The organism is Oribacterium sp. HCP28S3_H8 (assembly GCF_052064775.1).
In the GTDB taxonomy this organism is placed as follows: domain Bacteria; phylum Bacillota; class Clostridia; order Lachnospirales; family Lachnospiraceae; genus Oribacterium.
The window spans coordinates 1-230686 of sequence record NZ_JBQHUZ010000003.1 but is presented as its reverse complement, the minus strand read 5'-3'; the positions used below and the strand labels follow the sequence as shown (position 1 = coordinate 230686).

Below are 230686 nucleotides of genomic sequence, written 5' to 3'. Positions count from 1 at the left end.
GCTCAATCAAGGTAGCGGTATCATGCAAAAAGTTGATTTTGACAATGGCAATATAAAACAAAATATCTTGAAGACTGCGTTTCCGATGCTGGTTGCACAGGTGCTGAACCTCCTTTACAGTATCGTGGACAGAGTTTATATAGGCAGGATTCCAAACGCAGGTACGCATGCATTGGGCGCGGTAGGACTTTGTTTTCCGATCATTATCATCATCACCGGATTCACAAATATGTTTGGTCTCGGCGGCGCACCGCTTTTTTCCATGCAGCTTGGCAGGAAGGACCATGAGCGGGCAAGAGACATTCAAAATACTGCATTCCGCCTGCTGCTATTGACAGGATTGCTTCTGATGGTAGTCTGTGAGATTTTTGGCAGGAGCCTTCTTGAGATTTTTGGCGCGGGTCCTGATGAACTTGATATTTCCCTTGCGTATCTTAGAATTTACCTATTGGGGACAGTTTTTCTAATGGTTTCAACCGGTATAAATCCCTATATCAATGCGCAGGGATATGCTGCCATCAGTATGCGCTCTGTCATAATCGGCGCTGCCGCCAATTTGATTCTGGATCCGGTTTTTATCTTTAAAGCAGGCATGGGCGTAAAAGGTGCAGCAGTTGCTACGGTGCTGTCACAGTTGCTTTCATTTCTGTATGTCATGCAGTTTCTGGGAAGTACAAAAAACAGCTTCCCTGTCACTCTTAGATTCCGTTTCCCCTATGCGCGGGACATCATCAGTCTTGGCATTGCACCTTTTATCATGCAATTTACCAATTCACTGGTACAGATTGCCTGCAATCAGGTACTGATGCAGTTTGGCGGGACCATCTATGTGTCAGTCATGACCATCGTATCCTCTGTGAGGTCAATCCTGGATGTGCCGGTTTCCGCCGTGACGGAGGGCACATCACCGGTCATCAGCTTTAATTATGGCGCAAGGCGTCCTGCAAATGTAAAAAAGGCGATTAAAATCATGATGTCGCTTGCTTTGCCCTACACATTTCTTGTCTGGCTTCTGATTATGATCAATCCTGGTTTATTTATACGAATCTTCAGCAGCGATGATACGATTATGCAGGATGCCTCCCGCGCACTGCATCTTTATTTTATGGCGTTTATTTTTCAGTCTCTGCAATACAGCGGACAGACGGTATTTAAAGCACTCAATAAGAAAAAACAGGCTATTTTTTTCAGCCTCTTCCGTAAAGTCATACTTGTTGTGCCTCTTACATACATTCTGCCGCATGTGGCGCAGCTTGGGACCGACGGAGTCTTTATGGCCGAGCCTGTCTCCAATCTGATCGGCGGTATTGCATGCTTCTCGGCAATGCTCCTTAGCATCTGGCCGGAGCTTAATGCTATGGACAAAAACCACAGGGTGTAATCCGGCAAAGTATAAGTATAAAAAGAGGTCTGGCAAAGGTGGTAAACGATGAACCAAAACTTTGCGTGACAGGAAACAAAATGTAAAAGCAGAGGGAGCATTTTATGAAGCATAATTTAAAGCCCTGGCAGGTGATCAGCAAAAAAAGAATCGTGGATTCCAAATGGCTTAAGGTCGATGAGGAATCCTGTCTCAATGGCAATGGTGTACTGGTGGATCATTTTTATATTGAGTCCCGACCGGAGTTTGCCCTGATCGTGGCATTTGATCAGGATAAAAATCTGCTGGTCGTGAAGCAGTACCGGCATGGTGTGCAGCATGTCATGACAGAGCTTCCTGCCGGCATGATCGAAATGGATGAGGAGCCGATGCATGCTGCAAAGCGGGAGCTGCTGGAGGAAACCGGGTATGAAGCGGAAGCATGGACGCATCTTTTTGATCTTGCGGAAAATGGTAATGACAGTAATCGTCACGCACACTGCTTTATGGCGTCCGGACTTCATCGGGTGGCGGAGCAGCAGCTGGATGATACCGAGGATCTCACGTATCAGTGGATTCCGTATGACGAGGTGGTCCGGATGCTTAGGACAGGTGAATTTGAGCAGGCCTTTGTGACCGCTGCCATTTACCGGGCAATCGACCGGATGGACCATGAGATGGAGTATCAGACGGATCAGACGAAGCAGTAAAAATACAGGCTGTCTTTTAGGGCAGCAGAATGGAGATAAGGGTCATTATGAAAAAAAATCTGCTTGTTGCGCAGTCGGGCGGACCGACAGCTGCGATAAATGCAACACTTGCCGGGATTATTGAGAGAGCCTTTGAAAATCCTGAGATCGAACATGTTCTGGGTGCGGATTACGGGATACAGGGCGTGCTTCAGGAGCATTTTATCGATCTCTCCGTTAAGATCCCCGAGCTTGCGTTAGCTGAAATTGGCGGCGTGGATCAAAATGGTGAGGTGGATCCGGAGGCACTGGATGGAGGACTCATGCGGATCCTCGACCGTCTCAGCACGACACCGGCGGCGGCACTTGGTTCCTGCAGGTATAAGCTGAAGGACCCGGGAGTAGATCCCTCGGAATTTGAGCGGATCATTGCGATTTTTAAAAAGTATAACATCGGATTCTTTATCTATATCGGCGGTAACGATTCCATGGATACGGTGTGGAAGCTGTCTCAATATATTAAAAGCAAGGGAATCGAGGACATTACGGTAGTTGGGGCACCGAAGACGATTGACAATGATCTCTACGGCATCGACCACTGCCCGGGCTTTGGCTCTGCGGCAAAATATATTGCGACGACAATTTCCGAGCTTGAACGGGAGCTGCTTGTATATGATATGCCATATGTGATCATTGTAGAGATGATGGGCAGGAATGCAGGCTGGCTTACGGCTGCTGCGGCGCTTGCCGAAAATCAGAATGCAAGAGTTCCGTACCTGATCTATCTGGAGGAGGTTCCGTTTGACTTAAATGAATTTATTTCTGATCTCCGTGCTGAGATGTCGGTTCATAAAAATATCATAGTGGCAATTTCCGAGGGCATCCGGGATCGTTCGGATAAGATGATTTGTGATTACGGAGCGGAGAATCGACCGAAGGATGCATTCGGACACGTAATTGCTTCCGGCGCCGGCAAGGTATTGGAGAATGTCGTCAAGAGCAACATTGGCTGCAAGGTGCGGTCAATTGAACTGAATCTCCTGCAGCGCTGCGCGGGGCATCTCCTCTCACGTACGGATATCCGGGAGTCAAGAGCCCTCGGGAAAAATGCCGCGGAGCTTGCATTCGCTGGAAAGAACGGGTGTATGTCGACGCTTCGGCGGATTTCTGCACTTGGAGATGCGGAATATAAGGTTGTGTACGATTCTGTGGACATCAGGGAGGTTGCCAATAAGGAAAAGAAGGTGCCTGAAAAATGGATTTCTTCAGAAGGAAACGGTGTGACGCAGGAGTGCATAAATTATCTTAAGCCGCTGATTCAGGGAGAGCTGTCCTGCGAGTTTGAAGGTGGCATCCCGAAATATGTCGTTTTTCGGTGAGAATAGAAGGAAGATGAGTATATGGAAATCCGAATCGGAGATCGAAAGCTGTTGCTTCTTTATAATGCTTCGGCGGGTACCGGGGTTGCGCGCCGTAATCTATATCAGCTGATCACGCAGTTAGCGGAAAAGGGCTGTGAGACGGTGGCGTATCCGATTCTTCCGAAGCGGGGACTCACCACCGAGCGGATCGTGGAGACGCTCAAGGAGAGGGGACAGCATTTTGATTATATCGCCTGCTGCGGAGGCGATGGAACGTTAAATCATCTTGTCAACGCCCTGATGCAGGCAGGCTGGAACGAGATTCCGGTGCTGTATGTGCCGACGGGGACGACCAATGATTTTGCACGTTCACTGCATATCCCGGGAGACCCGGCACGAAGTGCAGCGTTGCTTGATCACGGGCAGGCTTTCTGTTATGACATCGGACAGTTTGAGAACCGCTATTTCAATTATGTTGCCGCCTTTGGTGCTTTTACGGCAGTGAGCTATGAGACCGACCAGAATATGAAAAATGCCATCGGCTATGCGGCGTACATCCTTACCGGGGTGCTGTCGGCGTCGGATAGTCTCATGTCCCGGATCCATATGCGGATTGAGCATGACGGCATCATTGAGGAGGATGCGTATCTTTTTGGCGCAGTATCCAATACAACCTCGGTTGCGGGCATCAAAAGTCCGGCGCTCTCCAAGGCGGAAATGGACGATGGAATGTTTGAGGTGATCCTCATTAAAGCACCGGATGATCTTAATGATGTGCGGGAAATTCTGCAGAGTCTCGCGCAGGGCAATACGGAGGGTGGATACTTCCGGGTGTTCCGTACGGATGAAGTGCGCTTTGCGGCTGATCAGGAGGTCTCCTGGACACTGGATGGGGAGAATGGAGGCGAGATCGAGTCTGCCGTGGTGCGTGTTGTGCCAAAGGCGGTCCGGATCCTGGTACCGGACCGACGCTTATCGTAATACAACGCATACATGGGAGCACGCCTCATGCTCTGTGGATGCTATCTTGCGCAGACCGGGCAGGCTTTGGTGATCCCATTACGCTCTGCTTCCACGAGGCTGCCGGAGGAGAGATCTTCGCCGTGTACGCGCAGCTTGCTGCAGTCGGCATTCTTATGGTATGTAGTGTCCTCGGGATCCCAATACACGGTCTGGTTGGCAGCCGCAGGAGAGGAGTGGGTCTGCTTATCTGAAGTGGGGCTTCCGTAATTGGCATTGCTGTGCATGTGTCCGGATGGACCATTTGCTTCCTTTTTGGTGCCTCCGGTCACAGTCGGAACGACAGGATCTGTCTTTTTGGAGCCGGTATCGGAAGCATCGGAGGGTGCAGCACTTGCGTTGTCTGACTTACTGCTTTCACTTCCGTTAGTGCCGTCTGCATGATCAATGTGGACTTCATGAACGACTGGCACCGAGGAATCGTGACTGCCGGATGCAGAATTTCGTGCGCTGTTTTTAGAGCGCGCAGAGGATGTCGATCCGGTAGAGCTGCCTCCCGAGGATATAGTTCCGCCGGAGTAGGTGTTTATTGGCGTGGCTGTTGGTGCCATGCCAAGGAAACGGCGGGTCTGCGTGATGCCATGATCCGACCAGGCACCTTCCGGGTCTACGGTAAAGCCGTCTGGCGTTGTAGTGTCAACATAGAGGTAACCGTCCTCGTCAAACGCGTAGCATTGGTAAATGCCGTCACCGTTTCCATCGAGCCACTGCCAGGAGGAAGCAGGCCAGGTGTTGTCATCATTCTGATACCACCATCCGATCTGGTTTTGCTGCCACTGTCCGCCAAATGCAGGTAGGGAGCAGGCAAGACTTAGGAAAATTCCCGGAAGAATCTGCTTTAATTTCATAATAATCTCCATTCCGTCACCATCGGGCGGTGACTTTTTCACCGGCACTTCCGCACAATGGGTTCAAGCTGTAGTACGTTGGTGAGCGGCTTTGAGACGCTAATTTCATACCTCATAGAAGTATTTTAGCATGCTGTGGAGCAGGCTTTATTACGGAGATATTACGGTTTCCAGACTAATATTTTCCGGATTTTATGAAGCATAGAATCATCCGGATTTTGCAAAGTCAAGTCGCTTCAGAGGAATCAAGGCTTGTGGTTGCCGTCATCCCCGACCAAATTTCAATTCTGGCTCAATTTTGCCATAGTAATTTTTCTTGGCTTCCTTTCTTTGATATGTTAAAATATGAAGTGTTATTGAGATACAAGAGCATTGCACGGGCTCTGCAATTGTCATTTGGAACAGGAGGACAAGGATATGAAATATGTATGTAAGGTCTGTGGTTATGTTTATGAAGGCGACGAGCCTCCAAAGGAGTGCCCGAAGTGCCATCAGACCGATGTGTTTGTAGCAGTAAATCCTAAAAATCCGTATGCCGGGACCAAGACAGAAAAAAATCTGTGGGAGGCATTTGCCGGCGAGTCAGAAGCAAGAAATAAGTATACCTACTTTGCTTCTGTTGCTAAAAAAGCAGGCTATGAGCAGATCGCGGCTTTATTTTTAAAGACAGCTGATAATGAAAAGGAGCATGCAAAACTCTGGTTCAAGGCGCTCGGACTTCTGGGTGATACAGCGGAAAACCTTGCTGCTGGTGCTGCAGGCGAGAATTATGAGTGGACTGATATGTATGCCCGTATGGCTAAGGAAGCGGACGAAGAGGGTTTCCATGATCTTGCCAAGCAGTTCCGCGGCGTTGCTGCCATCGAAAAGAGCCATGAGGAGCGCTACAGAAAGCTGCTCCACAATGTAGAGGCGCAGGAAGTCTTTAAAAAGAGCGAGGTTAAGGTTTGGGAATGCCGAAACTGCGGTCATATTGTCGTTGGTACGGAAGCTCCGGAGGTATGTCCGGTATGTAAACATCCGCAGTCGTATTTTGAGATACATGCAGAGAACTATTGATCCTGCGTATGATCTTTTATATGAGGCTTGCTGAAATTAAAATTGCAAATTAATATTAAAATCGACTTTTCAGCTTGCGTAAGGTATAGTAAAAGTAGTACAATGTACATGTAATTTAATTATTGCGGATGTTTCCTATGAGCCAGGCCGCATAACAAAAAAGGAGATTTTACTATGGACAAATACGAGTGCGAGACTTGTGGATATATTTATGATCCGGCTGTTGGTGATCCTGATAATGGCATCGCTCCGGGAACTGCTTTTGAGGATCTTCCAGATGATTGGGTTTGCCCACTCTGCGGTGTAGATAAGAGCATGTTTAAAAAGGTTGACTAAAAGTGTCTATAGGTCTGTTTGATCTTCATACGACAAACGGACAATCGCATAGTATATTTGGCAGGCAGTTTGTCGGGAAGTCTAATCTCCTGATGAACTGCCTGTTTTTTTAAAAAAAGCTGTGACCTGCTGACTACATTTCCGGTCTTATTAAGTGAGATGATCTTGTCCAGGCATTTTGGCGGGATATGTTCAGCAAAAACGATCTTTCTGAGACGAACTTAGTGAGACGTTCTTGTAGAGCGAAATATAATAACATATACTTGGAGGAAAACGTATGAAACGGAATGTAAAATGGATACTTACAACAGGTTTAGCCGGCGCTCTGCTGATGGCTTGCGGCAATAATGCCACGGTGAACACAGGCACCAATACGGAGAACACAACCTCGGTAGCTGCAGGTACAACTGTAACGGAGGAAGGTGGCGCCAAAGGGAGCAGTGCCAAGGAGAGCAGCGTCGCAGAAGACAACGGAGCATCTAATGCGGCAGAGGATACTACTGCAAAAGACAAGACAGATTCATCTGTTTCAATTTCCAAGGACGGTACAGTCACGGTAACGGCATCCGGAACGATTAATGTGGTGCCGGATGTCGCGGAGATCACATTCGGCATATCCTCGGATAATGCGGATCTCAGCCTCGCGCAGGAGGACAACAATACACGGAGCGCACAGGTTAAGAGTACGCTGGAGCAGCTGGGCGTTGATGACAAGGATATTCAGACAACGGATTATTATATCTATCCGCAGTATGATTACAATACGGGCGATGGCAGCCAGATTTCAGGCTACAGCGTGCAACAGACGCTCGTTGTAAAAAATCTTAAGATTGAGGAAGCCGGAAATGTGGTATCCCAATGTGTCTCCGCCGGAATCAATAACATGACAGGCATTAATTATACGTCTTCAAAATATGACGAAACCTATCAGCAGGCACTTGCAGACGCTATGAACAACGCCCGCACCAAAGCGGATGCACTTGCAGCGTCTGTCGGCGGCAAGGTGACAGAGGTGGAGACGATCAACGAGGGATATCAGGACAACAGCCCGGAATACCGGACATTCAGCATGGCGGGAATTGAGAATGCAAAGGCTGCGGATTCGCTCACATTCCAGCCCGGAGAGACCGGAGTAACTGCGACAGTCACTGTGCAGTATAAGATCGGATAACAAGATTTAAGCAAAGCGGGACGTATACATCGCTGCCAGAAGCATAAAGAGGATCAGAAAGCCTGCGATCCACAGGATATGACGGTCAAAAAATAGCCGGATGTCCCTAAGCTTGTTTTCAAGCGGTACATTGCGCTTCTCAAATCGGAGATACAGATCGTCCGAAACACTGCTGAGGGTCTCCTCATCCGGCTGAACCGGCTTTAGCAATTCCTTGAGCGCGGCGGCGTCTTCCGGTGACAGGAAGGGAAGCCTGGACTCCGGGATATGGAGAAGCGTGGAGACTTCTGCCTGTGTAAAATCCATACAGTAAAGCAGGTAGAGCGCCTGTTTCCGGAGGAGCGGCGCCCGCATCAGCGCCCACAGCCGGTCTGTGATTGCAAAGTCCACAGAGGACTCGATCACAGACCGGCTTTTTCTGCGCCGCAGGTGCCGGAGAAAGAAATCATCAATCACGGTATTGCAGTTGGCAAAAAGATGCAGCAGGAGTTCCCGATTTTCTGAGACATACGCTTCTGCTTTTGAATCGGTTAAAGCAGATGCTGCAGGCGTTTGCTCCGCGGGGAACTTTGCCGATGCTACATGTTTCTGTGACTTTATTTCACGGGGATCAGGTATAGAAACCTTTGTGATTTCAGATGGTTTATTGACACTTTTGTCGGTAATTGCATATTTACGGACATTATCGCCTGTATACAGATACGTCTGAAATGCAATGTCCTTTGCGGACGTATCGTTGCAGGAGACAAGGAAAGCATATTGATATACAAAAGTATAGTATCTGTCTAACAAAGCATCAAAATATTTTAAAATTTCACTCATTTAAAACCTCGGTTTTGTGCATATTGTAAATATCTGAATTAGGACTTGGCAATATGTGTCGTTTTATGGTATATATAATAATTGTTAATCTAAAGCAATACTCTATCAGAAATTCATTCAGAACGAAAGTCTCCGTTGCTTTCCATTCGGAAAGAATTTTAGGGCGGAGTTTCATTCATCTGGGGACCTTCCAATGAAGGAGGGCATTTTACCCATCTGAAGCGCTTCCTATGAGAGAGAAATCTCTTGCAGGTTAGAAATTTGTGCGGAAGGATGTGACCGGAATGCATGTTTCAGCAGTTACGGCGGATGCCCTGGCGGCTGGTGCGTTTGCGGCCACTCATTTTAGTATATTGTACTTCAATGTACTAAACTGGTAAACCGGATGCACATACCGGACTCCTGCATACAGTCATGCCGGGGTTGGCTGTCATGTATGTATAGGAACTGACAGCGGATTGTCGTTTTCATATGTGGTAATGAATGGAAGGAATCGTCAGGAAGGATCGATATTGCATTGCGTATTTTACAAAGTAGAAGGAGAGGTTTTATGAAAAAAAGAGCTTTATCCATCGCCCTCGCGATGACCATGGCACTTTCCCTCGCGGCTTGCGGTTCCAGCGGCAGCAGTAGCAGCAGCACCGGAGCAGCAGAGACTACAGGAGCGGCTGCAGAGTCGACAGCGGCAGCAGAGGGCGGAAGCGTTGCAGAAGCTTCAGAGGATCAGGCAGCGATGGCACGTGCTGCTTTCCAGAATCCTAATGAAGGAAAAGGCATTTATCCTGGTACCTCCAAACCTGGTTCTATTACTGCGGAAGTTACCACTATTTCTGTAATGAATCCGATTCTCATGACCTATAACAATGAGTTCTCAGTCGCTCGTCACTGCTGGGATGGACTTGTCAAGCTGGATGCCAACAACAATATTGTGCCGGCAGCAGCAGAGTCCTGGGAGTCTTCTGATGATGGTATGAAGTGGACCTTCCATTTAAGAAAGGATGCCAAGTGGGTAGACAGCACAGGTAAGGAAGTTGCACCGGTTACAGCCAAGGACTTTGTATTTGGCTGGAGTGAGCTCCTGAACCCGCAGAATGCATCAGAGTACTATGCATTCGCAACCATCTTTAAGAATGCGCAGAAATATTATGATTACAAGTCCGGAGCTTCTACTGAGGAAGTGAAGCTTGAGGATGTCGGCATGAAGGCCGTTGATGATTATACCCTCGAGATCGAGCTTGAGAACTATGTACCATACCTGCTTCAGTATCTAAAGTTTGAGGTTATGGCACCGATTTATCAGCCGTTCTATGAGCAGGTTGGTGCAGAGCAGTACGGCAAGAGCCCGGAAAACCTGCTTTACAATGGTCCGTTCTACATGAGCGAGTGGGTAACGGAGAACCGTGTAACTCTTGAGAAAAATCCGCTCTGGAGAGATGCAGACAATGTTCAGGTTAACGAGATCAACTTCGTGAAGTATTCCGACACCAACACCAAGTATAATGCGTTCCTTGGTGGTGAGCTGGATATGATGGATGTGACCGGTGAGCAGAGAGATGCATTCCACGCAGATGACTTTGAGGTAAGCTCTTATGTCGGCGGCTATAGCTACTTTATGTGGATGAATACGACAGACAGCTCGGATTTCCGTTCTGTAAATCTCCGTCATGCGGTTTCTGCTGCTTTGGATCGTCAGCAGCTGATCGATACTGTATTTAAGAACGACAATGAGGTTCCAAAGGCTCTGTCACTTGGTATTTCCGGTGTTAAGACGGATACCTTTGCGGATGCGGTTGTTGCAGCTAACGGCGGCAAGGGACTGTATGATGCCAATGCGGATACAGCCAAGGCAAAGGAATATCTGGATGCTGCACTTAAGGATCTTGGATATACCGATGCTTCTCAGGTCAAGATCAGCCTGATGACCAGTGAAGGTACGCAGAATGAGCTTCTCTCTCAGGTAATCCAGGAGCAGCTGCGTCAGAACCTGGGCATCAACATCAACATCGAGGTGCTGACCATCACCGAGTGGAGAGCTCGTCGTAACTCTCTGAACTTTGACTTCTGCATGGGCGGATGGGGCCCGGATTACAATGATCCGCTGACCGATCTTGAGCTTATGGAGTCAGGCAATGGTAACAACCATACAGGTTATGCTAATCCGGACTATGATGCACTGATCGCTTCTACCAAGACCGAAAAGGATGCTGAGAAGCGTGAGCAGATCTTTGTACAGTGTGAGCAGAAGATCGCCGAGGATCTGCCTGTTATCCCGGTTTACTGGAGACATGAGGATTATGTGGCAAGTGAGAAGTTAAAGGATGGTTACGTTCGTAAGCCGTTCCAGGGCTACTATTTCACTTACACTGAGCTTGCAGAGTAATTTTTGAGGATTTTCCGGCAGTCGGAGATTCCGGCTGCCGGTTCTTTTTTGAAATTCCTGAAGGTTTAGCCATCGGGCATGGAGCGGTCTGTTCCATGCCCGTTACTAAGCTCTCAGATCACGAGAGTTGAATCTTATTTAGGAGGACACATTATGTGGCGCTATACTTTGAAGCGTGTCGGATATGCGGTACTGACGCTGTTTGTGCTGATCACTCTGACATTTTTCATGATGCGGATGCTTCCGGGAGATCCGTTCCTTGGAGATAAGACGGTCACCGGTACAGTTCTTGAAAACATGAAGGCAAAGTACGGTCTGGATAAACCGGTTATCGTACAGTATTTCATGTATATCGGTAATGTGGTAAGGGGAGATCTGGGCACATCCATCACCTATTCCAAACCGGTGCGAGAGCTTATCTCGGAGGCATTTGTTGTTTCTGCGGATCTGGGCGTCCGTGCACTGCTTTTTGCGTTAATCGCAGGTGTGCTGCTCGGCATGGTTGCTGCAGTACGGAGAGGATCTGTCTGGGACTCCATCTCGATGTTTATTGCAATGATCGGTGTTTCGGTACCAAGCTTCATTATGGGCGCGCTGCTGCAGTACTTCCTGGCACTTCAGTTAAGGAAGCTGCTCGGATTTTCTGTCTTCCCGGTACAGGGCTGGGGCACCTTTGCTAAAACACTGCTTCCGTCCTTTGCGCTTGGCTTAAGCTCGCTTGCAACGGTTTCCCGACTGATGCGTACCAGTATGCTGGACGTCCTGAGTCAGGATTATATCAAGACCGCCAAGGCCAAGGGTCTGTCCCAGAAGCAGATTCTGTTCCGGCATACGATCCGTAACGCGATTATGCCGGTTCTAACCATTATGGGTCCGACCGTGGCATCGGTTCTGACCGGTACCTTTGTTATCGAGAGTATCTTTAACATCCCGGGACTTGGCAAGTACTTTGTTATGAGTATCAAGGACCTGGATTACATGATGATTTCCGGAACGACGATTTTCTACGGTGGTCTGCTGGTGGTATGTACCCTGGTAGTAGATCTCCTGTATGGTCTCATCGATCCGAGAGTAAAGCTGGAGGCATAAGCAATGGAAGAAAATACAGTAATGCATATTGATGCGTCGGAGTTCCAGCATGTCGGGGTATCGGAGAGAGACCGGGAGTCGATTACAAGACCGAGCCTTACCTTTTTCCAGGATGCGGTGCGGAGACTTGTTAAAAACCGGGTTGCGATGTTCTGCCTCGTGATTCTGTTTATCATGGTTCTTTTTTCCGTGTTTGCGCCGATGCTGTCACCATTTGACTATCGTGAACAGCACTACAGTCATATCAATGCACCTATGTTTACAGTTTGCAATGAGCCGGGGGTAAAGGGCACGGGCCATATGCACATTTTCGGTACCGACACACTTGGCAGAGATATTTTTACCCGCTGCTGGATGGGAGGCCGTGTTTCTCTTACGATCGCGGTTGTCAGTGCGCTGGTTGACCTTGTTCTCGGCGCTATCTACGGCGGTATTTCCGGTTACTTCGGTGGCACAACGGATATCATTATGATGCGAATATTGGAGATCATCAACGGTATCCCTTACCTTATTATTGTTATCCTGCTGATGATGGTCCTGAAGCCGGGTATGATGACGATCATCGTGGCATATTCGCTTGTCGGATGGATCCCGATGGCGCGTCTGGTTCGTGGACAGATTGTAGCATTAAAGGAGCAGGAGTTTGTTACGGCGGCGCTGGCGCTTGGTGCAAGTCCGTCCAGAATCATTGCAAAGCACCTGATCCCCAATACCTTGTCCGTAATGATCGTACGTGTTACACTTGCGATTCCTTCCGCGATTTTCTCCGAGGCATACTTAAGCTATGTAGGTCTTGGCGTACAGCTGCCGATGTGCTCCTGGGGTTCGCTTGCGCAGCTTGGTATTGAGAACTTCCGTATTTATCCGTCTCAGCTGATGATTCCAGCGGTCTGCATTTCCCTGACCATGCTGGCCTTCAACCTGTTTGGTGACGGTCTGAGAGACGCATTTGATCCGAAGTTGAGGAGGTAATCATGGGCAAGAGATTATTGGATATAGAAAACTTAAAGGTATCCTTTTTTACCTATGCAGGTGAGGTACAGGCAGTAAGAGGCGTATCCCTGCATGTGGATGAGGGTGAGGTGCTGGCAATCGTAGGAGAGTCCGGCTGCGGCAAGTCTGTAACGGCACAGACGATTATGAAGCTTAACCCGATGCCGCCTGCCAAAATCATGGATGGTTCGATTACACTGGATGGCAAAGACATTGTACATGCTTCCGAAAAGGAGATGCAGAGCATCCGTGGCAAGGAAGTCTCGATGATTTTCCAGGATCCGATGACCTGCATGAACCCGACAATGACGGTCGGAAAGCAGATCGTGGAGACTATGGGACTGCACAAAAAGATGAGCCGTCAGGAGGCAATGGCAGAGGCTGTCAAATGTCTCCGACAGGTAAATATCCCAAACCCGGAGGAGCGTGCAAAGCAGTATCCGCATGAATTTTCCGGTGGTATGCGGCAGAGAGCCATGATTGCGATGGCGCTGTCCTGCAATCCCAAGCTTCTGATTGCCGATGAGCCGACAACTGCACTGGACGTTACGATCCAGGCGCAGATCATGGATCTCTTAAAAAACATTCAGAAGGAATTAAAGACTGCCATCATCCTGATCACGCATGATCTTGGTGTTGTTGCCGGATCCGCGGACCGTGTTGCCGTTATGTATGCCGGCAAGGTGATGGAGAGCGGTACTACGGATCAGATCTTTTATAATCCTAAGCATCCGTATACAAGAGCACTCTTAAAGAGCCTGCCGTCTCCGGAAACAACAAAGGATGAGGAGCTGATTGCGATCCCTGGCACACCGCCTGATCTTTTGAATCCTCCCAAGGGCTGCGGCTTTGCGGCAAGATGCGAGAAGTGCATGAAGATCTGTCAGGAGAAGCTGCCTCCGGAATTTATGGTAGAGGATGGTCATACGGCAAGCTGCTGGCTGCTTCATCCGGACTGCCCTAAGGAAGAGAGGGGAAAAGATCATGAGTAAAGATGTATTGATTAAAGCAGAGCATATCTGCAAATATTTCCGCGTCAGCGGCGGTCGTTCCCTGCATGCAGTGGAGGATGTCAATCTGGAAATCTATCGCGGTGAAACGCTTGGACTTGTAGGAGAGTCCGGCTGTGGTAAATCCACTCTCGGTCGTACCGTTATGGGGATTTACAAGCCAACCAAGGGAAAGCTGTATTATGATGGCAAGGAGCTTGATCTCCACTCCACCAAGGCACGCTTTGATTTTACAAAAAAGGCACAGATCATTTTTCAGGATCCGTATGCATCGCTTGACTCCAGAATGACGGTTGGTTCCATCATTGAGGAGGGTATGGAAATCCATAACATGTATGATGCCAGGCGCCGTAAGGAGCGCGTCGGTGAGCTGCTGAAAACCGTTGGCCTTAACAGTGAGCATGCAAGCCGTTTCCCGCATGAGTTTTCCGGCGGTCAGCGTCAGAGAATCGGTATCGCAAGAGCCCTTGCCATCGAGCCTGAGTTTATTGTCTGCGATGAGCCGATTTCCGCTCTGGATGTTTCGATTCAGGCACAGGTTATCAACCTCCTCCGGGATCTGCAGAAGGAGATGAACCTGACGTATCTCTTTATTGCGCATGACCTTAACATTGTAAAGTACATTTCAGATCGTATTGCAGTAATGTATCTCGGCTCTATTATGGAGCTTGCGTCCAGTGATGAGCTTTACCGGGAGACACTGCATCCATACTCTCAGGGCTTGCTCGCGGCGGTGCCGATTCCGGATCCTAAGAAGGAAAACGATAAAACGCACGAGATCATCTCCGGAGATATCCCGAGTCCGATCAATAAGCCAAAGGGATGTCCCTTTAATACCAGATGTCCTAAAGCCTGCGATATCTGCCGTCAGGAGGTGCCTGCTCTCCGAGAGGTTCGCCCGGAGCACTACGTTGCCTGCCATCTTGTGAAGTGATACTGGGCATTGTCCATCCAGTTTGTCTCTATAGATTGCCATATTATGCAGCCTGCGATTTGGCGAAGTGATTATGGACTGTAAATTGAATCTGTACTGTTAAAATTCATCCGATCAGCCTGTTTCAGGGCAGATCGGATGAATTTTTTGTCTTGTATCTTAACCTGAAGGGAAGTTATGTAAATCCCTTGACATTATACTCCAACTGTACTAATATGTATAATACAGATAATACATACAGTACACTATATTTCGCTATTCATCAATCAAACTTTATCAAAGGAGGAATCGGCGGATGGAAATCAACTATCGGGACAGCCGTCCGATTTATGAGCAGATTGTCGAGCAGTTTAAGCTGCTGATCCTGAAGGGCATTCTGCTTCCGGAAGAACAGCTGCCTTCGGTTCGGAGTCTTGCAATGGAGCTTTCCACCAATCCAAACACAGTGCAGAAGGCATATCAGGAGCTTGAATATCAGGGATATACGTATTCGGTCAAAGGACGAGGGAGCTTTGTCCGTGCCGACCAGTCCCTGCGCAAAAACAAAATCCTGGAATTAAGACAAAGAATCGACGAAATCCGGAAAGAGGCTCAGGAACTGGATATTACGATGGAAGAACTGGGAGTCATTATGAAAGAGGACAAGCTATGATTGAGATTACTAAGCTTGAGAAGTCCTTTGATGCTGTGCAGGCGTTAAAGGGTATCTCTATGAAGATTCAGGAACAGCAGGTATTTGGACTTGTCGGAACCAATGGCGCGGGTAAAAGTACTTTGATGCGGATTATGAGCGGCGTGCTCCGGCAGGATCGGGGCGAGGTGCTGATTGATGGAAGAGTAGTTTATGATCATCCCGAGACGAAGCAGGAGCTCTTTTTTATACCGGATGAGCCATGGTTTTTCCGCAATGCTTCAGCTGAAGAAATGCAAGGCTACTACAGTAAAATTTATCCAGAGTTTGATATAGCGCGCTGCAAAAAGCTGATCGGTAATTTCGGTCTGGATCCGAAGCGTCAGATCGAAACCTTTTCCAAAGGTATGAAAAAGCAGCTTGCAGTGATACTTGGTATTTCCGCAGGGACACGTTATCTTTTCTGTGATGAAACCTTTGACGGACTGGATCCTGTGATGCGGCAGAGTGTCAAGAGCCTGCTTGCTGAGGATATGATGAATCGCGGACTGACACCGGTCATTGCATCTCATAACCTGCGGGAGCTTGAGGACATCTGCGATCATGTGGGATTACTCCATCAGGGAGGCATTCTCCTGTCGGAGGACCTCATGGATATGAAGCTCGGGATCCAGAAGGTGCAGTGCGTATTCCGTGAGGAGGCGGATGCCCAAAGAGCGCTTGAGGGACTTACGGTGCTGAATCATCAGAAAATCGGGCGTGTGCATACGATTACGGTCCGGGGAGATCGGGAAACCGTAGAAAATCACTTCCGGGGAGTGGAGACCCTGCTGTTTGAGATTTTGCCGCTTACCCTTGAAGAAATATTTATCAGTGAAACGGAGGTAGCTGGATATGACATCAAAAATATCATTCTTTCCTGAGGTCCGGGAAATGCTGCACCGCCGGCATTGGCCGCTGGCACTTTGCCTCCTTACGCTCAGCCTGTATTTTGGACTTGGTGTATTTTTTTCGGTAAGCTCTGTACAGAATCAATATGCAGACATTCCCATAGAGGGTTCAACGCTTCTCGCATCCAAGGTAGCGGCAGCATCGGACATCCTGGGAGGCGGCAGCCCGGTTGCGTTCTTTGTCTGTATTCTGGCAGTGGTGCTTTCCATGCAGGGCTTTGCCTGGCTTCACAACAGACGGGAAATTGACTTTTTTGAGAGTCAGCCTGTTTCCAGAAGCAAACGCTTTGCAGCAGTGTATGTGAGCAGCGTGCTTATCTTTGTTTTGAGCTATGCGATTGCGCTGCTGATCGGTCTTTTGGCAGCACTCGGCATGCAGAGTCTGACTACAGAGCTTTTGCTGGAAGCGCTTTATACGTTTTTGCGCTGCTTCATCCTGTATCTTGGGATGTTCAGTGTGGCGGCTCTTGCAATGATGCTCACCGGAAATATTATCATAGCCCTGCTTGCCAACGGATTTCTGCTTGCCTATGAATTTTTCATGAGACTCCTGCTGACAGGTTACAGTGCAGCATTGTTTCCGCTTGTAGCCGGCGAGGATGCATTTTCCTACCCGAAGCTCTCGCCGATCTGCTGGTATATTGTAGGCACAGACAAATACCCGGGCACTACGGTGGGTAGCTATAAAGGAACACTTAGATTCATAGAGCTTAAGAAGTGGATCGCGGCGGCAGCACCTGCGGACATAAAAGGGTTTCTTCTGGCGATTGCCGTGACGATCCTTGCATTTTGTGCATATCGGGTCCGTAAAAACGAGTCTGCCGGTACCGCAGTCGTATTCCGTCCGGTCCGGATTGCCGTAAAGATCATGACTGCTGTGCTGATCTCGCTTGCTGCGGCATTACTTACCATTGAGATTCTGGGCGGCACCAGGACCAAGACATTTGCAGCAGCCATCCTGATGATGGCGTTAGCAGTGGTGGTGATCTCCGGCATTATGGAGATCATCTACACCTATAATTTTAAAGCGGCGTTCCGGCATATCCCGGAGATGGCAGCGGGGATTTTGATCTCGCTCGGAATTTTTGGCTTTTACGCAATGGACCCGGCAGGGATTAACCGCTATGTTCCGGAGCTTTCCGAGCTTCAGAGCGTTGCGATGTATCCAAGATATAACCTGACAAGCGACCGGATGGACGCAGACGGGCTCAGTTCGCAGAAGGAGTCAGACTGGTTCGCAGACAGGATGCAGCTTCCGGATCCCGAGGCTGCGCTTGAACTTGCCAGAACCGGCATGCAGTATACAATGGATCATAATTACGTCAGGTCTAATGTTTACGATGTCAACGGATACAACATGCAGATCGTGTATACACTTAAAAACGGCAAGCGGGTTTCACGGGTATTCTCGCTTCCGGGAGATGTGAATACTTCTCTTATGGACAGGATCGTTGGCTCCCGGGAATATCAGAATGCCATGTACCAGCTCTCGGAGGATGAGATGAGCTTCCACCCGGGAGATGCGTGGACGGTTAGTCTTAGCTATCAGTCCAACACCAGCGACTATAAGGACATACGTCTCGACAGAGAGGCGCTTGCACGACTGCGCGAGGCATACCTTAAGGATCTGGAAATGTATAATTTCACATTTGCGCATGATCACTACGTGGATGGTCAGATTCACCTTGAATATCAGGATTCTGAGTATAACGAGGAGGAAAACTTTAACGAGCAGCACTCTGCGAGCTTATATCTTGATGTATACCCGGAGTATGAAAATACGGTTGCTGTGCTCAAGGAGCTTGGCGTTTATAGTAAAAATACACCAGAGCTGTCAGAGATAGCATATGCACAGGTAGTTAGCTACAGCAAGGAAGGGGATCAGGAGCTTAAGGAGCTTGGGATTTCCGAAGCTTTGGCGGCTGACGACATAGATCTGAATCCGGTTAACGGGGTAGAGAAGCAGAATACGCAGACGGAGAATCAGACCAGCGGCGACGAGAAACATAGTCAGGGTATTACAAATCAGGACGAGCCGTACGCAGATCAAAGTAGTGGGGGCATTGGCGCTGCAGACATAAACGAAGATAAAATCGGTTTAGATGGCAGTGATTTGGATATGAATGCGGATCAAGGCAGCATTAATATTAAAATTACAGATCTGAGTGAGATCCAGAAGCTTCTTGAACGCGCGGTATCCGAGGACTATGACGGCAGATACCATACGGGAGACCAGTTTGTCTCAGCTTCACTCTATGTAACGACCAGGGAGCAGGCAGCGCATGCGAATGCAGGTGATGCGGCAGGCACGTATGCTTACCGGATTGTGAAATGAGCCGGGGTTCTTAGCTGTTTTAGGACCTGGAATGCTTATTCATTTTAGCCGGTGAAAATAAATAGGATGAATCCAGATAGAGACACTTCATGAGAGATTTTGAAGTGTCTCTATCTTTTTATAGTGTTTTACTAGGAATTAACCTTTTTTTCTGCTATGTTATGTAATGTAGTGAGCAGATCAATGACTATAATCTCAATCATATCTTCGATGTAGAGATCTGGTGTGGCAGCCTTCTGAAGAAATCCCGGGGTATGAAATTCCGGATGAAAACCTTAGACAAGGAAACTACCGAATCTATCAGGCAGCAGCCAGGTAGAGCGCGCACAACTTTTATTATTACAATTTGTGAGGGGTTTATAGATGGATTTAAATCTGAATCTTTTTATAGGACTTTTGATCCCGTTTCTTGGCACCACGCTGGGTGCGGCAGGCGTGTTTTTTATGCGTGGAGAGCTCAGCTCAAAAGTAGAGAAAGCATTGCAGGGTTTTGCTTCCGGTGTCATGGTGGCGGCATCCATTTGGAGCCTGATTCTGCCGGCGATGGAGCAGAGCAGTTCCATGGGCAAGCTTGCGTTTCTTCCGGCAGTAACAGGCTTCTGGTTTGGCACCTTGTTTCTGCTGGCACTCGATCATATCATTCCGCATCTTCATCAGTTTGCGGAGGAACCGGAAGGACCGAAATCTTCGCTTGCAAGAACAACGATGATGGTACTTGCGGTGACACTTCACAACATACCGGAGGGTATGGCGGTCGGCGTGGTATTTGCCGGATGGCTTGCCGGGAATGAAGGACTTTCCATCGGAGCTGCGATGGCGCTTGCGATTGGAATTGCGATCCAGAACTTTCCAGAGGGTGCCATTATATCCATGCCGCTCCGGGCAGAGGGTGAGAGCAAGGGAAAGGCATTTCTTAATGGTATGCTCTCTGGTATTGTGGAGCCGATCGGTGCAATCCTTACAATCATCTTTGCGGAGCAGGTGGTACCGCTGCTTCCGTACCTACTCGCCTTTGCCGCCGGTGCAATGATGTATGTTGTTGTCGAGGAATTGATTCCGGAGATGTCCTCCGGTAAACATTCCAATGTCGGCGTACTGATGTTTTCACTTGGCTTTACACTGATGATGGTGCTTGATACGACACTTGGATGATATTCCGGGGATTCCTATCCTGGACCGAACCTTGAGGCAACCGCAAACTCATTCAAAGAAAATCAAATAAAAATCAGTGATACCTCGAGTATTGCTGCTTGTATTTTCTGCTTTTTGTTGACAACAATGCTTTACTATGGTAGAGTGTTGAACTATAAACAAAGTAACCTATTGCCAGATCTGAAACAGATCAAATGTAGAGCTTCAGGTACATGCAGGCTTCAGGTCCATGTAGAGCTTCAGATCCATGCAAGCTGCAAGTTTAAGCAGCTTCAGGCTCAAGCAATATTAGGTTCATGGGGATTCATGTAGAGTCCCTGTGGGAACCATAAAGGAGCCATGCAGGAATCCTACAGCGTTCATGCAGGTCATGAACGCTCTACAAGTATCATAGGAGAGGGAAAATATTATGAAAAAATCAATCGCGATCATTACTGCTGCAGTTTTAGGAGCTATGTTACTTGCAGGCTGCGGATCAAGCGCAAAGGACACATCTGCATCTCAGGCAGAGAGCACACAGGCGGCAACAGAGCAGGCATCGGAGAGCGCCAAGGCGGAAACCACAGAGGCTGCCAAAGCTTCGACGGCTACTGCTGAAACTTCAGGAGCAGCTGCTTCATCTGCATCTGCGGATGGTGCTAAGGTAGAGACACCTACCGGTAAATTCACTGTTGGTTTTGATCAGGAGTTCCCGCCGATGGGTTTTGTCGGTGATGATGGACAATACACCGGATTTGACCTGGATCTTGCAAAGGAGGTTGCAAACCGTCTCGGACTCGAATTTGTTCCGCAGCCGGTCAACTGGGATGCCAAGGACATGGAGCTTGAGTCTGGAAACATTGACTGCATCTGGAATGGCTTTACAATGCAGGGCAGAGAGGATGATTATACCTGGGTAGGACCGTACATGGCAAACAATCAGGTATTCGTCGTAAATCAGGACAGCGATATCAAGTCACAGGCAGATCTTGCCGGTAAGGCAGTAGAGGTGCAGAAGGACTCCTCCGGTCTGGATGCGCTTAACGATAACAAGGACCTGTCCAGCAGCTTCGGTTCACTTACTGAGGTAGCAGATTACAGCACCGCACTTATGGACCTTGAGTCCGGCGCATGTGATGCCGTCTGCATGGACAGTATTGTCGCAGGCTATCAGATTAAATCCTCCGGCAAGGCAATGCGTATCCTGGATGATTCCCTCTCTGCAGAGGAGTATGGCATCGGATTTAAGAAGGGCGAGGACAAGCTTGCTTCCGCTGTACACGATACTTTAATGGACATGCAGGCGGATGGCACCACAAAAAAGATTTCCGAGCAGTGGTTTGGATCTGATGTATTCACTTTAAAGTAATGAGAATGCGGATTGGAGGTTATCTGTGTCGCTGATTCAGATTGTACTGGAGCTTCTGGGTGGTCTGTGGGTATCTATCCGGATCTTTGCAATTACACTGTTGTTTAGTCTCCCGCTGGGACTTGTGGTAGCATTTGGACGGATGTCCAGGAACGGATTCATAAGTACACTCACTAAGGTCTATATCTCCATTATGCGGGGCACACCGCTAATGCTGCAGCTTTTTGTTGTATACTACGGGCCGTATTACCTCTTAAACATTAAACTCAGCCCAACCTATCGGAGCTCGGCGGTTTATATTGGATTTATCATTAACTACGCAGCGTACTTTGCGGAAATTTACCGTTCGGGGATACAGTCCATGCCGGTGGGGCAGTACGAAGCCGCGGATATCCTGGGATATACCAGAGCGCAGAGCTTTTTCCGGATTATCCTGCCGCAGGTCGTAAAACGGATTCTACCTGCAGTTACCAATGAGGTCATTACCCTGGTTAAGGATACGTCTCTTGCCTTCTCGATTTCCGTGATGGAAATGTTTACCAAGGCAAAGGCACTTTCCTCCAGTCAGACCTCTATGACGCCACTGATTGTTGCGGGTGTATTTTACTACATCTTTAACTTTATCGTGGCGCTTATGATGGAACGGCTGGAAAAGAAGATGGATTATTATCAGTAAGGGAGGCTTCAGGTGAATCTACTGGAAATGCAGCATGTAAAAAAAAGCTTCGGAGACCTCCAGGTACTTCGCGACATCAGTCTCACGGTGCAGGATGGAGAGATTGTCTCGATTATCGGGCCATCCGGATCCGGAAAGTCCACACTTCTCCGCTGTGCAACGCTGCTCGAGACAATGGATGCCGGGATGCTTAAATATGAGGATACTGTCGTCGCAGACAATGATGCCAACGGAAAATCTGTTTACGCGGATAAGAAAACGCTGCAGAAAATCAAACAGGTTTATGGACTGGTGTTTCAGCAGTTTAATCTCTTTCCGCATTGGAATGTACTTAGGAATGTAACTGACGCTGTAATCCACGTGCAAAAACGTCCAAAAGCGGAAGCGGAAAAAACCGGTATGGAGCTCCTTGACAAGATGGGGCTTGCCGATAAGGCAGAGTATTATCCATATCAGCTCTCCGGAGGGCAGCAGCAGAGAGTGGCGATCGCCAGGGCACTTGCATTGAATCCCAAGGTGCTTTTCTTTGATGAGCCGACCAGTGCGCTGGATCCGGAGCTTACCGGAGAGGTGCTGAAGGTCATCCGTTCGCTGAAGGATCTGCACATCGCCATGGTAATTGTGACGCATGAAATGGCATTTGCAAGGGACATCTCCGACAAGGTGATCTTTATGGCGGATGGTGTTATCGTAGAGGAGGGCAATGCCGAGGAAGTCTTTAACTCGGAAAATGAACGGATGCAGAGCTTTCTGGGACGGTATAAGAGTATCCTGTGAAGCGTTTATATACATCATAATTGCATAAAAAATCTCACAAGAGCAGAGCCGATATCGTAGAAATATGATGTCAGTTCTGCTCTTTTTTGCAAATAGTTAAATGATTTATTAATATTTTCAGAAAAAATACTTGAAAGTAGCACTCTATAAGCCTAATATTGATAAGCATAAAGATATTGTTGCTATTACCTACCGCGATAATGTATTTGAATAATCGATGCAAGGGATAGGGAAAGTAGTGGGGTTATGAAGTTAAGTTCTAAACGATTGCTGTCAACGATTATGGCGGCGGCACTTGTCACTGCCAATCTCGTGGATGGTGGAAGTATCGGACGTGCATTTGCATCGGTCACAACAGAAACGGGTGCAGAAGTACATCAGGATGCAAATGCAGACCGTTCTGCTGCAGACGTGGATGCCAGAGATTCTGGCGCTTCTATGGAGCAAAATAGTGGAGCAGATATCGCTGAGGGACAAAATGCAGATGTAAACACGCAGGACGCAGACACCGATACGACAGTTGTTGCAGAAGCGCAGAACAGCTCTGCATCTCAATCCGGAGATACGGATACTGCAGGAAAGGAAGCAGCTTCTATTGCCGACGAGGCGGGCGCTCAGCCAGGCAAAGACGATACCAGTGGTGCGTCGGCACAGGGTGGTGAAACAAATACGTCTTCTGAAGGTGGTCTGGGAAGTGAAGCCTCCGGAATCGGAAACAATACGGCGGAAGGGACAACTGCTTCTCCAGCCGAAAGCGAAACCAGAGCTTCTGAAGGGACAGGAGCTTCTGCGGGTGAGGCTACGAAAGCTGCGACACTGCAGGAAACGACAGATGAGAGTCCTATATCGCAGGAAACTGTGGCATCAGAAACAACCGTGTCTGGAACAGCAGCAACAGGGACAGCAGTACCGGAAACATCGGTATCAGAAACAACGGTACCGGAGACCATTCTGCCGGAGACAACAGCGGCAGCGTATAAGGAAATCCATGTTACCTTTCATGTTGTAGATGATCTCGGAAATGAGATTTCTGAGAAGTATGATGATGTCAAGGTGCATTTTGACAGTGATGGAGTTCTGACCCTCGACCAGGAGGATCAGGCACCGGTCAGAAGCATTCGCAGACAAACCGGCAGTATGCTGGCAGGACTTATCAAATTCTACTCCAAAAAGTACAGCTATCGGCAGGCAACCATTGACGGAGAGGTGATTCGTGCGATCCATAAGAGCGATGAGGATGGTGTCACAGTTTACGAATACTCAACAGATGGTGAAAACTGGACGGCGCTGAATGAGGATACCGAGGTGTTGCTTGTTTACGCAAGGCCGGAGTCGGATGCAAAGCTTTATGCTGAGTATCTTGAGGAAGGCAAAATCAAGGTTACTGTGGAGCTGCAGAAGGAGCTTCCGGATGGAGTTGAGCTTAAGGTGCAGGAGCTTACGCCGGAGGAAGACAATTATGATGCCTACATGACAGCCCTGGCGGAATCTGCCCGGGAATCGGAGACGGAAGCTAAGACGTATACTAAGGATAATACTCTGCTGTATGATATTTCGTTTATCGGTACAGACGAGGACGGCACTCCATACGAATACCAGCCGGAGGGGGATGTTTCTGTCAGGATGGAGTTCCTGGGTGGACAGCTCTCGCAGGAGCTTGGCGCCGCTAATGCAGAAGATGTCGAGATCCGTCATCTCCCGGTTAAAGAGGAAGTCAAGGCGCAGGCCGCAGCGGATGGTGAGAGAATCACCGCCGATCTCACGGACCTTACCGCAGATAACATCCTTGTCGAGTCTGTAAAGGATGCGAATGTAACTATCGACAAAACCGCCGCTCAAGCCGCGGATAAAGACGAGGAAGAGGAAGTAAGTGAAGATGCTTCTGACGCTTCTGATGCTGAGCTTGAAGATAATGATGATGTAGAATCAGCAGAGGATGAGGATGTAGAGGAAACTTCTGAGGATACGGACCGAAACAACAAGGAGACAGGATATAAGGATCAGACCAGCTTTACGGTACATGGTTTCTCAGTGTTTGCATTTATAGATTCCAACCAAGGACAGCATAATGCTTGGAACGGCACGAATTCTATGACACCAAATGAATTTGTCGATCAGTTCGGTATTACGACAGACTTTGGCATCTTTGCGGAAAACCTGGTAAATAATCAGCATATTGAAAGTAATATTGCGACAGACAATTACTATATTGATAGTCAGGATTCATACCTAAAGTTTGAAAACTTATATAGCCATAATGTTATCAAAAACATTATTGTTAATAAGACCGTTACAGGCGGTGATAAAGATAAGGACAGTACGTTTTACTTTGGTTTATTTAAGCCTAAAGATCTACAGCCATTTTATACTTTTGAGATACCAACAGAATTTGACGAAGAATCAAATAGTGCCAAGGGAACATTTGAGTTTGAGGATATCCAGACAAAAAGCGAGTATGAAGAGTTAAAGAAAGCTTTAGATAAAGGACCTGTTTTTGTTTATGAACTGGATTCTAAAGTTGATCCAACAACACATCAGCGTCCCAGACTTGAGTCAGGGAATAAAACGTCGGATGGATATACTGTAAAGTATGAATTTTCTGATGGAAATGGCTTCAAAATTGATGGAAATACCATCGCCGGATCGGAGGTCTATAATCATATCGGAAAAATTTTCCTTACAAATGGAAGTGCGGTAGATGCAAGCTCAATTGAGGATGTAATTAAAAATTATCTTCCAAAAGAAAAGGATATTAAAAGTGATGTAATGGGATTTTTTGGCGCGTTAACGTATCTTGGAAGTGGATTTGAAAACTACTTTGTAGGTCCTGATGGAAAACAACTTGAGAATGGAAACTGGGTCAAGGTAACGGCGAAAAATGGTACATTATTATCTGGCAAGAATGATATAAATAACGTCAGTGAGGAATTTCAGTCTCTTGTAAAAAGCCCATTGATAGATCAAAAGCATGTCAGTGTCTCTGACTGGCTTAAAAAAACAATCGTCCCGATCAGTGAGTCAGCGGCTAGATTAAAAACCTATACGGATCCTGCCACTGGTGCTACTTTACATGTCGTAAATATTGAGGGAAAAAATGGAAGACTTAGTCAGGATCTTCAGGCAGCTAATATAAACTTACAAGATAATCCGGATTTTATTTCTGATGGAGATTATCTGCTCATTAATATTGATACGGAAGACCAGGAATATAAAAGTAAATATCAATGGGAAAAAGACGGTTATATCATAGATCTAGTAAATATTGCGGGTGATGCAGTACGAGATAATTTTGATGATTATCGTACTAGTCATGTGATTTATAATTTTCTGGATCATGTGAATAAAGATGCTAATGGTGAAGTCATTTCGGTTAAACCATATACTAAAACGATAACAAATAATTCCGGAAATGGTGTCATCATTGCGCCGGAAGCAACATTTAAACAAAATAATGTTTACGGCGGTCAAGTATTTGTAAAAACATTAATTAGAAGTGGATCTGAGTATCATAAATCGTCTTTGACCGATCATCATAAGGATGAGCATGATGCAAGTGTTTTTGTGACAAATGGCGTCCCTGGGGATAAACCGACTTCCCCAACGACACCGGAGGACACAACAACAGAGGCTTCCACAACGACAGAGGCTTCCACAACGACGGAGGCTTCCACAACGACGGAGGCTTCCACAACAACAGAGGCTTCCACAACAACAGAGGCTTCCACAACGACGGAGGCTTCCACAACAACAGAGGCTTCCACAACAACAGAGGCTTCCACAACAACAGAGGCTTCCACAACGACGGAGGCTTCCACAACAACAGAGGCTTCCACAACAACAGAGGCTTCCACAACAACGGAGGCTTCCACAACAACAGAGGCTTCCACAACAACGGAGGCTTCCACAACAACACCGGAGCCTTCCACAGCAACACCGGAGACTTCCCCAACGACACCAGAGACCTCTTCGGTAGAAGCTACAACGCCAGCGGAGACAACAACTTCTTCATCGTCACACCACGAGCATCATGATCATGACGATAAGCCGAGACCTGTAAGTACAACCGCGGCGGAAACAACGACTTCATCTGGCAATGAGCACTCGGATGATGTAACAACACCAGATGGTGAAGTACTGGGTGCCGAAAGAGACCGCGCACATCAGACGGAAACTTCTCAAGATGGCGGGGTTTTAGGCGCAAACCGTAGCAAGGTAGCGGGTGCAAATCGTCAGGTTAAGACCGGAGATATCAGCATGATGAGACTTTATGCGGTAGGAGCGATTGCAGCGATTGCACTGCTGATCGGTTGGTTCATCAGCTGGAAAAAGAAACAAAGATAAAGAAACAAAAGTAAAGAAACAAGGAAAGACTGATAAGCAGAAGCTCAGGATTAACGAGCAGCAGCTTATCAGTCTTTTTTCGTGCAAATCAAAATTTGATTGGGGGATGAGCCACCCTTGTGTAGCGTGTAGGTCCTTTACTCCGGCAGCTTCTCAAGGTGGTAGCAGGCAGCCAGATGACCATTGGTACCGCGAAGCTTTGGCGGGGCTTCCAGGCAGTCGGGCTGGCAGAACTCGCAGCGGGTACAGAAGTGGCAGCCCTTGGGCATGTCCTTAAGCGCGGGGACGGTGCCTTTGATGGTGTAGAGTACATCCTCGTCTCGATCAAGATGCGGGATTGAGCGCAGTAGACCCTTAGTATAAGGATGTGCCGGATGGTCAAAAATCTGCGCTGCGCTGCCGGTTTCCATGACATTTCCACCATACATGATAAGGACACGGTCGGCAATTTCCGCAACTACGCCCATATCATGTGTAATAATGATAATCGAGGTTCCGTATTTTTCACGAAGCTGGATCAACAAATCCAGAATCTGTCCCTGAATCGTTACATCCAGTGCAGTGGTAGGCTCATCAGCAATGATGATTTCAGGACGGACAGAAAGCACCATAGCGATCATGATACGCTGACGCATACCTCCGGAAAGCTGATGCGGATACTGCTGGAGTACCCGCGCCGGATCCGGGATACCGACTGCTTCCAGGTTTTTAAGACATTCCTCATGGGCTTCTGCGTGACTTAAGTGTCGGTGTGCCTTGAGCATTTCTGTCATCTGCTGCTCGATACGGTAGACCGGATTGAGAGAGGACATCGGCTCCTGGAAGATCATACCGATATGCTTTCCACGAAGATCGCGGAGCTCGGCGTCATTCATCTTTAAAATGTCATTTCCCTTAAATAAGATTTCTCCATTGCGGATGAATGTCGTTTCCTTAGGCAAAAGCCGCATGATGCTGTTGGCAGTGACAGACTTGCCACAGCCGGATTCACCGACGATACCCAGAACTTCACCCGCATGGAGATCAAAGCTCACATGACTTACCGCGGTGACATAGCTTTTTTTACCGGAACGGAAATCCACCTGCAGGTTCCGCACCGAGAGCAGTGTATCATTTGTTGTATTTGCTTCCATATGCATACTCCCTTCACTTAACCTACATTTTTCATCTTGGGATCCAGAGCGTCTCTCAGCCCTTCACCTACAAAGTTGAATGCAACTACCGTCAGGATAATCATAAGTCCGGAGGGCATCCAAACCCATGGACGCAGTGTCAGCACGGAGATATCGGTTGCCGCATTGATGATATTGCCCCACGATGCCTGCGGCGCTCGGATACCAACGCCAAGGAAAGAGAGACTGGATTCCTGAATGATCGCGGAGCCGACACGGAAGGAGAGCAGTACCAGCACCGGGCTGATGGCATTGGGCATGATTTCATGGAAAATGATGTAGTAATCCGAACATCCCGCAGCCCGGGCAGCCTGGATATAATCCATATTCCGGATGGTGACTACATTTCCATGTACAAGCAGCGCGATCTGGGTCCATCCCATGACACCGATTACAAGGATGATGGTGGTAATGGAGGGACCAACAACGGCGACAAGGCAGAGGATCAGGATCATGCTGGGGAAGGACATAAAGATGTCTGCAAGCCGCATGATGACGGTTTCCGCCTTGCCACGGTAAAATCCGGCGATGAGTCCGAGCGGAAGTCCTATGGCGAGACTGATCAGCGGAGACAGGAGACCCACAAGGAGAGAAACACGTCCGCCGGAGAGGAATCTTGCAAAAAGATCACGTCCGATAATGTCCGTGCCGAGCAGGTGTTTTGCCGAAGGGGCTGCATACATGCCGCTTGTGAGATCCGAGTTTGTCGGGTCGGTATGCATCAGGATCGGGAGCAGCACCACCATCAGGATATCAATCAGGATGATGACAAGACCGATGACAGCGCGAGGATTATGCAGAAATTTCTTTAGTACCGCGCGACGGTTCTTATGCAGGCTGAGCTGATACTGTGCATCCGTATCAGCACTACTTTGCGCGGAGTTCTCCGGTATCATACTATGATTAGTTTTTATGTCTGGCATAATACGTTCCTCCTTTTAGCTGTAGCTTATGCGCGGATCCAGCAGTCCGTGAATGATATCGATCAGGATGTTGGTAACAAGTACGGTAACGGCAATCAGAGTCGCGATACACATAACAACTGGATAGTCACGGTTATTGATAGAGCTGATCATAAGGGAACCAAGTCCCGGCCAGCTGAATATCTGCTCGACGATGGTTGTGCCGCCGATGATGTGTGGGATCTGGAGCAGGATCGTGGTGGAAATCGGGATCAGTGCGGTACGGAATACATGAAATACCATGACTGCCATCTCCGAGATTCCCTTGGAACGTGCGGTTTTTACAAAATCCTCACCCAGCATCTCAAGGCAGGCGGAACGTGTCTGCTTGATGAGGTTTCCCATGGAGCCGATAGCGATGATCAGCGCAGGGAGGATCAGATGCCGGATGAGATCCGGGAGACTGGTATTTCCGGAGCTGTGCATGCCCTGCGTCGGCAGGAGCTTAAGCTTGATGGAAAAGAAATAGATCAGCAGGAGGCTCAGCAGAAATCCCGGAAGCGTAGAGCCGATCAGCGCAAAAAATGAGGAAATATTATCCCATTTAGAGTAGGGCTTATAGGCCGCCATGATACCGATGGGAAGGCTCAGCAGGATCGCGATGATGACGCCGGTTCCGGAGAGGATCACGGACGGTACGATTCGCTGGGAAACCATCAGCGCCACAGACTGACTTGTACGGTAAGAGGTTCCGAAATTAAAGTGGACAAGATCCTTAAGCCACAGGAGATACCGGACCCAGAGCGGCTGATCCAGGCCAAGCTGAGCCTTGAGCTGCTGATACGCCTCGGAGGAAACCGACATTTCGCTGGATGCAAGCATGTCAAGCGCAGAACCGGGTGCCAGGTTCAGCATCGTATAAATGATGATCGTAATGCCAAAAAAGATCGGAATCGCGGTGATCAGCCGCTTTACAATATATTTAGCCATGATTTTCCTCCCGGATGGATGTGAGTCTGTCACAGGCAGCAAAATGTGTTCCTCCGATACAGTGGAGCTCTGGTACCTTGACAGAGCACTGCTCGACTGCATAAGGACATCTTGTATGGAAGGGACAGCCGCTTGGTGGTGCGGATGGACTCGGCACATCTCCGGAAAGCACAACACGTTTTTTGCGTGCGTGTACATCAGGAATCGGGATTGCGCTCATCAGTGCTCTGGTATACGGATGCGCCGGGTCACCAAAAATTTCTTCCTTGGAGCCGATTTCCAGGATTCTGCCAAGATACATGACGGCAATCCGGTCGCAAAGGAAACGGACAACCGACAGATTATGGGAGATGAACAAAAGGGAAAGCTGTTCATCTCGCAGAATCCGTTTTAAAAGATTCAGGATCTGGGACTGAATCGAAACATCCAGTGCAGACACCGGCTCGTCGCCTACAATGAATTTGGGATGCACGATTAAGGCACGCGCAATCACGGCACGCTGTTTCTGTCCGCCGGAGAGCTCATGCGGATAACGATACCAGTTATCCTCCTGCAGTTCCACGTAGCGCAGCATTTCCGCAGTACGCTTCAGCTGTTCCGCCTCGGATAGCTCTGCATGCACCCGGAGCGGGAGACGCACGGAATCAAAAATTGTCTTCCGGGGATTGAGGGACGCTGACGGATCCTGGAAGATAATCTGGAGATCCTGACGGTACTTTTTCATCTCCTTATGGGACAGAGTCATAAGATTTTGCCCGTCATACAGGATGCTTCCATCGGTCGGATCATCGAGACGGATCAATGCACGGCCGAATGTTGACTTGCCGCAGCCGGATTCGCCGACGAGACCGAGCGCTTCTCCCTTGTAGATGCTGAGATTTACACCATCCACTGCCTTCACGACGACTTTGCCAAGTCCTTTTTTTACACGATAATATTTTTTCAGATCCTTAGCCTCAATAAGGACTTCACCCTTGGATACATTCATGACTGAAAACCTTTCTCTACGGTAAGTTTGCGACGATCCCGGCACAGGTCGCAGAACCATTGAAACAGCGGAGTTGTGTCAGGGCCGAATGGCGGCTCCCGGTCATCGCCCCGCATCCGCTCCGGATGATACTCCACCGCGTAAACCGGAAGCGACCGGTGGATCACCTCCTCAATGATGCCATCCGGCGACCAGGCAGTGGCAATCAGGTCCTCCGCCAGACGATCAATCTTACGGTTATGCCGGGAGTTTACGAGGAACTCCTCGCCAAACAATGGACGCATAAACGACTTTTCCGAGCAGCGGACGGGATGAAAATCCAGCATGTGTTCGACCCCATCGGTCAGCTTAAACATATCCTTCAGCGTACCGCCAAAATAAAGATTTAAGCTCTGGATCCCGAGACAGATGCCGAGGATCGGTTTCTGCTGCTTTACAAAGGCATCAATGATCGGCACGGTTTCCTCGACTCTCCGTACGGACTCATGCTGATCCACCTCGGCTTTCCGCTCGGGAAATGGATTATAGGAAAAAGAACCGCTGAGTATCAGTCCGTCACAGAAAGCCGCGAATGCTTCCGCTTCAGCGGGATCCGTAATGAGCATGGGGACACCACCGCCTGCGGCAATCGCTGCAGAGTAGGTTCGGTTGCTGGCAACGGCGTCGGTACCAAATTCAGTCAGTGCCGCACCGCCATCCAGTGCAATTTTTGCTTTTTGTAAAGTATCACTACTCATACGTCCTTTGCCTCCTTGATTAATTCCGCTAAGAAAGATTTGTAAGCTTCCGCACCACCTGCTTCTGCCTGATCCGGACGGAACAGGAGTCCCTGTAAGCGCCCTGTATCGTCCGTATAGGAGAGGATCCGTTCACCGGAGAGGGACGTCGGATGGAGACCATCACCAAGTCTGCGGATTTCATAGAGAGAAGCATTTGCCTGCAAGGTAATGTTCTGGGTAAAGCAGGTGAAATGGGGATCCGCTACATGAGAACGCTCCTTTTCCGGGATGCCGCCCAGCACCGTATTTAACACGAGAGCGCCTCGTCCGATGCCAAAGACCGGCTTTTTACATTTCAGAAATTCCTCTGCGAGAGCAAACTCTATGTCATCCCTAAGCCTCCGGTATCCGGCCAGCTCCTGGAAGCTCTCCACAATGCCGCCATAGCGGAAGGGGTGGAAGAGCGTACCGTCCAGGAGGAGCAGTCCATCGCTGAGCTCTGCATACTCCTGATATGTGCGGATGTCCAGTGCATAAATCGGCAGTGCGCCTAGCTCCGTAAGTGTATGGGAAACAGTACGATCTGCCACCAGCACCGTACCTCCAGATTGTGTTTCGTATTCCGGAACGATCAGAATTTTTGTTTGATTCATGGGTCACCTCAGTGTACTTAGTTTCATAAAACAAAGAAAGTGGAAGAGGACCTTCCACTTTCCTGCCGCAGGAAACAGCTTTATTTCTGCCACTCGTAGATATTATCGTTGCACATCATGGATGCGAGATAATCAATATTCTGTACATTGCTCTCGATATAATTAAGATCGGAGAACCAAAGTGGAACATAAGGCGCAGTGTCGGCCAGGTACTGCTGATACTCCTTTACCAGCTCGGTCCGCTTATCGGTGTCAAACGTAGAGTTGATCTCGTTGTAGTATTCACCCAGCTTCGGATCCGTGACGGAATAGGAGGAGTTACCTTCACCCTTTAATACATGCAGTGATGTTGCATCATCAAACCAGGTTACTCCATAAGTTGGTGTATGACCGGAAAGACCGAGATCATAAGTACCGTCCTTCAGTCCTGAGAACATGGTTGCTACATCCACGATCTGGATCTGTACATTGAGTCCAACTGCATCCCAGTACTGTTTCATAAGAGAGGCAAGCGATTCTCTGGAGGAACCGCAGGCAAGCGTCAGTGTCTTGCCATCATAACCGGCTTCCTGCATAAGCTCCTTGGCTTTGTCGGGATCATAGGAAACATTGACATCACTGTTGTAATATGGGCTGTCCGGAAGTACATAGGTGTCGGTTGAGGTACCGTTGCCGCCGTTATAGGTCTTGATCAGTGCATCCACATCCAGTGCGTACCAGAGTGCCTTGCGAAGATTTGCATCCGATACGTTGGAGTTATTGATGATCATCTCAAAGAAGAAGTTTGGTGTATCAGAGGTCGTCACGGTAAGCCCTGCACCGGTAGCCACCGCTTTGTTGGTTTCCGATACCTGGTTGGAAATTTCGTTATAGTCCAGCTCTCCGGAAATCAGAGAATTGAGAGCATTGGTGGAGTCTACAACCTTGAGGATCACCTGTGAAGCGTTGGTATTTCCGAGCTGATACTCCGGTCTTGGAGCAAGCACCATTTCGGAACCGGCAACCTGAGATACAAACTTCATCGGACCAGAACCGACAGGATTGTTCCATACATCACTTGTCAGGATCGAGTCCACAGGGATATCCTTTAATACATGCTGCGGAAGCACATACACCTGACGATTGTGAGAAATCAGCCAGTCCTCCGGTGTGGATGGATTTTTGAGATGCAGCTTGATGGTATAATCGTCGAGCTTCTCGACACCTTCAAAGCTGTCGCCGGTGCGTACGCCACTGTCATCTGTTCCGGCCAGCGATTTGGCATCGCCGCGGGAGGTTCCGGTGAACGCGGGATCGGTGATAAGCTGGAAGGTATATACCCAGTCATCCGCGGTCACCTTCTGACCATCGGACCAGGTGGCATTTTCATCCAGATGGAAAACGATGGACTGGTTATCATCCGCTGCTTCCCAGGATTTAGCCGCTCTTGGCTTAAAGGAGGAGCCGCCGATCTCTGCAAATGCGAGACGGTCATAAATTTTATCCAGCATCAGCGCATTATACATGCTTCCGGATGCAGAGTTATACGGCATCATAGAGTCCCATGCGGTGGAGAAGCCGATGGTAATCACCTTGCCATCACTGCTTCCGCTATCAGCCGCAGCAGATGCGGAAGTGCCCACCTGGGCAGCGCCTGTTGTAGAATCAGCCGTTGATGACGATGCTGCCCCGCAACCTGTTACAAGTCCTGCTGCCAGCAGGACAGCCAGGAGTGATGCGGTATACCTCTTTTTTTTCATAATGTCTCCTCCTATTCTGCAATACATTTGTCTTTATCCAACGGACAAATGTCTGCTCTTAAAAGATTTAATGTTTTTCATATTATAAAGGTAGGATTTAAATTTGTAAATATTGAAATATTAATAGCCTGATATAAGACGCAGTTATAACAAACCATATAGAAGTTTGGGAGCAGAGAGCAGAAATCAGCAGCCTGGAGCCTGAAAACCGGGAACGGATCTTTATACGATCTTAATATTAGCGCGGATACTCTTTTACCTTCTTTATTTTGTATGGTATAAGATTTTAACGAAATGAAGGAAAAGGAGTATTGTATGGATTTTTTTGCACATCCCAAAAAAAGATGGACATCCTTTCAGATCATCAGTATTGGCTTTGCCTCTGTGATTCTTATAGGTGCACTGCTTCTGATGCTGCCCTGGTGCGTACGAACCGGCGGGCACGCATCATTTCAGGATGCACTTTTTACATCGACATCTGCTGTATGTGTGACCGGACTTGTGGTACATGATACGGCAACGTACTGGTCACCACTTGGGCAGGCAGTGATCCTTGTGCTGATTCAGACCGGAGGCATGGGCGTGATTACCGTGGCAGCGGCATTTGCAATGCTATCCGGGCGCAGAATCAACTTAAGTGGCAGATCCACCATGCAGGAGGCGATTGCGGCCCCGGAGGTGGGAGGCATCGTGCGGCTGACCCGGTTTATCCTTATGACAACCGCGGTCTGTGAGATCGGGGGCGCTCTGTGCATGCTGCCAATTTTTTGCCGGGACTTTGGGCTTAAGGGGATCTGGATGGCAATGTTTCACTCTGTGTCAGCCTTCTGCAATGCAGGGTTTGATCTTATGGGATCGCGAGGCGCGTATTCCTCGCTTGTGAGTTATGCATCCAATCCGGTTATTAATGTAATGATTATGCTGCTCATCATCGTCGGCGGCATCGGATTTCTGACCTGGGCAGATCTCCGGCAAAACGGGCTTCATTTCCAGAAGCTTCGGCTCCAGAGTAAACTGATCCTCATCACGACAGCGATCCTGCTGATATTCCCGGCGATTGCCTTTTTTATTTTTGAATTTCCGGATCTGCCTCTTGGAAAGCGGATACTGGTATCCTTGTTTCAGTCGGTGACGCCAAGAACCGCAGGCTTTAACACGGTAGACCTTGGGCTCATGCGGGAGAGCGGCATCAGCATTATCATTGTACTCATGCTGATCGGAGGAAGTCCGGGATCTACGGCAGGTGGTATGAAAACCACGACCGCTGCAGTGCTTTGGGCGACAGCGGCGTCCACCTTCCGGCAGAAGGGCGACCCGCACTGTTTTGGACGGCGAATGGAGGCGGACGCGGTGAAATCCGCAGCAACGATACTTCTTATGTACCTTGTATTGTTTTTTACAGGCGGTCTTCTCATCAGTGTGATTGAGGGACTTCCGATGCTGCCGTGTCTTTTTGAAGCGGCATCTGCCGTGGGCACGGTGGGGCTTACGCTGGGGCTCACGCAGAAAATCGGATCGGTATCCAGACTGATTCTGATTTTACTTATGTTCTGCGGACGTGTCGGAGGTCTGACGCTCGTATATGCGGCACTGCCAGGGACAAAGACATTCGCACAGCAATTTCCACCTGAGAGAGTGACGGTTGGATAAAAGAAGTGTAAAATAAAAGGAGTTATATATGAAATCTATACTATTGATTGGCATGGGACGTTTTGGAAAGCATATTGCAATGCAGCTTAACCGGCTGGGACAGCAGGTGATGGCGGTGGACAAGTCGGAGGAGAGGCTTAACCCTGTAATGCCTTTTGTGACCTGCGGCAGAGTCGGAGACAGCACCAATGAAGATTTCCTGCGTTCACTGGGAGTGCGTAATTTTGATGTCTGCATTGTAGCGATCGGCAATGACTTCCAAAGCTCGCTGGAGACGACGTCTCTCCTTAAGGAGCTTGGCGCAGGGTTTGTTGTTTCCCGCGCGGCAAGAGATGTACAGGAGAAATTTCTCTTAAGAAACGGCGCGGATGAGGTGGTTTATCCGGAGAAGCAGCTTGCCAAATGGACGGCGATCCGCTATAGCTCAGATGGAATCCGCGACTATATGGAGCTGGATGCGGACCATGTGATGCTGGAGATTCTTGTACCGGATACCTGGGCGGGCAGATCCATCGGAGAGATTGATATCCGTAAAAAATATAATCTTACGATCATCGGAATCCGAAAGGATGGTAAGGTGGAGATGTCCTTGTCGTCGGATAGCATTCTTGAAGCAGGGACAACGCTGCTTGTATTGGGAGTAAACAAGGATCTGCAGAAATGCTTCCATATATAGGAAAATAGTCAGATTTTTTGTATAACAAACTCGAATCTATAGTCGATATGAGCTCTGAGAGTTATATCGGCAGCAAGCTAAATCCCAGCAAAAAGTCATCGGGTTGAGGATAGAAATTGAAATCGGAGGTGGAATACCAGGTGGAGAAGCCTTGGAATAAAGTGAACTGTAATACAGTAGGCAGACTAACCAGGGATAACAGCACAGCGGGCAGCAATGCAGCAAATATAAATCGCCGCGCAGAGGAACATATCCTGGTCTGCCTGTCTTCCTCTCCGTCTAATCCAAGGATCATCCGTACCGCAGCACGTATGGTTGAGGCGTACCATGGACGTTTTACGGCACTCTTTGTAGAAACGCCGACAGTTTCCGGGATGTGTACAGAGGACAAAAAGCGTCTGGAGGACAACAAACAGCTTGCGCAGCGTCTGGGAGCGCATGTTGAAGTAGTATTTGGGGAGGATGTGCCATTTCAGATTGCAGAGTTTGCAAGACTCGCAGAGGTCAGCATCATCGTGATCGGACGCAGCAATGCCACGCGGAAGGGGATTTTCAGCAAGCCGACGCTTACCGAACGTCTGATCCTTGATGCGCCCCGAGTAGAGGTTCATGTGATTCCGGATGGAAATTTAGAGCAGGGGAGCGAGCGTAGGCGAATGCTTCCGGCAAAAAAGCCCCGCATCCTGCTGAAAGATGTCATAGTGACATTTCTTGTGCTGCTGGCAGTGACACTTGTTGGGGTCCTTTTTTACAGGCTGGGATTTTCTGATGCCAATCTGGTGTCGATCTATATCTTTGCAGTCCTGATGATTTCAATCCTTACGACAGATTTTTACTGCGGCGTGGTGGCATCGGTCATCAGTGTTCTGGTATTTAATTTTTTATTTACAGTGCCTCGGTATACATTTCATTTCAGTGATCCGGATTATTTTGTTACTTTTCCGATCATGTTTATGGTGGCGATATTGAGTGGTTCGCTTGCTTCCCGGCTTAAGGATAATGCGCGGCAGGCAGCGCATGCGGATTACAGGACCAGGATCTTGTTTGAAACCAATCAGCTGTTGCAAAAGGGTCACGATGAAGGATATATTGTAAAAGCCACGGCGGAGCAGATCCTGAAGCTTTTGGAGAGAGATGTCGTTATCTATCTAAGCGATGCGCACGGGGACAAGCTGGAGGAACCTGCCATTTTCCGGACGCCTGGCTCAAAGCTGCAGCCGCTGGATACAGAAATGGAAAAGGAAGCTGCGAACTGGGTTTTTAAAAACCGTCATAAGGCGGGACTTGGCACTGCGCAGTATCCGGAAGCTTCCTGTCTGTATTTTCCGATTCGGATTTCGCAGCAGGCCTATGGCGTGGCTGGAATTGCAATCCATAAGCAGGTACTGGATCCTTTTGAAAACAGCATCCTCCGCTCCATGCTCGGTGAATGTGCACTTGCGATTGAAAACATTCGCAATGCAAGAGAAAAGGAGGAAGCGGCGATCCTCGCGCAGAATGAGCAGCTGCGTGCCAATCTCCTCCGCACCATCTCACATGATTTACGTACACCGCTCACCTCGATCTCCGGAAATGCGGACAATCTGCTTTGTAATTATGAGAAGATGGATGATGCCTCACGAAAGCAGGCATTTCGGGATATCTATGAGGACTCGGAGTGGCTCATTAATCTTGTGGAAAATCTGCTGGCGATCACAAGGATTGAGGATGGCAGAGTAAAGCTGTCATTATCGGTGGAGCTGATGGATGAGGTGATCACGGAGGCACTTCATCATGTCAGTAAAAAGCGCGAGGAGCATACGATCCGGGTGACATCAGAGGAGGATTTAATCCTGGTACGGATTGACGCACGATTAATTGTGCAGGTACTGATCAATCTTGTAAATAATGCGATAAAATATACACAGCCGGGTTCTGTCATCGAGATTCATACGTCAAAAAAGGGACAGGAGGTCTATGTTTCCGTGACGGATAATGGTCCCGGGATTCCAGATGATCAGAAGATACAGATTTTTGATATGTTTTACACGGGGAAGCAGAAGCTTGCGGACAGCCGCCGGAGTCTTGGACTGGGGCTTGCACTTTGTAAATCGATTGTCAATGCGCATGGTGGATCCATCAAGGTAGAAGACAATATGCCGCATGGCTCGGTTTTTACATTTACGCTTCCGGCCGGGGAGGTGACGTTACGTGAATAAACCATTGATTCTTGTTGTGGAGGATGATCCGTCGGTACGGAACCTCATTACAACGACTTTAAAAGCCAATGAGTACCGCTTCCTCACAGCGGGGGATGGTGAGAATGCAATCATGGAGACGGCTTCGCATAATCCGGAGATTGTGCTGCTGGATCTCGGACTTCCGGATATGGATGGCGTGGATGTGATCCGCAGGATCCGTAGCTGGTCCAATCTGCCGATCATCGTAATCAGTGCGCGGACGGAGGATGAGGATAAGATCGCGGCGCTGGATGCCGGAGCGGATGATTATCTGACAAAGCCTTTTTCTGTAGAGGAGCTTTTGGCAAGGCTGAGAGTTACACAGCGGAGGCTGTCCTATATGTCAGCGGAAGCCATGACCATGAGCTCTGTTTTTATTAATGGTCAGCTTAAGGTGGATTATGCGAGCGGCTGTGCCTGGCTGAACGGCGAGGAGCTGCATCTCACGCCGATTGAATATAAGCTGCTCTGCCTTCTGTCCAAAAATCTGGGCAAGGTATTGACGCATACCTATATCACACAGCACATCTGGGGGCGCAGCTGGGATAATGACGTGGCGTCTCTCAGAGTATATATGGCGGCGCTTCGCAGGAAGCTTGAGCCGAATGCAGACTCTCCGCAGTATATCCAGACACATATCGGTGTCGGTTACCGTATGATGAAAATCGATCCCGAGAAGATTGATTGACAAGCACTAACAGGATAGATAGACTACTTAATACGATATCTTATTTGTGGCAGATGCACTTACAAGCTGGCTGATGGACCAACTTGTATACAAGTGCTTTCTGCCATTTTTAAATCATTAAATATGTTTAAATGGGGATAGAGAGTATGGAGAGACGTGACGAGAGGGAGCATCGCTTAAGTGGAGATCGGTTCAAGAATCGGTGGAAGAAATGGATTTCAATACTATTGGTTAGTACGATGCTGACCGGAAATATAGGATTCTCCAAGGCTTCGGTACCGACAGTCTATGCGGCAGAGACGGAGCAGACGGGTACACTGACCTCGGAAAGCGGTCAGAACACAAGCCAGGATTTGAAACAACAAGATGAGAATGCAGCAGAAGCATCAGAAAACGCTGATGCTTCTTTGAGCGTTTCGGAATCTGCCGATGGTAAGGATGCAGAGTCAGCAATCGTCACGGAAGGGGATGACGAGTCGGAAAAAGCCGGACAAGAGGAAGAAGCGGACGAAAAGGAAGATGGAAAAGATCCGGCGGAATCTGATGACGAGGAAAAAGATAGTGAATCCGATGAAGATAAAAAAACGGAAGATAAAAACAGTGATGTGACAGAAGGGAGTGCGCCCTCGGAAACACAGGAGCATGCTTCCGATGAGGAGGAGAGCGCGAATGCAGCTGCCGATACAAAGTCAGAGCAGGGACAGAGTGAGACTGCGGATGGTCTTACCAAAGGTTCAGATGCATCGACGGAAACAAATGCACTAGAGGAGACAACTGCATCAGAGGAGACGCTTGCAAATCTCCTGAAAAAAGGCCTGGATGCTGTTACGCAAACCTTAACGACGCTGACAGCAAACGGAACAACGGAAGGTACAAACTACGTTCCCTATATAAACGACAATGGCGAGTCGGAGTATATTACGGTAACGGTAAATATCAATTATAACGACAAGGATAAGGCGTCTCTGCAAAGCCATCGTCCGGACAGCGGGAACCTTGCAAATCTTTTTACCATCACCGGAGGAACGAAAGCCACCGGCGGCACTCAGGACATTACAGAGGAATGCAATCTGTTAGATAGTATTGCGACTACCAATGGTGAATCGTATCAGATACAAATTCCTGTATATATAAAGGAAGGAAGCGACAGTGCGGATCTTGGTGAAGACAGACTGACGACAAAGAGCGATTTTTATCATATCTCATTAAATGAGGACAATAGTGCGTTTACAGATGGATATTATGTTCGGGATTCATCTAGCAAACAAGTTATCTTTAAACGTGTTCAAAATGAAGCAAAATGGAAAGCAACATCGGAAATCACTTTTAATTGTCAACCTGGGGCTTTCCGTGATGTCAGTTTCACAATCAAGTGGTATGACGATCTGACAGATGAGGACAGAGATAATTACGCGCCGGAAATTACATTGTATCAAAGTGATGGTGCGGAAATTATTGCGGTGGATGCATTACAGACGGAGCCAGACATCAAAAAGAGTAAAAATACATGGACTTATACATTTAAAAACCTGAAGGCGGATAAGGATACTGTCTACTTTATTAAAGAAACCGTACCAAATAGTACCGGCAACAAACGTGCTTATAATGTCAACTGTGAAGCGGATAATAACTGCTATGTCATCGAGAGCGGAAAGCATGCATCACTTGACAAGTATAAGATTGTGTCAGAGGCGGTAAATATTATCCAAAGTCAGTTCCATTTTGATATTAACTGGTATGACGGAGAAGACACAACGCATCGCCTGAGCTCTGACGATTTAGATGGAAATATGTATATCTGGCCGTCGGAAGCCGCACGATTTACGGAGAGTACGGCAATCAAGGGCAAAGACTATACGATCTCTTTGGAAAATGCGGATAACAACAAGGACTCGTATATTATTTCGGGATCTGGATTACCGGCTTTTGATGCCACTGGAAAGAAACTGAGTTATGTGGCAAGGCTGAAAACAGATAAGATTTTGATCGGCGCAGAGGGCGATGCTTTCAGTAGTTATTATGACATTGCCTATAACAATGGAATCAAGAGCTCCAATATCTCCGTTTTGGGAGATGGTGGCAGCATCGAAGCAACACTTAAAAGCCAAAATAACTTCACGACGACAGTACAGTGGCTTTTTGATCAAACGGATTTGTACGCGGCAGAGAAATTTAAAAAGGATCTTACGGATGGAATCGAACTCTTTCTTTACCGCTATGCAGGAAAAGAAACCACAAAGCCTGCGGCAGCGATTGATGCAAATGGAAAGCAGTACAGTATAAAGATCAATAAAGCCTCGCCTTCCGAAATCACAAAGGATGGACTCAGTGGTTATGAGATGACGCTCACGGATGCGGATTTTACCGGGACTGGACATTCTCCGAGTTTACCGGAGTTTGATGAAAAAGGATATCCGTATACCTATTTTGTAAAAGAGCTGCTCCCCACAGACAGCAGCTTTCACAGAAGCTATGTTTCCAAAGAGGGAGAAAAGGAAGATGAAGATGAGTCAGAGGAAAAAGGCACGGAGTCTGCTTCTGTGTCCTCTCGCCCGAGCGGCGCATATGACGGTGAAATCATTCGCAATGTGATCGAGCGCAAGATACCGTTTACGCTGGAGAAGGACTGGCTGTCCAAGGCGTCTGCAAAATATGCAGGACAGGATGTTACCCTGCAGCTTCAGAGCCGGGTAAAGGCGGAAACATCGGGAAATCAGTCTCAGACGGAGGACGAGCAGGGCTGGACGGATGTATTGTCCCCGATTACGTTATCCGGATTTTCAACTTTGTGTCCGACCAGAGAACAGACGTTGAAGGAGCTTGTGAATGTATACTCCGAAACGGGAAAAGCACTGGAGTTCCGCGCAAAGGAGCTTAAGGTCGGAAATGCGACGCCGGTGGATCATTACTTTAGCATCGGAGATCGTAATTACCGGGTTCAGCAGGAAAGCTGGTCTGTCACTGAAAATACGGAGAATACGACAGACTCCGCCAGAGTCCGCATAAAAAACACACTGGAAGCGGAACAGGAGCTGCATATTACAAAGATCTGGAGTGATACGCAGACCACACCGTGGCCGGAACTGCTCCCGGGCATAACGCTTGAGATTAACAAAGAGACAAGCAGTGGTGTCAGCAAAGCATACGATATTAAGCTTACGCCTGAAGATGCGGATGAAAACACGGGCGGGGAAAGCAGCAGTGAGACGGGGCAGAGCGATAATAAGAGCACACAGAACAGTGATCAACAGGCAAAGTATCGGATAGAACTTGTAGACTATAGTGGAACGGAAACAGAGCCGGTACTTAAGTTAGATGAGATGTCTCTCGTGAGTGGCGAAACTGTCATCTGGAAAAAGACGGAAAGCGGTAACTGGCAGACAAGCTTTGTGGTCTGGCTTCCCAAAAGGACAGGAAACAGTACGACATGGAAGCTTCCGACCTGGATTGTTCCGGAATATGATGTTGAGGGCGCTTATATCAGCTATGATATGACGGAAGAAAATCTCAGCGGTTCCAATGTTTACTATTCTTCCGGCAGACAATTTGGTACAAGTGCTGATCAGAGGGACAGCGTCAGCTGCACAGTAGAAAACAGTAAGAGTACCGGGGGCAGCGGAAAGTGGTTTGAGTTAAAGAAGGACTGGAACGTCGGACTGAAATCTGAGTATATCCAGCCGGTAACACTGCATGTTGTGTTGCTGCGGAATGCTGCAACAGGCGCTTCCGGGGCATCCGACCAGGGGACTGCCACCGCGTCTGCTAATACGTATCCAATTGTTAAGGATCTTGCGGCTTATGAGTCCAACGGTTCTAAGCCATTTGAAATCGTCCTGGAGGATAGTAATAACTGGAGCTGTAAGAAATGGATTTCTTATGAGGAGATTTTTAATGCGATTCTCACAGGTGGGGATTCCGATTCCGGGCTTAGTGATAAGGATAGAGAGGCCTTTAAAAATGCTGAAAAGTCCGGGGAAATCCCGTCAGGCTTCGCGCTCGCTGTTATCGAGTCAAACGTAGGGGACCAGCACAATGACACTTTAGATCATCAGCAGTGGGCCGCCGAAACAGAGATCGCTTCCAAAGTCGATGGAAATGGAGCCGCGTTATTGCCGGGATATCACTCTGAGATACGTGGAAAAGACGATGGTTTATTTACACCATCAGAAGACGACGGCGTAAGCGAGCTCTACGCCCAAATTACAAACAGTTTCAGCAGTACAGTAAAAGTTAATGTACGTACGATCTGGAGAGATGATAAAGAAGACAGAAGCGAGGATCAGTTCAAGCTTGAATTGTTTCAAAATGTCGATGGAAAGAGTCAAAGTATTGGAACTGTAGTCTTTTACTGGAAAGATCGCAGTCTGATAGATCTGCAGAGCGTAAAAGCTCAGGTTTTAACGGAAAACGCTGAGGGAACAAAGGAGAGTGATAATCAAAATACTGCGGCGATTCAGTTTGAAATACCAGACGCTGATCCGCGCGCAACATATACGGTAAAGGAATATGTACCGGGAGTGCATGATTATATTGAGATCCCGACCCATAAAACAAATGCGGTGAACGGCTTCTACATGAGAGAGGATCAGGAATCAACCGTCGTAAGCACTATTTCCGGAAGTCATTTTACAGAGATTCATAATCTGACGCTTCAGAATACGATGACGGGAGGCATGCTGCATTATCTGGTTCCGGTGATCTGGAACGATGCAGCGACAAAGAACATCCGGCCGGATGTTTCCTTTAACATATACAGAAAGATCTTTGATGCAGCCAATAACACATATAAATATGAGCTTTTGGAGGATAGCCAGTATGACTGGAAGCTTCAGGACTCTCAGGAAAAGGCCGGTACAAATCCGAAGTATTATCAGAAGATGGAACTGTCGATCGACGGACTTCCGAAGTACAATGCGCAGGGAAAGGTATGTGAATATGCATGTACCGCCACGCTGGTCAATAAGCGGAAGGAGTATCAGGATCCGGAGTATTACAGCAGCTATGATCTTAGCGGAAAAGCAGCTGACGTTGCGGAAACAGACGGCTATCTTGATCTGAATGGACAGCCCACGATTGCGATTGTCAACAATATTAATGATTATATCAAGATCTACGGCATGAAACAGTGGGTTAACATGGATAATAGTCAGGACCAAAAGCCGGAGGCCAGAATCAAGCTGTATCGCGCGACGATGAGTGAGATTCCAAAGGATGAAACGCAGGGGAGCTCCGATGTGTCCGGAACATATCTCGGTTATACGACTCTTGCGGATGACAGAGAAAGCTATCGCTTTGATAGATCGGCAAAGACACATATGGACGGAATGGAAGAAGACGTTTCTGATGCGTCTACTGGGCTTTTGTCTTTCTCTAAGTATGACTCCAGGGGATACCGGTACAACTATAAGCTTAAGGAGCAGATCCTTATGGATGACCAGACGGAGATGAAGGACTATGTCATGAGTTCGGGCATTGCAGACTTCAATCTGACCAATACCTATCATGTCGGTACCACCAATGCGAGAAAGATTACCGTCACGAAGTCCTGGGACAATGTCACTTTCCCTGAGAACTTTACGACAGTTCCGCGGGCAAGATTTGTGCTGTATCGTGGTGAGTATAATGAAAACGATATTAAGACTGATGGCTTCCCAGAGCTTACAAAAGCAGATGGAACTGATGGGGAGGAGCAGATGCCTGAGATCTGCGCCGATGCAGATACCGCAAGAGAAAAGGGAGGCGTTTATCAGGTTGCGGAAAAGATCATCAGTTACAAGCTGAAAAAAGACGATGGTACAAATAACCCAAAAGGAACAGATACCATCACATCCTGGGGCGAGGGAACGGATGACAGTTTGCTCCCGATGTATGCGTCCAATGGAAAACAGTATGTATATTTTGTCTGCGAGGATCTGAGCTTTGCGCCATCCTATACTCCGTCAACTAGCGGAGACGGATTTAAGGCGTTGAAGATTTTTTCAGACGGAAACAAGACGTATCAGCCGTATATCATCAGCAATGTCGGAATTGATGGCAGTGTAGATATGTCGAAGGAAGGTACAAGTGACGCACAGCAGAAAAATATAAAGGAAATCCGCCTTACAAATACATATAAAAATGATTCTACGATTTTGAGTATTACCGGAACGAAAAACTGGAATGATGCCGGACAGAAAGAGCTCAGACCAGAAATCGAAACGGATGGTAAGGTCTCAGATATGATCCTGACACTGACGAGGACAGCCAGAGCGCAGTCCGGGGTGGATAACCCATTTGCGGATACTGCGACTTCTTCTACTCCTTCGGTCTATAGCTCCTATCAGTATAAGCCGGAAGAGATCACGGTACGCTGGACGAAGCCAGATCCGGATAACGACAGATGGACGTTTACGATCGAGCCGGTATCGGGTGTCAGCTTCCCGCGATACGCACCGAACGGACAGCCCTTTACCTATAGAGTAACGGAGTCCTACAGTGAGGACACACAGGAGAAACCAAATCGTACGGAGAGAAACTACAGAATCACACGAGGATCTGTGGAGAAATCAGCACTTACACTGCAGGATAATGGAACTCTGAGCTTGGATTCTGATCTGGAAAACACCATAGACGGTACGATTCGTATTGAGAAAAACTGGTTAGATAGCATCAATGTCTATAAAGTGAGAGAGAACTCTGTTCTGGTGCAGCTGTTCCGGAAGGCGAGTGTTGCAAATGACTCCAGCGCTTCTACTACCGTAGATGCATCTACGGGGTCAGATTGGGAGCTGGTCACTGATACAGAGACGGATAACGATAAAAATTCGGCGACGTATGGCACTAAGGCGATTTCCTCCACACAGGATATCGGAAGGCATGCGAAGTACAGTACGGATTATCAGCAGCTTCCCAGCCATAACAAAAATGGTGTTCCGTACAGCTATGTGGCATTGGAGGTGGCCATCGAAAAGAACGGATCCAAAGGGCAGTATGACTGGGTGAGCTATAACGGAAACAATATTAAAGCGACATCGACAGAAATTTCGGAAAAGACAAAGCAGCTTCTTGACAATATTCTTGCAAATAATACCGAAACTAAGGACAGCAAATGCCATTTGGGAAACTATGAGATTACTCAGTCAGGTTTTGTACAGGTTGTGAATGCAGATACAAAAATCGTTACGATTAAGAATCAGCTGACATCTGATAAGACATTGACGGTAGTGAAAAAGTGGGAATCGGATCAGGGAGAAAAGTCTTTAAAACTGGAACATCGTCCTGAAAACATCAATCTTGCGCTGTTGTATGCGTTGGATACGCCTGACAATGATTATACTATTGTTAATGCAAAGAATGCTGTGATCAGCGGCGATCAAAGCAAAGGATGGTTCTGGTTAAAGGGAAGCGGAGCGGATACATCATATAGTACGCTGAGTCTTTCTGATCAGGATCGGGATCCGGGCAGCAATGATGTTAATACCATTTGGAAGAGGACCTTTAAGAATCTTCCAAACTCCATCATTGTGAATGGAGAGGCTAAGACAGTGAAATATGCTGTGATTGAAATTGACGACCTGGGCAGCTCAGAACTTGAAAACGGTTTTAACATAACCGATAAGACACAGCTCGTTAATTCGTATACGGTAAGCTATGACGGGTTCGGCATGAATTACGTCACCATTACCAACCACTATGAAAGGCATGCGCAGATTACCGTTAAGAAAGAACTGCCGCCTGGCAGAACAGGAAAGTTCTTTGCGGATATCTACGCAAGTAATTTTGAGAAAGGAGAGAGTGCGAAACTAGCTACTGACGCGAAGCCGGTAGCAACAGAAGAACTGAAGGTTAGTACGGGGGGAACAATAGCTTCCGTGACCGTGGACTATCTGCCGAAGTATAATCAGGATCAAAAGCCGATTCACTATTTTGTGAAGGAGCGGCTGGCAGAGGATCCGGAGTATTATCCGGAGTATAATGTTAAGGTCTCCGGCAGTGATTCGTCGGAAACAGAAAAGACGGAGAACACCAAAATTGCGGGAACGGATGTTTACTGTGAGATACCAGAGGTGAACTCCGAAATTCTGATTGTAAATAAGCAGGTACAGCTTACGATTCAGAAGCAAGCCGGAGAAGCTATACTTCCTGGAGGAGTATTTAAGCTGACAGATGAGACAAGAGGAGCGAAATATCATTTCTATACGGATACTCTTACGGAGAGCGGTGAGAGAAGCGGCAGTACGGAAGCATCGATGCAGTTTACGACGGGAAAGGATGGGAAGATATCTCTGGCCGGTGCACTGATCCCCGGACATCAGTATCAGATGGAGGAGATCACCGCTCCTGCCGGCTACGCGCGGATGACAGGGAACCTAGCGTACATCACCGTCGCTAAGGATGGAAATATTCAGGTAACTGGCCGAAGAAATAAGATGATTCACTTCACCAGTGGAAGTAGAGAGGATACCAGCGAAGATACAAAGATTTCTCCAGATCAAGATCCTACGATTACGGTAGAAAACAAGTTGACGAGATTTACCGTAGAAAAGACAGACGCGGAAGAAAAGCTGCTTCCCGGTTCAGAGATTACACTTAGTAAAAAAGGAAAGGGGGATAGTGAATTTCTATCGGTTTCCGAGGATCTGTTCCATTGGGACGAGCAAGAACCGGCGATAACTGTTTCAGGACTTGAGGAGGGCGTGATCTATCGCCTTAGAGAGGAGAAGCGTCCAGCGGGCTACTATGCGGCGGAAGATCTTTACTTTAAACTCGTCGGCGTTGACGCGGGGGAGTATGAAGCACGGGATTCCGGAATCGTATTCTGTGATAAGGACGGAAACAGCATTAACACGGAACGTGCAGACGCGAAACTTTTTAATAGAGAAACTACTCAGCAAAATGCCCTGCTCACTACAGAGGGAATACGAATTCTCAATCGGCAGATTATGATACCGGTCAGCCTTCGTAAGCTTAGGTCCGGGGACAGTACTCCAATCGCCGGAGTGGAGATAGAGATCTATCGGAAGGGGCAGACTGCAAGTCCAAGTGAGATGCATCAGACCTCGGTGGTCTATGGCATCACGGATAAAGACGGGCTGCTTCGACCAAAGACCGCATCCGGAAGTGCGGATAGCAATGCGTGGATACAGCTTCCGGAGGGTGAGTATCTGTTCCATGAGATCGCTGTACCTGATGACGTATATTTTGAAGATAAGCTTATGGAATTTTCGATACGTCCCGAGGATTTTGGCAGCTATCTCGGAAACAAAAAATTCATTAGAAATATGCTGGATAATACAGAGCATGATACTGCTCGGATGACGCTCGAGGATCAGATCGGAGAACTTGAGAATCAGCGTTTCCTCGCGAGAGTCCAGCTTAAAAAGTTTGATTCCGGAAGGTATGAATACAACGGAGCAACAGAGAATTGGCAGAAGACACCGCTTGCCGGAGCAGAATTTACATTGCAGAAAAAGAAAGGAGAGAACTGGATCTCTGTCAGTGGAACAGATACTGCGGAATATGTATCTGATGATAAGGGATATGTACATAAGATGGGCGATGACCTGAATTATGTAGAAATTACAGAAAAGGGCCAATATCGTTTCATTGAAACAAAAAATCAGGGCTATCAGCTTAGTAATACAGCGGAAGCTGTACCTCCGGAAACACTCATCCGTGAGTTTGAGATCGGAAATGAGGATTTTGCTTCCGGCGGTGTTTCCGGAGATAAGATGAAAGCTCTTGGGGAGATGGATAATCTGCGTCTTACCGGAACGATTTCGCTTGAGAAGCATTCGTCCGATAAACCGAACAAGGCCCTGAATGATACGCACTTCGTTTTGTTCCGGGATCAGAGTGATACAAAGAATTTTTTTGTGGATTTTAAGGATAGTATACTTGAGTTCCTGACCGGCAAGAGCTATCGCTATGAAACATGGGCGGAGCTTATTGTGAAGAAGCAGAATCCAGCTGATTTAGAGCAGGTCGAGCTGAAGCTTATGGATAAGGATACAAGGTTGGCGGAGCCCACAGCTTCCGTGAATGACGGAATCCTGAAGATCGAGAAACTTCCGTGGGGTAAGTATGTTCTTATGGAGACGGAGGCTGCGACCGGATATCATCTTAAGACGGGAGAGACGGCAAATGAATACCGATTTGAAATTGATCGTGAAAATGCCGGCACGATCGTCACACTGGCACAGCCGGTTGTCAATGGAATCAACCATATTACATTTACAAAGATGGGGTATTCTGTAGCCAGCTCGAGTGAGATTTCGTCCGGCAACGCATCTGTCAAACCTCTGACAGGCGGAAAGTTCAGGATCCTGGATGAAAATGACAAGGTTGTTCCATTTTACAGGACAAGTTCAGCGGATGCAGAGATGGCAGAAACCTTCCAAATTGACAATCCAGATGGAAGTTTTGAGATCTTTGGACTTCCGGGAGGTACAGGTCGGAACAACATGAAGCTCTACCATATCCGGGAAATTGAAGCGCCAAAGGATTATCTTAAAACGGATGATATCTGGTTTGGCGTGGATACCTATGGACGGATTTCGGATCTACCGGAAAATGAGCATTTGCGGCAGCACGGCTATGTCGTAAACGGAAACAACAATACAATCGTGATGTATGATGATTCTGAGAGGTATGTTGATGTCCATGTACAGAAGAAATTTGCGGAGAACTTTTCCGAGGATTCCATGAAAAAAGCTTTTGAGGAAAGTGTTCGCCCAAGATCCATCGAAGTGCAGCTATATAAGAAGCACGAGGGAGATGCGCAATCTGTACCGGTCGGAGATCCGGTGATGCTCCGGTCGGAAGATGGCTGGAAGGATCCAGGCCCATCCCAGTGGCAGCATCTGCCCCGCTACGATATCATAAAGGAGGCGGATGGAAACTATACCGCGTTAAAAAACATCTATACGTTGTCGGAAAACGGGCTGATTCCGAATTATCTTTATGATAATGATCAGGGCATTTACTATAGCACAGAACTCAGCAGGGATGAGAGTCAGGCAGGAGTACTGAACCTGACTCTGACAAACACACTGAAGACAACCTTTACAAATAGCGGAAAACTGCGGATCGAGAAACTTAATGTCAGCGGTCCGCAGAAGGAGCTTTTTAACATGGAGGTGGAGCTCTATGCGATGATACCGACGGAGGACAAACCAAACGGAGTTGAGACAAAGCTTGGGGACTATCATGGGCCTTATGTCGTAAAGGATAGGAATAGCGGTGAGGAGCTCAAAACTGTGAATACAGAAGATAGTGACGGATATATCTGTCTCGCCGGCGGTCAGGCAGCAGAAATTGATCTGCCGACCGGAATCTATTATAGAGTTAAGGAGATCCTGAGAGCCCGGTCGCTTGATTCGGATACCTATAAAACGGAGTACCAGACTACCTATCGTAAGAATGGTGCGGAAGTGGTACAGACAGAAGAAGGGGAGGTGACAAAAGAAACCATCACCGAAAATGAGGAAATCAAGAATGATGCGAGAAGCTACAATTATCCTAACGGAGTAATTATTTCCAAGGATGCCTATGTGATGCCGACAGGACGTACGGATCAGAGCTTTAAGGGAGACATCATTACTGTAGAGAACCGGGCTGTCGTATTTACAAAGATTGACAATACGACACCTGAGCTTGAGGATATGTCTGGTGCTGTAGTAACCCGTGGAGGGCTGGTCAGTGTACTGGTCCCGAAGGATGCAGAGAAGCCGTCTGGAGAGGGCATTGAGATGGACACAGATTCCGCGACCGACTGGGAAGCTAACAGCCTGCTTGTGTCATGGAAGCCGGAAAAAAACTGGGATAACAGTGACTCCTTCCGTATTCTGTACCGTAACTACTCTGCGGATAGCAGCCGGATCGAAACGATAGACGTAGCAGACTATCTGGATCAGGACGGCAACCCGAAGGAAAAGACGGACGCATGCTATGATGCATTGCGTGCAAGATATCCGGATTTTGAGATTTGGAAAGATCAGGGAGATGAGATCAGACTGAAGCTTAGCGCTCAGACGGATGGACTTCCGTACAGCAGTGAGGCCAAGGTCCGTTTTGTACCGACACTGGCAGTTGAGAATACGACGGAGGGTGATGTAGGAGGACTGGTACGAGTCGAGAATGGAACAGACAATCCGGGTTCGGATGGTGTTCCGGAGAAGGACAGACACCGGCGCTATAAACAAACGGTAGTGTACGGCACAGCGGAGGACGGGTATGTTATTGATCTCGATCATCTTGCGATCGGACAGGCCGGACAACTTTCCGGCAGCGTCAGTGAAAATCACTCTGCGGTAAAGCTGAAGCTTAAGAAACAGACAGAGGATCAGTATACATTTGATGCTGTCCTTAAGATTGGGGCCGGGACGCAGAAGAGTGGCAAGACAATGCTTCACATGAACAGTTTTTACCACATGCTTAAGGCGCGGCCGCTGGCGATGCAGCTTGCCATAACACCGTCTGCTTCCACAGAGCCTGATGGTATCCATGTCAGTGGCACAGTGTATGTTTTGTCGAGGACAAAACGGCAGGAGGTTAGCTCAGTGAAGATTCATATAAATGAAGCAGAGGGCGGATACCTCGCGATGCCGATAGACGTTGGTATTCCATTTAAGAAACAGGCGGCGGTCAATTCCGACACGCATACCTCCGGTGGAAGCTCTGGAGGCGGCTCCAGCAGGGGAATCGTTGGAGGATTGAGGTCGGTTCCGTTTATTAACCAGATGATCGGCGGTAGTGATTCTACAACCGGTCCTGGTATGGAAATCTCACCGGAACAGGCTGCATCTGAAACAGCAGAGTCTGCAATTTCCGGGACAGAGGCCAAAGAGCAGGATATACAGAACGAACAGAAAGGAGAATCGAATCAGGAGGGCTCTGCAAGGAAAAAGAAACTCTCCAGAGACAAAATCCTGACCGGAGATCCGTCCGCAATATGGAGATATTTCTTCCTGATGCTCGGATCTGCTGCTGCACTTCTGGCATATTGCCTGCAAAAACGTAAAAAGAAATAAGTAGAAAAGAGACGGCTGGTTCTTTCCGGTGAAACGGATAGAATCAGTCGTTTTTTGTGCTGTGGTAATTCTGCTTGAGAATTTCTTAAAGCTGAGGGAACTGGTAAAAGCGGTAAAAAAGCAAGCAAAATGAAGCAATGCGATATGCTACCGCATTGGCTCAAAACGTGCTACAATAGCTGCATGCCCTGTCCGGGACGTAATTAATCATAAAAGGAGAGAAGGGGAGCATGCAGGCAAAGAAGCATTCCCCTGACAAAACGAAAGAGATATATGAAATCAACACTTAGGAGAACCTGGGCGGAAATCAATCTGGATGCGCTCAGCTATAATTATCATAAGATCCGGGACTATATTGGTAAGGATGTAAAATTTTTAGGCGTGGTCAAGGCTGACGCGTATGGACACGGCTCGGTGCAGGTTGCGTCAAAGCTTCAGAGTCTGGGCGCGGATTATCTTGCGGTTTCCAGTATTGATGAAGCGATGGAATTACGATTTAATGGCATTACGATGCCGATTCTTATTTTAGGGCATACACCCAAGGAACAGGTGGATCGTCTGATCTGCTTTAATATCACACAGGCTGTCACCTGCGAGGCCAAAGCGCATGAGTACAGCGAGGAAGCAGTGAAATACGGCGGCAGGCTTAAGGTCCATATCAAGGTGGATACCGGCATGTCCCGTCTCGGATATATCTGTGACGGGGATTACTTTGAGCATGGTGTGGATGGCATCGTAGAGGCATGTCGTCTGCCGGGACTGGATGCCGAAGGCATTTTCACGCATTTTGCCGTGGCGGATGAACCGGGCAAAGAGCAGGACATTTATACGAAGCATCAGTTCCGCCTTTTTACAAGTGTGATTGAGGCTGCCGAGAAAAAATGGGGGCATACGTTCCGCATCCGTCACTGTGCCAATACCGGTGCCACAGTGCGCTTCCCAGAGACCTATCTTGACATGGTACGTCCGGGGCTTCTGCTTTACGGCTATGGTGACTTTGCAAAACAGCTTGGACTTAAGCCGCTCATGGCATTAAAAACGACAGTCAGCACCATCAAGATCTATCCCAAGGGGACAAAAATCAGCTACGGCGGCATTTACACGACCAAAGAGACCGAGCGGATCGGCGTGGTGCCGTATGGCTACGCGGATGGATTTTTCCGTGTGCTGTCCAATCGCTGCAGTCTCATCACAAAGGAAGGACCGGCACCGCAGAGAGGGAAGATCTGCATGGACATGTGCATGATTGATCTCACGGGAAAGCCTGGTGTGGATGTCGGAAGCGAAATTGAAATTTTCGGTGAGCATCAGCCGGTGGAAACGCTTGCGGAGCTTGCCGGGACAATCCCGTATGAGCTTGTCTGCGCTGTCAGCAAGCGGGTGCCGCGTCTGTATCTTGAGCACGGCGAGGTGATCTCCAGGGAGCTGCTCCTGCGAATGTAACTTGCCCGGCGTCACCGGAAAGGATGAAAATGAACCATATCAGCAGAGATCTTACATTCCGGACGGCGGAGCTCGCGGATGCCGGGAGGCTTTTGGAAATTTATGCGCCCTATGTCCGGGATACGGCGATTACATTTGAATACGAGGTTCCGTCTTTAGAGGAATTTACAGAGCGGATCCGGCATACGCTGGAAAGGTATCCGTATATTGTGGCGGAGCAGGATGGTAAGATTCTGGGATATGCCTATGTCGGCCCGTTTCATGAACGCGCGGCGTACGACTGGGCAGTGGAAACCTCTATTTATGTGGATCGGAATGTACAGCACAGTGGTGTCGGCAGAGGCTTATATGATGTGCTGGAGAAGGTGCTTCGGGCAATGCATATATTGAATCTTAATGCATGCATTGCCTATCCGCGCGAAGCAGATGATCATCTCACAAAAAACAGTGCGGAGTTTCATGCGCATCTCGGCTATCGGCTGGTAGGTGAATTTCATGACTGCGGATATAAATTCGGGTGCTGGTACGATATGATCTGGATGGAAAAGTTGATCGGCGAGCATACTGCGCATCCGGAGGCGGTTGAAGCATTTCCAGAGGTGAGAGAGAAGCTTGTGGGGACGGTGCTCAGAAGTTAAGAGTGTCCAGCTTATCATCCTGTATGAGATTTGATAATGATAAGCAAAGACATCTAAAATGTTATGTGTGTTGGTTTTAGATGCGTGAATGCATCGGGGAAGGACTTGCATATGATACGATTTAATAATGACTATAATCACGGAGCGCATCCGGAAATCCTTAAGAGACTCATGGAAACCAATGACGAGAATTTCAGCGGCTATGGTACGGATCCGTGGTGTGAACGTGCAGCAGATAAGATCCGGGAACTAACCGCGTGTCCTGATGCTGCTGTCTGGTTTTTCCCGGGAGCAACGCAGGCTAACTTTGTAACGATTCATGCGCTCCTTGGTCCATGTGACAGTGTGATTGCCGCAGATACCGGACACATCAATGCACATGAATGCGCTTCGATCGAGAACACCGGCCATAAGATCCAGAGTTTACCCAATACAGATGGTAAAATCCACGCAGAGCAGATTGAGGCGCTGGCCCGTGCCTATTATGAAGCCGGGGAGCCGGAGTATCTGACGCGTCCTTCCATGGTTTACATTTCTTTTACCACAGAATTTGGTACGCTCTACAGTAAGGCAGAGCTTAGCGCAATTTCAGAGGTCTGCCGGAAGTACCATATGCTTCTCTTTGTCGATGGCGCCCGGATGGCGTATGGACTTGGCTCGGAAAAAAATGATCTTAGTCTTGAGGATTTTGCAAGGCTTACCGATGTTTTTTATCTCGGCGGTACCAAATGCGGCGCACTGTTTGGAGAAGCCCTGGTGATCCCGGATCCGAAGCTTAGCCCTCGTTTCAAGAGCTATATGAAGCAGAGTGGAGCCGTGCTTGCCAAGGGCTGGACGCTTGGACTTCAGTTTGCAACGCTTCTCGAGAACAATCTCTATGTGGAGCTTGCCCGTAAGGCTGATGCCTATGCGATGGAAATCAAGGAAGCATTTGAGAAAAAGGGTATTTCTTCCTATATAGAGAGCTTTACCAATCAGCAGTTTATTGTGCTTACTGACGCACAGATGGAAGCACTCAGCAAGGACTTCATCTTTGAGTTTACTTTAAAGGATGGAGACAACCGCAACGTTGTCCGCTTCTGCACCGCCTGGAGCACCAAAGCAGAAGAGGTGCAGGCACTTGTTAAGGCAATTGAGCAGCTTTGAGCCTTCAAATTTCTTGTAAACTCATCCGGATCGTAATATATCAGCTATTCTCCTCTCGAATTTTAGCAAAAAACTCATCCGAAACGAAACTTATCATCTCGCTTCGGATGAGTTCGACTCAAGAACATTCTTTTAAAGTCATCCGAATTGATACAGACTTGTCTCAATCGGATGACTTTTTTACTCAAATTACCGCACGACCCTTACCGCACGGACTTTACTGCACTGCCTTCACCATGCTGAGTACGGAATCCTTGATTTCCTGATTTACCTTGAGCGCCTGTGCTCTTGTCGGCTGGCAGGAGTAGAAATAGAACTTGATCTTTGGCTCGGTTCCGCTCGGACGGATTGCAAACCAGGTACCGTTGTCCAGGAGGATCCGGAGTGCATTCTGCGCCGGAATATCTTCATAGCCGTCCTTATAATCAATCACCTTGGATACCTGCACGCCTGCAATCTCCGTCGGCATATTTGCTCTCAGCCACTTCATCATACGCTGAATGCGCTCGGCGCCGGGGATTCCCTCGAGCACGATATTCGGCTCATCCTCTGCAAAGCAGCCATACCTTGCGTAAATTTCATTGAGTACATCCCAAAGCGTTTTTCCCTGCTTCCGGTAGTATGCCGCAGCCTCCGCCACCATCATACCGGCGGAAATTCCGTCCTTATCCCGGATATCCTCGCAGATTGCGTATCCAACCGACTCCTCATATCCAAAAAGGTAGGTATAGCCATGCTCATGCAGGTATGGAATCTTACCGCAGATATTTTTAAAGCCGGTCAGCGTCTCAAACATCTTAACCCCATAGGCATCTGCCATAATAGTAGAGAGACTTGAGGTTACGATGGATTTCACCATGGCACCCTTTGCCGGCAGTGTCCCCGCGGTTTTATGTCCCTCCAGGATATAGTTTACAAGGAGATAGCCGGTCTGGTTTCCGTTAAGCGGAACATAATTTCCGTCCTGATCCCGGATTTCGATGGCAAAGCGGTCAGAGTCCGGATCGGTTGCCATCAGAAGCTCGGCGCCAAATTCTCTGCCGTATTTTTCACTTAAGGCGAATGCCTTGGGATCCTCAGGGTTCGGATATCCGACGGTGGTAAAATCCGGATCCGGGTCCGCCTGCTCCGGTACAATCCGGAAGTTCCGGAAGCCCCGGTCCGTAAGCATTTGCCGGAATGGAACAGAGCCGCAGCCATTGAGCGGGGTGTAGACAAAAGGAATCGAGAGATCCAGCTCGTCACCGCTGTGGATCGCAAGGCTCTCGATCTTATCCAGGTATTTCCGGTCATATTCCGGTCCGAGGACGATGATTTTACCGGAGGCAACGCCCTCCTGATAATTAGAGGTTTTTATGCCGGTCCAGATATCTACTGCATTGATTTTCTGCTGCATACCGTCCGCAACCTCGGAGGAAACCTGGCAGCCATCCTCCCAGTATGCCTTGTAGCCGTTGTATTCCTTAGGGTTATGTGATGCTGTGATATTGATACCGGATACTGTTCCAAGGACACGGATCATGTACGCAAGCTCCGGAGTCGGACGCAGATCCGGGAAGGTGTAGACCTTGATGCCGTTGGCGGCGAGGATACCGGCGGTAAGCTCGGAAAATTCTTTGGAGAAGTGGCGCGGGTCATGCGCAATCACTACACCCTTGTCCATGGCTTCCTGTCCGTGTGCGATGATGTAATCGGCAATTCCCTGGGTCGCCTTGCCGACGGTGAGACGGTTCATGCGGTTGGTTCCGGCGCCGACCTTGCCGCGGAGACCTGCCGTTCCAAAGGAGAGCTCCTGATAGAAGCGGTCTTCGATCTCGCCGGGATTGTCCTTTATTTTAAGAAGCTCGTCTCGCAGCGGGTCGTCTGCCCCGAGGTGTGTGAGCCAGTCACTGTAACGTGATTCAAAATCCATATATTCATTTCCTCCTGTGATTTATCATTTACAAATTCATCTGCCTGCTTCAGTCAGCAAAATTTATGCACAAGCATACAAAAATAGTGTAACATATCTCGGGGATAACTCAAACGGATTAGGAAAAATCGATCGTGCACTGAATTGAAGGCGAATTGAAATAATAAAGAATCTGCTAATGAATTCGCCTAAAGAATCCACAAAAGAATCTGCTTTTGGTCCGCATCTTTTGAGATCATAAAGAATCCGCTTCTGTTTTTAAATTAACGATGTTATAATCATTTTGTATAAAACCGACAGCGTGAGGATGATCCGGCGCTGCCATGATTGGAGGATAAAATCTTGATTACATGGGAAAATCTTGACAAGCTCAAGGCATTTCAGGAGCTTAAAGCAGTAAAGGCAGTCAGACTCCAGGAGGTGATGTCCGGAGATAACGGCGCTGCACGGGTTAGAAACTATACGGTCCCGATGGCAGAGGGTCTCAGCTATAACTATGCAGCTAAAGCAGTGGATGACGACATACTCAAGGTGCTTGTCCGGCTGGCAGAGGAAGCACAGCTTCACGAGAAGTTCGAGGATCTGTACAATGGCGCTGTGATCAATACGGGTGAAAAGCGGCTGGTGCTGCATCATCTCACCCGGGGACAGCTGGGAGAGGAAGTCATCGCTGATGGTGTCAACAAGAGAGCGTTTTATGTAAAGCAGCAGGAGAGGATCGCTGACTTTGCAAATAAGGTTCATAATGGAGAGATCAGCAATGCTGCAGGCGAGAAGTTCACAACAGTAGTGCAGATTGGTATTGGTGGTAGTGACCTTGGTCCGAGGGCCATGTATCTTGCACTTGAGAACTGGGCAAGAACCAAGGGGCTCCTTAAAATGGACGCAAGATTTATCAGCAATGTGGATCCGGACGATGCGGCAGCTGTGCTGAGAAGCATTGACGTTGCACATTCGCTGTTTATCCTGGTTTCCAAGTCCGGCACAACACTGGAGACGCTGACCAACCAGACCTTTGTGATGAATGCTCTTAAGGCGCAGGGACTCGATCCGGCAAAGCATATGATTGCCGTAACCTCCGAGACCTCTCCGATTGCAACAAGTGACGAATATCTTGCGGCATTTTACATGGATGATTATATCGGCGGCCGGTATTCCTCCACATCCGCAGTAGGCGGTGCGGTGCTTTCCCTTGCGTTTGGACCTGAGGTTTTTGCAGAGTTTCTGGAGGGTGCCGCAGCAGAGGATCAGACGGCAAAGGAGCAGGATCCGCTTAAGAACCCTGCCATGCTGGACGCACTGATCGGTGTATATGAGAGGAATGTCCTCGGCTATGAGAGCACCGCGATCCTGCCGTATTCGCAGGCGCTGAACCGCTTCCCGGCACATCTCCAGCAGCTGGATATGGAATCCAATGGCAAGTCGGTTAACCGCTTTGGCGAGCCGGTGGACTATCCGACCGGACCGGTCATTTTTGGCGAGCCGGGTACCAATGGTCAGCACAGCTTCTATCAGCTGCTGCATCAGGGCAAAAATATTGTTCCGCTGCAGTTTGTCGGTTTCCGTCAGAACCAGATCGGCATGGATGATACCATCCAGGGCAGCACAAGCCAGCAGAAGCTTTGTGCCAATGTTGCCGCGCAGATTGTTGCATTTGCTCTTGGAAAGCATGACGAGAACCGCAACAAGAATTTTGAGGGCGGCCGTCCTTCCAGCATCATCATCGGCGATCAGGTTAATCCGAGAACCCTTGGCGCATTGCTTGCACATTTTGAAAACAAGGTGATGTTCCAGGGCTTTGTATGGAATGTCAACAGCTTTGATCAGGAGGGCGTACAGCTCGGTAAAGTTCTTGCAAAGAGAGTCCTTGCGCATGAGACCGACGGCGCACTCAAGGTTTACAGCGACCTTTTTAATATCTGAGAAATGCATCCGACTTCGTTTTGGGGTCCGCACATGGGGAACTGTGTGCGGACCCCTTTTTTTGTTCCTGCGGGTGTCTCCATGTTTCGGACGCTTTGTATGTGCTTTTGGTGACCACCAGTTTTAAGGCTTTTTTGTGGATGCTTTTTGCAGAAGTAACATTCGCATAGTAAACGCCGAAGTTCAGGGCCCAAAACTTAAATCCGAGATGTAAGCTACTGTGGCGAGCTTGTCTTGTATCCTTAAATCGGGTATCATTAGGCAAGAATCAGACTAGAGAAGTAAGCTTCGTGGATAACTGCAGGAGTAAGCACCATCGACAGCGATCGAAGTAAACTTTGCAGACAGACGATCAGAAAAGAGTCCTGGAGCAGGAGAGGAGGCAGGTACGCATGGCATATTTTGGAACATTCTATCTGGATAAGGAAAAGGACATCGTGGTAACGCTTGACAAGGTCGGTGAGGATATGTCCTACGTGCTCCGGACGCCAAACCATGGGACCGGCAATCTCATCAGCAACCTGGCTGCTCTCTGCGGACTGCCGCTTGGATTGGAGCCAAACGGCTTTCTTAAAATCGAGGGGCACATTCCCTGCTATATTGACGGAGAGAACCGGAAGCTCTGGATTTTACGTCTTGCCGATGTTAAGGTCGCCAATATCTATCCCGACGGCAACATCGAGCGGAAGGCGTATGTTCCGGCAATCGCCAAGACGCTGATGAGCCAGACCAAGGACTACACGCTGTCTTCCGGCAAAACACTCGTTAAAACCTACATTCGCTCTGAAGTCAAGTTCCACACAGATCTGCATACGCATCGAAGTGCAAATCTCAGTCCGGACCTGCTGATCGCGCTTGGGATCCACCATCAGCTGCGCTATCCCTACTATTATGTTAAGAAGCTGAAGCTGCGTCTGACCGGGGAGCAGCGGGAGAGACTTGAGAAGCAGCGTGCCGAGATCGCGACAAAGTATCAGAGCTCCGGACTCACCGGGAAGTATCTTGACCGACGGATCGACGACAACACAGAAATTAATTTTGCAGATCTTATTTTAAATAATCTGCCGGACAGCGGCTACAATATCCCCAGGATCCGGGCAAGTCTTGCCGTTATGAAGGACGGACAGGCAGTTTTTACAAATCTCGAGAAGGTCTATCTATACCGCTATGTTTTTACCAAGGGTACGCCCGCAAAAGAGCGGATCTCACTGAGAGGTATTGATGAAATTCCGGATCCGGATATTACAGAGGCACTGCATCAGATGGCGAAGGATCGTCGGACCCCGGACTACGCCGCTAACACCTTGTATCAGGATGAGCTTCTGTGGGTTGCACGCAGCTACCAGCGGGTCGGCGTTACCTATGCGGAAATTTCCGATACGGCACTTGTCAAAAAAGAGGAAGCCGCCAGAACGCTGCAGGAGATCCATGATGTCATGCCATCCATTACCCGGGAGACCGGAGTGACACTTCGCTTCCTGGCAGCGCTCCGCCGGATTCCGCTTACCATTGTGAGAGATCGGGTGGATCATGGTAATTTCCAGGAAAATCTGGAGACACTAAAGGCTGTGGCAGTCGATCCCTATGTGGCAGGCAGTGATTTTGTCGGAGAGGAAATCAATGATATCCGTGAGTTAAGACCTGTCATCAAGGCGCTGGTACAGATCGCCGGAGATATCCCTTCCTTTGTTATCCGGATCCATGCCGGAGAAAACGATTCGCTGCCCGATAATGTGCTGAACAGCATCCTTGAGGTTGAGAAGTCATTAAAAAAGGGACAGCGATTCCCTCATATGCGTCTGGGGCATGGTCTGTATACCTCAAAGCTTAACTCAGCAAAAGGACAGCTTCTCCTAAACAAGCTTAGAGATCATAAGGTCGTTCTGGAATTTCAGATCACCTCCAATGTCCGGCTCAACAATCTCTCAAACCTTGCAGAGCATCCGCTGAAGCAGTATTTAAAGAATGGAATTTACTGTGTGCAGGGTACCGATGGCGGAGCACTGTATGGCACGGATTCCATCGATGAACAGCTTTCGCTTGAGAGGATGCTGGCGCTAAGCTTTGAAGAGCTTCTTGAGATGCGGAGAGCAGAGGATTTTGTCCATGCGACATCGCTCCGTGAGTTCTCGGAAAAGATTCGTTTGTTTAATGATCTTAAAGGGAACCTCCGCTCAGGAGAGTTCCTTACATCCAGGATCGAAGCGGAAACCGGTGACTTTTCCGGTATGACCTCCGGCGAACGCAGATACCGCACGGAAACCGAGCTTTCAGATAAAATTCTTCCGCTTCCGGAAAATAAGATCCCGATTGTCATTGCCGGAGGCAGCTTTAACAATGCCTCTCATGTTACGAGGCTTCGTGCACCGGAGTGCGCTTTGCTGGAGGATCTTATAGCGAGGGCGGATCCGGAGAAGGTCTTTTTTGTCATCGGACCTGCAATTACCGGGTATGAACGGTATGTGCTGGAAAAGGTACGCGGGAAATTCCAGGTATTTGCATTCGCGCCTGCGGCAATCACAGGGAAAGAGCTTAAAACGCTCCGGGCATCCGGCGCCGGCATCCGTGTCTCCATCGAAGCCTCACCGCTTGGTGCGTACAAAAGCTTTGCCTACGAGATTTTTAAGCGGCGTCAGTCGGTGATCGTGGCGCTGGATGGCAACAGTGCGGCGGCAAATCTGATTCAGGACGCCAAAAACAGCCGGTACAAGAGCCGGACCTTTATTGATGTAAACTCACAGGCACTTCGCAAAAAAGCAATGTCGCTGGAGGGCTACATTACATTTTTGCATGATGGCGAGACGGCGGACGAAATTCTCCGGTATGCGGATAAATACTATGACGCATTAAAGGATCCCAAGGCGCAGATTCTTAAAAACAGCGCCATCCGCCAGGAAACGGGGACGACGTAATCGGTCGTTTTTTAAGCAACATGATACTTAGGAAAACGGAAAGGAAAAAACAGCATGACGATCTGGCTTACGAGACATGGGCAGACCCGGCTCAATCTTGAGAGGCGAATGCAGGGGCGCACGGATGAACCATTGAATAAAACCGGCATACAGCAAGCGAGGGAGGCAAGAGCAGAGATCGGAGACATAAGTTTTGACGCAGTGTATGCAAGTCCTTTGGAACGGGCGATTGTTACAGCCTCCATCATCGGAAATGTGGATCGCAGGGAGATCCTCGTGGATGAGAGGCTGATCGAGGCTGATTTTGGAAAATATGAGTGCCGGAAATATTATCTTCTGGGACCGAAAATGACGCTCTACTGGAGTCTGCCGGAGCTTTTTCCTGCGCCTCCGACGGTGGAAACCATCGCTTCTCTTACGGAGCGGAGCCGGTCGTTCCTTACGGATCTGGAAACAAAGCCGTATCAGAATGTCCTTATCGCGTGTCACGGCGGGATCATGCGGGCTTTGTCCGGATATCTTATGGATAAGCCCAATGGCATCCTCTGGCGCCCCAAGCCGCACAACTGCGAGATCCGTGTATTCTCTGCTGTAAATGGCAGACATCAGTTCATTAAAGATGTGAAACTCACAGAGTAAACGAGTAAGACGCAAGTTTTCGGCCTATGCAGACATTTCCGTGGAAACGTACCCGAATCAGCGGATGGAAAGCGCTTAGATAGCAGCTTTAGCGGTGAACATTCGGCTTATAGGAAAAAAACTTCAAAACGTACCCGAAAAAGAGTTTCAAATTCGGGTGTGTTTTTGTTTTTTCATCGATATAGGCCGAAAAGCCCTGACCAATTATCTTATCGAGGATAGTTTGACCCGATTTTCGGGTGTGATTCGGGTACGTTATTTTAAATTGCTCTGTATAGGCCGAAAATGTCTCCATGACCATCTAGCTTTGCCGAGATTGCAGTATTCCCCGTGAAAATTAAGATCTGATGGGGACTGTCGGCATGCCCCGGGCTTTGAGACTGATCCAAATGTATAAGAAGGATGCTTTAATATGCATAAATCAATGCATAAACCTGGTTTTATGCATATTATCCGAAAAATATTTGCATAAAAAACCAAAATATGCTTGATTTCCTGCTTTTAAGGTGTATAATCTAGAAATCAGAAATGAAGTTCTGGAGATACAGATTTCCTTGATACGGATTTCCATATTTCCAGCTTGGGACCTGCTGGTCCCGGAGGAGGAACAGATTATGAAAAAGACATTTATTGCCGGAGCACTTGGCGCTCTCATGGCACTTTCCCTTGCTGCCTGTGGATCTTCATCCACTCCTAATGCTACAACCGCCGCTGCAACAACCGGTGCTGAGACAGAGGCTGCTGCAACAACCGCCGCTGCCGGCGATGCTGAGACAACTGCTGCTGCAGGAGAGAGCACTGCTGCCGCAGACAACTCTGCTAAGAAAGAGGGCGCTGCTGAGGGATCCGGAAAGATGATGGATATCCCGAAGGACGGTCTTACAACCGTTGAGGCTGGTAAGCTTATCGTTGGTACTTCACCGGACTTTGCACCATATGAGTTCTATCATGTAAATAGCGGCACACCGGAGCTCGCAGGCTTTGATGTTGCACTTGCACACAGAATCGCAGATGACCTTGGTCTTGAGCTTGAGATCGTACCGATCGACTTTGACGGTATCCTGATGGAGCTTCAGAACGGAAACCTGGATCTCGGTATTTCCGGATTTTCACCAAGCCCGGAGCGGAAGCAGACCTTTGACTTCACCAATGTATATTATCAGGGCGGTCAGAGCTTTGTCATCCGTAAGGCAGATGCTGACAAGTACAAGAGCTATGCAGACTTTAACGGACTTCCAGTAGGCGCGCAGACCGGTTCCATCCAGATGGATCTTGCCAAGGAAAATACACCGGATGCCAACATCGTCGGTCTTCCAAAGGTAACAGATATCATTTCCGAGCTGGTAACAGGTAAGCTTGAGGGCGGCTTCATCGAGACTGCCGTAGCAGAGCAGTACTGCAAGAACTATCCGGAGCTTCAGATTGCATGGGATGTACCATATGACAGCGAGGGTTCTGCTGTCGCAGTTAAGAAGGGTAACACCGCTATGGTGGATGCTGTGAATGCGATTATCAACAATGCACTCACTGACGGTTCAATGAACCAGTACATCACAGATGCGCAGGAGCTTGCTTCTGATGAAGCTAATGTATACGAAGGTCAGCTTGATGCCAACGGTCAGATCGAAACCACTGCCGCTGCAAACTGATCCAAGAGCTTGATGTACAGAATTATCCGTTCATCCGGGAAATGTTAAATCAATGAGCAGAAGTATTCACAAGATATACATAGATAATGTACATTAATTCATAAGTACAATGGAGTTCTCTCCGGTAAGCCGGGGAGAACTTATTGCGTTTAAAAGTGTCTGGCGTTTAGCGCACTTTAATGCAAGCTGGTATATACCCGATTTAAGAAAGGTAGGAAGTATACATGACCATAAGCTGGGGAAACCTGATGCGGACATTACAATATGGAGATATGTTCCGTCAGGGTCTGATCGTAACCATCCTTCTTGCGGCGGTAACGGTATTTTTTGGATTCTTTCTGGCATTCGGCCTGGCGCTGATGCTCTTAAGCGATGTCCGTCCGTTCCGTCATCTTGAGAAGATAAAGACTGACGACATAAATAAGAAAAAAAGATATGACTTTATTGCACGGTTTAATCCGGTAAAGCTGCTGGCGGGCGCTTATGTACAGTTTGTACGTTGTACGCCTATGCTGGTGCAGATTTTCCTTGTATACTTCGTAGTGTTTGGTATTATCACGCTGCCGAAATTCACATTCTTCGGATTTATCCAGTTCCAGAGATTTTTCCCGGCGGCAGTAGCCATGGCGCTGAACAGCGGCGGATACATGAGCGATGTCATCCGTGGCGGTATCGAGGGCGTAGATAAGGGTCAGACGGAGGCTGCAAGAAGTCTTGGTATGAGCAAATCCCAGACCATGATGAAGATTATCCTGCCGCAGGCGATCAAAAATATACTCCCGGCGGTTGCCAATGAGTTTGTTACCATTATTAAGGAGAGCTCTGTCTGCTATACCATCGGCGTGCAGGATATCATGTTTAATGTAAAGTCGGTACAGTCCGCAAGCTTTATCATTGCAGAGCCGTTGCTTATGGCGACCTTCCTGTATTTCTGCCTGTGCTTCCCGACATCCAAGATTATTCAGTACTGTGAGAGGAGGATGAGAGCAAGTGACAAACGATAATGCGCTGATCCAGGTACGTGGGTTAAAAAAATATTATAACTACGGGGCAATTAAGGCTCTGGATGGAATTGACATCGACATACACAAGGGAGATGTCATGGTGGTCATTGGTCCGTCCGGCTCCGGTAAATCGACCTTTCTCCGGAGCTTAAATCTCCTCGAGGTTCCGACCGAGGGATCCATTGTTTTTGACGGGGTGGATATCACAGGTACCAATATCAACCTGGATGAGTATCGTCAGGAGATGGGCATGGTGTTTCAGCACTTCAACCTCTTTCCGCATAAGACCATCCTGGAAAATCTGACGCTTGCGCCGGTTCTGGTAAAGCATATGAATCCGAAGGATGCGGAGGAAAAAGCCAGGGCGCTGCTTAAGAGAGTTGGTCTTGAAAACCGTGCCGATGCGTATCCTGTACAGCTGTCCGGTGGTCAGCAGCAGCGTGTTGCCATTGTACGCGCGCTTTGCATGGATCCTAAGGTCATGCTTTTTGATGAGCCGACCTCCGCACTGGATCCGGAAATGGTTGGAGAGGTTCTGGATGTAATGAAGGAGCTTGCCATCGGCGGCATGACCATGGTCTGCGTAACACACGAGATGGGCTTTGCCCGTGAAGTGGGAAACCGCGTGGTATTTGTGGACGGTGGTAAGATTATCGAGCAGGGTACACCGACGGATATCTTTGAGCATCCCAAGAGCGCAAGACTTCAGGACTTCCTGAGTAAGATCTTATAAGGTATAATAGAGCTGTCCGTTTTTTGCGGGCAGCTTTTTAAATATGCCAGATATTTGGCATCAGGACTCTGACATAAGGAATCTCACTTAAAGATCCCGGTGCAGCAGTAGAAAGGAAGCATTCGCATATGGAAAACAATAAAAAGAACGCAGTAGAATATATTGATAAAACAAAAAAGATTTATACGGATGTCAGTGACAAGATCTGGGCGGATCCGGAATTAAGCTTAAAGGAGTGGCATGCCGCGACGCTCTATGAACAGGTGCTGAAGGACCATGGCTTTACAGTGGAAACGGGACTTGCCGGAATCGAGACTGCATTCTCCGGGAGCTTCGGACACGGGCATCCGGTCATTGGTGTACTGGGAGAGTTTGATGCACTGTCCGGTCTCAGCCAGGAGTGTGGTGCCGTAGCACATCATCCGCTGGTGGAGGGCGGTGCCGGTCATGGCTGCGGTCACAACATGCTGGGCAGCGGTGCGCTTGCGGCGGCATTCGCCATCAAGAACTATCTGGAAACGACCAAAACCGAGGGTACCGTTATTTTTTATGGCTGCCCCGGCGAGGAAGGCGGTGCCGGTAAGGCATTTATGGCACGCGACAATATGTGGTCCAAGCTCGATTTCGCGCTGACCTGGCATCCATCGGTCGTAAATGAGGTACCGAGTGGAACCAACAATTCTTCGATCCAGGTGTTATACGAATATCACGGTGCGGCAGCGCACGCAGCGGCAGATCCGGAGGATGGACGCTCGGCACTGGATGCGGTGGAGCTGATGAATACCGGAGTGCAGTATCTCCGTGAGCATATGACCTCGGACTGCCGTGTGCACTATGCCGTGACAGATGCCGGCGGCGTATCTCCTAATGTTGTGCAGGATCATGCATCAGTACTGTACATGGTGCGGGCAAATAAGGTAAGAGACTCCCTGAAGCTGCTGGCAAGAGTAGATAAGATCGCGGAAGGCGCTGCACTTATGACGGAAACGACCTACGACCGGACCTTCATCGACGGTACAGCCGAGGTTGTGCCTAATTTCACGCTGGAGGAGATCGCGCACAAGAACTTTGCAGAGGTAGGACTTCCGACCTATACCGAGGAGGAGCTTCAGTATGCGGCAGAGGTGCATAAGACCTGCCCGCCGGATCCGGCACCGGGATATGCGGCAACGATTGATGGAGATATGGCGGAGAAGGCACGGGAACTCAGCAAGGATGGTACACTTCCCATCAATAATTTCCTGCTTCCGGTATTTCATAGTACACAGTTTAAGGCAGGCTCCACAGATGTCGGAGATGTGAGCTGGCAGACACCGACCGTGCAGATCCATGTTGCGGGATTTGTTGCGGGCGCTCCGGGACACAGCTGGCAGAATGTTTCTTGCGGCGGAAGCTCGATTGGACACAAGGCGCTCCTTGAGGCTGGTAAGGTGCTTGCCTGTACGGCAATCGATCTTTATGAAAATCCGGAGACGCTGGAGCGTGCCCGGGAGGAGTGGAAAAAGCGTACCAGGGATGGATATGTCTGCCCGATCGAGAAGGATGCAAAGCCGATCGCAATTTAAACAGCCGGGTGAAAAACGGATTACGATTTAAACGACAAAGGTTAAAATCGATTGCGATTCTACATATGGAACGAAGGCATACATCAATAAGATGGATGCATTTCATAAAACAAATGCGCCGAATCTATCGGCAGAACGAACAGATAGGATAAGTTTAAGTATGAACACAGGATTTTTGCCAGTCTCAAGGCAGGATATGAACGAACGAGGATGGGAGCAGTGCGACTTTGTCTACGTCTGCGGCGATGCCTATGTGGATCACTCGAGCTTCGGCTCTGCCATCATTTCCAGAATCCTGGAAGCCCATGGCTATAAGGTCGGGATGATCTGTCAGCCGGACTGGCAGGATCCGGAGAGTATCAATGTCCTGGGAGAGCCGAGGCTTGCCTTTCTGGTTTCCTCAGGCAATATGGATTCCATGGTCAATCATTATACTGTGGCAAAGAAACGGCGTAAGACGGATGCCTACACCCCCGGAGGTGTAATGGGCAAACGACCCGACCGGGCAGTGACAGTGTACTGCAATCTCATTCGCAGAACCTATAAGGAAACACCGATCATCATCGGAGGGCTGGAGGCAAGTCTCCGGAGGCTTGCGCACTACGATTACTGGTCCGATCATGTGCGGCGTTCGATCCTGTTGGAGTCCGGTGCGGATCTCATCTCCTATGGTATGGGCGAGCACAGTATCGTGGATATCGCGGATGCTTTAAACAGCGGAATCGCGGTCAGGGATGTGACGTGGATCCCGGGAACAGTGTATAAAACCCGCTATGAGGATGAGATTTATGACGCTGTGCGCCTGCCCGATTTTGAAGCGGTGCGCGACGATAAGCGGAAGTATGCCGAGAGCTTTGCGCTGCAGTACAGAAATACGGACCCGATTTCCGCTAAGCGCATCTACGAATGCTATGATGGCGCGATGTTTGTGGTACAAAATCCGCCTGCCATGCCGCTTACCGAGCAGGAGATGGATGATGTTTATTCACTTCCCTACATGCGGGCGTGGCATCCGATGTACGACGCCATCGGCGGAATCCCGGCACTTGGAGAAATCAAGCTGAGTCTGACACAGGCGAGAGGCTGCTTTGGCGAATGCAACTTCTGCGCGCTGACGATGCACGAGGGACGGATTGTACAGTGCCGCTCCCATGAGAGTATCCTGGAGGAGGCGAAGGAGATCACCAGAGACAAGGACTTTAAAGGATACATCTTTGATGTCGGAGGACCGACGGCGGAATTTCGTGGTCCTGCCTGTGACAAGCAGCTGAAGTTCGGCGCCTGCGTTAATAAAAAGTGCCTCTGGCCCAAGCCCTGCAGCAATTTAAAGGTAGATCACAGCGACTATGTGAAGCTTCTGCGGGAGGTGCGGACACTTCCTGGCGTAAAAAAGGTCTTTGTACGCTCCGGCTTCCGCTTTGATTATCTCATGGCGGATCCCAACAAGGAGTTTCTCACGGAAATCTGCAAGTATCATGTCGGCGGACAGATGCGTGTGGCGCCGGAGCATGTCTCTGACAATGTGCTTAAGGAGATGGGCAAGCCCGGCGTTGAGGTCTACAACGCATTTATCCGGGAATTTAAAAAAATCAATAAGGAACTGGGTCTCCGGCAGTACATTGTGCCGTATCTGATGTCCTCGCATCCGGGCAGCCGCCTGAAGGACGCCATCAAGCTTGCGGAATATATCAGAGACATGGGCTATATCCCGGAGCAGGTACAGGATTTTTATCCGACCCCGGGTACGGTTTCCACGACCATGTATTACACCGGCATCAACCCGCTTACCATGGAGGATGTTTATGTTCCCAGAAATCCGCATGAAAAAGCGATGCAGAGGGCGCTGATTCAGTACCGGAAGCCGGAAAACTATGATCTGGTGGAGGAAGCACTGCTTAGGGAGCATCGTGAGGATCTCATAGGATACGGACCGGAGTGCCTGATCCGTCCTCGCCGCGCTTCGGATCACAAAGCAACCGGCAGTAAACGACATAAACATTAGAAAGGCTTTGACATGACACTGCAGCAACTGAAATATGTGGTAACGGTCGCGGAGCTTGGCAACATCACGGAGGCTGCGCACCGGCTCTTTGTTTCCCAGCCGAGTATCACCAACGCCATCCGGGATCTGGAAAAAGAGATGCAGATCACCATCTTCACGAGGACCAACAAGGGCGTGATCGTATCCACAGAGGGGGAAATCTTCCTCGGATATGCCAGGCAGGTGCTGGAGCAGGCGGATCTCCTGGAGGAGAAATTTAAGGGAGCGGAGGAGCAGAGTCCGCATTTCGCGGTATCCTGTCAGCATTATTCATTCGCAGTGAATGCCTTTGTCGATGTCATCCGCCGTTTCCCGGCTTATCAGTACGATTTTACCCTGCGGGAGACAGAAACCCATGAAATTATTGACGATGTGGCGCGTCTCCGGAGTGAGATCGGGATTCTGTACCTAAGCTCGAGAAACCATGAGGTCATCAGCAAGATCATCAAGGCAAATGACCTTGTGTTTCGTGAGCTCTTTACCGCATCTCCGCACGTCTTCATCAGCGCTGCCCATCCGCTGGCAGACCGGACCGCGGTGACGCTTCAGGACCTCGAGGACTATCCCTATCTCTCCTATGAGCAGGGCGAATACAACTCGTTCTATTTTTCCGAGGAGATCCTGAGTACGCTGGACCGCCGCAAGAACATCCGGGTGAGAGACCGCGCAACACTTTTTAATCTCGTCATCGGACTTCAGGGCTATACCGTCTGCTCCGGAGTGATTTCCCATGAGCTGAACGGTGAGCAGATCATCGCAAAGCCGCTGAAGGTGGATGAATATATGAAAATCGGAACGATCACAAGACGCGGCATGCAGCTTAGCCGTTACGGACAGGCGTACATGGAGGCACTCAAGGATCATGTGTCCGAGGAGCAGTAAAAATGGGTTTGAAATAGCCAATAACTATTTCAAACCCTTATTTTTATGTATTTTTCACAATTTCCTCCATTTGCTATACTGCAACATGTCGGGAGAGCTATGAAGCTTAAGAAAGCTTGATAGATTTAATGATAGACTTAGACTTGATAAAAATGCTTTATAGTGACTATCAAGACTTTTGTCACCGGCAGGTTGAAACGATCTTTTTAAGTTGGTGCATTCTGAAAATACAAAGTATATTGCATAGAACCAGGAGGAAAAACATGAGCATTCACGCACCCTATCGTTACGATATTGTCGGCAGTTTCTTGCGTCCGGAATATTTAAGACATGCAAGAGCAGAGTTTGAAGCAGGTAGATTATCTCATGAAGCCCTGAAGGAGGTGGAAGATCGTGCCATTACCGATCTTGTAAATAAAGAAAAAGCTGCAGGACTACATATTATTACAGATGGTGAGTTCCGGAGACTCACCTGGCATCTGGATTTTATGTGGGGATTCCAGGGTGTAAAGAGAGTACACAACGATGAGGGTAACACCAGCTTTCATGGGGAAGCAGCCGCGATTGATGATGTTACCCTGGAGGGAAAGGTTCGGAATGAGAAGCATCCTTTTGTAGAGCATTTCCGTTTCCTTAAGCAGTTTGAGGATGCAGAGACCGTCGCCAAGCTGACGATCCCGGCGCCGGGTCAGTTCTACGCTCTTTTTACCGGGCGGCAGGAATTAAAGCATACCCTCACGATTTATGAGACAACGGAAGCATTCGCACAGGATGTCGTAGATGCGTATAAGGATTTCATCGGAGAGGTTTATGCGGCTGGATGCCGGAATTTACAGTTGGATGACTGCACCTGGGGCGGATTTGTAAATCCTAAGATGGCAGAAGTGCTGTCAGGGCTTTCAGTCGCAGAGCAGCCGAAATACATGGAGACGCTCGTGGATATCAATAACCGGGTCATTGCCGGGAAGCCGGAGGATCTGACGATCACAACGCATGCATGCCGGGGCAATTATCATTCGACCTTTTTCTCCAGCGGTCCATATGACAATGTGGCGGTTCCGTTGTTTGCACATGAAAATGTGGATGCGTATTATCTTGAGTTTGATGATGCGCGCTCCGGAGGCTTTGCTCCACTTAAGCATGTGTCCGGCGACAAGAAAGTGGTGCTAGGACTGATTACCACAAAACGTCCGGAGCTGGAAAATAAAGATGAAGTGATTGCAAGGATCCATGAAGCGGCAAAGTATGTTCCGCTGGACCGCCTTTATCTCTCACCGCAGTGCGGCTTTGCTTCCTGCGAGATCGGTAACAAGCTGACGGAGGAAGAGCAGTGGGCCAAGGTCAAGCTGGTGAAGGAGATTGCCGAGGAAGTCTGGGGCAAGCAGTAAGAGCGGCGTAGTAGAATCGTTTCAACCCTGGCTTTGGATTATTTGCCACAAAACTGGAGTCAAACCAGGAGTCACAATACGGTTTTCTGTCTATATCAATAAATCTGGCAAACGTACCCGAATTTTAGGTTCCTATTCGGGTACGTTTGCTTATTATTTTTCTATAGGCTGAACATAATATAGACCGAATATAGACCGAACAAAAATTATGAGGATAGACATATTTCCGGAATAGTAGTAAGGTAGAACATAATCAGGAGGAATACTACGATGGACAGACTTTCATTGGACGACGCAAAACGTTTAAATGATACGATGGTAACGGAGGAGCATCTCAAGCTTCATGCGGCGAATGTGTCCGCCTGCATGGAAGCATTCGCGGAGCATTTTGGAGAGGACCCGGAGCATTGGGCTGCGGTGGGGTATCTACATGACTATGATTATGAGAAATATCCGGAGGAGCACCTTAAGCATACGGAAGAACCGCTTCGTATGGCGGGTGTACCGGAGGAGGATATCCGGGCGATTCTTGCCCATGGCTATTCCATTGTGAATGATGTGAAGCCGGAAACGAACATGGAAAAGTGCCTATTTACTGTGGATGAGCTGTCGGGAATTATCCAGGCGGCAGCGAGAATGCGTCCGAACGGAATTGTGGACATGGACCTAAAGAGCTTTATGAAAAAGTGGAAAAATCAGAAATTCGCAGCAAAGTGCAATCGCCCGCTGATTCTTGAAGGCTGTGAAATGCTGGGGATGAGCATTGAGGATGTTTCGGCGATTTGCATTGCCGGGATGAAAAAGCATGCGGCTGAGCTTCACCTGGCAGGAGTGGAAGAGTAATGCTTTCAATTATATTTTTCTAATTTTTGACTAAGAGTTTGAACGCATAAATAAAAATCCTTCTGAGAGATATTCTGCAGAAGGATTTTTTATCTATCTATTTAATTCTATAATTTTTTAAGACTTCACGATTAATGTCCAATCCAGTTCCCGGAACCGGATTCGGGCTAACTGTTCCATCAGAATTTAATTTAACTGGATTTTTCCAGGCTTCATAAATTTTAGCATCGTACTGAGGAGGGTAGAACTCGGCAATACGAACATTCGGAAGTGCACAGTCAAGAATAACATGTACTTGCTGCTGACCGTGTGGACTGAGGACTAATCCATTTGCGTCTGCCATGGATGCAATTTTTATAAGTTCTGTAATGCCACCGAGACACTCTGCATCTGGGTTCAGATAGCTGATGGATTGAGTATTAATCAAATCTCTGTACCCAAAACGGGTGGATTCATTTTCACCACAGGCGATTGGAATACAGGTTTTTGCTGCGATCTTTCTGTATCCATCATAATCATCCTGCGATACTGGCTCTTCAAACCAAAAGAGATCATATTCCTCAGCTCTTTTTGCAAATTCAATTGCGTCAAAGAATTTATAAGCGCAGTTGGCATCTACCATAAGCTTGATATCCGGTCCAATGACTTCACGTACCGCCTTTACTCTGGCAATGTCTTCTTTAATGGAGAGGGCACCAACTTTCATTTTGACTGCCTTGGCTCCCCAACTTAAGTACTGTTCCATCTCTTTCTGGAGTTCGGGAATGCCCTTATCAGGTCCATAATAACCACCGGCAATATAATAAGGAATGCTTTCTCGTGCACCTCCAAGGAGCTTGTAGAGTGGAACACCACAAATCTTAGATTTAATGTCCCAAAGTGCGATGTCTATAGCGGAAATTGTCCAAAGGGAATTTCCCTTTCTGCCAAGAAATTTTGGTACATACATTTTTTCCCAAAGCTTTTCATGATTTAATGGATCTTCGCCAATAATGGTTTGTCCAATCCGTTCTGCAAAGCTGATATCCCAACTGCAACCGTAACCTGTAATACCTTCATCGGTTTCAATCACTAATAGATTTAGTTCGTTATCTGTATAGATATGTTTACCGTTTGCGATTGGCTTTTCCTTAGGCCATTTATACTTTTCTACATATACTTTAGTAATTTTCATTATAGTAATAATCCTCTTTTCTACATTGATTCAGTGATTAATCATTGTCAAAATATTGGTAAAGCAGTCATGGTAAAGAAAATATAGATGATGGCAAAAAGTGCGGAGGGGATGATACTCTGCTTAACAAGCGACTTGATATCATATCCACCGGCGCCCATCATAATTGGCACGGCACTGGTTGCCATAGGGGTCATGTATGCAGTTAAACCGGCTGCGGTAATTAATACAAGGAGACCGGTTGGGTCTGCACCAATAGACTGGCAAGTAAGTATAACAATTGGTGAGAATATATTGATAATTGCCTGATTCTGCATAAACTGTGTAAGTATAAAAGGAATAATAAAGAAAATTGCACCGAGAAGATATGGATTTTTTACATTTCCAACTGCAGAAGCAAGAAAATCTCCTATGACTTGTCCTGCACCAGTAGCAGTCAATGCACCTGCCATGGTCAGTGCACCTGCCAACATGCAAGCAAGATCAACAGGTATCGCCTGTATTGCTTCCTTTTTAGTCAATGTTCCAAGAATTACATCCAGAACAGCACCAAGCATTGCTGCTTGCCATGCATTAATACCAATATTTCTGCCAAAGAAGATTAATAAAATGACCAGGATAAAGATCCAGACACCTGACCAGTCTGAAAATTTATTCAAGGGTTCCTTTTCGCCTGCCTGGTAGTTTTCCATACTGATTGGAACTGGTGATTTTTCCGGTGCTATTTTAATTCCAAGTGTAATTGCCCAAATTGGAATAATAAAAAGGAATGGCCAGCGTCCAAGTGTAAAATTAATAGGATTGAACTCTTTTCCGACCTTATATGTTTCATAGAGACCCTGATTAATACCGGCTTGGGAAATTGCAGCACCAAAAGGAAGAATACAGCAGCATCCAACACAGCAAACCCCTAATGGAAACATCACTTTAGAAGGATTGACGTGGTAATCTTTGCAGGCTTGTGCCGCAAGAGGAAATACAATGCAGAATACTGCTCCTGGACTTGTCATCAAATTTGTCAAAATGATTGCAAGAATCATGTAAACCAAAATTGTTTTTTTAAAGGAATTACCGGTAAGCTTGCATATACTTTGAGAAAATTTATCAATCAGACTGGTTCGACTTAAACCAGCCGAGACAACAAACATCGAAACAGTCATAATCAGATTTTTATCGCCAAAGTAACTTAAAACATCTTTGGCAGATAAACACCCGGTTGCGCTGATAGCGAGCATGGTAAGTAAACCGACAACACCCATTGGCCATTTATTAAGTGCATATAAAACTAGAGATAATGCGAAAATAATAATACAAATTGTTAACTGAGACATTTTTTTCTCCTTATTGATCACAAACTGATCCATCCAAGTTCAGGCGTGCATTGACGTCATGTGGACGAAATGGAAATTTTTCTTCAACACCATCAATTAGTTCAATACCAAGTCCTGGCTTTTCCGGAATTTCCAAATACCCATCTTTAAATACCGGAATTTCATTCACCATATCTACCTGGCGCAGGGTAACCCCAGAATTTGTAAGATTGTCGGCAGTAGATGCTTTATATGGATCTGGATATTCACAGATCGCAATGTTTTCAACAGCTGCGGCTAATTGTAATACAGCATTTGTTGTTACAGGGCTTAACGGATTATGCGGAACAAGATTTATGTGATGAGCTTCTGCGAGATGCGCAATTTTAATGGCTCCGGTGAAACCACCACAAACGCCAATAGAAGCACGAACATAACTGCAGGCTTCTTTTTCAATTAACATTGCAAAATCATAAAAACTGGTAATTCTTTCGCCAGTTGCAATTGGAATGTTGGAATGAAGAGCTACGTGTGCCATTTCATCATAATTATCTGGGCGGATTGGATCTTCCAGGAACATCGGATTATATTTCTCCAGATTGTGACTCAGCTGAATTGCGAGTCCTGGATCCAGACGACGATGCAACTCGAGGCAAAGATCGATATCCTCACCTACTGCTTCTCTGACTTTAGCAACTCTTTTTTCTGCTTTATAGAGGAGCTGAGTTGGATTGTCATGAAATGGAAGTTCTCTTGGCTCATCGAGATAAGGATTTAGATGTCCTAATGCTGTAAACCCTTCTTCTTTCCCTTTAACTGCATTTTTAAGAAGCATTTCTTCCGTCTGGCCTGCGGTATGATTGTAAACGCGGACTTTATCTCTACATTTTCCACCAAGCAAACGGTAAATTGGAACACCAAAATATTTACCAGCTATATCATACAATGCTTCATCTACGGCAGAAATAGCAGCCATAACAACAGCTCCACGAAAGTGTCCAAATCGTTGCAGATATTGCCAGTGATGTTCTATATCCAATGGGTTTTTTCCGATAAGGTAACATCTGAAGGTTTCAATTGCAGTTGCACTTGCGGCGAGAAACCCCCATGCGCCAGCTTCTCCAATTCCATGGATGCCTTCATCTGTGTCAATTCGAACAAATACACATCGATTTGCCTTGATGACCTTTACCTCTGTGATTTTCATGTGTACTCCTTTTTATAGTCAGTTTTATTTTTATAATTTTAAAAATTACTTCCGAAATTTCAGATCTGATGAAATGATAGCAAGAAAATATGATAAAATAAAATTGATTATTATAGATAAATCAATAAGATATACCTTATGGGAAATGAAGTGATTCATAGGATTAAAAACAATTTTGAGGGATAGTTTAGATGGATTTAAACAAATTTAATTATCTAAAAATGTTAATGGAAGAGCAGAATGTGACTAAGGCTGCGAAACGTCTCTATATTTCACAACCGGCATTGACGGATTATCTTAATCATTTGGAAGAAGATCTTGGATTTCATGTTTTTAATAGAAAGTCTAATCCAGTTAAAATCACTCGAGAGGGGAGAAAGTATATAGAAAAAATGGATCAGCTTTTATCAGAAGAGCAGGTCTTAATTGATCAATGTCGTAAAGAGGCAATGCAGAAATCAGAATTCAGTTATGGAATTGGACAGATTAGCTCGGAAATTAATACACCTTATTTAGTAAAAGAACTGTTAAATTTACATCCTTTTCTCAATATTAACGTTCATGAAAATACAGAAAAGAATATCATGAAGGAGTTAAAGCAAGATAAAATCGATGTAATGTTTGGACATATAAATTTGGATACTGTAAACTATGTATTTGAGGAACTTGGAGAGCAAAAGCTGATCTTGATGATTCCGGAAAACTTACTGGATCCGTATGCGTTCTATCCTGAAAATAAGACAATACATTCCGCTTCAAAAAATCATCCTCAAAAACTTCTTTTCGCAAATACAGATGTACAACATCCAATTGAAATAACACCAGGGCTTTTATCAAATATGCCAATCATTGAACCGGCACGTTCTCAGGGATTTTACCTGAGTTTAAAGACATTGATTTCTAATTATCATGTTCATCCAATTCGAACGATAAGAACAGCAAACATGCGTTCTGCAATTTCTATGGTGAAGTCTGGCATTGGATATATGTATGCTTCTCCGGATCTTCTTTCTTTAGATCAAGATGAACCTACTCAAAAAATTATATTTGCAACATTACCAAGACTTACCATGAGTCGAAAATATTATGCTATCTATAAGAATGATAACCCAAATATCACATATATAAGAGAGGCAATCAAGATAATGAAAGAAAGAAATATTTTTGCATATAAATCTTACTGAAGTCTAGGCAGATAAAATTAAAATTATCATGATGGATACAACTTGTATCTCCGGATGAAAAAGTATAAAGAATCTCATCTCCGGTTCCTTCACGATTTCACGATACCGACAACAAACAATGCCGCTGAGCGGTATCTGAGAAACTATAAAAGAAAGCAGAAGCAGGCTATATCGTTCAGAAGTTTCGCATCTATTGAAGACCTCTGTGACGGAAAAAGCATGCTTATTAAGATACGAAAAACAGATGGAGCCAATGTGTTCCAGGAAGTCGCATGTAGATTTGACTCATAATTACAAAAAAGACCGATTCGCATCAGCTGAAGTCAGTTTAGCGGATTGGTCTTTATTACGCAAGGTTATGTGCGAACAGTAACGTAGATCACTAAAAGTGCGGTCATATGACCGCACTTTTCTTGACATAAGGATACTCATGCGTATAATATAATTATATGGAGGTAACCGCGCGAGTAAGCAAGCCAACACGTCAGAAATTGCCGCGTTCCTTGCGCGGGTGAAAAAATTAGTGTCTGCAGGGAAATATGATTTTGTTCCGAGAAGGAAGAACATGCAATCTTTAGCACAACATGGTCTCACACCAATTGATGCAAAGAATGAAATTATAGGTCTTGTGGTTAGAGATTATTACAAAGGTCCCAAGCAAGATTTTGATCTTAAACGTCCAGGAGATATTTGGGAGTTTAAGAAAAATGTGGATACTGTGCAGTTTTATATAAAAATAAAAATTGTGCAGGAAAATGGTGTGGATATTGTAAAATGCCTTGGATTCCACGAAGATGAATTTGCATAGGAACGGAGGTGGCTTTAATGAGAAAATTCTGTGAAGAATGTGGCAAAGAAGTAGAAACTAAAGTCATCAACAAAAAAGAAACATACAATGTATGCGGCGAACCTATCGAGGTTGATGCACAGGTGTTGGTATGCGCTGAGTGTGGGGAAGAGTTCTATTCTGAGGAGTTGGACAATGCTACTTTGCTAAGTGCATATAACGAATATCGGCGAAGACATAAACTTCTTTTTCCTGAAGATATCAAAAAAATAAGGGAACAATATGGTTTAAGCCAAAGAGCGTTTTCCAGATTATTAAATTGGGGAGATAAGACCATATGCAGATATGAAAATGGATCGATTCAGGATAAGGCGCATAATAGTTTGTTGCTATTTTTGCGTGTGCCTGAGAATATGGAAATATATTTGATGGAAAATGAAGTAGTGCTGAGCAGGAAACAAAGGGACAAACTGCTGGAGACTATTGATCGGTTGGAATTCGATCAAGCGCATCAGGTTGAACGAAAATACCTGAATCTTTTTTTTGCAAGGATTCCCTGCGAAGAAAATGGATACAGAACTTTTGATTATGATAAGTTTTGCGCCATGGTTCTATTTTTCGCTCATAAAAGTACGGAGCTACTGAAAACAAAGCTAATGAAGCTTTTGAACTATTCTGATATGGTTTTTTATAAAGAAAATGGAATATCAATATCAGGAGCAAGATATGCGCATTTGCCGTATGGACCTGTTCCAGAGAATTATGACATTCTTTTTGGCGCTATGGCGGCGGACCATATCGCTCATATTGAAGTTGTTTATGACAATGGATATGAGAAACATCAGGTGATTGCTGAAGAGGATGTACCCAATGGCATTCTTTCAGAGGATGAGGTAGCAGTGCTAAATCGAGTATATAATAAATTTGCAAGATTTGGATCCGTAGAGATCTCAAATTATTCGCACAATGAAAAAGGGTATTATCAAACTAAACCCGGAGAAATTATTTCATATGCATACGCAAAGGATATACAATTTGATTAAAAAATCGGCAGCTTTCAGAGTGAGGGGCGGTTGCATCGGTATGTGATATGCTCAATGTGTGACCTTCATCTATTGATGCGGCAGCCTCTTTACATATGGGCTCTATCTTTATACAAAGCTGGAAATTACATAGATCAAAAAAGAGGAAGATTACTTATGGCAACAATAACTTTACGAACAGACGAAAGACTGAAGAAAGAAGCACAATCCGTGTCTTTATCTATTTGAAATAGAAGTAAACAGGCAGATATATGCGCCCATATCTCCAATCCGCTTCCGTAGATACGGATCCTTACTCGTATCTCCGAGCAGTTCTCTCCAGGAGGTGTCTTTCCCCATCTTATCCAGATACCGTTCCAAAATTTGAAACTGTCTGATCAGACTGTCATGGCAGGAGGTCCGGCTTGCGTCACGCTCCAATTTTTCTTCCCGGCTGAGACCGCTCCATTCACATCGGATCTTTGTATAATCCATTGCCTTAACAAGGAGATCATTCCAAAGCTCCAGGGCGTCCGGATCATCATCCTTAAGAACCGCCGCATGGATTTTGTCATAAATTTCCTCGGCTTCCAGCAAAGATAAGGCTGTGCTTTCTTTTAAATATTCCTGATAAACCATAATTTGTTCTATCTTCCCGCTTTTATTTCAACTACATACTTGCATCTAAGTGTTTTCTTAATTATACAGATGTTAATAGCTTACGTCTCTCGCATAGGAATGTCAATGAGCCTTGTAGTAAGCATGGTAGTAAGCATTGTTAAGATTTCTGTTACTTGCATTGCCCTTGGTGGAACGATAAGATAAAATCATATTATTGACATTAAAGTTAGGCAGGAACATACAGCATGCAGAAATATTTTAAGAGACAAGATAGAAGCCTTAAGCGGCTCAAAGCATCGGTCATGGCGCTTGCAATGGCGGGCATGACGATATTTGGAAACGGTACCTGGATGCCCGGTGCAAACCTTTCACAGGTATATGCCTCGGAAAATCTACTGGATATTTCGGAGTATGGACCGGCAGGAGGGCAGAGTCCCGCCGCCAATGGTATGATTATAGCTCCGGCGGGCACATCCACAACAGAAGCATCTGCAAATGCAAACGCCGGAACAGCTTCATCCTCCGGTACTTCCTCTGTTGTGATTGCGGCAGCTCCGTCTATTTCCACTACTTCCGTAGCTGCATCCTCCACACAGGAGACATCTGCTGCGACCCCGGTCATGACCGCATCTCAAGCGTCTTCACTCGTCGCCAGTAGTGTAAATCTTGCCACCATGGCTTCGGATGGCAGCACAGCATCGCTTGGAGATACTGTAAACAGTGATTATGCTGTCCTGTATGATCTTGACCGGCATCGCATCGTTGCAGAAAAGAACTCATCCAGTGTGATCTACCCCGCATCCATGACCAAGATCATGACCTTGCTGGTGGCAGTGGAGCATATCTCAAATCTTGATGACAAGGTGACGATCACGCAGGACATTGTGGATTACATCTATAAGCATGACGCCTCTAATTGTGGGTTTGCGGCGGGAGAACAGGTGACTGTCCGGGATCTTTTGTACGGTGTAATTCTGCCTTCCGGTGCGGATGCGGTCATGGCTTTGTCCCGGTATGTTGCCGGAGGTGATGATGCTTTTGTGGCACTCATGAATCAAAAGGCTAAAGATCTGGGACTTTCTGCTAATGCGCATTTTGTCAATGCAACAGGTCTTTACCACAAGGATCACCATCTTACCGTACGTGATATGGCGGAGATCCTCAATGCTGCTATGGCGAATCCTACGGCGCGCACGATTCTCACAACACCCTCGTATCGGATGACCGCGACAAAGCAGCATCCGTCCGGACTCAGCTTCTCCAATCTGTTTTTAAGCAGAATTTCCGGGCAGGATAAAAACGGCGTGAGTGTCATGGCAGCAAAGACCGGCTATATCAGCCAGTCGATGTACTGTGCTGCAAGCTATGCGGTATCTGCAAATGGCAGACATTATATTGCGGTGACCGGACATGCGGATAGTGCCTGGGCGGCAGTATATGATCATGCAAGGATGTATAAGAATTATACGGATAAATAAAAGATTGATCATAGATGAATCATAGATCAATAGCATATTGATATGAGATCAAAAGTAAATCAATGGTAGATCAATAAGAGATGAATCATAGAACAATAGAGATCAATCGTAAATAAACAGCGGATGGATGCTGCAAACACAGTTAATTATATAGGATACATCTAAAGAGGGTATGTATGTCAGATATACTGGATGCACTGAATCAGCCGGGCATGCTGATGATCCCGGAGGATCATGGAGATCCTTTACAGTTTCGGATTGAGCAGGATATCAAGCTTGGCTCCGGACAGAGAGTTCTTAAACGGGAGGCTAAAATCGTCCTTAAAAAGCATCTGCTCGCCAAGGATCAGGGGCTTTTTACACATTACCTTGGATACTGGCATTATAAAAATCTAACCTCCAGGAATCTTACGACGGTGAATGCTGTGCCGCTTCCTGAGGGGAAGGACATAGAGCTCTCGGATGGAGATGTCATCCGGATCGTGAGAAACAGCGACCATATGGTCATGCTGTTTCTGGAAAAGCATCTTGAAAAAATGGTCTGGAAAACGGTTCCGTTGGATTCGACGAAGGAGAGCATTACGATTTATGGCTTCCAGGGGAAGGGCTGTATAGACAGTGACTTCAAAAATTCTGATGCAGTTTCAGGGCTTTCTAAGCTGGCATCAGGCATGGCGCACGTTGAACTTCGCAGGTCTGGTATGTCCTGGAGTATCGCAACGGATCCGGAGAATCAAGAAATTAGCGATACAAGCAATGATTCAAGCAATGATTTAAAAGGTGATTCAATAGGCAATTCTGGAGGTGATTTGCAGAGTGGCTCTGCAAGGGGAGCGGTTTATGTCAACAGAGCGCAGGTCTCCGGCAGCCGGACACTTATGGATGATGATCTTATCGACATCGGCGGGAGTCTGTTTTTGTATCATAAGCATTCGCTCCTATATAACCATGCGGATTATGTGAGAAATGAGCTTACAATCCATATCCGGGAACGGGCAGTGCACAACCTGCTTCGGAAAAAGGTACTGCTTAAGGACATCAATTTAACCCTGCGTCCGGGGAAGCTTGTGCTGATTCTAGGCGGGTCCGGAGCGGGTAAGACCACATTTATCAATGCGGTGACCGGCTATGAAAATGCTAAAGCGGAAATTCGTCTCGGAGATGTGGATCTGTATCGGAATTATCATAAAATAAAGCACGAAATCGGCATGGTGCCTCAGCAGGTACTGCTCCGGGGTGAGGACACGGTTCGGATGACACTTATGAATGCAGCCGAAATGCGGATGCCAGAGGATGCCACGGCGCTTGAACGGGAACGTAGAGTCAATGAGATTCTCTCGCTTTTTGGACTAGAGAGCGTTGAAAAGGAGCTTGTCGAGAAGCTCTCCGGTGGACAGCGGAAGCGGCTATCGATCGGAGTGGAATTTACGGCAGACCCCTTGCTTTTTGTGCTGGATGAGCCGGATTCGGGACTGGATGGAGTGATGGCACGGGATCTCATGGAACAGCTCCGTAAGATTGCGGATCAGCATAAAATTGTGATGGTGATTACACATACGCCGGACCGAGTCATAGATCTGTTTGATCAGGTCATTGTACTCGCTAAAGACAAGGATCATATCGGACGGCTGGCATTTTACGGATCAATCGCGGAGGCACGGAGCTTCTTTGAGAGAGATACCATGGAGGAAATTGTGCTGGAGGTCAATCCGGTTCAGGAAGGTGGAGAGGGTCGCGCTGACTATTTTATAGAAAAATATAAATCCATGCAAAAAAACGGTTATACAAGTTCAACTTAATTTACATCTGTGAGATACAAAAGAAGATATAAAAGAAGAGAAAAAAGAAGAGAAGCAAAGGAGTGAAGTATGGCTGTGATGGAAAATGTCAATCGACCTGAGCGGATCGGGCGGCTTGGTCAGGTCAAAGTCTACCTTGGCAAGCTGTTTCGGATCTTTATCTTTGAGAGAGACTGGAAGGTGCTGCCAATGTCTGCAGCCATATCTCTTATGGTTGCTTACGTGGTGGGAAACTCCATGCTTGTCAATATGGAAGGGACCTTAACCGGAGCCTTTGCCTTTGTCTGCGTCTGTATCTGGAACGGCTTTTTTAATTCCATTCAGGTGGTCTGCCGGGAGCGTGCGATCATAAAGAGGGAGCACCGCGCGGGACTGTTTATCAGCGCATATATCATGGCACACATGCTTTATCAGGCAGTGATCTGTCTTCTGCAGGTAGTGATTGCCATGACAATCTACCGGCTGTGTGGTATTGCATTTCCCGAGCATGGTATTTTTCTGCCCTTTGGCATGCTGGAATTCGGCTTTACGCTCTGGCTCATTACCTATACTGCTGACATGCTGGCACTCATGATATCCTGCATTGTGCATAGTACAACAACGGCAATGACTGTGATGCCGTTCCTGCTCATCCTTCAGCTGATTTTTGCGGGAGTAATTTTCCCTATGGAAGCCGGGACCCCGGTGGGCTGCGTTTCCAAACTGACGATCTCAAAATGGGGAACCAATGTGATCTGCGCAGAGAGCAGATACAACAGTCAGGTTTCCAAGTCTCTCTTTGGGGCTCTCTGGCAGTTTCGGGATGTACCGGAAATCGGTAAGATCATTGACTATATTAATAAGGAGGACCTCCGCATGGATATTGACCGCTGGGCGGGCAGTAAGCAGATGGTGCCGGAATATGCCTCCACCAAAACAAATGTGGCAATATGCTGGGGAATCTTGCTGCTTTTTGCATTTGCGTATGCCGAGATCGGAGTTTTGTTTCTCCTGCGGGTCGATAAGGATAAACGCTGAAAAATCAAGCTTGATTTTATTTCCGGATAGTAGAGGTTTGCGCTGGTGCAGAAGCAGAAGCAGTTGCAGGTGCTGTTTTAGCATCTGCTCTTTGCTTCCCGCTTATAGAAATCAATACCAGCATGAGAAAAATCGCTGCAAATCCGATGCCGTCTGCAATGGTAAACGGGCTATGCAGAAGGACGGTGCTGATGACTGCGGCAGTTACAGGCTCGGAAAAGCCATAGAGGATTGCCTTACCGGCACCAATGTATTTTACGCCCTGCATGTAGGCTGTGAATGCGAGCACATTCCCGATCAACACCACACCGGCGATTCCGGCAAGCCCGGGTAAGGTCGGGACATAGTGGTAGGACCATGGATGGAAGATCAGTGAAGCGGCACAGCCGCCCATCAGAAACGCCCAGCCCTGCATCAGAAAGACCGGATATTTCCGCATGAGGTGCACCGGAACCATATTATAGACGGTGACGGCTAAAGCACTGATGCAGCCGCTGATGATCGCGCTGACAGGCACCGCGGTGGAGGACAAGTTTCCATGGGTTGTGATCAGAAATACACCACTTAATGCAAGAACGATGCTTAGAAGCTCCAGTGGACGAGGCATGCGTTTGCCAAGGATACAGGTAACCAGCAGGATCGTAATCGGCGACAGGTCCTGCATGATGGTGGCTACGCCGGCAGTCGAGAGCTGGATTGTAAGGAAATAGGTAAACTGGCAGGCGCTGACTCCAATGAGCCCGTAAATGAGAAGCTCAATGGGATCGGTATGCCAGGGGGCAAGAGCCTTTTTGATGCCATTTTGGAAAATGTACCAGGCAAGCATCAGGATTCCGGCAAGTCCCAGCCGTATGGGCACAAGCCAGCGGGAGTCCATTCCCTGATACTGAAAAAGATACTGTCCAATGGAGCCGGAGATTCCCCAGCTCATACCTCCGAGGAGTGTGAGCAATGTTCCTTTTGTTTCCCGATTCATAATTTCCTGGTTTCCTCTTTCTGATGAAATCGTTTCAAATACATTCTGCTATTATAACCATCTGAAGATTCCAATACAATGGGCTATAATTCTATAATGTGAACTTGTCTTTAATATTTACATCGCCTATAATAGCTTATCCAGATGATTTTGAGATGGGGTTTTCAGATGATGTGCCAGAGCACGTGTATATCTTTGAGACATATTTTCCCCATCTTATTTATGTATATGAGGTCTTATTATGCGTACTGTTATACTTGCGTCGCAGTCTCCGAGGAGGAGGGAGCTGCTTCAACAGATCGGAATCGAACCGGTCATTGAACCAAGCCATATTGTTGAGGAAATCCGTGCAACCGATCCCGGAGAGGTGGTGCAGGAGCTTGCTTTACAGAAGGCAGAGGATATTGTCAGGCGGCATCCGCAGGAAGCGTGCATTGTCGTCGGTGCGGATACGGTGGTTTCGATTGATGGCAAAATCCTTGGGAAGCCCAAAACGCATGCAGCGGCGTATGCAATGATTTCGGAGCTTCAGGGGAGAGAGCATCAGGTGTATACCGGTGTGGCAGTGTTTTTTCCAAATCAAGAGCATAAGGCTATCCGCTTTACGGTACGGACCAATGTTTCGGTCTATCCGATGACGGAGGAGGAAATTCGTACATACGCGGAGTCAGAGGAACCCATGGACAAGGCGGGAGCCTATGGGATCCAGGGAACATTTGCAAAATATATCCGTGGGATTGACGGCGATTACAATACGGTGGTAGGACTACCGGTAGCAGAGTTGTATCAGAAGATTAAGGGGTGGCTGTAAGATATGTTAGGTTCTATTAGACGCTTGGAAGCAAAGGTATACGATCGGTCGCAGGTGGATTTTAACCACCTGCTTTTTACAGGTCCGGATCTGAGAAAGCTGCTCATCCCTCTTATTATAGAAAACATGCTGACGGCTTTTATGGGGATGGCAGATTCGCTGATGGTTACCAGAGTCGGATCTGCAGCGATTTCCGCGGTATCACTTACAGACAGCATCAATAACCTCGTGATTGAGCTTTTACAGGCGCTTGCCGCCGGAGGCACCATTATCTGCTCACAGTACATCGGAGCAGGTAACCGGAAGCGAAGCAACCAGGCTGCCCGGCAGGTTGTCCTTGCGGTACTGGTGATTTCCATCGGGATTATGCTGAGCTGCCTTATCTTCCGGGGACCAATCCTCCGGGTGATCTTTGGCAGTGTGGAGCCTGCGGTTATGACGGCGGCGCTTACCTATTTCTTCTTTACAGCATTATCCTTCCCGGCAATCGGTCTGTTTCAGGTAGGCGCAGCCTTTTACCGCGCCGGTGGCAACAGCCGTTTCCCAATGACAGTTTCCGTTATTTCCAATGTCATGAATATCATCGGGAACTCGATTTTTATCTTTGTATTCCACTGGGGTGTTATGGGAGCGGCCTTGTCAACGCTTCTTTCCAGGATTTTTGCGGCAGTGGTGCTGATGGGATATCTGAGACTTCCACGGCAGGACATTGTGATCCGGGATTATAAAAGCATGCGCCCGGATTTCTCGATGATTGCGAGGATCCTCTCGATTGGTATCCCGGCGGGTATTGAAAACAGCATGTTTCAGTTCGGAAAGCTTGCTATACAGTCCAGTGTTTCCACGCTCGGTACCACCGCGATTGCTGCGCAGGCCATGACCATTATTTTTGAAAATCTCAACGGCATCGGGGCGGCGGCAGTCGGTATCGGTTTGATGACGGTGGCGGGACAGACGCTTGGCGCCGGTAAACTTGAGGAAGCGAAGTACTATTTCCTGAAGCTCATGTGGATCGGAGAGATGGTAATTCTGATTTCCTGTGCTGCCGTTTATGTGATCGCAGAGCCGGCGATGGTGCTTTCCGGACTGGTACCGGAGGCCCGCGTGATGAGTATGCAAATGCTTACCTTTATAAGTCTTGTAAAGCTTGTGATCTGGGTTCCGGCATTTATCATTCCCTATGGTCTTAAGGCAGCGGGAGACGTGCGCTTTACGATGATTTCATCGTCTTTATCCATGTGGCTGCTCCGTGTAGTGGCTGCAACGGTGCTGATTCGGGTGTTTGGATTTGGACCGATTGCCGTCTGGATCGGTATGGCACTGGACTGGCTTGTACGGGCAGTGCTTTATACCTGGCGTTTCCTGTCCGGGAAGTGGATCCATCAGTTAATATAAGGAGGCTTGATTATGATACAGGACATTTATCCAAAGAAGCTGATAAACCATTATGACGCCGGTAAGAGACCATCACAGACAAGTCCGGTGCTGCGCTTTAATGATAAGGGCGCCTTTCTGGTGCGGGAACGCGAGGTGGAAGGGAAGCCTGTTATGTGCTTTCCGGAGCGGAAGGAGTTCCAGACAGCATCGGATGAAAGAGACTTCACCTTTCTCTTTACCATTGGCACGGAGGACTATTTCCTTCTGGAAAATACGGCATTGCCGGTGCCGGATGGATGCGAATATCACAGCATCCGGGAAATGCGCGCAAACGGCTGGGGACCAAAGGACCGGGTATTTGCAGGAGCAACGGCACTGCAGCTGTATCACTGGTATCAGAACAACCGTTACTGCGGACGCTGCGGAACGCCGACTGTCCGGGATACGGTGGAGCGCGCGATCAAGTGTCCACACTGCGGCAATACCATTTACCCGCGGATCGTCCCGGCGGTCATTGTAGCAGTAACCAACGGAGACAAGCTGCTTGTAACAAAGTATGCTAGAGGCTTTAGCCAGTATGCACTGGTGGCAGGCTTTACTGAGATCGGTGAAACCCTTGAGGAAACGGTGCAGCGTGAGGTGATGGAGGAAGCGGGTCTGAAAGTGAAAAATATCCGCTATTACAAGTCACAGCCATGGGGTATTGTGGATGATCTTTTAGCAGGCTTTTACTGCGATGTCGATGGAAGTGACGAGATCCATATGGACCGGTTTGAGCTGAAGCTTGCGGAATGGCGCAGCCGGGAGGATGTGATCCTGCAGTCTGATGATTTTTCGCTTACAAATGAGATGATGATGCGCTTTAAAGAGGGCAGGGAACCACGCTGAAGATATAAAACAGGAGAGGAGAATACCCGATGAAAAAAATACTGCTGCTTGGAACCGGAGGCACGATTGCTTCCATCAAAACGGAGCATGGGCTGAAGCCTGCACTGACCGCACCGGACATCCTTGCGTATGTACCGGATGTAAAGGATTTCTGCGATATTGATGTCGTGCAGGTCTGCAACATTGACAGTACCAATATGCGTCCGGAAATCTGGGGTAAGATCGTATCGGCGATCCGTAAAAATTATGACCGGTATGATGGATTTGTACTGACACATGGCACGGATACGATGGCATATACCTCAGCCGCATTATCCTACATGATACAAAACAGCCGTAAGCCGATTGTGATCACGGGATCCCAGAAGCCGATCAATATCGATGGAACAGATGCCAAAACCAATCTCCGGGACAGTCTCCTCTATGCCTGTGATGACTACTCGGAAAACGTATCGCTTGTCTTTGACGGGAATGTGATTGCCGGTACTCGTGCCAAAAAGATGATGGCACGGTCCTTTAACGCATTTTATTCTGTCAACTTCCCGGTGCTTGCGCGGATCCAGGACAGGCATATTATCCGCTATATCCCATATGATCCGATCCGGGAGCCCGTGAAATTTTATGAGGAGGTAAGCGACAGCATCTGCATTATGAAGCTGATCCCGGGTGCGCGGCCGGAGATGCTTTCCTATCTTTTTGAGAACTACGACTGCATTGTCATCGAGTCCTTTGGGGTCGGAGGCATTCCGGACGCACTCCTTGCCAAATTTTATGACGAAATGGAGAAATGGGCAGAAAAGGGCAAATTTATCGTCATGGCGACCCAGGTGGTAAATGAAGGCTCTAATATGGAGATTTATCAGGTGGGGCAGCGCATCAAGCAGGATTTCAAACTGATCGAGGCATATGACATGACGCTGGAGGCGACGATCACCAAGCTCATGTGGCTGATGCAGGAGTACCGGGGAGAGTATGATAAGATCCGCGAGGGCTTCTATCGTCCGGTGAACTACGACATCCTCTGCGCCTTTGAGGAAAATTAAAATACGACAAAAATTAAAATTCAGTGTATCGGGAGCTCCACGCAGAAGGTATTGATGCCTGCAGCGCTTTCTGCCCAGATGCGGCCCTTATGCTGTAGTACAATATTCTCCGCGATGGCAAGACCCAGTCCGTAGCTATGGTTCATGGTTCTTGCCTGATCGCCACGGTAAAAGCGTTTAAAGATGTTTTTTCTGTCCTCCTCGGAAATAGGAGCTCCGGGATCGGAAACCGAAAACAGCAGATGATGGGTATCTTTCTTTTTAAGCTCTACATGTACCTCGCCCTTAGGGTCGCAGTATTTCTGTGCATTATCCAGCAGGATTTCAATAACCTGGCGAAGATGTGCTGCGGATCCATTTACGCTAAGACCCTCTGTAAGCTCATCCGTAAGCTTCAGATCCCGTTCATAAAACACGGCTTCAAAGGTCAGAAGCTCGTTTCTTACAAGCTCCGTAAAATTGACATGCTCCGGAGTCATTTTCTGCAGTGCGCCGTTATCCACTCTTGCAAGCTCCAGGAGACTCTCCACAAGTCCACGCATCTGGTGGGACATCGTGAGGATATTGTCAGTAAAGCGTGTATTGTTTTTTTCTTTTGCCTCCAGCCATTTGGCCTGCTCTTTTGCCTCCATGCCAAGCGGCATGCTCCGGCTCTGACCGGATTTTAAAAGCTCCGCGTTGGTGAGGATGACGGTCAGCGGCGTTTTAAGTTCATGCGATGCGTCGGATACAAACTGACGCTGCTGGTTCCAGGTATCCTCTACGGGTTTTACTGTCCAGCGGGCAAAGAGGATGCTGATCAGGAGGAAGCTGAAAAATGCCAGAAGTCCAATCAGGATACAGTTCCGGAGAAGGCTCTGCATCGTACTGATTTCGCTGGAAATATCCGAGAAGACAATGACCGTTGCCGGAGTGCTTTGTCCGTCTGTTGTCACCTCGTCTGATTTTTCAGAAGCCTGATCTGCATCATCGGATTTGGAGGCCTGTGCTGCCTTAAGATCAGCATTTCTATGCCATGTGCTGTTTGTGCCATCATCTACCATGAAACGCAGACTGTACTGCGATAATGTACCGACCTTCTTTTCGGATTTCAGTGCCAGCACCGCAAGATCGCTTAAGGACTCCTCATCCGTGAGATCATAATAGTCGCCGGATTTATTGAGGATGTTTCCTGCCTCGTCGAGCTCCAGCCGGAAAAACGGAAGCCGGATATTTTTTCCGTCTTCCGGGTGATCATCCGGTCTCGGCCCGTGCGCCGGTGCGGAGAGCATCATCGACATCATGCGAATGTTTTCGTCCCGGAGTCTCCGGGAGGTAAGGCTCAGAACAAGTCCGAAGATGATAATCAGCATCATCGTGACAATAAACATCATGATGACGATAAAGCGTATACGGAGTTTTTTAAGCATGACTCACCTCCAGATGATAACCGAGACGTCTTGCGGCAACGATATTCAGATCTGAGCCGATGTTTTTAAGCTTTTTACGTAGAAACCCGACATATACTTCCACATGGTTTTCCACGGCATCCGAGTCAAAGCCCCAGACCTTGGAAAGAATCTGCTCCTTGGAGGTATTGCCGCCCTTGGCCTGCATGAGAAGCCGCATGACGTCATATTCGCGGGCAGAGAGCCGGATGGAGTTTCCATTGCAGTTCAGTGTGCAGGACTCGAGATCCAGAGAGGTATTTCCATAGGTTAGTTCATCCACTTCGGACCCCTGCCGGCGGAGAAGCGCATTGACACAGGCGAGCAGTTCCCGGCTGTCAAATGGCTTTGTCAGATAATAGTCCGCGCCGGAGTTCAGCCCCTCCACCCGGTCCATAAGCTCGGATTTGGCGGTCAGCATCAGGATTGGCAGGCTGATGTGCTCCTGTCGGAGTTTCCTTGCGACCTGGTAGCCATTGAGCCTCGGCATCATTACATCCAGGATGATAAGATCGTAGACCCCGGTTTCTGCATACTGGAGACCGTCCTCTCCATCGTAGGCAGCATCGACAGCAAAACCTTTATCCTCCAGCAGAACTTTAATGGAATCCGCCAGTAATTTCTCATCTTCAACGATTAATATTTTCATAGGTATAGCCTCGTTTCTTTTGCCGCTGTATTGGTTCCTAATATATTGGTTCCTAATATATTGGTTCCTAATATATCGGGTCCTTACATATCGGTTTCTTACATAAGTATATTATGGAAAGCTGAAAACATCCTTAAAATTTCAAGAGCTTTTTCGGTTTTCAATTTGTTTTTTCGGATTTTTTTCATGCGTTCTTTTTTTAGACCGTTTTCAGACTGTTTTTCAGATTTTTCAGTTTCATTTCAGCTTGCTTCGGTACAATGTGCATCGTTACAAAGAATCATGTTAACCGGAGAGGAGTTATTTATGTATAGAAGATACCTGTATGGAGCGATGGCAGTGTTTGCCGGAGCCGGTGCTGTGTTTGCGTCCACACCCCTGGCGTCCTATGCCGCAGTCAATTTTGATATGAGGAAAAAGATTTTAAAATCCGCCAACATTATTGATTCTGTCAGCGCAGGTAATGAGGAAAATACGGTTTCCAGAGCGGAATTTGCCAAGATGCTGGTACGTGCATCCAGCTACAACAACAGTGTCAGCGCCTATAATAACGTGTCGGTGTTTCCGGATGTAGCAACTGACAATACCTATGCTTCCTTTATCCGGCTGGCGGCAGAAAAGAGCTGGATGACGGCATATCTTGGAGGAAATTTCAAGCCGGATCAGCCAATTAAATTTCACGAAGCGGTAAGGGCCTGCCTTACGCTGCTGGGATATACTTCGGATGACTTCTCCGGCAATCAGGTCGCCAACCGGATCGCCAAGGCGCAGTCTATCGGGCTCTCGGATGATCTTGGCAAGTCCGCAACGGATGAGCTCAGCTACCAGGACTGCATCAATTTGTTTTATAATCTGCTGATTACCAATACCAAGTCACATGAAACTGAAACAAAATCCAGCTCCACAATTTACGGAGCAATCCTTGGATTCACGCTGACATCGGATAATGAACTCAACATGATGGATACACTGACATCTAATTTAAAGGGACCGTATGTGCTTAAGTCCGGACGAAGCTTATCCTCCATCATTCCGTTTTCCGAGAGCGATGCTTCCTGCTTCCTGGACGGTGCAAGCTCCGATCCCGATGTCATTGAGGATGCGGCAGAGAGTGAGGACGTAGTTATTGTCTACTATAATACCTCGACAAAGTCCGTCTATGCCTATACCAGTGCCGGAACCACGGATAGGGATACTTCACTTGGCACAGCCAAGGGCACATTGGATGCGATCTATTATAATTCCAGCAATGTCATGACCCCAACATCCATTTCGGTAGACGGTGTAGAATACAAGATCACGAGTACAGACATGCAGTATGCATTCTCCATCTACGGAAGTCTTGAGGTAAGCGATACCGTCACGATTGTGTATGAGACAGACAGTGATGGCAGTAAGGTTGTGATCTCATACGTTAAGAACTAAGGGAGGCATGCATGACAGCACAAAGCAGCACAATCGGAGCGGCGCCGAGAGCACCGAGAAAAAAATTTCGTCTTCCTTTTAAAAGGATCCTCGCGCTGATCCTTGTCATCGCAGTTGGCGGGGGATCGGCGTATTACTTCCTGGTTTACCGTAAGGCACAGAGAGCAAAGGCAGAGCAGAATATGAAAACCTCCACGGTATCCCGGGAGACCATTACATCAACGCTGTCCTCTTCGGGTACAATTTCGCCCAAGGATTCCTACTCCATTACCTCGATGGTGGACGGTGAGGTTGTAGAGGCAAACTTTGAGGAAGGAGATCAGGTTACGGCCGGACAGGTATTATATCGCATCGATTCCTCCTCAGTGGATACCCAGATCAACTCTGCCAACAGTTCTGTCAGCAGATCACAGAAGCAATATGATGAGGCGCTGAGCGACTATAATAAACAGGCGGCGTTGCTTTCCGGTAACACATATAAGTCTACGGCATCCGGCTATATCAAGAGTTTAAAGGTCAAAGCCGGACAGGAAATCAGCGGAAACACGGAAATCGCCGAGCTATATGATGAGTCGGTAATGGAGGTTTCCATTCCGTTTCTCTCCACGGAAGCGCAGCAGATTTCCGTCGGTTCCACAGCAACGCTGTACCTCTCTGATACACTGGAGGAACTGCAGGGTACGGTGACAGCTGTTGCCGCTATGGATCAGACGCTCACCGGAGGACAGATTGTCCGGGATGTTACCGTGCAGGTGCAGAACCCTGGCGGGCTCACCACATCAATGACGGCAACCGCGGAGATCAACGGCTTCAGCTCCGCGGGTGATGCCGCGTTTACCCCGGCAAAGGATATTACGATTACAGCATCGGATCTCTCCTCCAGTGTTAAAATTACACAGGTTCTGGTGCATGAGGGTGATTACATTTCCGAGGGTACCGCACTGTTTTCCATTGATGCAGAGGATGCGGAGGATATTCTTAAAAGCTATCAGGACAAGGTGGACTCCGCAGAGTCCAGTCTGGACAGCGCCAAGACCAGTCTGTCCAATACAGAAGATAACCTTGATAATTATACCATCACCGCACCGATTTCCGGTACTGTCATCACCAAGAGCGTAAAGCTTGGAGATAAGGTGCAGAATGGTAATTCCGCAACGGCACTGGCAGTAATCTATGATCTCTCGGAGCTTACCTTCTCGATGAATATCGATGAACTGGATATTTCCAATGTCAAGGTCGGACAGACGGTTAGCGTCACTGCGGATGCATTCCCGGATGAAACCTATACCGGAACTGTCACCAATGTCTCTATGGAGGGTACCGCGTCCAACGGTGTCACCTATTATCCGGTGGAGGTTACGCTCACGGACTACGGCGATCTGCTGCCTGGTATGAATGTCTCCGGTGTCATTACACTCGATGAGGCAGACAATGTGATTGCCATACCGGTCGATGCACTGCAGCGTGGAAATATCGTCTATGTTAAGGATAGTGACGCTAAATCAGGGACCGAAGCAGCTGAAACAGCTTCAGATGCAAGCGCAGAAACCTCCGTAACTAATCCGGAGTCTGCGGCAGCCATTGAGGACGCAAAATCATCAGATGCTGGTAAGGATAAAGCTTCCAGCGACAAGGATCATAGCGGTAAAGACGATACCGTGCCGGAGGGCTTCCATGCAGTAGAAGTTACGACAGGTCTTGTGGATGACAGCTATGTGGAAATCACGTCTGGAAATCTGTCTGAAGGCGATGTCGTTTACATTACCCAGTCAACCGTGGAAGACAGCTCCGAGAGTACAATGATTCCTGGTATAGGTGGCGGAATGGCTGGCGGTCAAAACGGACCCGGCGGTGGTCAGGACAGACCCGGCAACAGCGGTGGACCGGGTGGCGGTCAGGGCGGCGGCCAGGGCGGCGGCCCAATGTAAAGCGGCTGCATTCGCATCCGGATCCTGTGAACAAAAGAACAGAATCGGGTGCAGATACAGGCAGAAAGCAGAGAACCTTATATCCTGAAATTTTAAACAGATGGGAGGCAGACAGATGTCAGTACCTGAGGAGACAAAAGAGGCGCCCCTTACCAAGGACGCAGATATGAACCCGAAACCACAGGCTTTTACGGGCGAGGAGGAAGATCCGGAAGCAGAGCACTATGATGAAATCGAGAAGCTGGCAGCCGCGGCAAAGCAGCAGGGAAACTTGCCTCCGGCGGGACACGAGGGAGAGAAGCCGTTGCTGGAGCTTCATGATATTTATAAAATATACCAGATGGGCTCCGAGGAGGTGCATGCCAATGACGGCATTACCTTAAATGTTTATGATGGGGAGTTTGTCGCCATTGTCGGTAAGTCCGGCTCTGGTAAGTCTACGCTCATGAATATCATCGGCGCGCTGGATGTTCCGACGCGCGGGCAGTATCTCATCAACGGCGAGGACATCTCTCAAATGTCAGATGATGAACTTGCGGACATTCGGAACCGGAAAATCGGCTTTATCTTTCAGCAGTATAACCTTCTGCCTAAGGATAATCTCCTGGACAACGTGTGTCTCCCGCTGCTTTACGCGGGCGTACCCAAGGAGGAACGGCAACGGCGGGCAATGGAACAGCTGGAGCGGGTCGGGCTTCAAGATAAGTGGATGCAGCACCCAAGTCAGCTTTCCGGTGGTCAGCAGCAGAGAGTATCCATTGCGCGGGCGCTCGCCGGTCAGCCCGAGCTGATTCTTGCGGATGAGCCCACCGGCGCGCTGGACTCCAAAACCTCCCGGCAGGTGCTGGGATTTTTAAAGGATATTAACAGCGATGGTAATACTGTCGTAATGATAACACATGATAACTCGATCGCCGTCGAGGCCAGACGGATTGTGCGGATCTCTGACGGCAAGGTCGTTTATGACGGATCAGCGGAGGAATATGCTAAACTCATTTAATCTCGCGTTAAAAAGCATATGGTCAAACAAGATGCGGTCGTTTCTCACCATGCTTGGCATCATCATCGGTGTTGCTGCCGTGATCATCCTGGTGGGACTGGTTAACGGAGAAATGTCCTATATGACCGAGAGCTTTGCATCCCTGGGTACCAACCGGATTACAGTGAATGTCACAAACCTGAGCTCCCGCTCGGTCTCTGTAGACGATATGTATCAGTTTTATGAGGATAATGCCCAGTACTTTAACTATATGTCTCCCAATGTCACAGTCAACGCTACGGTTAAGGTGGGGAATGAAAACTCGACCAGTACCACGGTCACCGGTGTATCGGAGGATTATCTGAGCATCCTGGATTACAGCCTTGCCGAGGGACGGTTCATCCAGTATGCGGATATATCCGCCCGGCAGAAAGTCGCTGTAATCGGATATTATGTTGCGACGACATATTACAGAAATGCTTCCTCGGCCATCGGACAGGAGATCAGTGTCAACGGCGAGAAGTATAAGATCGTGGGTGTCGTGGAGCGGCAGACCTCGGAGAGCGATGAGATGTCAGAGGGCGGTGAGGATGACTTCATTTACATGCCATATACAGCGGCAGTCAAGCTCTCCCGTAACGGGACGATAAACAATTATACCTTTGCGCTGAAGGATACGTATGTGCAGCAGGCAACGACAGTGAAGGGCATCATTGAGGACTATCTGTACTCTGTGTTTAAGGATGACGATCTCTATCATGTAACCGCAATGAGCGAGCTTCTGGACTCTATGAATGAAATGATCGGTACCATGTCCATGCTGCTTGGTGGTATTGCAAGTATCTCGCTGCTGGTGGCAGGCGTTGGTGTCATGAATATCATGCTGGTATCCGTAACGGAGCGAACCCGTGAAATCGGTATCCGTAAGTCACTTGGTGCAAGGAAGCGGACGATCCTTACACAGTTTGTAATTGAGGCAGCGGTGACCAGCTCGATGGGCGGTCTGATCGGTATTGTAGTCGGCAGTATTGCGACTAAGTTAGCTGGAAATATCATGGGGATTGACGCGGCGCCAACATTCGCCTCTATCCTCGTATCCTTCTCCGTGTCCGTTGCGATCGGACTGATTTTTGGATATATGCCGGCGAGGAGAGCTGCAGCGCTGAATCCAATTGATGCATTACGGTCTGACTGATGCCTTGAAATCCCCCGGATTGCTCTTACCATCCGGATATGCTATAGTGAGAGCAGTAATTGAAACAGTCTGCATTAGATATGGTATGATCCGGATTATGAAAGCCTGCGTTTTGTTCTGTGCTGTGCTTCCGCTTCCGGGCTTCCGGATGGAACTGTTTCAGCACAGTATACGTGATTCACATGTTTATGCCAGGAGGGGTTTCTAAAGCTTCATGAAAAAATTATACAGATCGAGAGAGAACCGCATGATTGCAGGTGTCTGCGGGGGAATTGCCGAATATTTCAATATAGATCCGACACTGATCCGGCTTCTGTGGGCGGGGCTTACTCTTTTTTTCTGTTTTGGCATCGTATTTTACATTATCTGTGCCATAGTGATCCCGGATGCTCCGTATGGACCTTATGGTGACAACGGAAGCGCCGGCAGAGGATATTGATAGAAACGCCGCGGCTCTCAGAAAAATTTGCCAGCCGGTAAAATCGGAATGAGCCAGAAAAACTGAAAACCGGAAAAAAATATTGCCGGCTTTGGGAAATCCGTTTACAAAGCCGGTTTTTTGAGTTATATTTTTTCTGTTTTTATAGCATGATCATGGGGCGACAAAGGCGTCGACGTAGATACAGGAAGTATCTGCCGCCTTTTCCGCCTCATTTTTTTGATCTGTTGTCCATCACCGATGTATCTTTTGACCATGAAAGGGGAGTATCTATGATCAAGTATGTATTTGTTACCGGCGGAGTAGTTTCCGGACTTGGCAAGGGAATTACGGCTGCGTCTCTGGGACGTCTTCTGAAAGCAAGGGGCTATAAGGTTACCATGCAGAAGTTTGATCCGTATATCAACATTGACCCGGGTACGATGAATCCGATTCAGCACGGCGAGGTATTTGTTACCGATGATGGCACGGAGACAGATCTGGATCTCGGACATTACGAGCGTTTTATCGACGAATCCCTGGATCATAAAGCTAATGTTACCTCAGGTAAGGTCTACTGGTCTGTTCTTAACAAGGAGCGTCACGGAGAGTACGAAGGACATACCGTGCAGGTCATTCCACACATCACCAACGAGATCAAATCTGATTTCTACCGGTCAGAAGATCCTAACGAGGACCGGATTGCAATCATTGAGGTTGGCGGCACTGTCGGCGATATTGAGTCGCAGCCGTTTCTTGAGGCGATTCGCCAGTTCCAGCATGATATTGGCCATGAGAATGCGATCATGATCCATGTGACGCTTGTGCCGTATCTGCATGCATCCCAGGAGCTTAAAACCAAGCCGACACAGATGAGTGTCCGTGAACTCCAGAGACTGGGACTGCAGGCAGACATCCTGGTATGCCGTACCGAGCAGCCGATGCCGCAGGAAATCAAGGATAAGATTGCGCTTTTCTGTAATGTGCCGGCAAGCCATGTTATTCAGAACAATAACGCGGAGTTTATCTATGAAGTGCCGCTGATGATGGAACACGAACACCTTGCACAGTCCGTCCTGGAGTGTCTGCATCTTCCGTGTCCGGAGCCGGATCTCACCGAGTGGAAGCAGATGGTGGAGAAGCTTCGCCATCCGGAAAAGGAAACGGTAATTGCGATCGTCGGGAAGTATACACAGCTGCATGATGCATACTTAAGCGTGGTGGAAGCCTTAAAACACGGCGGTATTGCAAATAATGCCAAAGTCAACATTCGCTGGGTGGACTCTGAGGAGCTGGAACATGTCGGTGCGGCTACGCTGCTGCGCGGTGTCAACGGCATCCTCGTGCCGGGCGGTTTTGGATCCCGTGGCATTGAGGGTATGATCCTGGCGGCGCAGTATGCAAGAGAAAACAAGATTCCGTATCTTGGCATCTGTCTTGGTATGCAGATTGCCATCATTGAATATGCGCGTAATGTACTTGGATGGGATGATGCCAACTCCACGGAGTTTGATCCGCAGACCGAGCACCCGGTGATTGATCTTATGCCGGAGCAGAAGAGTGTGACGGATCTGGGCGGCACGATGCGTCTCGGCGCATATCCCTGTGAGCTTCGTGAGGGCACCAAGGTGCGCGAGCTTTACGGATCAGAGCATATTTCCGAGCGTCACAGACATAGATATGAGGTGAATAACACCTACCGCGAGGAGCTCGAGAAAAACGGCATGCAGCTGGTCGGTCAGTCTCCAAATGGACACATTGTGGAGATGATTGAGCTTAAGGATCATCCGTACTTTGTAGCAACACAGGCACATCCGGAGTTTAAGTCCCGTCCTAATAACGCGCATCCACTATTCCGCGGTTTGATCGAGGCATCCCTCGGCGAGGACATTCGCTGATTGTGTAATGAACGCTCGGTACGAAATAGCAGGATTCGTTAGTAAAGCTTTTATAAACTGAGCACCTTTCCTCATAGTGGGTGGGTATTCCGGTGGTAGTCGAACTGGCTTTAAGGCTCTGGCAGAGATCTGCCGGAGCTTTTTCTTGCATAAATGAACATATTTTAATGTGTTACTATGTCGTGGAAAAGTATCAAGAGATAGAGTTAGTTATATATAATTTTGGTGAACAATTGCGGATGAACTTTTAGGTAAAAGCGTGCTAAAATCATAAAGCTGTGTAGGAGAAATCTTTTTTTAAGGAGTACAGATTAGACATTATGATTTTTGATGCATTTATGGATGCAACGCTGGATACAGTGAAGCTGCTTCCATTTCTATTTGTTACCTATCTTGTTATGGAGTACCTGGAACACCGTACCGGCAGCGCTTCTGCGGCGCTTCTGGAAAAGTCCGGGAAATTTGGTCCTCTTATCGGAGCAGTGGTAGGTCTGTTTCCGCAGTGCGGGTTTTCTGCGGCAGCCGCCAGTCTCTTTTCCGGTGGTGTTATCAGCCTCGGAACCTTGATTGCCGCATTTCTGTCTACCTCGGATGAAATGCTGCCGATTTTTATTTCGGAGGCGGTTGCACCTGTAACGATCGCAAAGATCCTTGGGACCAAGGCGCTGCTTGGTTTGATCAGCGGTCTGTTTATTGATCTTATCATCCGGCAAAAACGAATGCAGCTTTCCGAGAAGCACATTCACGATCTCTGCGAGCATGAGCACTGCCACTGTGATGACGATGAAGATGATCCTGAAGGCACTACGAGAAATCAGGCTGCACAGACCGCAGCATCTCAGCAGAGGTCCCTTCAGAAGTCTCTACATGAAACGCATCATGAGCATGAGCATCACCATCACCACCATCATCGGGGAATCCTCTGGTCAGCACTCTGGCACACACTGCAGATTACGATCTTTATCTTTATCCTTACCTTTATCATCACGGTACTGGTGGAAGGCATCGGCGAGGATGCGATCGGCAGCTTCCTGTCCGGTAAGCCTGTAGTAGGCGTATTTCTTGCAGGTATGGTGGGACTGATTCCAAACTGTGCGGCTTCTGTTGCAATCACGCAGCTTTATCTCATGGGGATCTTGAATGCCGGTCAGATGATGGCAGGGCTGCTTGTCGGAGCGGGAGTCGGACTTCTGGTTCTGTTCCGAACCAACGACCATCCCAATGAAAATCTTAAGATCCTTGGACTTCTGTATACTGCCGGCGTCTTCTGGGGGCTGATCATTGAGTCTATGGGCATAGTATTTTGATAATTCTGCCGAATATGTCAGGAAGGACCGCATTAAAAATAAGTAAGTTTGTAAATTATTTATGTTTACAAATAATTTGATTATCATATAGAATAATTATAGTTATGCAACTAGTGTGATGTAATTAGACTTAAGTGTCCGCGGTTATGAAAGGAAGAATATCATGGATACGGAAAATCTGATCTACGTTGAGATGCTCGGCGGTTTTTCCATTTCTGTAAACGGGCAGTGTATCGGACTCGGAAATAATAATAAAGCCAATTTTTTAAAACTGATCCAGATCGTATTACTGCATCGGGAGCATGGGATATCCAAGCGCGAGCTGATCGATGGAGTTTTTGGATATAAAGATCTGCTGGATGAAAACAACAGCTTAAATAACCTCCTTCATCAGGCGAGAACGCAGATGAAGCGGGGAGGCATCCCAGGTAAAAAGTTTATCGAGGGCAAAAAAGGTGTATTTTTCCAGGAGAAGCTGGATGGCTATACCACAAAAATAGACGTATTTGACTTCCGGGCATACTGTCACCAGGCAGAGCAGTCAGCGAGTGATGAAGAAAAGGCGGAGCTGTATCAGAAGGCATTTGACCTGTATAAAGGGGAGCTGCTGCCGGTTTTTGCCACGGATTACTGGGTAATTGTGGAGAGTGTGCAGCTTAAGCACATGTATGATGAGCTTGTGGAGTTTTTGGGCAAGTACTATCGGGAGCACCAGGAGTATGACAAGCTCTATCAGCTTTATTTCCGTGCCAATCAGATTTATCCGGATAATGGATGGCAGATCAATGTCATTGATGCCCTGATTTTACGGAAGCAGTACAAGGAGGCATACGAGCTCTACCGCAAGACAGCAAAGTATTATCTGGAGGAGCTGGAGGTGCCGCTGCCGGATGCATTGATGGAGTGCTACAACCGGATTTACAATAATGATAAGGTCGCTTCCGATAATATTGAGGAAATACAGGAGAGCATTGTACAAAGAGATGCTGCATTAAAGCGGGCAGAGGATGGTGACAAGCTGGGAGCATATTACTGCCAGTTCTCAAGCTTTGTGGATGTTTATCATGTACTGATGCGGAACCTGTCCCGCAGAAGCAATTCCATATTTATGATGCTCTGCACGCTGGTGGATTATGAGGGAAAGCCAATCCGCAGCCCGGAGAAGCTGAGCGCAAGAGCAGATGCACTGAAGGAAGCGCTCTCCAGCGGTTTAAGACAGGGAGATGTTTATACGAAATACAGCGCAAGCCAGTATCTGATTTTGCTGATCGGCACCAAAAAAGAAAACTGCTCTAAAATTTATCAGCGGATTTCCCGGAAGCTGAAGGACATTGCAGGTCCAAGAGCAGATTTCAAGTACCGCATTGTATCCATGTCCGAAATCCCGGTCATGCTGGAAAAGCCTAAGGATGCGGAACAGTAATAAAGTGATGACATGAGATAATTGTTAACAACGAGACCTTTAGCTTGGTATGTTGGGTTGATCCCTGACAGTACCTGAGACGAAGGTCTTTTTTGATATGATATTAAAGGGATGTTTTTACGTGACGGTATCGGGAACTCATCATAGAGTTCCTTCTTTCAATAGGCTCTGAATTGGAGGCCGCTTTTTACATGACAGTGTAGAAGGCTTCTTTTATGCTTCGGTGGACTTCCAGCTAAAAATATGCTATGAAATAAAAGGTTATTTTACGTATTTGGAGGATGATCAATGGCTCGTGAAAGCTTTAAATCCAGAATCGGCTTTATCCTTGTAAGTGCTGGCTGCGCGATCGGTATCGGAAATGTGTGGAAGTTCCCTTATCTGGTCGGGCAGAACGGAGGAGGATTTTTTGTACTGTTTTATCTTCTCTTTCTGACAATCATGGGAATTCCAATCCTTACGATGGAGCTTGCCGTCGGAAGAGCCAGCAGAAAGAGCGCGGTGAAATCCTATGAGCAGCTGGAACCGGCTGGCAGCAAGTGGCACATCCACGGTTGGTTTGCCATCGCAGGTGCCTACCTTCTCATGATGTATTACACAACAGTTTCCGGATGGATGCTGTCATACTTCTTTAAATTTGTCTTCGGAATTTTTGACGGGCTTAGCGCAGAGGAAGCTGATACGGTATTTACTACCATGCTGGGGCGACCAGAGGAAATGACACTCTGTATGGTCGTAACGGTGCTGCTTGGCTTCCTGGTGGTTTCCTTTGGACTACAGAAAGGTCTTGAAAAAATTAGCACCGTTATGATGAGCTGCCTTCTTGTATTAATTGTGGTACTTGCACTCCATAGTCTGACACTTCCGGGTGCTAAGGCCGGCACAGAGTTTTATCTTATGCCGAGTCTTGAGAGAGTACGGGAGACAGGCCTTAAAAATGTAGTGATGGCAGCGATGAATCAGTCATTTTTTACATTGAGTCTCGGTGTTGCATGCATGGAGATTTTCGGTTCCTACATGTCAGATCAATATACACTGGCTGGAGAAGCCGCCAGAATCGGAATTCTCGATACTTTTGTGGCGATCGTCGCAGGACTTATCATTTTTCCGGCATGCTTCAGCTTTGGAGTAGAACCAAACTCGGGTCCGGCACTCATATTCCTGACGCTTCCCAAGGTCTTTATGCATATGGCTGCCGGCAGAATATGGGGTGCGTGCTTCTTCCTGTTTATGACATTCGCAAGCTTCTCCACGGTCATCACAGTATTTGAGAACCTGATTGCGACCTCGATTGATAATTTCGGCTGGAACCGCCGTAAAGCAGTGATCGTGAACTGCATTTTCATGCTGTTGGCAAGCATGCCCTGTGTACTGGGATATAATCTCTGGTCCGGACTGCACCTGATCGGCGGAAGAGATGTCCTGGACTCCGAGGATTTTATCGTGAGCAACCTCCTTTTACCGATTGGCTCACTGATTTACTGCCTGTTCTGCGTGAGCAAATGGGGCTGGGGCTTTAACAATTATATTGCAGAGTGCAACAAAGGCGCTGGTCTTAAGATGCCACGAGCGTTTAAATTTTATTTCCGCTTTATCCTGCCGATCCTGATTTTGATTATTTTGATTCAGGGACTTAGATAAAATGAAGTTTTTATCCATTTGGCTGGAAGCTGCCGACTCTAATAGATCGAGCACTGAGGCAGCCATCATCCCCCACTCAAGTTTTAATTTGAGCGGGAGAAGATTCATCCGAAAAGACTGATTCTACCTCGATCGGATGACTTTTCCATCTATTACCAATCCCATTTTAGCTTTTCCCGACTTGCAGATTACAAGCAGCCATCCGATCCTCAACTATGTTGTGGTTTCGGATGGCTATTTTATTGAGTTCCCCGGAGGGATTCATCCGAGACGGTTGGTGTTCCCCGCACCTGCGGGGGTGACTCTCATTGAATTATCTTCGCATATAAGATTTCATTGCCGGACGCTATTGCAAATCCGGTGTAACAGCGTACAATGGATTTGTCGATTTTTTAACAAGTCATCCAAATTTGTCTAACTTGATAAAAAAATTTAAATTACTGTGGAACTTTGTTAAATTATAGACTAGAATGTACTTATTGCTAGTCAACCATTGAGTGTCAGTTCCATGCTGGAAATGACGCGAAATATTTGCAAGGTTATGATGGTACTAAGTAAAGGAGAACTGCAGACATGGAAATTCAGTTACAGGAATTAATCGATAAGATTAAGTCAGACGGAGTGGCTGCTGCAGAAGAGGATGCAGCAAAAAAGCGGGATGCTGCAGATGCGGAAGCCCGTAAAATTGTTGCAGACGCTAAAGCAGAAGCTGCCAGGATCGAAGCTGCCTCAAAGGAAGAAAATGACAGACTGGTGAAGGCAAGTGAAGAAGCGATCCGTCAGGCTGCAAGAAACATTCTGATCGAGTTCCGTGAGGGCATTACCAGAGAGCTGGATGCAATCCTTAAGGCGGAGGTCGACAAGGCGTACTCGAGAGACATGCTTGCTTCTCTTATTCCCAAGGTAGTTACGGAATGGGTGAAGCATACAGATGCACAAGACATTCAGATACTTTTAAACAGCGAGGATCTTGCTGCGTTGGAAAGCGGACTGACAGCTGAGCTTAAGGCTAAGGTTGGTGCCGGAGTCGTATTAAAGGCTGCAGACGGTTTGGAAGGCGGTTTCCGTATTGCGGAGAAGGATGGAACTGCTTACTATGATTACTCTGCCGATGCAGTCGCGGATCTTTTTGCAGCATATCTGAATCCTCGTATTTCAGCCATTATGAAAGAGGCAGTGAAGCTATGACAGAGCAATATTACCTGGTTGCACAGCTTCCCGGTCTGGACGGACTGGATGAAAAATCCTCTCTGCCTATACATACAAAGGAGTTTAAGGAAGTCTGTTCCCGGTATCTGGGTAAAAAGAGTCAGCAGATTCTGGAGGGATTGTCTTTAATCCCGCCAAGAAACGGAGCATCCACCGGATCCCGTCTTGTGGACAGATGGAATCAACAGGAGCGTGAGCTTCGACTGGCTCTCGGAAGCATTCGCGCATCAAATATGAAAAAGCAGTTTGATGCCGGCGACACTCTGATTCCTTCAGATCTTTTACAGATTTCCCGAACTGCGGCAGGTATGGAAGATCCTTTGCAGGCAGAACAGTATCTGCTCCATTACAGACTGGAAATGCTCGGCAGATTAAGACCTATGGACAGTTTCTGCGAGGATGCGGTCTATTTCTACGGACTCAGGCTGATGCTTCTTGAGCGAATGCAGAAGTTTGACAGGCAGAAAGGGATTGCTTCCTATAATGAAATATATAACTCTGTTTTAAATAGAGATCATCAGGAGAGGTAACATGGCAGAAAATATTGGAAAAGTGGTCGGCATTAATGGAAACATGGTAACGGTCCAGTTTGACGGAAATGTTTCCATGAATGAAGTCGGCTACGTTAAGGTAGGCGATACGCGTCTCAAAGGAGAGATCATTCGTATCCGCGGCAATGAAGCGCAGATGCAGATCTATGAGATGACCAACGGTATCGCATGCGGAAATGAGGTGGAATTCACCGGAGATCTGCTTTCCGTAACCCTTGGACCGGGGCTTCTGGGACAGGTTTATGATGGTCTGCAGAATCCGCTTCCGCTGCTTGCTAAGAAAGCGGGCTGGTTTCTCGAGAGAGGTATCTATGTGGATCCTCTGGATGATGAGAAAACATGGGCTTTTACGCCAAGCGCCAAACCCGGCGATGTAGTAAAAGCAGGCGAATATATCGGTTCCGTACCGGAGCGCGCATTCACACACCGTATTTTTATTCCATTTTATTTATTAGGGAGCTATACGGTAAAGTCTATTGTGCCTGCCGGAGACTACAAAATTAATGATACGGTTGCCGTCATCACAGATGAAAAGGGCAAGGACATTGAAGTTAAAATGTGCTTCAAATGGCCGGTAAAGCGTGCAATTAACTGCTATGCGGAGCGGCTGGCACCGACGGAGACCATGGAGACCAAGGTTCGTCTGATTGATTCCTTCTTCCCGGTGGCGAAGGGTGGAACCTATTGTATCCCAGGGCCGTTTGGCGCAGGTAAGACGGTGCTGCAGCATACGACATCGAGATATGCAGACGTGGATATTGTTATTATTGCAGCCTGCGGCGAGCGTGCCGGTGAGGTTGTGGAAACTCTGACAGAGTTCCCGAAGCTTACGGATCCGAAGACCGGCAGATCGCTGATGGAGAGAACTATTATCATTTGTAACACTTCCTCGATGCCGGTTGCGAGCCGTGAGGCATCCGTTTATACAGCAGTGACTCTGGCGGAATATTACAGACAGATGGGGCTTTCCGTTCTGCTTCTTGCAGATTCCACCTCTCGTTGGGCACAGGCGCTGCGTGAGATGTCCGGACGACTGGAGGAGATCCCCGGCGAGGAAGCATTCCCGGCATATCTGGAGTCCTACATCGCTGCTTTTTATGAGAGAGCCGGTTACGTCAGACTTCCGGACGGCAGCACAGGATCGGTTACCATCGGCGGTACCGTATCTCCTGCCGGAGGTAACTTTGAGGAGCCTGTGACGCAGGCTACACTTAAGGTTGTCGGCGCGTTCCACGGACTCTCGAGAGAGCGTTCGGATGCAAGAAAGTATCCCGCCATTGATCCGCTGACCTCATGGTCCAAATACAAGAGCGTCGTTGATGCGGATAAGATTGCGTTCTGCAGAAATATCCTGGAGCATGGCGTCGAGGTCGGTTCGATGATGAAGGTTGTCGGTGAGGAAGGTACAAGTCTTGATGACTTCATCATTTATCTTAAAGAGGAAATGCTGGATGCGGTGTATTTGCAGCAGAACTCCTTTGACCCGATCGATGCCGATTGTTCAGTTGAGAGACAGCGCTATGTAATCGACAAGCTGGTCAAAATCCTTGGCTCCTCGTTTGCACTTACAGATAAGGATGAGGCGCGCAGCTATTTCAACCAGCTGCGTCAGAGATTCACAGACTGGAATTACACCGAGTTTAAGAGCGATAAGTTCCGGGCGGCAGAGGCTATGATTGATCAGCTGTATGACGAGAAGTCGGGCAAAATGAGCCCGGAAGCAGAGAGTCTTTGCAAGGGTGGTAATGCGTAATGAATAAAGTATACAATCGAATCGAATCCATCACGGGTAGTGTAATTACTGTCCGTGCGGAGGGCGTTGCCAACAATGAGCTGGCGGAGATCACCACAAGATTTGGTAAGTCGCTCGCCGAAGTCAATAAAATCGATAAGGATATTGTTTCGCTGCAGGTTTTTGCCGGTGGTCGAGGCGTTTCCACGGGAGATGAGGTCCGCTTCCTCGGACATGAAATGAGAGTTTCCTTTGGTGATGACATCCTCGGACGTATTTTCAATGGTTCCGGTGAGCCGAGAGACAATGGACCAGCACTGACCGAAAACATGGTCCCGATCGGCGGACCATCGGTTAACCCGTCCAAGCGTATCCTGGCAAACCGTATGATGAGAACAAACATCCCGATGATCGATATGTTTAACTCTCTCGTGGTTTCACAGAAGCTGCCGATTTTTTCCATTTCCGGAGAGCCCTATAACCAGCTGCTTGCGCGGATTGCCATGCAGGCAGAGGCGGATGTCATTGTACTCGGAGGCATGGGACTGAAGTATGATGATTTCCTGTACTTCAAGGATACACTGGGCAACGGCGGTGCACTGAGCAAGACCGTCATGTTTATTCATACCGCTGCGGATCCTACGGTTGAATGTATCAAGATCCCGGATATGGCGCTTGCGGTTGCGGAGCAGTTTGCGCTGCAAAATAAGGATGTGCTGGTACTTCTCACAGATATGACAAACTATGCCGATTCCCTTAAGGAGATTGCGATTACCCAGGAGCAGGTACCTTCCAACCGAGGTTATCCGGGCGATCTGTATTCTCAGCTGGCAGCCAGATATGAAAAGGCGGTTGACTTTGATAATTCCGGATCCATTACGATTCTCGCTGTAACAACGATGCCGGGCGATGATGTTACACATCCGGTACCGGATAATACGGGATATATTACCGAGGGTCAGTATTATCTTAAAAACGGTCATATTGAACCGTTTGGTTCACTGTCACGTCTTAAGCAAAATGTCAATGGTAAGACCAGACCAGATCATCGTGCGCTGATGGATGCAATGATCCGTCTCTATGCTTCCTATAAGGATACACTGGAGAAAAAGAGCATGGGCTTTAACATGAGCCGCTGGGATGAGAAGCTTCTGAAATATGGCGATCTTTTTGAAAAGAACATGATGGATCTTTCCGTCAACATGCCATTGGAGCAGTCTCTGGATTTGGGCTGGAAAATCCTTGCGGACTGTTTTGATAAAGATGAAACGGGCATCAAGTCTGAACTGATTGAAAAGTACTGGCCTAGTAAATCATAACGAGGCAGAGATATATGGCAAAGATCAAGCTGACAAAAAATGAGCAGAAGGCTCAAAAAGATGCACTGAAAATGTATCAGCGATATCTTCCGACCCTGACTCTGAAAAAACAGCAGCTTCAGACCGAAATCCGAACCATCGAGGCAGATGCAAAAGCCGTCCGTGCCAAAAGGCAGGAGCTTGAAAAGAAATTTGAGAGCTGGATCGGCGTGTTTGGTGAGGAAGAGGTATTTCCTCCGGATGCAGTAAAGGTTAGCAATATAAGAAAGGGTACTGGAAACATTGCCGGTGTAAGGATACCAACCTATGAGGGTGCGGATTTCTCCAGAGGAGATTATGATTTGTATTCCACTCCGCTTTGGGTTGATCTGGCAGCGGATTGTATGGAGCAGGCTCTTTCACTGGATCTGCAGGCTGAAGTTCTGGATGAACAGGTCCGGCTCCTGAGACAGGAGCTGACGACGACCTCACAAAGAGTAAATCTTTTTGAAAAGGTCAAGATTCCGGAGGCAAAGGCAAATATTAAGAAGATATCGGTATATCTTGGGGATCAGGACACAAGTGCAGTGGTTCGTTCCAAGATTTCCAAGAAAAAGATTATGCAGCGTGAAGCTGCACAGCTTACAAAGGAGGGAGCCGTCGTATGATTGTGCCTATGAAAAAAGTCTCCCTTCTGATTTTGGAGGAGGACAAACGGTCGGCGCTGAAAGCCCTGAGGAAGCTCGGTCTCGTCCACATGGAGGAGGTACAGGGATCCGGCGATAAGCTGCAGACGCTCAAGACGGAAGCAGATAAGCTTACCAATGCAGTATCCATTTTGGAGGATGTCCATAATAAAAAGCTTTCCGTGCCGCAGCAGAGCTTGACGTTAGATGATGCGCTAAACATAGCAGAAAACATTCTCGCAATTTCCGAGAGCAAAAAGGCACTTCTGCAGAAGCGGAATCAGAATATTTCTGAAATTGAGCGTGTGGCAAAATGGGGTGATTTTCATCCGGAGGATTTTGATGAGCTTCGAAAGAAGGGTATCATTCTTACACCGTATGAAATGCCTAAGGATGCGTACCGGGATCTGGATCAGGACCTTAAGACGATCCGAATCAATGCGGATAAGTCAAGCGTTCGATTTCTGCTGATGACAGAAGCGACATCATCAGAACGCCCGGAGACACTGCCGCCGTCGGCACAGGAGTTTCTAATGCCGGCTAAGTCGATTTCCGAGATGCGGAGCGAAAATACAGCTCTGGAACAGCAGCTTAAGGAAAAAGACCACGAGATTGATGCAAAGTACTCCGGAGTCAGCGCGATGAAGGAGATGGTCCTGAAGCTGCAGAGAGAAATTATCTTTGAGACACTTGACAGTGGAGCGGAAAAGACCGTGCTTTCTGACAAGGTGAGTCTTGCAGGTCTCACGGGATATATTCCGACAGAGGATCTCCCGCAGCTTGAGGCATTGGCTAAGAAACAATGCTGGGGGCTTGTATCGGAGGATCCGACACCAGAGGATAATGTACCGACCAAATTAAGAAACAATAAATTTGTCAGTCTGATTTATCCGCTGACGGATTTCCTCGGAACAGTGCCTGGATATTTTGAATTTGATATTTCCTCGTGGTTCCTGGGATTTATCCTGATTTTCTTCGGAATTATTTTTGGAGATGGCGGATATGGACTGCTGATCACAGGATGTGCCCTTGCTTTGATTATCAAGGCTAAGGCAGCCGGCAAGGAAGTGCAGCCGATCTATTTACTTTTGGGACTGTTTGGAATTGTCACGATTATCTGGGGCGCGATTACCTGCTCATGGTTCGGCATCCCTGCGGAGTCCGTTCCGATATGGCTTCAGAAGCTGTCTGTACCAGTGCTATCCAATGTGAATGAGAGCAGGATCTGGTATCCGTTCTGGACAGATGGTAAGGCAGGCCTTACGACAGCGCAGAATCTGCAGATTTTCTGCTTTGCACTCGCGCTGATTCAGTTGACCATTGCGCATCTCATCGTCTGCACCAGATGCTACCGGTCACTCAGCCTCATCGGTCAGATCGGAAATATCCTTGAGCTCTGGGGTATGTTTTATGTGGTCCTGACGCTGGTTGTAAATGGAGCGGTATTTGGTCTTGACCGGGTAATCGCTGGCATCCCCGTCGGGAAGATTTCCATTACACTGGTTGCTGTGGGATTTGTGATGAACTTTATTTTTGGAAGCTATGAAGGAAGCATTAAAGATTCTATCCTGGATAGTCTTAAAAATATCATTTCGATCCTGCTGGGTGTGGTGAATGTGTTTTCGGATATCGTGTCCTACATCAGACTCTGGGCAGTCGGACTTGCCGGAGCGGCGATCTCCAGTACAGTCAATCAGATGGCCGGACCGATGCTCGGGCACTTGACACTGATTTTATTTGCAGTAATTCTGCTGGTATTTGGGCATGGACTCAATATCATCCTGAACGTACTTTCGCTGATCGTTCACGGCGTCCGCCTCAATACGTTGGAGTTCTCCTCGCATCTTGGTATGTCGTGGAGCGGTCATAAATATGAACCTTTTAAGTAATATATAAGATCCGGAAAAATGATCCGGGATCATAAAAAGGAGTAAATTATGAATATTGGATTGTTAGTATCAGGTTTGATTATGGGTATCTCAGGTGTTGGTTCTGCAATCGGTATCGGTATTGCGGGTCAGGGTGCGATCGGCGCATGGAAGAGAGCATATCTTAACAACAAAACAGCTCCGTTTATCCTGACGGTATTTGCCGGTGCGCCTCTGACACAGACGATTTACGGCTTCCTGCTGATGCAGACCATGAAGTCCTCCAGTGCGGATCCTGCATTTATGTTTGGCCTTGGCATTGCTTCCGCACTTGCGATGGCAATGTCTGCAATCGCACAGGGCAAGGCCGGTGCCGCAGCCTCCGATGCGCTCGGTGATACCGGCAAGGGCTTCTCGCAGTACATCATGGTTGTAGGTCTCTGCGAAACAGTCGCATTGTTTGCCCTGGTATTTAGTATGGTTGCGCTTGGATAAAAACAAAATCTGGTTCATATGCAAATTGAGCTAATTCCCTGAAAAACACTTGCTTTCCGTGTATGCGTGTGGTATAGTGCAATAGTATAGTTGACTGATAAAAGGAGCAGGCATTCGGCCTGCTCCTTTTACGTAAGTCGGGGCTGATTGAAAAAGGAAATAAACATGTATACAGAAAAAGTCAGAAATTACCTGAGATCCATCCTGCCGGAGCTTGGTTATGAGCTTGACAGTGTTACATGGACAAAGGAAAACAACGAGTGGTATCTAAGGGCGTTTATTATGAGATCCGACGGCGCAGATATGACAGTCAATGACTGTGCTCTTGTTTCAAGGAGACTGTCCAAATGGCTGGATCAGACAGATTTTATTGACGAGCAGTACATGCTTGAGGTTTGTTCCATGGGATTTAAGGATCAGCCGTCCCCGGAGGGCGATACGCTCCCGGAGGAAACCGACGAGGAGCCGGAAGCTTGAACTCATACTATAGTATAGATACCGGGAGCGTAGCTCCTGTTATAAGAAGGAGAAAAACATGAATACAGAACTGCAGGACGCACTGGAACAGCTGGAAAAGGAAAAAGGTATTCCGAAGCAGGCGTTGATCGAAGCAATACAGGTATCCCTTCAGACTGCGTGCAGAAATCATTTCGGACCATCCGATAACATCAAGGTCAATGTGGATCCGGAAACCTGTCAATTTTCTGTGATTGCCGATAAAACTGTTGTGGAAAAGGTCAGCAATCCGACCACGGAAATCACCCTTGCCGACGCCAGAATGATGGACCCGTCCAGTGAGCTTGGAAACATCGTCCATGTACCCATTGACTCCAAGAGTTTCGGCAGAATCGCAACGCAGAACGCCAAAGGCGTCATTGTACAGAAGATCCGTGAGGAAGAGCGGCGAATGCTGTACAACGAGTATTATTCACTTGAGAAGGAAGTAATTACCGGCACCGTGGACAGAGATAATGGCAGATCCATTATCATCAATCTGGGCAAGGTTGACGGATATCTTTCCGAAAATGAGCAGATCAAGGGCGAGAAACTCGAGCCGAATGACCGTGTCAAGGTATATGTGGTAGAGGTCAAGGACAATCCCCGTGGACCAAGAGTCATGCTGTCAAGGACACACCCAGAGCTGGTAAAACGCCTTTTTGAGGAAGAAGTTTCCGAGATCAGAGATGGCATCGTGGAAATCAAAGCAATTGCTCGCGAAGCCGGTTCCAGAACCAAGATGGCAGTGATGTCCAACGACCCTGATGTAGATCCGGTAGGTGCGTGTGTCGGTCTTAACGGAAGCCGTGTTAATGCAGTTGTGGACGAGCTGAAGGGTGAAAAAATCGATATCATCAGCTACGACGAAAATCCGGCATACCTGATTGAAAATGCGCTTTCCCCGGCAAAGGTCATTGCGGTCATTGCCGATCAGGATAACAAGGACGCCATGGTCATTGTACCGGATTCCCAGCTCTCTCTTGCTATTGGTAAGGAAGGTCAGAATGCACGCCTTGCAGCTAAGCTCACAGGCTACAAGATTGATATCAAGTCCGAGGCACAGGCGCAGGAGCAGGGTATCTTTGATGAGATGGGCATCGATTATAACGGTGATGATGCGGAAGATGATACCGAGGATGCTTCCGACGAGGGGTATGAGGATACCGAGGAAGACAGCTCAGTAGAGGATACGGAAGATACAGAGGCATAAATTTATGAAAAAAATACCACAGAGAACCTGTATCGGCTGTGGAATGAAAAAGGATAAAAAGGAGCTCGTCCGGATCGTCCGGACACCGGAGGGCACGCTTCAGATGGATCTCACCGGCAGGATGAACGGGAGAGGCGCGTATGTCTGCAGGGATACTGCCTGTCTGGATAAGGCGCTAAAAAGAAAGGCACTCCAGCGTTCTTTAAAAGAAGAAATTTCTGAAGATGTCATCCTGAAGCTCAAGGAGGAGTTTAAGCAGCTTGATCAGTAAAATGATAGGATTGATCGGACTTTCGCAGAGAGCGGGAAAGCTCCGAAGCGGTGAATTCGCTGTAGAGAAGTCCGTTAAAGAAGGCAAATCAAAGCTGGTGATCGTCTCGGGGGATGCCTCGGAAAACACCAGAAAAAAATTTCGAGATATGTGTGCGTTCCGTCATATCACTTATGCGGAGTATGGAACCATGGCAGAGCTCGGACATGCAGCGGGTCGCTCGGAGAGATCGTCCTTAAGTATTGAGGATGAAGGATTTGCTGAGCAGATGAAAAAATATTTAAACGGAGGTAATGCGAATGTTGAATGATAAAGAGAACGGAATGAACAGCAAGGATGCAAACAAATCTAAGGAAGCCGGTAGTACACCTAAGAAAAAGAAGCTTGCTGTTGTATTTCATTCGCAAAATTCTGTAAATCATAAGAATCATCCGCTCGGAAGTAAATTTCTCTCTAAAGTTAAGGATACCAGGGAGTCAAAAGCGGATAAGGCTGGCACAAGGACGGGCTCTCCTAATGGTAGACCATTGCCGCCGGGAACCGCCAGGGTCACTCCGTTAAAGGAGCTGAACGAAAGGCAGCGTCAGGAGGAAGCCAGAAAGCTTAAGGAGTCTGCTGACCGCGAGCAGGAAGCGCGTGAGGCAGAATCCCGCAAGGTAGAGCAAAAGGCCGCTCCGGTATCAACAGAAGTATCAACTGCTAAGGAAACGGCTGCCAAGGAAGCAGCTCCTGCTCCGGCTGTCAAAGCAGAGGCTCCTGCGGAAGCAGTGAAGCCAAAAGAAGAAGCAAAGCAACAGGAAATGTCAAAGACTACAGAAGCGCCAAAGGCAAAGGAAGCACCAAAGCCTGTAGAGGATCCGACGCTCGCAGCGATCCGTCAGGCACAGGCCATCGAAGCTACGGCAAGAAGAATCGCCGCAAAGCGTGCCGAGGAGAGAGGTCAGAGAGCAGATAACGGCGGACGTGGCGGCAGAACCGGCTATCAGGATCGCCGCAATGCATCAGGAAACCGCGGAGACCGAAATGGAGGACGTACGGATAGAACCGGCGCGCGCCCTGCATTCAATAAGGATGGAAGTGGAGACCGTAACGGAAGATCCGGGCAGGGCTTTGGCAGGAGAGATGCTGCCGGCACAAGACCTGCAAGAAGGACAGAGGCACCGGCAGCGGCAGAGAGCCTTATGGATACCAAAAATACCCGTACCAGGCATGATGCCACAAAGCCGCAGAAAAAGACCTACGGCACCAAGAATTTTGATAATGAGAAGGCAAGTATTTCTCAGAGAAATCGCAATAACCGTAAGCAGAACAAGTACTCTGCGGAGCAGTCCTATGAGAGAGATGAGCAGCTGCACAGACCAAAGAAAACCGGAAAGGGCGCATTTATCAAGCCTGAAGTAGTCAAGAAGCCGGAGGTCGAGGAAATCAAGGCAATTACCATCCCGGAGGTAATCACGATCCAGGAGCTTGCTGATAAGATGAAGATGAAGGCTGCCGATATCATCAAGAAGCTCTTTATGCAGGGGCAGATGGTGACCATTAATACAGAACTGTCCTATGAGGAAGCGGAAAATATCGCGGTGGATTATGATATCCTCTGCGAGAAGGAAGAAAAGGTCGATGTCATCGCAGACCTTGTCAAGGATGATGTCGAGGATGATCCTAAGGATCTGGTAAAGCGTCCGCCGGTTGTCTGCGTAATGGGACATGTTGATCATGGTAAAACCTCAATTCTCGATGCGATCCGTAACACCAATGTTACCAGTCGTGAGGCAGGTGGTATTACGCAGTCCATCGGTGCATATCAGGTAAAGGTCAATGTAAATGATGAAGACCGAGTTATCACCTTCCTTGATACACCAGGTCATGAAGCATTCACCGCAATGCGTATGCGTGGCGCACAGTCGACGGATATCGCCGTACTGGTTGTAGCTGCAGACGATGGCGTAATGCCGCAGACCGTAGAGGCAATCAACCATGCCAAGGCTGCTAACACGCCGATCATTGTTGCAATCAACAAGATTGATAAGCCGGCTGCCAATCCGGAGCGCGTAAAGCAGGAACTCATGCAGTATGATCTGGTTCCGGAGGATTACGGCGGAGATGTGATCTGCTGTCCTGTTTCCGCAAAGACCGGTGAGGGACTGGATAACCTCCTTGAGAACATTGTCCTTGAGGCGGATGTCATGGAGCTTAAGGCAAATCCGAATCGTGCCGCCTATGGCGTTGTCATTGAGGCGGAGCTGGATAAGGGCCGCGGATCGGTTGCCAGACTTCTGGTACAGAAGGGTACCCTTCACCAGGGTGACGTTGTAGCTGTCGGCTCTGCCTATGGTAAGGTCCGTGCTATGACGGATGATAAGGGCAGACGTATCAAAAAGGCACTGCCGTCGCAGCCGTGTGAGATCCTCGGATTAAATGCGGTACCAAATGCCGGAGAGATTTTCCAGGTAAAGGACAGCGAGAAGGAAGCCAAGGCTTATGCTGCAGCCTTTGTAACAGAAAACAAGCAGAAGATGATAGAGGCATCCAGAAAGAAGGTATCTCTGGAGGCACTGTTTGATCAGATCAAGGCGGGCGAGGTCAAGGAGCTGCCGATTGTGGTCAAGGCAGATGTACAGGGATCTGTGGAAGCTGTCAAGGATAGTCTCGAGAAGATCAAAAATGACGAGGTACAGGTCAAGGTTATCCATGCCGGCGTTGGTGCCATCAATGAGTCCGATGTTGTACTGGCAAGCGCGTCCAATGCGATTGTGATCGGATTTGATGTAAAGCCGGACGCCACCGCCAAGGAAATTGCCGAAAGAGAGCATGTGGACATCCGTCTTTACAACATCATTTACAAGGCAATTGAAGATATTGAGGATGCGATGAAGGGTATGCTGGCTCCTGTATATGAGGAGAAGGTCATCGGCCATGCCGTGATCCGTCAGGTATTTAAGTCCTCTGGCGTTGGTAATATTGCAGGCTCCTATGTGCTGGATGGTATGGTACAGAGAGGCGCCAAGGCAAGAATTACCCGCGGCAAGGATCAGATCTTTGATGGTGAGATCGCTTCTGTCAAGCGTTTCAAGGATGACGTTAAGGAAGTCAAGACCGGTTATGAATGTGGTCTTGTATTTGAAAACTTCTCAGATGTGCAGGTAGATGATATGATCGAGTGCTACATCATGGAAGAGGTAAAAAGAGGTTAACCATTGAAAAGAAAGAATTATAAATATGAGAGACGGAATGAGGACGTAAAGCGTGCATTGTCCGTGCTGATCCGGGATGAAATCAAGGATCCCCGGGTCTCCCCAATGACAGATGTGACCGGCGTCGATGTTACTCCGGATCTCCAGTACTGCAAGGTTTATGTCTCCGCGCTTGGCGGAGAGGAAGCCCTTGCCAGAACAATCGAGGGGTTGAAGGCCGCTTCCGGATTTTTAAGACGGGAGCTGGCGCAGACCGTAAATCTCCGTCATACTCCGGAGCTTCAGTTTATCCCGGACCATTCCATTGAATATGGCGCCCGTATGGATGCGCTGATCCGGAAGGTTCAGGAGGAGGACGCAAAGCATCATTCTGAGGATGAGGCATCTTTGGAGGACATGGATGTATCGGAGGCTTCTGATGCTGCCAATGATTCCGGCACAGAAACCCAGGAGTAATCAGCTTATATGAAAGAGGATTTTAATCGACTGATCCGGGAAGCGGACAGTATCTGCATACTTGGACATACCAATCCGGATGGAGACTGTCTCGGCTCGACGCTGGGCACGAGACAGTATATCCGGAATCGCTTTCCGGATAAAAAGGTCACGGTATATCTCCAGGAGGCAAGCAGCAAGTTTCAGTATCTGCCGGGCTTCCCTGGGATCGTGCATGTGCCGTCCGACAGAAAATATGATCTTGCGATCGTCTGTGACTGTGCCGGGAAGGACAGGCTCGGTGATTTCGCGATCCTTATGGAGCATGCAAAAGAAACTTATGTAGCGGATCACCATCTGACCAATGCCGGAAGCTTCCAGTACAGTACCATCTTACCGGATGCATCGAGCACCTGCGAGGTGGTGTTTGATCTTATGGATCATGATTTTATAGATCAGGATGCTGCAACATGCCTCTATACCGGTATTGTGCATGATACTGGTGTTTTTAAATACAGCTGCACAAGCCCACATACCATGGAGATTGCCGGATTTCTCATGTCCAGAGGTATCGATTTTGGTTTCATCATTGATGATGGCTACTACATGAAAACCTTTGCACAGCAGAAGATTCAGGCTAAGGTCATGCTTGATAGTGAGCTCCGGCTTAATGACCGGGCGATTGTCGGCTGGGTGACGATAGGCGATATGCAGAAATATCATGTCACAACTAAGGATACCGACAGTATTGTGACCAATATGCGGGAAACGAGAAACGTTGACTGTGCAGTATTTGCATATGAGGTTTCCAACCAGGTATTTAAGGTAAGTCTGCGCTCCAATAACAATGCACTGGATGTCTCCCGCGTTGCGGGAGCTTTTGGTGGCGGCGGTCATAAGCTTGCCGCCGGATGCTCACTCCATGGCGGATACCGGGACGTACTGGATCATGTACTTCAGGAGATTGCAAAGCAGCTGGACGCACCAGGATTTAAAAGCAGAAATGATGAGTAACGGAACAGATGGATGGAATTATTAATGTTTATAAGGAGCGCGGCTGGACCAGCTTTGATGTCACCAAAAAGCTGCGTTCTGTGCTGAAGGAAAAGAAAATAGGACATACGGGGACGCTGGATCCTGATGCAGAGGGTGTGCTGATTGTCTGTGCGGGCAAAGCCACCAAACTGGTAAATTCCATCACGGCTTCCGAAAAGGTTTATGAGGCTGAAATTACGCTGGGACTTAGCACCGATACGGAAGATATCAGTGGTACGGTGCTGGAAAGAAGACCTGTCAATATAACGGAGGATGCGTTCCGGCAGGCAATACTGTCCTTTATAGGGCAATACGACCAGATCCCGCCGATGTACTCCGCCAAGAAGATCAACGGGCAAAAACTGTATGATCTTGCGCGGAGGGGAAAAACCGTAGAGCGTAAGCCAAACCGGGTTACGATCAAAGCTATTGAGATCAGGGAAGTTTCACTTCCGCGCGCGGTATTTACAGTTACATGCTCCAAGGGAACTTATATCCGCACACTTTGCAAGGATATAGGTGAAAAGCTGGGCACAGGTGCGGTGATGTCCTCTCTTAAACGTCTTCGTGTCGGAAAATTTGATGTCCGGGACAGTCATACCATTACTGAGATAGAAGCACTGGCAGCGGAGAACCGTCTATATAAAATTTTGCTGCCTGCAATTTATATCCCGGAAAAGACTGTGCTGACCTTTGGTAAGTTCGATGGCGGGCATCTCGGGCATCAGGTTATTTTTGAAAATGTATTCCGCCTTGCAAAGGAAAAACATCTCAAAACTGCCGTTCTTACCTTTACGCAAAACCCGGATGTCGTGGTAAAAGGAATCAACCGACCGGGGATCTCTACGGAGCAGGAGCATGTTACAAGACTCCGGAATTATGGCTTCGACTACGTTTTTGAATTTCCCATGACCAAGGAGACCATGCGGGTACCAGCCGAGGATTTCCTTAAGACTACACTGATCCGTGCAATGAATGCTTCTGACATCGTGGTAGGCACGGATTGCAGCTTTGGATATAAAGCCGAGGGAAATGCTGCGCTGCTTACAAGGTTGCAGGATACCTACGGCTATACAGTCCATGTGATCCCTAAAAAGCAAGTGCTGGATGAGCACGGCGACTATAGGGAAATCTCCAGTACGTTTATCAAAGAAGAAATCACCAAGGGAAATGTCAAGCGGGCACATGAACTTCTCGGCAGATATTTTTCCATTTCCGGTGTGGTACAGCACGGAAAAAAGATCGGATCTACTGCGCTTGGATTTCCAACAGCCAATATCCTGCCACCGGAGGGCAAAACGCTTCCGGCAGATGGGGTATATGTGACCCGGGTATTGATTGACCAGAAGCTCTACCGGGGCATGACCAATGTCGGCACAAACCCGACGATAGCAGAAGGAAATCCGGTCGATATCGAGACCTATGTGCTGGATTTTAGTGGAGATCTTTATCATAAAAAGATCCGTGTGGATTTTGTAGACCGGATCCGGGATCAGCAGAAATTTGATTCCCTGGAAGCATTGAAGCAGCAGCTGAAGCTGGATATGGAGGTCACCAGGAATTATCCGATCCCGGAGCTTTCAGGCATTTAAAGTACCTGATAAGGATATTACCTGAAATCTACAGAATGCAGATTGACTTTGTGCCGGTCTTCTGCTAATATACGAAAGGTTACACGTTAGCGTAGTGATATGGACTCCTTCCGATTGCTCCGCAAAACGCAGGATCAAAAAATAGTAAAGGAGAGAATCAAAATGATTACAAAAGAGAAAAAAGCAGAGTTAATTGAGAAGTACGGACGTAAGCCTGGCGATACCGGTTCACCGGAGGTTCAGGTCGCAATTCTTACAGAGAGAATCGCAGAGCTTACCGAGCACCTCAAGGCTAATCCTAAGGATCACCACTCCAGAAGAGGACTTCTGATGATGGTTGGTCAGAGAAGAGGACTTCTCGCATACCTTCAGAAGACAAATCTTGAGAGCTACAGAGCACTGATCGAGAAGCTTGGTCTTAGAAAGTAATTTATCATATCCAGGGGCAGAGAATTTTCTCTGCCCTTTTTGCGTAATTATGGATATTCAATTTGCTGTTTTATCCTAGCAATGGTATAATCAGTACGCATTTTTAATATTTGCAGACAGAAGCTATCCGAGATCACTGAAATGTTTCCGATGTACGGATTGGACGGATGATCCGGTCGGGCGCAGTTCAGTGGCTTTGGACCTTCTGCCTTGCTTTTATACACAGGAGGTACTTATGTACAAGAGTTATTCCATGGAGCTCGCCGGCAGAACACTGACCGTTGATATTGATCGTGTTTGCGCACAGGCTAACGGTGCAGCTCTCATGCATTATGGTGATACGACCGTGCTGTCTACCTGCACGGCTTCCGCTGCACCAAGAGACGGCATCGACTTTTTCCCTCTGCAGGTAGAGTATGAGGAAAAGATGTACGCTGTCGGCAAGTTCCCGGGAGGATTTAAAAAGAGAGAGGGTAGAGCAAGCGATAACGCGATTCTTGTTTCCCGTGTCATTGACCGCCCGATGAGACCGCTGTTTCCTAAGGATTACCGGAACGATGTCCTGATTGACAACGTCGTACTTTCCGTTGAGCAGGACTGCTCTCCGGAGCTGCTGGCAATGCTTGGTTCCTCCCTTGCTACGGCGCTCTCCAATGTGCCATGGGATGGTCCATGCGCATCTACTCAGGTAGGTATGATCAATGGCGAGTTCATCATCAATCCGACCAATGCGGAGAAGGCAGTTTCTGATCTTGCGCTTACCGTAGCTTCCACAAGAGATAAGGTCATTATGATTGAAGCAGGTGCCAACTGCATTTCTGATGATCAGATGATTGAGGCAATTTACAAGGCGGATGAAGTCAACAAGCAGATTATCGGATTTTTTGATTCCATCATTGCAGAGTGCGGTAAGGAAAAGACACCATATGAGAGCTATGCTGTACCGGAGGAGCTGTTTGAGCGTATCCGCGGCATTGTAACTCCGGAGGAGATGGAAAAGGCGGTATTTACCGATGACAAGCAGCAGAGAGATGCCAATATTGCCGAGGTGACAAAGCGTCTCGAGGAAGCGCTGGCAGATGATGAGGAAGCATTGGCACAGCTGCCACAGGCGGTTTATCAGTACGAGAAGAAAACCGTCCGTAAGATGATCCTTAAGGATCACAAGAGACCAGATGGTCGAGCAATTGATCAGATCCGTCCCCTCGAAGCAGAAGTGGATGTACTTCCGAGAGTTCACGGCTCCTCAATATTTAAGCGTGGACAGACACAGATCATGGACATTGTCACACTGGCGCCGCTGTCCGAGGTACAGAAAATTGAGGGACTTGATGATTATGTAACAGAGAAGCGTTACCTCCATCAGTACAATTTCCCGGGATATTCCGTAGGTGAGGCAAAGGCTTCCCGTGGTCCGGGACGTCGTGAAATCGGTCATGGCGCACTGGCAGAGAGAGCACTGCTTCCGGTGATCCCATCGGTTGAAGAGTTCCCGTATGCAATCCGTGCCGTATCAGAGACAATGGAGTCCAATGGTTCCACATCCATGGCTTCCACCTGCGCTTCCTGCATGTCTCTTATGGCTGCCGGTGTACCGATCAAGGAGCCTGTTGCAGGTATTTCCTGCGGACTTGTGACCGGAGATACAACGGATGATTATATCGTGCTGACAGATATCCAGGGGCTTGAGGACTTCTTCGGTGATATGGATTTCAAAGTAACCGGCACACATACCGGCATTACAGCAATTCAGATGGATATCAAGATCCACGGACTGACCAGAGAAATTGTAACCGAGGCAATCCACAGAGCACACGAAGCACGTAACTTCATTATGGATGGAGTTATGCATGACGCCATTGCAGAGCCTCGCAAGGAGCTCTCACCGTACGCACCTAAGATCATTACCATGCAGATTGACCCGCAGAAGATCGGCGATGTCATTGGTAAGCAGGGCAAGACCATCAATGGAATCATTGAGGAAACCGGAGCCAAGATTGATATCGATGATGCCGGCATGGTATCCATTTCCGGTATTGATAAGGATGCACTCCTCAAGGCTAAGAACATCATCGAGTCGATTGTTAACGATATCGAGGTTGGACAGGTGCTGAGAGGCAAGGTTGTGCGTATCATGAATTTCGGTGCCTTTGTACAGTTAAGCCCTAATAAGGATGGTATGGTGCATATCTCAAAGCTTGCTGACGGCAGAGTTAACCGCGTTGAGGATGTCGTAAATATCGGCGATGAGGTAACAGTCAAGGTTCAGGAAATCGATAAGATGGGCAGAATCAACCTGACCATGCGTCCGATGGACTTAAAGGATGCGCAGCCGGAGTTTTGATCTGCCGAAATGTAACTCTTTAATCTGCGTTACATATTGAAATGAAATTATAGAGGGTCCGGGTTCAGGCGTCTGGACCGGAGCCTCTTTTTTGCGATAGGATGATCATCATATAAATGATCCGCAAAAACTTATCAGTAGAGTATAGACAGTAGAATATTATCAGAAGATGAGGATACGAATATGAAAATCAGAACAAGATACGCGCCAAGCCCGACGGGCAGAATGCATGTTGGTAATTTGCGGACCGCTCTTTATGCTTATCTGATTGCAAAGCATGAGGGCGGAGACTTCCTTCTGAGGATCGAGGATACCGATCAGGAGAGATTTGTCGAGGGTGCCGTTGAGCTGATCAATCAGACCCTTGCGGATACCGGGCTGATCCCGGATGAGAGCCCGGACAAGCCAGGTGACTGTGGTCCGTATGTTCAGTCCGAGCGGGTAAAAGCAGGCATTTACATGAAATACGCAAAGCAGCTTGTGGATGAAGGCAAGGCATATTACTGCTTCTGCAGCAAGGAGCGCCTGGAGAGCCTCAAGACGGTCGTAAATGGCGAAGAGATCATGCATTACGACAAACACTGCCTGCACCTCTCCAAAGAGGAGGTTGAGGCAAATCTTGCATCCGGTATGCCATACGTTATCCGTCAGAACAATCCAACCGAGGGGACCACGACCTTCCATGATGAGCTCTACGGAGATGTCACAGTAGATAATTCCGAGCTTGACGACATGGTACTAATCAAGTCGGATGGATTTCCAACCTATAATTTTGCCAACGTCATTGATGACCATCTTATGGGCATTACCCATGTGGTACGCGGCAATGAGTATCTTTCCTCAAGTCCGAAATATAACCGTCTTTATGAGGCGTTTGGATGGGAAATCCCGAAATACATTCACTGCCCGCTGATTACCGATGAAAATCATAAAAAGCTTTCCAAGCGGTCAGGACATGCATCCTTTGAGGATCTGATCGAGCAGGGCTTTGTTGCGGAAGCTGTTGTTAACTTTGTTGCTCTGCTTGGATGGTCTCCGGAGGACAATGAGGAAATCATGTCACTTGAGGATCTGGTCCGGAAATTTGATTATACCAGGATCTCCAAGTCCCCTGCAGTCTTTGATATGGAGAAGCTCCGCTGGATGAACGGCGAATACATCAAGGCAATGGATTTCGACAAGTTCTATGAGAGAGCACTGCCGTATCTTAAGGAAATCATCCATAAGCCGTTGGATTTAAAGCATATTGCCAATATGGTTAAGACAAGAATCGAAATCTTCCCGGATATTGAGCAGCATATTGACTTCTTTGAAGAAGTACCGGAATACAGCACGGAACTGTATGTCAATAAGAAGTCCAAGACCAATCTGGAAAACTCGCTTGCACTTCTTCAGGAGGTAAAGCCGATTCTGGAGGCGGAGGAGGATTACTCCAATGATGCGCTTTTTGCAGTATTGTCTGCCTTTGGCAAAGAGCACGGTTACAAAACCGGTTTTGTGATGTGGCCGATCCGTATAGCACTTTCCGGTCGTCAGATGACACCGGCTGGTGCTACCGAAATCATGGAGGTACTCGGCAAGGAGGAATCTCTTAAGCGGATAGACGAAGGCATTGCCAAGCTCCAGGCATAATTAAAAAATATATACGTCCTTATCGCTAAAAGGATATTATCTTTTTATGAAGTATAGGGAAATTGAAAAACTCATGCTAAACTGACAGCATGAGTTTTTCTTTTGAGCAGGAAATGGCAATAGAACATGGTGAAGGACCGATGCTGGTGCTTGCCGGTCCTGGTTCCGGTAAAACGACGGTAATCACCGAGCGTCTCCGCCGGCTGATAGAAAAGGGTGTTCCGGGGGATCGGATCCTGGTGATTACCTTTACGCGGGCAGCGGCTGAGGAAATGGAGACCCGCTTTCTTAAGGCAATTAGTGTAAGGAATAATACAAAAAATCATACAGATGTAAAAGCAGCAGCACTACAAGCATCAGCATTAAAAGCATACGATCTCAAAGCAGCAAGAGACAAATCTATAGAAATCAAAAATATGGCAGCGAGAGTCGATATAACAGCATGCCAAAAGGAGATAGCCGATTTAGGCAGGCAGCGGCTTCCTGTTTTTGGAACCTTCCACTCGATCTTTTTTCATATCCTGAAGCTCCGGTATCGGCTCGATTTCCGAAATATTATTACCGAACGAGAGAAGGCACTGACGCTTAGGGAATATGCTGAGCGTGAGAAGCTCGATACAGAGGATACAGATTTTTTACGACTGCTGATTGGAGAAATCTCAAGATATAAGTCAATGGCGCATCCTGAGAGCTTTCAGTCGGAAATCATGGATACAGCCAGGTTTCATCGGATCCTCATGGGCTATAAGAGATCTCTCAAGGCACGGAGACTGCTGGATTTTGACGATATGCTGACGCTGTGTCTGGAGCTTTTTTGTAAACAGCCGGAGGAGCTTCGACTCTGGCAGAAAAGATTTCAGTATATCCTTGTGGATGAATTTCAGGATATCAGTCCGGTGCAGTATGAGGTAATCCGTAAACTGGCGTTACCGGAAAATAATCTTTTTATAGTAGGCGATGATGATCAGTCGATTTATCGCTTCCGTGGTGCAGAGCCTGCCATCATGCTGGGGTTTCAAAAGGATTATCCTGATGCTAAGCGCGTAGTACTAACAAAAAATTTCCGGTCGCATGCGGAGATCGTTGCATTTGCGTCCAGAGTGATCCGACATAATGCACAACGGTTTCCTAAAGAGATTGTGGCTGCACGGGGAAGCGGAGGCAAGACACTGTGCTTCACTACAGAAACAGCTTCACAGGAATATGCTTTTCTGATAAGGTCCATACAAAATGAACTTCGGAGCGGGCTTCTGCCGGAGCAGATTGCGGTCCTTTACCGCAGCAGTATTCAGATCCGCCCGCTTGTGGAGGAGCTTGACCGGAGTCAGATCCCGTATATACTGCGCGAGCATGTGCCGAACTTGTATGAGCATTTTATCGCAAGAGATATGATCGCATATCTTAAGCTTGCGATCGGACAGGGGACACGCGGGGATCTCATCCGGATTATGAATCGGCCGCTTCGGTATCTGTCAAGGGACGCAGTGCAGGGCAGAAGCATTCGCTTCCGGGACATCATCGAGTTTTATCAGGATCGTCCATGGATGCAGCAACGGGTGCGGGCATTTATGGATGAGCTCACTGTTCTCAGCAGACTGCCTACAGCAGGAGCTCTGGTGTATCTCAGAAAAAAGATCGGATACGAGGAGTGGCTTAGGGGGTATGCGGTAGAACATCATACTTCTTACGATGCCTTGCAGGAGGTTATGGAGGAGCTTGATGCATCTGCTTTAAAATATCCGGACAAGCTTGCCTGGATCCGGTTTACGGAGCGTTTCGGCGAGGAGCTGAGGACGGCAGAGCAAAAAAAGACCGTACAGCGGGGTGTGCGGCTCATGACGTTTCATGCCTCCAAGGGTCTGGAATTTGATACGGTACATCTCATAGATGCGGTAGAGGGCATTACTCCATTTGCTAAAGCTAAAACAAAGGAGGAGCTTGAGGAGGAGAGACGGGAATTTTATGTGGCTGTAACCCGTGCCAAGAGGGAAATTCACATTTATGTCACAAAGCAGCGATACAGTAAAAATTGCAGTCCATCCAGATTTCTTTTGGAGGGAACTTTGAAAAAAATGCCGTAGTGATTCCGGAGTAGCATAAAGCCGGGGATAAGGATAAGATGAGGTTTTTGTATGGAGAGACTTAAGGTTCTGGTGGTAGATGATGAGGAGAGGATGCGGAAGCTGATTTCCGATTTCCTTAAAATCCGTGATTTTGATGTGGTGGAGGCTGGCGACGGCGAGGAAGCCGTGGATAAGTTTTTCCAGGACAAGGACATTGCGCTGATTATCCTGGATGTGATGATGCCCAAGATGGATGGATGGGAGGTGCTTCGGACCATCCGGGAACATAGCAAGGTTCCGGTGATTATGCTGACGGCAAGATCCGAGGAAACGGATGAGCTTAAGGGCTTCCAATACGGAGCGGATGAATACATTTCCAAGCCATTTTCCCCAAAAATCCTGGTGGCGAGGGTAGAGGCGATTCTCAGAAGGTCGGGCATCAATCAGGATGAAACGGTAAAGATCGGAGGGATTGAGATCGATAAGTCTGCGCACGCTGTTAAGGTGGATGGCAGGGAAATTGAGCTTAGCTTCAAGGAGTATGAGCTGCTGCTTTACTTTGTAGAAAACAAGGGCATTGCCCTCTCGAGAGAAAAAATCCTTAATAATGTATGGAACTATGATTATTTTGGAGACGCGAGGACCATTGACACCCATGTCAAAAAGCTGCGAGCTAAGCTTGGAAACAAGGGAGATTATATCAAAACCGTCTGGGGCATGGGGTATAAGTTTGACCCGGACAGCACGTCTACTGAGGCTAAAAAATGAAAGTCGTAAATACCATAAAAAGGTCTATCAAGTGGAAATTTACAATGATCTTTATATGCCTCATTTTGTTTCTGCTGATGACTATTTTTGCTGCCAATTCCTTCCTTTTGGAGCGATATTACACTAAGGAGAAGGTTTCGACACTGGAGAGCGCTTACAATTATCTGGACAGTATGATTGCCGCGGCAGGTACGGATGGGGATGGTGCGATTGCTCTGTTTCCGGAGGATGCAGACAACCAGGATACGGGTAACGAAACGGATGCTGTCCGTTATGTAAAATCCTTATCAGAAACCAATAACTTAAGCATTGTCATACTGGATACAGCCACGGACAGGGCGTTTGCCGTCGGATCCAATGCTGAATCACAAGCACAGAAGCTCACAGAGTATATCTTTGGAAACCGGGATCATTTCCAGGGAAACGTCCTGGAACGCTTTGACAATTATTCGATTGAACGCAATATGAATAAAATGACCAAAAGCATGTATCTGGAGAGCTGGGGGTATTTTTCTGATAATACCACCTGCTTCCTGATGTCCATGCCGGTTTCCGGTCTGCATGATGCGGTGCACTTTTTTAATCGCTTCCTGATAGTGATCGGATTGATTGCACTGATTCTTGGTTCTGTGATTGTTTATTTTACAAGCCGCAGAATCACAAGACCGATTAATTCACTTGCCAGATTATCCGAGCAAATGTCCAATCTTGATTTTTCCGCAAGATACGAGGGAGATTCCGAGGATGAAATCGGTGTGCTCGGAAATTCTATGAATGTACTGTCCGAGAAGCTGGAGAGCTCGATCGCAGAGCTTAAAACCGCCAACAACGAGCTGCAGTCCGACATTGAAAACAAAACCAGAATTGATCAGCGCAGACAGGAATTTGTTGCTAATGTTTCTCATGAACTGAAAACTCCGATTGCACTGATCCAGGGCTATGCAGAGGGATTGCAGGACGGCATGGCGGAGGATCCCGCATCCAGAGATTATTACTGCGGTGTCATCGTGGATGAGGCACAGAAAATGAACCGGATGGTGAAGGAACTGCTAAATGTATCCGCAATCGAGCAGGGACGGGATCTACCTGATATTGCTCTGTTTAATCTATCCAAGGTGGTCTCGGGTGTTGTTACGGCATCAGACATCCTGATCCGTCAGTCAAATGCACATGTTGAGGTAGATGTACCTGAAAGCATTAATGTCTGGGCGGATGAATTTAAAATTGAGGAGGTTATCAGCAACTATCTGAATAATGCGCTGCATCATCTTAAAGAACCGAATCAGATCAGTATATATTCGGAAAAAAAGCCAAACGGTATCATAGAGCTGCATGTTTCCAATACAGGAAACCCTATCCCGGAAGAAGATCTTGACAAAATCTGGGAAAAATTCTTTAAAGTGGACAAGGCACATACACGATCCTATGGAGGCTCAGGACTGGGGCTTAGTATTGTAAAGGCGATCATGGATGCACATCATCAGAAGTGTGGCGTCAGAAACACTCGAACCGGGGTGGATTTCTGGATTACGCTCGATGCCGAGGAGAAGCAGCATGCTTAGGTAATATAAAAGTTACATACAGTAAAGAAAATAATTTCCTATTTTAATCGTAATAATAAGTGATTATAGTACAGAAAACAGCTTGTATACATATATTAATTATGCAAATACGGCAAAATTATGTGATATTTGTGCAATTTGCACTGGAAATAATATCCTTTTTTAAGCCTTTTGCCGTTTTTGTGCAAGATTCACAAAAAAGTCTTGTTTGCTTGTTGACATAATCAAGACAATGTTGGTAACATAGGCATGACTCTTTGTGGAGGAAGGGTCTTTGTGACTTGTTGTAAAAGTCAATGGAGGCATTTTTAAAATGTATAGTAAGTATTTAAAGTCTTTTATTCTTGCAGCAGATCTTAACAGTTTTAACAAGGCTGCTGTTGAACTTCATGTATCACCAACTGCCATAATGCGTCAGATGGATGTTCTTGAGGAAACTGTTGGTATTACGCTGCTTAAAAGAACAAACCATGGTGTCTGGCTGACAGAAGCCGGTGAGTACTTTTATAAGGAGTCAAAGGAAATCATTAACAGATGTAACGAAATTATTGAGGAAGCAAAACAAATCCAGATGAGATCCGAAGCTGATAATGCTAATGCATAAGCATAATTGTAGATGCCTAAACATTTTGTTTAATAGCTTTGAATCCTCTCTAAAGAGCTTCTTAGACAATTTCAGAAATTGTAAGTAAACGTGGCCGATGATACAATGTCATAGGCCATGTTTTTTTATACATTGCTTTATTAAAGGTATTTTTAACTTCTTGTTAATATGTATATGTAGATATTATATTCATACTGGTATGATCTTAACCGGATTTTCCGGAACAGAAAGGAAAGGATCGTAAATGGAGCGAAATGTAAAGGCAGATGATCTGTATCAGACATATGATGTGGATGACACTGTTACAATGGATGCGGATGGATGCAAAGGCTGCTCGCATTGCTGTCAACATGCGGGAGTTTCTATTGTACTGGATCCCTGGGATATATATGAGCTTGAGAGAGGCACCGGCAGGACCTTTATCGAGCTTCTGGAAACAGATAGGGCACTGGAGATTCATATCCAGGAGGGACTGATGCTTCCCAATCTCAGGATGAGAGATGAGCACGGCTGCTGCTTCCTTAAGGATGGCCGCTGCACAATTCATCCATACCGTCCCGGATACTGCCGGCTCTTTCCCCTGGCACGGCTCTACCAGGACCATGGTTTCCGGTACATCCTGCAGTCCGGCGAATGCTTCCGGACGCTGACGCAGTCGCGGACCATCCGGGAGTGGATCGGCATAAAGGAATATGAGGAGTATGCTGCATTTGTATTATCCTGGCATGACTTCCGTAAAAGAATTACGGATGGTCTGACAAAAATTACTTTGCCGCAGCAGAAAATGTTTGATCGTTATCTCCTCAGGCGATTCTACCAGGAACCATATGATCTTGACCGCTCCTTTTATCCGCAGTATAAAGAACGACTGACGCTTACGGAGCTTGCCTGGGAGAGAATCCCCGGAAAAAACTGATCGTTCCAAAATATTTTTACAAATATTTCTAAATTCGTAACATAGGTTACGGAAATCCCCTCTGCGATGACGTAAAATATGCCTCAGTTGATGAAGCTAATGCAGGTTGCTGCATTTCTATTACAAAGGAGATTTATATGGAAAGAAAGATGTTTTGTTATCAGTGTCAGGAAACTGCCGGCGGAAAGGGCTGCACGATCCAGGGTGTATGTGGTAAAAAGCCGGAGGTCGCTGCAATGCAGGACCTGCTTATATATGTAACCAAGGGATTATCCGTCGTTACTACCGAGCTTCGTAAGGAAGGCAAAAAGGTCGCTAAGGAAGTAAACCACTTTGTGACCATGAACCTTTTTATCACCATTACCAATGCCAATTTTGATAAGGATGCCATTGCAGACAGAGTAACAGAGACTCTGAAGCTTAAGGCAGAGCTGCTTAAGGAGCTTGCACCGGAGACTGTTAATGCACTGCACAGCGCTGCCCGCTGGCAGGGAACACCGGCAGAGTATCCGATGATGGCTGCCTCTGTTTCTGTACTTGCCACAGAAAATGAAGATATCCGTTCTCTGAGAGAGCTGATCATTTACGGACTCAAGGGACTTGCTGCATATGAGAAGCATGCCAATGCACTGATGCAGGACAATGAGGAAGTGGATGCATTTTTACAGAGAGCTCTTGCTGCAACACTCGATGACAGCCTGACAGTGGATGATCTTGTAAATCTGACACTTGAGACAGGAAAGTTCGGTGTAGATGGTATGGCACTTCTTGATAAGGCAAATACTTCCGCATACGGAAATCCTGAGATTACCGAGGTAGACCTGGGCGTACGTAAGAATCCAGGTATCCTGGTTTCCGGACATGACCTGAGAGATCTTGAGATGCTGCTCGAGCAGACACAGGGAACCGGCGTAGATGTATACACTCACGGTGAAATGCTGCCAGCACATTACTATCCTGCATTCAAGAAATATCCTAACTTTGCCGGTAACTACGGTAATGCATGGTGGAAGCAGAAGGAAGAGTTTGAGGCATTTAACGGACCGATCCTGATGACAACCAACTGTGTGGTTCCTCCTCTTGACAGCTATAAGGATCGTCTCTGGACAACTGGTGCTACCGGAGTACCAGGTGCAAAGCACATCGATGCTGCATATGGCGAGACCAAGGATTTCTCCGCGCTGATCGCACAGGCCAAGACCTGCCCGGCACCGACAGAGCTCGAGACCGGAAAGATCGTCGGCGGATTTGCTCATGAGCAGGTGTTTGCGCTTGCGGATAAGGTTGTAGATGCAGTAAAGTCCGGCGCAATCAAGCGGTTTATCGTAATGGCAGGCTGCGATGGACGTATGAAGTCCAGAGAGTATTACACAGAATTTGCGGAGAAGCTTCCAAAGGATACGGTTATCCTGACTGCCGGCTGCGCAAAGTATAAGTATAATAAGCTGAATCTTGGAGATATCGCCGGTATCCCAAGAGTACTGGATGCAGGTCAGTGTAACGACAGCTATTCCCTTGCTCTCATTGCATTAAAGCTCAAGGATATCTTTGGAGTTGACAGTATTAACGAGCTTCCGATTGTTTACAATATCGCATGGTATGAGCAGAAGGCAGTCATTGTGCTCCTTGCACTTCTGTACCTCGGTGTTAAGAACATTCACCTTGGACCAACGCTTCCTGCATTCCTGTCCGAGAATGTAGCCAAGGTGCTGGTAGACAATTTCGGCATCGCCGGTATCGGCACAGTGGATGATGATCTCAAGCTCTTTAACCTTGCCTGAGATATAGAAAAGGATCTGCGGGAATCTGCTTCCGGTAGAGTTCCTCTGAAACAAAACATAATTACTTAAGTATAGAAAAGATGGTCATATGTCCTGATCGGCATAGGACCATCTTTTTCTTTTAAAAAGCTTCTAAAAAAGTATATACTGGTATCAATAGGCAATACTCCCATAGTATAAAATACGGAGGCAGAAAATCATGCGATATACCGACCTGGAGCTTACAGAACGAGAGCTTGCACGTATCCGGCAGGAGCAGACAGATCTGCTCCTATCAATGGAGCTTCATTATGACAGAGATACTGCGGAGGACTTTGAAAAGTGGTGGTTCACCGAGGGAAATTTCCGGAAATATCATGAGCTTGGTCATCAGCTTGAACTTCTGGAGGAAAAGAAAAGCAGATTATCACTTTTTCAGCAATTAAGAACAAGAAAGATACAAGCATAATTGCTATATTCATGCTATGATATCTATAAGGATAATAATTATTCTTATGGAGGACACTTATGAATAGAAAACTGCTTGGAAAAACAATTAAACTGTATCGGAAAAAGGCCGGACTGACGCAGTCGGAGCTTGCCAAAATTCTTGGCACCAGTAACATCCATATTTCACACATTGAGATCGGTGCAGTCACACCTTCCGTGGAGGTCCTGCTTGGCATTGCCGAGGTTTTGCATGTCACACCCAATGATCTTTTTGCGGGAAACTATGCGCTTAGTGAAAAGGTGGAAGCGCAGGAGTCTGAGGGAGAGATACAGGACCCCTCACATGAGTAAGGGTGGTGTTTATACTTTCAGCGGTGCCGATGATTCCGGTGCCGTTTTTTTTGCGGAGTTTTATGATTCATGCTATAATCAGCTCGTAAACTTGTCTTTGGTGAAGGAGCGCATGAATAGAGGAAACCAAGAAAAATCACCAGGCCGCCGTACAGGAAAACAGGCTCATGCAGGAAGACAGATTACAAGCAGAAAGCCTGCCAAAAAGCAGCTGCATAGAAGCGCACAGAGCATCCGGTATTTTTTAATGATCCCGGGGCTTATTATCATCCTGTTAACAGGTTTGATCGGCTATCGGCAATATCTCAGTACAAAGCTCTCGGACGAGGTACTGAGTTTCCGCCCGATGGTTAAAAAATATGCCGCACAATATGGAATTTCCGGATACACGGATGAGCTGCTTGCGATTATGCAGGTGGAATCCCGTGGACAAGGAAATGACGTGATGCAGTCCAGCGAATCCCTGGGTCTGTCGGTCAATACGTTAAACACGGAAGAATCTATTGCACAGGGGACAAAATACTTCTCAGAGATTCTCGCGATCGCGGAAAAAAACCGCTGCGACCTTGATACAGCGATACAGGCATATAATTACGGCAAAGGATATGTATATTATGTAGCAGAGCATGGGAGGCATCATACGCTGGAGCTTGCGGAGCAGTTTGCAAAGGAGAAATCCGGCGGCAGAACCGAGAGCTATCCTAACCCGGTGGCGGTGCTTGCCAATGGCGGCTGGCGCTATAAATACGGCAATATGTTTTATGTAAAGCTGGTTCATAAATATACATAAATTTACATGCAGGTTGATTTTATGACGTTGCAGATCAGATGTGGGTAGTAAAAAATCTGTCTGAATAATCTGACAGGAAAACGGAAATTGAGAGACATATGCGATGATCATACTAACAGAAGAAGCATATCTTAAGCAGAAAGAGGACCTTGCAAGGCTTCGGCGGGATGCGGGGAAGCTCCTGCTTGAGCACATTCGCCTGAGCCGCACAGACCGTGAAAAGCACCATAAATGGTGGGTAATCGGGGGAAATCTCAACCGCTATGCAAGGCTCTGGGACAGGGTACAGAGGATGGAGCTTGCGCTTCGTCCGTATGAATTTTGTCACGGTATTGTGTCTCCGGTACAGCCGGGGAAATATGATCTTACGAAGCTTAATACAGGAGAGAACTATGGCAGTGTATGGGAAGAATCAAAAAGGCAGAAAAAAAGACGGGCAGGAAAGCAAAAGTGACTACTTCCGGAGAGCATCCGGTTTCCGTCATTATGAAAAAAAGGATGGAGCACAGCGAGGAGACTATGTGATCATCAGCGATGGAAAAAACCGGATTCAGACCCGGGTCAGCACCGATGATCATCCGTTTTATAAGAAAAGGGTGGGTGATACCGCAACCATTAAGGGTATAAGGTATACACTGGTCCGTCTGATCCGTCAGGGCACTGAGGAATATCACAAGGTCTACGATCATGATTCCGAGCGAGAGCATTACGGGTTTTAAGGCAGCGTGACCAGAAGCAGGTAACAAAAGGTATATGTGCCATAATAGGGATAAAATATTATTTTATATAAAAGCCCTGCGGCGGCTGGTCAGAGGATGTTTCCCCATCTTATGTGCTCTCATTCCGGCAGCGGCGGTCGTTTCCGGCTGTGCCCGGCAGTCTCAGATACAAAATCTCCAGATGACTATGGCGAATGCAGTCCAGCCGGAGTCTGTCCCGGAACAGAGTAAGCTTGTGATTTTTACCTCACATAAAAAGGAGGTCTACCAGCCGGTCGTTCGGGAGTTTGAGGAGCGCACCGGCATCTGGGTTCAGGTGACTGCCGGAGGCACGCAGGAGATGCTGGATAAGATCCGGGACAATGTCGACTTCGGCGATGTGGATCTCATGTTCGGTGGAGGAGTGGAGAGCCTCGAAGCCTACAAACAGAGCTTTGCGCCATACCGTGCACAAGATGCAGCAGAGCTTGACAGCCGTTTTTTGTCTGTTGATGATTCCTGGACGCCATTCACCGAGCTTCCGATCGTATTTATCTATAATCCAAAGCTGGTATCCCTGGAGCAAGCCCCAAAAGACTGGCAGGAGTTTCTTGACGGTACCTGGAAAGGACAGATTGCCTTTGCAGATCCATTACATTCCGGTACAAGCTATACAATCTTATGCACAATGATGGCAATTTCCGGCATGCATCAGAAAAAGCTTCTGGATACCTTTAAGGCACAGCTGGATGGACGGGTACTTAGTGGATCCGGCGATGTTCTTACAGCGGTCGCGACCGGACAGTGTCTTGTGGGGATTACGCTGGAGGAATCCGCACTTAAGGAAATCGCAAAAGGAAATGATATCGCGATGGTATATCCCGAGAGCGGGACCAGTGCATTTCCGGACGGATGCGCAATCTTGAAAAATGCGCCGCATCCCGACAATGCGGAAAAATTTATTGATTTTATCATAAGTGAGGACACGCAGGAATTTGCAGTGGAGAGTCTTTACCGGAGACCAGTCCGGGAGCACATCGCATTACCTGAGGACCGGCAGACATTCGAGCTCGTGCCATTGGACGTTGTAAAAAACAGTCGGGAGGAGGCTGAGATTCTATCTCAATGGACGCAGGGCGCCCTAAACGGCTCAAATATCCAAAGTACCGGAAGCCAAGGAGAGGAGGCAGCACCATGAAGTTGCCGCACCGCTCCTTCCGCACACAGCTTTTAAAGAGCTTTTTTCTGGTTTCCGTCATTCCCCTTCTGATCAGCTGTGTACTGACCGTAAATCTGTTTCGGTCCAAGGTTGCAAGAGACATTGCCGCCAGCGACATAGAGGAGGCAGAGAGACTTAACGGTAAACTTACACAGCTTTTTGACAGCTTCCGGGCGGTTACGGATCAGATCTCGGATGATACCTATATCCAGCAAGCACTGACAGAGGGCAGAGTAAGGATTCCAAGCGTTTACGCTTCCCTGTACCGGGAAACAGAGGGCATCCGGAACATTTCCACCGTGGATATCTACTCCGGCAGGAACCGGATCTACTCCACGGGACGAGGCACGGAGGATAAAACTCTGCCGCTTCACTATGGTGTGCTGAAACGTGCCTCCGAGCATCCGGGAGAACTTGTATATACCGTCGGTATGGAAGGGATGGATACAACAACTCCCACCCTGGATATCGCCCGTAAAATTAATCAAAATGACGGATATGTCGTGATTACAATGCATGCGCAGGGCTTTACCACGCTGCTTGGCGGAGGACTGTCCGGGCAAAACGGATTTGCAGTAGTGAATCGTTTTTGGGAGCCGGCATTCCGCATGGGTTCACTTGCGAATGCTTCGGTCCTCGCAGGCTGCCGTGATAATCTTATGGCCGGTAAAGGCTATAAGGATGGTTTGACAGGCAGCTTTTACCTCTCCGATCTGGGAGACAGCGGTCTCAGGTCCATTTATACAGCGCCTCCTGCACTCTCTCAGGATATCATAAGCTCTATGTACCGGATTATACTGATCCTTGCTGCCGTCAGCATGGGCTTCTGCCTCCTGGCATCTGCCTGGATGAGCCGCGCACTGTCGCAGCCGATCCATGAGTTGTCGGATGCAATGAAACGCTTACGGCATGGAGACCTTGACGCACATGTGGACATGCAGCGGGAGGATGAATTTGGCCAACTGGCAGAGGGCTTTAATAAAACCTCCGTCAGGCTTAAGACCTATATGGAGGAGCAGGTCAGCCAGCAGAAGCAATTAAATGATACCAAGACTGCAATGATGCAGGCACAGCTTAACCCACATTTCCTCTATAATACGCTGGATACCATCAAGTGGGTGGCAAAGGAGCATCATGTACCGGAAATTGCCGCCTTGTCTCAAAGCCTTGCCAAAATTCTCCGGCGCAGTATCTCAGGCGAGCCATTCTGCACGCTGGAGGATGAGATTGATCTGCTTGAGAATTACTGCAGCATTCAGTCATTCCGCTTTGATAACAGCTTCGTATTTGACTACGACATTCCGGAGACGCTGATGCATGCGGTGATTCCCAAGCTGATCCTGCAGCCGGTCGTGGAAAATGCGATTATCCATGGCCTTGAAGGCGTCCCGGACGGCAGAGTCCAGGTGCTTGCTAAAAGCTGCGGCGCAGAAGATAAGGATCTGGAAATTCTGGTAACAGATAATGGCAGAGGAATCAGCAATGAAATGCTTCAAATGCTTGCGCGGCATGAGGCTCCAAGTCTCTCCGGGCATCTCGGCTGCCGCAATGTGGATACGCTGCTTCGCTTAAATTACGGCGATGCCTATGGGCTCAGTGCACGGCGGCTGCCGGAGAGAGGCACGGAAATGCGGATTTTGCTTCCCCTGCGATTAGACAGTGGCAGCAATCATAATGGTTAAAGTGAGGGATGGCAATGAACCGGGTATTGATTGTAGATGATGAACGCTTTGTCCGTATGGGTATTGCTTCTAATACAGACTGGAAAAGTGTAGACTGCGAGCTTGTGGGAGAGGCGGTAAACGGACAGGATGGTTTTGCAAAGGCGCTTAAGCTGCATCCGGATCTGATTATCACGGACATCCGCATGCCAGAGATGGACGGGATTGAGATGGTGCGCCGGATCCGCGAGGAGCAAATGGATGTTAAGGTGATTTTCCTCACAGCCTATGAGGAGTTCTCCTATGCGCAGCAGGCGATCCGTCTTAAGGCATCAGACTATATCCTTAAGCCATTTGACGATGGCGAGCTGGAGGAGGCGATCAGTCGGCTTTTATATGATCGCTCCAAAGCATCGTATGTGCGGCAGGAGGAGGATGCAGTTCCTCTCCGGGAAAAAACTCCGGAAATGCATCGCTATGTTCAGAATGCAATCGACTTTATCACGGATCACTATCCGGAGGAGGGTCTTAGTGTCAGCAGTATCGCAGCCGCTGTCAGCGTCTCCGAGGGACACCTCTCGCGGCTTTTTAAGCAGGAAACCGGCATGAGCATCAATACCTATATTACGCATTACCGGATGCGCGTGGCGGTACGGCTTCTGCAGGATGTCCACTATAAAGTATATGAGGTAGCGGAAAAGGTCGGGTACAAAGATATCGGATATTTCTCCAGTACCTTCCGTAAAATCCTGGGCGTGCTGCCATCGGATTATCAAAACGGCATCAGAAACCATGAAAAAACAGAAAAGCAATAATATCTATAACGTATGCCGGTCTGTATATACATATATAAAAAATGATGGTTTTTACCATCATTTTTTTATTGCAAGAAAGTCAGATTTGACAGAAAAATAGCAGAATTATCCTGTTTTTTGTTCTAAATTTCGGATTTATAATAAAACTAATTTAAGGGGCAGACAGAAAGTCTGTTTTTTACTGGAGGAGGTATTATCGTGAAAAACAAAAAACTGGTATCTTTGGCAGTAACAGGTGCCATGGCAGTCAGCATGCTGGCGGCCTGTGGCGGCAGTTCCTCTGCACCGGCAACTACAGCGGCTGCAGGAGGAGCAGAAACAACAAAAGCAGCGGAGAGCGAAGCAGCAAGTACAGAAGCTGCATCCCAGGCAGCTAAGGACACAGGCGCAGAGGCAACCGGTGTGGATGCTATCATCAAGGAAGCCGAGGGCATGAGCCTTGATGAGCTTGCCAAAAAGGCAATTGAGGAGTCTAACGGAGCTACCTTCTATGGTGTTGGAAACTCCAGCCGTGGTAAGACTGCCCTTCCGCTCTTTATCACTTATCTGCAGACCATTGATCCAAATTACAACATGAATTTCGAGTGGCAGCAGCCCAAGAACAATAAGATCTTTGAGCAGCTGCAGGCAGACTCCCTTAAGGATCAGGGAACCTTTGCCATGACACTCATTCAGGATGGCAACCAGATCCAGACCAAGATGGTAGATCAGGATATTTTAAAGACCTTTATCCCCAAGGACTGGGCGGATGCTAATGGAACGACAGCCGATGCATATGAGGGATTCCTGCCGCTGCAGACACTGAACAAGGTATTTATGTTTAACAATACCGGCAGTGCGCAGTTCAAGAACTGCTGGGATTTTGTTTATAAGGATCAGCATCCTCTTTACATGGATATTGATTCCGAGCTTGTCGGCAAGAACTTCCTGTACATGCTGACACAGGATAAGTACGCAGGCTGGCTCAAGGATGCTTACGATAAGCTGGATGATGAGCACAAGGCTTACTTTGATCCGATTATCGAGGAGGTTTCTCAGGAAGCTGATGATTTCGGACTTGGTGAGAACGGAAAGTATGCTATGGCATGGATCAAGCTCTGGGTTGAAAATTACAACGCACAGACCGATGATGGTCCGATCTGCAATACCCTTGTAGATACTTCCGCAAAGGATCAGTCCGGACTGCTGGTATACTCCAAGCTTCGTTCTGTAGAGGAGTCCGCAACCGTTTCCGTTAATAACATTACGGTTGCAGCTTATCAGGATGATTATGTTGGTATCGGCGGATTTGGATATAACCACTATCTGTTCCTGACCAAGAACTCACCGCTTCCATGGACCGCATGCGCATTTATCGCTTACCTCACCTGCACAGAGGATGGATTCTCTGCATGGGGCAAGGATATGGGCGGATATTCCTCCAATCCTAAGGTTGCAGAAGCAATCGAGGCAACCTACAACCACAAGAAGGGCGGTTACAACGAGGCAGGACAGGATCAGTTCCCTGCTAAGGATGACCGTGGATATGACTGGTGGACAACAGATGGCGAGCTGGTACTTGAGGATCCTCAGTACTGCGCAGATGCAGCATTTGGTGTCGGCAGCTGGATTGAAACTCTGACCAAGTACGCTGACGCTCAGAAAGCCGGTTAAACTCGGATACCCTAAGGTGCTGTAATGCAAGTTACAGCACCTTTTCTGTTATTTATGCTGCACTAAGTTTCTCTCAAAGGAGTCTTGTATGGAGATGACTGCTAAAAAAAATAAATCCGCCGTCTTCCGTAATTCTGTCAGGACCTATTTTTCCAAGCCGGAAAATGTGATTCTGCTGATCTTTGGCATCCTCTGCACGCTGGCTACCATTATGCCAATCGTAGCGATTGTAAGAGATACCTTTAAGATCCATCCCGGCACAATTGATCAGCATCTGACCGGCAGAACCAGCGGATACAGCGTTGCAAACTACATTGATCTTTTTACAAGCCGGCTGGCAATGACCAATTTATGGAAGCCGCTTGTCAATACCTTGTTTCTGTCGGTTCTGTCCTGCGCGATCTCGATTTTGTACGGCGGTTTTTTTGCATTTCTTGTAACCAGGACAAATATGAGGTTCAAGAAATATCTGAGCTCTATTTTTATCTTCCCGTATATCATGCCGCAGTGGACACTTGCAGTAGTATGGCAGAATCTGTTTAACTCCAATGCTGTCGTTGGCACTGCGGATGGACTGCTTGCCAATATGTTCCACATCTATATGCCGAAGTGGTGGTGCGTCGGTCTTTTTCCAAGTGCTATGGTGCTGGGTCTGCACTACAGCGCCTTTGCCTATATCATGATCGGTGGCATCTTTAAAAATATGGATGCAAACCTTGAGGAAGCGGCAACAATCCTGGATACACCAAAGTGGAAGATCATTACAAGGATTACTCTGCCGATGATCCGTCCGGCAATCCTCTCCACCATCCTCCTGGTATTCGGTTCGGCAATGGGCTCCTATCCGGTACCGCATTATCTCAATTTTACAACGCTGTCCACAAAGTACATCACCATGAATTCCAAGTATACCGGAGAGGCTTCGATCCTTGCAATCATCATGATGATCTTTGGACTTCTGATCCTGGGGCTGAACCAGATTTCTCTACGCAGCCGGAAAAATTATACGACCGTCACCGGAAAGTCAGGACAGCTTTCCAAGATCAATCTTGGCAAGGCCGGAAAATATATTGTGGCAATCATTTTTGTGCTTTCCACCTTTTTTACATCCATCTTTCCGATTTTGCTGTTTGCACTGGAGACATTTCTGCCAAATCCGGGAGACTACAGCTTCCTGTATACAGGAGACATGTCAAATCTTACCGACAAGTGGTGGATTACCAAGGAAAACATCACAGAAAATGGAATGTATGGTCAGCAGGGTATCTTATACAATCCGACGATCTGGCATGCCTTTAAGGGTACGCTGATCCTTGCGTTTGCCTGTGCGATCCTTGCCGGAACCATCGGCACACTGATCGGTTATGCGGTTGCTAAAAACAGACGATCCAAATGGGCAAACTATGTAAATAACATTGCCTTCCTGCCATACCTCATGCCGTCCATCGCCGTTGGTGCCGCATTCTTTATCCTGTTTTCCAACGAGCACATCAACCTCTTTAATACATATACGCTGCTGATCATTGCGGGTGTTATCAAATACATTCCATTTGCATCGAGAGCATCGCTTAACTCCATGCTGCAGCTGAGCGGCGAGATTGAGGAGGCTGCCGTCATTCAGGATATCCCCTGGATCAAGCGCATGACCCGGATTATTATCCCGATCCAGAAGTCATCGATTATCAGTGGATTTACGCTTCCGTTTATGACATGTCTACGTGAACTGTCACTGTTCCTGCTTCTCTGCACACAGGGCTTTATTTTGTCCACGACACTGGATTATTTTGATGAAATGGGACTGTATGCATTCTCCAGCGCGATCAACCTGATTATGGTCATCACGCTGCTGGTAACCAATGCACTCGTAAATATCCTAACTGGTGCAAGTCTTGATAATGGTATCGGAGGTTAATATGCCGTCAATTACATTAAAAAATGTTACAAAACGCTGGAAAAACTTTTTTGGCGTAGATAATATCAGCCTGGACATCCCGGACAACAGCTTTATCACACTGCTAGGTCCGTCCGGATGCGGTAAAACCACAATTCTCAGAATGATTGCCGGCCTGGAAACTCCCACCGAGGGACAGATTAAAATTGGAGACCGGGTCGTGTTTGATTCGGAGGCCGGGATCAATATCCCTGCCAACAAACGTAAGGTAGGATTTCTGTTCCAGAACTATGCTCTGTGGCCGAACATGACCGTATATCAGAACATCTCCTTTGGACTTAAAAATATCAACGAGGAGCTTCCGATCGTAGATGTGGAAGCCAAAAAGGCATCGGATATGGTGCGTGCGCTGCAAAACGGACGCAAGGTCAAGGATCAGATTGAGGACTGCAGCGATAAAAACGGCAAGATGGATACGGAAAAGGCGTACGTCAAGCTGATGGATACATTTACGCTGTCGATTTATACTGCTAAGGAGCTTTTTAACTTGAAAATTCATGAAGCGCAGGATCCGCAGGCAGCTGCAGACGCAAAGCGTGGCGAATATGAAAAGAAGCTCTCGGCGATAAAGGATGAGCACAAATCCAAGGGAGAGACTCTGAATGAAAAATTTGAGGTTTTAAAGGATGGCAAGATCCTCACGGCAAAGCGGAAGCTAAGCGAGGAAGAAGTAGATGCCCGTGTACGTCACGTTGCCCGCATTGTTAAAATCGGTATGTTCATGGGCCGGTATCCCGCCGAGCTCTCCGGTGGACAGCAGCAGAGAGTCGCCATCGCAAGAACCCTTGCTCCGGAGCCTGAGGTTCTGTTTATGGATGAGCCGCTCTCTAATCTGGATGCAAAGCTGCGTCTGGAGATGCGCTATGAGCTTCAGAGACTGCATCTTGAGACCGGAAGTACCTTTGTCTATGTTACACATGACCAGATGGAAGCCATGACTCTGGCAACCCGGATCTGTCTCATTAATAACGGCGTACTGCAGCAGTACGATGCGCCTCTGACGGTTTACAATCTGCCAAGCAATCTTTTTGCCGCGGATTTTGTCGGCAATCCTTCCATTAATTTTGTGGAAGCTAAAGGCGCGCAGACCGCAGATGGAAGCGTTGCACTTACGATCCTCAATGGCGTCAAGGCACACTTTATCCCTAACGAGAAACTGAGCCTTGATACCTGGTTCCACGAGAGAGATGCAGCGCAGAAGGAAAAGGAAGACGCGGAGAAGGAACGGCTTACGCATAAGGGTGCAGTAGAAAAGAGCAACAAGGATGAGGTCTTTAAATACCATATCCAGAAGGTTGTGGAGGAGGATACGTCCATCCAGGATGAGCCGGTGCTGACCAATGAGGATCTGGTGATTGGTATCCGCCCGGAAGCCATTGACATCGAGGATAACGGTGCTCTCAGGACTCTGGTTTATGGTGCCATGCCGACTGGTATGGAATCAACCCTTAAGCTACGCTACGGCGAATATCTCCTGACTGGTGTGATCTTTGGAAACACAGAGTATAAGATCGGTCAGGAAGTCGGCATCAATATCAACGGCAAAAATATCCTGCTCTTTGATCGTAAGTCCGGTAAGCGGATCGCGGCCGGAGCGCTGGTGATCGACTGATAGGGCTATATCTTTGTATTATAAGGATCGGTTTAAAATAACGGTATTTAATATAGAGGTTGACCCTGGCGTCCAGATGTGGTTTGATATAGCAAGTTTCATAGCGCTATCGTATATGGCAAGTTTTATCGTCGCTGTCAGCTTGACACACTGAATGAAGCATGTATAATAGTTTAGGGCTTGGAAAGTCAGACATGGACAAAACAAGGTCCAGCTTTCCAAGCCTGTTTTGTTTTCTTTTAAAATTTGTTTTTAAATTCTATGAAAGGAGTACGTATTTATGGACGGAGACGGTGTTCGAATATGGACCTGCTTTACTGCTGGTAATGAAAAATATACGGTAAACACGATCGCATGCGTGCTCCCTGCATTGGTCTGAGAGCTTCGCATCCCGAAATAGATTCTAAAGAATTAAGGATTTTCAAGAAATAAGATTCCATTTGCGGATCCCATTTTGGTGTAAATTTCCGCAGGTTAAATTTTATAGATTTTCCTGGAATTTCTGTGATGGTTCTGCCTTAAAGGGGCTTGACCATCTTTGTTTCCGTTGCATTACAATTTCATACCCCGTAAAGCAGCTGCATGAGACAACATCAGTCTTCTTCAGAAAGGCAACATGATGGCTGATCCACTAAAACCGTGGATCCCTGAACTTTGAAGGAGAATGATTATTATGACAATGGAAAAAAGGGTAAAGCAGATTGAAGAGCTTCTCGCAAAGCATGACCTGACCGGATTAAAGGAAGCCTTTCAGCATCTTGAGCCTGTGGATATTGCCGAGATTCTGTCGGTTTTTCCGGAAGAAAAGAAGATGGTTCTTTTCCGGATCCTTCCAAAGAGCGAGGCTGCAGACACCTTCAGTGAGATGGACTCGGAGGAACAGCAGAAGTTTCTCGCTAACTTTACCGATCAGGAGGTAAAGGATGTCCTTGCGGAGATGTATACTGACGATGCTGTTGACATGCTGGAGGAAATGCCGGCGAATGTTGTACGTCGTGTATTATCCAAGGTGCGTCCGGAAGACCGGAAGGATATCAATGCTCTCCTGAAATATCCGGATGACAGTGCCGGTGCCGTAATGACGACCGAGTATGTCCGCTTGCTTCCGACCATGACGGTCATGGAGGCAATCCGCTGGATCCGTATTAACGGAGAGGATAGTGAGGACCTCTATACTTGTTATGTGACGGATACCGCTCAGAAGCTGCTGGGTGTTATTACTGTACGGGAAATGCTGCTCTGCAAGCGGAATGCCCCGATCAGCGAAATCATGACAAAGGATGTGATTTCGGTTCATACGACAGAAGACCGTGAAAATGCGGCTAAGCTTTTTGACCGATATAACTTTACAACCTTACCTGTGCTGGATGCGGAGGATCGGCTGGTCGGTATCATTACCGTAGATGATGCAATTGATGTCCTCACACAGGAGACGACAGAGGACTTCCAGAAAATGGCAGGTACCACACCTGAGGAAGCACCGTACCTCAAAACACCGGTCATCCGGATGGTTGGACATCGTATTATCTGGCTGGTGGTACTGATGATGGCGGATATGGTTTCCGGCGGTATCCTCGGTAAGTTTGAGGATACACTTACGGCAATTCCGCTCCTGATTACATTTATCCCGATGCTGACCGATACCGGCGGAAACGCGGGCGCACAGTCCAGCACACTGGTGATTCGTTCTCTTGCCCTGCATGAAATCAGCGTGAAGGATGCTTTAAAAGTTATCTGGAAGGAGCTGAGAGTTGCATTGATCTGCGGGCTGATCCTCGGAGCGCTTAACTTTATCCGCATCATGATCCAGTATCCTGGCAGTGAACTGATTGGGCTCACCGTCGCAATTGCTATGATGTGTACGGTTATTATGGCAAAGGTAATCGGCGGCGTGCTTCCGCTCATTGCGACAGAACTGCATCTGGATCCCGCAATGATGGCATCTCCGCTCATTACCACCATCGTGGACTCCTGCTCACTGTTGATCTTTTTAAGCATTTCAAGGGCACTGCTGCACATCCCGGTGTAAGGTGTGCAAGACTTGCTTCGTCGCCTCACGATCCCGTCGGTGGAATATACTGAAGCGGCAAATCATCCGAAGTTCGTTGATAAGACGAGCTTCGGATGATTTTTTTGACTGAATTTCAAACTGTAAAATTGAAGGGAAATGCTTTCTGCTTTATAATAACAGCTATACTACAGAAATTTTAAGAGAGGCAATACGTGGACCATATGAAAGCAGAATGCCCAAAATCAGAAAGATTTGAAAGAAGCGAAATAAAATGCAAATCAGAAAAAAATCCCGGAAAACTCACTGATGTGAAATACCGTCTTGCGAGAGCCATGGGAGTGTGCATGAAAACTGCTCCGGTGGAGTCCATCACTGTCAGAGAAATCACAGACTGCTGTGGTGTTTCAAGACAGACTTTTTACCGCAATTTCCTTGATAAATATGATCTTATTAACTGGTACTTTGACAAGCTTCTGGCAAAATCCTTTGATCAGATGGGGAAGGGTCGGACAATTACAGAAAGTTTGATTTTGAAATTTGACTATATCCGGGAAGAACGTCATTTTTTCACAGCAGCATTCCGAAATGATGACCAGAACAATCTACGCGAGCATGATTTTGATATGATATTTGCCTTTTATAGAAATCTTATCAAGGAAAAAACCGGAGCGTTTCCTACGCGCGAGATGGATGAAATCCTGGAAATGTACTGCTGGGCACAGATCTATCGCACGGTAAAATGGGTGCTTGGCGGCATGAAGATGAGTTCAAAAGAGCTTGCGCAGATGATGGTCAATGCAATGCCACAGCCAATTGAAAAGCTTTTTCGGGAGTTAAACATCCTGGAATAATATCCCGGAATACGTTTGTAAGTTCAATAACAAATCCTGAGAGCCATTCACCGCAAGTGTTACACATCCACTGAAGTGTAACTTACATTTCCTTCCAAGACATGTTATTTTATTAACAGATGATTTGAGAATAAATTTTCCTAAGGAGGATGGAAACATGGCTAACAGAATTTCATTAAATGGCACGTCGTATCATGGAGCCGGTGCAATCCAGGAAATTGTCCCGGAAATGAAGGCAAGGGGCTTTAAAAAAGCATTTGTAGCATCAGATCCGGATCTGGTTAAATTTGGAGTTACTGCCAAGGTAACAGATCTCCTGGATGCTGCACAGGTTCCGTTTACATTATATTCCGATATTAAACCAAACCCTACGATCGCTAACGTACAGCACGGAGTAGAAGCATTCAAAGCATCCGGGGCGGACTGCATCATAGCAATCGGCGGCGGTTCCTCCATGGATACTTCCAAGGCTATCGGCATCATTATTACCAATCCGGAGTTTGCTGATGTAAGAAGCCTGGAAGGTGTCGCTCCCACAAAGAACCCATGTGTACCGATCATTGCTGTACCGACAACCGCAGGAACCGCGGCAGAGGTTACCATTAACTATGTTATTACAGATGTAGAGAAAGAACGGAAGTTTGTCTGTGTTGACACACATGACATGCCGATCATTGCCGTAGTAGATCCGGAGATGATGTCTTCGATGCCTAAGGGACTTACTGCCTGCACAGGTATGGACGCCCTGACACATGCCATCGAGGGATATACCACCAAGGGTGCCTGGGAAATGACCGATATGTTCCACATTGAAGCTATCAGACTCATAGCAGAGAACCTGCGTGATGCCGTAGCAAATACCAAGAAGGGCCGGGAAGGTATGGCACTTGGCCAGTATATTGCCGGTATGGGATTCTCCAATGTAGGACTTGGCATTGATCATTCCATGGCACATACACTGTCTGCGCACTATGACACACCTCATGGTATGGCTTGCGCTATGTTCCTTCCGATCACGATGGAGTTTAACCGTGATTATACAGGCACAAAATATAGAGAAATTGCAAGAGCCATGGGCGTTAAGGGCGTAGATGAAATGACGCAGGAGGAATATCGTGATGCCGCAATCGCTGCTGTAAAGCAGCTCTCCAAGGATGTTGGCATCCCTGAGAAAAATGACCGTATCCGTGAGGAGGACCTCGACCAGCTTGCTACAGATGCTCTGAATGATGCCTGCTACCCGGGAAATCCACGTGAAGCTACAAAGGAACAGGTGATCGAGATGTTCCGTCAGCTGATGTAAGTCTGATGTAATTTAGAAAACCATTTGCGAAAAACAGTAGAATTAAAATATTTCGCAACATTTCGCAATAAAATAAATTAAAACATTTTAAAATGCTTCTCCATCATGGGGCTGCCGTTGGCGCTGAAAGGTGCTTATGCGGCAGTCCCATAAACTTTATTTATTGCAGCTTTATCATTTCCCTGTCCCTCATATTACGAGCTGTTCCAAACTGCCTGAAGTTCATAGTCAAAGCTATACGCCGCTGATCGTTGATAGTCTGGGGATAGTCCAGGGATCTTTTTATCTGCTTCCTTCTGAAAGAAAGGCATGGTATAATTTTATTATTAACAAAAACGATAAGGAAGCGATAGTCTCTTAACATCAAAGGTGCATGGCATATGGACGAAATTAAAAGATTCCTTCTGTATGGAGGATTGACAAGAGCAGAGTTTGAGGACATTCAGACGGACCTCAACAAGGATCGAAGAAAGATGCTTCTCATTTTAAGCTGCGTCTTTAGCGTTACCTTTTGCATCAATACCATTGTCAATGTACTGATCGGAGCCTTTGATACGCTGCAATGGACAAACCATGTATATCTTGGGACGGCAATACTTTATCTTCTGATCTTCGTTGCCGCCCTGCGGATTTCCGATAAGGATATCCATCAAATACTGCCGTTACTTCGCATGACCGTGCTTCTGTTTCTGATCGTTTCCATCGTGCTTTCCGTAAACAGTCCGGATTCACTTGCCTCCACTACCCATGCTACACTTGTGCTTGCCGCCTTTCTCTGTCTGGATGCGCCCTGGTGGCTTTATCTGGAAACCATCGGGATCCTGATTCTGGGCACAGCTTATGACATAACCTTCCGTACTCCGGAAATGCTCGTGACAGATTTCTGGGATGGAATGCTGTATGCCATGATTGCGCTTGTCATGGGCAGCTGGTATACCCAGATCCGTTTTCAGGCGTATTTAGATCATAAGAAGCTGCAGGAATCTCTGGACATTGACGGTTTAACCGGCGTGGGCAGCAGGAGCCTCTATTACCACAGGCTGAAAGAACTGGATCAGGAAACAGAAAGAACGAAAGCCAGTATTTTTATCGATGTCAACGGACTGCATGAATTAAATAATAAAAAGGGACATGAAGCAGGAGATGAGATGCTCCGGTCAGTAGCGGATGCTCTGGCAGTGGAGTTTGAACGTAACTGCATCTACAGAATCGGTGGAGACGAGTTTGTGCTTTTATTATCTGATGTTACATATCCGGAGCTTTGCCATCGGATACAGTCTGTGCGTACACATCTTGGCAAAAAAGGCTATTATATTGCGGCTGGAATTGCATGTGCAGATATGGAGGATAAGATATCTATGACGGAGCTTGTACAGCAGGCAGATTACAGGATGCGGAAAGACAAGGACCTTTATTATCAGCAAAGTGGCATGAGAAATGCGAGGAAATAGTATTCGTCATTATGCAGCAAGTCATTTGACTAAAATCGACTTTTATCCGTCATATTTCCCATATTTTTATCCTTCTTCTATTGTAATAATGCACAAATATATATAAATAATTTTAAGCATAATGCTCCTATCTTTTGAGTTTATAATATTTTAATATTTTGACAGAGATGAGATTTGTGGTTCTGCAGACACGTTTCATCAATATCCACAAATCATATGATTTGTGCGTAAAAAGAGGGGGAACTATATGATTAGCTTTATCTTGTGTCTGGCGATTCTGATATGCGGCTATTTTACCTATGGTAAATTTGTTGACAACATCTTTGCACCGGACGACCGGGATACTCCGGCAGTTGCCATTAATGATGGTGTCGACTATGTCGTGATGCCGCAGTGGAAGTTGTTTCTGGTAGAGCTGTTAAATATTGCAGGTCTTGGCCCGATCTTCGGTGCCATGCAGGGTGCCTTGTGGGGACCGATCGTATTTCTCTGGATTACCTTTGGTACGATCTTTGCAGGCGGCGTGCATGACTATATGTCCGGTATGCTTTCCGAGAGACATCAGGGCGTATCTATTGCAGAGGTTACAGGTACATACCTCGGTCATACGATGAAAAACATCATGCGTGTATTCTCCGTGGTGCTCCTCATCATGGTAGGTACCGTATTTGCAGTAGGGCCTGCTGGTTTGATTGTGAAACTCATTGATCCCAGTAAGTCCGGAAATGGTGGAGTTTTCTCTGCAACAACAACCTGGCTTGCCATTATCCTGATTTATTACTTTATTGCGACCTTCCTCTCCATTGATAAGATCATCGGTAAGATTTATCCGATTTTCGGAATCTGCCTGATTGCCATGGCAGTTGGTGTTGCTATCGGTCTTCCGCTCCACGGATATAAGATCCCCGAGGTCTGGGCAAACCTGCATAACATGCATCCGGCAGGAACTCCGATCTGGAGCTTTATGTTCATTACCGTAGCATGCGGTGCCATCTCCGGATTCCATTCCACACAGGCGCCTCTGATGGCAAGATGCTTAAAGAGCGAGCGTCAGGGTCACTTCGTTTTCTACGGTGCAATGGTAGCAGAAGGTATCATCGCGCTTGTATGGGCAGCAGCAGGATGCTCTCTCTATGAAGTTACCAATGGACTGAATACAGGTCTTCAGGCAATACTTAAGGATGGTCAGTCCGCTGCGATTTATGATGTCTGCATCACGACCATGGGACATGTTGGTGTTGCACTTGCAATGCTCGGTGTTATTGCCTGCCCGATTACCTCCGGCGATACAGCATTCCGTTCCGCAAGACTTACCATTGCAGACTGGGCCAAGATTGAGCAGGGCAGTGCTAAAAATCGTCTGAAGCTCTGCATCCCGGTTCTTGGCGTCGGTGCAATCCTCGGATTTGGTAATACTCTCGGTGTGCTGTCCTATACAGTAATCTGGAGATATTTCTCCTGGACCAACCAGACTCTTGCCATGATCGTCCTCTGGTCCGGTGCCATGTATCTTGCAAAGGAGAAGAAGAACTTCTGGGTATGTGCTATACCCGCAACCTTCATGAGCGCAGTTTCCATTACCTACTTCATGATGGCTCCGGAGTGCCTCGGCGCATTCGCGGCACTTAAGTACAACACCAGCGTGGCTTACCCGGTTGGCATTATTGCAGCGATTCTGTTCTTTGCACTTTTCTGGAAGGCAAAGAGTCATGCAGATCAGATCGCCGCATAAGGCGGGTGCTTGATGGGTAAGCATTCGCCGAAAACACAGTTACTTAAAATGCGAATGTTTATGCTTTAAAATGATCACATCCGGCAGACCGTATTACTGCAGAGATACGGTCTGCCTGTTTTTTCATCAGGAGGCTTCAGATGATATTGGCACCGGTTGCTGTAGGAAATCAAAGACTTAACGATAAAATACTTGCAGAAGATAAAAAACATTGCCGGAAAATCGGCCCGTGCGGCATGGGAGAGAAGGCCGTTTATCTTAACAGCTTTTTCCTGGACCGACGCTATTATGCCGTCTGGCCCGATGTGCGCAGAGTATTTAAACGCATTGCCATGAGCAGAGGCGGATTTTCCGGAAAAGGGATCTTTGGATCAATCCCTTATCTTGTTGTGCAGCTCTCCAGTGGCAGAGAACTGAGCTGTAATTTTAAATACGAAGATGAAGTAGATGAATTTCTGAGAGCCGTACAAAGTGCGCATCCGGAGATTCCGATTCATTCACAGGAAGCAGAGCATCGCTTGGCGGCAGCAAGAGCACGAGAAGAAGCCCGTTACGTAAAACAACTTTCGGATACCGCTAGAGCTTCGCTTACCACGCTGAGAGAAGCTCGTTCCTACCTCGAGGCATGTCCGGAGATTGGTGAGGATCTCTCCCGCACAGCCAGAAATAAGCGTTCTGTTGATGGCGTTAAAACCTCCAATCTTTTAATGGCATGGGGAATACTGCTGGTTTCCGTGCTGCTCACGGTCATAGGAGTGGCATCTCTCATTGCAGGAAAAAGCAGCTGGCCTCTCTACTTTGTCCTGTTTGGCTTCGCCGGAATCTTTTTCATCTCCGGAGCAGGGATTATCCCCACCGGAAGACGCAGCCGTAAGGCGGTTCAGGCAGACTGGGACAAGGCGGTTGCTAAAGCAGAAGCGTATATAGCAGAGGCCCCATCCTTCCCCGTTCCTCCACAGTATGCGCATCCGGCAGTACTTGACCGTATGATCCGAGTGATTCGCGAAGGTAAAGCAGAAACGGTTGACAAGGCTTTTATGCTTATGAAAGAGGAGCTCAAGGGGCTTGATCATACTAAAACTGTATCACAGGAGGAGTATGATGAAATCGTTTTGGTAAAGCCTATGTTCCGGGTAATGAACTATCAGTAAATGGTCAGAAAACGATCTGTAAATCATCAGAAAATGCTCCGTGGCAAAATAAAACGGATAAATGTGAACGAAAGCGAATAAGGCTATGTGAAGGCGTGTTATGAAAGATATTCTTACATTTTTAAAGGATGAGGGGATGGATCCCGCGCTTCTGGACGGACTCAGGGATTTCAGAGCGCAGCATAAGACCCCGGAGGAACTTACGTCGAGAGTACCATCTAATTTGGTCCGCTACCTGGGTACTCCGGTTTGGGAAAAGTCTACCGCCGCACTGCTCAGCGGCAAAAATCTGCTTCTGGCAGGTCCCAAGGCAACCGGCAAAAATGTCCTTGCGGAGAGTCTTGCGGAGGCATTTGGACGCCCTGTGTGGAATGTTTCGTTCCATATCGGTGCCGATGCGTCATCCCTGGTTGGGACCGATACCTATGACGGTGAACGCGTGGTTTTCCGGGAGGGACCGGTCACCAAGTGCGCAAGATACGGAGGCTTTGGCATCCTGGACGAGATCAATATGGCTAGAAATGAGGCACTCGCAGTGCTGCATTCGGCGCTTGACTTCCGGAGGATCCTGGATATCCCCGGATATGAGCTTGTAAAGTTAGAGGAAAGTACACGCTTTATCGCAACGATGAATTACGGCTATGCCGGGACACGTGATTTGAATGAAGCCCTTGCTTCGCGTTTCGTTGTCCTCGACATGCCGCTCATCACAAGAGACAATCTGATCCGGTTGATCCGTGAGCATGCACCAAAGCTTCGGAGCGAGAGAAGCGAGGAGCTTGCAGATCTGTTTTTTGATCTGGAGAAGAAGGCGGAGAGTGCGGAGGTTTCCGGCAAGGCGGCGGATCTCCGGGGGCTTCTGGACGCGATTGACCTCTGCGGGCATGGACTTAGTGCAGGTGATGCTCTTACGATGTGTATCGCTGATAAGATCTTTGATCCGTATGAAAAGAAGCTTATCACGGATGTCATTGACGAGCGAATTGACCCGGCATTGAAAGGGTGTGATCTGTTTGAATAAAAAACACTACACAGGACTTCAGCGCAGGGCGGAAAACATTATCTGGAACGCAGCGGGTGACTACTCCTTTGATCCTCCGTATATGGCATTTTATGAAAACGGCCAGCCGGATCCGTACTTTAATCTGGTGATCGGACTTACTCATAAATGGCTGGATCTCGACCGGATTACGGAATTTTTTCAAAGCCTTGACGGTTCTATCCATGCGGAAGAATGGTGCGAAATCCTGTGGCTTGGTATAGAAAACTGTGTATATCTCAAGGAGCTTCCGGAGAGGCCGAGACTTAAAGCGCTCAGGATTAAGAAGGCGGAGGAATTTTTTAAAAGCCGCGGTATGCTCTCCCGCCAGCAGATGATGCTGCAGTCGATGACCGTATATAATCAGCAACAGGCGCGCTGGTCAAAGGTGCTCGGGAAACGTGGAGACCTGCTCTCACCCAAAGGGCGTAAGCTCCAGACTGCGCTGGAATTTCCGGGGAACCTGGATACAGAAGGTGTAATCCAAAAAATGCAGGAAATTGTGACCGACCTATTTCACGGCCATATGCGTATGGGTCACACATCTTATACACCTGTAAGCGGACTGCGCAGGGTGATCGCATCTACGCTTTTACGTCACCATAGTCAGAGTCACGATACACTTTTTGTCCGCAATGGCACAGGAACCGGTGATGAGACAGGCTCAGTCCAGCTTGCACACGCAGGGAGCGCAGGAATCCGTACGGATCATGCTGCCGGTGATCGGGCGTACATCGAGGCAGTCCTTGGCAGAAGTATACTCGGAGAGCAGGATCTACACGTGTTGGAAAACAATCTCTGTGCCGGTCCCCACGCATTCTGCCGCCTCTGGGTTAGTAAACCATGCGAATGCAGTCAACCGGAACTTGGTCACGAGACACGGCTCCCCGTGTCAACGCTCGAGGCATTATCTCCCGGAGACCGGCGCGAGCTTACATCGGTACTCAAACAGGCTGGTACGCAGGCTTTAAAAAATCAGAGTTTCCAGAAAGATCACTCGATACAGATTGCATCCGGGATCCGGAAGCTCTCCTCCAGAGTAGATGAAGTCCTGTCCGGTACCGAGCGGGCACTGCCGGAGCTTGCAAGACAGGGGCGGCTTTCATCAGAGCTTGCCTACCGCTTGCCGATCCTGCACGATACCCATGTATTTCTACAGCAGGGAGAGGAGACCGAGCGAAGTGTTTCCCTTGACCTTCTGCTCGATGCTTCCGCGTCCCGCTTAAATTATCAGGAGGAGCTCGCAGCGCAGGCAAAAATCATTGCCGAGAGCTTCAGTAAGGCAAGAGTCGCCGTACAGGTGGAAGCCTTCCGGTCCGTCCGGGGCTATACAGCACTCCAGATTCTGAAAGACCGGAACCAAAAGGATACCTCCGGTGTCAGCCGCTATTTTGCGGGTGGATGGAATCGGGATGGACTGGGATTACGGCTTGCCGGAAGCATGCTTCCTGACAAAGACGCATACGCTCGTCGTATCTTATTTGTCCTTACCGATGCATCTCCCAACGATTCCGTAAAGCTTCCGCCAGAGCGCGGAAGTGTTTTTGCCAGAGAATATCAGGGCAGCGCTGCCGTCCTTGATGCGAAACAGGCAGTTGCAGACCTCCGAAAGGATGGCATTTCCGTTGCCGCGATCTTTCTGGGACCAACATTGTATCTTGAAAATCTGCATACGATATATGGGAAGGAGTGTGTCCGGATTCACCGGATTTCCCAGCTTGAGGAGGCCGTCAGCGATCTCCTCGAGATGACACTCCGGGGAGTAGAAAATGTTTACTGATCTTTTTTCTAAGGGTCACCGTAAGGTAACAATATACAAAACGCATGACAAACGGGAACGGGATCTCTATGCCTCGCGCCTTAAAAATGCCGGGATCTGGTGCCAGACGAGAGACTCCGAGATGGCACGGAACACAGCAAGCTTTGGGAGCAATTTCATTGACATCCAGCATTTTGCCGGCGATAAAACTAAAGACAGTAATTTTTATGCCATTGATGTACATGCCGAGGATGCTGACAAAGCTAAAAAGCTCCTCGGCGACCGCTGCAGGGTGATAGATACGCAGCTGATTTAGGCGCATATCCAATCTTTTACGCAATTGTACATATCCTATCACTTACTCACTTGCTTCATTGTTGCTTGTTCAATATTTCCTGGTCATTCGGATGTTTTTGAAGTATACTTATAAAAATTTAAGATGGTTATAAGAAAGAGGGATGGAATAAAGAGGGGTTAGATAGCTATGGATGAATTTAAAATGACTGAATTTCGTAAAATGAGGCGGTTCAAACAGGAGATCACAGAGGCGGAATGCATAGAAGTGCTGAAAAATGCACCGAGAGGAGTGATGGCATTTCATGGTGAAAATGGGTATCCTTACGCTATCCCGCTGAACCAGTTCTATAATGAGGAGGATGGCAAGCTTTATTTTCATGGTGCCAAAGAGGGGCTGAAGCTGGATTTGATGGCTGCTGACAATAATGTCTGCTTTACTGTCATGGACCAGGGATACCGGAAACAGGGAGACTGGGCACTGACCATCCAGAGTGTAATCTGTCTTGGACATCTCGCAGTTGTAGAAGACAAAGCTACTGCTCTTGCTATTTTACGGAAGCTTGCACTTAAATATTATCCGACGCCGGAAGCCGCAGAAAATGAAGTGATCAAAGATGGTGCCAGAGCAAACATGCTTGTAATGACCATTGACCGGATGACCGGAAAGCGGGTGCATGAGGCATAAGAAGTAAAAATGCTACTTGACAGCGGCGGAATCTATGCTATTTTAGTATCAACTTCATATTTTGTTTTCTCCACCACCGGGTGGAGGGTAAAGGACATTCAGAGCTTATGCCGTAGGTACGGCGCGTTCAGCGTTATAAGGCAGAGCTTTGGATGTCCTTTCGTTTTTTACAGGAGGATAAAATGAATATCAAACCTTTTGGTGTAGAAGAGTGGATGAATGCTTGGGAAACCGGTGCCAGGTACAATATTGCTGAGACATGTGTGGATTCCATTTCCATGGATGAACTTTTTCAGCTGACTGGAGAAAACAAAGAGGACTTTCTTAAAAATTTCTGCAGCAGAAGGCTCACATACGGCGATATTGAAGGTGCCCCAGCACTAAAGCGAGGAATTGCAGGGCTGTATCATTCGATCCATGAGGATGAGATTGTGCCAACCCACGGCGCAACGGGCGCAAATCACCATGTATTTTATTCACTGATTTCTCCGGGCGATCGGGTGATCAGTATTATGCCAACCTATCAGCAGTTGTATTCCATCCCGGAATCGTATGGCGCGGATGTTAAGCTTGTGCATCTCAAAAAAGAAAATGGATACCTTCCGGATCTTGAAGAAATACGTCGTTTAGCGATACCTGGCACAAAAATGATATGTATCAACAATCCAAACAATCCGACGGGTGCACTGATGGACAAGGAATACCTTGAGGAGATTGTAAAAATTGCGGAAAGCGTGGGAGCTTATGTACTTTGCGATGAGGTTTACCGGCACCTGACCCAGGAGGATATCTGGAGTGAATCCATTGTGGACCTGTATGATAAGGGAATCTCGGTCAGCAGTATGTCAAAGGTATTTTCTCTTGCAGGTATCCGCCTCGGCTGGATTGCAACGCATGATCAGGAAGTATTGAAGTCTCTTTTTTCGCATAGAGATTACAATCTGATCAGCTGCGGAATGTTTGATGAAGCGGTGGCATCCCTTGCCCTGAAGCATAAGGACGTCCTGCTGGAAAGAAGCCGTAACATTGTCCGTGAAAGTCTTGCAGTTCTCGATGCCTGGGTACAAAGTGAGCCGCATGTCTCCTACGTAAAGCCAAAGGCAGGTACAACTGCACTGGTTTATTATGATCTTCCGATTGATTCCTACACCTTCTGTGAAGAAATGTACAAGACCACCGGTGCATTTGTCACTCCTGGCGATTGTTTTGAGCAGCCTCACAGTATGAGAATCGGTTATGCTTATGGAACAGAGTCGTTAAAAGATGGATTAAAAGCAGTCAGCAAATATATCCGGCTGAAAGGAGAGTACAATGCCTAAATTAAGTAACAGAGTGCAGACATTTACCGATTCTGTCATACGTAGAATGACAAGAATCAGTGATGAATATGGAGCAATCAATTTATCCCAGGGCTTTCCGGACTTTGATCCACCAAAGGAAATCCTGGATGCACTGGCTAAGGCAGCCTATGCCGGCCCGCACCAGTACTCGGTGACCTACGGGGCAGAGAATTTCAGAGCTGCCCTGGCTAAAAAACAGGCAAAATCCTTCGCAAGAGAAATCAATCCGGACACAGAGATTGTGGTAACCTGCGGTGGTACAGAAGCCATGATGTGCGCAATGATGACCATCTGTAATCCGGGAGACAAGGTCATGGTATTCTCCCCCTTTTATGAAAATTACGGAGCAGACGCGATTCTGTCCGGCGCAGAGCCAATCTACATTCCACTGGTACCTCCGACGTACAATTTTGACATCCGGTTGGTAGAGGATGGTTTCCGGCAAGGGGCTAAGGCGATTATTGTCTGCAATCCTTCCAATCCCTGTGGCAAGGTTTTTACAAGAGAAGAGCTTCTGGCAATCGGTAAGCTGGCACTTAAATATGATGCCTTTGTGGTTACCGATGAAGTGTATGAGCACATGGTCTATGCTCCGAACAAGCATATCTCAATGGCATCGCTTCCCGGAATGTATGAGCATACCATTACCTGCAATTCGCTTTCCAAAACATATTCCATCACCGGCTGGAGACTTGGATATCTCATCGGACCTGCGGATGTGATCGAAGGCGCTAAGAAGGTGCATGATTTCCTGACGGTCGGTGCTGCGGCGCCTTTGCAGGAGGCAGCCGTCACAGGACTTGAATTTCCGGAAAGCTATTATGATGATTTGCTCACGCTTTATACAAAGAAACGGCAGCGTTTCCTGGATGGTCTCGACCGGATCGGGCTAAAGCATAACGTACCGCAAGGCACATATTTTATCATGGTGGATATCCAGGAATTTCTCGACCAGCCAAAATTCCAGGGATATACTGACCTTGAATTCTGCGAATGGATGATAAAAAACATCGGTGTCGCGGCAGTACCGGGATCGAGCTTCTTCCGTGAAAAGGTAAATCACCTGATCCGGCTTCACTTTGCAAGAAGCGAGGAAACCATTGACGAAGCGATACGAAGATTAAGTAAATTGCGGGAAAACTGATTGACAAAACCGGAAATAGCTAGTAATATAAGTGAGTCGCTGATGAAACAGCAGCGAATATTTCCGATCGGGGTGTGGCTCAGTTTGGCTAGAGCACCTGGTTTGGGACCAGGGGGTCGCAAGTTCGAATCTTGTCACCCCGATGTATATTGAGCCCTTGAGAAATCGTTCTCAAGGGCTTTTTTGCGCGTAAATACGTGGGTTTTGAAGGGTTTGTTTGAGCTAATCGGATCATAAAAATAATTTGAATAGAAATGTGATTCTGTCCAAAAATATAGCTCATGAAATGTGATATATCTTCTTGAAGTGCCTGCTTTTTGTAATTTACAGTAATTACGGATTACAGATCTTGCATGGCTGGTAGCCGTCAGCGATGGCTTCGTCTCTTGTGGAGAATGTGACTTTGTTTTTGTCGCTCATCTTAGCCACAGATTTACAATCGGGACGGTGAAATTTCCTGGAGTTGCTGTTGCCGATATAATTTGCGCCTTGCCTCTTAACATTTCCGGAATCAGCAGAAGACTTGCTGCCGGTAGAAGATGCATTTCCGGAAGCAGCGGCACCTTCGGCAATACCGGCAGATCCTGTTCCAGAGCCCGTGTCACCGGTGCCAGCCAAACCATTAATTTCCCCGGTGCTCTGATTCCCTGTGCTGCCTCCGGTAAATTCCGGTCCGGAGCTGCTGCCATCAGTGTAATTAATTGTGATTCCGGGCTGAACATTATAGCAGTACACATTAAACTTCACTCCCGCACCATGGTCCTCCACAGATTCCGCTTCCATCAGCACACCGCTTGCCAGTAGATTTTCACCGGCGAAGATCGGTGTCACTCGATACAGAACATGATGATGCGTTGTCTTGACATACTCCGCGACCTCGTTTTCAAAAGGAAGCATGCCCGTGACGTTCAGATACCGGGTTCCTGTGATCAGATTCTTTTCATTCGCATTTTCTCCTGCGAGCTGATAGCCAATCAGATGGCAGCGATTATAGAGATAATTCCCATCGATGCCACTGTACTTCACAAGATGCCATCCTGTCGGTCGGACATTTCCGATCCGTCCACGTGCCTCTGTCGGCATAATTTCCAGAGAAATGTTGGCATATGCCACACCGCATCTGCCAAGGTGATCCAAAGGGCTGTAATTCTCAAAGGACGCGGTGGTAAGTTCGTTCTCAGTAAAAAACGGGACATTGCCGTTGATCTCAACATAGGGGCTCCCACTGTACGCCGGGATTTCAGAAGGATCCAGCGAAATTCCGGATGCTTTTGCCGTTGCACCGGCAGATGATGAAGCACTTTTTGATCCTAACGCTCCGGCATACGATGTTGATCCTTGTGCACCTTGAGCTCCGGCATTTGCTGAAATACCCTGTGCGCCTGCCAATGGTTCTGTATTAGCTGTGCCTTGAGAGACTCCTGTCGAGATTCCGGCATCCGACCCATCCGATCGCGTATCTGTGTCCACACCGGCATTGGACCCATTCAAGCCTTCTGACCCCGCATTGGACCGATCTGCGCTTCCTGCGTCGACACTGGACTCACTGCCTTCTGCGAATGTCTCCGCGCTCGTTACATTCGTATCTGCATTTATTGACGCATCCGCCGATACCTGCGTATCCTCATCTGCGCCACCACCGGACAACGCCGTGCCCGATGCATTCGCAGCCCTTACTCCCGATGCATCCGGCATTGCTTCTGCTTGTATAGAATCACGAGATGCAGCCGTTTCATCTACTGCGTGCGTGCGCCGCGCCGCAACTGGGGTAATCGTCAGCAGCAAGACACCCAGCGCAACAATCATCAGCCGAATCCCGGACAACCCATGAGATTTTCTGGCTTTTTTCATATTCGCCTCCATATCAGATTTTGAAATAGGGATGCCTATATTATAGCAGTGGGAAAGTTTTATGGAAACATACCGTCCCAAATGTGTGCGTAACATAATTACAAAATCATAAAAAATGAGAACGAGCTATTATGGAAATCAATTCTGAAAACCGGATCTTACATAGAACTGCAAACGGATCCGCCAGTTAAAAACGTACTGCCATATTCTCATTTTTGCGGTATAGTATGATCATGATAGATTCGTAATATAACTTTTACCTATCTATACTCAATACACACTTTGGAGGTATCCGTATGTACGATTATGATGTGTTATTTATTGGTTCTGGTCATGCGACCTGGCATGGCGCGTTGAAACTGGTACAGGCGGGGAAGAAGGTTGCCTTTGTGGATGGTGATCTGATCGGTGGCACCTGTACAAACTACGGATGCGATGCCAAGATCCTGCTGGATGCTCCGTTCGTCTTTGTCAATGGGCTTAAGCGTTATAAAGGAATTGGTATTGAGAAGACGCCTAAAATCTGCTGGGAAGATCTCATGAAGTATAAAAAGCAGGTGATTCAGCCGCTGCCAATGGCGCTTGAAAAAGGGATTTTTGCCAAAGCCGGGATGCCGGTCATACATGAAACGGCAAGGTTCGAGGACGCTCATACGGTGATTGCAGGCACAAAGCGCATTACCGCAGATAAGATTGTGATCGGCACAGGTGAACACCCGGTAAAACGCGACATTCCCGGGAAGGAATACATTCATGATAGCAGAGATTTCCTGGATTTGGCGGCATTCCCACAGAGGGTCGCATTCATCGGAGCCGGCATCATCAGCATGGAGTTTGCTTCCATGGCTATTGAGCTTGGTGCCGAGGTCACCGTCATTCACCATAACAGCCGTGCGCTCAAAATGTATCCGGCGAAGTATGTCGACATCGTTGTCAAAAAGATGGCGGACGAAGGTGTCAAATTTGATTTCAACGAGTCGGTAGAGCGGATTGACAAGGTCGAGGACGCATTTTGCATCACTTATCAGAGTGGCAGGAGCATTACCGTTGACTATGTAATGGAAGCAACCGGGCGGGAGCCTAATGTAGATGAGTTGGATCTTGCGAATGCAGGCGTTGCGTACAGTCGTCGTGGTATCCAGGTGAATGCGTATCTCCAGACGACCACACCGAATATCTATGCGTCCGGTGATGTCATTGATAAACGGATACCGAAGCTCACACCGACAGCGACCTTTGAATCCAATTATATTGCCGACCATATCCTTAACCCGAATACCGCGCCGATTCAATATCCAGTCATCCCCAATCTGGTTTTCACGCTTCCAAGGATTGCACAGGTCGGTGTTTCTGTGGACACTGCCTTAAAGGATCCGGAGCATTATCAGGTCGTTTCGGTGCCGTATGGTAAGACGCTGCTTTTTGAAGCTAAAAATGAACAGTATGCAGACTTTACCTTTGTTTTTGATATGGAGCATACGCTTGTTGGCGCCGCCTTCCTTTCCGATGATGCGGGTATGTTTGTAGATTTGATCACTTTAATCATCAATCAAAAGCTGACAAAACAGCAACTCAACCAGATGATATTTGCATTTCCAACGGAGAGTTACGGACTGATCTCCATGGTCAGTGGTTTGTTAAAATAATACAAAGCGCGAAGCAGAAGGAATAAATAGGAAAGGAACACATATATGCCGGAAGCAGTGATTTTTGATTACAATGGCACGATGGTAAATGATGAGATTTATCATAATGATGCCTGGAATTTATTTATGGAGCGCCATATTGGCAGGAAGCTCACGGACAGCGAAATGGACCAGTACATTCACGGGATCCATGCGGATGTTACGATCCGGACGTTTCTGGGTTCAGATTTGCCTGACGCGGAGGTTGCGCGTCTGGTGGCAGAGAAGGAAGCAACGTATCGGGAGATCTGTCTCTCGCATATCGATATTTATAAGCTGAGAGATGGGCTTCCGGAGTATCTGGACCGGTTAAAGGCTGCAGGAGTGAAGCTTGGGATCGCCACGTCTTCGCCAATTGAGAATGTTGAATTTTATTTTAAGCACATTCCGCTCAAGCGGTGGTTCACGATGGAACAGGTGACCTATAATGATCACAGCTTCCCCGGGAAACCGGCGCCGGATATCTTTATTAAGGCAGCGGAGAAGCTGCATGCAGACATACACAAAAGCTATGTATTTGAGGATGCGAAGTCTGGTGTGCAGGCGGGTGTTGCGGCAGGAGCGGAGAGAGTTATTGCCCTGGATGTGACGGCGGATCGGCAGGAGCTGCTTAAGCTTGGCGCAGATCAGGTGATTCACAGCTACCGTGAGCTGCTATGAGATGCCAGTAAGCTGCAATACGCTAAAGTGCGGCTGCAACTAATAATGAATTGCAAAAGGCAGCTGCCCTGAATCATTGGGCGGCTGCCTTTTACTTAGTATTATTTCTATATTTCCAGGACTTTTGTTTCTTTCTTTGATTCAGAGCCTTCATTCAGCAATTTTTCTTCGGGGGCTTTACCCAAAGGTTTGGTTCTATTGCCTTATCGCTGCACCAGTCCTCACTGAATCAGTTTTTTCACTTCATCCACGAAGTCGGATTTGATCTCGCTCTGCACATATGCCTTGCAGAAGTTTTTCATACTGTTCTTAGAGTAGCGGAGTCCGTGAATGATCTGTGCCATACGGTTCACGGTTCGTTCTACGGTATCATTGATCAGAACATAGTCAAACTGATCGGCGCAGAGAATCTCCTCCTGTGCATCCAGAAGGCTTTCTTCAAGGAGCTTCGGATTGTCTTTGTGCCGTGCGATCAGACGTTCCTGCAGCTCATCCCAGCTTGGTGGGATGATGAAAATGAGCGTAGCATCCGGGCACTGCAGCTTTACATGGATGGCTTCTGTGACATCATCAATCAGGAGGACATTGCGACCTTCCTTACGTGCCTTCTCGATAGACTCCATCGTTGTACCGTAGCCGATCCGATTATAATACGTATAATCAATGAGCTGATGCGAACGGATCATCTGATCAAACTCATAGGTGCTGATAAAGTAATGCTCCACGCCCTCGACCTCCTCCGGGCGCTTCTCACGTGTGGTGACAGTCGGCAGCTTGATTGCCTTCGGATGCTGCTTCAGATATTCCTTCACAAGGGTACGCTTGCCGACACTTCTCGGTCCAGAAATCACAATCAGTTGCCCATACTCCCCGACTCTTGCGAAATAGTCCTTCTCAAGATTTTGCATAGTTCCTCCTTTTCTGTAAGGGCAGATCATCCATCATGCTGCATGGTCTCTTATATAACGAACGTTCCACGGATGACCTCCCGGTTTTTCTACGAAATCTCTTGCATCTGTCTATATTATAGCATCCCATGAGCATATAGAGAATGCTTTTGTTTTCGGTAAATGCAAACTGTCGCACAGGTTTTCCATACAGCAGTCGCTTAATTTGCACAAGTTATGCAACACAATGCAGAATATTTCACAATATTTTATCTGAAAATGAGAAATAGCAGCATATAGGTTTAATCTATATCCGGTGCAAAATAATAGTTATTATACAATACACTAGTAAAATGCTATGATTTAGAAAATTTAAACAACAATACAGGTCCTATTGTAACGTGGGATCTCGCGATATAGCGGATCTGTTGCATTCACATGATTTATATAAGGAGAAAACCATGGCTGACGTTTGTGATATTGATGCTCACAGAAGGAGAGTTGCTGCGGAGGCTGCCGCATCAGATTATACGGATCAGGAGGCGGAGGAGCATGCCAGGGAGGTAGGTGTCCCGCCAAGACCGATGGAGACCAAAAACGAGATCGATGCGCGTGGTGCGTTTTGTCGTCAGGCGAATGCTTTTATCCAGCCGTTTGGCGATAAGGCGGGGGATTTAAAAGCCGAGGCAAATCGTTATGTTCTGTACTGGGCAAAGGGCTGTAACTGGTCCAATCGTCCTGCCATTGCCAAGGATCTCCTCGGGCTTGATAAGGTGATCGGGAATGTGCTTTGTACGTCTACCGGAGACAGCAATAAGTACGGTCATGGCTTCCGGGATCAACCGGGACATAAGGACCCGTTTACCGGTGCGTATTTCCTGAGTGAGTTTTATCAGAAGGCAAGACCCGGATTTAAGGGCAGAGCCACAACACCGACGCTTGTGGATGTCATTGAAAAAAAGGCGGTCAATAACGACTATCACCGGCTCACAAATTATCTTGAAGTGCAGTTCCGTCCGTTCCAGCCTAAGGATGCGCCGGATCTTTATCCCAAGAAGTTCCGGAGGGAGATTGATCAGTTAAATGACTGGCTTTTCCCGCATATCAACAACGGGCATTACCGGATGGCGTTCTGCCAGTCTCTGGAAGCCTATAATGAGTCCTTTGATGACTTTTATGATTCCATGGACAAGCTTGAGAAGCGTCTTGAGACCAACCGCTTCCTCTTTGGCGATTATGTGACGGACAGTGACATTCGCTTCTTTGTAACACTGGCAAGATGGGATATCAGCTATTTCCGTAATGTCGGTCCTGTGAAGCATCGTATTGTGGATTATCCAAATATTTGGGGCTATGCGAGAGAGCTTTACAATATCCCGGCATTTAAAAAGAATACGTATCTGCATGATCTTGCGGTCGGAAGAGGTCAGAGCGACATGAACAAGCAGATTTTTGCCGACTGGAATACGAGGATTGCACCTCAGATTGATTTTGACAAGCTTTGGGCGTCGGATGGTGAGAGAGCAAAGCTCAGCAAAACGCCGGACGAAATGTTCCTGAGGCATCCGGAAAATGAAAGCTATGAGGACTATGTGAGCGAGATTTCGGTATGTCCATGGAATGATCCGGATCCGGCTCGGAGAGAGGCGGCTAATCCTGCCAACAGTCCGCTGGACCAGGATGCATCGATCAATCCGCTGAAGGGACTGCTGTAATCTCAATTTTCGTAAGTATACCGGTGGTAACTACAATGGGCTTAAGGGTGCCGGATGTAATAGCTAAATCCTGAGGATAGTAGTTACATATAAATCAGGTAAATACATATCGACCAAATACATCAGAAAGGCAGAAAAATGTCAGATATCGAAGTATATAGAGTCACCGGGGATTCCCCGCGGTGGCAGAAGATTGCATATGACTACATCCGTCTGGACTCGTTTGTTGTAGGACAGGGAATCCCGGTAGAGCTGGAATTTGGTCACGATGGTCCGGAGGATGACATCCACGCGGTCGTTCTGTTCAAGGAGCATAAGCCGGTCTCCGGATGCAGGATTGCCTATCATGGAGATCCGGAAAGCGGTTATGCCAAAATTGAGCGTGTCGCAACCGTGAGGGAGCAGCAGAGGACCGGAATCGGCGCAAGGATGGTCGCTGAAGCGGAGAAGTGGATTAAGGAAAACGGTTACCATCATGTACTGATCACGAGCCAGGACCGTTCCGTAGGCTTTTATAACGCGATCGGGTATGAGACTCGTTCTGACGAGGTCTACGCGCAGTATTTCCCGGAGGAGGCCGCGCGGAAAAAGGAGCGCGTCGTGCAGATCGCAAAGGAACGGGCAGAGGGGAAAGCCGGACCATTGTCATTCACCTGCGTACTCGTGGAGAAATATCTTTGATGTTTTAAAGCTTTTAGAGCGGAATTTCCGTGCTGAATTATGTAAAGGAATGAAGCAGGGCAAATAAAGTGATGCCAGCGGTCAGAAGCTCGGATACGGTGAAGGCAAGCCAGATGCCCTGCATGCCAAAGACCGCCGCCATGATTACTGCACAGAGGATGATGAACACCACGCCCCGCGCGAGAGACGTGATCAGCGCCCAGAGAGCATTGGCGGTCGCGCCGAGATACCCGCTGCCGATGATGTTAAAGCCGGCAAAAAGATATCCGATGAAGTAGAGCCGCATCCCGGTCTCTGCAAGGCTTGCCATTTCCGGACTGTTACCGGAATTAAACACATTGACAATCTCCGCCGGAAACAGGTTAAAGAGAATCAGAAATCCGGCGGCAAAAAGCATTGAAGTCCGGATCGCAAGCCCCAGCGTTTCCTTCAGCGCATCCTGCATTCGCATCCCGTAATAGTGGCTGAAAAGCGGCTGTGCGCCCTGGGAAACACCGTTAAATACGGATGTTACAACGAGCGCGATGTTGCAGATGACGCCGAATGCAGCGACACCGGTGTTTCCACTGAGTCCGAGGATGAGGTAATTGAATACGACGGTTGTCACTGCAGATGCGATCTCACCGATGAAGCCCGAAATGCCGAGCTGCGACGCGGAAATGATTCTCCGGAGAGACGGAAGCCGCCGGAGAAATTTCACACCGCTTCGCCGCGACAGGATGTGCGTACTGCAGATGGTGATCCCGACGCAGGGCGAAAATACTGTCGCGAGCGCAGCGCCAGCCATTCCCATGCGACATGGAAACATAAAGATATAGTCAAAAACCATGTTAAAAATACCGCTCATCATCGTCGCAAGCATTGCGGTTGTCGGTGCGCCGTCATTCCTTGTGAATGCATTGAAGATCTGGTTCACCATAAAAAGCGGAGCAAAAAGCATAAATATACGCATATAGGGAACGCCGACGTTTACAATGGTCTGGTTACCTCCGAGGAGACAGATGATGGGTTCCGGCGCCAGGGTGCCCGCCAGCATAAAAGGAATACCGGTGAGGATTGCCCAGAAAACGGCATTGGTGAAATATAGTTCAGCGTCCTTTTGTCCTCGTGCCCGGAGTATCGTAAAGCGGGTGGCGGAGCCGATGGCATACATGGCTCCAAAGGCATAGATCAGGTTAAAAAAAGGCAGAACGAGATTTAACGCGGTAATGCCGTCAGCGCCCTCTGCTTTGGAGATAAAATACGTGTCTACAAGGATGTACGCGGACATCCCGATCTGCCCGAAGATATTTTGCGCGACATAGCGGATGAAAAGAGACCTTGGTGTAGTCGATTGTGTCAATGTTGGATCGGTAGATTGCATGATTTCCGACACTCCTCTAATAATATTTATAGCTGCGTTGCAATTGCCAAGTATCGCATCACAGAATAGGTGAATTTCCTGGCATTGTCGAGTATAATGGCGACAGACATAATATGTTCTTATCCGGGCTTCTCAGTTACCGCCTCTTAGCATGGCAGCCGCAAGCTCCGGCAATTCCTTCACCAGACGTACCTGGATTGCCACCGGTTCTCCTGAGGGATTCACCTTAACCGTGAAATCCTTGACGAGCGGATATGTGAAGGAGATCTTGCTGACCGGATCCTTATACGAGAAGCTCACTGCCCGCTGAAGCTCAAACAAGGTCTGGCTTGTAAGCTTTAAATTTCTCCCCTTAATTACCATTATAGGGCTTGAGCCGCGCAGTGTATTATCCATGATTTTTCCAAGGAGTGTATAGGCCTGTGGCGAGATGACCCGGTCAATATTAAGATATACTCGATCCTCTAACAAAGCTCCCCCTACCTTTCGCCGAACAGTGTGCCTATGGACACGTATGTTTAATATTATCACACTATGGCGCATTACACTATGATGGAATTTCTGCTTAATTTAGTTTCTATTTCAGCCATTCATTTTACGTTTTGATGATTTCCATCCTGCGAATGCTGGCTCCTCCGGCATCCCGACTGATTTTCACCCAGACTTTAAGTTTTTCAGCCGAATGGTTTGACAGGCATATTACCCGGGTTTAAAATCAATTTATACGCAATTCAATAATTTTATGCCTGGGGTTCTGACCATATGAAAGACACCAAATTGTCGGAAGATAATATCCGGACTCAATACCATAAATTTTATGATCTTTTAAACGGCGGGATCTGTCTCATAAAGACCGATCCTGACGAAACAATCCTTTTTGCTAATCAAAGAGTAGCAGAGCTTTATGAATGCGAGTCTGAGGAGGAGCTTCTCACGTACTGCGATGCTTCTTATCAGCATATGATGGATGCTGACAGCTACCGATCGCTGAATGAACTGGCAAAAGCCCATCCGGAGCATTTTCATTTCATGTTCCATTATCGGACAAAGCAGGGACATTTCCGCCAGGCGGAGGGAATCGGAGCACTAAAACAGACCGCATACGGCATGGTCTATGTTATTCAGATCTTTTCTATGGAGCAGATCGCCGAGGATCAGGAAGCTGACAGTAATACAGGACTGCCCGGTATGCATAAATTTTTTGATGCAGCACTGCAGCAAGCCCGGGAGTATAAGGAGAATCATACACGAGCTGCACTTTGTCCTGTGAGCTTTGATATCACAAGATTTAAAGAATATAACCGGATGCACGGTACACGCCTCGGCGATCAATGCCTCAAAAAAATCGCAAATACCATCAGGGCTTCCTTTCCGGGCGCATTGATCGGGCATCTGGCAGCGGACCATTTTGTGGCACTTTTACCGGAGCATCAGCTGGAAAGCAAGCTTGAGGATGTATGCAATGAGGTCAATCACTATATTAATGACGGAGGCATCCGCCTGAAGGCTGGCGTTTACCGGACTCATGAAGAGGATTCTCTAAATAATTTCCGCCACTCGTTTGATGCTGCCAAGATTGCCTGTGACAGCATCAAATCCGATGGAAACCGTTCTGTGGCTGTGTTTACCGAAGCCATGGAGGAGAGCAACCGCAGAAAAACCTATATTCTCCGCAATTTTAACGAGGCACTGGAAAAATCCTATATCAAGGTATATTATCAGCCGATTCTACGGACACTCACTGGAAATCTCTGGGGCTTTGAAGCACTGGCTCGTTGGGAAGACCCGGAGCTTGGGATGATTGCGCCGGATATTTTTGTACCGGTTCTGGAGGAGGCACAGCTCATAAACCGGCTGGACCGCTATGTACTGGAACGGGTAATGCAGATCTGCCATGACAGGATACAAAATCTCCTGCCGTTGTTTCCTGTGTCCATAAATCTCTCAGGCTTTGATTTTGAGATCTCCGATCCACTCAGTACGATCGAGAAGCTGGTTGATCGTTACCAGGTACCGCGTAGTCTGCTTAATTTTGAAATTACTGAACGTGTTATGTCAAAAAACCAGCTCAGCATGATGTCCAAAATCTATGCAATGCAGAAGGCAGGTTTTCAGGTCTGGATGGATGATTTCGGAAGTGAATATTCGTCACTCAGTTCTCTACATAATTTTCATTTTGATGTCATTAAAATCGACATGGGATTTTTCAGGGATTTTGATGAACGCAGCCGTAAGATTATTTCTGCGATTGTGATGATGGATAAGGAGCTTGGCATTCAGACACTGGCAGAAGGAGTGGAAAACCAGGAACAGGTAGCGTTTTTGACAAAAATTGGCTGCGGACGAATTCAGGGATACATTTACGGGCAGCCGATGATGTACGAGGATATCCCAACCTATTTTCAGAAAAGCAGAATACAGCCGGAGGACCCAGAATCAGCGCACCTCCTGGACGCTACAGAAAGCGTCAATCTCATGTCAGATCTGCCGACGGCAATTTTCCGCTTTGATGGTAAGCATATTTCCCTGCTTATTGAAAATGATGCCTATATCCGTGAACTGAGAAGTACAGGCACGCAGAACCTGAAGGAAGCCAATGCCAATCTGATTGCAAAGGATTATCCGTTCAGAGGTATTTTTATACAGCTTTTAAAAAAGACACAGCGATCGCATCATGCAGAAACTACCGTTTATGTTGATAATGGTCAGTATATGAAGGTAACTGTCAATTGGATCGCCGGCAGCGAACGTCTCTTTGTCGGAGAGGCGCATTTATACAATATGAGTACAAAATCCGATCTGCAGGAAGCCGGCAATATGGATGCTGCATTACGAAATATCTTTCATATGTATGAAGGCTTTTATCTGCTTGACCGGAGTAAAAATGAGGTGCGGGTTCTGCAGTCCAACCACCACGAGGTAGCTGCGGAGCATGTTGATCCGTCTATTATGACCTACTTTATATCCTTTACCGATCATCTGGTATATCCGGAGGACCGGGAGAGGTTCATCAACTTTATCCGTCCGGAGAAGCTTGAGGAAAAAGTGCTGCAGGATAGTGGCAATCCCCAGATCGAGCTTGTGCGCATACGTAAAAATGACGGAAGCTACCGCTGGACAGTTTTTGAAGCAATGATCATTTATAAAAGTCTCCATAAAAATATCCTGCTTTGTGAACGAGAGGACATCTGGGAGCAGAAGCGTGACCGTGAAACGCTGCTTCCGGATTTCTGCCGCTCGTTTGGTATTACAACCTGCAGCTGTGCGCCGGGTATCTCCGAGGAGAGCAATCTTTTTCATACTCTCAAGGAATATGGTCCATACGCTTTTATCTGGAAGAATAGAAGCGGCAGAATCCTTGGTGCCAGCAGGAAATTTATCATGGAAGGTGGATTTACAAACGGAACAGAAATCCTTGGCAAAACCGAAACGGAGCTTGGCTGGCATGTCGATCCCTCTGTGCCTTCCGAGGTCGAGCGTCAGCTGCTGGAGCAGGGTAAGGATACGTTTACGACAACAGAGCCGGTTCTGAATGTCGGTAAAATTGAGGAGCTCTCTGTCACATGGGCACCCTGGTACCATGAAAAAGGGATCGCCGGAATCATGGGTATGGTCAGTGCTAAAAATACCACGGCACAGGATAATTTAAGACTTGGTCTTTCCGATCCCGAAACCGGGTTGCTCAGCTTCCGAGGCGCAATTGAAACAGGGCTTGTCTATGCAGATCAATATCGGGTAAAAAAGATCGACTACACAGGAGTGCTGATCGACATTACAAGCTATGCCGAGGTTTTACGGGATAATCCTGAAACAGCAGATCATATATTGAAAGAAATTATTGCATCTCTATGCGAGGCATTGATTCCCGGATGGACCATAGCACGTATAGGTCTCTGCTGCTTCCTTTGCTTTAAGCATAGAAACAATACAGATGATATTGCAGATAGGCTCGAGCAAGTCTCTGAAACGCTGCCGCTCCTCTGGCGGAACATGGGGCTGCGTACGATGCCGAGATGCACATATGCAATCACATACGGTTCTGAGGTAAACAGCTTTGACGAGCTTTTACAGCTTCTGATCCGTCGCTTGAGCAATGCCGAGAAGCATGTATACGGAGAGCGTCCTTATATAGGAGACCGTGTTGTGATCCGCCGCGATGCGCTGGATCGTGCACCGGATCGTATCGTAATCAGTGACCCCAAAACCTATGAGCTCGTTTATCTGAACCAAAGCGCACGTAAAGATGTGGGGCTGAAGCCGGAGGAAGATATCAAGGGAAAGCTCTGTTATGAAGTGCTGGAGGGGTTCCATGCGCCTTGTGCAGACTGCCCAAACCTCCAGCTCCGGAATGACAATATCTTTGCGACTGAACACTTATGCCATAAAAGCAATGATAGGATGCTGATCCGTTCGCTTCTGATCCCATGGGAAAATCGTGTGCTGCGCTTCACGCATGCCACAAACATGACAGAGTATGCCAGTACACTAGCTAAAGATCATGAACTGATTTATCAGGAGCTGCGTGCAAATGAGGCAATTTCGCTAGGTCTCAGGGAGGATGATCCCAATCGCGGTATTGAGAAGTTCATGGAATGCATTGCCAGAAATCTAAGGCCGGAGCGCTTTTTGATTTTTGAAGAGCGGGAAGATAACACAGTAAGTGCAAGCTATGAATGGACTGCGTCAGGGGTACTGCCATTAAAGGAGGAGCTTCAGAGTATCCCGAAATCAAACTTCCGCGCATTATATCATGGGTTTAACTTACATCATGTTGTCATCATCAGCGATATGGCTTCGTTTCAGTCGGAGCATCCGGATTTTTCACTCCGCATGCATGGCGTCAGAAGTTTTGCATCCGGTCAGCTGATGCTTGCCAACCGGTGTGAAGGATTTACCATGGTGATAAATCCCTCGGAGGATACCGTCCAGGCGGCAAATCTACTCCTGTCCACACTCACGGATTTCCTTGCGATCCTGATCCGAAACAGGAATGCGTTACAGCTTCTGGAGGATCAGAGCATGAAGGACCAGCTTACCAATATTGGAAACCGGCGTGGTCTTGAAAAACGGATCCGAGCATGGCAGGGCGACGGCGTCATTGGCGTGATTTCTGTGGATCTCAATGGTTTAAAGGACATAAATGATACCAAGGGGCATCATGCCGGTGATATCCTGATCTCCGAAACCGCCAGAATCCTAGGAGAGTGCGCAGGATTAAAAAATGTTTTCCGTACAGGAGGCGATGAGTTTCTTGTGGTAACAGAAGACCTGGACGCAAAGGACATCGAGCTTTTAATCCGTCACATGCGTGAAAGCGCCGAAAACCACGGCATCAGCATGGCAATCGGCTATGCCTGCACCGTCGGCAAAGTTACGGATTTTGATGCCTTACTGACCAAAGCGGATCTCAGCATGTATAAGGATAAGGGTCACAGCTACCGGAGAAGACGAGAGGACCGGAAGTAAAAGCATTCGCAGTATAAAAGGCGATGTGATTAAAAACCATCTGATTTAAAAGTATTATAAAAGGTTCATGTATTGTAACAGTTGAATTATTTCCTGCGATAGATTTTTTCAAAGCACCGGTACATGGCAAGTGCGCTTTCCGAGAGCTCATGATCCCGTCGCCGGACAAGGCAGATGGTACTGCATAAGGGCGCTTCCTCCAGTTCCCTGGCAAGAAGTCCATGGGATACCGGCAGAATCGAAGCCGGAACAAGCGCGATGCCCAGCCCGGTTTCCGCCCACTGGATACTGGTGCGGGCATCATCGTTGACACAATAATAATTAAGACGGGCTTTTTCATTTTCCGCGCATTCACGAATGATTTTTTCCCAGCGGCGGTACAGAATGAGTGGCTGCTTCCGGAGGTCGGAGAGATGGAGCGCTCCCTCCGGAAGCCGGATCATGAGCTGTTCGCAGCCCGCCGCTGTAATCGGATCCCGGCGCAGCTCCATCACATCCAGCCCATGCTCAAGAAATGGTGTCCGGATTACAGCAAGCTCGATTTTCTGATGCTCCAGCATATCCAAGAGCTGGTAGGTGTTTCCATCAAAGATTTTAAAATTCACATCCGGATGTCCGAGCGTAAAATCACGAATCCCGCGGAAGAACTCTTCACAAAGTCCCGAGGAGACAATCCCGATCCTGAGACTTCCTTTTTTGCCGGACTTTAAGGAGCGGAGATCGTCCTCCGCCGAATGCTTCAGATCCAGAATTTTTACCGCATAGTCATACAGTGTCTGTCCTGCCTCGGTGAGACGGATCTGCCGGGCGCCACGGATAAACAACGTAACGCCGCATTCCGCCTCCAGATTTTTAAGCTGCAGCGATACCGGAGGCTGGGACATGTTCAGTCGCCGGGCAGCGCCGGATATGGTTCCCTCCTCCACGACTGCCGTAAAATAGATCAGTTGCTCCATATTCATAAATAAAATCCTTTCTGTTTCGCAGGCGGCATCTCTTTCTTATCTTATCTAGTCTAAATGATCGATGTAACTATCGTAGCCTAATATATCGTGCCTATATATATCTAATCGATATAGTTTGTTTTAAAATATATATGTCTAATATATATTTGCCGTGTTATGCTTGCAATCGTAAATCAATAAAAACGCTATATGTAAATGAGGAATCACATTATGGATAAGCTTTGGGATTATCTGAAACATTACAAAAAAGAATCCATCCTCGCGCCGGCTTTTAAATTGCTGGAGGCTCTGATGGATCTGCTGGTACCGATCACGGTGGCGGCAATCATCAACCGCGGTATCGCGCAGCAGAATTTTGCCTATGTGCTCCGCTGCTTTGGCATATTGCTCCTACTTGCGGTGCTAGGCATGCTGTTTTCATTCACGGCACAGTGGTTTGCGGCAACCGCAAGCGTCGGAGCAGCAACCGATCTCCGTCAGGCTCTGTTTGATCATATACAAAGTCTGTCGTATCAGGAGCTGGATGTCCTGGGTACGGATACACTGATTACGAGGATTACCAGCGATGTCAATCAGGTGCAGACCGGTATCAACATGACGCTGCGTCTCATGCTCCGGAGCCCCTTTATCGTATTCGGCTCTATGATCATGGCATTTACCATTGATGTCCGCTGCGCACTGATCTTTGTCGTTGCGATTCCGCTATTGAGTATCGTTGTATTTGGCATCATGGCTGCCAGCATTCCCCTTTTTAAAAAGGTACAAACCGAGCTGGATGGATTGCTGAGGCTTACCCGTGAAAATCTCACCGGAGTTCGTGTGGTACGTGCCTTCTGTAAAGAAGCGGAGTCCATCCAGGAGTTTGATGGTCAGAACGATACGCTTACGCGCGTCAATGAGTTTGTCGGTAAGCTCTCGGCGCTCATGAATCCGCTGACCTATGTCCTCATTAACTTCGCCACGATCCTCCTGATCTGGCAGGGCGGTGTCCGCGTAAACACCGGAAACCTTGCACAGGGCGATGTGGTGGCACTGTATAACTACATGGCACAGATTATTGTAGAGCTGATCAAGCTTGCATCTCTGATCATCACCATCAACAAGTCCATTGCCTGCGCCAACCGTGTCGGCTCCATCCTGGATGTACAGCCCGGCATGGCGTATCCGGCAGCCGCCAGCTTAGAGACCTCCGCTATTGCTTCAGATGCGAATGCCGCTGCTTCTGCATCCTCGCCTTCCCGGTCGGAGAGTACAGCTACAGCTTCGGCAAACCGGGTTCCGGCGGTGGAGATGCAGCATGTCGGACTTTCCTACAAGGGCTCCGGCGCGGATGCTGTGACGGACATTAATTTCAGAGCAATGCCCGGTCAGACCATTGGCATCATCGGCGGTACCGGAAGCGGTAAATCCACGGTGGTGAACCTCATTGCAAGATTTTATGATGCGACCTCCGGCAAGGTCCTGGTTGACGGACAGGATGTAAGGGAGTATCCGGAAGGCGCGCTGATCCATAAAATCGGTGTGGTACCACAGAAAGCTGTATTATTTGAGGGCAGCATCCGGGACAATCTGAGATGGGGCAATGCCAATGCCACCGATGAAGATCTCTGGAATGCAATCCGCACCGCACAGGCAGAGGAAGTGATCCGCGGTAAGGATGGGATGCTGGATGCCTGGATTGAGCAGAATGGTCGAAACCTCTCCGGCGGACAGCGGCAGCGTCTTACGATTGCAAGGGCGCTCGTAAAAAAACCGGAAATCCTGATTATGGATGATTCGGCAAGTGCGCTGGATTTTGCAACAGATTTACGGCTCAGAACCGCAATTCATGGTCTGGAAGGGGAGATGACGGTATTTATTGTATCCCAGAGAACCTCCAGCGTCCGGACAGCGGATCAGATCCTTGTACTGGACGATGGTCAGCTTGTGGGACTTGGCACACACAATGAGCTGATGCAGAGCTGCCCGGTATATCAGGAAATCTATTATTCACAATTTCCGGAGGAGCGTCCGGAAGGAAAGGAGCAAGCATGAGCAAGAAGCAGATAAATGATAAAACAGCGATGGGGCTTGCGGTGTCCGGTTCCTCGATGGAGACCCTCCGCAAGGTCATGGAGGTCATCGGTAAATACCGGATCCTTGTGCTGCTCAGCATCCTGCTTGCGGCAATATCCGTCATCCTCCAGCTCTATATCCCGGTGCTGTTTGGTGATGCCATTGATACCATCCTCGGCGCAAAGCAGGTACGCTTTGACCTGCTGATGCCGTATCTTGTACGCATTGCGGGGCTTGTGGTGGCAGCATCATTTGCCACCTGGGTGATGAATCTCACCAATAACCGGCTCACCTACCGGACCGTGCGCGATATCCGTGCCAAGGCGATCCGGCAAATGCAGGTGCTTCCGCTCAGCACGCTGGATGCCCACAGCACCGGCGATCTTGTGCAGAGAGTCATTGCGGATGTTGATCAGCTCTCGGATGGTCTTTTACTTGGATTTACGCAGTTTTTCTCTGGTATCATCACAATTATTGTGACGCTTGGATTTATGTTTTCACGGAATGTGGAGATTACTATTATGGTGCTCGTACTGACACCGGTAAGCTTTCTGGTTGCACGTTTTATTGCAACACGAAGCTACAGCATGTTCCGGAAGCAGACGGAGACCAGAGGCCGGCAGACGGCGCTGATCAACGAGATGGTCGGAAGTGAAAAGGTCGTAAAGGCATTTGGGTATGAGGGACGTGCATCGGAGCGTTTTCATGACATCAACGAGAAGCTCCGTACCTACTCAAGAGATGCGATCTTTTTCAGCTCTCTCACCAATCCTTCCACCCGTGCAGTAAATAACGTGATCTATGCACTGGTTGCACTGGTAGGCGCGCACAGGATTATGTCCGGTGTCCTGACCGTCGGAGGGCTTACCATTCTGCTTTCCTATGCAAATCAGTACATGAAGCCGTTTAATGACATCAGCTCTGTTGTTACGGAGCTGCAGAACTCGATGGCTTGTGCCGCGAGAGTCTTTGCACTGATTGAAGCAGCCCCGGAAAGTGCCGATCCTGCAAAGGAGCTTGTACCGGATCAGGGACAGGTGGATGTCGAGCATGTTGCATTCTCCTATAATAAAGAGAAGCCGCTGATTACAGACTTTAACTTTGAGGCAAATCCCGGTATGACGGTGGCAATTGTCGGACCGACCGGCTGCGGTAAGACGACGCTCATTAACCTCCTCATGCGTTTTTATGATGTGGACGGCGGTGCCATCAAGGTCGACGGACAGGATATCCGCAGCGTCTCGAGGCATTCGCTGAGAAAGAACTATGGTATGGTTTTGCAGGATACCTGGCTTAAGAGCGGGACGATCCGGGAAAATATTGCATTCGGCAATCCCAATGCGACAGACGAGGAGATTATTGAGGCGGCAAAGGCGGCACACAGCTGGGAGTTTATCCGTCGTATGCCGGAGGGGCTTGACACGATGGTCAATGATGACAGTCTGAGTCAGGGTCAGAAGCAGCTGCTCTGCATTACGCGTGTCATGCTGCTCATGCCTCCGATGCTGATCCTGGATGAGGCTACGTCCAGCATTGATACAAGGACAGAGATGGAGATCCAGATGGCGTTCCAGAAGCTGATGGAGGGCAGGACGAGCTTTATTGTTGCGCACCGTCTCAGCACGATCCGTAATGCAGACCGGATCCTTGTGATGCGGGATGGCAGGATCCTGGAGCAGGGGACCCATGATTCTCTGATGGCAGCCGGCGGCTTCTACAGGGAGCTGTACCAGAGCCAGTTTGCGGGAGTTTCGGAATAAAAACCCGCTGTTAAACTGCGGTTAATCTTTTGTAAAAAGGTTGACGTAATTCCTTTATTTATGATATATTTCCGAAGAGTGAGCAGGCAGGAATGTTTTGCAAAACGAAATTGATTGTGTAGCTATAATCCTTGTGAAATGGTCAATCATCGTATATTTGTAGATATTCCGCTGTGCGGATAAAACAGAAAATCGATTGAAGTCACCACCGGCATGGTATCTATGGATACACAGTCCGGTGGTTTTTTAATGTCTAAATACTTACGAAATACTTATCTTATGTGAGGTAAATGTACTATGGATCTGATTCATCAGCGGACCGCGCCGGTATATGAGGCTTTGCTTGAGCTTCGGAAGCGGAGAGTGGTGCCCTTTGATGTGCCTGGTCACAAGCGTGGGAGAGGCAATCCTGAGCTGCTGGAATTTCTCGGTCAGAAATGCGTCGGAGTGGATGTAAATTCCATGAAGATGCTGGATAACTTGAGTCATCCGATTTCCGTCATAAAGGAAGCGGAGGAGCTGACGGCAGATGCGTTTGGCGCAGCCCATGCCTTTTTTATGGTGAATGGTACGACTTCCGCAGTGCAGGCGATGGTGCTCGCAACCGTTCGTGCCGGAGATGAAATTATCCTGCCGAGAAACGTGCATAAGAGCGTCATCAATGCTCTGGTACTCTGCGGCGGTATCCCGATCTATGTGCCGGTAAAGGTCAATCCGACCATTGGCATTGCGACCGGTATGGAGGTCGCAGAGGTGCAGAAGGCGGTCCGGGAGCATCCCAAGGCAAAGGCGATTTTTGTCAACAATCCGACCTATTACGGGATCGCCTCCAATCTCCGGAAGATCGTGGAAATTGTCCATGAAGCCGGAATGCTGGCGCTGGTAGATGAAGCTCACGGCACACACCTTTACTTTGGTGACAATCTGCCGGTTTCGGCAATGGCAGCTGGAGCCGATATGGCGGCGGTTTCCATGCATAAATCCGGAGGAAGCCTGACACAAAGCTCGATCCTTTTATGTGGTTCCAAGGTGGATGCGGAGTATATCCAGTCCATCATCAATCTGACACAGACCACGAGTGCATCGTATCTTTTAATTTCGAGTCTTGACATTTCCCGGCGGAACCTCGCGCTGCACGGGACGGAAGCATTTGCCAGGGTTTCCAAGATGGCGGAATATGCCCGCTCGGAAATCAACGATATCGGCGGATATTATGCATACGGGCGCGACCTGATCGATGGGGATGATGTCTATGACTTTGATGTCACAAAGCTCTCGGTCTATACCCAGGGGATCGGACTCACCGGCATTGAGGTTTATGACATCCTGAGAGATGAGTACGATATCCAGATCGAGTTTGGTGATATCGGAAATATCCTTGCCTATATTTCGATCGGAGACCGGATCCAGGATATTGAGCGGCTGGTCGGCGCGTTGGAGGATATCAAGCGGATCTATGAGCGTGACCGGAATGATTTATACTGCGGTGACTTTATCCAGCCGGAGCTTGTCATGTCCCCGCAGAAGGCATTTTACGGCAAACGGATCCCGGTGGCGCTTACCCATGCGGCGGGCAGGATTTCCGGTGAGATTGTGATGTGCTATCCGCCTGGAATCCCGATTCTGACACCGGGAGAGCTGATTACGGAGGAAATCATCGAGTATATCCAGTACGCCCGGTTGAAGGGCTGCTCGCTGATGGGCACCCGCGATCCGAAGTGTGAAATGATCGACGTAATGGTGGAGGAGAGTTAAATGGCAATCTGGTTTTCGCAGCAGGATACAGAGCATGTGAAGCACTCCATGGAAGTGAAGCAGCAGCTGTTTTCCGGGCAGAGTGATTATCAGCATATCGATGTGTTTGATACGCCGGAATTTGGCAAGATGATTGTGCTGGACAATGAGATTATTTTTTCCGAGGCAGATGAGTTTATCTATAACGAAATGGTCGTTCATGTGCCGATGGCGGTGCATCCATACGTTAAAAACGTGCTCATCATCGGCGGTGGTGACGGCGGTGTGGCAAAGACGCTGATCCAGTATCCGGAGATTGAGCGGATTGATGTCGTGGAGCCGGATGAAATGTTTATCGAGGTTTCACGGAAGTTTTTCCCGGAGACTGCCAAAGGCTTTGACGACGAGCGGGTGCATATTGTGAATATGGACGGTCTTCGCTTCCTCCGCCGCGCAAGTGATGCGTATGACCTGATTATCAATGATTCCACGGATCCGTTTGGATATTCCGAGGGACTGTTTACCAAGGAGTTTTACGGGAACTGCTACCGCGCGCTGCATGCGGACGGCATCATGGTATATCAGCACGGAAGTCCCTTCTATGATGAGGATGAGGCAGCATTCCGCGCAATGCACCGGAAGGTATATCGTTCCTTCCCGATCAGCAGAGTGTATCAGGCAAGTATCCCGACCTGTCCTGCTGGCTACTGGATGTTTGGCTTTGCATCCAAGAAGTACCATCCGCTGGTGGACTTTGATCCGGTGAGATGGCAGCAGCGGGGACTCAAAACCTGGTATTATACAACCAATCTCCACCGCGGCGCTTTTATGCTGCCGAAATATGTGGAGGATATACTTAATGAGGAGGAGACAAGATCATGACAAGACTTATGATTATCGGCTGCGGCGGTGTGGCATCTGTCGCAATCCACAAGGTTTGCCAGAACGATGAGGCATTTGGAGAGCTTATGATTGCAAGCCGCACGGTATCCAAGTGTGACAAGCTCAAAAAGGAGCTGGAGGGGAAAACCAAGGTCAAGATAACCACTGCAGAGGTCAATGCTGATAACGTCGAGGAGCTTACGGCATTGATCCGGAGCTATCAGCCGGATGCTGTCTTAAATCTTGCGCTTCCATACCAGGATCTCAGCATTATGGATGCCTGCCTTGCCGCCGGCGTAGACTATATCGACACTGCAAACTATGAGCCGGAGGACACAGATGACCCGGAGTGGCGTAAAATCTATGAGAAGCGCTGTAAAGAGGCAGGCTTCTCCGCATATTTTGACTATTCCTGGCAGTGGGCATATCAGGACAGGTTTAAAAAGGCGGGGCTTACCGCGCTTCTCGGAACCGGCTTTGATCCAGGTGTCACCTCGGTATTTGCCGCATACGCCAAAAAGCATTATTTTGATACCATCGATACGATTGACATCCTCGACTGTAACGGCGGCGACCATGGATATGCATTCGCAACCAACTTTAATCCGGAGATCAACTTACGGGAAGTTTCCGCACCCGGCTCCTATATGGAAAACGGCAAATGGGTAGAGGTGCCGGCGATGTCCATCAAACGGGAATATAATTTTGATGGCGTGGGTCAAAAGGACATGTATCTTTTACACCATGAGGAAATCGAAGCGCTCGGGAAGCATATGCCGGAGGTAAAGCGGATCCGCTTCTTTATGACCTTTGGTCAGAGCTATCTCGATCACATGCGCTGTCTTGAGGATGTCGGCATGCTGTCCACGACACCAATTAACTTTGAAGGGAAGGAAATCGTACCGATCCAGTTCCTTAAGGCGCTGCTTCCGGATCCTGCGACACTGGGTCCGCGCACCAAGGGCAAGACCAACATCGGCTGCATCTTTACCGGTAAAAAGGATGGGAAAAAGCGGAAGATTTACATTTACAATGTCTGCGACCATGAGGAGTGCTATAAGGAGGTTGGCTCTCAGGCAATCTCTTATACCACCGGTGTTCCGGCGATGATCGGCGCGCTGATGGTGACCTCCGGGCTCTGGAAAAAGCCGGGTGTCTATACCACGGATGAATTTGATCCGGATCCTTATATGGAGGCGCTGAACCGCTGGGGACTTCCCTGGAAGGTGGATGAAAATCCGGTGCTGGTGGACTGAGGCATGAGTTCATGAGGCATTCTGCCCTGTAAATTTCAACCGGGCAAAGTACTTCTTTCGACTATAGCTTTACCTTGGAGGATGGCTTTCGGCCTATAGTGCAAAAAAGAGTGAAACATACCCGAATCCAGGTGGATTGTCCTGCGGAATTGTCTTTACTGAGGATAGCCTTCAAAGTGGTTTCGGTCTACAGAGGAAAAAATTACCAAACGTACCCGAAAATGACTCTGAAATTCGGGTACGAACCCCCTTGAAATTTCATATAGATCGAAAAAGCCGATACCGTAGCATCCCGATACAGTGTTTTGTCCGCAAATTCGGGTAGATCAGCAAAACCCTATTGAAAATATACGCACAGCAACAAATAACAGAGAGGTCAGCAATGCGACTGAATGAAATTCCAACTCCGTCCTATGTCATTGACGAGGGTAAACTTAAAAAGAACTGCGAGCTTCTGAAGTCCGTGGAGGACCGCGCGGGCTGCCGCATCCTCCTTGCGCAGAAGGCATTTTCCGGCTTTGCGGAATATCCGCTGATCGGAAGGTATCTTGCCGGTACGACCGCAAGCGGTTTATATGAAGCAAGACTTGGCAAGGAAGAAATGGGGAAGGAGAACCATGTGTTCTGCCCCGCATATAAGCCGGAGGAAATTCGGGAAATTGCGGAAATCTGCGATCATGTGATTTTTAATTCTTTTACGCAGCTTGATCGTTTTGCGCCGATTGTGGCGGAGCTTCACCGAAAGAAGCCGCAGCATTCATCGGCTGGCAGATCAATGGGCGCGCCGACCGGCATTGGCATTCGCCTAAATCCCGAATGCTCGACACAGGGGGACCATGCAATTTATGATCCCTGCGCACCCGGTTCCCGGATGGGCGTGACGCTTCAAAATTTTGAGCGGGGGCTGAAGGAGTATCCCGAGGCATTTAAGCTTGTGGATGGCTTCCATGTCCATACGCTTTGTGAGCAGAATGTTGACGACCTCATCACAACCATGCAGGCGGTAGAGGATAAATTCGGAAAATATCTCCGGAGTCCCCGGATCCGCTGGCTGAATCTTGGCGGCGGGCACCATATCACCAGAGCGGATTATGGCGTGGAGGATCTGATCGCCCTTGTACAGCGTCTCCGCGAAACCTATGATGTGGACATTTATCTTGAGCCGGGGGAAGCCGTGGCGCTCAATGCCGGCTACCTTGTTACAGAGGTCATGGACATAGTGGAAAACGGCATTACCACGCTGATTCTGGATGCTTCCGCCGCATGCCATATGCCGGATGTACTGGAAATGCCGTATCGTCCACCCCTCAAGGACAGCGAAGAAGCCGGAGTCAAAGCATTCACCTACCGTCTCTCCTCGCGGACCTGCCTTGCGGGGGATATCATCGGAGACTACTCCTTTGATCATAAGATCCGCCCGGGCGACCGGCTGTACTTTGAGGACATGGCGATCTACTCTATGGTCAAAAACAACACCTTTAACGGGATGCCGCTGCCCTCGATTTATGCTATGGATGCAAGCGGCGAATGCAGGCTGCTCCGGAAATTCGGATATGAGGACTTTAAGGGCAGACTCTCGTGAATCACGCTGTACGCAGGTTTCAGACGGCATCAAGAGGAGCTGCGCGCTTTTATACTACTTAGGATACTGAACTGCCGGGAGCGATGAGAATAGCTCTTGTTAGGATGCTAAACTGCCGGGTGCGATGAGGATAGCTCTTGCAGAAACAAAAGACAGATCGCCCGGATGGGCTGGAGGATGCGATGGTAAAACGATGGAAGGAATCTGCGGCTTCTCAGGGATTTCATATGCCGGGCGAATACGAACCGCACCGGGGGACACTTCTGATCTGGCCGGTGCGGCCCGGCTCATGGCCGTACCAGGGGCGGGAAGCCAAGAAGGTATTTCTCCGGATTGCGGATGAGCTGTCCCGGGGAGAGCAGGTCTTTATTCTTGCTGATGATGCGCATGCTGCGGAGGTGGAAGCATTGATCTCCGGAAATCCACGGATCTCGGTGCTGGAGATTCCGACAGATGACGCCTGGGCGAGAGATGTCGGACCAAGCTTTGTGGTGAATTCACAGACTGGAGAGGTGCGTGGTACCGACTGGGAGTTTAATGCCTGGGGCGGTGCAGTGGATGGACTCTATGCCCACTGGGATCGGGACAATGCAGCTGCTGCCGCGATCTGCGAGACCCTCGGATATGATTTTTTTGATGCGCGGGACTTTGTACTGGAGGGCGGATCGATTCACTGTGACGGTGAGGGTACTGTGCTGGTGACCAAGGCCTGTCTCTTAAGTGCCGGACGGAATCCCGCGCTGTCCCGGTCTCAGATTGAGGAAAGGCTTAAGGAAACGCTGGACGCGGAAAAGGTGATCTGGCTTCCGAGGGGCATTTACAACGATGAAACCAATGAGCATGTGGACAATGTCTGCGCTTTTGTACGGCCCGGAGAGGTAGTGCTTGCCTGGACGGATCGGCAGGATGACCCGCAGTATGCCCTGAGTCTTGCGGATCTTAAGGTGCTTACGGAGGAAACGGATGCCAGAGGCAGACATTTCCTCGTGCATAAGCTTCCGATTCCGGATGTGCCGGTCACAATCCGTCCGGAGGAGCTGTCCGGCTACTGCTTTGAAGAGGGAGAGGATACCCGGGAAACAGGAGAGCGTCTTGCGGCAAGCTATGTGAATTTCTATATCGGAAATGAAGTTGTGCTGCTGCCGGCATTCGGTGATGAAAACGCGGCTTCAGACCAACGGGCGAGAGAAATTCTTGCGGGGCTGTTTCCGGAACGCCGCGTGGTATCTGTGCCCGCCCGGGCGATTATTGTCGGAGGCGGAAACATTCACTGTATCACCCAGCAGATTCCGGATGGAAAGGCTCAGCGCAAGACCGCCTTTGCCGGTGAAGCATGAAGTCCGAAAGGGGAAAGTTCTGAATGAGAGAAGTAACTTTAGCTACGGTGCAGATGCAGATGACAGCATCCGTGGAAGAAAATATACTGACGGCGGATCGGCTGGTGAGAGAGGCTGCGGAAAAAGGTGCCAATATTGTGCTGCTGCCGGAGCTTTTTGAACGTCCGTATTTCTGCCAGGAACGTCGATATGAATACTATGCGTTTGCCGCACCGGTGATGGAGAATGCTGCTGTCCGGCATTTTATGGCGGTGGCACGTGAGCTTGGTATTGCCATGCCGGTCAGCTTTTATGAGCGTGACCGGACTGTACTGTATAACTCGATTGCCATGCTGGATGCGGATGGGTCTTTGCTTGGCGTTTATCGTAAAACGCATATTCCGGATGACCATTTCTATCAGGAAAAATTTTATTTCACGCCGGGAAATACGGGATTCAAGGTGTGGGATACTCAATTTGGCAAGGTAGGCGTCGGGATCTGCTGGGATCAGTGGTTCCCGGAGACCGCAAGATCCATGGCACTGATGGGCGCGGAAATGCTCTTGTATCCGACGGCCATCGGCTCCGAACCGATTCTGCTCACGGATTCCATGCCGCACTGGCGCCGGACGATGCAGGGGCATGCTTCGGCAAATCTTATGCCGGTAGCTGCCGCCAACCGGATCGGTCTGGAAACGGTGGAGCCTTGTGAAGCCAATAATATGCAGAGCTCAAGTCTTTGCTTCTATGGTTCCTCCTTTATCACTGACGGGACCGGTGCAATCCTCCAGGATGGCTGCCGGGATCATGAGGAAATTCTCACGCAGAAGCTGGATCTTGACCAGCTCGCAGAGGACCGCCTGAGCTGGGGACTGTTCCGGGACCGCCGACCGGAATGCTATCAGGAGATCGTGGAATAGTCGAAAAAAGGTTTTAATCCGGTTTATGTAAGGTTTCTTTACAAAGGCATAATCATAAATCACAACAAAAAACTGAGCCAACCTACACTAAAACGTCGCTTTTTCAAGAAAAAGGCGGCGTTTTTTTCGTGGCCCGGTTTGGGAAAGGAGTGGTGCTGACTTAATACTAAAACGAAAGGGGGAATATTTTAGCTGGCCGGGCCGGGAGGTCTGGCCTTTTTTCATCTCACGAAAAAGGAGGTTAGCCAATGGCAGATGAAAAAGTAAACATGAGCCCGGAGGAAAGGAAAACCCCGGAAGCTCCGGCCCCGTCCGGGCCGGGCGATCCGCCCGCGCCGGAACACACCGAGGGGCCCGCTGTCCCTGGTGGGGATCAGGCGGCCCCCGCTCATGTGGGGCCCGCCACGCCAGAGCAGTCTGTTATCCCCGGTATGGGTGAGGACGCTCCCGCGCCGTCCGGCAAGGTAATCAACCTTTCGGACATCCAGGCCGCTGATAAGGGTAGCAAGGAGGCTTCTGCTCCCGCCCCGGACAAGAAAGCGCCGGAGGCGGATAAGCCGCCGAAGCGCCGGGGCCGCCCGCCGAAAGAGCAGGCCGGGCCGACTGCGGAGAAAAAAGCGAAAACGGCGGAGCCCCGCACAGGCCGCCCGTCTAAGGTTGACAAGGCGGCCCGTGAGGAGGCTCCGCCCTCTGTTCGGGACAAAGTGTCCAGAGGTAAGAAAGCCGACAAGGGCAAGGAAACGGGCTCCGGCGGTGCGCCAGCGTCTAAATCCGCTCAGACGGTAAAGCCGGGCAAGGCCGCTCCCGTCAAGGAGGCGGCAGTCCCGCCGCCGGAGATCAAGCTACCGCCTACGCCGGAGGTGCCGCCCCGCCCGGTGGAAGAGGGAAAAATCGTCTATCTGAAAATGTCGGAGCTTCATCCGTTCCACACGTTCCGGGAGCATCCCTACAAGGTGCAGGACGATAAGGCGATGGACGATCTGGTGGGGACGATCAAGGAACACGGCATTATGACCCCCGCCACTGTCCGCCCGGAAAAGGACGGCAAGGGTTATGAGATTATCGCGGGCCACCGCCGCCATCATGGTGGTGAACGGGCCGGACTGGAGGAAATGCCCTGTATTGTCCGCGAGATGACTGACCTTGAAGCTGTCCGGGAAATGCGTAACAGCAACAAACAGCGCGGCGATCCCCTCCCCAGCGAGCTGGCAAAGCTCCTGGATTTGGAGGTGGAGGCCATCAAGCGACAGGGGGCCCGCCCGAAGAATGAGAAAGAGGCCGAGGCCCTGGGTAAGCTCTCGGTGGAGATCGTGGGTAAGGAACACGACATGAACTATAAAAAGGTCATGCGGTATATCCGCCTGAACTCCCTGGTGCCGGAGCTTCTGGACAAGGTGGACGCAAAGCAGATGGGCTTTATGCCTGCGGTGGAGATCTCGTATATCAGGCCGGAAAACCAGCGGCTGATTGCCGTTTCCATTGACGGGGAGCAGTCCTCCCCCTCGGTGGCCCAGGCAAAGCGGCTCCACGAGCTGGACAAGGAGGGCAAGCTCAACGGCGATGTGATTGACGGTATTCTGAGTGAAGAGAAAAAGGAGGATCGCGGTGTGATTATTTCGACTGCTGAACTGTCTAAGTATTTCGGCAAGGAGGTCACTCCTGCCAAAATGAAGGAGCAGATCATGGCCCTGCTGGACGAGTGGAAAGAGAAACAGCCGCCCGAACTGGCAAAGCCGGACAAGAAAAAGGACTTGGAGAAGTAACCCGGCCCCGCTTCTGGACACTTTGTCCAGAGGTAAGCGCCCCGCGCTTGGGATGGGCTCTGTGGTGATATATCCCCCGTCGCCGCCTATATTCCTGCACAGCCGGGAGTGGGCCGTCAAGGGTGCAACGCACCGCCGCTTGCGGCGGCCTGCCCTTGACGGTCTGCCCCGGCTGTGCTACTTCCAGCGGCGCGGCGGGGGCATATATCCTCCAGAGCCGCCCCCTTTCCCTGGATAGGGAAAGGGCGGGGGGATAGGGTCGAACTACCTATTATAAATATCGGAGGTGTTGAAGATGAAACGATCCCTTGCTTATATTACTGCCGCATGGCGCGGCGATCCTGCGGTGGACATGGAGCAGGCGGCGCATTACTGCCGCGTGGTCTACGATGCGGGCTATTCCCCCATCTGCCCCATGCTCTATCTGCCGCTGTTTCTCAATGACGCGGTACCGGAGGAGCACAAGAACGGCATCGACATGGGCCGTGACCTGCTCCGGCGCTCCCGTGTGCTGGTGGTGTGCGGCCATACGATCACCGAGTCCATGAAAAATGATATTGCCGTGGCCCAGCGGCTGGGGATCACCGCCACCACCCTTGAGGGCATCCTCACCGTCAAGGGCCAGGGCCGCCGCTGATATGGCGTCCCTGTTTGAAGCCTACATCACCAACCTGGGGAAATACAACGAGGGCGAGCTGGTTGGTGAAACCTTGAAATTCCCCACTACCACGGAGGAGGTGCAGGCGCTCCTAAAACACATCGGCGTGGACGGGGTGCGGTACGAGGAATTTTTCATCACCAGCTTTGACGGTGATGTACTGGGGCTCTATGACTACTTAGGCGAATATGATAACCCGGACGAACTCAACCATCTGGCCTGCCTGCTTTCCGAGCTGGATCAAGGCGACTTGGAAAAGTTTGAGGCGGTCATTGACAGCGGCGAACATACTTCCAGCGTGGCTGACCTGATCAACCTCACACAAAACCTGGATTGCTTCGAGTTTTATCCCGGTGTGGAGGACGATGAAACCCTGGGCCGCATCTATGTGGAGGACATGGAGGCCATTGACATTCCCGATCACCTGCTCCCTTACTTCGACTATGAAGCATACGGGCGGGACGTGCGGATCAACGAGGACGGCCACTTTGCCCCCGGCGGCTATGTGCTGAACAACGGCGGGAAATTCATCGAGCACTACCACGGGATCGAGGACATTCCCGCCGAGCACAAGGTTTTCGCGTTCCCGCAGCTCTCGGTGCGGGAGCAGATGGCGGCCTACAAAGAAATTATTGACGGCTCCTCCCTGGAGGGCTATCGGAAGATCGCCAAAAAGGAGCATGAGGAGCGATAGCGGCACTTCTGGACACTTTGTCCAGAGGTGCTTTTTCACGGAAAGGAGGGATACGGCTGATTGACGAGGACGTTTCCAGACGTACCATAGCAGTTTCCATCAAGGCGACAAAGCTCACGGGCCGGGTGCTGGCCCAGGCGTGTCTGGCGGTGGGCCGGAAGATCAAGAAAGCGCACCGGGCCCGCCAGACACCCCACGGCAAACAGACGGTGCGCCAGCTCATGGGCCACGGGGCCGCCACGAACAGCATCGAGGTGGAGTCCCCAAAGGACTTTGACCGGGTGGCCCGGAAATGGAATGTGGACTATGCCTTTTATAAGACCGGGCCGGACAAATACCTGCTGTTTTTCAAAAGCGGGCAGGCCGATGCCATCACCGCTTGTTTTTCGGAATATTCCCGGCGCGTGATGAAGCGTTCCAAGTCCCGGCGCGTCCCGATCCGGGAACAGCTCAAACGGGCCGCCGCTGAACTGGCCCGCCAGCCGTCCCACAAGAAAGAACGTGCAAGGGAGGCGGTGCATGAGGACAGATAGTATTAAGAAATATGTGATACCCAACATCCCGTACCTGTTTATCCTGTGGGCCTGCCTAAAGCTGGGGACGGCCTACCGCCTGGCTCCCGGAGTGGACTTTGCTCACAAGCTGATGGGCCTGGGCCAGAGCATCGGCCCGGCCTTTGCCGACTTTGCGCCGGGGCTCCATCCCCTTGACTGGCTCATCGGCATTGTGGGCGCGGTGGGCTTCCGCCTGCTGATCTATATGAAAAGCAAGAACGCAAAGAAATTCAGGCGGGATGAAGAATACGGATCGGCCCGCTGGGGCACCGAAAAAGACATCAAGCCCTTTGTCGATCCGAAGTTTGAAAACAACGTCATTTTGACAAAGACGGAGTTTCTCACCATGAACACCCGGCCTAAAAACCCGGCCAACGCCCGCAACCTCAATGCCTGCATCATCGGCTCATCCGGGTCGGGCAAAACCCGCTTCTGGCTCACGCCCCAGCTACTCCAGGCGCACAGCTCCTATGTGTGCGTCGATCCCAAAGGCGGGGTGCTCTCCCAGGTGGGTGCTTTCCTGCAACGCCGGGGCTATAAGGTCAAAGTGTTCAACAGCATTGATTTTTCAAAATCCATGCACTACAATCCGCTGTCCTACATCCACAATGAGGCGGACATCCTAAAATTCGTGGACACCCTCATAGCGAACACCAAAGGCGAGGGCAAGGAGGGCGATCCGTTCTGGACAAAGGCAGAAACGCTCCTTTATTGTGCGTTGATTGCCTATATCATTTTCGAGGCTCCTGCCGAGGATCGGAATATCAATACCCTGGTGGACATGATTTCCGGCATGGACGTGAAAGAGGATGACGAGTCCTATATGAACGCGGTGGACTATATGTTCAAGGGCCTGGGAAAGCGCAAGCCGGATTGCTTTGCCGTGAAGCAGTACAAGAAATATAAGCTGGCCAGCGGCAAGACCGCAAAATCAATCCTGATTTCCTGCGGCTCCCGGCTGGCCCCCTTTGACATTCCCCAGCTCCGGGAGATCATGTCTTATGACGAGCTGGAGCTTGACCGCATCGGGGATCGGAAAACGGCGGTTTTCTTCACCATTTCCGACACCACCCCGACTTATAACTTCATTGTAGCCCTGGCCTTTTCGCAGATGTTCAATCTTCTGTGTGAACGGGCGGACAATGTTCACGGGGGCCGCCTGCCCCATCATGTGCGGGTGCTGTGGGACGAGGCTGCCAACACGGGGCAGGTGCCCTCGCTGGAGAAACTTGTCGCCGTGATCCGTTCCCGCGAGGTGAGTCTGTGCCTGTTCTACCAGCAGTACGCGCAGTGCAAGGCCATATACAAGGACAACGCGGAAACGATCCTGGGAAACATGGACAGCGTGATCTTCCTGGGCGGGCGGGAAAGCTCCACCATCAAGGAAATATCCGAGAACTGGCTGGGAAAGGCCACGATCTCCATGCAGACCGAGGGCCGTTCCCGTGGGCAGTCGGAAAGCTACAACCAGAACACCCAGCGGCTGGGCCGGGAGCTGATGACCCCCAGCGAGCTGGCTACCATGCCGGGCGACAAGTGCATTTTGCAGTTACGGGGCCTGCCCCCGTTCTTTTCGCCCAAATACGATTTGAAACAGCACCCGAACTACAAGTACACGGCTGAGGCCGATAAAAAGAAAAACGCCTTTGACCTGGATAAGCTCATCAACCGCCGCAGGCGGCCTGGGCTTTCCGAGGCTTGTGAGGTGTACGAGGTAGACGCATCGGACACGGGGCCCGTAAGCGAGGACGAGGACATCCTCAATTACGACGATGTGGACGATCCAGATGCCTATGTATAAATCACTTCTGGACAAAGTGTCCAGAGGTCGCAACCTGCCGCCAGAAATGGCGGCTTTTTTCATGGCCGGGGAAAACCCGGAGAAATGGAGGCTATATGCAGTTCTTTTCTTCCGCTATTGATACTTTGCAGACCCTTGTTGTGGCTCTCGGCGCTGGTTTGGGCGTGTGGGGCGTTGTCAATCTCCTGGAGGGCTACGGCTCGGACAACCCTGGCTCAAAAAGCCAGGGCATGAAGCAGCTCATGGCGGGCGGCGGCATCATTCTGCTGGGCACCACCCTGATCCCTCTGCTGTCTGGCCTGTTTTAAGGTAAGGGCCTATGGATTTTCTCACCGACTGGCTCACAGTCTGGCTCAAAGAGCTGTTGATTGGCGGGATCATGGGGAACCTGGAGGGGCTCTTTGATTACGTCAATACCCAAGTCGGAGAGATCGCGGTACAGGTGGGGACTACCCCGGCGGCGTGGAACGCCGGGGTATTTTCCCTCATCCGCCAGCTTTCCGAAACGGTGATTTTACCGATTGCCGGGCTGGTACTGACCTTTGTTGCCACCTATGAGCTCATTCAGATGCTTTTGGAAAAAAACAATATGCACGAGTTTGACGTGGCGAATATCTACAAATGGATGTTCAAAACGGCTTGTGCCATCTTCATTCTCTCGAATACCTTTGATATTGTGATGGCCGTCTTTGACGTGTCGCAGACGGTGATTGCCCAGGCCGGAGGGCTCATCCAGGGCTCCACGGACATCACGCCGGATATGATCACGGAGCTGGAAACCACCCTGGAGGGGATGGACTTAGGGCCACTTCTCGGCCTGTGGCTCCAGTCCTCCATTATCGGCGTAACCATGTGGGCGCTGGGCATCGTCATCTTTGTCCTGGTCTACGGGAGGATGCTGGAAATCTATTTGCTCACCAGTTTGGCCCCGATCCCTATGGCGACAATCTCCCACCGGGAGGTGGGCCAGATCGGGCAGAACTATCTGCGCTCCCTGTTTGCCGTGGGCTTCCAGGGGATGCTCATTCTGGTGTGCGTTGCAATCTATGCGGTGCTGATCCAGGGGATTGCCACGGGCGGAGATCCCATCGGGGCAATCTGGGGCACCGTGGGCTATACGGTTTTGCTCTGCTTCATGCTGTTCAAAACCGGGACGATAGCGCGCAGCATCTTTAGCGCGCACTAAGGAGGTTTGATTTTATGGCGAATATGCAGACGGCGGCACAAGGGGCCCCCGTTATGGACGAGGCGGCGATGGCGGAAATGCGCCGCCTGATTTTTGAAGCGCCCATCCAGGAGCTGGCGGACGCCCAGGGCATTTCCATTGACGAGGCCGTACAGCTCCGGGTGGAGAAAAACCTGGAGGCCGCCGAGGTGCCTATCGAGGTGTCGGTGCGGCCCATTGAGCCCCAGGGCAAGCTGATTGGCTTTGCCAGCGTGAATATCGGCGGCATCGTGATTGACGATTTTAAGGTAGTCAACGGGAAAAACGGGATCTTCCTGGGGGAGCCCAGCAAACCCGATCCCACAACCCGGACGGGCTACCGCTCCACGGCGCGGGTGACAAACCGGGCCTTGCAGGAGCGACTGAGTGCGGCGGCGGCAGACGGCTACAACATGGCCGTGGAAAAGCTGATTGCCCGCGCCGAGGCCCTGCGTCCAAAGCCGATCCGGGAGCAGATGGCAAACGCGGCAAAGGAGGCCGCAAAGGAAAACGCCACCCGGCCCGCCCCGGCAAAGGGCAAGGAGGCCAGGGATGACCGATAAGGGCACCTCTGGACAAAGTGTCCAGAAGTCCCCGGAACTCACGGAGGGGCTGTTCCTCATGGACGGCATCGAGGGCCTGCGCTCCCTGCCCCGCCATTCCGTGGATATGCTCTTGACCGATCCGCCCTACGGCACTACCCGGAACTTTTGGGATGTGCCCCTGCCGCTCCCGGAGCTGTGGGAGGCGGTGAAATGGGCGGTCAAGCCGGACGGCGCGATCCTGTTCTTTGCTCAGTGCCCCTATGACAAGGTGCTGGGGGCATCCAACCTGTCCATGCTCCGCTATGAGTGGGTGTGGTATAAAAGCCGATGCACAGGTTTCCTCAACGCGAGGCGGGCCCCGTTAAAAAAGACGGAGAACATCCTGGTATTCTATCAGAAGCTCCCTCTCTACAACCCGCAGTTTGAACAGGGCAAGCCCTATAAGAGGAGCTTGACAAACAACGGGGACAGCCCCAACTATGGAAAATTCGTCCGCACCACAGGCGGCTCGGAGGACGGTCTGCGCTTTCCGGGGAATGTGCTCACGTTCCCCACCGTCCAGCGCACCGTCCACCCCACGCAGAAGCCGGTGGCCCTGTGCGAGTATTTCATCAAGACCTACACCCGGCCCGGCGAGCTGGTGGCGGACATCTGCGCGGGCTCCGGCACAACGGCGGTGGCCGCCCTCAACACGGGCCGCCGCTTCCTCTGTTTTGAAACCGTCCCGGCCTACTATGCCGCCGCCAGTGAACGCATCCGCGTGGCGGGCGCGGCGGTGGAGGCCGGGGAGAAAGGAGTTTGACTATCGGACAATATTCTGTGATCTACGCCGATCCCCCCTGGCGGTATTCTGCAAAGAATGTTCAGGGGGCGGCGGAAAAGCATTACCCCACAATGGGGATTGACGAGTTATGCATGCTCCCGGTGGCGGATCTGGCGGCCCCGGACAGCGTGCTTTTTTTGTGGGCTACGTTCCCGCAGCTTGCGGAGGCCCTGCGGCTGATCAAGGCGTGGGGCTTCACTTACAAGAGCGTTGCTTTCGTCTGGCTGAAGAAAAACCGCAAGTCCGAGGGCTGGTTCTATGGCCTGGGCTTCTGGACGCGGGGCAACGCGGAGGTCTGCCTGCTGGCAACGCGGGGACACCCAAAGCGGCAGGCGGCCAATATCCACCAGTTTATCATTTCCCCCATCCAGGAGCACAGCCGCAAGCCGGAGGAGGCCCGTGAAAAGATCGTGGCCCTCATGGGCGATGTGCCCAGGGTGGAACTGTTCGCCCGGCAGTCCCCGCCCGGCTGGGACGTGTGGGGGAACGAGGTGGAAAGCACCATCCCGGACTTCTGGACAAAGTGTCCAGAGGTGGCCGGGCCGGAAAGGAGTGATTGAAATTCCCTATGTAAATGTCCCCAACGACTTATCCAAAATCAAGACCAAACTTGCCTTTAACCTGACAAAGCGCCAGCTTGTGTGCTTCGGGATCGCGGCGGCGGTGGGCATCCCGTCCTACCTGCTGGCCCGGAGCACTATCGGCAACACGGGAGCCATGTTCCTGATGATGGGAGTGGCGCTCCCGGCGTTCCTGCTGGCGATGTATGAAAAAGACGGGCTCCCCTTTGAAAAGGTGGTGCGGAACGTCCTGCGGGCAAAGTTCCTGCGGCCTGGGGTGAGGCCCTACCAGACGGAAAATATCTATGCCCCGTTCACCCAGCGGGGCGCTGTGAGAAAGGAGGATGCGATTGCAGAACGCAAAAAGCCCAAAGCGCGGCCCCGGAAAGGCCGCTAAACGGAAAGCGGCGCTCTCCGCCCAGCAGACGATCCCCTATCTGGTAATGCACCCGGACGGGGTGTGCCAGCTCCCCGGCGGGCTCTACACAAAGACGGTGGAATATGAGGACATCAATTATTCCGTGGCAAGCACCGAGGATCAGACGGCGATTTTTGGCGGGTGGAGCTCGTTCCTCAACTACTTCGACAGCTCCCTGCCGTTCCAGCTCTCCTTTATCAACCGCCGCTCCCGTTCCCGGAGCAAGTACAAGGTAAACATTCCTCCGGCCCAGGATGACTATGACAGCATCCGGGCGGAGTTCACGGGAATGTTAAAAAGCCAGATCGCCAAAAGCAACAACGGCATCGAGCGGTCAAAATACATCACGTTCGGCCTGCCCGCCGAGGGGATCGCGGAAGCCCGCCCCCGCCTGGAACGGGTGGAGGCCGACGTGACAGGCAACCTCAAACGGCTGGGCGTTCCCTCTGTCCCGATGGACGGGCAGGCGCGGCTGGCTCTGCTTCACGGCCAGATGCACCCCGGCAACCGGGAGCCGTTCCGCTTCTCCTGGCAGGACATCCCCAAAACCGGGCTTGGCACAAAGGACTATATCGCGCCGGACAGCTTCGACTTCCGGCAGTCCCGGACGTTCCGCATCGGCCAATACTGGGGCGCGGCGTCCTACTTGCAGATTTTGGCGTCCGAGCTCTCTGACAAGCTCCTGGCGGAGATCCTGGAGCTGGATGCGGAAATGACGGTTACGCTCCATATTCAGACGGTGGATCAGCTCAAGGCCATTAAGACCATCAAGGGCAAGCTCTCCGACATCGGCAAAATGAAGGTGGAGGAACAGCGCAAGGCGGTGCGGGCCGGGTACGATCCCGACATCCTGCCCCCTGACCTGATTACATTCAGCAAGGACGCGGCAGAGCTCCTGGCCGATCTGCAGTCCCGCAACGAGCGGATGTTCCTCTTGACGTTCACGGTGATCAATATCGCGCCCACCCGCCAGCGGCTGGAAAACGATGTGTTCACAGTGGGCGGCATCGCGCAGAAATACAACTGCGCTTTGAAGCGGCTGGACTGGCAACAGGAACAGGGCTTTGTGTCCTCTCTGGCCCTGGGCTATAACGAGGTAGAAATCCAGCGGGGCATGACTACCAGCTCCACGGCAATCTTTATCCCCTTTATGACCAGGGAGCTGCGGATGGCCGGGCCGTCCCTCTACTACGGCATGAACGCTCTTTCCCACAACGTCATCATGGCAGATCGGAAAAAGCTGAAATCGGCCAACGGCCTTTATCTCGGCTCCACGGGCTCCGGCAAGAGCTTCGCCGCAAAGCGTGAGATCATCAACGTGTTTCTTGCCATCCCCAAAGACCGCATTATCATTGTCGATCCGATGGGGGAATATGCCCCGCTGGTGCGTAGGCTGGGCGGCCAGGTGGTGGAAATCGCCCCCGGCTCCCCCAGCCATATCAACCCGATGGACATCCAGCTTGATCTGGACGATGACGAAAGCCCGCTTTCCATGAAAGCGGATTTTTTGTTGTCCCTGTGCGAGCTGGTGGTGGGCGGCAAGGATGGCCTGCAACCCATCGAAAAGACGGTGATTGACCGCTGTGTGCGGCTCATTTACCGGGACATGGCCCTGGGCCTGGGGGACGGCAAGCCGCCTTTGCTCCAGGACTTGTACGAGGAGCTTCTGAAACAGCCGGAGCCGGAGGCCCGCCGGGTGGCAACCGCCCTGGAGCTCTACTGTACGGGCTCCCTTAACCTGTTCAACCACCAGACCAACGTAAAACTGACGGCGCATATTGTCTGCATCGTTCTCAAAGGGCTGGGAGAAAACCTCCGCAAGATCGCCATGCACGTTACCAACGACTTTGTAACGTCGGCGGTCAATGTGAATTTCCACAACGGCGTTTCTACCTGGTGCTACTTTGACGAGTTCCACATCCTGCTCAGGGACGCGCTCACCGCCAGCTACTTTGTGGCCGTGTGGAAGATGCTCCGCAAAAAAGGCTGCGTACCCTCGGCTTTAACGCAGAACGTCAAAGACCTTTTGGCCAGCCGGGAGATCGAGGCCATTCTGGACAACACCGACTTTATGATCCTGTTGTCCCAGGCCCAAAGTGACCGGGCGATTTTGGCAAAACAGCTCGGCATTTCCGAGCATCAGCTCTCCTATATCACCCATTCCAATTCCGGCGAGGGCCTGCTGTTCTATGGCGATGTGACTATTCCCTTTGTGGATCGGTTCCCCAAAGGCGAGATCTATAATCTGCTCACCACCCGCCCGGAGGACTTGAAGAATGAAGCGAAAACTGAATAAACCCCAACAGGAGCCCAGGGAGCGCCCCGGCTCCTGGGAGGAGCCCGCCGATCCCGGCGGTGCTTCTTCCGGGGCCGGGACAGAGGGCACTTCTGGACAAAGTGTCCACAAGTCAAAGTTCCGGCAGAAAAGTAAACAGGAACAGGCCGCCGCTTCTAAGCTCCGCATGGAAAAGCGGGGCGACAAGCTGGTGGCGGCCAAAGGCAAGCTGGCAAAGCAGAAGCCCCCGAAAAAGCCCGGCCCCGTCCGGCGGGTGGGCCGCGCCGCTGGCGGCACCGTTCACGGCTTTGTGCATGGGAAGATTTACGAAAACGAGCAGGAAAATGTGGGCATCGAGGGGGCCCACCGCTCCGAGCTGGTGGGCGAGGCCCTGGGCCGTAAAGGGGTACGGTTTGCTAAAAAGACGCTCCGGGAACACCCGGCAAAGGCCGTCCAGCGGGCCGAGTCCAAATATGTCAAGGCCACAGCGGACTATCATTTCCGCATGGCCGCCCAGGAGCACCCGGAAATGTCCGGCAACCCGGTTTCCCGGATGTGGCGCAAGCGCCGCTTGAAAAAGCAGTACCAGAAGCGGGCGCGGGAGGCGGTCAAGACCGGGGCAAAAGTGGCGGGCTTTGTGAAGCGGCATCCCGTGGGGGTGCTGCTGGCCCTGGCCTGCGTGCTCCTGCTCTTTATGATGCAGTCCTGTTCGTCCTCCCTGGTGACGCTTGGCAACGCCGGGGCTGGCGCGGTGGGCGCGACTACCTACCCATCCCAGGACGAGGAAATGCTGGCGGCGGAGGCGGCTTATGTGGGAATGGAGGCGGAGCTTGCAGACTACCTGGACAGCTACGAAAGCACCCACGACTATGACGAGTACCACTTCGACTTGGACAGCATTGAGCACGATCCCTATGTGCTGATCTCCATCCTGTCGGTGCTCCATGAGGGGGCATGGACGCTGGATCAGGTGCAGGGGACGCTGGAAACCCTCTTTGACCGCCAGTACATTCTCACCGAGGATGTGGTGGTTGAGGTGCGCTACCGGACGGACAGCGAGGGCAACTCCTACGATGTGGAAGTCCCCTACAATTACTACATCTGTTATGTGACGCTGGAAAACCGCAACCTGTCCCACCTGCCCCTGGAAATGATGAACGAGGAGCAGATGTCCCGGTACTCCCTCTATATGTCCACCCTGGGGAACCGACCTGACCTGTTCCCGGAGTCGGCCTATGTGGGGAAATACGTTACCAACCCGCCCGCCGGATATGACGTGCCGGGGGAATATCTGGACGATGAAACCTTTGCGGCTATGCTCACCGAGGCGGAGAAATACCTGGGCTATCCCTATGTGTGGGGAGGGAGTTCCCCGGCCACGTCCTTTGACTGCTCCGGCTTCGTGTCCTGGGTCATCAATCACAGCGGCTGGAATGTGGGCCGCCTGGGGGCCCAGGGGCTCTATAACATCTGCACCCCTACCAGCAGTCCAAAGCCCGGCGATCTGGTGTTCTTTGTCGGCACCTATGACACGGCGGGCGTGTCCCACTGTGGCATCTATGTGGGGGACGGGATGATGATCCACTGTGGAGATCCCATCCAATACGCAAACTTAAATACAAGCTACTGGCAATCTCATTTCTACGCCTACGGGCGTTTACCCTGACAAGGAGGTTATGTATGGCGGTAAGCAAAAGCCAGAAAATCCAGGCCGAGATTGATAAGGTCAAGGCCAAAATCAGCGAACAGCAGGCCCGGCTCAAGGAGCTGGAAAAGAACAAGCAGGAGGCCGAAAACAGCGAGATCGTGGACATCGTGCGGGGCATGAGCATTTCCCTGGAGGAGCTCCCCCTGGTGCTCCAGCGGCTCCGGGACGGCACTTCTGGACAAAGTGTCCAGAAGTCCGAGGACGGCGGAAAGGAGGAAAATTGAAGATGAAACGCTTTCGGGTGATGGCGGCGGCGCTGTGTGCCGCCGTTCTTTTATGCGGATTTAGCGTCCCGGCCTATGCCTATGCGGACGGCGGCGAAGGCGCGGACTATGGCGATCCCACTATGACCGAGGAAACCCCGGCCCCGGAGCCGGAGCCCACCATCGAACCGGGCGAGGGCTTTTCGGAGGAGGGCAACCTTGTGACCCGTGATCTGCTCTATGACGAGCACACCAACAAGCAGTTTATCACGGTGCAGACGGCGGGCGGGAACACCTTTTACATTGTCATTGACTATGACAAGCCCGTGGACGAGGAGGGCGAGCAGTATGAAACCTACTTCTTCAGCGTGGTAGACGAGGCCGATCTGCTGGCCGCAGCCGAGGCCGCCGGGGTGGAGCAGGCGGTCTGCTCCTGCTCGGAAAAATGCGCGGCGGGTGCCGTGAATACGGAGTGCGCGGTCTGCTCAGTCAATATGGAAAAATGCGTGGGCGTGGAGCCGGAGCCCGTGGAAACCGAGGAACCTGTCCCGGAGGAGGCCGAGCCGGAAACGGGCGGCAATACGGGGATGCTCCTGGCGGTGCTGGCCGTGGCCTTAGTGGGCGGCGGTGCGGCGTTCTATTTCAAGGTACTGCGCCCCAAACAGCAGAAAGCCGCCGAGCCCCAGGAGGACTATGGCGACGAGCTCCCGGACTATGACGGGCCGGACGGCTACGGGGACGAGGACGATGACGGCCCGCCCTGGGACGAGGAGGATGATAACGGAGAGGAGGCGGACAAATGAGGTTTACCGACAGCCCCTTTGAAAAAATGATGAAGCAGAAGCCCCACCCCCAGGCCCCGTCTGCCCCGAAAGCGCCCAGGGGCTCCCGGTGCTCCGGGTGCCCCTACTGGCGGGGCATCGGCTGTGTGTCCTGCTACCGGGAGCTCATGCGGGCCCCGGCTGGCGGGAGGTGACGGCTTGGCCCGTGAACTGACACGCGAGGAAAAACGGGCGATCCGCGCCCTGGTAACAAAGTGGTGCGCCAACTATGACAAGGAATACGGGTGCCTGCCCCTGGAGTGCGAGTGCTATATGTTCGGCAAATGCTGGACAGGTGCTTACTGCCGCTACTTCCGGGAGGCCGTCCTGCCCCTTGATCCGGCGCTGGAGGCCGCCCTCTTGACTGAGGGGCCCAGGCCGGAGTTTAAGCCCTGTCCCATCTGCGGCGGGGCTGTCCCCGCTGATGGGCGCATGGCCTACTGCTCCGAGTCCTGCGCCCGGATTGCCCTGCGGCGGCAAAAGCGGGATTATATGCGGAAAAAGCGGAGGTGATGTGTGGAAAATTAGGCCCCGGAAATCCCGCTTGCATCAAGGCTTTCCGGGGCCGCTTTTGGGGTAGTCCGTATCTTTCTATGGCTTACCCCTGCTTTGTTAAAATGCTTTCCACATCTATCCCCGCCGCTTCTGGACACTTTGTCCAGAGGTAACGGCCTATTTTTCATTGATCCAGGAGGTGCTGTATATGGAACGAAACGCCGGATATGAAATCAAACGGCTTTTACTTTACGACGATAACACGGGTTTTGCCCTGGGGGAAAATCTGCGGGCCCCCGATCCCTATGTGACCTGGAAAGTCACCGAGGAACAGGGCCGCCGTTCTTTTGATTGGGGGCACTACTTTACAACAGAACGGGCGGCGGTCAAAGATTTTCTGAAACGGGCGGCTGACTATGAAAAAGACAACTCTGTTTCCCTGGTATCGGAAGGCCCCCAGCCGGACAGCTTCAAATACTATTCCACACAACGGCCCATTGACATCGGCACGTTCCCAAAGGGCGGCGGCAACGATCCCATCCGTTTCCAGAACTATGATAAACGGCTCCCAGTAGAGGGCGGCGCGTTCCTGGCCTGGGGCGAGCTGGAATATGGAAAACAGTTGACGGAGGATGAAATGTTCTGCTATGAACTCCAGCCATCGCGGGACAACCCGGATGTGTGGCGGCGCATGGATGCGCTGGCTCAGACGGTGGGGCCGTGGGAAGATATGCGTCAATTCCCGGAGGGACGCAGACTTACAGAATGGAGCTCCGAGGCGGGTGCCTATGTACCAAAAGCAAAGGCTACCGTGGAGAAGCTGGTGGAATGTACGGAAAGCATCCGAGTACAAAGGGTGCTTCTGGCTGGTGATAAACAGCCCTCAATCCGCGACCAGCTCAAGACCGCCCAACGGGAGGCCCAGGAACACCGGGCCCCGGACGGCCCCAAAAAGAAAGCCCCTGACCGGGGCGACAGATAGGAGGAAGATTATGGACAAGAAGCGTGAACAGGATTTTGCCAACCAGGAAGCCCTGCGGCTCTCCGGGGTATTCAATACGCCGATCCCCGCCCAGCCCCCGGAACGGGAAAAGGCGCTGGACAAGGTAAAGGAGCCGCCCCGCATCTGCCGGAGCCTGGAACGGGAGGAACGGTGACAAAGAAACGCCGCCGCCCTATCCATCTCCATGTAATGGTGTCTGAGGAGGAGCTGGCGCTGATCCGGGAGCGCATGGCCGAGGCAGGCATCCGCAATATGGGGGCCTATATGCGGAAAATGGCCCTCAATGGGTATGTGCTCCATGTTGACCTGTCGCCTGTCCAGGAGCTGGTGTCGCTCCAGCGGCGGTGCTCCAACAATCTAAACCAGGTGGCGATCCAGGCGAATACCTACGGCGGCATTTACCCGGAGGAGATTACGGCTCTGCAACGGGACTATGAAAAGCTGTGGCGGCCCCTTTCCGATCTGCTGGAAAAGCTCTCCGCCATCGTGCGGCTCTGACCTGCCGGGGAGCGGTTCTGCCGTTCCCCGGCTATCTCGACTTCTGGACATTTTGTCCAGAGGTGGGGATAGCCGAGGCATCCTTGTTGGCCCCCTCCCGCAGAGTTATAATATACATATAGAGGCGAACAACGAACTTTTGTAGGAGGTATGAACCATGCGGATAATCTTAAAAATCATCGCGGCTCCCTTTGTCCTGGCTCTGATCCTCATTGTGGCGGTGCTTACGTTCCTGTCCTGCGTGGCGGGGGCGGTGTGCATTGTGGCTTGTGTGGGTCTGTCCCTGCTGGCGATCCTCTGCCTGCTGGCCGGGCAGACAGTAGGCTGCATCGCCATGTTTGTGCTGGCGTTCCTGGTTTCCCCCTTTGGGCTCCCGGCCCTGGGCGGCTGGCTGGTGGAGCGCCTGCATGGAGTGAAGTATGCGGCGATGGACTTTATGGCGAGCTGATACTTATGGACAAAGTGTCCAGAGGTGCCGGGCGGCGGGTGGAGTAGACCGCCGCCCGCTTTTTCTGCTGGGAAAGGAGGTGCGGCTATCGCTACAACTTACATCCGGCCCTACAAGGTGGCGGCGGGAAAAACGGCTGTCCAGACGATGGAGGATCGGTTAGCCTACGGGCTCAATCCGAAAAAGCTGGGGGCCGTGTCTGCCTACCTCTGCGATCCGGCGTCGGCCCCGGCTGAGTTTCTTCTGACAAAGAGCCAGTACCAGGCGGAAACGGGCCGGGCCGTGGAGCGCGGGGCCCTGTTCTTTCAGATCCGGCAGGCGTTCCCGCCTGGTGAGGTCACGCCGGAGGAGGCAAACAAAATCGGCTATGAAACGGCCATGCGCTGGACAAAGGGCAAGTACCAGTTCTTTGTCTGTACCCACATCGACAAAGGGCACGTTCATAATCACATTTACTACAACTCCACGGCCCAGGACTGCTCCCGGAAGTTTCATAACTTCATTGGCTCCAGCTTTGCGGTGCGGCGGCTCTCTGACCGGGTGTGCATCGAGCATGAGCTGTCCGTCATTCAAAATCCGAAACAGCACAGCAAGGGCCGCTTTCTCCACTATGGCCAGTGGATCGGGGAAAAACCGCCCTCTGCACAACAGCGGGTGCGGCTGGCCATCGTGGAGGCCCTGGGGCGAAGGCCCGCTGACTTCCCGACGTTCCTGCGGCTTATGGAGGAGTCCGGCTTTCAAGTGAAGCATGGGCGGGGCGGCGCGATCTCGTTCCTGGCCCCTGGGCAGGACAAGTACACCCGTCTGCGGGCATCCACCCTGGGCCCTGGTTTCGATCCGGATGACATCCGGGCGGTGATTGCCGGGGAGCGGCCCATCCCGGAGCTTCCCCAGGACAGCCCGGCCCCGGCCCGGCGCGTCAATCTGATTATCGACATTAGGGAGCGCATGGCCCAGGGCAAGGGGCCCGGCTATGAGCGGTGGGCCAAAGTTTACAACCTCAAACAGATGGCCGCCGCGCTCCAGTACCTCCGGGAACACGATCTAATGGATTATGACGCGCTGGCCGCCAGCACAGAGGCGGCTGTGGATCGCGCCCACAAGCTGGCCGGGGAGCTGCGGGACACAGAGGCGGCCCTCTCTAAAACTTCTGAGCTCATGGGGGCGGTGGTACAATATGCAAAGACGCGCCCTGTGTTCGATAGCTACAAAGCGGCCCGGTATTCTAAAAAGTACCTGGCCCAGCACGAGGCGGAGCTGGCCGACTACCGGGCGGCCAAAGCTACTATGAGCGATCTTTTGGGCGGGGCGAAGCTCCCGAAAATGGACGCGCTGAAAAAGGAGCGCCGGGAGCTCTCCGAAAAGAGAAAGGCCCTTTATGCGGAATACCGCAAGGCCCAGGCGGAAATGCGGCAGGCCGTGGCGGTCAAGGCGAACATTGACCATCTGCTCGGCCATACGGATGGGCGTGAAAATAAGGCCCAGGAGCGATAGCTCCGGGCCGCAGACAACCAGGGACTTCTGGACAAAGTGTCCAGAAGTCCGGCGGGTTTGGGGAGCTCCCCAACAAGCATTTTCACGGGCCTGCGGCCTGTGAAAATTTCGGAGTGTGGCCACACCCGAATTGCTTGCCAAAACGTACAAGCCCCGAAAATAGAACAAAACGCTATTGACCGAATCGGTTATTTATGATACAGTGTTTATGGATAACCGATTCGGTTATTTACAGGAGGGGGATAATGGTGGAAAAATTTTTAGCACTTTCACAAGAGAAACAGGCAACGATCCGCAATGCGGCACTTGCCTGCTTCGCAAAGCATGGATATGAAAAAGCGTCTATCCATGATATTGCGGTAATGGCAGGTATCTCAAAAGCGTCTGTCTTTCAGTATTTTGGAAATAAGCAGGCTCTTTATCAGTATTTGCTCGACTACTGCATAGCCCAAATGAAGCAGGCCTATGATGCAAGCACACTGGATTTGAACACAGACTTTTTTGATCGTGTATGGGAAGCCAGTGTTATGAAAGTTGAGAACTTGAAAAAGTACCCGCATATTGCATCGTTTATCGCAAGCGCAGCAGCAGAATCAATACCGGAATTAAAAGATGCTTTATTTTCTGCGACAAGCGAAAAGTTTGTAGAGACGCTGGTCTTGCATGAGGAAGATTGCAAGAAATTCAAGCGTCCAGAGGATGCGCTGTTGGTGTTTCGGATGTTTATGATGCTTGCACAGGGCATGGCAGTTCAGTTGGAGAACGGATCAGATTATGACGGTATTATGAAAGAGTTTGAAAAAATCTTAAAAATGCTGAAATACAATTTTTACAAGGAGGAATATCTGCCATGAATGAACCAGTGATTGTTTTAAATGAACTTACAAAAAGTTATGGAAGACATCGAGGGGTTGAGGGCATCAGCTTTTCCGTTTGTCAGGGCGAGATTTTCGGCTTTATCGGCCCGAATGGCGCTGGGAAGTCTACGACTATCCGCGCCTTGATGGGCCTGTTGAAGCCTACCAGCGGAAGTGCATCCATCTTCGGGCTGGATTGCAGTCAGGAGCCTGCCCGTATCGCAAAGGATGTGGGGTATCTCCCCAGCGAAAACTGCTATTACAACAATATGAAAGTGAGAGAAATGCTCCTCTACACGGCGGAACTATATGGCGTGGACGGTCACCGCCGAATGGAAGAATTAGCGGGGCGGTTTAATTTGGATTTGTCCAGGCGAATCGGTGATCTATCTTTAGGAAACAAGAAAAAAGTAGGTATCGTGTCGGCTTTGCTCCCATCTCCAAAGTTGCTTATCATGGACGAGCCTACCAGCGGTCTTGACCCGCTGATTCAGCAGACCTTTTATGACTTGCTGAAAGAAGAAAATGAACATGGTACAACTATTTTCCTGTCCTCTCATGTTTTGAGTGAGGTGCAACGGCTCTGTGACCGGGTAGCTATCCTCCGGGAGGGGAAATTGGTCGGCGTTCAATCTATGAAAACCTTGCGGGAGAACGGCTATAAGAAAATCTCCTTGACTGCTAAAAGTGCTATTCCAGAGGACTTCTTCTCTATCCCCGGCACAGCTAATTTTGAGCAGGACAAGGCAGGAACTTCTGTATCCTTTATGTTCAACGGAAGCTCTATGACAATCATGGAAAAGCTCCATCAGTTGGAACTGGAGGACATTTTGATTGAGGAACCGTCATTGGAAGAAATATTTCTCCATTACTACGAATAAGGAGGGCCGCTATGTTGATTTTTCGATTTGAATGGAAACGAACACGAAATTATATTCTGATTTGGGCTGCCGCCCTTGCGGTATGTATTTTTTCCATGACACCCGTTTATTATGACATGATTGAAACTGCGGGGACTCTGCCATCAGGCTTTACACAGGGAGGCTTTTGGGAAACGCTTGATGTTTCTCTGACGCTGTTGATGGAGCCGCTGGGGATGTATTCGTTCCTTACAGGCTTTTTTATGATTGCCGGCGGAGTCTTCGGAATGCACCTTGGTCTGTCGTTACATACAGGAGAATGTACGGAAAACACAGCGGAATATTTATATACAAAACCCTGTGGACGGCAGATGATCTTCAAGGGGAAAATGTTGTGTGCGCTTGTTGGGGTATGTGTGACAGGAATTTCTTATCTACTGGCTTCATTTTTGACGATGATGCTGTTTCGCCCTGGATTTCCTGTGGGAGAATTCCTGTTGGTGGTAGGCTCCTTTGTCCTCCTTACGCTTTTTTTCGCACTGCTGGGATTGATGGTCGGAATATTCCATCCCAATAATCGTTCCCCGCTTTTAACGGCTGGGCTGGTCGTGTTTGTGGAATATTGCATTACCTCTTTTTCAAGGACTGTCAGCATCCGGGCAATCGGCTTTTTATCGCCCTTTTCCTTTTTCAGTCCGTCAGAAATTCACGATGCAGGGGCTTATTCTTGGGACTATATGCTCTGGTATCTGCTCCTGTTGTTTGCTTTTATCATTTTGGCTTACAAGAAAATCTTGAAACGGGATATCGCATTGGCGGTGTAAAGGGGGGAAACGAATGAATGCGTTGATAAAAAACGAATTTCGTTTGACAAGAAAAATGCTGCTGATTTGGATGGGGATCGTTTTGGTCTTATGTGGCTTCGCTTACTTTGAATATCTGTCTTTAAAAGACAGCCTGGGTGAACTAACTGGTCTGATTTCAGATTTCCCGAAAATCTTGATAGCCATGTTTGGAGTTAGCGGTGACCTAACCTCTGCTTTGGGCTGGTACGGCTGTATTTATTACTGGGTTACGATGCTGACAAACAGCTATGCGGTCTATCTTGGCGTGTCTTGCGTGGCAAAAGAACGAGCGCAAGGGACTGCGGAATATTTATTTACAAAGCCAGTGAGTCGTAACACGGTTATTTGTGGAAAAGTAGTCGCCAGTATATGTAATTTGTTTGTACTTGCGGCATTTAGTGGACTGTGTAATTATTTTACCGCTATTTTGCCATTGGGAGGTTTGGAGCAAAGAGAGGCGGCTCTAACTACCACAATAGGGTTGTTTTTAACAGAGCTGACCTTGTTTGCAATTACGCTTTTGATCTCCGGTCTGGCGAAATCCTACAAAGGGGCTGTACGGCTGGGAACGGGAATATTATTAGCTTTTTATGGTATCAGCATAGCCGCTGAATATCTTGAAGTTCCAGCAATGTACTATTTAACGCCGTTAAAATACTTTGATGTTTACACGGTGGCAGCAGGAGGAATCTATATTTCATTCTTCCTGTTGGCTATGATAATTGTGATTGGTTCTGTTGCCGCAGCTCAAAAAATTTGGACGGCCAGAGAGATTTGAACAAACTATATGGATAGCTACAAATGGCTATTATGCCCTGTCTGCAACAGTAAAACTCGTATCAAATTGCGGCTGGATACGGAATTAAAAAACTTCCCTTTGTTTTGCCCTAAATGCAGACAGGAAACTCTAATTACTGTAGAAAAATTTGAAATTTTAGTTATCACAGAGCCAGACGCGCAGACGCAGAGCCGATAACCCGCAAAAAAGAATGTGGTTATCGGCTCTTTCTATTTGAAAGATACGGCAACCGATTAAGGAGGTATTGCTGTGTCTTTCTGTTCTGCCCGCCCCCCTAATTTATCAAAAAAAGCCAGGGCCCCGGACAAGGATATTTTAACCGTGGTTGCGAAAATTGTTACAATGTAAGTAAATATATCGATTTATGCGCTTGTGCGGCTTTATGTCGTGCAGGCGCATTTTGCTGTCCGTACTTCGAGACAAAGTGTCCCAAGGTACGGAGCGGCTCTCCTGGGTGCCGCTCTCCACCAGCCCTCCATTTCGTTTCCTATCAACCCGACCAAAACGAAATGGAGGACAAGTTATGACTACCATCAATCTGAAAGATTTTTATTACTGGTACATACAGGATCAGTTTATCGAAGTCACCGAGGAAGTGGCCGAGGCGCTCCGGGCCAGCGTCCGCTATGAAGCGGCCTACCAGCGGCGGCTCACCCGGCACAAAGCGCAGTATTCCCTGGACTGTGAGGACGGGATCGAATACTCCGCCTGCCTGCATGAGCCCACGCCCCAGGAAGTCCTGGAACTCAAGGAGCGGTTTATCCGGCTGTGGAACGCGCTCAATTCCCTGCCGGAGATCCAGGGCCGCCGGATCGACGCTCACATCATTCTTGGCATAAGCATCAAAGCGATTGCTGAGGCTGATGGTGTGCATGAGGAGTCCGTCCGCCAGTCTATCAAGCGGGGCCTGGAACGCATGAAAAAAACTTTTTGATTTTTGCTGTTTCCCCACTTGGAATTGATGTAAAAATGTCTTGGTTATTAGAGAGGGAAATATAAACCTCTCCGCAACGGAACGGCGGCGGCCCTGAGCATAGCGCGGGGAGCCGGGCGGCGGGTGCGCGGTGACTTCTCTCCACGGAGAACGAGCGACAAACACCAGCGCCGCAGGTGGGCCGGGCCAACCCACGGCCACGATCCGCCAGTGGACAGGCTGGCCGCCTGTCCCTCCGGGCCGCCGTTCCCCGTTGCGTGGGGATGCCGCGCCGAGTATGGTTGTCTTTGGACAGGTCAAGGAAACGGGCGCGGCACTCCCTAATTTATCAAGAAAGAGGGGGAACGCTCTATGAATTATGATCCAGAACTGGCGGCTTTGCTCTCCCAGCCGTGGAGCAACGATGCCTGCCGGGGGTACGTCATCGCCGCGATGGAGCGGTGCGGCTTTAAGCCGTCCGACATTGAACAGGTGATGGTCGAGCTTTACGAGGTATTCGACTATACCACTTTGCAGGAGGCCGAGGCTTACTACGAACGGAGCCCCTACTAACTTCCAGACACTTTGTCCAGAGGTACATATCCGGCCAAAGGCCAGCACTTTCCCGGTGCTGGCCTTTGCCATGTTTCAAGACATTCTTTGATTGTATGGGAGGGATTTTATGCAGGCACAGGTCAAATATGAAAGTGAAATCAAAACTGCTTTACTCGGAGATCGCACGATCACCGTCAAAAATCTCACCCCCGTTTTTTCCCCGCAGGAACAGGACAAGCGCAACCGCGAGATCGAGCGGCGGCTGTTTGACGTGTTCCGCAAATATGCCGGGCGGGGGTAGGCCAGAGTCATCCTTGTAGTAAGGGGGCGGCAGAGGTACAATATAATTGTAGGTTGGCTCCCGTTTAACGGAAGGGAGCTAATTATGGATAGTAGAATAGATGCAATTTACGGGCGGCAGTCGATTGACAAAAAAGACAGTATCAGCATTGAAAGTCAGTTTGAATTTTGCCGCTATGAGCTTAAAGGCGGTGAGGGTAAGGAATACAAAGACAAGGGCTACTCTGGAAAGAACATTGAGCGTCCCGACTTCCAGCGGCTTCTGCAGGACATCCGGCTGGGCCTGATTAAGCGGGTGATCGTCTACAAGCTGGATCGGATTAGCCGTTCCATCGTGGACTTTGCAAAGCTCATGGAACTGTTCAAGCAGTATGATGTGGAGTTTGTGTCTTGTACAGAAAAGTTTGACACTTCCACGCCGATGGGCCGGGCGATGCTCAATATCTGCATTGTCTTTGCCCAGCTTGAACGTGAAAGCATCCAGATGCGTGTGCAGGACGCTTTCTATTCCCGGTGTACCAAAGGCTACTATATGCGGGGCCGGACGCCATACGGTTTTGATACCGAGCCCATCGTCATGGACGGGATCAAGACAAAGAAGCTGGTGGAAAATGCGGAAATGGATTTTGCCGAGTTGATGTATCAAATGTATGCGGAGCCGGGCAATTCCTACGGCGACATATCCCGGTACTTTGCCGAGAACGACATCAAGGTTTATGACAAGTCCCTAAAGCGTGGGTTTATTGCTCAACTGCTGAGAAACCCCGTCTACGTCCAGGCCGATATGGACATCTACGAATACTTCAAGGCCCAGGGCGTAAAAATCGAAAGTCCCCCGGAAATGTTCACAGGGGACAATAGCTGTTATCTATATCAAGGGCGCGAGGGCGAGGAGCCGATCCTCGTGATTGCTCCCCACCAGGGGCGCATCCCCTCCCAGCTCTGGCTGACCGTTCAGCGCAAGCTCTCACAAAACACCACATTCCAGAATGGCCGGAAATGCCATAACACATGGCTGGCCGGGAAAATCAAGTGTGGACGTTGCGGCTATGCCCTGGCAAGTCTGAACGCCAGAAATGGTGTCACCTACCTGCGGTGCAAACAACGGGCAGACAATAAGAGCTGCGAGGGAGCCGGTACGCTGACCGCGCAAAGCATGGAGGTGTTTGTTTACGGCGAGATGGTTAAGAAGATGCGGAAATTCCACACGCTGAAAGGCGGCAAGGAACAAAGCTATAATCCGAAGCTGACCGCCGCCCGTGTCGCCCTTGCAAAGACGGAAAGCGAGATCGAGAAACTTCTGGACACTTTGTCCGGCGCTAATCCGCTTCTCCTGCAATACGCAAACACCCGCATTGAGGAACTGGATGCGGAACGGCAGAAACAGCTCCGGCTGGTCGCAGACCTCACCGCTAATTCTGTTTCCGCTTCACAGATTGATAGCATTACGGGCTATCTTGATGATTGGGAGTCCGTGAGCTTTGACGATAAGCGCAAGGTGGTTGATATACTTATATCACAGATTGACGCTACCAGTGAGAGTGTTACAATCCACTGGAAAATCTAAAACCTTTTCACTTGGCATTATGCCCTTGTAAAAAATAGTTAAAGAAGCCAAGCATTGCATTATTATTGCATTATTTATCCGAAAAAGCTGTTCTTTAATATTCATCACTATATGCATGAGCGAAGCATCAGTTAATAATGCTTCGCTTTTTCCTTATGTGTTTTATCTTCAATTTCTATTCATTTATGAATCCATGTAAGAAAAATCATAGTAATATGGATGTTTTCGGAATTCCTGCTGAACCATTTCATTAAAAGCTTCTTCATATTTTGTCAAATGATGATCTTTTTTGTATAGCATCATCTTATAAACAGAAAACGCTTCAGGAAGGTCCAGCTGAACAAAGTCTTTTGAAATATTACTGTACGGACAGATTGTATATCCATTATTAATCAAGACATATGTTAGAAGGAACTGACTTGCCTCTTTGGCAATTTCAATTTTCTGGTCCGGGACAATCTTCAATGCTGGAAAAATGTCTTCATCTAGTTGTTGCGCTTGTTGCTTAATATAGCACACAGGTAATCTTGAAATAATTTCTGAGTCTTCCTTATGATAACAATTGTTCTCCATATTCAGCTGCCAAAACACAGGATTGTTTCTACAAAGCAATAGTTTCAGATCCCACCGTGCAATAACAGAGGCAAGAACTCCTGGATAGGCTTGTTCCGGATAATTTGGAATTCCGACTGCGTAAGCGAAATCCAGTTCATTCTTGAGAACTTGTTGATAAGCATCTTTGGAATTCAGCAATTTGGGATTGATCGTTATGTCAGGGTAGCACTGTTTAAAATGCTGTATTGCCAGACTGAAAATTTGTAAATTGCTAAGCTGCATTCCAACCCTCAGCACAATATTTCTTTCATTATAGATATCTGCATACAAGCTCTCTTTAATGGATAAAATCTCTTTACTGGCTTGCACATATTTCGCCCCTGCTGAAGTGATATGAAGTGATTTCTTTTCCCTGGTAAACAGCACAACTCCAAGATCTTTTTCCAGTAACGCAAGATAAGTACTTAACGTAGGCTGAGAAACATGAAGATTTTCTGCGGCCTTTGTAATATTTTCATATTCGGCAATTGCCACAATATATTCCAACTTATGCAAATCCATAATTAATTTCCTTCCACGATTATAAATCACAATGTATTTATAAGCATATCATAGGAATTCCCTATAATATATTATAAATCACAATTTTCTTTTTTACCTGTAGAAATATATACTTTTCACAATATTAGATATCTAATTCATGAAATGTTCACCGTTTTGAACAACAAATAATTGCCAGTCATGATAAATCCCGGTATTGATTCGGCAATATTGATCAAGGAGCAGTTAATATGACCCTACAAGTAATAATTGTACTACTAATCCTGGCTTTTATGATTTTTGCCTTACTCACACATGTCTTCCCTTTTGGTGTGACAGGTATGATCTGCTGTACTCTACTGGTATTAACTAAAATCATGGATATGCAAACAGCATTTTCCGGACTTTCCAATCCAAATACCGTAATGGTAGCTGCCATGGTTGCCTTGGCAAATCCTCTGGGCAGAACGAGCCTGGTAGAAAAGCTCAAACGAAGTATGAATGCTCTTCAAGGCAAAAGCGGATTTATGCTTTTAGCATTCATTTATTTAATTTGCATTGGACTTTCTCAGTTAATGGGACAGATGGCATGTTTAACAATCATGATCGTCTTTCTTCAGACACTGGATCCAGAAAGTAATATTTCGCCTTCCAGAGTTCTTTTTTCCATCGTACCTATCAGCTGCATGTGGACAGCACGAATTCCTATTGGAATGGGTGCTGCATTCTCTGGTACGATTAATGGATTAATTCAGGGATTGATTTCTGATCCATCTCAGCAAATACAGATTGGTGATTATGCACTAGCAGGCCTGCTGCCAGCAATTGTCGGTACACTATTTTGCATTGTCTTTTATCGTCTGATTCCAAAATCGGAATTAGTTCAGCAAAAAGGATGTGATGAAAAGATTGTGACCCAATTATCTGCAAGACATGAGCTCATTACCTTTAGTGTTTTTATCATAGTTGCTCTTGGATTTATGTTTAAAAATCAGATTGGTAGTGATCTTTCCAATGTAGCACCGGTTGCAGGTATACTTCTCTTGATTATTACTGGTGTAATGACTGCACAGGATGTAGTTAAAATTATCACATCTGATATAATTTGGATGGTAGCCGGAATTTCTGTAATGTCTACCGCCATGGCAACTACTGGCGTTGGCGATCTGATCGGAAAATTTGTGTTAAGAATTCTTGGTTCCAACCCAAGCGGCAACTTTGTTCTTCTTGTCTTTGTTATTGTTGCGACAGTAATGACAAACTTTATGTCCAACTTTGGTACAATGGGTGTGCTTTGCCCAATTGCAGCATCAACAGCACTCGCAGGCGGTATGAACGTCAAGGCTATTGTACTTGCCGTATCTCTTGCTTCCTGGCTGACTGCATTTATGCTTCCCATGGCAAGCAGCGCAGCCATCATCGGCTATGGAACTGGAAACTATTCACCTCAGAAAGTACTCAAATTTACACTTCCTCTAATGATTTTAGAAATAATAACGATAATTATCAGTGTCCGCATTTTATATCCTATGTATGGCTAAACCCCGAAGGTACAATAAAAACAATTTTACTGTCAGTTCATAATAACGGCGAATTCCATTAGAATCAGAAAAATGCAAAGATTATTATCATTTAAGAAGGAGACACAATGGCATTAACAGAAAAAGAATTAAGTGAACAGTTACTAACCATTAAGGAAACAGAAAATCCATCATTAAAAACTATACAATATTCGCAAAGAATTCAGAATTTTGCGGCGCTGTCTAATATGACAGAACTCTCCTTTGAAAAAAATGGACATAAGTACTCTGTTTATCAGTTTGTTGATAAAGGTCTGAGTAAAAATGCCAAGGCACCCGTATTTATCAGTATCCATGGCGGGGGATGGATAAAACCACATATGGATAACGATATCTATTATAGTGCTTTGATGGCGCATGAAATCCATGGTATAGTATTTTCACCGGACTACACAACTTCAGACAAAGCGGACTGGAAAACAATGACCGCTCAGTGTTATGACACGGCAGTTTATGCAGCACAGCATGCGGAGGCACTAGGTGGTGACCCTGATAATATAATCATTGGTGGATACAGTGCCGGTGGACACCTAACCATAAGCGTTGTCATGAATGCCTTAAAGACAAGCGAATTTCATGTAAGAAAACAAATCCTTTGCTATACTCCACTTTGCTTTATGAAAAACTGCCGGGAAGAACCAGCACATACAAACAGTCCGGAACCACTTGTTCGTCGAGGGATAGCTTTTGAAAATTTGCTCACCAGAAATGAAGATGAATTTTATCACAACTCTTCGGTAAATCCTTGGATTATGACTGATACAGAGATCCAGAAACTGCCAGAGACTCTTATGATTACAGCAGATCTGTGCCCTTTCCATGGTGAAGACGAACAATTTGCGCAGAGACTTATTGCTAATGGTGTTACTACAACCTCAAAACGATATCTCAATACTCATCATGGATTTATTCCACATTTTTATGATGATTGGGAAGATGCGGTACATTTGATAACAAAATTTATCACTAAATAAAAAAGTTCATGCTCCAAGGCACAGCCTTGGAGCATGAGCTTTCTACAACAGGAGGATCTCAGAATGAGTCTTACCAAACAGGATATTGAACGTATAAATGAAGTGCTGGACCGCACCAATATGCATAAAAATGCGTCGGAAAGAGTGATTCCGGAAGATTACAAGTCATACCTTTCTCAGGTGACACAGGAAGAAAAAATCATTGATCTGCCCGCACCTTGTGTACCCGTCAGAGTGGTAATTTCCACGGCGCTTGACAAGTTGCCGGATTGTCCGATTCATGTTAATTTCCACGGTGGTGGATTTATTCATGGACAGGACAAGGATGATGATTTATACTGCGCACATCTTGCTGCCGAAATCCACGGTATTGTTGTAGATGTGGATTATGCCACATCGGACCAGCATCCTTACCCTATGGCATTTGATCAAAGCTATGCGATTGTCAGAATGACTTATGAAAAAGCCCCGGAGCTCGGTGCAGACTCTGGGCGGCTTTCCATCGGAGGCTCCAGTGCCGGCGGATGTCTTGCCGCTGCGATTATGCTGAAAAATGCCAAGCAGCATGATTTTCCACTTTGCCTTGTTGTTCTGGAATACGCTGCGACAGATAGCTGGATGCCATATCAGTTTGCAGAAGATCCGCATCTCGAGCGGTCCAGAGCATTCTCGGAATACTATGTGGATGGCGAACTTGAAAAGCTCCGCGAGCCTTATTGTTCGCCTGCATTTGCCGAAGATGAAGCGCTTCAGAATCTACCTCATACCCTATTCATTGCGCCTGCAAAGTGTCCGTTTTATGAAACCAATCAACGGCTTGCTGTCCGTATGATGGAAAAGGGAAATGAAGTATCATACCATGCATTTCTGGACAGCGTGCATGGATCCGTTGTCCGCATGACCGGCGAATGGAGAGAAGCGCAGGATGTCGTGATTCGCTATATCAAAAATGCCTGAAGCATGATGTAAAAAAAACGTACCCGAATGTATAGCACATTTCAGGGTACGTTTATTTGGTTTTGTTAATATAGGCCGAAACGCGCTTGCAAAAGTTTGTTTCACGCGAGATTAGAAACCAGCGGCACAAGTATAACCGTCAGGATACCTGCAACGCAGATGGACAGGGATCCCATCGCGCCTTCGATTTCACCAAGCTCCAGAGCCTTGGCAGTACCAATGGCATGACTTGCGGTGCCGAGCGCAAGTCCTCTGGCAATCGGATGGTTAATATGAAAAAGATGAAATACCGCTTCCGCAATTACATTTCCTAAAATACCGGTCATGACAATCGCCGCTACCGTAAGCGTAACGATGCCACCAGCTTCCTCGGAAACCCCCATGCCAATCGCAGTGGTGATCGATTTTGGCAGGAGCGTAACGATATGCTGCTTCTCAAGCCCAAAAAGCCTACCCATAACCAGGATACTGAAAATCGAGCAAAGCGTTCCGGAGAGGATCCCGGACAGCACTGCAACGAGGTTCTGCTTCAAAAGACGAAGCTGACGATACATCGGAATCGCCAGGCAGACCGTTGCCGGTGTCAGAAGATAGCTCAGCATATTGGCACTGGATTTATAAGTATCATAGGGAATGTGAAAGATCACAAGCACAAGAATCACAAAAATCGTGGCTAAAAGCAGAGAATTTAAAATTGCAAGCTTCAGCTTCTTCTTGATTTCAACTGCAATCAGATAAAAAAATATGCTGATGACAAGTCCGAAATAGCCGGAATTCATTAAGGTTTCCTCCATACTGCTTATCCTTTCTGACAAGATGCATCGCCGTCTGCATGATCTGTATCTGCGGTGCCCGCGTCTGCCTTTTTGCGAAGTTCATCCGCATATCCGTTGGCACCATCCATCTCACCATGCGGACTTAACGGACGCCGCCCGATACCATAGGTCTCATGCGGCTCGAGAGAAATCTCCGAAAGCTCATCCTTCTGTGAATCCGTACTTTCCCTCTTGCGGAGCACTGCCTGCGCAACCAGACCAGTTACAGACATAACGAGCACCGTAGAGACCACAATGATTACAATGTACGGCAAAAGTACCGGCTTCAAAATGTCAACGGCATTCATGATCCCGACCGCCGCCGGAATAAACATGATGGACATGGTATCCAAAAGAATATTGCCCGCACCCTCAATGTCCGGCAGCTTGACCACACCGATGATCAATGCCAGAAGCAATAAAAGCATGCCGTAGACACCGGCCGGCACCGGCAGCGGCAGCAGAGCATTGAGGACCTCCCCCAGGAAGGTGAATGCCATGATCCACAGCACCTCTTTTGTGTATTTCATAATTTGTTCCCCCTTTGTTATCCTAAATATTACTGCAGACATGTATCTGCCGCAATAGACTTATGAAACCTGGCTGTATTAGGATAAATACAATTAGAAAATGAGAAAATGCACTTTAAGGTCGTATTGTCACAGCCTTCCATAATTCATTAAATAGCGCTGCTTCTACAAGCTGTACAATGCTCGTACAATGTTCTTTTTATGCCAGCCATTCCGGATCGTAATAACAGACATGGTTGACGTGTCCATTTTATGGTGCTATCATATGTGCAACGTCGTTAAAGACGCATGCAACTATGTCTATAATTTATGTCGTAAATAAAGACATTGGAAGCAGAACACAAACAGAACACGATTTGCAAGGAGGCAACTATGAAGACGGTTACATTTTTCAGAGGCGATGGCATTGGTCCCGAAATATCAGATTCTGTATTTGCAGTTTTTAAAGCAGCCAATGTCCCGGTTGCATTTGATGTGTATAATGTCGGAGCTGCCGAATATGAGCGCAATGGGAAACTTGTGCCGGATGCCGCATTCGCATCCTTTGAGCGCACAAAAGTCCTGCTGAAGAGCCCGATCACAACTCCGATCGGTAAGGGCTTCCGTTCATTAAATGTCCTGATGCGTAAAAAATATGATCTTTACGCCAATATCCGCCCGGCAAAGTCCAATCCCGCCGTGGTAACACCATTTCCAAATACGGATATCGTCACTTTCCGCGAAAACACCGAGGATCTCTATGCAGGCGTGGAGGAGAAGATCTCCGACGACGAAATGCATTCAATCAAGATCATTACAAGGCAGAAGTCGGAGCGGATTTGCCGCGCGGCATTTGATTTTGCCCGGAAAAATGGCAGAAAGAAGGTCACCTGTGTCCATAAAGCCAATATCATGAAGCTGTCGGATGGATTGTTTCTCCGCGTGTTTGAGGAGGTTGCAAAGGACTATCCGGACATCATTTCCGACAACATGATCGTGGATGCCTGCTGCATGAACCTGGTGCTGGATCCGACCCGTTTTGATGTTCTCGTAATGGAAAACCTTTATGGGGATATTGTTTCGGATCTTACCTCCGGTCTCATCGGCGGTGTCGGTCTGATGCCTTCCGCCAATCTCGGCAGTGATATGGCAATGTTTGAGGCTGTACATGGTTCCGCGCCGGACATCGCCGGTAAAGGAATCGCCAATCCGACGGCATTTCTCTGGTCTGCATGTCTCATGCTCGATCACATCGGTCTCAAGGAGTACGGCGACCTGATCCGCTCTGCGGTTGCCAATGTGATGAATGCAGGGACCGCTACAACTCCGGATATTGGTGGCACCGGCACCACGACTACCTATACGGACGCCATCATTCAGGAGATAAAGCGTCTCGCGGCAATGGCAGCCTGAAGCTCAGATTCTTGTGAATTTCACGGACTACCGGAAAAGATAAGATACCCGGGTTTCTACAGAATTGACAGTGAGCCTAAAAAGCGTTTATGATGTATTATTATAATTAAGGAAGGGCTTATTATGTCAAATCTCAGTTCTAAACCCGACAGTTCTAATTCCGGATCTCAGGAGGCATTACTCCCGGAGGATTTCTTTAAAAAACATGTCCCTGCGGAAATCTCGGCGGCGAAGCTTGAGTTTTTCTGTGCTATGATCCCTCTGGATGCATTGACAGATGTGATGATCGATGCATTCCCAAAAGAAGCAGACTCTGCGGATGCCATTACAAAGGATGCAAATGACCGTGAGGATATCCAGAGCTGTACCAGCGCCGAAGAACTTGTACGACTCATGCGGCGTCTGATCGGACTCCGGACCATGGCATTTTTTCTGAAACGGCTGCTTGCGAGAGAAGAGGAGATTACCTCAATCCTCAAGGAAAAACTACTCCGCAATAAAAATGACGCGCTGACTGACAACATGGTTAGCTTCTTTATCCGTTGTAAGAAAGATCCCTCTGACTGGATCCGTGAGGCCTATCCTTCGATAGAAAATCTGTATGTCAGATCCATGCTGTGCCTCATCCTCGGATTCCGTGGAAATGCCGGCGATGCTGCATTCCTGATGGAGCAATACTTCTGGTTTCTGAAAAATGCGCCAGATACCGATTATCAGCTTGAGCAGGGACCACTTGTCGGCTTGTTTACCTTAAATGGCAGATTCCGCAGGGATGGAAGCGCTTATCAGCCGCCGAAGCTTCCGTATTTTGATGTAGAGAGGCCACGAGCACAGAAGATCCTGCCGGGCGGGATGCTGCGGAGACAGCGGTAAATTTGTATTGGCAGTTTTAGCTACAAGGCTTATTTTGCAAAGAACTATTTTATCACTACCTTTTATGTGGGCACATTTATATCGATCACTTTGGTATAAGGTTCAGCGATTTCTCAACGCTCAATGTAATGATTTTTTAATAAATATGACCGGGGATTGTTTCCAGCAGTTGTGGTATTATAAACAGGTATTGTTGTAGCAAGTGATTGCTGGGATATAAACTGGAGACAATATAGAATGAAAAGATTGCTTGGAGAACTAATACTTGGCACGATGCTCGTTGTCGGGATGAGTTTCAGCTCTTTTGCGGATGAGACCCTTCTTAAAATCGGCGAGAGTCCGGTAGAAATATCCAGTGGTGTGCTGGAATTAAGTAATTCCACTGCAGCGCAGTCCGGATCGCTGTTAAAGCTTGCCAGTACCTCGGCATCAACAGCATCTAAAGACGCTTTACTTGATGTTGCGGATAATGTGGATGATCTGGACGGTATTGTAAAAACGGATACCGTTAAGGAAACGGAAGCTGCCAGCGGACCTAAGGAAACCGGCAAAGGTGAGGGAAAATCCGTAACCGTGCCGGGAGATGAGGAAGATCTGGAGGCTATTGAGTATTCTTATGATGTGATTGAGGCGGCGCAGGATACGACGCAGTACTCGGCAAAGAGAGAAGAGTTGATTGCTTATGCAAAGCAGTTCCTTGGAAATCCGTATATTTATGGCGGAACCTCTCTTACCAACGGATGCGACTGCTCCGGCTTTGTACAGGGAATCTTTAAGAAGTTTGGCATTACGACCGGCAGAACTTCAAGGGATCAGTATGCCAATACAAAGCGTATTTCAGAATCCGAGCTTAAGCCCGGGGATCTTGTATTTTACGCGAGCGGAGATTATGTCAACCACGTTGCAATCTACTGCGGCAAGGGCATTATCATCCATGCAGCCAATTCCCGTTCCGGTATCATTACCAGTAAGTATGATTATCGTACTCCGTATGGCTTTGGTCGATTTATCAATGACTGATCGATGTATGAATGATAAATTTACGGATATATTTATGAACGATGGATATATCTTTTGTACAGGAAAGGGGCGATGGATTTTTCCATCGCCCCTTTCCTGTACAAACTATGTTTCAGACGTGATCTTTTAAAATACACAATCCGGATCTTTATCCCTCCGGCTCAATCAAACCGTAGGTATTGCCCTTTCTCTTATATACTACATTCACCTTACCGGTGTTGCCGTTTTCAAATACAAAGAAGCTATGTCCTACAAGTTCCATCTGGAGGCAAGCCTCCTCCGGAGTCATTGGCTTAAGATCAAACTGCTTGGTACGTACAATCTGGATCTCTGCATCATCTTCTTCGGCCTCATCCTCTATAAAGCTCTCACTAAATGCCTGTGCACTCTGGTTTCGGTCAATAATTCTGGTACGGTATTTCCGGATCTGACGCTCAATGACATCAACGACCAGATCAATTGACTGATACATGTCAAGGGAGGACTCCTCTGCACGGATTACTGTTCCCTTAACCGGGATGGTAACCTCAATTTTCTGCTGATCTCTCTGCGTGGAGAGAGTAACGTTACAAATGGTATCCGGCTTAAAGAACTTATCCAGTTTCCCAAGCTTTTTATCTACCATGTGTCTCAGTCCGTCGGTAACGTTCAGGTTTCTACCAGTGATATTAAACTTCATTAACATCGCTCCCTTCTATATTAGCCTGGATACAGTAAGGCTTTTGTAACGCCTTTGTAAAATCTTTTCTGTATCTGGGTATATTATAACACGAGACGGAATATTTTTCTATATAATAAGGCTGATCTGCAAAATATTTTCACATTTTTTTCACAGAATTGCTGCCATACTTTCACTATATTTTTACATGCATCATTTGACACACTTATGTCTGTGATTGTGAATAATTTGTAAACTCCGGGAACTTTTCTTGAATATAGAAACGTTTAGTGTTAAAATTTACGAGTTATAGCCAGAAGTATGTAAAATAGAAGCGATGATCAGTTTAGTATAAAGGAGCATCATAGTAATGAATCTTATTGAAAAGGTTTTCGGCACTCATTCTGATCGGGAGTTACGTCTCATCAGACCAAAGGTTGATAAAATCCTTGCCCTGCATGACACCATGGCTGCCATGTCGGATGAAGAGCTTAAAGCACAGACACCTAAATTTAAGGAGAGGCTTGCCAATGGAGAGACATTGGACGACCTCCTGCCGGAAGCATTTGCAACGGTTCGTGAGGCTGCCAAGCGTGTCAATGGTATGGAACATTTCCCGGTACAGCTCATTGGTGGTATTGTACTGCATCAGGGTCGTATCGCCGAAATGAAAACCGGTGAAGGTAAAACTCTGGTTTCCACTTGTCCTGCGTACCTCAATGCTCTCGAGGGCAAGGGAGTCCATATCGTTACCGTCAATGACTATCTTGCCAAGCGTGATGCGGAGTGGATGGGCCGGATTCATGAGTTCCTTGGTCTTACCGTCGGCGTCGTTCTGAACTCCATGACTACAGAGGAGCGTCAAAAGGCATATAACTGCGACATTACCTACGTCACCAACAACGAGCTCGGATTTGACTACCTCCGCGATAACATGGCGATCTACAAGAACCAGCAGGTTCTGAGAGGTCTCCATTACTGTATCATCGATGAGGTGGACTCTGTCCTGATTGATGAGGCAAGAACACCGCTGATTATTTCCGGTTCTTCCGGAAAGTCCACCAAGCTGTACGAAGTCTGTGATGTGCTGGCGCGTCAGCTGGAGAAGGGCGAGGAGTCCGCAGAGTTTTCCAAGATCAATGCCATCCTTGGTGAGGAGATCGAGGAAACCGGTGATTTCATCGTTAACGAAAAGGAAAAGACTGTCAACCTTACCCAGCAGGGTGTCAAGAAGGTTGAGAATTTCTTCCATATAAAGAACCTCGCGGATCCGGAAAACCTGGAAATCCAGCATAATATCATCCTTGCGCTCCGTGCCAACAACCTGATGCACCGGGACAAGGACTATGTTGTAAAGGACAACGAAGTTCTCATTGTAGATGAATTCACCGGACGTATCATGCCGGGCCGTCGCTACAGCGATGGTCTGCATCAGGCAATCGAGGCCAAGGAGCATGTGCAGGTACAGCGTGAGTCAAGAACCCTTGCGACGATTACCTTCCAGAACTTCTTTAACAAGTTTGACAAGAAAGCTGGTATGACAGGTACGGCGCAGACCGAGGAGAAGGAGTTCCGTAACATTTACTCCATGGATGTAATCCAGATCCCGACCAACCGTCCGGTGATCCGTAAGGACCTTGATGATGCGGTTTACAAGACCAAAAAAGAGAAATTCCAGGCAGTCGTCGATGAAGCAGTCCGGATCCATGAAACCGGAGCACCGGTACTGATCGGTACCATCAACATCGATACCTCGGAGCTTTTAAGCGGTATGCTGTCCAAGCGGGGCATCAAGCACAGCGTCTTAAATGCCAAGTTCCATGAAAAAGAAGCTGCAATTGTCGCAGATGCAGGTCAGCACGGTGCTGTTACCATCGCCACCAACATGGCAGGTCGTGGTACCGATATCAAGCTGGATGATGAGGCGCGCGCTGCGGGAGGTCTCCACATCATCGGTACAGAGCGTCATGAATCCAGACGTATCGACAATCAGCTGCGTGGTCGTGCAGGCCGTCAGGGAGATCCGGGACAGTCACAGTTCTTCCTTTCACTGGAGGACGATCTCATGCGTCTCTTTGGCTCCGAGCGTCTTATGAACATGTTTGAGGCGCTGGGCGTACCGGAGGGCGAGCAGATTCACCATAAGATGCTGTCCAACGCGATTGAGAAGGCTCAGGAGAAGATCGAGCTTAACAACTACGGTATCCGTGAGAACCTGTTAAAGTACGACGAGGTAAACAACGAGCAGCGTGATGTCATCTATGCAGAGCGTGAAAAGGTTCTGGAAGGTGAGAACATGCGCCCGCTGATCATGCGCTTTATTACGGAGATTGTGGAGAATGCTGTTGACGCGGATGTAGCCGAGGACCAGACAGCTAAGGACTGGGATCTGTCCGGTCTTAATGATACGCTGATGAATATCATTCCGCTGCCGAAGCTTCAGCTCACAGAAGAACAGTTTAACAGCATGACCAAGGATGAGTTCAAGCAGATGCTGAAGGAGCAGGCATTTAAGCTGTATGAGCAGAAGGAAGCCGAATTCCCGAACCCGGAGCAGCTGCGTGAGGTAGAGCGTGTCATCCTGTTGAGAGTCATTGACCAGAAGTGGATGAGCCACATTGATGACATGGACCTCCTGAGAGACGGTATCGGTCTCCAGGCCTATGGCAACAAGGATCCGCTCGTTGAGTATAAGATCACCGGATATGATATGTTCCACGACATGATCCGTTCAATCCAGGAGGAGACCGTAAGAATCCTTTATCATATCAAGATTGAGCAGAAGGTAGAGCGTGAGCAGGTTGCCAAGGTAACCGGCACCAACCGCGATGATTCACAGCCGCAGGCACCGATGAAACGACAGGTTCGTAAGATTTATCCTAATGACCCGTGCCCATGCGGATCCGGCAAGAAGTACAAGCAGTGTCATGGCCGTGCTCAGTATCTTAAGATGAAGGAGCAGGCAGCAACGGAGGCTTCGGATCTTAAGAGAGAGCAGGAACTCGATAAGCTCGCGGGAGGAGCAGACAATAATGATTGAGTTTGATCAGTTTAAATATGAGCTTGGGACCAAAGCCGAGCCCCTGAAGCAGCTCGGTGCATCCCTCGACCTTGATAATAAAAAGAAACGTATTGCGGAGCTTGACCGTATGATGGAGGAGCCGGACTTCTGGACCGATCCGGATAAAGCAAACAAGCTCTCCACAGAGGACAAGCATCTTAAGGATGATGTAAAGCAGTTTGGAGATCTCCAGCAGGCATACGACGATATCGGTGCTCTGATCGAGATGGGGAACGAAGAGGATGATGCTTCCGTGATTCCGGAAATCCGCTCTATGCTGGATGAGTTTTCAGAGAAGCTGGACACGATGAGCACAAAGCTGCTCCTCTCCGGTGAGTATGATAACATGAATGCCATTCTGCGTCTCAATGCCGGCGCAGGCGGCACGGAGTCCAATGACTGGGCAGGCATGCTGTATCGTATGTATACGAGATGGGCAGAGCGTCACGGCTTCACCTATAAAATTCTGGATTATCTGGAAGGTGATGAAGCCGGAATCAAGTCTGTAACGCTGGAGATCGACGGAGAATATGCCTACGGATATCTGCGCTCGGAGGCCGGCATTCACAGACTCGTCCGGATTTCTCCGTTTAACGCGCAGGGTAAGCGCCAGACCTCCTTTGTATCCTGTGATGTCATGCCGGATATTGAAACCGACATTGATATCGAGATTCGTCCGGAGGATATTAAGATGGAGGTTTACCGTTCTTCCGGTGCCGGTGGACAGCATATCAACAAGACTTCATCCGCTGTACGACTGATTCATATCCCGACAGGTATCGTCGTTGCCTGCCAGGAGGAGAGATCTCAGCTTCAGAACCGAAACAAGGCAATGCAGATGCTGAAGGCTAAGCTGTATCTTAAGGAGAAGGCGGAGCAGGAGCAGATGCTTGCAGGCATCCGTGGTGAAGTAAAGGATAACGGATGGGGATCTCAGATCCGTTCTTACGTGCTGCAGCCATACCGTATGGTAAAGGATCTCCGTTCCGGCGAGGAAACCGGCAACACGGATGCTGTACTGGATGGAGATATCGATCGTTTCATTACGGCATATCTTAAATGGATGCAGCTTGGCTGCCCGGACCGTAAAGTACAGGGTGGAGACTGAAACCTATGAACAATGATTCAGACTATTATGTAGTCAGAACAAACGCGCTTCCCGAAGTACTTAAAAAAGTAGTAGAGGTGAAGCGCCTTCTTGAATCCGAAAAAAAAATCAGTATCGCGGAAGCAACGCAGAGAGTGGATATCTCCCGATCTTCCTACTATAAATATAAGGATGATATTTATCCTTTTTATGACAATTCCAAGGGTAAGACCATTACCATGGTCATCCAGATGATTGATGAGCTGGGATTTCTCTCAAGACTCTGCTCGATTTTTTCAGAATGCGAGGCGAATATCCTCACCATCCATCAGTCGATCCCTGTCAATGGGATTGCAACTGTCACCGTTTCCATTGAGATCGGTGCGGAAACCAGAGATGTCTCTTATATGGTGCATGCCATAGAGGCTATGAATAATGTGCAGTATGTAAAGATCCTGGCACAGGAAACAACATTGAAGTGATCTAGCTTAAGGAAGGAATTATTTATGAAAGTCGCAATCATGGGTTATGGAACCATTGGTTCCGGTGTTGCAGAAGTACTGCGTATTAATCAGGATCAGATCCAGCGTAAGGTAGGCGAGCCGATCGAGCTTAAGTATGTTCTGGATCGTAATGAGATTGCAGGCGAAGATCATGACAAGCTGGTTCTTGATTTTAATATCATTGCGGAGGATCCGGAGGTCGGTCTTGTTGTCGAGACCATGGGAGGTATTCATCCAGCATATGAATTTGTTAAAGCAAGCCTTGAAAAGGGAAAGCATGTCGTAACCTCCAACAAGGCTCTGGTAGATGCCATGGGCAGCAAGCTGATTTCGATTGCCAAGGATCATAACTGCAATTTCTTTTTTGAGGCATCCGTTGGCGGCGGCATCCCTGTAATCCGGACGATTTACCATAACTATGCAGGTGAGAAGCTTACAGAAATCACCGGTATCCTCAATGGAACTACAAACTATATCCTCACCAAGATGCGTGACAGCGGTGCGAGCTTCGAGGACACGCTGCATGAAGCACAGAAGCTCGGCTATGCGGAGCGGGATCCTTCTGCGGATATTGACGGCTTTGATACCTCTCGTAAGACAGCGATCCTGCTTTCTATGGCATCCGGAAACCGTTGCAGACATGAGGACATCTATACAGAGGGTATCCGCAATGTTTCCGCGATCGATGTGGAATATGCAAAATTTCTTGGCATGAACATCCGTCTGCTTGGCTCTGTACAGGTGGTAGAGGATAAGTATTTTGCCTATGTTGCGCCGATCATGATCACCAAAAATGATCCTCTGTATCCGGTGGACGGCGTATTTAACGGCATACGCATCGTTGGCAACTGTCTTGGTACCACTATGCTTTATGGTATGGGCGCAGGCAAGCTTCCGACAGCATCCGCGGTTGTTTCCGATATGATCGCCGCGGTACGGCACCAGCATGAGTTCCAGGGTATCGGATGGTCAGAAAAAATGATCGACATCGAGCCAATGGGCAGCAATGCCTTTAATTATCTCGTCCGGATCGAGGGCACACCGGATGATGTCGCAAATGAAGTAAAGGATCTTTTCCTTAATGATACAACTGCATTCCATCCGATCGTACTGGATGGCAGAACTGACGAGTTCGCCGTTATGACGGATGTCATGTTTGAGTCCGATTTCAAGGAAAACATGAAGGAATTTGAGGAAAAAACAGGCAGAAGAGTGTTCCATTTCCTGAGAGCGGAGCTTGGAAAGGACTGATAGGACCATGATATTTGAAAGCAATTCACAGGATGAAACCTTTGCTTTCGGAGAAAAACTAGGCGCTGAGGCCAGACCGGGCGAGATCTATTGTCTCGACGGCGACCTTGGCGTCGGTAAAACGGTATTTACCCAGGGCTTTGCCAAAGGTCTCGGAATCACGGATTACGTCAACTCTCCGACATTCACAATCGTTAAGGAATACGAGGGACGGTTGCCGCTTTATCATTTTGATGTATATCGTATCGGCGATCCATCGGAAATGGAGGAGATCGGCTACGAGGAGTATTTCTACGGGCAGGGTGTGACCATCATCGAGTGGCCGGAGCTGATCCTGGATCTGATCCCGCCGGAGGCAAAATGGGTCCGTATCTCCAAGGATCTCAGCAAGGGTTTTGATTATCGTAAAATTGAGTATTGAAGGGATAGAAAAATGCTGGTACTAGGAATCGAATCATCTGGCAAAACCGCTTCAACTGCACTCTGGGAGGACGGAACTGTACTTGCAGAGTATTCTGTCAATATAGGTCTTACACATTCTCAGACACTACTCCCAATGGTGGCTGAGATTTTTTCGCGTACCGGGAAACGTGCGGAAGATCTTGCACTAATCGCTGTAAGCGCCGGTCCGGGGTCCTTTACGGGCTTAAGGATCGGAGCCGCCACCGGCAAGGGAATCGCGCTTTCGTATGACATTCCGATGGCAGAGGTCAGCACGCTGGAGGGTCTCGCACATAACGTATCCGAGTGCGAATGTCTCGTGCATCCGATCATGGACGCGCGGAGGCATCAGGTATATACGGCTGCATTTAAGCGAGGAAAACTCATCGGCACAGAGGAAGCCGTCAGCATAGAGGAGCTTATTGACAGGCTGAACCGGGAGGGTGGCAGACACCTGTTTCTGGGGGATGCGGTTCCGGTTTACCGGAAATATATTGAGGAACACATGACAGGCAGTTATGCCTTTGCTTCTGCTGTAAATTATCTGCAGCGGGCGTCCTCCATTGCAGAGCTTGGTGCAGAAAGGATGGCGGCTGGACTTTCAAAACCCGGCATGTTTTTTGAGCTTAGCTATATCCGGAAGCCTCAGGCGGAAAGAGAACGGGAGGCGCAGGGGCTTAAGCAGTTTGATATGGTAAAGGATACAGATACAGCTGCGCAGGCGGGTGTTACCAAGGATAAGCTCCAGGCACAGAATTATGTTATCGGTTCCGGAACGGGATATGAAAATGAAGTGGTTGATTGAAGACATGCAGGAGAGCGATCTCCCTGAAGTTTTAAATCTGGAGCGCAGTGTCTTTGGAGTCATGGCGTGGTCTGTACGGGATTTTGAGTCTGCCATTGCATCAAAGTATGATGCGCCGATGGTCATCCACGATGGAAACCAGCTTGCCGCTTACTGCGTCTTACGGCTTCTCGGACCGGAGGCGGAAATCCTCAATATCTGCGTATCCTCTCCATACCGGAGAAAGGGCTACGGAGATGCGCTGATGGACCAGATGATTGACATTGCAGCCGGACAAGGCGCCGGCAAAATCTGGCTTGAGGTCCGCGAATGCAACGAGCCTGCAAAAGCACTGTACCGCAAAAAAGGTTTTACAGATGCGTATGTCAGAAAAGCCTACTATAGTGACCCGATTGAGGATGCAATCATTATGCTCCTGGAAAGATAAAATACTATGCTTGATATTTGTTTACTGGGAACCGGTGGTATGATGCCGCTTCCCAACCGTTGGCTTACCAGCCTTATACTGAGATGCGGTGGAAGCAATATACTGATCGACTGCGGAGAGGGTACCCAGATTGCCTTAAAGGAAAAGGGCTGGTCTCCAAATCCGATTGATCTTATTCTTTTTACACATTATCACGCGGATCATATCTCGGGACTGCCCGGGATGCTGTTATCCATGGGAAACTCGGATCGTACAGAACCGCTCACGATTGTGGGACCGAAGGGACTCCGCAGAGTGGTGGATGGACTCCGGATGATTGCACCGGAGCTTCCCTTTGAGATCATTTACCATGAGCTGAGCGAGCCCATGGAAACGATCACATTTGGCATATATACCATTGATGCCTTTAAAGTAAACCACAAGGTGACCTGCTACGGCTACCGTGTCTCTGTTAAACGGCTTGGAAAGTTTGATGCAGTAAAGGCGAAGGAGCAGAATATTCCTTTACGCTTCTGGAACCATCTCCAGCATGGAGAAACGGTAACAGAGGATGGAGTATGCTATACTCCGGATATGGTGATGGGCGCACCGCGGCGGGGTCTCTCGGTTGTATACTGCACAGATACCCGTCCCTTACCTGTTATTTCCGACATGGCCAAGGATGCGGATCTTTTTATCTGCGAAGGCATGTACGGAGACCGGGACAAGCTGGAAAATGCCAGGAAATACCGTCACATGATGATGTATGAAGCAGCGGAGCTTGGTGTAAAATCTCAGGCGCGAGAAATGTGGCTGACACATTATTCGCCGTCGGAAATGAAGCCGGAAATCTACAAAGATGAGATCCAGAAAATTTATCCGCGGCTTAAATTTGCAAGGGATGGATGGTCCAAGGACTTAAATTTTGATGAGGAGTGAGCAGGCAATGTCAGATATTAGCATTCTCGGAATTGAATCAAGCTGTGATGAAACTGCCGCTGCCGTGGTACGCAATGGCAGGGAGGTTCTTTCTAATGTTATATCCTCTCAGATCGCGATTCACACGGAATATGGCGGAGTGGTGCCGGAGATTGCTTCCCGTAAGCACCTCGAAAAAATTGATGAGGTAATTAAGACTGCACTCACGGAGGCAGACTGCACGTTTCATGACATCGATGCCATTGCCGTCACCTATGGTCCTGGACTGGTCGGTGCGCTGCTTGTTGGCGTGGCGGAGGCAAAGGCGCTCGCATGGGCGCTCAACAAGCCTCTGGTAGGTGTGCATCACATTGAGGGACATGTTTCCGCAAACTATATTGAAAACAAAGACCTTGAACCGCCGTTTGCCTGTCTCATTGTATCCGGTGGTCATACACATCTTGTCGTGGTCAAGGACTATGGTGAATTTGAAATTGTCGGAAGATCCAGAGATGACGCTGCAGGTGAAGCCTTTGACAAGGTGGCACGTGCCGTCGGTCTTGGGTATCCGGGAGGTCCTAAAATTGACCAGGCTGCGAAATCAGGAGATCCCAAGGCGATCCGTTTCCCGCGGGGTGAAGTTGCCGGAAGTCCGTATGACTTTTCGTTTTCCGGTATCAAATCTGCTGTACTAAATTACATCAACAGTGCGCATATGAAGGAGGAACCGATCAATGTACCGGATCTCTGCGCCTCCTTCCAGGAGTCTGTGACAGATTCGCTCGTGTCAAGGTCGATCCGCCTGTGTCAGGAGCGTGGTTTCACAAAGCTTGCGATTGCAGGCGGAGTTGCCTCAAACTCCCATATCCGGGCAAGAATGGAAGAGGAGTGTCTTAAAAATCACATCCGTTTTTACCGCCCGAGCCCGATCCTCTGTACAGATAATGCTGCTATGATCGGAACTGCAGGGTACTATGAATTTATAAAGGGAAAACGTGACGGACTGGATTTAAATGCAAAGCCAAATTTAAAGCTTGGAGAGCGGTAAAAAATCAGGAAAAGCATTGGAAAAAACATTCAGAAAGCAGCAGGGAACATTAAGGAAACGATTCAGCAGATAAATTTCGATCATCAGCAAAAGCAGCATGATGTATAATAGTAAAATTTATGTATAACAGTAAAAAGGTTTATGCCATTGTACTTGCCGCAGGAAAGGGCAGCCGGATGCACTCAGAAACCCGGAAGCAGTTTATGAAGCTTCGGGGACTGCCACTGTATCTATACAGTACCAGAAAATTTTTACAGCACCCTATGGTGGATGCTGTGGTTATTGTCACGGTAAAAGAAAGCTTTGCAAAGGTCAAGGAGGCGATCGCCTCGGTCTGCCCTAACACCAAGACTCCATATGATCTGACCGAGGGTGGCAAAGAGCGTTATGATTCTGTTTACCAGGGGCTTTCTGCCATTCACAGACATATTATGAAAGACCCTGATGCTGCAGAGGACGAGAGTATTGTCCTGATCCATGACTCGGCACGACCTATGATTACGGATAAAATCATCACGGATTCTATCACTGCAGCCTATGCTTATAGAGCCGCTGTTGTCGGCATGCCTGTAAAGGATACAATCAAGCTTCTGGATCTGGAACATTTTGTAATGGATACACCGGATCGTAAACAGCTGTGGCTTATGCAGACACCACAGAGCTTTGACTTTACACTGGTATATCATGCCTATCAGAAGCTGATGGAAGCAAAAGCAGAAGGAAACGATACCGGCGTGATCACGGATGACGCTATGGTAGTGGAAACGTTTAGCAATGCCCGGGTCAAAATCATCGAAGGCAGCTATCAGAATATCAAGGTGACAACCCCGGAGGATATTGCAATCGCGGAGCTGTATCTTAATTGAAAAATATTACTCTAAAAGCTGTTGACAAGATGGGACGTATTGAGTATTATTATGAAGTCGCTCAGCGGAAAGCACAGAACGACTTAAAAACTGCAGAGATATCGAAGTGGTCATAACGAGGCGGTCTTGAAAACCGTTTGTCCGCAAGGGCGCGAGGGTTCGAATCCCTCTCTCTGCGCTTGAGCCTGAAGGAAGCATTGATTTCCTGACAAACTCAAAAAACTGCTTGACACTGTGAAAACAGTTTGCTAAAATTAACAAGCTGTCACAGAAATGGCAAGCGAATAGAACCTTGAAAATCAAAGATCGAATAATACACAGACCCTGAAGATTCTAAAGAGGATTTTCAGAAAAGAGTTTAAGAAACTCAAAGCGAATTTATTCGCAGTAAATAACGTGAGAACAAAGCATAGCTTCGTTCTGAACGGAAAGAACTTAACGGTTCGTAAGAACCGTGCTTAT

The 230686-nt window shown here is 48.6% G+C and carries 190 protein-coding genes, 2 tRNA genes and 1 pseudogene; 167 read left to right on the top strand and 26 right to left on the bottom strand.

The genetic code is table 11. The features are described from left to right. Positions 1–22: 22 nt before the first annotated feature. The 4 genes from ACTNEN_RS05205 (at position 23) to ACTNEN_RS05190 (ending at position 4391) form a co-directional block, all read left to right on the top strand. Entirely contained in the window at positions 23–1381 is a 1359-nt protein-coding gene (locus tag ACTNEN_RS05205; protein WP_441204987.1) for an MATE family efflux transporter, read from the top strand. 104 nt (positions 1382–1485) lie between these two features. Further along, positions 1486–2070, top strand: a complete 585-nt coding sequence (locus tag ACTNEN_RS05200) for an NUDIX hydrolase (protein WP_441204986.1) — start codon at positions 1486–1488, stop codon at positions 2068–2070. A gap of 47 nt (positions 2071–2117) precedes the next feature. Further along, on the top strand, positions 2118–3428 hold the full coding sequence (locus ACTNEN_RS05195) for a 6-phosphofructokinase (protein ID WP_441204985.1): 1311 nt from the start codon (positions 2118–2120) through the stop codon (positions 3426–3428). Positions 3429–3449: 21 nt separating this feature from the next. Continuing rightward, positions 3450–4391: a diacylglycerol/lipid kinase family protein gene (locus ACTNEN_RS05190; RefSeq protein WP_441204984.1), complete on the top strand. Its 942-nt coding sequence runs from the start codon at positions 3450–3452 to the stop codon at positions 4389–4391. A 41-nt stretch (positions 4392–4432) separates the two neighbouring features. On the opposite strand, the gene ACTNEN_RS05185 is transcribed toward ACTNEN_RS05190, so the two are convergent. Next, the gene (locus ACTNEN_RS05185; RefSeq protein ID WP_441204983.1) at positions 4433–5278 is read right to left on the bottom strand and encodes a hypothetical protein; all 846 of its coding nucleotides are present in this window, start codon (positions 5276–5278) and stop codon (positions 4433–4435) included. 417 nt (positions 5279–5695) lie between these two features. On the opposite strand from ACTNEN_RS05185, the gene rbr reads away from it, so the two are divergent. From rbr to ACTNEN_RS05170, 3 genes are all read left to right on the top strand, one after another. Next, complete coding sequence (gene rbr, locus ACTNEN_RS05180; protein ID WP_441204982.1) at positions 5696–6337, top strand: rubrerythrin; 642 nt, start codon at positions 5696–5698, stop codon at positions 6335–6337. 174 nt (positions 6338–6511) lie between these two features. Then, positions 6512–6673 (top strand): rubredoxin, encoded by a 162-nt coding sequence (gene rd / locus ACTNEN_RS05175; RefSeq protein WP_441204981.1) that lies wholly within the window; start codon positions 6512–6514, stop codon positions 6671–6673. Positions 6674–6950: 277 nt separating this feature from the next. Then, entirely contained in the window at positions 6951–7844 is an 894-nt protein-coding gene (locus tag ACTNEN_RS05170) for an SIMPL domain-containing protein (protein WP_441204980.1), read from the top strand. Positions 7845–7850: 6 nt separating this feature from the next. On the opposite strand, the gene ACTNEN_RS05165 is transcribed toward ACTNEN_RS05170, so the two are convergent. Beyond that, positions 7851–8666 carry a hypothetical protein gene (locus ACTNEN_RS05165; RefSeq protein ID WP_441204979.1) on the bottom strand — a complete coding sequence of 272 codons (816 nt, stop codon included), beginning with the start codon at positions 8664–8666 and terminating at the stop codon, positions 7851–7853. 550 nt (positions 8667–9216) lie between these two features. Here ACTNEN_RS05165 and ACTNEN_RS05160 point away from each other — a divergent pair. From ACTNEN_RS05160 to ACTNEN_RS05100, 13 genes are all read left to right on the top strand, one after another. Next, positions 9217–11046 carry a peptide ABC transporter substrate-binding protein gene (locus tag ACTNEN_RS05160; protein ID WP_441204978.1) on the top strand — a complete coding sequence of 610 codons (1830 nt, stop codon included), beginning with the start codon at positions 9217–9219 and terminating at the stop codon, positions 11044–11046. A 153-nt stretch (positions 11047–11199) separates the two neighbouring features. Next, positions 11200–12135: an ABC transporter permease gene (locus ACTNEN_RS05155; RefSeq protein WP_441204977.1), complete on the top strand. Its 936-nt coding sequence runs from the start codon at positions 11200–11202 to the stop codon at positions 12133–12135. 3 nt (positions 12136–12138) lie between these two features. Further along, on the top strand, positions 12139–13107 hold the full coding sequence (locus ACTNEN_RS05150; RefSeq protein ID WP_441204976.1) for an ABC transporter permease: 969 nt from the start codon (positions 12139–12141) through the stop codon (positions 13105–13107). Positions 13108–13109: 2 nt separating this feature from the next. Next, the gene (locus ACTNEN_RS05145; protein ID WP_441204975.1) at positions 13110–14120 is read left to right on the top strand and encodes an ABC transporter ATP-binding protein; all 1011 of its coding nucleotides are present in this window, start codon (positions 13110–13112) and stop codon (positions 14118–14120) included. Beyond that, positions 14113–15072, top strand: a complete 960-nt coding sequence (locus ACTNEN_RS05140) for an ABC transporter ATP-binding protein (protein ID WP_441204974.1) — start codon at positions 14113–14115, stop codon at positions 15070–15072. Before ACTNEN_RS05145 ends, ACTNEN_RS05140 begins: the two co-directional genes overlap by 8 nt. Before the next feature lie 295 nt (positions 15073–15367). Continuing rightward, positions 15368–15724, top strand: coding sequence for a GntR family transcriptional regulator (locus ACTNEN_RS05135; RefSeq protein ID WP_441204973.1), 357 nt, complete (start codon positions 15368–15370; stop codon positions 15722–15724). Beyond that, positions 15721–16626, top strand: coding sequence for an ABC transporter ATP-binding protein (locus ACTNEN_RS05130; protein ID WP_441204972.1), 906 nt, complete (start codon positions 15721–15723; stop codon positions 16624–16626). The genes ACTNEN_RS05135 and ACTNEN_RS05130 overlap by 4 nt, the downstream gene beginning before the upstream one ends. Continuing rightward, positions 16598–18988, top strand: a complete 2391-nt coding sequence (locus tag ACTNEN_RS05125; protein ID WP_441204971.1) for a DUF6449 domain-containing protein — start codon at positions 16598–16600, stop codon at positions 18986–18988. Before ACTNEN_RS05130 ends, ACTNEN_RS05125 begins: the two co-directional genes overlap by 29 nt. A 363-nt stretch (positions 18989–19351) precedes the next feature. After that, positions 19352–20140: a ZIP family metal transporter gene (locus tag ACTNEN_RS05120; RefSeq protein WP_441204970.1), complete on the top strand. Its 789-nt coding sequence runs from the start codon at positions 19352–19354 to the stop codon at positions 20138–20140. 409 nt (positions 20141–20549) lie between these two features. After that, on the top strand, positions 20550–21488 hold the full coding sequence (locus tag ACTNEN_RS05115) for a transporter substrate-binding domain-containing protein (protein ID WP_441204969.1): 939 nt from the start codon (positions 20550–20552) through the stop codon (positions 21486–21488). Positions 21489–21513: 25 nt separating this feature from the next. Then, on the top strand, positions 21514–22164 hold the full coding sequence (locus ACTNEN_RS05110; protein ID WP_441204968.1) for an amino acid ABC transporter permease: 651 nt from the start codon (positions 21514–21516) through the stop codon (positions 22162–22164). 12 nt (positions 22165–22176) lie between these two features. Further along, positions 22177–22941, top strand: coding sequence for an amino acid ABC transporter ATP-binding protein (locus ACTNEN_RS05105; protein ID WP_441204967.1), 765 nt, complete (start codon positions 22177–22179; stop codon positions 22939–22941). Positions 22942–23187: 246 nt separating this feature from the next. Then, positions 23188–27282 carry a hypothetical protein gene (locus ACTNEN_RS05100; RefSeq protein ID WP_441204966.1) on the top strand — a complete coding sequence of 1365 codons (4095 nt, stop codon included), beginning with the start codon at positions 23188–23190 and terminating at the stop codon, positions 27280–27282. Positions 27283–27419: 137 nt separating this feature from the next. Here the strand turns inward: ACTNEN_RS05100 and ACTNEN_RS05095 are convergent, their stop codons facing one another. The 7 genes from ACTNEN_RS05095 to ACTNEN_RS05065 form a co-directional block, all read right to left on the bottom strand. Continuing rightward, positions 27420–28415 carry an ABC transporter ATP-binding protein gene (locus ACTNEN_RS05095; protein ID WP_441204965.1) on the bottom strand — a complete coding sequence of 332 codons (996 nt, stop codon included), beginning with the start codon at positions 28413–28415 and terminating at the stop codon, positions 27420–27422. Positions 28416–28432: 17 nt separating this feature from the next. After that, a complete protein-coding gene (locus ACTNEN_RS05090) occupies positions 28433–29377 on the bottom strand; it encodes an ABC transporter permease (protein WP_441204964.1) in 945 nt (314 codons plus the stop codon). A gap of 15 nt (positions 29378–29392) precedes the next feature. Beyond that, entirely contained in the window at positions 29393–30346 is a 954-nt protein-coding gene (locus ACTNEN_RS05085) for an ABC transporter permease (protein WP_441204963.1), read from the bottom strand. Further along, a complete protein-coding gene (locus ACTNEN_RS05080; RefSeq protein WP_441204962.1) occupies positions 30339–31334 on the bottom strand; it encodes an ABC transporter ATP-binding protein in 996 nt (331 codons plus the stop codon). Before ACTNEN_RS05080 ends, ACTNEN_RS05085 begins: the two co-directional genes overlap by 8 nt. Further along, positions 31331–32071 (bottom strand): gamma-glutamyl-gamma-aminobutyrate hydrolase family protein, encoded by a 741-nt coding sequence (locus ACTNEN_RS05075; protein ID WP_441204961.1) that lies wholly within the window; start codon positions 32069–32071, stop codon positions 31331–31333. The genes ACTNEN_RS05080 and ACTNEN_RS05075 overlap by 4 nt, the downstream gene beginning before the upstream one ends. Further along, positions 32068–32706: a gamma-glutamyl-gamma-aminobutyrate hydrolase family protein gene (locus tag ACTNEN_RS05070; RefSeq protein ID WP_441204960.1), complete on the bottom strand. Its 639-nt coding sequence runs from the start codon at positions 32704–32706 to the stop codon at positions 32068–32070. The genes ACTNEN_RS05075 and ACTNEN_RS05070 overlap by 4 nt, the downstream gene beginning before the upstream one ends. 80 nt (positions 32707–32786) lie before the next feature. Next, positions 32787–34445 carry an ABC transporter substrate-binding protein gene (locus ACTNEN_RS05065; protein ID WP_441204959.1) on the bottom strand — a complete coding sequence of 553 codons (1659 nt, stop codon included), beginning with the start codon at positions 34443–34445 and terminating at the stop codon, positions 32787–32789. A 315-nt stretch (positions 34446–34760) separates the two neighbouring features. On the opposite strand from ACTNEN_RS05065, the gene ACTNEN_RS05060 reads away from it, so the two are divergent. The 8 genes from ACTNEN_RS05060 (at position 34761) to ACTNEN_RS05025 (ending at position 55915) form a co-directional block, all read left to right on the top strand. Then, a complete protein-coding gene (locus tag ACTNEN_RS05060; protein WP_441204958.1) occupies positions 34761–36095 on the top strand; it encodes a TrkH family potassium uptake protein in 1335 nt (444 codons plus the stop codon). A gap of 28 nt (positions 36096–36123) precedes the next feature. Next, positions 36124–36771 carry a potassium channel family protein gene (locus ACTNEN_RS05055; RefSeq protein ID WP_441204957.1) on the top strand — a complete coding sequence of 216 codons (648 nt, stop codon included), beginning with the start codon at positions 36124–36126 and terminating at the stop codon, positions 36769–36771. A 161-nt stretch (positions 36772–36932) separates the two neighbouring features. Next, positions 36933–38969 (top strand): ATP-binding protein, encoded by a 2037-nt coding sequence (locus ACTNEN_RS05050; RefSeq protein ID WP_441204956.1) that lies wholly within the window; start codon positions 36933–36935, stop codon positions 38967–38969. Continuing rightward, complete coding sequence (locus ACTNEN_RS05045) at positions 38962–39678, top strand: response regulator (RefSeq protein WP_441204955.1); 717 nt, start codon at positions 38962–38964, stop codon at positions 39676–39678. The genes ACTNEN_RS05050 and ACTNEN_RS05045 overlap by 8 nt, the downstream gene beginning before the upstream one ends. Before the next feature lie 146 nt (positions 39679–39824). Further along, positions 39825–52688, top strand: coding sequence for a SpaA isopeptide-forming pilin-related protein (locus tag ACTNEN_RS05040; protein WP_441204954.1), 12864 nt, complete (start codon positions 39825–39827; stop codon positions 52686–52688). A gap of 273 nt (positions 52689–52961) precedes the next feature. Continuing rightward, complete coding sequence (alr, locus tag ACTNEN_RS05035; protein ID WP_441204953.1) at positions 52962–54131, top strand: alanine racemase; 1170 nt, start codon at positions 52962–52964, stop codon at positions 54129–54131. A gap of 29 nt (positions 54132–54160) precedes the next feature. Next, positions 54161–54769, top strand: a complete 609-nt coding sequence (locus tag ACTNEN_RS05030; RefSeq protein WP_441204952.1) for an N-acetyltransferase family protein — start codon at positions 54161–54163, stop codon at positions 54767–54769. Between the two features lie 111 nt (positions 54770–54880). After that, positions 54881–55915: a threonine aldolase family protein gene (locus ACTNEN_RS05025; protein WP_441204951.1), complete on the top strand. Its 1035-nt coding sequence runs from the start codon at positions 54881–54883 to the stop codon at positions 55913–55915. A 217-nt stretch (positions 55916–56132) separates the two neighbouring features. Here ACTNEN_RS05025 and ACTNEN_RS05020 read toward each other — a convergent pair whose 3' ends face one another. Beyond that, entirely contained in the window at positions 56133–57827 is a 1695-nt protein-coding gene (locus tag ACTNEN_RS05020) for a phospho-sugar mutase (RefSeq protein ID WP_441204950.1), read from the bottom strand. A gap of 342 nt (positions 57828–58169) precedes the next feature. On the opposite strand from ACTNEN_RS05020, the gene ACTNEN_RS05015 reads away from it, so the two are divergent. The 11 genes from ACTNEN_RS05015 (at position 58170) to ACTNEN_RS04965 (ending at position 73406) form a co-directional block, all read left to right on the top strand. After that, positions 58170–59750 (top strand): glucose-6-phosphate isomerase, encoded by a 1581-nt coding sequence (locus ACTNEN_RS05015; RefSeq protein WP_441204949.1) that lies wholly within the window; start codon positions 58170–58172, stop codon positions 59748–59750. Positions 59751–60142: 392 nt separating this feature from the next. Then, positions 60143–62662 (top strand): adenosine deaminase, encoded by a 2520-nt coding sequence (locus ACTNEN_RS05010; RefSeq protein ID WP_441204948.1) that lies wholly within the window; start codon positions 60143–60145, stop codon positions 62660–62662. Positions 62663–62716: 54 nt separating this feature from the next. Then, entirely contained in the window at positions 62717–63301 is a 585-nt protein-coding gene (locus tag ACTNEN_RS05005; protein ID WP_441204947.1) for a histidine phosphatase family protein, read from the top strand. A 614-nt stretch (positions 63302–63915) separates the two neighbouring features. Continuing rightward, positions 63916–64950 carry a transporter substrate-binding domain-containing protein gene (locus tag ACTNEN_RS05000; protein WP_441204946.1) on the top strand — a complete coding sequence of 345 codons (1035 nt, stop codon included), beginning with the start codon at positions 63916–63918 and terminating at the stop codon, positions 64948–64950. A 224-nt stretch (positions 64951–65174) separates the two neighbouring features. Next, positions 65175–65954, top strand: coding sequence for an amino acid ABC transporter permease (locus tag ACTNEN_RS04995; protein WP_441204945.1), 780 nt, complete (start codon positions 65175–65177; stop codon positions 65952–65954). Then, positions 65941–66687 (top strand): amino acid ABC transporter ATP-binding protein, encoded by a 747-nt coding sequence (locus ACTNEN_RS04990; RefSeq protein ID WP_441204944.1) that lies wholly within the window; start codon positions 65941–65943, stop codon positions 66685–66687. Before ACTNEN_RS04995 ends, ACTNEN_RS04990 begins: the two co-directional genes overlap by 14 nt. Before the next feature lie 128 nt (positions 66688–66815). After that, complete coding sequence (locus tag ACTNEN_RS04985; RefSeq protein ID WP_441204943.1) at positions 66816–68252, top strand: M20 family metallopeptidase; 1437 nt, start codon at positions 66816–66818, stop codon at positions 68250–68252. 160 nt (positions 68253–68412) lie between these two features. Continuing rightward, positions 68413–70254: a YgiQ family radical SAM protein gene (locus ACTNEN_RS04980; protein ID WP_441204942.1), complete on the top strand. Its 1842-nt coding sequence runs from the start codon at positions 68413–68415 to the stop codon at positions 70252–70254. Positions 70255–70266: 12 nt separating this feature from the next. After that, complete coding sequence (locus tag ACTNEN_RS04975) at positions 70267–71175, top strand: LysR family transcriptional regulator (protein ID WP_441204941.1); 909 nt, start codon at positions 70267–70269, stop codon at positions 71173–71175. Between the two features lie 263 nt (positions 71176–71438). Then, the gene (locus tag ACTNEN_RS04970) at positions 71439–72563 is read left to right on the top strand and encodes a 5-methyltetrahydropteroyltriglutamate--homocysteine S-methyltransferase (protein ID WP_441204940.1); all 1125 of its coding nucleotides are present in this window, start codon (positions 71439–71441) and stop codon (positions 72561–72563) included. A gap of 270 nt (positions 72564–72833) precedes the next feature. Next, positions 72834–73406, top strand: a complete 573-nt coding sequence (locus ACTNEN_RS04965) for a hypothetical protein (protein WP_441204939.1) — start codon at positions 72834–72836, stop codon at positions 73404–73406. Between the two features lie 97 nt (positions 73407–73503). Here ACTNEN_RS04965 and ACTNEN_RS04960 read toward each other — a convergent pair whose 3' ends face one another. Genes ACTNEN_RS04960 through ACTNEN_RS04950 form a run of 3 tightly spaced genes read right to left on the bottom strand, consistent with a single transcriptional unit; the run spans position 73504 to position 77097 of the window. Then, positions 73504–74580, bottom strand: a complete 1077-nt coding sequence (locus ACTNEN_RS04960) for a mandelate racemase/muconate lactonizing enzyme family protein (RefSeq protein ID WP_441204938.1) — start codon at positions 74578–74580, stop codon at positions 73504–73506. Positions 74581–74627: 47 nt separating this feature from the next. After that, positions 74628–75911: an SLC13 family permease gene (locus ACTNEN_RS04955; RefSeq protein ID WP_441204937.1), complete on the bottom strand. Its 1284-nt coding sequence runs from the start codon at positions 75909–75911 to the stop codon at positions 74628–74630. Between the two features lie 10 nt (positions 75912–75921). Further along, positions 75922–77097, bottom strand: a complete 1176-nt coding sequence (locus tag ACTNEN_RS04950) for a mandelate racemase/muconate lactonizing enzyme family protein (RefSeq protein WP_441204936.1) — start codon at positions 77095–77097, stop codon at positions 75922–75924. Positions 77098–77288: 191 nt separating this feature from the next. Between ACTNEN_RS04950 and ACTNEN_RS04945 the strand changes: the two genes are divergently transcribed. The 4 genes from ACTNEN_RS04945 to ACTNEN_RS04930 all read left to right on the top strand — a co-directional run bounded on the left by ACTNEN_RS04945 (position 77289) and on the right by ACTNEN_RS04930 (position 80111). Further along, complete coding sequence (locus ACTNEN_RS04945) at positions 77289–78281, top strand: LysR family transcriptional regulator (protein WP_441204935.1); 993 nt, start codon at positions 77289–77291, stop codon at positions 78279–78281. Between the two features lie 54 nt (positions 78282–78335). Continuing rightward, positions 78336–78572: an IS66 family transposase gene (locus ACTNEN_RS04940; RefSeq protein WP_441204934.1), complete on the top strand. Its 237-nt coding sequence runs from the start codon at positions 78336–78338 to the stop codon at positions 78570–78572. A gap of 220 nt (positions 78573–78792) precedes the next feature. Further along, entirely contained in the window at positions 78793–79089 is a 297-nt protein-coding gene (locus ACTNEN_RS04935; RefSeq protein WP_441204933.1) for a hypothetical protein, read from the top strand. A gap of 17 nt (positions 79090–79106) precedes the next feature. Next, positions 79107–80111, top strand: coding sequence for a type II TA system antitoxin MqsA family protein (locus ACTNEN_RS04930; protein ID WP_441204932.1), 1005 nt, complete (start codon positions 79107–79109; stop codon positions 80109–80111). A 216-nt stretch (positions 80112–80327) separates the two neighbouring features. On the opposite strand, the gene ACTNEN_RS04925 is transcribed toward ACTNEN_RS04930, so the two are convergent. Beyond that, the gene (locus ACTNEN_RS04925) at positions 80328–80729 is read right to left on the bottom strand and encodes a hypothetical protein (protein WP_441204931.1); all 402 of its coding nucleotides are present in this window, start codon (positions 80727–80729) and stop codon (positions 80328–80330) included. 227 nt (positions 80730–80956) lie between these two features. On the opposite strand from ACTNEN_RS04925, the gene ACTNEN_RS04920 reads away from it, so the two are divergent. The 3 genes from ACTNEN_RS04920 (at position 80957) to ACTNEN_RS04910 (ending at position 85005) form a co-directional block, all read left to right on the top strand. Continuing rightward, on the top strand, positions 80957–82189 hold the full coding sequence (locus ACTNEN_RS04920; protein WP_441204930.1) for a D-alanyl-D-alanine carboxypeptidase family protein: 1233 nt from the start codon (positions 80957–80959) through the stop codon (positions 82187–82189). 176 nt (positions 82190–82365) lie between these two features. Beyond that, complete coding sequence (locus tag ACTNEN_RS04915) at positions 82366–83988, top strand: ATP-binding cassette domain-containing protein (protein ID WP_441204929.1); 1623 nt, start codon at positions 82366–82368, stop codon at positions 83986–83988. A 69-nt stretch (positions 83989–84057) separates the two neighbouring features. Next, the gene (locus tag ACTNEN_RS04910) at positions 84058–85005 is read left to right on the top strand and encodes an ABC transporter permease (protein ID WP_441204928.1); all 948 of its coding nucleotides are present in this window, start codon (positions 84058–84060) and stop codon (positions 85003–85005) included. Positions 85006–85021: 16 nt separating this feature from the next. Here ACTNEN_RS04910 and ACTNEN_RS04905 read toward each other — a convergent pair whose 3' ends face one another. Continuing rightward, complete coding sequence (locus ACTNEN_RS04905) at positions 85022–85981, bottom strand: DMT family transporter (RefSeq protein ID WP_441204927.1); 960 nt, start codon at positions 85979–85981, stop codon at positions 85022–85024. A 241-nt stretch (positions 85982–86222) separates the two neighbouring features. Between ACTNEN_RS04905 and ACTNEN_RS04900 the strand changes: the two genes are divergently transcribed. From ACTNEN_RS04900 to ACTNEN_RS04885, 4 genes are read left to right on the top strand one after another with little or no spacing between them, the layout of a single operon-like run. Next, on the top strand, positions 86223–86792 hold the full coding sequence (locus tag ACTNEN_RS04900) for a Maf family protein (protein ID WP_441204926.1): 570 nt from the start codon (positions 86223–86225) through the stop codon (positions 86790–86792). Positions 86793–86795: 3 nt separating this feature from the next. Continuing rightward, positions 86796–88187 carry an MATE family efflux transporter gene (locus ACTNEN_RS04895; protein ID WP_441204925.1) on the top strand — a complete coding sequence of 464 codons (1392 nt, stop codon included), beginning with the start codon at positions 86796–86798 and terminating at the stop codon, positions 88185–88187. Positions 88188–88199: 12 nt separating this feature from the next. Further along, on the top strand, positions 88200–89057 hold the full coding sequence (nudC, locus tag ACTNEN_RS04890) for an NAD(+) diphosphatase (RefSeq protein WP_441204924.1): 858 nt from the start codon (positions 88200–88202) through the stop codon (positions 89055–89057). A gap of 29 nt (positions 89058–89086) precedes the next feature. Further along, on the top strand, positions 89087–90100 hold the full coding sequence (locus ACTNEN_RS04885; RefSeq protein ID WP_441204923.1) for an asparaginase: 1014 nt from the start codon (positions 89087–89089) through the stop codon (positions 90098–90100). Positions 90101–90120: 20 nt separating this feature from the next. Here the strand turns inward: ACTNEN_RS04885 and ACTNEN_RS04880 are convergent, their stop codons facing one another. Further along, positions 90121–91509 (bottom strand): sensor histidine kinase, encoded by a 1389-nt coding sequence (locus ACTNEN_RS04880; protein ID WP_441204922.1) that lies wholly within the window; start codon positions 91507–91509, stop codon positions 90121–90123. Then, positions 91502–92176 (bottom strand): response regulator transcription factor, encoded by a 675-nt coding sequence (locus ACTNEN_RS04875; RefSeq protein ID WP_441204921.1) that lies wholly within the window; start codon positions 92174–92176, stop codon positions 91502–91504. The genes ACTNEN_RS04880 and ACTNEN_RS04875 overlap by 8 nt, the downstream gene beginning before the upstream one ends. Positions 92177–92482: 306 nt before the next feature. Between ACTNEN_RS04875 and ACTNEN_RS04870 the strand changes: the two genes are divergently transcribed. The 57 genes and pseudogenes from ACTNEN_RS04870 (at position 92483) to ACTNEN_RS04590 (ending at position 158648) form a co-directional block, all read left to right on the top strand. After that, positions 92483–93601: an S-layer homology domain-containing protein gene (locus ACTNEN_RS04870; RefSeq protein ID WP_441204920.1), complete on the top strand. Its 1119-nt coding sequence runs from the start codon at positions 92483–92485 to the stop codon at positions 93599–93601. 11 nt (positions 93602–93612) lie between these two features. Next, the gene (locus ACTNEN_RS04865; RefSeq protein WP_441204919.1) at positions 93613–95529 is read left to right on the top strand and encodes an HlyD family efflux transporter periplasmic adaptor subunit; all 1917 of its coding nucleotides are present in this window, start codon (positions 93613–93615) and stop codon (positions 95527–95529) included. 340 nt (positions 95530–95869) lie between these two features. Further along, the gene (locus ACTNEN_RS04860; RefSeq protein ID WP_441205080.1) at positions 95870–96529 is read left to right on the top strand and encodes an ABC transporter ATP-binding protein; all 660 of its coding nucleotides are present in this window, start codon (positions 95870–95872) and stop codon (positions 96527–96529) included. Beyond that, entirely contained in the window at positions 96513–97703 is a 1191-nt protein-coding gene (locus ACTNEN_RS04855) for an ABC transporter permease (protein WP_441204918.1), read from the top strand. The genes ACTNEN_RS04860 and ACTNEN_RS04855 overlap by 17 nt, the downstream gene beginning before the upstream one ends. Positions 97704–97917: 214 nt before the next feature. Then, positions 97918–98142, top strand: a complete 225-nt coding sequence (locus tag ACTNEN_RS04850; protein ID WP_441204917.1) for a PspC domain-containing protein — start codon at positions 97918–97920, stop codon at positions 98140–98142. A 272-nt stretch (positions 98143–98414) separates the two neighbouring features. Continuing rightward, complete coding sequence (locus ACTNEN_RS04845) at positions 98415–100019, top strand: CTP synthase (RefSeq protein ID WP_441204916.1); 1605 nt, start codon at positions 98415–98417, stop codon at positions 100017–100019. A gap of 320 nt (positions 100020–100339) precedes the next feature. Then, a complete protein-coding gene (locus ACTNEN_RS04840; protein ID WP_441204915.1) occupies positions 100340–101326 on the top strand; it encodes a putative manganese transporter in 987 nt (328 codons plus the stop codon). 163 nt (positions 101327–101489) lie between these two features. Further along, positions 101490–102749 carry a bacterial transcriptional activator domain-containing protein gene (locus ACTNEN_RS04835; protein ID WP_441204914.1) on the top strand — a complete coding sequence of 420 codons (1260 nt, stop codon included), beginning with the start codon at positions 101490–101492 and terminating at the stop codon, positions 102747–102749. A 288-nt stretch (positions 102750–103037) separates the two neighbouring features. After that, positions 103038–104390 carry a sodium-dependent transporter gene (locus tag ACTNEN_RS04830; protein WP_441204913.1) on the top strand — a complete coding sequence of 451 codons (1353 nt, stop codon included), beginning with the start codon at positions 103038–103040 and terminating at the stop codon, positions 104388–104390. A 573-nt stretch (positions 104391–104963) separates the two neighbouring features. Next, on the top strand, positions 104964–105578 hold the full coding sequence (locus ACTNEN_RS04825) for a hypothetical protein (RefSeq protein ID WP_441204912.1): 615 nt from the start codon (positions 104964–104966) through the stop codon (positions 105576–105578). Next, on the top strand, positions 105575–106129 hold the full coding sequence (locus tag ACTNEN_RS04820) for a hypothetical protein (RefSeq protein ID WP_441204911.1): 555 nt from the start codon (positions 105575–105577) through the stop codon (positions 106127–106129). The genes ACTNEN_RS04825 and ACTNEN_RS04820 overlap by 4 nt, the downstream gene beginning before the upstream one ends. Before the next feature lies 1 nt (position 106130). Then, positions 106131–107903: a V-type ATP synthase subunit A gene (locus ACTNEN_RS04815; RefSeq protein ID WP_441204910.1), complete on the top strand. Its 1773-nt coding sequence runs from the start codon at positions 106131–106133 to the stop codon at positions 107901–107903. After that, entirely contained in the window at positions 107903–109201 is a 1299-nt protein-coding gene (locus ACTNEN_RS04810; RefSeq protein WP_441204909.1) for a V-type ATP synthase subunit B, read from the top strand. The genes ACTNEN_RS04815 and ACTNEN_RS04810 overlap by 1 nt, the downstream gene beginning before the upstream one ends. A 14-nt stretch (positions 109202–109215) precedes the next feature. Further along, positions 109216–109848 carry a V-type ATP synthase subunit D gene (locus tag ACTNEN_RS04805; protein WP_441204908.1) on the top strand — a complete coding sequence of 211 codons (633 nt, stop codon included), beginning with the start codon at positions 109216–109218 and terminating at the stop codon, positions 109846–109848. Further along, positions 109845–111755, top strand: a complete 1911-nt coding sequence (locus ACTNEN_RS04800; protein ID WP_441204907.1) for a V-type ATP synthase subunit I — start codon at positions 109845–109847, stop codon at positions 111753–111755. The genes ACTNEN_RS04805 and ACTNEN_RS04800 overlap by 4 nt, the downstream gene beginning before the upstream one ends. Positions 111756–111803: 48 nt before the next feature. Beyond that, positions 111804–112229, top strand: a complete 426-nt coding sequence (locus ACTNEN_RS04795; RefSeq protein ID WP_441204906.1) for a V-type ATP synthase subunit K — start codon at positions 111804–111806, stop codon at positions 112227–112229. 165 nt (positions 112230–112394) lie between these two features. After that, complete coding sequence (rimP, locus tag ACTNEN_RS04790; RefSeq protein ID WP_441204905.1) at positions 112395–112706, top strand: ribosome maturation factor RimP; 312 nt, start codon at positions 112395–112397, stop codon at positions 112704–112706. A gap of 58 nt (positions 112707–112764) precedes the next feature. Beyond that, positions 112765–113937 (top strand): transcription termination factor NusA, encoded by a 1173-nt coding sequence (gene nusA / locus ACTNEN_RS04785; protein WP_441204904.1) that lies wholly within the window; start codon positions 112765–112767, stop codon positions 113935–113937. Positions 113938–113941: 4 nt separating this feature from the next. Continuing rightward, complete coding sequence (rnpM, locus tag ACTNEN_RS04780; protein WP_441204903.1) at positions 113942–114208, top strand: RNase P modulator RnpM; 267 nt, start codon at positions 113942–113944, stop codon at positions 114206–114208. Position 114209: 1 nt separating this feature from the next. Next, the gene (locus ACTNEN_RS04775) at positions 114210–114518 is read left to right on the top strand and encodes a L7Ae/L30e/S12e/Gadd45 family ribosomal protein (protein ID WP_441205079.1); all 309 of its coding nucleotides are present in this window, start codon (positions 114210–114212) and stop codon (positions 114516–114518) included. After that, positions 114508–117402, top strand: coding sequence for a translation initiation factor IF-2 (gene infB / locus ACTNEN_RS04770; RefSeq protein ID WP_441204902.1), 2895 nt, complete (start codon positions 114508–114510; stop codon positions 117400–117402). The genes ACTNEN_RS04775 and infB overlap by 11 nt, the downstream gene beginning before the upstream one ends. 3 nt (positions 117403–117405) lie before the next feature. Next, entirely contained in the window at positions 117406–117858 is a 453-nt protein-coding gene (gene rbfA / locus ACTNEN_RS04765; protein WP_441204901.1) for a 30S ribosome-binding factor RbfA, read from the top strand. 9 nt (positions 117859–117867) lie between these two features. Beyond that, the gene (locus tag ACTNEN_RS04760; RefSeq protein WP_441204900.1) at positions 117868–118851 is read left to right on the top strand and encodes a DHH family phosphoesterase; all 984 of its coding nucleotides are present in this window, start codon (positions 117868–117870) and stop codon (positions 118849–118851) included. 8 nt (positions 118852–118859) lie between these two features. Continuing rightward, positions 118860–120464 (top strand): bifunctional riboflavin kinase/FAD synthetase, encoded by a 1605-nt coding sequence (locus ACTNEN_RS04755; protein ID WP_441204899.1) that lies wholly within the window; start codon positions 118860–118862, stop codon positions 120462–120464. 162 nt (positions 120465–120626) lie between these two features. Beyond that, positions 120627–120893, top strand: coding sequence for a 30S ribosomal protein S15 (gene rpsO / locus ACTNEN_RS04750; protein WP_441204898.1), 267 nt, complete (start codon positions 120627–120629; stop codon positions 120891–120893). Between the two features lie 235 nt (positions 120894–121128). Further along, entirely contained in the window at positions 121129–123237 is a 2109-nt protein-coding gene (locus tag ACTNEN_RS04745; RefSeq protein WP_441204897.1) for a polyribonucleotide nucleotidyltransferase, read from the top strand. Between the two features lie 183 nt (positions 123238–123420). Next, positions 123421–124869, top strand: a complete 1449-nt coding sequence (gene gltX / locus ACTNEN_RS04740; RefSeq protein WP_441204896.1) for a glutamate--tRNA ligase — start codon at positions 123421–123423, stop codon at positions 124867–124869. Between the two features lie 89 nt (positions 124870–124958). Next, the gene (locus tag ACTNEN_RS04735; RefSeq protein WP_441204895.1) at positions 124959–126950 is read left to right on the top strand and encodes an ATP-dependent helicase; all 1992 of its coding nucleotides are present in this window, start codon (positions 124959–124961) and stop codon (positions 126948–126950) included. 51 nt (positions 126951–127001) lie between these two features. Then, positions 127002–127700, top strand: coding sequence for a response regulator transcription factor (locus ACTNEN_RS04730; RefSeq protein WP_441204894.1), 699 nt, complete (start codon positions 127002–127004; stop codon positions 127698–127700). Further along, positions 127697–129262, top strand: a complete 1566-nt coding sequence (locus ACTNEN_RS04725) for an ATP-binding protein (RefSeq protein ID WP_441204893.1) — start codon at positions 127697–127699, stop codon at positions 129260–129262. The genes ACTNEN_RS04730 and ACTNEN_RS04725 overlap by 4 nt, the downstream gene beginning before the upstream one ends. Positions 129263–129575: 313 nt before the next feature. Further along, positions 129576–129866 (top strand): LysR family transcriptional regulator, encoded by a 291-nt coding sequence (locus tag ACTNEN_RS04720; protein WP_441204892.1) that lies wholly within the window; start codon positions 129576–129578, stop codon positions 129864–129866. Between the two features lie 244 nt (positions 129867–130110). After that, the gene (locus tag ACTNEN_RS04715) at positions 130111–130782 is read left to right on the top strand and encodes a YkgJ family cysteine cluster protein (protein WP_441204891.1); all 672 of its coding nucleotides are present in this window, start codon (positions 130111–130113) and stop codon (positions 130780–130782) included. Positions 130783–130919: 137 nt separating this feature from the next. Continuing rightward, positions 130920–132563 carry a hydroxylamine reductase gene (gene hcp, locus ACTNEN_RS04710; protein WP_441204890.1) on the top strand — a complete coding sequence of 548 codons (1644 nt, stop codon included), beginning with the start codon at positions 130920–130922 and terminating at the stop codon, positions 132561–132563. Between the two features lie 199 nt (positions 132564–132762). Continuing rightward, positions 132763–133011, top strand: coding sequence for a hypothetical protein (locus ACTNEN_RS04705; RefSeq protein WP_441204889.1), 249 nt, complete (start codon positions 132763–132765; stop codon positions 133009–133011). Positions 133012–133070: 59 nt separating this feature from the next. Continuing rightward, entirely contained in the window at positions 133071–133343 is a 273-nt protein-coding gene (locus ACTNEN_RS04700) for a helix-turn-helix domain-containing protein (RefSeq protein ID WP_441204888.1), read from the top strand. Between the two features lie 316 nt (positions 133344–133659). Further along, positions 133660–134127 (top strand): annotated as a pseudogene (locus ACTNEN_RS04695) (lysozyme family protein); the annotation flags it as partial. A 109-nt stretch (positions 134128–134236) separates the two neighbouring features. Next, the gene (locus ACTNEN_RS04690) at positions 134237–134587 is read left to right on the top strand and encodes a hypothetical protein (protein ID WP_441204887.1); all 351 of its coding nucleotides are present in this window, start codon (positions 134237–134239) and stop codon (positions 134585–134587) included. Further along, on the top strand, positions 134526–134852 hold the full coding sequence (locus ACTNEN_RS04685) for a hypothetical protein (RefSeq protein ID WP_441204886.1): 327 nt from the start codon (positions 134526–134528) through the stop codon (positions 134850–134852). Before ACTNEN_RS04690 ends, ACTNEN_RS04685 begins: the two co-directional genes overlap by 62 nt. 187 nt (positions 134853–135039) lie before the next feature. Next, on the top strand, positions 135040–136029 hold the full coding sequence (locus tag ACTNEN_RS04680) for an extracellular solute-binding protein (RefSeq protein ID WP_441204885.1): 990 nt from the start codon (positions 135040–135042) through the stop codon (positions 136027–136029). Beyond that, positions 136026–137732, top strand: coding sequence for a histidine kinase (locus ACTNEN_RS04675; protein WP_441204884.1), 1707 nt, complete (start codon positions 136026–136028; stop codon positions 137730–137732). The genes ACTNEN_RS04680 and ACTNEN_RS04675 overlap by 4 nt, the downstream gene beginning before the upstream one ends. A gap of 14 nt (positions 137733–137746) precedes the next feature. Beyond that, entirely contained in the window at positions 137747–138526 is a 780-nt protein-coding gene (locus ACTNEN_RS04670; protein ID WP_441204883.1) for a response regulator transcription factor, read from the top strand. A gap of 240 nt (positions 138527–138766) precedes the next feature. Beyond that, positions 138767–140179, top strand: a complete 1413-nt coding sequence (locus ACTNEN_RS04665; RefSeq protein WP_441205078.1) for a hypothetical protein — start codon at positions 138767–138769, stop codon at positions 140177–140179. A gap of 94 nt (positions 140180–140273) precedes the next feature. Then, entirely contained in the window at positions 140274–142091 is a 1818-nt protein-coding gene (locus ACTNEN_RS04660) for an ABC transporter permease (protein ID WP_441204882.1), read from the top strand. Position 142092: 1 nt separating this feature from the next. After that, a complete protein-coding gene (locus tag ACTNEN_RS04655) occupies positions 142093–143742 on the top strand; it encodes an ABC transporter ATP-binding protein (protein WP_441204881.1) in 1650 nt (549 codons plus the stop codon). 673 nt (positions 143743–144415) lie between these two features. Continuing rightward, positions 144416–145771, top strand: a complete 1356-nt coding sequence (gene mgtE, locus ACTNEN_RS04650; RefSeq protein ID WP_441204880.1) for a magnesium transporter — start codon at positions 144416–144418, stop codon at positions 145769–145771. A 326-nt stretch (positions 145772–146097) separates the two neighbouring features. Next, entirely contained in the window at positions 146098–146604 is a 507-nt protein-coding gene (locus ACTNEN_RS04645; protein ID WP_441204879.1) for a TetR/AcrR family transcriptional regulator C-terminal domain-containing protein, read from the top strand. Positions 146605–146761: 157 nt separating this feature from the next. Next, a complete protein-coding gene (gene fucO / locus ACTNEN_RS04640) occupies positions 146762–147907 on the top strand; it encodes a lactaldehyde reductase (RefSeq protein ID WP_441204878.1) in 1146 nt (381 codons plus the stop codon). A 380-nt stretch (positions 147908–148287) separates the two neighbouring features. Beyond that, entirely contained in the window at positions 148288–149358 is a 1071-nt protein-coding gene (locus ACTNEN_RS04635; protein WP_441204877.1) for a GGDEF domain-containing protein, read from the top strand. 247 nt (positions 149359–149605) lie between these two features. Further along, entirely contained in the window at positions 149606–151090 is a 1485-nt protein-coding gene (locus ACTNEN_RS04630) for a carbon starvation CstA family protein (RefSeq protein WP_441204876.1), read from the top strand. Positions 151091–151230: 140 nt separating this feature from the next. After that, positions 151231–152241, top strand: a complete 1011-nt coding sequence (locus ACTNEN_RS04625; RefSeq protein WP_441204875.1) for an ATPase P — start codon at positions 151231–151233, stop codon at positions 152239–152241. A gap of 100 nt (positions 152242–152341) precedes the next feature. Beyond that, entirely contained in the window at positions 152342–153262 is a 921-nt protein-coding gene (locus ACTNEN_RS04620; protein ID WP_441204874.1) for an AAA family ATPase, read from the top strand. Then, positions 153255–155060 carry a hypothetical protein gene (locus ACTNEN_RS04615; RefSeq protein WP_441204873.1) on the top strand — a complete coding sequence of 602 codons (1806 nt, stop codon included), beginning with the start codon at positions 153255–153257 and terminating at the stop codon, positions 155058–155060. The genes ACTNEN_RS04620 and ACTNEN_RS04615 overlap by 8 nt, the downstream gene beginning before the upstream one ends. Further along, entirely contained in the window at positions 155050–155355 is a 306-nt protein-coding gene (locus tag ACTNEN_RS04610) for a hypothetical protein (RefSeq protein ID WP_441204872.1), read from the top strand. The genes ACTNEN_RS04615 and ACTNEN_RS04610 overlap by 11 nt, the downstream gene beginning before the upstream one ends. 168 nt (positions 155356–155523) lie before the next feature. Further along, on the top strand, positions 155524–156021 hold the full coding sequence (locus ACTNEN_RS04605) for a pyridoxamine 5'-phosphate oxidase family protein (protein ID WP_441204871.1): 498 nt from the start codon (positions 155524–155526) through the stop codon (positions 156019–156021). Positions 156022–156203: 182 nt separating this feature from the next. Next, entirely contained in the window at positions 156204–157340 is a 1137-nt protein-coding gene (locus ACTNEN_RS04600) for an aminotransferase (protein ID WP_441204870.1), read from the top strand. Then, positions 157333–158505, top strand: coding sequence for a pyridoxal phosphate-dependent aminotransferase (locus tag ACTNEN_RS04595; protein ID WP_441204869.1), 1173 nt, complete (start codon positions 157333–157335; stop codon positions 158503–158505). The genes ACTNEN_RS04600 and ACTNEN_RS04595 overlap by 8 nt, the downstream gene beginning before the upstream one ends. Before the next feature lie 68 nt (positions 158506–158573). Then, positions 158574–158648: transfer RNA gene (locus ACTNEN_RS04590), tRNA-Pro, on the top strand. 190 nt (positions 158649–158838) lie between these two features. Here ACTNEN_RS04590 and ACTNEN_RS04585 read toward each other — a convergent pair. After that, complete coding sequence (locus tag ACTNEN_RS04585) at positions 158839–160356, bottom strand: DNA/RNA non-specific endonuclease (protein WP_441204868.1); 1518 nt, start codon at positions 160354–160356, stop codon at positions 158839–158841. 296 nt (positions 160357–160652) lie between these two features. Between ACTNEN_RS04585 and ACTNEN_RS04580 the strand changes: the two genes are divergently transcribed. Then, entirely contained in the window at positions 160653–162002 is a 1350-nt protein-coding gene (locus ACTNEN_RS04580) for a dihydrolipoyl dehydrogenase family protein (RefSeq protein WP_441204867.1), read from the top strand. 45 nt (positions 162003–162047) lie between these two features. After that, the gene (locus ACTNEN_RS04575) at positions 162048–162701 is read left to right on the top strand and encodes an HAD family hydrolase (protein WP_441204866.1); all 654 of its coding nucleotides are present in this window, start codon (positions 162048–162050) and stop codon (positions 162699–162701) included. Between the two features lie 221 nt (positions 162702–162922). Here the strand turns inward: ACTNEN_RS04575 and gmk are convergent, their stop codons facing one another. Further along, positions 162923–163609, bottom strand: a complete 687-nt coding sequence (gene gmk / locus ACTNEN_RS04570) for a guanylate kinase (protein WP_441204865.1) — start codon at positions 163607–163609, stop codon at positions 162923–162925. Between the two features lie 440 nt (positions 163610–164049). Here gmk and ACTNEN_RS04565 point away from each other — a divergent pair, with 440 nt between their 5' ends. Further along, on the top strand, positions 164050–165303 hold the full coding sequence (locus ACTNEN_RS04565) for a glutathione S-transferase C-terminal domain-containing protein (RefSeq protein ID WP_441204864.1): 1254 nt from the start codon (positions 164050–164052) through the stop codon (positions 165301–165303). Between the two features lie 138 nt (positions 165304–165441). After that, positions 165442–165984 (top strand): GNAT family N-acetyltransferase, encoded by a 543-nt coding sequence (locus tag ACTNEN_RS04560; protein ID WP_441204863.1) that lies wholly within the window; start codon positions 165442–165444, stop codon positions 165982–165984. Between the two features lie 37 nt (positions 165985–166021). On the opposite strand, the gene ACTNEN_RS04555 is transcribed toward ACTNEN_RS04560, so the two are convergent. Then, a complete protein-coding gene (locus tag ACTNEN_RS04555) occupies positions 166022–167347 on the bottom strand; it encodes an MATE family efflux transporter (protein WP_441204862.1) in 1326 nt (441 codons plus the stop codon). 132 nt (positions 167348–167479) lie between these two features. Beyond that, entirely contained in the window at positions 167480–167818 is a 339-nt protein-coding gene (locus ACTNEN_RS04550; protein WP_441204861.1) for a hypothetical protein, read from the bottom strand. 291 nt (positions 167819–168109) lie between these two features. Here ACTNEN_RS04550 and ACTNEN_RS04545 point away from each other — a divergent pair, with 291 nt between their 5' ends. Then, positions 168110–172813, top strand: coding sequence for an EAL domain-containing protein (locus ACTNEN_RS04545; RefSeq protein WP_441204860.1), 4704 nt, complete (start codon positions 168110–168112; stop codon positions 172811–172813). Between the two features lie 86 nt (positions 172814–172899). Here the strand turns inward: ACTNEN_RS04545 and ACTNEN_RS04540 are convergent, their stop codons facing one another. Then, on the bottom strand, positions 172900–173775 hold the full coding sequence (locus ACTNEN_RS04540; RefSeq protein ID WP_441204859.1) for a LysR family transcriptional regulator: 876 nt from the start codon (positions 173773–173775) through the stop codon (positions 172900–172902). A gap of 213 nt (positions 173776–173988) precedes the next feature. On the opposite strand from ACTNEN_RS04540, the gene ACTNEN_RS04535 reads away from it, so the two are divergent. The 38 genes from ACTNEN_RS04535 (at position 173989) to ACTNEN_RS04350 (ending at position 209944) form a co-directional block, all read left to right on the top strand. Beyond that, a complete protein-coding gene (locus ACTNEN_RS04535; protein ID WP_441204858.1) occupies positions 173989–175812 on the top strand; it encodes an ABC transporter ATP-binding protein in 1824 nt (607 codons plus the stop codon). Further along, on the top strand, positions 175809–177593 hold the full coding sequence (locus ACTNEN_RS04530; RefSeq protein WP_441204857.1) for an ABC transporter ATP-binding protein: 1785 nt from the start codon (positions 175809–175811) through the stop codon (positions 177591–177593). Before ACTNEN_RS04535 ends, ACTNEN_RS04530 begins: the two co-directional genes overlap by 4 nt. A gap of 297 nt (positions 177594–177890) precedes the next feature. Beyond that, the gene (locus ACTNEN_RS04525) at positions 177891–179348 is read left to right on the top strand and encodes an aminotransferase class I/II-fold pyridoxal phosphate-dependent enzyme (RefSeq protein WP_441204856.1); all 1458 of its coding nucleotides are present in this window, start codon (positions 177891–177893) and stop codon (positions 179346–179348) included. Next, positions 179349–180209: a polyamine aminopropyltransferase gene (speE, locus tag ACTNEN_RS04520; RefSeq protein WP_441204855.1), complete on the top strand. Its 861-nt coding sequence runs from the start codon at positions 179349–179351 to the stop codon at positions 180207–180209. It abuts the gene before it with no gap. Next, the gene (locus tag ACTNEN_RS04515; RefSeq protein WP_441204854.1) at positions 180206–181465 is read left to right on the top strand and encodes a saccharopine dehydrogenase family protein; all 1260 of its coding nucleotides are present in this window, start codon (positions 180206–180208) and stop codon (positions 181463–181465) included. Before speE ends, ACTNEN_RS04515 begins: the two co-directional genes overlap by 4 nt. A gap of 382 nt (positions 181466–181847) precedes the next feature. Further along, on the top strand, positions 181848–183047 hold the full coding sequence (gene nspC, locus ACTNEN_RS04510; RefSeq protein WP_441204853.1) for a carboxynorspermidine decarboxylase: 1200 nt from the start codon (positions 181848–181850) through the stop codon (positions 183045–183047). A gap of 182 nt (positions 183048–183229) precedes the next feature. Continuing rightward, positions 183230–184384: an agmatine deiminase gene (aguA, locus tag ACTNEN_RS04505; RefSeq protein WP_441205077.1), complete on the top strand. Its 1155-nt coding sequence runs from the start codon at positions 183230–183232 to the stop codon at positions 184382–184384. Positions 184385–184407: 23 nt separating this feature from the next. Then, positions 184408–185283, top strand: a complete 876-nt coding sequence (aguB, locus tag ACTNEN_RS04500; RefSeq protein WP_441204852.1) for an N-carbamoylputrescine amidase — start codon at positions 184408–184410, stop codon at positions 185281–185283. A gap of 248 nt (positions 185284–185531) precedes the next feature. Further along, on the top strand, positions 185532–187046 hold the full coding sequence (locus ACTNEN_RS04495; RefSeq protein ID WP_022512586.1) for a ParB/RepB/Spo0J family partition protein: 1515 nt from the start codon (positions 185532–185534) through the stop codon (positions 187044–187046). A gap of 295 nt (positions 187047–187341) precedes the next feature. Then, complete coding sequence (locus ACTNEN_RS04490) at positions 187342–187683, top strand: DUF7768 domain-containing protein (protein WP_007488156.1); 342 nt, start codon at positions 187342–187344, stop codon at positions 187681–187683. Between the two features lies 1 nt (position 187684). Beyond that, positions 187685–188398: an antirestriction protein ArdA gene (locus ACTNEN_RS04485; protein ID WP_138341009.1), complete on the top strand. Its 714-nt coding sequence runs from the start codon at positions 187685–187687 to the stop codon at positions 188396–188398. A gap of 149 nt (positions 188399–188547) precedes the next feature. Further along, positions 188548–188931, top strand: a complete 384-nt coding sequence (locus tag ACTNEN_RS04480) for a PcfB family protein (RefSeq protein WP_441204851.1) — start codon at positions 188548–188550, stop codon at positions 188929–188931. Further along, positions 188918–190753, top strand: coding sequence for a VirD4-like conjugal transfer protein, CD1115 family (locus ACTNEN_RS04475; RefSeq protein ID WP_441204850.1), 1836 nt, complete (start codon positions 188918–188920; stop codon positions 190751–190753). Before ACTNEN_RS04480 ends, ACTNEN_RS04475 begins: the two co-directional genes overlap by 14 nt. A 95-nt stretch (positions 190754–190848) precedes the next feature. Continuing rightward, complete coding sequence (locus tag ACTNEN_RS04470) at positions 190849–191061, top strand: Maff2 family protein (RefSeq protein ID WP_002578752.1); 213 nt, start codon at positions 190849–190851, stop codon at positions 191059–191061. Between the two features lie 11 nt (positions 191062–191072). Next, entirely contained in the window at positions 191073–191939 is an 867-nt protein-coding gene (locus tag ACTNEN_RS04465; RefSeq protein ID WP_441204849.1) for a VirB6/TrbL-like conjugal transfer protein, CD1112 family, read from the top strand. A 14-nt stretch (positions 191940–191953) separates the two neighbouring features. Next, positions 191954–192520 (top strand): septation protein SpoVG family protein, encoded by a 567-nt coding sequence (locus ACTNEN_RS04460; RefSeq protein WP_195250317.1) that lies wholly within the window; start codon positions 191954–191956, stop codon positions 192518–192520. Beyond that, positions 192510–193304, top strand: coding sequence for a DNA-methyltransferase (locus ACTNEN_RS04455; RefSeq protein ID WP_195638620.1), 795 nt, complete (start codon positions 192510–192512; stop codon positions 193302–193304). The genes ACTNEN_RS04460 and ACTNEN_RS04455 overlap by 11 nt, the downstream gene beginning before the upstream one ends. Beyond that, positions 193301–193885 (top strand): MT-A70 family methyltransferase, encoded by a 585-nt coding sequence (locus tag ACTNEN_RS04450; protein ID WP_138341017.1) that lies wholly within the window; start codon positions 193301–193303, stop codon positions 193883–193885. The genes ACTNEN_RS04455 and ACTNEN_RS04450 overlap by 4 nt, the downstream gene beginning before the upstream one ends. 1 nt (position 193886) lies before the next feature. Next, the gene (locus ACTNEN_RS04445; protein ID WP_054338606.1) at positions 193887–194282 is read left to right on the top strand and encodes a PrgI family protein; all 396 of its coding nucleotides are present in this window, start codon (positions 193887–193889) and stop codon (positions 194280–194282) included. Next, a complete protein-coding gene (locus ACTNEN_RS04440) occupies positions 194230–196599 on the top strand; it encodes a VirB4-like conjugal transfer ATPase, CD1110 family (protein WP_334295705.1) in 2370 nt (789 codons plus the stop codon). Before ACTNEN_RS04445 ends, ACTNEN_RS04440 begins: the two co-directional genes overlap by 53 nt. Continuing rightward, a complete protein-coding gene (locus ACTNEN_RS04435; protein ID WP_195638619.1) occupies positions 196580–198244 on the top strand; it encodes a C40 family peptidase in 1665 nt (554 codons plus the stop codon). Before ACTNEN_RS04440 ends, ACTNEN_RS04435 begins: the two co-directional genes overlap by 20 nt. A 14-nt stretch (positions 198245–198258) precedes the next feature. Next, positions 198259–198510, top strand: a complete 252-nt coding sequence (locus tag ACTNEN_RS04430) for a DUF4315 family protein (protein WP_087232213.1) — start codon at positions 198259–198261, stop codon at positions 198508–198510. A gap of 2 nt (positions 198511–198512) precedes the next feature. Next, complete coding sequence (locus ACTNEN_RS04425; protein ID WP_110441892.1) at positions 198513–199292, top strand: DUF4366 domain-containing protein; 780 nt, start codon at positions 198513–198515, stop codon at positions 199290–199292. A gap of 177 nt (positions 199293–199469) precedes the next feature. Further along, complete coding sequence (locus tag ACTNEN_RS04420) at positions 199470–199823, top strand: cysteine-rich VLP domain-containing protein (protein ID WP_138341021.1); 354 nt, start codon at positions 199470–199472, stop codon at positions 199821–199823. A 190-nt stretch (positions 199824–200013) separates the two neighbouring features. Further along, positions 200014–200787: a hypothetical protein gene (locus ACTNEN_RS04415; protein WP_171032240.1), complete on the top strand. Its 774-nt coding sequence runs from the start codon at positions 200014–200016 to the stop codon at positions 200785–200787. 10 nt (positions 200788–200797) lie between these two features. Continuing rightward, on the top strand, positions 200798–200962 hold the full coding sequence (locus tag ACTNEN_RS04410; RefSeq protein ID WP_022512588.1) for a hypothetical protein: 165 nt from the start codon (positions 200798–200800) through the stop codon (positions 200960–200962). Then, positions 200959–201306, top strand: coding sequence for a plasmid mobilization protein (locus ACTNEN_RS04405; RefSeq protein WP_022512589.1), 348 nt, complete (start codon positions 200959–200961; stop codon positions 201304–201306). Before ACTNEN_RS04410 ends, ACTNEN_RS04405 begins: the two co-directional genes overlap by 4 nt. Before the next feature lie 157 nt (positions 201307–201463). After that, on the top strand, positions 201464–201754 hold the full coding sequence (locus ACTNEN_RS04400; RefSeq protein WP_021903928.1) for a CD1845 family protein: 291 nt from the start codon (positions 201464–201466) through the stop codon (positions 201752–201754). Between the two features lie 147 nt (positions 201755–201901). Continuing rightward, positions 201902–203248 carry a relaxase/mobilization nuclease domain-containing protein gene (locus ACTNEN_RS04395; RefSeq protein ID WP_138341023.1) on the top strand — a complete coding sequence of 449 codons (1347 nt, stop codon included), beginning with the start codon at positions 201902–201904 and terminating at the stop codon, positions 203246–203248. A 245-nt stretch (positions 203249–203493) separates the two neighbouring features. Then, a complete protein-coding gene (locus tag ACTNEN_RS04390; RefSeq protein ID WP_022512591.1) occupies positions 203494–204102 on the top strand; it encodes a TetR/AcrR family transcriptional regulator in 609 nt (202 codons plus the stop codon). Continuing rightward, positions 204099–204986: an ABC transporter ATP-binding protein gene (locus ACTNEN_RS04385; protein WP_022512592.1), complete on the top strand. Its 888-nt coding sequence runs from the start codon at positions 204099–204101 to the stop codon at positions 204984–204986. Before ACTNEN_RS04390 ends, ACTNEN_RS04385 begins: the two co-directional genes overlap by 4 nt. Positions 204987–204997: 11 nt before the next feature. Further along, positions 204998–205789, top strand: a complete 792-nt coding sequence (locus ACTNEN_RS04380; protein ID WP_022512593.1) for an ABC transporter permease subunit — start codon at positions 204998–205000, stop codon at positions 205787–205789. 13 nt (positions 205790–205802) lie between these two features. After that, positions 205803–206588, top strand: coding sequence for an ABC transporter permease subunit (locus ACTNEN_RS04375; protein ID WP_138341025.1), 786 nt, complete (start codon positions 205803–205805; stop codon positions 206586–206588). Between the two features lie 9 nt (positions 206589–206597). Further along, complete coding sequence (locus ACTNEN_RS04370) at positions 206598–206786, top strand: cysteine-rich KTR domain-containing protein (RefSeq protein ID WP_138341027.1); 189 nt, start codon at positions 206598–206600, stop codon at positions 206784–206786. Between the two features lie 346 nt (positions 206787–207132). After that, entirely contained in the window at positions 207133–207543 is a 411-nt protein-coding gene (locus ACTNEN_RS04365; protein ID WP_022512595.1) for a sigma factor-like helix-turn-helix DNA-binding protein, read from the top strand. A gap of 351 nt (positions 207544–207894) precedes the next feature. Then, a complete protein-coding gene (locus tag ACTNEN_RS04360; RefSeq protein WP_021903912.1) occupies positions 207895–208095 on the top strand; it encodes a hypothetical protein in 201 nt (66 codons plus the stop codon). A 109-nt stretch (positions 208096–208204) separates the two neighbouring features. Then, positions 208205–208378, top strand: coding sequence for a hypothetical protein (locus ACTNEN_RS04355; RefSeq protein WP_021903913.1), 174 nt, complete (start codon positions 208205–208207; stop codon positions 208376–208378). Positions 208379–208462: 84 nt separating this feature from the next. Then, positions 208463–209944: a recombinase family protein gene (locus tag ACTNEN_RS04350; RefSeq protein ID WP_021903914.1), complete on the top strand. Its 1482-nt coding sequence runs from the start codon at positions 208463–208465 to the stop codon at positions 209942–209944. Positions 209945–210127: 183 nt separating this feature from the next. Here the strand turns inward: ACTNEN_RS04350 and ACTNEN_RS04345 are convergent, their stop codons facing one another. Next, positions 210128–211060 (bottom strand): LysR family transcriptional regulator, encoded by a 933-nt coding sequence (locus tag ACTNEN_RS04345; protein ID WP_441204848.1) that lies wholly within the window; start codon positions 211058–211060, stop codon positions 210128–210130. Between the two features lie 230 nt (positions 211061–211290). Here ACTNEN_RS04345 and ACTNEN_RS04340 point away from each other — a divergent pair, with 230 nt between their 5' ends. The 3 genes from ACTNEN_RS04340 (at position 211291) to ACTNEN_RS04330 (ending at position 214550) form a co-directional block, all read left to right on the top strand. Further along, positions 211291–212580: an SLC13 family permease gene (locus ACTNEN_RS04340; RefSeq protein ID WP_441204847.1), complete on the top strand. Its 1290-nt coding sequence runs from the start codon at positions 211291–211293 to the stop codon at positions 212578–212580. A 107-nt stretch (positions 212581–212687) separates the two neighbouring features. Continuing rightward, entirely contained in the window at positions 212688–213593 is a 906-nt protein-coding gene (locus ACTNEN_RS04335; protein ID WP_441204846.1) for an alpha/beta hydrolase, read from the top strand. A gap of 63 nt (positions 213594–213656) precedes the next feature. Further along, positions 213657–214550: an alpha/beta hydrolase fold domain-containing protein gene (locus ACTNEN_RS04330; protein ID WP_441204845.1), complete on the top strand. Its 894-nt coding sequence runs from the start codon at positions 213657–213659 to the stop codon at positions 214548–214550. 101 nt (positions 214551–214651) lie between these two features. Here ACTNEN_RS04330 and ACTNEN_RS04325 read toward each other — a convergent pair whose 3' ends face one another. Together ACTNEN_RS04325 and ACTNEN_RS04320 are read right to left on the bottom strand one after the other, a co-directional pair. Then, a complete protein-coding gene (locus tag ACTNEN_RS04325) occupies positions 214652–215344 on the bottom strand; it encodes an LrgB family protein (RefSeq protein ID WP_441204844.1) in 693 nt (230 codons plus the stop codon). A 5-nt stretch (positions 215345–215349) separates the two neighbouring features. Beyond that, positions 215350–215895: a CidA/LrgA family protein gene (locus tag ACTNEN_RS04320; protein WP_441204843.1), complete on the bottom strand. Its 546-nt coding sequence runs from the start codon at positions 215893–215895 to the stop codon at positions 215350–215352. A 372-nt stretch (positions 215896–216267) separates the two neighbouring features. Between ACTNEN_RS04320 and ACTNEN_RS04315 the strand changes: the two genes are divergently transcribed. From ACTNEN_RS04315 to ACTNEN_RS04305, 3 genes are all read left to right on the top strand, one after another. Then, a complete protein-coding gene (locus tag ACTNEN_RS04315) occupies positions 216268–217287 on the top strand; it encodes an isocitrate/isopropylmalate dehydrogenase family protein (protein WP_441204842.1) in 1020 nt (339 codons plus the stop codon). Positions 217288–217410: 123 nt separating this feature from the next. Next, positions 217411–218160: a hypothetical protein gene (locus ACTNEN_RS04310; protein ID WP_441204841.1), complete on the top strand. Its 750-nt coding sequence runs from the start codon at positions 217411–217413 to the stop codon at positions 218158–218160. A 237-nt stretch (positions 218161–218397) separates the two neighbouring features. Then, complete coding sequence (locus ACTNEN_RS04305; RefSeq protein ID WP_441204840.1) at positions 218398–219180, top strand: C40 family peptidase; 783 nt, start codon at positions 218398–218400, stop codon at positions 219178–219180. A gap of 148 nt (positions 219181–219328) precedes the next feature. Here the strand turns inward: ACTNEN_RS04305 and hpf are convergent, their stop codons facing one another. Next, entirely contained in the window at positions 219329–219859 is a 531-nt protein-coding gene (gene hpf, locus ACTNEN_RS04300) for a ribosome hibernation-promoting factor, HPF/YfiA family (protein ID WP_441205076.1), read from the bottom strand. A gap of 349 nt (positions 219860–220208) precedes the next feature. Here hpf and secA point away from each other — a divergent pair, with 349 nt between their 5' ends. The 11 genes from secA (at position 220209) to ACTNEN_RS04245 (ending at position 230402) form a co-directional block, all read left to right on the top strand. Next, complete coding sequence (gene secA / locus ACTNEN_RS04295) at positions 220209–222878, top strand: preprotein translocase subunit SecA (RefSeq protein ID WP_441204839.1); 2670 nt, start codon at positions 220209–220211, stop codon at positions 222876–222878. Further along, positions 222871–224007, top strand: a complete 1137-nt coding sequence (gene prfB / locus ACTNEN_RS04290) for a peptide chain release factor 2 (protein WP_441204838.1) — start codon at positions 222871–222873, stop codon at positions 224005–224007. Before secA ends, prfB begins: the two co-directional genes overlap by 8 nt. A 5-nt stretch (positions 224008–224012) precedes the next feature. Continuing rightward, positions 224013–224468 (top strand): ACT domain-containing protein, encoded by a 456-nt coding sequence (locus tag ACTNEN_RS04285; protein WP_441204837.1) that lies wholly within the window; start codon positions 224013–224015, stop codon positions 224466–224468. Between the two features lie 24 nt (positions 224469–224492). After that, positions 224493–225740: a homoserine dehydrogenase gene (locus ACTNEN_RS04280; RefSeq protein ID WP_441204836.1), complete on the top strand. Its 1248-nt coding sequence runs from the start codon at positions 224493–224495 to the stop codon at positions 225738–225740. Between the two features lie 7 nt (positions 225741–225747). Next, the gene (gene tsaE, locus ACTNEN_RS04275; protein ID WP_441204835.1) at positions 225748–226161 is read left to right on the top strand and encodes a tRNA (adenosine(37)-N6)-threonylcarbamoyltransferase complex ATPase subunit type 1 TsaE; all 414 of its coding nucleotides are present in this window, start codon (positions 225748–225750) and stop codon (positions 226159–226161) included. Between the two features lie 12 nt (positions 226162–226173). After that, a complete protein-coding gene (gene tsaB / locus ACTNEN_RS04270) occupies positions 226174–226986 on the top strand; it encodes a tRNA (adenosine(37)-N6)-threonylcarbamoyltransferase complex dimerization subunit type 1 TsaB (protein WP_441204834.1) in 813 nt (270 codons plus the stop codon). Beyond that, positions 226970–227413, top strand: coding sequence for a ribosomal protein S18-alanine N-acetyltransferase (gene rimI / locus ACTNEN_RS04265; RefSeq protein WP_441204833.1), 444 nt, complete (start codon positions 226970–226972; stop codon positions 227411–227413). The genes tsaB and rimI overlap by 17 nt, the downstream gene beginning before the upstream one ends. Positions 227414–227419: 6 nt before the next feature. Then, entirely contained in the window at positions 227420–228331 is a 912-nt protein-coding gene (locus tag ACTNEN_RS04260; protein ID WP_441204832.1) for a ribonuclease Z, read from the top strand. Then, positions 228321–229358 carry a tRNA (adenosine(37)-N6)-threonylcarbamoyltransferase complex transferase subunit TsaD gene (gene tsaD, locus ACTNEN_RS04255; protein WP_441204831.1) on the top strand — a complete coding sequence of 346 codons (1038 nt, stop codon included), beginning with the start codon at positions 228321–228323 and terminating at the stop codon, positions 229356–229358. Before ACTNEN_RS04260 ends, tsaD begins: the two co-directional genes overlap by 11 nt. A gap of 119 nt (positions 229359–229477) precedes the next feature. Beyond that, positions 229478–230224 (top strand): 2-C-methyl-D-erythritol 4-phosphate cytidylyltransferase, encoded by a 747-nt coding sequence (ispD, locus tag ACTNEN_RS04250; protein ID WP_441204830.1) that lies wholly within the window; start codon positions 229478–229480, stop codon positions 230222–230224. A 92-nt stretch (positions 230225–230316) separates the two neighbouring features. Continuing rightward, positions 230317–230402, top strand: a tRNA-Ser gene (locus ACTNEN_RS04245). The last annotated feature ends 284 nt before the right edge of the window (positions 230403–230686 follow it).

What these genes read in the sequence shown, in the direction of transcription:
- ACTNEN_RS05205 (WP_441204987.1), top strand. Translation starts at nt 23, where the DNA reads ATGCAAAAAGTTGATTTTGACAATGGCAATATAAAACAAAATATCTTG.
- ACTNEN_RS05200 (WP_441204986.1), top strand. Translation starts at nt 1,486, where the DNA reads ATGAAGCATAATTTAAAGCCCTGGCAGGTGATCAGCAAAAAAAGAATC.
- ACTNEN_RS05195 (WP_441204985.1), top strand. Translation starts at nt 2,118, where the DNA reads ATGAAAAAAAATCTGCTTGTTGCGCAGTCGGGCGGACCGACAGCTGCG.
- ACTNEN_RS05190 (WP_441204984.1), top strand. Translation starts at nt 3,450, where the DNA reads ATGGAAATCCGAATCGGAGATCGAAAGCTGTTGCTTCTTTATAATGCT.
- ACTNEN_RS05185 (WP_441204983.1), bottom strand. Translation starts at nt 5,278, where the DNA reads ATGAAATTAAAGCAGATTCTTCCGGGAATTTTCCTAAGTCTTGCCTGC.
- rbr (WP_441204982.1), top strand. Translation starts at nt 5,696, where the DNA reads ATGAAATATGTATGTAAGGTCTGTGGTTATGTTTATGAAGGCGACGAG.
- rd (WP_441204981.1), top strand. Translation starts at nt 6,512, where the DNA reads ATGGACAAATACGAGTGCGAGACTTGTGGATATATTTATGATCCGGCT.
- ACTNEN_RS05170 (WP_441204980.1), top strand. Translation starts at nt 6,951, where the DNA reads ATGAAACGGAATGTAAAATGGATACTTACAACAGGTTTAGCCGGCGCT.
- ACTNEN_RS05165 (WP_441204979.1), bottom strand. Translation starts at nt 8,666, where the DNA reads ATGAGTGAAATTTTAAAATATTTTGATGCTTTGTTAGACAGATACTAT.
- ACTNEN_RS05160 (WP_441204978.1), top strand. Translation starts at nt 9,217, where the DNA reads ATGAAAAAAAGAGCTTTATCCATCGCCCTCGCGATGACCATGGCACTT.
- ACTNEN_RS05155 (WP_441204977.1), top strand. Translation starts at nt 11,200, where the DNA reads ATGTGGCGCTATACTTTGAAGCGTGTCGGATATGCGGTACTGACGCTG.
- ACTNEN_RS05150 (WP_441204976.1), top strand. Translation starts at nt 12,139, where the DNA reads ATGGAAGAAAATACAGTAATGCATATTGATGCGTCGGAGTTCCAGCAT.
- ACTNEN_RS05145 (WP_441204975.1), top strand. Translation starts at nt 13,110, where the DNA reads ATGGGCAAGAGATTATTGGATATAGAAAACTTAAAGGTATCCTTTTTT.
- ACTNEN_RS05140 (WP_441204974.1), top strand. Translation starts at nt 14,113, where the DNA reads ATGAGTAAAGATGTATTGATTAAAGCAGAGCATATCTGCAAATATTTC.
- ACTNEN_RS05135 (WP_441204973.1), top strand. Translation starts at nt 15,368, where the DNA reads ATGGAAATCAACTATCGGGACAGCCGTCCGATTTATGAGCAGATTGTC.
- ACTNEN_RS05130 (WP_441204972.1), top strand. Translation starts at nt 15,721, where the DNA reads ATGATTGAGATTACTAAGCTTGAGAAGTCCTTTGATGCTGTGCAGGCG.
- ACTNEN_RS05125 (WP_441204971.1), top strand. Translation starts at nt 16,598, where the DNA reads ATGACATCAAAAATATCATTCTTTCCTGAGGTCCGGGAAATGCTGCAC.
- ACTNEN_RS05120 (WP_441204970.1), top strand. Translation starts at nt 19,352, where the DNA reads ATGGATTTAAATCTGAATCTTTTTATAGGACTTTTGATCCCGTTTCTT.
- ACTNEN_RS05115 (WP_441204969.1), top strand. Translation starts at nt 20,550, where the DNA reads ATGAAAAAATCAATCGCGATCATTACTGCTGCAGTTTTAGGAGCTATG.
- ACTNEN_RS05100 (WP_441204966.1), top strand. Translation starts at nt 23,188, where the DNA reads ATGAAGTTAAGTTCTAAACGATTGCTGTCAACGATTATGGCGGCGGCA.
- ACTNEN_RS05095 (WP_441204965.1), bottom strand. Translation starts at nt 28,415, where the DNA reads ATGGAAGCAAATACAACAAATGATACACTGCTCTCGGTGCGGAACCTG.
- ACTNEN_RS05090 (WP_441204964.1), bottom strand. Translation starts at nt 29,377, where the DNA reads ATGCCAGACATAAAAACTAATCATAGTATGATACCGGAGAACTCCGCG.
- ACTNEN_RS05085 (WP_441204963.1), bottom strand. Translation starts at nt 30,346, where the DNA reads ATGGCTAAATATATTGTAAAGCGGCTGATCACCGCGATTCCGATCTTT.
- ACTNEN_RS05080 (WP_441204962.1), bottom strand. Translation starts at nt 31,334, where the DNA reads ATGAATGTATCCAAGGGTGAAGTCCTTATTGAGGCTAAGGATCTGAAA.
- ACTNEN_RS05075 (WP_441204961.1), bottom strand. Translation starts at nt 32,071, where the DNA reads ATGAGTAGTGATACTTTACAAAAAGCAAAAATTGCACTGGATGGCGGT.
- ACTNEN_RS05070 (WP_441204960.1), bottom strand. Translation starts at nt 32,706, where the DNA reads ATGAATCAAACAAAAATTCTGATCGTTCCGGAATACGAAACACAATCT.
- ACTNEN_RS05065 (WP_441204959.1), bottom strand. Translation starts at nt 34,445, where the DNA reads ATGAAAAAAAAGAGGTATACCGCATCACTCCTGGCTGTCCTGCTGGCA.
- ACTNEN_RS05060 (WP_441204958.1), top strand. Translation starts at nt 34,761, where the DNA reads ATGGATTTTTTTGCACATCCCAAAAAAAGATGGACATCCTTTCAGATC.
- ACTNEN_RS05055 (WP_441204957.1), top strand. Translation starts at nt 36,124, where the DNA reads ATGAAATCTATACTATTGATTGGCATGGGACGTTTTGGAAAGCATATT.
- ACTNEN_RS05040 (WP_441204954.1), top strand. Translation starts at nt 39,825, where the DNA reads ATGGAGAGACGTGACGAGAGGGAGCATCGCTTAAGTGGAGATCGGTTC.
- alr (WP_441204953.1), top strand. Translation starts at nt 52,962, where the DNA reads ATGAAATCAACACTTAGGAGAACCTGGGCGGAAATCAATCTGGATGCG.
- ACTNEN_RS05030 (WP_441204952.1), top strand. Translation starts at nt 54,161, where the DNA reads ATGAACCATATCAGCAGAGATCTTACATTCCGGACGGCGGAGCTCGCG.
- ACTNEN_RS05025 (WP_441204951.1), top strand. Translation starts at nt 54,881, where the DNA reads ATGATACGATTTAATAATGACTATAATCACGGAGCGCATCCGGAAATC.
- ACTNEN_RS05020 (WP_441204950.1), bottom strand. Translation starts at nt 57,827, where the DNA reads ATGGATTTTGAATCACGTTACAGTGACTGGCTCACACACCTCGGGGCA.
- ACTNEN_RS05010 (WP_441204948.1), top strand. Translation starts at nt 60,143, where the DNA reads ATGGCATATTTTGGAACATTCTATCTGGATAAGGAAAAGGACATCGTG.
- ACTNEN_RS05005 (WP_441204947.1), top strand. Translation starts at nt 62,717, where the DNA reads ATGACGATCTGGCTTACGAGACATGGGCAGACCCGGCTCAATCTTGAG.
- ACTNEN_RS05000 (WP_441204946.1), top strand. Translation starts at nt 63,916, where the DNA reads ATGAAAAAGACATTTATTGCCGGAGCACTTGGCGCTCTCATGGCACTT.
- ACTNEN_RS04995 (WP_441204945.1), top strand. Translation starts at nt 65,175, where the DNA reads ATGACCATAAGCTGGGGAAACCTGATGCGGACATTACAATATGGAGAT.
- ACTNEN_RS04985 (WP_441204943.1), top strand. Translation starts at nt 66,816, where the DNA reads ATGGAAAACAATAAAAAGAACGCAGTAGAATATATTGATAAAACAAAA.
- ACTNEN_RS04980 (WP_441204942.1), top strand. Translation starts at nt 68,413, where the DNA reads ATGAACACAGGATTTTTGCCAGTCTCAAGGCAGGATATGAACGAACGA.
- ACTNEN_RS04975 (WP_441204941.1), top strand. Translation starts at nt 70,267, where the DNA reads ATGACACTGCAGCAACTGAAATATGTGGTAACGGTCGCGGAGCTTGGC.
- ACTNEN_RS04970 (WP_441204940.1), top strand. Translation starts at nt 71,439, where the DNA reads ATGAGCATTCACGCACCCTATCGTTACGATATTGTCGGCAGTTTCTTG.
- ACTNEN_RS04965 (WP_441204939.1), top strand. Translation starts at nt 72,834, where the DNA reads ATGGACAGACTTTCATTGGACGACGCAAAACGTTTAAATGATACGATG.
- ACTNEN_RS04960 (WP_441204938.1), bottom strand. Translation starts at nt 74,580, where the DNA reads ATGAAAATTACTAAAGTATATGTAGAAAAGTATAAATGGCCTAAGGAA.
- ACTNEN_RS04955 (WP_441204937.1), bottom strand. Translation starts at nt 75,911, where the DNA reads ATGTCTCAGTTAACAATTTGTATTATTATTTTCGCATTATCTCTAGTT.
- ACTNEN_RS04950 (WP_441204936.1), bottom strand. Translation starts at nt 77,097, where the DNA reads ATGAAAATCACAGAGGTAAAGGTCATCAAGGCAAATCGATGTGTATTT.
- ACTNEN_RS04945 (WP_441204935.1), top strand. Translation starts at nt 77,289, where the DNA reads ATGGATTTAAACAAATTTAATTATCTAAAAATGTTAATGGAAGAGCAG.
- ACTNEN_RS04940 (WP_441204934.1), top strand. Translation starts at nt 78,336, where the DNA reads ATGAAAAAGTATAAAGAATCTCATCTCCGGTTCCTTCACGATTTCACG.
- ACTNEN_RS04930 (WP_441204932.1), top strand. Translation starts at nt 79,107, where the DNA reads ATGAGAAAATTCTGTGAAGAATGTGGCAAAGAAGTAGAAACTAAAGTC.
- ACTNEN_RS04925 (WP_441204931.1), bottom strand. Translation starts at nt 80,729, where the DNA reads ATGGTTTATCAGGAATATTTAAAAGAAAGCACAGCCTTATCTTTGCTG.
- ACTNEN_RS04920 (WP_441204930.1), top strand. Translation starts at nt 80,957, where the DNA reads ATGCAGAAATATTTTAAGAGACAAGATAGAAGCCTTAAGCGGCTCAAA.
- ACTNEN_RS04915 (WP_441204929.1), top strand. Translation starts at nt 82,366, where the DNA reads ATGTCAGATATACTGGATGCACTGAATCAGCCGGGCATGCTGATGATC.
- ACTNEN_RS04910 (WP_441204928.1), top strand. Translation starts at nt 84,058, where the DNA reads ATGGCTGTGATGGAAAATGTCAATCGACCTGAGCGGATCGGGCGGCTT.
- ACTNEN_RS04905 (WP_441204927.1), bottom strand. Translation starts at nt 85,981, where the DNA reads ATGAATCGGGAAACAAAAGGAACATTGCTCACACTCCTCGGAGGTATG.
- ACTNEN_RS04900 (WP_441204926.1), top strand. Translation starts at nt 86,223, where the DNA reads ATGCGTACTGTTATACTTGCGTCGCAGTCTCCGAGGAGGAGGGAGCTG.
- ACTNEN_RS04895 (WP_441204925.1), top strand. Translation starts at nt 86,796, where the DNA reads ATGTTAGGTTCTATTAGACGCTTGGAAGCAAAGGTATACGATCGGTCG.
- nudC (WP_441204924.1), top strand. Translation starts at nt 88,200, where the DNA reads ATGATACAGGACATTTATCCAAAGAAGCTGATAAACCATTATGACGCC.
- ACTNEN_RS04885 (WP_441204923.1), top strand. Translation starts at nt 89,087, where the DNA reads ATGAAAAAAATACTGCTGCTTGGAACCGGAGGCACGATTGCTTCCATC.
- ACTNEN_RS04880 (WP_441204922.1), bottom strand. Translation starts at nt 91,509, where the DNA reads ATGCTTAAAAAACTCCGTATACGCTTTATCGTCATCATGATGTTTATT.
- ACTNEN_RS04875 (WP_441204921.1), bottom strand. Translation starts at nt 92,176, where the DNA reads ATGAAAATATTAATCGTTGAAGATGAGAAATTACTGGCGGATTCCATT.
- ACTNEN_RS04870 (WP_441204920.1), top strand. Translation starts at nt 92,483, where the DNA reads ATGTATAGAAGATACCTGTATGGAGCGATGGCAGTGTTTGCCGGAGCC.
- ACTNEN_RS04865 (WP_441204919.1), top strand. Translation starts at nt 93,613, where the DNA reads ATGACAGCACAAAGCAGCACAATCGGAGCGGCGCCGAGAGCACCGAGA.
- ACTNEN_RS04860 (WP_441205080.1), top strand. Translation starts at nt 95,870, where the DNA reads ATGGGCTCCGAGGAGGTGCATGCCAATGACGGCATTACCTTAAATGTT.
- ACTNEN_RS04855 (WP_441204918.1), top strand. Translation starts at nt 96,513, where the DNA reads ATGCTAAACTCATTTAATCTCGCGTTAAAAAGCATATGGTCAAACAAG.
- ACTNEN_RS04850 (WP_441204917.1), top strand. Translation starts at nt 97,918, where the DNA reads ATGAAAAAATTATACAGATCGAGAGAGAACCGCATGATTGCAGGTGTC.
- ACTNEN_RS04845 (WP_441204916.1), top strand. Translation starts at nt 98,415, where the DNA reads ATGATCAAGTATGTATTTGTTACCGGCGGAGTAGTTTCCGGACTTGGC.
- ACTNEN_RS04840 (WP_441204915.1), top strand. Translation starts at nt 100,340, where the DNA reads ATGATTTTTGATGCATTTATGGATGCAACGCTGGATACAGTGAAGCTG.
- ACTNEN_RS04835 (WP_441204914.1), top strand. Translation starts at nt 101,490, where the DNA reads ATGGATACGGAAAATCTGATCTACGTTGAGATGCTCGGCGGTTTTTCC.
- ACTNEN_RS04830 (WP_441204913.1), top strand. Translation starts at nt 103,038, where the DNA reads ATGGCTCGTGAAAGCTTTAAATCCAGAATCGGCTTTATCCTTGTAAGT.
- ACTNEN_RS04825 (WP_441204912.1), top strand. Translation starts at nt 104,964, where the DNA reads ATGGAAATTCAGTTACAGGAATTAATCGATAAGATTAAGTCAGACGGA.
- ACTNEN_RS04820 (WP_441204911.1), top strand. Translation starts at nt 105,575, where the DNA reads ATGACAGAGCAATATTACCTGGTTGCACAGCTTCCCGGTCTGGACGGA.
- ACTNEN_RS04815 (WP_441204910.1), top strand. Translation starts at nt 106,131, where the DNA reads ATGGCAGAAAATATTGGAAAAGTGGTCGGCATTAATGGAAACATGGTA.
- ACTNEN_RS04810 (WP_441204909.1), top strand. Translation starts at nt 107,903, where the DNA reads ATGAATAAAGTATACAATCGAATCGAATCCATCACGGGTAGTGTAATT.
- ACTNEN_RS04805 (WP_441204908.1), top strand. Translation starts at nt 109,216, where the DNA reads ATGGCAAAGATCAAGCTGACAAAAAATGAGCAGAAGGCTCAAAAAGAT.
- ACTNEN_RS04800 (WP_441204907.1), top strand. Translation starts at nt 109,845, where the DNA reads ATGATTGTGCCTATGAAAAAAGTCTCCCTTCTGATTTTGGAGGAGGAC.
- ACTNEN_RS04795 (WP_441204906.1), top strand. Translation starts at nt 111,804, where the DNA reads ATGAATATTGGATTGTTAGTATCAGGTTTGATTATGGGTATCTCAGGT.
- rimP (WP_441204905.1), top strand. Translation starts at nt 112,395, where the DNA reads ATGTATACAGAAAAAGTCAGAAATTACCTGAGATCCATCCTGCCGGAG.
- nusA (WP_441204904.1), top strand. Translation starts at nt 112,765, where the DNA reads ATGAATACAGAACTGCAGGACGCACTGGAACAGCTGGAAAAGGAAAAA.
- rnpM (WP_441204903.1), top strand. Translation starts at nt 113,942, where the DNA reads ATGAAAAAAATACCACAGAGAACCTGTATCGGCTGTGGAATGAAAAAG.
- ACTNEN_RS04775 (WP_441205079.1), top strand. Translation starts at nt 114,210, where the DNA reads ATGATAGGATTGATCGGACTTTCGCAGAGAGCGGGAAAGCTCCGAAGC.
- infB (WP_441204902.1), top strand. Translation starts at nt 114,508, where the DNA reads ATGTTGAATGATAAAGAGAACGGAATGAACAGCAAGGATGCAAACAAA.
- ACTNEN_RS04760 (WP_441204900.1), top strand. Translation starts at nt 117,868, where the DNA reads ATGAAAGAGGATTTTAATCGACTGATCCGGGAAGCGGACAGTATCTGC.
- ACTNEN_RS04755 (WP_441204899.1), top strand. Translation starts at nt 118,860, where the DNA reads ATGGATGGAATTATTAATGTTTATAAGGAGCGCGGCTGGACCAGCTTT.
- rpsO (WP_441204898.1), top strand. Translation starts at nt 120,627, where the DNA reads ATGATTACAAAAGAGAAAAAAGCAGAGTTAATTGAGAAGTACGGACGT.
- ACTNEN_RS04745 (WP_441204897.1), top strand. Translation starts at nt 121,129, where the DNA reads ATGTACAAGAGTTATTCCATGGAGCTCGCCGGCAGAACACTGACCGTT.
- gltX (WP_441204896.1), top strand. Translation starts at nt 123,421, where the DNA reads ATGAAAATCAGAACAAGATACGCGCCAAGCCCGACGGGCAGAATGCAT.
- ACTNEN_RS04735 (WP_441204895.1), top strand. Translation starts at nt 124,959, where the DNA reads ATGAGTTTTTCTTTTGAGCAGGAAATGGCAATAGAACATGGTGAAGGA.
- ACTNEN_RS04730 (WP_441204894.1), top strand. Translation starts at nt 127,002, where the DNA reads ATGGAGAGACTTAAGGTTCTGGTGGTAGATGATGAGGAGAGGATGCGG.
- ACTNEN_RS04725 (WP_441204893.1), top strand. Translation starts at nt 127,697, where the DNA reads ATGAAAGTCGTAAATACCATAAAAAGGTCTATCAAGTGGAAATTTACA.
- ACTNEN_RS04720 (WP_441204892.1), top strand. Translation starts at nt 129,576, where the DNA reads ATGTATAGTAAGTATTTAAAGTCTTTTATTCTTGCAGCAGATCTTAAC.
- ACTNEN_RS04715 (WP_441204891.1), top strand. Translation starts at nt 130,111, where the DNA reads ATGGAGCGAAATGTAAAGGCAGATGATCTGTATCAGACATATGATGTG.
- hcp (WP_441204890.1), top strand. Translation starts at nt 130,920, where the DNA reads ATGGAAAGAAAGATGTTTTGTTATCAGTGTCAGGAAACTGCCGGCGGA.
- ACTNEN_RS04705 (WP_441204889.1), top strand. Translation starts at nt 132,763, where the DNA reads ATGCGATATACCGACCTGGAGCTTACAGAACGAGAGCTTGCACGTATC.
- ACTNEN_RS04700 (WP_441204888.1), top strand. Translation starts at nt 133,071, where the DNA reads ATGAATAGAAAACTGCTTGGAAAAACAATTAAACTGTATCGGAAAAAG.
- ACTNEN_RS04690 (WP_441204887.1), top strand. Translation starts at nt 134,237, where the DNA reads ATGATCATACTAACAGAAGAAGCATATCTTAAGCAGAAAGAGGACCTT.
- ACTNEN_RS04685 (WP_441204886.1), top strand. Translation starts at nt 134,526, where the DNA reads ATGGCAGTGTATGGGAAGAATCAAAAAGGCAGAAAAAAAGACGGGCAG.
- ACTNEN_RS04680 (WP_441204885.1), top strand. Translation starts at nt 135,040, where the DNA reads ATGGCGAATGCAGTCCAGCCGGAGTCTGTCCCGGAACAGAGTAAGCTT.
- ACTNEN_RS04675 (WP_441204884.1), top strand. Translation starts at nt 136,026, where the DNA reads ATGAAGTTGCCGCACCGCTCCTTCCGCACACAGCTTTTAAAGAGCTTT.
- ACTNEN_RS04670 (WP_441204883.1), top strand. Translation starts at nt 137,747, where the DNA reads ATGAACCGGGTATTGATTGTAGATGATGAACGCTTTGTCCGTATGGGT.
- ACTNEN_RS04665 (WP_441205078.1), top strand. Translation starts at nt 138,767, where the DNA reads ATGGCAGTCAGCATGCTGGCGGCCTGTGGCGGCAGTTCCTCTGCACCG.
- ACTNEN_RS04660 (WP_441204882.1), top strand. Translation starts at nt 140,274, where the DNA reads ATGACTGCTAAAAAAAATAAATCCGCCGTCTTCCGTAATTCTGTCAGG.
- ACTNEN_RS04655 (WP_441204881.1), top strand. Translation starts at nt 142,093, where the DNA reads ATGCCGTCAATTACATTAAAAAATGTTACAAAACGCTGGAAAAACTTT.
- mgtE (WP_441204880.1), top strand. Translation starts at nt 144,416, where the DNA reads ATGACAATGGAAAAAAGGGTAAAGCAGATTGAAGAGCTTCTCGCAAAG.
- ACTNEN_RS04645 (WP_441204879.1), top strand. Translation starts at nt 146,098, where the DNA reads ATGAAAACTGCTCCGGTGGAGTCCATCACTGTCAGAGAAATCACAGAC.
- fucO (WP_441204878.1), top strand. Translation starts at nt 146,762, where the DNA reads ATGGCTAACAGAATTTCATTAAATGGCACGTCGTATCATGGAGCCGGT.
- ACTNEN_RS04635 (WP_441204877.1), top strand. Translation starts at nt 148,288, where the DNA reads ATGGACGAAATTAAAAGATTCCTTCTGTATGGAGGATTGACAAGAGCA.
- ACTNEN_RS04630 (WP_441204876.1), top strand. Translation starts at nt 149,606, where the DNA reads ATGATTAGCTTTATCTTGTGTCTGGCGATTCTGATATGCGGCTATTTT.
- ACTNEN_RS04625 (WP_441204875.1), top strand. Translation starts at nt 151,231, where the DNA reads ATGATATTGGCACCGGTTGCTGTAGGAAATCAAAGACTTAACGATAAA.
- ACTNEN_RS04620 (WP_441204874.1), top strand. Translation starts at nt 152,342, where the DNA reads ATGAAAGATATTCTTACATTTTTAAAGGATGAGGGGATGGATCCCGCG.
- ACTNEN_RS04610 (WP_441204872.1), top strand. Translation starts at nt 155,050, where the DNA reads ATGTTTACTGATCTTTTTTCTAAGGGTCACCGTAAGGTAACAATATAC.
- ACTNEN_RS04605 (WP_441204871.1), top strand. Translation starts at nt 155,524, where the DNA reads ATGGATGAATTTAAAATGACTGAATTTCGTAAAATGAGGCGGTTCAAA.
- ACTNEN_RS04600 (WP_441204870.1), top strand. Translation starts at nt 156,204, where the DNA reads ATGAATATCAAACCTTTTGGTGTAGAAGAGTGGATGAATGCTTGGGAA.
- ACTNEN_RS04595 (WP_441204869.1), top strand. Translation starts at nt 157,333, where the DNA reads ATGCCTAAATTAAGTAACAGAGTGCAGACATTTACCGATTCTGTCATA.
- ACTNEN_RS04585 (WP_441204868.1), bottom strand. Translation starts at nt 160,356, where the DNA reads ATGAAAAAAGCCAGAAAATCTCATGGGTTGTCCGGGATTCGGCTGATG.
- ACTNEN_RS04580 (WP_441204867.1), top strand. Translation starts at nt 160,653, where the DNA reads ATGTACGATTATGATGTGTTATTTATTGGTTCTGGTCATGCGACCTGG.
- ACTNEN_RS04575 (WP_441204866.1), top strand. Translation starts at nt 162,048, where the DNA reads ATGCCGGAAGCAGTGATTTTTGATTACAATGGCACGATGGTAAATGAT.
- gmk (WP_441204865.1), bottom strand. Translation starts at nt 163,609, where the DNA reads ATGCAAAATCTTGAGAAGGACTATTTCGCAAGAGTCGGGGAGTATGGG.
- ACTNEN_RS04565 (WP_441204864.1), top strand. Translation starts at nt 164,050, where the DNA reads ATGGCTGACGTTTGTGATATTGATGCTCACAGAAGGAGAGTTGCTGCG.
- ACTNEN_RS04560 (WP_441204863.1), top strand. Translation starts at nt 165,442, where the DNA reads ATGTCAGATATCGAAGTATATAGAGTCACCGGGGATTCCCCGCGGTGG.
- ACTNEN_RS04555 (WP_441204862.1), bottom strand. Translation starts at nt 167,347, where the DNA reads ATGCAATCTACCGATCCAACATTGACACAATCGACTACACCAAGGTCT.
- ACTNEN_RS04545 (WP_441204860.1), top strand. Translation starts at nt 168,110, where the DNA reads ATGAAAGACACCAAATTGTCGGAAGATAATATCCGGACTCAATACCAT.
- ACTNEN_RS04540 (WP_441204859.1), bottom strand. Translation starts at nt 173,775, where the DNA reads ATGAATATGGAGCAACTGATCTATTTTACGGCAGTCGTGGAGGAGGGA.
- ACTNEN_RS04535 (WP_441204858.1), top strand. Translation starts at nt 173,989, where the DNA reads ATGGATAAGCTTTGGGATTATCTGAAACATTACAAAAAAGAATCCATC.
- ACTNEN_RS04530 (WP_441204857.1), top strand. Translation starts at nt 175,809, where the DNA reads ATGAGCAAGAAGCAGATAAATGATAAAACAGCGATGGGGCTTGCGGTG.
- ACTNEN_RS04525 (WP_441204856.1), top strand. Translation starts at nt 177,891, where the DNA reads ATGGATCTGATTCATCAGCGGACCGCGCCGGTATATGAGGCTTTGCTT.
- speE (WP_441204855.1), top strand. Translation starts at nt 179,349, where the DNA reads ATGGCAATCTGGTTTTCGCAGCAGGATACAGAGCATGTGAAGCACTCC.
- ACTNEN_RS04515 (WP_441204854.1), top strand. Translation starts at nt 180,206, where the DNA reads ATGACAAGACTTATGATTATCGGCTGCGGCGGTGTGGCATCTGTCGCA.
- nspC (WP_441204853.1), top strand. Translation starts at nt 181,848, where the DNA reads ATGCGACTGAATGAAATTCCAACTCCGTCCTATGTCATTGACGAGGGT.
- aguA (WP_441205077.1), top strand. Translation starts at nt 183,230, where the DNA reads ATGGTAAAACGATGGAAGGAATCTGCGGCTTCTCAGGGATTTCATATG.
- aguB (WP_441204852.1), top strand. Translation starts at nt 184,408, where the DNA reads ATGAGAGAAGTAACTTTAGCTACGGTGCAGATGCAGATGACAGCATCC.
- ACTNEN_RS04495 (WP_022512586.1), top strand. Translation starts at nt 185,532, where the DNA reads ATGGCAGATGAAAAAGTAAACATGAGCCCGGAGGAAAGGAAAACCCCG.
- ACTNEN_RS04490 (WP_007488156.1), top strand. Translation starts at nt 187,342, where the DNA reads ATGAAACGATCCCTTGCTTATATTACTGCCGCATGGCGCGGCGATCCT.
- ACTNEN_RS04485 (WP_138341009.1), top strand. Translation starts at nt 187,685, where the DNA reads ATGGCGTCCCTGTTTGAAGCCTACATCACCAACCTGGGGAAATACAAC.
- ACTNEN_RS04475 (WP_441204850.1), top strand. Translation starts at nt 188,918, where the DNA reads ATGAGGACAGATAGTATTAAGAAATATGTGATACCCAACATCCCGTAC.
- ACTNEN_RS04470 (WP_002578752.1), top strand. Translation starts at nt 190,849, where the DNA reads ATGCAGTTCTTTTCTTCCGCTATTGATACTTTGCAGACCCTTGTTGTG.
- ACTNEN_RS04465 (WP_441204849.1), top strand. Translation starts at nt 191,073, where the DNA reads ATGGATTTTCTCACCGACTGGCTCACAGTCTGGCTCAAAGAGCTGTTG.
- ACTNEN_RS04460 (WP_195250317.1), top strand. Translation starts at nt 191,954, where the DNA reads ATGGCGAATATGCAGACGGCGGCACAAGGGGCCCCCGTTATGGACGAG.
- ACTNEN_RS04455 (WP_195638620.1), top strand. Translation starts at nt 192,510, where the DNA reads ATGACCGATAAGGGCACCTCTGGACAAAGTGTCCAGAAGTCCCCGGAA.
- ACTNEN_RS04440 (WP_334295705.1), top strand. Translation starts at nt 194,230, where the DNA reads ATGCGATTGCAGAACGCAAAAAGCCCAAAGCGCGGCCCCGGAAAGGCC.
- ACTNEN_RS04435 (WP_195638619.1), top strand. Translation starts at nt 196,580, where the DNA reads ATGAAGCGAAAACTGAATAAACCCCAACAGGAGCCCAGGGAGCGCCCC.
- ACTNEN_RS04430 (WP_087232213.1), top strand. Translation starts at nt 198,259, where the DNA reads ATGGCGGTAAGCAAAAGCCAGAAAATCCAGGCCGAGATTGATAAGGTC.
- ACTNEN_RS04425 (WP_110441892.1), top strand. Translation starts at nt 198,513, where the DNA reads ATGAAACGCTTTCGGGTGATGGCGGCGGCGCTGTGTGCCGCCGTTCTT.
- ACTNEN_RS04415 (WP_171032240.1), top strand. Translation starts at nt 200,014, where the DNA reads ATGGAACGAAACGCCGGATATGAAATCAAACGGCTTTTACTTTACGAC.
- ACTNEN_RS04410 (WP_022512588.1), top strand. Translation starts at nt 200,798, where the DNA reads ATGGACAAGAAGCGTGAACAGGATTTTGCCAACCAGGAAGCCCTGCGG.
- ACTNEN_RS04400 (WP_021903928.1), top strand. Translation starts at nt 201,464, where the DNA reads ATGCGGATAATCTTAAAAATCATCGCGGCTCCCTTTGTCCTGGCTCTG.
- ACTNEN_RS04395 (WP_138341023.1), top strand. Translation starts at nt 201,902, where the DNA reads ATGGAGGATCGGTTAGCCTACGGGCTCAATCCGAAAAAGCTGGGGGCC.
- ACTNEN_RS04390 (WP_022512591.1), top strand. Translation starts at nt 203,494, where the DNA reads ATGGTGGAAAAATTTTTAGCACTTTCACAAGAGAAACAGGCAACGATC.
- ACTNEN_RS04385 (WP_022512592.1), top strand. Translation starts at nt 204,099, where the DNA reads ATGAATGAACCAGTGATTGTTTTAAATGAACTTACAAAAAGTTATGGA.
- ACTNEN_RS04380 (WP_022512593.1), top strand. Translation starts at nt 204,998, where the DNA reads ATGTTGATTTTTCGATTTGAATGGAAACGAACACGAAATTATATTCTG.
- ACTNEN_RS04375 (WP_138341025.1), top strand. Translation starts at nt 205,803, where the DNA reads ATGAATGCGTTGATAAAAAACGAATTTCGTTTGACAAGAAAAATGCTG.
- ACTNEN_RS04370 (WP_138341027.1), top strand. Translation starts at nt 206,598, where the DNA reads ATGGATAGCTACAAATGGCTATTATGCCCTGTCTGCAACAGTAAAACT.
- ACTNEN_RS04365 (WP_022512595.1), top strand. Translation starts at nt 207,133, where the DNA reads ATGACTACCATCAATCTGAAAGATTTTTATTACTGGTACATACAGGAT.
- ACTNEN_RS04360 (WP_021903912.1), top strand. Translation starts at nt 207,895, where the DNA reads ATGAATTATGATCCAGAACTGGCGGCTTTGCTCTCCCAGCCGTGGAGC.
- ACTNEN_RS04355 (WP_021903913.1), top strand. Translation starts at nt 208,205, where the DNA reads ATGCAGGCACAGGTCAAATATGAAAGTGAAATCAAAACTGCTTTACTC.
- ACTNEN_RS04350 (WP_021903914.1), top strand. Translation starts at nt 208,463, where the DNA reads ATGGATAGTAGAATAGATGCAATTTACGGGCGGCAGTCGATTGACAAA.
- ACTNEN_RS04345 (WP_441204848.1), bottom strand. Translation starts at nt 211,060, where the DNA reads ATGGATTTGCATAAGTTGGAATATATTGTGGCAATTGCCGAATATGAA.
- ACTNEN_RS04340 (WP_441204847.1), top strand. Translation starts at nt 211,291, where the DNA reads ATGACCCTACAAGTAATAATTGTACTACTAATCCTGGCTTTTATGATT.
- ACTNEN_RS04335 (WP_441204846.1), top strand. Translation starts at nt 212,688, where the DNA reads ATGGCATTAACAGAAAAAGAATTAAGTGAACAGTTACTAACCATTAAG.
- ACTNEN_RS04330 (WP_441204845.1), top strand. Translation starts at nt 213,657, where the DNA reads ATGAGTCTTACCAAACAGGATATTGAACGTATAAATGAAGTGCTGGAC.
- ACTNEN_RS04325 (WP_441204844.1), bottom strand. Translation starts at nt 215,344, where the DNA reads ATGGAGGAAACCTTAATGAATTCCGGCTATTTCGGACTTGTCATCAGC.
- ACTNEN_RS04320 (WP_441204843.1), bottom strand. Translation starts at nt 215,895, where the DNA reads ATGAAATACACAAAAGAGGTGCTGTGGATCATGGCATTCACCTTCCTG.
- ACTNEN_RS04315 (WP_441204842.1), top strand. Translation starts at nt 216,268, where the DNA reads ATGAAGACGGTTACATTTTTCAGAGGCGATGGCATTGGTCCCGAAATA.
- ACTNEN_RS04310 (WP_441204841.1), top strand. Translation starts at nt 217,411, where the DNA reads ATGTCAAATCTCAGTTCTAAACCCGACAGTTCTAATTCCGGATCTCAG.
- ACTNEN_RS04305 (WP_441204840.1), top strand. Translation starts at nt 218,398, where the DNA reads ATGAAAAGATTGCTTGGAGAACTAATACTTGGCACGATGCTCGTTGTC.
- hpf (WP_441205076.1), bottom strand. Translation starts at nt 219,859, where the DNA reads ATGAAGTTTAATATCACTGGTAGAAACCTGAACGTTACCGACGGACTG.
- secA (WP_441204839.1), top strand. Translation starts at nt 220,209, where the DNA reads ATGAATCTTATTGAAAAGGTTTTCGGCACTCATTCTGATCGGGAGTTA.
- prfB (WP_441204838.1), top strand. Translation starts at nt 222,871, where the DNA reads ATGATTGAGTTTGATCAGTTTAAATATGAGCTTGGGACCAAAGCCGAG.
- ACTNEN_RS04285 (WP_441204837.1), top strand. Translation starts at nt 224,013, where the DNA reads ATGAACAATGATTCAGACTATTATGTAGTCAGAACAAACGCGCTTCCC.
- ACTNEN_RS04280 (WP_441204836.1), top strand. Translation starts at nt 224,493, where the DNA reads ATGAAAGTCGCAATCATGGGTTATGGAACCATTGGTTCCGGTGTTGCA.
- tsaE (WP_441204835.1), top strand. Translation starts at nt 225,748, where the DNA reads ATGATATTTGAAAGCAATTCACAGGATGAAACCTTTGCTTTCGGAGAA.
- tsaB (WP_441204834.1), top strand. Translation starts at nt 226,174, where the DNA reads ATGCTGGTACTAGGAATCGAATCATCTGGCAAAACCGCTTCAACTGCA.
- rimI (WP_441204833.1), top strand. Translation starts at nt 226,970, where the DNA reads ATGAAGTGGTTGATTGAAGACATGCAGGAGAGCGATCTCCCTGAAGTT.
- ACTNEN_RS04260 (WP_441204832.1), top strand. Translation starts at nt 227,420, where the DNA reads ATGCTTGATATTTGTTTACTGGGAACCGGTGGTATGATGCCGCTTCCC.
- tsaD (WP_441204831.1), top strand. Translation starts at nt 228,321, where the DNA reads ATGAGGAGTGAGCAGGCAATGTCAGATATTAGCATTCTCGGAATTGAA.
- ispD (WP_441204830.1), top strand. Translation starts at nt 229,478, where the DNA reads ATGTATAACAGTAAAAAGGTTTATGCCATTGTACTTGCCGCAGGAAAG.